This is a genomic window from Paenibacillus phytohabitans, from assembly GCF_013141775.1.
GTDB classification, from domain to species: domain Bacteria; phylum Bacillota; class Bacilli; order Paenibacillales; family Paenibacillaceae; genus Paenibacillus_AQ; species Paenibacillus_AQ phytohabitans.
On record NZ_WHOB01000086.1, the window covers coordinates 1 to 202,244 of the forward strand.

Consider the following 202,244-nt stretch of genomic DNA (forward strand, 5'->3'; position numbering starts at 1 on the left):
TGCCAAGGCAAGAGCAAGGCCCCGGCCAGCGCTGCCCTAACGGGTTCGCGGGCCGGGTGCCAGGGCAAGAGCGAAGCCCCGGCCCAGCGCTGCCCTTCGGGTTCGCGGGCCGGGTGCCAAGGCAAGAGCAAGGCCCCGGCCCAGCGCTGCCCTCCGGGTTCGCGGGCCGGATGCCTGAGGTAGAGCGTGCCGCTTGCGGCGTAAGCGGGCATTACAACAAAATTAACTTACCAAACACCTTTCCCCTGGAGATCGACAAACTTTCCGGGTGTCCAGAGGGCGGAGCCCTTGGGGCCCTCCCTTGGCTAAGGGAGGGTTTGGGAGGGATCGAAAAGGTTTAAAGACTAAACCACGGAAGGATTGACCATCATGCATAAAGTAGATGTAAAAGAAAAAGCACGGGCCAGAGATGTCCGTATCCTGAAAAAATGGAGCGATGAGAATACGTTCCGCAGATCCATGGAGAACCGCGAGGGACGCCCGAACTATGTGTTCTATGAAGGACCTCCGACGGCGAACGGCGTGCCGCATATCGGGCATGTGCTGGGCCGGGTCATCAAGGATTTCGTCGGCCGCTACCAGACGATGAAGGGCTTCCGCGTCATCCGCAAAGCGGGCTGGGATACCCACGGTCTGCCGGTTGAACTCGGCGTGCAGAAGAAGCTTGGCATCTCCGGCAAGCAGGACATCGAAGAGTACGGCGTGGAGAAGTTCATCAAGGAATGTAAGGAAAGTGTATTCGGCTATGAGAAGCAGTGGCGTGAGTTCACCGAAGCAATCGGCTACTGGACGGATCTGGATAATCCTTACGTTACGCTGGATAACACCTACATCGAGAGCGTGTGGAATATCCTCGCTACCGTGCATGACAAAGGCTTAATGTACCGCGGACACCGCGTCAGCCCGTACTGCCCGAGCTGTCAGACGACGCTGAGCTCCCATGAAGTGGCGCAGGGCTACAAGACAGTCAAGGACCTGAGTGCTACAGCGAAGTTCAAGCTGGACGGCAGCGGCGATTATGTGCTGGCCTGGACGACCACACCTTGGACCCTTCCGGCGCATATGGCACTGGCAATGAACCCGAATATGGAATATGTGCGTGCCCAACAGGAAGACGGCGTATATGTACTGGCCAAGAATCTAGTGGATGAGGTGCTCAAAGGTGAGTATACGATCCTGTCCACCCATACCGGTGCGGACTTTATCGGCCAGAGCTACACTCCGCCGTTCGATTATATCAAGGCAGAGAAGCATAATGTGATCGTAGGCGCATCGTTTGTTACGGATTCCAGCGGTACCGGGATCGTGCATATGGCTCCGGCACATGGTGAAGATGACTATAAGAGCTGCCGCGAGAATGGCATCAGCTTCGTGAATGTGGTGGATACCTCCGGTAAATACACCAGTGTGGTGAGCGATTTTGCCGGACGGTTCGTCAAAGACGTCGACCTCGATATCGTGAAGGTATTGTCCGAACGGGGACTGCTCTACAGTAAAGAAAAATACGAGCACAGCTATCCGTTCTGCTGGCGCTGCGATACTCCGCTGCTCTATTATGCAACAGACAGCTGGTTCATCCAGACAACAGCGATCAAGGATCAGCTGATCGCCAACAATAACAGCGTGAACTGGTATCCGGATCATGTGCGTGAAGGCCGTTTCGGCAAGTTCCTGGAAGAGCTGGTGGACTGGAACATCAGCCGTAACCGCTACTGGGGTACCCCGCTGAATGTCTGGGTCTGCCAGGACACCGGCAAGGAATTCGCACCGCACAGCATCGCTGAACTGAGATCGATGGCGATCGGCGAAGTAGCAGAGGATATCGAGCTGCATAAGCCGTATGTGGACAACATCAAGCTGCGGAGTCCGTTCAGTGAAGGCGGCGTAATGGTGCGCACACCGGAAGTCATCGACGTATGGTTCGACAGCGGCTCGATGCCGTTCGCCCAGAGTCACTATCCGTTTGAGAATGAGGACAGATTCGCAGACCAGTATCCGGCGGATATGATCTGTGAAGGGATCGACCAGACACGCGGCTGGTTCTACAGCCTGCTTGCCGTATCGACGCTGTTCACGGGTAAAGCACCTTACAAGGCGGTTATCGCCCATGGTCATATTTTCGATGAGAACGGCCAGAAGATGTCCAAATCCAAAGGCAATGTCATCGACCCTTGGGAGATCATGAACGAATACGGCACCGACGCGTTCCGCTGGGCTATTCTGTCCGACAGTGCGCCATGGAACAACAAACGGTTCTCGCGCGGTCTGGTGGGTGAGACGAAGTCCAAGGTTGTGGATACGCTGGTTAACACGCATGCGTTCCTGACGCTGTATGCCGGTATCGACGGCTACGATCCTGCGGATCACCCGTTCAAGCTGTCAGAGCATAAGCTCGACCGCTGGATTCTGTCCCGTTTGAACAGTCTGATCCTGCTGGTGGATAAAGGCCTTGCCGTTAACGATTTCGTGAATACGTCCAAAGCAATTGAGAATTTCGTGGATGAGCTGAGCAACTGGTACATCCGCCGTTCCCGTGACCGGTTCTGGGGCAGCGGGCTGGGCGAAGAGAAGCTGGACGCATACCGCACACTTACGCATGTCCTGCTGACCACAGCTACGCTGATGGCACCGTTCACACCAATGCTGTCCGAGGATATCTTTACGAACCTGGGCGGCGGCGAAAGCGTGCATCTCGCGGATTACCCTGTAGCGGATGAGAGCCTGATCGATCTTGCACTGGAAAAAGATATGGAGAGCGCCAGAGGGATCGTGGAACTGGCCCGCAACGTGCGTAACGAGAGCGGCATCAAGACCCGCCAGCCTTTGTCTGAGCTGATCGCCTCGATTGACGATAACTTCAATGTGGCAGATTATGAAGAGCTGATCAAAGACGAAATCAATGTGAAGCATATTGTGATCGAGCACAGCGACAGCGGCTTTGTAGACTTCACCCTGAAGCTGAACCTGAAGGTCGCAGGCAAGAAATACGGCAAGAACGTCGGCTTCCTGCAGGGCTTCCTTAAGGCCATGGACAGTGACGCTACCCGCAAAACCGTACAGGACGGCGGACTCGCCATTGTATCGCCGGACGGGGAAGAGCTGCAGATCACATCCGAGGAGCTGCTGGTCGAGAAGCAGGCCAAACCAGGTTTTGCCTCGGCTTCCGGCTATGGACTGACGGTGGCACTGAACACCGAAATCACACCGGAGCTGGTGCAGGAAGGCTGGGTACGCGAAGTCGTACGTGCGGTGCAGGATTACCGTAAACGCCTGGATCTGCCGATCGACAAACGGATTGCCCTTACGCTGCATGTCGATGACGAGCTTAAGGCGGCGGTTACCGCATTCGAGCATGTGCTGCGCGAGAATGTACTGGTGACTACGGTTGATTTTGACGGAGATTATACCTATGAAACTGTGGATGCCGGCGGCAAGAGCATCGGAATTCATATCGGCGCTTAAGTAACACACACCCTGCATCACTTGTCCCTATATGGCATATACTAGCCGCAAAGGAAAAGCTTCTATGGGTTAGAATGCAAAATGACGAGCCCCGTGCTTAAAGAGAGAAGTCTCTTTAACCGGGCTCGTTTGCTTTGCGGGTCATAGAGATTCGAGGGAGGTGCCGGAGGCATGGGCGGATGGAAAGATGGAGATACGGAGGCCGGGAAGCCGGAGAGGCCTGAAGGGCCGGGCAGAATTTCAATTCAGACCTCGGGAGTAGACAGCAGCAGGGATACCGGTAAAGCACCGGAGGAGAAGCGGCAATTCCTGCATTCCGGGGAGCGTATACAGACACCACTTTCTTCTCAAAAGCCTGCAGCCGCGCTCGCAGCAGCCGGTGATCCGGCAGAGCTGCCGCAGGAGGAAAAGCTGAACGCGCTGTACCGGATGACCACCCAGCTGGCCCAGCAGATGGAGAAATCGCGGATTTCGGAATATACGGAGCTGCTGCATTCGCCGTTCCGGCTGATCTGGCTGAATATTTTATCCGGAGTAGCCCGGGGGCTGGGGATTGCGCTCGGGTTTACTTTTTTTGCGGCGACGATTATTTATGTGCTTCAGGTGCTTGGGGCATTGAATCTGCCGATTATCGGGGACTATATTGCGGACATTGTGCGGATCGTGCAGCATCAGCTGGAGCTGAAGACCTTCTGAACCGGGTCCAAATTAAAAAAGAGCAGCACACGGCTACTCCCTTTCTTTTTTGAGCGGGTCCAGCAGGTAGTCACCTTCCCCGTCGTCCATGTAATGGCGGTAACTGTTGCCTTTAATGATGGTTAGATGATTTCCCGTAATGTCGGTAGCGACGAAATTCTCCCATGGCTCCACGAAGCCTTCGGTTTCGTCCGCTTCGATCTCCATATCATTATAGGAGCTGATGTTGTTGCCTTCGGCCATGGCAGGGGAATCGGAATTGCCCCAGCTCTCTACAATCTGCCAGGCATCCTCCCCGTCGAAGCCGTTCTGGTCCTCCCGCTCATCCAGGCTGGTCCGTCCAAAAGGCGGAGACAGCAGTTCCTCCTCCACCGGGCGGGTAAACGGAGCGCTCTGGCGGGGAGCATGCTCTTTGGTGTAACGGGTGGAGGGAATCGCGGCCAGACGTTCATAAGGAATCGGTTCACCGCTGGCTATGCAAATGCCATAGGTGCCTTCATCCATCGCCCGCAGCGCCGCTTCGATATCGTCCAGCTCATGCTCGTCCCGCTCCAGAAGGGAAATATCCATGGAGCGGTTATACAGCTCGGTGGCGGCATCGCCGGGATGGTTGTCGATCTCGGACAGCTCTCCGGTAGTATCGCGCATAGCTTCCTGCAGTCCGTAATGCTCATTATTTTGCAGCCTGTGCTTGATGTCCTCCTGCTGCTGTAGCAGTAATGCGCGCAGCCCGGAGAGCTGGGTTGATGTCAGATGGCTCATTGCTGTGAGCTCCTTTCGGTGGCTTAATCCTCGCTGAAACGGTACCGTCTTTATAAAGGAGGGCAAAGCCGTTTCCGCTTGTATAGCTTGGCCGCAGGGGCCCTTTTTTAGCGATGGAAAATAGTGCCCGGACTTTGGCGGGTTTAGGGTGCCTTGCAATGGACGGTATCTTGAGGCCTGTGCTACAATATACAAGTCTTTATACAGTATTCGTACCGCGGACCGCGGGAAAAATAAGAACGGAGTGACAACTTCTGTGGTGTACTTTCTGATTGCGCTAATTGTATTTTTGATTGACCAGGGTACCAAATATCTGATTGCTACCCGGCTGGAGATCGCAGAGCAGATTCCGGTTATAAAGGATTTCTTCATCATCACGTCCCACCGCAATCGTGGAGCCGCTTTCGGAATTCTTGAAGGACAACAGTGGTTCTTCATTGTAATTACGGTTATAGTTGTTGCCGGTATCGTCTGGTATCTGAACAAGGCCCGGAAGACCCGCAAATTGCTGCCTACGGCATTGTCGCTGGTGCTTGGAGGAGCCGTCGGAAACTTCCTCGACCGGATTCTGAACGGTGAAGTTGTGGATTTCCTGATGTTCAATTTCGGCAGCTATACCTTCCCGATCTTCAACGTAGCCGATTCCTGCATCGTGGTCGGGGTAGCCCTGATTATTCTCGATACGCTGCTGGATGTGAAAGGCGAGCAGGAAGTCACCGAAGTTAAGGAATCACAGGAAGTCAAAGAAGGGAATGAATGATTTTGAATAAAGACGTCAATGAGCAGGCGGTGTCTGGCGCCTTTGAAGAAGAAAGAGACGTCACCGAATGGATGGTTGCCGCGGAGAATGCCCGGGAACGGATTGATAAGTACATTACGGAGTCTTGGGAAGAAGAGGTTTCCCGCTCCCAGGTTCAGCTGTGGATCAGCGGTGGTCATGTGACGGTGAACGGCGCTCCGGTCAAAGCTAACTACAAGCTGTATGAAGGCGACAAGGTGGCTGTTACGGTTCCGGAAGCCGAAGTTACGGATTTAATTGCGGAGAATATCCCGCTTGAGGTTGTATATGAAGACAGCGATGTTATCGTGGTGAATAAGCCGCGTGGTATGGTGGTGCATCCGGCAGTAGGACATCCCTCAGGCACCCTGGTCAATGCGCTGATGTATCATTGCAAGGACCTGTCAGGCATTAACGGCGAGATTCGTCCGGGCATTGTGCACCGCATCGACAAGGATACCTCCGGTCTGATTATGGCTGCCAAGAATGACGCCAGTCATGCTTCGCTGGCCGCGCAGCTGAAGGAGCACAGTGTAACCCGCCGCTACATCGCAGTGGTGCATGGCAATCTGTCTCATGATAAGGGCACAGTAGATGCGCCAATCGGCCGTGATCCGCATGACCGCAAGCTGTATATGGTCACTGAGAAGAACAGCAAGCGTTCTGTGACGCATTTTACGGTGCTGGAGCGCTTCGGCGACTGCACACTGCTTGAGCTGCAGCTCGAGACCGGACGGACGCATCAGATCCGCGTGCATATGAAGTTCATCGGTCATCCGCTGGTCGGCGATCCAATCTATGGACGCAGCAAAGGCACGACGATGACTGGACAGGCACTGCATGCCGCTGTACTGGGATTTGTGCATCCTGCCACAGGAGAGTACAAGGAGTTCAGTGCGCCGCTTCCGGCAGATATGGAAGAAGTGCTGTACACACTGCGCAGCAGATAAGTACAAATGAATAGATTATAAGTCCATGGCTTCTAAAGCAGCTTTGCTTCATATTTAGATCATGGATTCACAACAATAGCCAGGAGATGAGACGAAGAATATGAGTATTGAACACTATCAGGAAACATTCATTCAGACTAATTTTGCGGACCGCATCGGCGGCGCCGGATATGGCAAGGACACTTCCATCTACAAATTCGAGAAAATCAAACGCGCCAAAGCATCGGCGAAGCAGGATTTTCCTAACATTGAATTGATCGACATGGGCGTCGGCGAGCCGGACGAAATGGCGGATGAAGGCATTGTGGCAAGACTTGCCCTTGAAGCTGCCAAAGAAGAAAACCGCGGATATTCCGACAACGGGATTCCTGAATTCAAAGCGGCGGCTGCAGTTTATCTGAAGGAAGTATTCCAGGTAGACGGCATCGACCCGGTAAACGAAATCGTACATTCCATCGGTTCGAAGCCTGCACTGGCTATGCTGCCATCGGTCTTCATTAATCCGGGTGACATCACCATTATGACTGTTCCGGGTTATCCGGTGCTGGGCACTCACACCAAATATCTGGGTGGACAAGTCTACTCCGTTGAGCTTAAGAAGGAGAACAACTTCCTGCCTGACCTGAACTCTATTCCGGAAGACGTAGCCCACAAGGCGAAGCTGCTCTACCTGAACTATCCGAACAATCCTACAGGCGCAAGCGCAACTCCTGAATTTTTCAGCGAAGTAGTAGCCTGGGCTAAGAAATATGATGTAGTCGTTATCCATGACGCTCCTTATGCAGCACTGACGTATGATGGCGTGAAGCCGCTGAGCTTCCTGTCCGTACCTGGTGCCAAGGATGTCGGCGTGGAGCTGCACTCCCTGTCCAAGTCCTACAACATGACTGGCTGGAGAATCGGTTTCGTTGCTGGCAACCCGCTGATCGTTAAGGCGTTCAGTGATGTGAAGGACAACAATGACTCCGGTCAATTCATCGCGATTCAAAAAGCTGCCGCATACGGTCTGTCTCATCCTGAGATTACCGAAGCGATTGCTGCCAAATACTCCCGCCGTCACAACATGCTGGTGGATGCACTGAATAGCCTGGGCTTCAAGGCAGAGAAACCGAAGGGTTCCTTCTTCCTGTATGTAGCTGCTCCAAAAGGCGTTAAGGGCGGACGCCGCTTCGAATCCGGCGAAGATTTCTCGCAGTTCCTAATCCGCGAGAAGCTGATCTCCACCGTGCCTTGGGATGATGCCGGCGCGTTCGTCCGTTTCTCCGTTACCTTCGTTGCCAAGGGTGAGGAAGATGAGAAGCGTGTAATTTCTGAAATTCAAAGACGCCTGAGCGACGTTGAATTCGAATTTTAAGTTTGGTTGATGGGGCCGCTGCAGAGAAATCTGCGGCGGTTTTTATTATGGCAGCCGATCGCTCCCGAGCCTCACTATCCGCTCCGGTCTGGTCAAATGTTGTACAAACTGCAACTTTACTCAGACGAAACAGGCTCTGGATGCGCAAATCCTGCACTTTTTACAACAATCCGCTTCAGAAAAGTAAATATCCATCCTAAATGCTGTGAAAAATACAACATTTAGCCTAATGTTACATTTGCGGAGCAAAAATCCTGTAAAATGTGCAACATTACTTGGACAGGCAGGCCGGTAACAGGGGGGACAGCATGCATGTGACGGTGGTGAGAGTAAGGGCGTTAGCAGCCTCTGATATAAAGATAAGCCAGCCGGGAACTCCCGGCTGACCTAATGAACAATAGCCTAACCTTTCCGGTAGGCCTTGCTGTGAAAGGCATTAATATGACGGAACAGTGCTTCGCCGTCATCCGGTACATTTCCGCTACCATCCAGTGGCAGCAGCATCGCCTGATACGGCTCCGGCACCCAGATATACTGGTGGACGTAGGAGGTCAAGAAGAATCCGTTCCGCTCCCAGAAATGAATGCGCTCCTTGTGTGTATCTGAGGTTCCGGATTCAGCCTCAATGATAATCCCCTGCACGAAGTGTTCTTGAACAGCCCAATCCCTGATCTGTCCGAGGAACCAGGTTCCCGTACCCGCCCCGCGCAGCTTCTTATCGACTGCCAAGCAATCTATGATCAGTACCTTATCGCCAGTCCTTCCCACGACCCCAGTAACGGCCATGGCGGCAACCTGCCCTTGCTGATCCAATCCCGCATGTAAATAAGCAATCCGCCGCTCCAGCATACCGCGCAGAATCCCTTCCGGTTTGGCTCCGCTGGGAAAAGCCTCCCGGTACACCGGCTCCATCTGCTTCCAGAGCTGTTCATCCCATTTATCTACTGTAATAAACTCCAGGTCCATGATCTGTTCGCCTCCATTTTTATCATAGCAGAGGCGGGGCGGGAACGAAAATAAGCCAGCGGGCAGGATAGTTCAATCATTTCACGAATTTTTTATAAGCTGGATAATTTTATAAATTACGCAATGATTATTTTTTGAAGGTATGATTAAGTTGAAGCAAACGAGATCATCAAGTTGTCTCTCAAATAGTTGATGATTCCATATTAAGCAGATGCCATAATCAACACAGTATTTAAGAAATTACGTAAAAAACGCACTATAAGGAGGAATGTGAACGATATGAAGTTCGACCTTCAAGAATTAGTGTTGTTTGCAGAGCAGGCTGTAACAAAAGCGGGTGACAGGATTTCCGAATTGCGCAGCCGGGAACAAATTGAATTGAATTACAAGGATTATGGTGAACTTGTGACATCCGCTGATTTGTTATCAGAAAGAATCATTCAAGAAGCCATAATGGGTAAATTTCAAGGTCATCGAATTCTTTCGGAGGAAAATGGAATACATAACTGGGATAATTTCAAGTTTGACGGTCCGATTTGGGTAATTGATCCCTTAGATGGAACAGTTAATTTTGCCCGCAACTTGCCGCATTACGGCATTTCATTGGCTTTTGCCCTTGATGGCGTAGTGCTTGCAGGAGCAGTATATGCGCCGGATTTGCACTGTACTTATGTTGGGATTAAAGGGGAAGGCTCCTATTGCAATGGTGAGCGTTTACGAATTCGTACATGTACTTCGCTGCTGGATGCTGTCATAGGCACAGGTTTTCCGCATGATCCAGCAAAAGTCGAACCAGCAATCGAAAGAGTGAACCGACTCAGAAGAAACTGTCGTGATATTAGGCGTTTTGCCGCACCGACAGTAGACATTTGTTATGTGGCGTCCGGAAAATTAGATGCGCATACGGAAAGTCTTTCACCGTGGGACGTAGCCGCCGCAGGCTTGATTGCACGGGAGGCGGGAGCATTAAGTTGCAATGTACATGTGGTGCCCGATCACATCCCTAATGAACTCTATGGTGAAGAGGCCGTATTCACGACACCCGGAATCTTTGATGATCTTTTGACATTATTGCGGAAGGAATCTGAATAAATGGTTCATTCTTTTTGCAGCATTGTTGTATGTGCTTAGATTTTGGACTTTATTTTCTCGTCCTTGGTTAGCTAATGTAAGCATGCACTATCAGCGCAGCGCTATAGTGCCGCTTTGCCTGCCTCACCCCCTCGGGTGTGGCAATTTGCTCTTGCACCCCGTTTAGGTGGAAGCGGCGGAGGGGATTTTGGAACTGTAGGAGCGGTAGCATCCGCCTTTGTCTCCGGATTTAATCCGCTTAGCGGTTAATCAAATAAATCTGGAGACAACAGCGGCCGGAAGTCCAAAATCACCGCAGCCGCGCCATTCACCTAAACTCCCCCTCATAGAATTTTTCATTCCCATTTGACACCACCCCTTTCATCTGTCATAATTCCCTATAGTTGAATATGCGCCTTTAATTCAGTCCCGTGAGGCTGGCAAGGTAACGTGAATCGAGGTTCGCGAACATGGAAGCAGGAGTCCGTATGAGTACGGAGAGCCTTTTTATGCGCGCGGACACGCCATCTTTTTGAATCTGCGGATTTCACTCCTTGCCTGTTTCGGGCAAGGAGTTTTTTGTTTATCCGGGAACTTGAACAGGCGATCAAGCAGGAGGATGGCACGATGATGGTTACTGAAAAAAATGTCATTATGGACGAAACGGCGATTCGCCGGGCACTGTCACGCATTGCACATGAGATTTTGGAGAAGAACAAGGGTATTGAGAATTGTCTGCTGGTCGGCATCCGTACGAGAGGGATTTATCTGGCCCAGCGGATTGCGGAGCGCATCAAGGAGATTGAAGGCGTGGATATACCTTACGGTGAGCTGGATATCACGCATTACCGCGATGACCGCGAAGGCGGCGGTGACAACAGGGAGTCGATGGACAAGGCTGTGGTCCTTAGTAATCTGACCTTGCCCCCGGGCAGCAGCGGCATCCAGGACAAGAAAGTGATTCTGTTCGACGATGTGCTGTACACCGGCAGAACGATCCGGGCGGCGATGGATGCGCTGATGGATTGCGGACGGCCGCGGATGATCCAGCTGGCTGTACTGGCTGACCGTGGACACCGCGAACTGCCTATCCGCCCCGACTATATCGGCAAGAATGTACCTACCTCCAGGCATGAGCAAATTGAAGTGTCACTGACCGAATACGACGGCAAGGACGAAGTGTACATTATTTCAAACCGGGAGGAACGATAACAATGATGACGGCAACCAAAGTGAAGGAACGCAGTCTGCTGGGGATGAAGGAGCTGGAAGCTTCGGAAATCAGCCAGCTTTTGAACAGAACGGCTTACTGGGACAATCAGAGCGAGAAGCTCACGCCGGTACTGAGAGCGCATTTTGTTGCCAACATGTTTTTCGAGAATAGCACACGGACCCGCTTCTCCTTCGAAATGGCCGAGAAACGTCTGGGCGTTCAGGTCCTGAACTTCACGGCGGCAGCTTCCAGTGTAGAAAAAGGCGAGTCGATCTACGATACCGTACGCACCTTAGAATCGATGGGGATCGATGCCGGAGTTGTGCGTTTGAAGCCTGCAGGCGTGCTGCAGCAGCTGGCCGAGAAGGTAAGCATCCCGCTGATCAATGCCGGAGACGGCAACAATGAACACCCGACGCAGGCGCTGCTGGACCTCTACACGATGCGCAAACAATTTGGCGAGCTAAAGGGCCTGAAGGTGTCGATTATCGGGGATATTATGCATAGCCGGGTCGCACGCTCCAACCTGTGGGCATTGACCAAGATGGGGGCAAGCGTCCAGTTCTGTGCACCGGCGAATATGCAGGCACCTGAGCTTGCCGCGTACGCCCCATACGTTTCAATGGAAGAAGCGCTGAAAGCGGATGTGGTTATGATGCTGAGAGTGCAGCTGGAACGGCATTCCTCCGGTATTATTTTATCGGCAGCAGAGTACCGGGAGCACTTCGGACTTACGGAAGAACGCGCAGCGAAGCTGGACAAGGGGACGATCATCATGCACCCGGCGCCGGTTAACCGCAACGTTGAGATCGATGACGCAGTGGTGGAGAGCAGCCAGTCACGGATTTTCCCGCAGATGGCGAATGGAGTCCCGGTACGGATGGCAGTGATGGAGAGAGCACTTCAGTAGCAAGATTCCGCAAAAAAACCTCACATAACTTTACTAATAAATATACACAAAGATGAATTTTTATTATATAATAACTTAAGAGCTTACGGCTGCGGCCTGAGGCACAAAGGAGAATCATAACCGTGATCATTAAAAACGCCAGTGTACTGGGCCAAGAAGGCGTGCTGGAGCGCAAGCATATTGTCGTGTTGGACGGGGTAATCTCTAAGATTCTGGATGCCGCGGAAGCATTGGATGAAGCTGGGGAGATTATTGAAGCGGAAGGCAAGCTGCTGATTCCGGGACTGATCGATATGCATGTGCATTTACGTGAACCGGGGTTTGAGCATAAGGAAACGATTGAGACCGGCGCACGTTCGGCGGCCAAGGGTGGATTCACAACCATCGCCTGCATGCCGAATACACGCCCGGTAACAGACAGTGCAGAGATCGTCCAATTGGTAAAAGACAAGGCGCGTGAAGCCGGACTCGTGAAGGTGCTGCCTTATGCGGCCATTACGAAGAATGAGCTCGGACTTGAGCTGACTGATTTTGCGGCACTGAAAGAGGCTGGAGCGATTGGCTTCACCGACGACGGTGTAGGCGTACAGAGCGCACAAATGATGAAGGATGCCATGAAGCTGGCGGCTGGACTGGATATGCCGGTCATCGCCCACTGCGAGGACAACTCGCTGGTTGAGGGCTGCGCGGTAGCGGAAGGCACGTTTGCCGACAAGCATGGACTTAAGGGAATTCCGAATGAGTCGGAAGCCATCCATGTAGGCCGCGACATACTGCTGTCTGAAGCTACAGGCGTTCACTACCATGTGTGCCACGTCAGCACCGAGCAATCGGTACGGCTGATCCGTCAGGCTAAGCAGATCGGCATCAAGGTGACCGCTGAGGTGTGCCCGCATCATCTGCTGCTCTCGGAGGAAGACATTCCGGGCATGGACGCGAACTGGAAAATGAACCCGCCGCTGCGCTCGCGCCGCGATGTGGAAGCCTGCATCGAAGGTCTGCTGGACGGCACACTAGATATCATCGTTACCGATCATGCACCGCACAGTGCGGAAGAGAAAGCAAAAGGCATGCAGCTTGCACCGTTTGGCATCGTCGGTTTTGAGACAGCCTTCCCGCTGCTGTATACCGCTTTTGTGGCCACTGGCAAATGGGATCTGTCCCTGCTGGTCCAGCGGATGACCGCTGATCCGGCCCGGGTGTTCAGATTGAACACTGGCAGCCTTGCAGTAGGGGCGCCAGCCGATCTGACACTGATTGATTTGAATGAAGAGAAGGAAGTGGACCCGGCAACGTTTGCCAGCAAAGGGCGGAATACTCCTTTTGGCGGATGGAAGCTTAAGGGCTGGCCGGTGAAGACTTGGGTAGACGGCAGAGCCGTATGGAGTGAAGTATAACTGACGGTTACGGCAGCCAGGCTGCCGGCCGTGACATAAGCATCAGACTACAGAAACAAGAAGGAGTGGAAGGGAATGCAGGCGAGATTGCTGCTTCAGGACGGAACGCTGTTTACAGGCACCGCATTTGGCGCGGAAGGCGAAAAGACGGGCGAGGTTGTATTTAACACAGGAATTACGGGATATCAGGAGGTGCTGTCGGACCCTTCGTACTGCGGCCAGATCGTCACAATGACGTATCCGCTGATCGGAAATTACGGCATTACCCGTGATGATTTCGAATCTGTGCGCCCTTTTGTGCACGGCTTTGTGGTGCGTCGCCACGAGACTGTGCCCAGCAACTGGCGTGCTGAATACAGTGTAGACGATCTGCTGAAGGAATACGGCATTCCCGGAATCAGCGAGATTGATACCCGGATGCTGACCCGCATTATCCGCCATCACGGCACGATGAAGGCGATCCTCACCACTTCGAATAAACGTGTGGAAGAACTGATGGAAATGATGGGCGATACTACAATTGAAGAATTGCGCAATCAGGTAGCCCGTACCTCCACAACCAAGACATATAGCAGTCCTGGGAACAAAGAACGCATTGTCCTGGTGGATTACGGCGCGAAGACAGGCATTCTGCGCGAGCTGAACAGCCGCGGCTGTGATGTGGTTGTCGTGCCTCACGATGTGACTGCAGATGAGATCCGCCGCCTGAATCCGGACGGAATTCAGCTGTCGAACGGCCCTGGGGACCCTAAGGATGTACCTTATGCAGTTAAGACCATTTCCGAGCTGCTCGGTGAATATCCGATCTTCGGCATCTGCCTGGGTCATCAGCTGTTCGCGCTGGCATGCGGCGCCGATACCGAGAAGCTCAAATTCGGCCATCGCGGCGGTAACCATCCGGTCAAAGAGCTGGAGAGCGGACGCTGCTTCATCACATCGCAGAACCATGGTTACACGGTTAATGAAGAATCCGTAGTGAACACGGAGCTGGAAGTTACGCATATTAACAACAATGATAAGACCGTTGAAGGACTGAAGCATACCCGTTACCCCGCTTTTTCGGTGCAATACCATCCGGAAGCGGCGCCGGGACCGCATGACAGCAGCTACTTGTTCGACCGTTTCCTGCAGATGATCGCAGACCACAAGGCGAAACTGCCGGCAGGCTCGCGCCAGGCGCAGCTTGCGGCCAATGCCAGAATCACGGCACCGAAACCTGCAGCACAGCTTGAAGCCGTGAAAGGAGCACTATAACATGCCTAAGAACGATAAACTCAAAAAAATTCTGGTTATCGGCTCCGGTCCGATTGTCATCGGCCAAGCCGCCGAATTTGACTATGCGGGTACGCAAGCCTGCCAAGCGCTCAAAGAAGAAGGCGTAGAGGTTGTGCTGATTAACAGCAACCCGGCTACGATCATGACCGATACCAATATGGCTGACAAAGTATACATTGAACCGATTACGCTCGAATTCGTGACGGCGATTATCCGCCAGGAACGTCCGGACGGCCTGCTGCCGACACTGGGCGGACAGACCGGCCTCAACATGGCAGTGGAGCTGGCCCGTGCAGGCGTACTGAAATCCGAGAATGTGAAGCTTCTGGGTACACAGCTGGAATCCATCGAGAAAGCGGAGGACCGCGACTTGTTCCGCGATCTGATGCGTGAGCTGGATCAGCCTGTTCCTGAGAGTGCCATCATCACAAGTGTGGAAGAAGCGATGGGCTTTGCCGCCGGCATCGGCTATCCGCTGATTGTCCGTCCGGCCTACACGCTGGGCGGAACAGGCGGCGGGATCTGTGACAATGAGGAAGAGTTGCGCGAAACCGTCAAAGCAGGTATCCGTTACAGTCCGATCGGCCAATGTCTGGTGGAGAAGAGCATCGCCGGCATGAAGGAAGTCGAATATGAAGTCATGCGTGATAAGAATGACAACTGTATCGTAGTCTGCAACATGGAGAACTTTGATCCGGTTGGCGTACATACAGGCGACAGTATCGTAGTAGCGCCAAGCCAGACGTTGTCTGACCGTGAGTACCAGATGCTGCGCAGCGCTTCCCTGAAGATTATCCGCGCGCTGAATATCGAAGGCGGCTGTAACGTACAGTTCGCACTGGACCCGCAGAGCTATCAATATTATGTCATTGAAGTGAATCCGCGTGTAAGCCGCTCGTCGGCGCTGGCGTCGAAGGCGACCGGATATCCGATTGCCAAGATGGCCGCCAAAATCGCCCTCGGCTACACGCTCGATGAAATCGTCAATCCGGTTACCGGACAGACGTATGCCTGCTTCGAGCCGACACTGGATTATATCGTCAGCAAAATCCCGCGCTGGCCCTTCGACAAGTTCATCTCTGCGAATCGTAAGCTGGGTACCCAGATGAAGGCAACCGGAGAAGTGATGGCCATCGGCCGGACCTTCGAAGAATCGATTCACAAGGCGATCCGGTCGCTGGAGATCGGTGTGCACCGTTTCCGTCTGCCTGGCGCAGAGCTGCTTGAAGACAGTGTACTGCGTTATAGACTCGCCAAAGCGGATGATGAGCGCCTGTTCCTGATCGCAGAAGCGTTCCGCCGCGGCTACGGACTGCAGGATATTCAGGATACGACGAATATTGACTGGTGGTTCCTGTCCAAGATCGAAGGCCTCGTGAACTTCGAGGACGAGATCCGCGCGGAAGAAACCTTGTCTGCAGAAATTCTCTATCAGGCTAAGCGCAAGGGCTTCACCGACCGGGCGATTGCCGAGATCCGTGCCGAAGGACGTCCGGGCGGGGCATTCACCAAGGAATCCGAAGTACGCGTGCTGCGTCTGCAGCAGGGTCTGGTTCCGGTATTCAAAATGGTCGATACCTGCGCCGCAGAATTCGAAGCATCAACTCCATACTACTACTCGACCTATGAGACCGAGAATGAAGTCATTCATTCCGATAAACAGAAGGTTATCGTGCTCGGCTCCGGTCCGATCCGTATCGGCCAGGGTATTGAGTTCGACTACTCTACCGTGCATGCAGTATGGGCGATCCAGAAAGCCGGCTATGAAGCCGTAATTATCAACAACAATCCAGAGACAGTGTCGACGGATTTCAATACATCAGACCGCCTGTACTTTGAACCGCTGTTCTTCGAGGATGTCATGAACGTTATCGCCCAGGAGAATCCGATCGGGGTTATCGTACAGTTCGGCGGACAGACCGCAATCAATCTGGCTGCACCGCTCGCAGCAGCAGGTGTGAACATTCTGGGCACGAGCCTGGAGAGCATCGATGAAGCAGAGAACCGCAAGAAATTTGAAGCACTGCTGGCCCGTCTGGATATCGCACAGCCAAAAGGCAAGACGGTTATCAACATTGACGAAGCCGTTGAAACGGCGCAGGCGCTGGGCTATCCGGTGCTGGTTCGTCCATCTTATGTCCTCGGCGGCCGTGCGATGGAGATTGTCTACAACGATACAGAGCTGCTGAGCTACATGGTTGAAGCGGTGAAGGTTAATCCGGAGCATCCGGTGCTGATCGACCGTTACATGCTGGGCAAAGAGGTTGAAGTTGACGCGATCTGTGATGGCGACACCGTAGTGATTCCGGGAATTATGGAGCATGTAGAACGCGCAGGGGTTCACTCCGGTGACTCCATCGCCGTCTATCCGCCGCAATATCTGGATGAAGGCCTGAAGCAGAAGATCTCCGAGATCACGATCAAGATCGCTAAGGAACTGAAGACGATCGGACTGGTTAACATCCAGTTTGTCATCTATCAGAACGAAGTGTATGTGATCGAGGTTAACCCGCGCTCCTCGCGTACGGTTCCTTTCCTGAGTAAGGTGACAGGCATTCCAATGGCTAATCTGGCAACCAAGATCATCCTCGGCGGCAAGCTGAAGGAAGACGGGTACACAGAAGGGCTGTGGCCGGAAAGCGACTACGTTTCAGTAAAAGTACCTGTGTTCTCCTTCGCCAAGCTGCGCAGAGTTGAGCCGACACTTGGACCAGAAATGAAATCGACCGGCGAAGTTATGGGCCGCGACAAGCTGTATGCCAAAGCGCTCTACAAAGGGCTGATCGGTGCGGGAATGAAGATTCCAGCCACCGGAGCTATCATCGTTACCGTAGCGGATAAAGACAAAGCTGAAGCGGTTGAGCTGATGAAAGGCTTCCATGCCATGGGCTACAAAATCATCGCCACCGGCGGTACCGCGCTTGCGCTTGAGCAGGCCGGGCTGAACGTGATGAACGTTAACAAGCTGGATGAAGGTGAGCCGACCATTCTGGATCTGATCCGCGGCGGTCAAGCGAACTTCGTCTTCAATACACTGACCAAAGGCAAGACGCCTGAGCGTGACGGGTTCCGTATCCGCCGTGAAGCGGTTGAGAACGGCGTTGTATGTATGACTTCGCTGGATACCGTAACCGCGCTGCTGAGAATGCTGCAGACGATCAACTTCTCGTCACAGTCGATGCCTGCTTTTGTCGGACAATAATTAAATAGGGTGAGGGCAGCCGCTACAGGCTGCTACAAGGACGGTTTGCGTTAGCGCAGACCGTTCACCTATGCCCGGGACCTTGAAGAGCTCATTACCACTTGATTACAGAAAGAAGGCTGGCAAATGGACGGGACCGCAGCACAGCAGCAACACGAACATGAGAACATCGGACAAGTAGAAAAGCGTAATGAAATGGCCGGACGGCTGATGGTTGCCCTGGACTACCCGGATGCGGCGCAGGCGAGGCTGTTACTCGACCAGCTGGAAGGTATCCCTTGCTATATGAAGGTCGGCATGCAGCTGTTCTATGCTGCCGGGCCCGACTTCATCCGGGAGCTGAAGGAACGCGGCTATTCGGTCTTCCTGGACGTCAAAATGCATGATATCCCGAACACCGTCCGGGGCGGGGCGGAGAGCCTGACCATGCTGGGCGTTGATATGTTCAACGTGCATGCCGCCGGGGGAGCCGCCATGATGGCTGCTGCACTGGAAGGTGCCGCCAAGGCCGTCAGCCTGCATCCGTCGCTGCATATTCCGCTCATTATCGCGGTGACTCAGCTGACCAGCACCAGCCAGGAGGTTATGAACAGCGAAATCGGCATCAACGGTACGGTGACGGACACCGTAGTACGCTACGCCAAGCTTGCAGCGGAAGCCGGGCTGCATGGTGTGGTGGCATCGCCGCAGGAATCAGCGGTGATCGCAGCAGCCTGCGGACCGGATTTCCGCACAGTGACCCCGGGTATCCGGCCTGCCGGAGCCTCGCTGGACGACCAGTCCCGCGTAATGACACCCGGACAAGCTATACGGCAGGGCAGCCACTACCTGGTAGTGGGCCGCCCGATTACAGCGGCGGCAGATCCGCGCGCCGCAGCACTTACCATTATTGAGGAGATGAGCGAAGTATGAGCCCATTAGAGAATAAAAGTGAACAAGTTGCACGTTATTTGCTGGAGATTGGAGCGGTAGCCCTGCGTCCGCAGGAGCCGTTCACCTGGACGTCCGGCATCAAATCGCCGATCTATTGCGATAACCGCCTGACCTTGTCCTTCCCGGTTGTCCGTAACTATATTGCTGAGGCCTTCGCAGAGCTGGTCAGAAGCAGCTATCCGGACGCTGAGGTGATTGCCGGGACTGCAACCGCCGGAATTCCGCACGCGGCCTGGGTGGCCGATAAGCTCGGTCTGCCGATGGCTTATATCCGTGACAAGGCCAAAGGCCACGGCAAGCAGAACCAGATCGAAGGCCTGATCGCTCCCGGCCAGAAGGTGATCGTGATCGAGGACCTGATCTCCACCGGCGGCAGCTCGATCAAGGCCGCGCAGGCTGTGCAGGAAGCTGGCGGCGTACCGCTGGCCGTACTGGCCATCTTCAGCTACGAGCTGGACCGCGCCGTAGATGCCTTCGCTGCTGCGGATATCCCGCTGCAGAGCCTGTCCAACTACAGCACACTCATTGATGTGGCGCTGGCTCAAGGCACGATCGCTGACTCGGATGTAGCGCTGCTGCAATCGTGGCGTAAAGACCCGGCAGCGTTTGGCGTATAAGCTGGATTGTGGGCTGTCAGCGGCTTATGAGCGGCGTAATACACTACAACACGTCCATTCCTCACACTTGATTTGTTACCGGCTCATTTGAAACTTCTTATGAAACTTCTTAGTGAGTAGTGTGGACATTAATGTTGTACGTTTTACAACTTTGTCTCATGGATAGCCAGGTGTTTAGGAGGATTGTTGTATGAAATACAACAATCCTCCTGCTAAGCCGCTTGGTGAAGAGGAAATGCTGCATTTTGTACAACAATCTTCGATTTTGGCCGATAGGATGAGGAAAATGTTGTATTCTGTGCAGGATTTTGTGTGTGAAATGATATCGGATCCTTACAATAGAAGGCGGATGAATCGGGAAATTCATGCGACAACCGCCGCCGCCCGGAAGCAGGCCAGAAATACAGCAAGAAGCCCCGTGCCTTCACAGGTACAGCAGGGCTTCTTTTTTGCGTTAGACAAAAGCAGTCTGTGCGAAGGTGAACAAACTGTCTTTTTAGTTTTAACGGGATGTCACTTCCGATATTCGAATAGGCTATATAATGCTAAATAAAGGAATGCTCAGCCGGCTGTCCAGGCTCATGATATTTCATTAGGGGGTTATAAATATGGCTAAATCAACGATTCCTCTTCTGCTCAGGCGCGGTGTTCCGCTGGCACTCTGTGCGGCGGTACTGCTGCCTGTTATTTCGGCTGAAGCGGCGGCCCCTGTCAGCTCTGCCACTTCGGCCAAACCCTTGACGGCATCCGTGGTGACGCAGCCATCGGGCGGACAGCGGGTCCTGCGGATCGGCAGTCTGTGGAGTAACAGCGATGATACCTATCTGCGCCAGAACCTGACTGACCTCTATGAGTTCACGCATCCGGACGTGAAGCTGGAGTTAGTTCCGGCGGTGGATCAGGAGCAGTTCCGCTTCACCAACACGTACATGGTGGAAGGACCGGAAGCATTGGGGCATATGCGTGACATCATGGTTGGCAGTGATCCGGTAGATGTGGTCATAGGAGACAGTAGCCTGATCAGGAGTCTGGCAGCCCAGAACATGCTTGAGCCTTTGCAGCCGCTGATTGACCGTGACGGCTATGATATCAGCAATCTGGCACCAACGATGCTGGATGGTGTCCGTGAGCTCGGAAGGGGCCGCCTGTTTGCGCTGGCACCGACTTTCAACGCCAGCGTAGTTTTCTACAATAAAGGGATATTCGATGCTGCCGGAGTGAATTATCCAACGGACGGGATGACCTGGGATGAATTCTTCAAGCTTGCAGGTATGGTGACGAAGACCTCCAAGCAGATGGATGAGCGGATATATGCCTTCTCAAGGAGCCGTTATGTTGGCGATCCGTTCGGGGATATGCAGGCGTATCTCTCTCCTCTGCAAGCTGCTATGTACGATAACCAAGGCGGGGCAATGACAGTAAACAATGCACTGTGGAGCAAAGGCTGGACTACCTTCAGCAATCTGATTCAGAAGAAGATTATCCCCGGCCCGGATGATATTGAAGCCGCAGCCGCAGCTGTTGCCGAACCTGCTGAGAGCGAATTTAACCCGTTTCTAGGAGACTGGTTTCTGACGGGCAAAGCGGCAATGGTCATCGGAGAATATGGTTATATCAACGAGCTGGCTGCTGCGGACCGCAATGCGCTCCTGATCAAGAACATTCATTTCAGACATGTGGATTGGGGAATCGCCGCCGTGCCTACGTTTGCCGAGAAGCCGGGCGTGGCTGTAGGTGCCGGACTGGAACAGATGCTGGCCATTAGCAGTACCGCGCAGAATGAAGAGGATGCCTGGGAGCTGATCAAATTTGTGAACAGCAACGAAGTAGCCAGAATCAAGGCGGCCAATCCTTATCAGCTTACCTCCCGGATGGAGTTCAACCGTTCACAGAAGGCTGGAGTAAGCCTTGAACCCTTTTACCATGTGAAGCCTGTGCCGGTGACGGACGCTAATGTGGAGAGTCTGGCGTACAAGATGCCTAATATTTATCAGATCAATCTGGCCGGACAGATGCTGTTCAGCGAAGTCATTCAAGGCAAACGTACGGTAGCGAATGCCCTCAAGGCCTGGGAGCAGCAGGGCAACCATATGCTTAACGCGATGCGCAAAGATCCCACAGTCTTGTTCAATCTGGACAACGGCTGGCTGGAGCGAAGTGCGAAGAAGAAGTAGTGTCCGCATGTGGGGGACGAGGGAAGCTAAGTGGAAAAATGTCATCTAATTATAACGGAGTCTCTGTTTTGGAGGAGCTAGATGGAAAAACAGCACTTGTTTTCGCCCGAAATGGAGATTGATAAAGAAAGGTCAGAATTAGATGACAAAAATCCACTTATCTTCGCCAAAACATAAGAGGCGATCAATTTAAGTGTAGAAAATCCAACTGTTCCCAGTGGGGAACTAATCCGCCTGCGGAAGAGGGAACAAGGCGATCGGTGCAGAAATTGCCAGCCTTTTCGCAGGGCGTTTTTCCTGTTATTAATGAAAAACTGGGCATGATAATGATCAGAGCAGCATACATTAATACGAAAAAGGAGAAGGGCCATCATGAATTGGATATACTTCGCGAAATTGTTCAGGACAAGATTTCAAGCGGGTTGTCTGGCCAAAAGACTCGAACAGGACGGCTGGATCTACGGTTATCATGATCCGCGTTTTGTGGAAATTTACCGTTCGCGCAAAGGCCGTTACGGTGTGCGTTTTCTGCCCTGAACAAATTAACCAAATTCATCCTTGACTTTATCCATGCTTATATTGTATATTATCTATTGTCGCTGTTTGAATATGATTACTGACGCGGGGTGGAGCAGCCCGGTAGCTCGTCGGGCTCATAACCCGAAGGCCGCAGGTTCAAATCCTGCCCCCGCAACCAATTTTATTTCATCAGACAGCACTTGTATAATACGGATATCCTAGTCCGGGCCCTTAGCTCAGTTGGTTAGAGCGGTCGGCTCATAACCGATTGGTCACAGGTTCGAGTCCTGTAGGGCCCACTTCACTAAAACCCTTACTTTGTAAGGGTTTTTTGCTGTCTATAGACTCGGTGGAGCGAGTATGCTTCAGTGGGGAATGGTCATATTGTGGAGCTTGAGAATATGAAAAGCCCCGCCAGTGTTGATGGCGGGGGAACGATTAAAACTCGATTTTTACATCATATTTATTTTGGTTATCCTGCGTGATTTCAGAATCGCCGCCTTTTTTGGTAGCTCCTTCGTAAATCTCTCCTCCGATATCCTCACTTTGAGACATATCTGCATCGATTTGTTCTCCGGTAGATGTCACTAGAACGGCCTGGTCCGGGTGGGTTGTAAATGTTTCTTTAGTAGTATTTTCAATAATAAAATTCACGCCTACTGCTGATTTAATAGAACCTTCTAACGGAACCTCATCTGATATTACAATTTTATCAATTGTTGTCTTCAATCCATCAAAATTATCCGTCCATGTAGTCTTATTAACAACAGCCCAATAGTCTGCGGTCTTTGAATCTTGTGTGCTTGTCGGCGTTGTTGACGTCACAGCATTTCCAGCCTTATCATTCGAACAGCTGCCCAATATTAGCGCAGCGACAATAGAAACAGAAGCCAAAAGCTTAATTTTATTCATAAATCCTCCGCTAAAAATAGTTGCAGACACAATGATCTTAGCAGATTTAGGAAAATCAATCTATGGTACGCGGTTCGTTCGGTAGGCACCCGTCTTCTTCCCTCGTTAATCCAAGTATGAGTGTGCTCTCCGTTATCCTTAACCTTGAGCTGCATCCGTGTTCATGTAGTTGATTGCCCACATATGGCCGTCCAAGTCCTCGAAGGCCCAATGATACATGAATCCATAGTCCTCAGGCTCTTCGTACGATTTCCCGCCCAAGGAGACCGCAGTATTCACGATTCCATCCACCTTTTCTCGGCTCTCGAAGGTGAGTGCGATCGTCATTTGCGCATACTTTTCCGTATCAACGGTTTCCTTCTGCGTGAGCGACTTTAATAGTTCTTTGGTGAGCAGCATGATCTGCAGGTTGTCGCCGATCACGATGGCTACCGAATTCTCATTATCGGGGAATTGCGGGTTGAGCTCGAATCCGAGTCCGGTGAAGAACGCCTTCGATTGTTCTACGTTGGTTACAGGCAGATTGAAGCTCGTGAATGTGGACATTAATGCCATTTTTAACACCTCATCTTCAAAATGGTTTGTTGTCATTGATGCCTTCGTTTATTTAGACGAAAGCCAATCCGGGAATTCATCGGTCTACTTCATTCCTGCAACTCATGTATTATTGTAAATGCAAACCCAGTATATCAACGAACTTCTCAACATACCAGAGTTACTCGTACGCCAGATTCTGCTTGTCATTCACCATGAGCCATCTGCCAGTCTTCAAGAGGAAATCCTATCTGCACGTACCGGCGATTCGTTTGTTCTGTACGACTTGTCATGCCGAATTCGGATGGACCTACGAATTTGTGGGACACAAATAACGCTACAGCTCAACAGCCAAAATTTTTTAGGGGGGAGAATAAGCCATGTCCAATGAACATTCCGTAAGTCATCTAAGTGATATTTCAGGCAAAGAAATGAGTTCAGTGGTATTCATAAGAGATTATATCCAGTTAATCTTTGAAGAAGATTATAAAGAAACAATGATTTTTACTGCTTTTACGCTCCCAATAATAAAGACAGAAGTATCATCCTACATTAGGACAGATATAACTTATTGCAACATTCTTTGTTCTCTTATTAACCAGACTGTAACAAAAGTAGATATAGAGGAGAATGTTGTTATTTCGTTATTGTTTGAAAACAATATGGTGTTGGAGATTTCGTTAAGAGGAGAAGATAACGAAGGGCCAGAGGCGGCTATGTTTAGCAGTGGAAATGGATTAACTGTGTGGCCGCTGCCCTAAAGAACTTGCTATGAGGTGAACCTATGAAGCGAGAAAAGCCAGCAGATGCGTTTCAATCGGTATATTTTATTACTGATTGGTGGGACGGGCCAAAATCCGGATTTGCTGATTTTAATGGTACTGTTCATTGTTTTGAACGGGTATTCGATAAAGTGAACGATGATTGGTCAGATTTGTATTTGTTAAGACCTGTTTCGACTGAGGAATATTCATTACAAATTGAATCCTATAAATTATTTTTAGACTGGATAAATGATAAGAGTTCAACAAGGCCACATCCTTCATCAGACAAAGATAATAAAAGATATCATGAAGTAGAGCAACTTTTAGCTGAATTTGAACACCAATTTTATATTGAAAAGTATATTGGAGAATTCATATCAATATCTAATAACGACAAAGAATATGGAAACAAAATAAATGACTTCAATTATAAAGTACAGTGGAATAGGGAGTGATATAGGGGATCATTTCAATGATCAATGTGACAATTATGTCATGCTGAATGGAAAATTGTAAGGTCAATCGATTGGGAAATAATTATGTCCCCCGTATACTGGAAAAAAAGATTCCATTTCTGAAAGGGGACTATCCACTGGTGACTGACCTTATGAAAGCAATCATTCTCGGCATAATCGAAGGTTTAACTGAATTTCTACCGGTATCATCTACCGGACATCTTATTTTAGCAGGTGATTTGCTTAGCTTTGAGGGAGAAGCTGCAATCACTTTTAAGATTGTTATACAGCTGGGTGCAGTAATGGCGGTTTTAATTCTGTACTGGAAAAGGTATTTGGAGATTGGGTCTAATATGGTTAGAATGGATTTCTCCAAAAGTAAAGGATTAAACATCATTCATATGATATTAGCTATGTTGCCAGCATTAATCCTGTATCTCCTCTTCAAGGATATTATAAAAAGCCGTTTATTCGGCCCGACTCCCGTCGTGATCGGTCTAGTAGTTGGTGGTCTATTGATGATCATCGCTGCACGGAATAGACGGACAGAAACCGCTGATACGATGGATGGGATTAGCTATAAACAAGCCTTCGGAATCGGTCTGTTCCAATGCCTGGCGTTATGGCCGGGATTCTCGAGATCAGGTTCGACGATTTCAGGCGGCCTTTTGCTCGGTACTAGCCAAAAAGCCGCCGCAGATTTTACATTTCTTATTTCTGTCCCTGTCATGTTTGGTGCAAGCTTGTTGGATTTGTATGATAGCCGTGATTTGTTGAATTCTGGCGATGTGCTTCTAATGTTAATTGGCTTTGCGGCATCCTTTATAGTGGCAATGATTGCTGTAGTGACCTTTATCAAACTGATTAAACGTCTTCGCTTGGAATGGTTTGCCCTCTATCGGTTTGTATTAGCAGCTCTATTCTATTTCATCGTCATACATTAATTAGTTCCAGTTAGTTGTTAAGGATCTAATGTGAGTTTTCTGGAGAAGGTTCAAATTTTCACAATGTATTTTTGTTTAAAAATGCGATACACTGGACTCACACAAGATTGTGATTGCTAACTGAAGGATTTTTACAGCAGCGGAAAATCACATCTTCTTATCTATTTGGGAGGTGTCTTTTTGGAAGACGTAATTGATTTTGTCCAAACCTTCAAAGGTTTAGAGGCGCGGATTAATGAATTCATTAACGAGGATTCGTCTAAAAATGAACACAGCCCTCATATTGAAAAATTTGAACGGAGTTGCGCCTTAGTTTTAAACTATATTCGGCAAGATACTTTGCTCTGGGTTCCTGGTTTAAAAAATGTGATTGAAAATATAAAATCCGAATTGGATTTACAGCAGTTTTTCATGGAAGTGACACGATAGTTTATTATATAGTGGCCCGTCAACCGTAATCCGTTGGCGGGCACTTTTCTTTCGTGGCAAGTCTAACCTGCATTACCAGGCATAAACCCCATTTACATCGAGAAACTCCCCGTTATGCCGTTTACCATCCGTTGCGTAGCCGACAATAATAGCTGCACCGTCTGCTTTGGATTTGCCGCCTTCGGCATTGCCGTTCAAATCCGTCTTGGTGAAGCCGGGAGTGACGGCGAATACTTGAGCATTGCTGTCCTTGCATTCAATCGCCATGGCCACGGTCATTGCATTGTTGGAGGTTTTGGAGGCGTTATAGTCAAAAGCATTAAGCGCATATGCAGAGCTCTGCATGAAGTGAAGTGAAGCCATATCGGTCGATACGTTCACAATGGTTCCTTCATTCTTTTGGATTAAGGGGAATAGCTGTTGATTCAGGCGGAACGTTCCGAAGAAATTCACTTCAAAGGCATTGCGCAAATCGGTCTCTCGGGTTGCACTGAATGAACTCGAGAAGGCTCCCGGCATGCCGGCATTATTAATTAAAAGCTTCAGATCAGCGTAATTGGCCTGAATGCTGCCGGCTGCTTGTTCAATACTCTCTTGATTAGTCATATCAATTTGCACGAACTCTGCGTTTAAACCCTCATTTCGCAGTTCGGAAGCTGCGGCTTCCCCCCGTTCAACACTGCGTGCACCAAGCAACACCTTCCAGCCCGCTTCACCAAGCTGTCTCGCAATTTCAAATCCAATTCCTTTATTGGCGCCTGTTACAAAAGCGGTTCTGTTCATCGTAATCCTTCTTTCTGTGTGATATGGTCTAGCAACAATTCAAAGTGTATTATGCTACACTTAGTGTAGGTCAACATAAAAATTCGGGAGTGAAACGGAATGTTTACGATAGGACAAGTCGCCAAAAAAGTTGGAGTGGGCATAGGGGCAATCCGCTTTTATGAACGAAAAGGACTTCTGGATGCAGTAGCCCGCAATGAGCAGAACAACCGACTGTATACCGAGCAGGAAATTACCTGGCTGATCTTCCTTAGATGTCTGCGTGAAACGGGAATGAGTGTGGAGGAGATCAAGAAGTATCATGACATGGTCAGAGCCGGTACGGCTACCTTACCGGAGCGGATTACGCTTATTCAGAATCAAAAGAAACAGCTCCTGGATGATATAGAAGCGAAGAAAACACAGCTCATACATCTGGAGCATAAGCTGGAGCGGTATTATGCCGGGGAGAATTATTAATAGATAATATTCTGGCGAGGTTCTCTATGGATTCAAGATGTATGTCATGGTCCCCGTCTATCATTATATGGTAGTATTTAGTAAATGGAGGGGCTTATATGAAATTAATGAAGAGATTGGGTTTGTGGTTACCGATTCTGTCTGTAGCGGTATGTATGATTAATCTGTCAGGACAAGATGATAAAAACCTGCTGCTTTTTTTGACAAGTCCTTTGCTGTTATGGCTTAACCCTCAGCTGACAGATCTGCATTACACCATGGACAATGAACTTCTGTTCCAGTTTATACTATACGGCATTCACTTCTTCTTCTGGCTGGGGTTTGGATTATTGTTCGATTGGCTAATAGCTCGCAGAAGAGCAAAGTAGAGTTCCGAAGGCAGGCCTCAGGGAGATGTTGACTTCACAGATATAAGTTACAGAATCATGATGAAATAATTAAAAATATATAACCAAAGGAGAGGAGGATAGAGTGGCAATGACTGAAGCAGAGGATAATAATCTTGAACTAGAGAAGCGGGTTGCTGCGCTGGAGAAACGGATTGCTGTGATGGAGAACTATAACCCGCCCCCGCATTCCACCAAAAAGGTAGTCTGGATCATGCTTGCGGTAATACTCGGAATCTTCCTGTCAATGGCGGGTATCGGGATTATCCAGTTTGTCAGCAGCGGCTAGTCGTTATTCTTGTCATTAATCAGCAGAGAAGTGCAGACCAGCGTTACAATAAGCATGATGCCCATTGCGATCATTTGAAAGATATTATTATAGGCTTAGCCAGATTTAAGGTTGGTTTAAGCAAAGGTGAGTATATTGTATACATACCCCCTGATAGAAACCTTAGACCCTGCCGGACGTTGGCGGGGTCACTTTTTTATAGAATGTAAGGTTACGGACTGAGCTAGCTCTCTATATGCTGATTATTCTTCACGGAGGTTTAATCGTACTCCTTGGGTTCCTGCAGTAAGATGGAGAAGGTCTGCGTTTCGTGGTCCACTTCAATGGTCTCGATGCCGACAAAATCCGGAATTTCGGGATGTACTGCATCTACGCTGTAATCCGGATGGGTCAGCAATAATTGAATGACTTTTATGGCTTCCATGTCGCTCCCCTTTACGGTTGAAATGTAACCATGCATAGAGGTACATCTGTTGTTCTAATGTCTATGCCGGTATTATCCCCGTAGCGCTTAGCGAATATGTCTATGGATTAATTTTCTGTCTTCGTTTCTTTCCATTACGGCCATTAATTGCCCCTGGAAAATCCGCCGCTGGATCTGGTCAATCCGCTGCAGAGCCAGCTCCACAGGCACCTGGAAGGTACTGGCAAGCTCAGCCACGGCATCCTCACGCAGTTCAGGCAGTGTCCGTGCGGAAATCATGGAATAGGGCATGGCGGCATAGAGAATAAACCGTTCCGATTCATCCTCCTGCGCCTGCGTGAACTGTTCAGGCATCAGAGTATGCTTGCCGGCATGGCGGAGCAGATGACAGAGCTCATGGAGGAACTCCAGCCGCTGCAGTTCGGGAGGCAGCCTGTTGTCGATAAACATGCTGTACATTCCCGCGCTGGCCTCAATGCTCTTGCTACGGACATCCAGATAATGAATCCAGATATTCAGCCGCTCGGCTATGTATTCAATGGATATGTCTGACGGCTGGCGGACACCGATGCGCTGATATAAATCCTCTGTCCATTTCTCCAACGCAGTCATCTGATAATAGGATTGCATAATCAATCACCTCAATATAAGATCGTATGTTCGTATTAATGGTCAAAAGAAAAGCCCAGAAGGGCTAAGCAATCAGCACACTCAACATTCAGCAGCTGAATGGATATGGAACGGGTGTTCCTATGTATGTAAGCATAAAGCAATCAGGCGCGAATATCAAGTGTTTTTCCCAAGGTGGGGTGTACGCCCTGACTCAGCATCTGGACCATATTCTGGGCATCCGTCTGTGCCTGATCTTTGGCAATACTCATTACCTGTAGTCCTGCAGCCTGCAATAATGAGGACTGGTTCATGACAACCGATAACGCAGCAATATCCATTTGTGTTCCTCCTCAAAGTTTCTTTGAAGCAGCGCATCCACCTTTTATATCGACTCTTTGGGGCTTGGCCGTTAGGTAAATGGCATTTCTTTGCCGATTGGCCCATGCCACCGGTTAGATTTCCACATATTCTGTGCTGTATTCAATATTCAAGAGGAGGAATTAAATTATGGGAGCAGAGTATGGTTGCGGTTGTGGAAATAACGTCGGTGGAGTTAATCAGGGTCCTCCGATTGTTCCGGTAGTAAGCCCTTGGACTTCGACTGGTGCGATTCTGGTTCTGTTCATTCTGCTGGTTATTATCACTAAAGCCTGTTTGTTCTAGAACCGCATTGAACAAGTGCTGCCCTGTCTGGCCTGTGGCCGGATGGGGCTATTTCTTTTTTTTGCGTGCCGCCGGACCGATCTGGCGTTTGATTCTGCCTGTATGCTCATCCGTTTCAATGATATACAACTCCTTGACTGTACCTGCAAGTGCAAACCATTCCTGTAAGGCTTCAGCCTCGGACATAGGGCCGTACAGCCTTTTCCCCCGATAACAGATATAGAACACTCCCGGCTCTCCGTCTATGGAATAATATCCCACCCTATTTTACGCTTTATCCGGGTGAAATTGCATAAAGAACTGTCGTTCGCATAACAGGCATGCAAATGTCCTTATATGACGGAGAGGAGAGCGGCTAATATGAGATCTGTTTCTTATCAGCAATTATTTGCGATAGCGGTAGCGCGGGAGTAGTCAGTCATTCTGCCTATTTGAACATGAACTCTACGCGGGTACCGTCTGCGAAGTCCTCCAGCTGATTGCCTACCCAGCTTCCTGCCCCGCGGTTATCACTTGGGGTTATGTATTCAATATCGGCTCCGGCTCCGCCTTCCGCACACATCGCCATCGGCCATTCATCGCGGTCATAACCTTTTTTGGTGGGTACGCCTTTCAGGGATTCCTTACGGTTCTCTTCGGCTTCATTCCGGTCAATCGTGCAGATGGGGGACTCCCCGTTCTCAATCGCTTCCTGAATATGTCTGGCGGTCTCCGGATAACGGTCAGACGGGAATTCCAGCCGGACAACCTCCGAATTGTCAGAAGACGGCGTTTGGGACGGAATCTGACCATTCTCCCCGAAGTAGTAAGCAGCCAGGCTGAGCAGAACAACAATAATGAGACTGGTGATGAATTTTTTGGCTTTCATATCTGCTCCTTAAAAGTTTTGTTAGCATAGCTTCCAAGTGATAAGTTCCGGCAAAACTCGCTTCGGAAGCATACGCTTAAGTATTGTGGGCGCAGGAAGCCTGCGCTCACAATAGTATAGCGTATGACTGCGGAGTTGGAACAGACGTAATTCTTGTCTATCCGCCGTTCTGATGTTACATAATTCGCCATAAAATGTACAAACCGATGGAAAAGGATGGTGGAAGAAGTGGAACAGCGTGTACTCAGAGATCTGCTGGATTCCGCATCAAGGCTGGTAGGCGATGTACAATGGCAGGCAGCCTTCCGGAGTGTGCTGATGAGTCCTGCGGATGAGGAGCTGGCCCTACCTGCGCGTAAATTGCTGAACACCTTATACTGGCTGCAGGGGCAAGGCGTGATCAGCGGACAGCATGATTATCTGGAGAGCCCGGATGAATTCAGCGTGAAGCTGAAGAATACCGGCGGGAGCTATGCGGGACTTCACGGCTATGAAATGGGACCCATCAGTAACCAGACGGAGCAGCAAATCAGCAGCCAGCGGCAGGGCGTCACGGACAGTGCGGTCCGCTGGCATCAGGCCGGGGGAATCGTGACGATGAGCTATCATGCCAATCTGCCGGGGACTGCTCCGGCCTGGGCGAATGTCTCGATGAGTCTCAGCGAAGCTGATTTCAGCAAATATATTACTCCGGGAACCGTCCAATACACAGCAATGATTACCGAACTGGACAAAGTAGCCGTGTATCTCAAAAAGCTGAATGATGCCGGTGTACCTGTGCTCTGGAGACCTTACCATGAGATGAACGGCGGCTGGTTCTGGTGGGGGCAGAAGTCTTCCTTCAGCACTCTCTGGGAGATTATGTTCGAGCGGTATGCCGTATATCACAAGCTGCATAATCTGCTGTGGGTGTGGAGTCCGAATGCGAAGAATCAGTGGTGTGATGAACCTGCGAAATATTACCCGGGCAGCGGAAGAGTGGATGTGCTGGCCCTGGATATCTATGAAGCGGACTTCAAGGGGAGCCATCATGACAGTCTCTGGGATCTGGGGCGCGGCAAGCTGATCGCCATTGGCGAGAATGGGGAGCTTCCTCCGGCAGCCCTGCTGGCTGGTTCCCAGAACAAATGGAGCTATCAGATGACCTGGGGCAAGCTGCTGTATGAGAAGAACAGTGATGAAGTGATCAAAGCTTTTATGAAGGATAATTTCGTGTTCACCAGAGATGAATATGCAGCGAAGGCGGCAGAAATGGATCCATCACCGGGCGGCATTCCTAAGCCGGGCTTGTATGGCCAGTACTACAATAACATTACGCTCAACGGTAAGCCCGCCCTCACCCGGACGGATGCCAACATCAACTTCATCTGGAGACAGGCAGCCCCTGATCCGGCTATTGGTGCAGATATGTTCTCGGTACGATGGAGCGGCAGGCTAAGTGCGGTGTACAGTGAGACTTACAGCATCTATACTTCTTCGGATGATGGCATCCGGGTATGGATTGACGGCAAGCTGATTATTGACAGCTGGATGAAGCAGAGCGGGCAGGAACGGCAAGGCAGTGTGAAGCTGATTGCGGGTAAGCTGCATGAGCTGAAGGTGGAGTATTACGAGAACCAGGGGGATGCGCGGGCCGTGCTGATGTGGGAGAGCCCCAGCCAGGTCAAAGGCGTAATTCCGGCAGGGGCTTTGTATCTTCCTTGACAGGGGAAGGTCTTAGGTCAGATTTGTTCGCGGTAGCTGATGTTGTTGGCGACTTTTTCGTTGCGGACCGCTTGGCGCAGCACGTCTTTTACAGCCTGAACCTTGCGGATTTTGCGGAAAGGAAGCTGCGGCGACGAGGCGTCATCCGAGAGGATCGTAAGCGTTCCAATGCCTAATATACGGTCGGGAATCGACTGCGTGACGGAAAAATCATTGACCCGCAGCAGCTCGATTTCTTCGACATCTTTGCCGATCAGTCCGCTCTTCACCATAATCCGCTGGGTAGTAATCGTGTATCTGGTGGTATTGAGTCCAATAAGCCCCTTGAGCCGGTCGGATATGCCCGCAGGCTTACCCTGCCACAGCTCGGTTTCTGTGCTTGTTCCGGAGACCCGGTCTGCCGCCGGACGGCGTGCTGCTGCCGGAGCGTTATTATCCTCTGTACCTGCTCCGCATTCTCCGCAGAATTTGGCACCTTGCTTATATTCCGCACCACAGGCTGTGCAATAAGGCATAAGATATCTTCCTCTCGTATAACGGATAATTTGATTATAGTATAACAAGAATTCCCAGTCACTACCGGGTTCTTTCTTGTGTTTCTTTCTGTGAATACGCTTTATCTCAGAAAAATGTTTCATCCCGGCCGATTTTACATTAATTTCATTTGCACTTAACAAAATTCGATATTATTCTGTTAAGTGGAGGGATATAAATATGAGACGATTTTTATTTGCAGGATTACTTATGATCGTTGTAGTCCTAAGTGCCTGCAGCAATGACAGCGCAGAACCTGCTTCGCAGGAAGTAGTGCAGGATACAGTTCAGAGCTTCTACAATGAAATGTCAAAATTCGATGAAATGGGTAAATCCTCGCTGGAAAATTTCAACACCACCTTAACTTCTTATTCAACCGGAGATGCGACCGACAAGGAGCTGCAAAAGGCCGTGGACGAGTTCCAGGATACCGCCTCCGATATCGCCAATCAGGTGAGTGACGTGAAGATTTCCAAGAGCCTGCCGGACACGATCCAGACGCTGCTCAGAGATTCAATTATTGCTTTTAAAAGTGCCTATTCCATTAAAGAGCAGGCCTCCAAAAGCGCGGTTTCTCCCGATGTAACTGCCGAGGAATTCAATGCGATGAACCAGCAGGCGGATGTAGCGATGCTGTACGGCATCTCCAAGCTGAATGAAGCCAGAGCGGCAGCAGGATTGATTGATCCGGAAGAGAGCACAGAAGGTCTAATTGTGGACCCGTCAGAGGCGGACGCGGCTGCGAAGACGGATACGGGAGCTGCAACGACAGAGAGCACGGCAGGAAACACGGCCAATTAAAAAGTATTCATCCCCGTTTAGTGCCTGAGTAATTTCCAGAATGAATTCAAGCTAGCCCCACTGCTGTGGGGTTATTTTGCTGTGCTGGCGGGGTCCGGTATCGTTCCTTCCAGGTCTGGGTGCTTACATATATTTCTGCTTGCTTAAAAAGCCGGATCACGGATATAATACAAACATACGTTCGGTACATGGGCGGACAATGTATTGCGGTATTGTATACAGACCATAGATTGGGGGAGCGGCAATGGGCAAAAAGCTGGAGGGTAATAACCTGTGGGACAGCAACCGGACAGTACTGCCGGAGCAGATGCGCGTAATCAGTAGAGGTGAACGGGAGACGTGGCAAAGCGTCAAGCCGGTTCCGGATGAGCACAAGCTGGAGGAGATTGAGCATACGCTGGCTTTGTCGCTGCGGAGTCATGTACGGGTAACGGTAGTGTTGTTTGACCCTCTTGAGCACAAGCTGCTTAGCGGATTTGTAACTTCCATTCACACCCACTCGCGCGAAATCAAGCTGCAGTGGGCGGAGGAATGGAAGTGGCTGAACGTGGATGATATTGTGGACGCCTATATCGTCTGAGGGTGCAGGCGAAGCTGGCCGGAGCGGACGGAGCGGACGGAGCGGTTAATTTCTCCCGGCGGTTTCCGTCTTTTCATAAGCAATCAGCGTAACTCCGGGATTCCCGGTCATCCGGGCGATGGCCGACTCGGCCTCGCGGATCACTTCAACAACATCCTCCTGATCGCTAAGCGCGGCCACCTTATAGCTGTCACTGTGAATATCCATGTTTGTCCACCTTTCCATGCGGGATTAAGGATTAACGGTACTCCATGTTAGTGTGGCCTGTGGTGCAGCAATTCATCCTTGTTGGCGCCTGTTTACGTTAAGCTGGATCAAGCCTCATTAAAGCCCTCAGGATTGCCTGGGGGCTTATTACGTGTATGCTTCAGGGAGCCTGGCAAACTTGGGCGGATGCAGGGGTGAAAGTGTACATGCAACATTGTACAAGGGGGCATTTACTATACCAGGGGGTGAGTATATGCTGACTTTGGATCAAGTGAAGAGTAAATCGGCAGGGTGGCTGGGCAATCTGCATCCGGTGCTGCTGGCGGGTGCTACAGAGCTCATCCGGCGGAGTTATGCCAGAGGGATTCCGATCCTCATTACCCAGGGAATGCGCACCATTGCCGAACAGAATGCGCTATACGCGCAGGGAAGAACCAAGAAAGGCGCTATTGTAACCAATGCCAAGGGCGGCAGCAGCTATCACAATTACGGCCTGGCGATTGATTTCGCACTGCTGCTGCCGGATGGCAAAAGCGTATCCTGGGATATGAAGCGTGACGGAGACGGGGATAAGTTAGCGGACTGGCAGGAGGTTGCACAGGAGGCGAAGAAGCTCGGTTTAGAGTGGGGCGGGGACTGGAGTTCCTTCAAGGACTACTCTCATCTGCAGATGACCTTCGGACTAACCACTGCTGAGCTCCGGGCCGGTAAGCACCCCACCGTTCAGCAGGTGAAGGACGCATTAAGCCGGATTAACGGAGGTGACCCAGAGGTGAATACCGACATTAAAGTAAATATCACATTGAACGGACAGAAGCTCACGACCGGCGTGCTGGACAGCGTCACCACGTACGCTCCGGTACGCACCATTGCCGAAGCGCTTGGAGCCAAAGTGACCTATGATGCGCTCAGCAAGACCGTGAACATCATAAAGGAATAATCTGCGTTGCATAGATGATGTGCCGTGTGGGGAAATTATCAGCGATAAACCACAACCACAGAGGAGGCATACCATCTTGAACAAGCTGATTACAAGCCTTGCATGCGGCACAGTACTTTCCATGAGTCTGCTCGGAGCCGGTTACACATCTGCTGCGGCTGGCACGACAGGGATGGGCGGAACGGCACCCGTTACCAACAGCACAACATCGGATACCCGGATGGGCACTATGGGCAACATGGGTGACATGGATGGCCGGAGCACACAAATGATGAACGGCCGGGGCAATACCATGATGAACCAGACGACAGGCACCATGCATAAGAATGAGACGATCATGAAGGATAAAATCCGTACCGGAGACAACAGCTCTGTCTCTCCGCTGAATAACAGCACTCCAACCGGCATCTACCGGGCACAGAGCACCACAGGCGATAACGATAACGGCTCTAACTGGGGCTGGCTCGGCCTGCTCGGACTTCTGGGGCTGGTCGGTATGCGCAGCAGAAGCGGCGAGCGCGAACGCCACTAAACAGGGTAGTAACAGCAAAGGGCCCGCATCAGTTTCGGCTGCTCGGGCTGTTTGTCTGGATACAGGAAAATTTAATGGTAATTATTTATTGCGTATCCCCATAATACGTGATATTATATTTCTTGTCGCGTTAACCACGCACATAACATGCCGGGGTGGCGGAACAGGCAGACGCACAGGACTTAAAATCCTGCGGTACGTGAGTACCGTACGGGTTCGACCCCCGTCCTCGGCATCCATAGTAACAATGAAAGGGCACATTCAGTTGAATGAGCCCTTTTTTTTGTATCCCGGTTAGAAAAAGGATATTGTAATTAAAAGATCGAATTAACCCTGTGATGAAATTTGTAGTTCATTGAAGAGATAGAGTGCATCTTTAAATCCCTGCAGATAAATGGAGCGTTCAAGAATAGCCTGAAGCGATATCTGAGTATCCTCATAGAGGAATGAAGCCTTTTGCAGATTCTCCGGGAGAACACTCCTAAGCTGCTGGAAGAACTCATCGCTTTCCAATACGAGAAGCTTATAATTAGGATCGGTGTTGGACAGTTCGCGGTACATTCCTTCAAGCCGAATGCGGATCAGTGGGTCGGTTAAAGTTTCTAAAGATTCATACAAACTGGACACCTCCAAACCATTAACTTTATAAGGTCATTATATAACCCTGTGAGGTTAATTGTAAAGTTAAATTTTAACTCTATAAAGTCAATCCGTTGTCTGCAATTATCATACATAATAGCTGGAGGGGAACTTCTTGTTGAAAAGCAATTTAAGAATTCTAATGGCTGAACATCAGATAGACGACATTACCGAATTAATGGAGAAATCAGGACTAAGCCGAAATTCCATCAATAAGCTATACAGAGGAACCCAATTAGAGACTATTAAGCTGGAGACGTTATTTAAGCTTTGTGATACTTTTCAATGTAAGCTGTCGGAATTGATTGAGTATAGCCCGGAAAAATAAAGTGGTGTGAGGGAACTCTGAGTGAGTTTTCTTGAATTAAACCCCAAAATAATCATCTCCTGTCAGGGAATAAAGTGAAACAAGCGGAGTTGCTGACACCCTTCCAGTTGCACCATTTTCTAGAGCCCTTCATAGTATTCTTTAAGATTATATACTCTGAAGAATATTTCTTCGTTATATCTCTTATTAGATCGAAGTCATTTCTTTCTCTTAAGGACAGAAATCAGTTTCTTTAGTTCTTCATTGTTATGGTGATTCATAATAACGCCTCCTAATAATATTTGGGAGAAAGCAAAGAGCCAGACACGATTAAACGTGTCCGGCTTTTTCATTAGTTTAGCCTCTCGCGAGGACTACCTATCAAGCATAGGTATCGGGAATATAATATAGAAATGGAACAACTCAGTTTGCTATTACACTGATTTAAACCAAGAGTGTAAATTATCAATTAAAAAAGGAAATTGCCGGAAGCCGTCGAATTTAGTACTTTGATCATTTGTGATATTTATCTTTAGAATGGTGGTGGCTGTGTGTTGGAATCTCCTCGAGTTAAAAATGTTTTAGATGACTTACTAAGAGGTAAGGAAATTAACCTAAGAGATAAGAAAATAGGCCCATATTCTAAAGATGGGATAGTAGTCTTAAAATGTTTGAGGGATTTTTCTGAACGTGAGTTCATTGCTCCGTTTGGTCAAGATAAACTTGCAACCTTGATAAGAGTATTTAATCAGGCGCTCACAGAAGTCGTTATCTCAGAGGCTTCAGAAGATGTGCAACTTGATGAAGTATGTTCCTATAAGCTGGGGAAATTAAGAGCTTCCAACTTTAGAGGTCTTCAAATATTTAATGGCCCGGTGTTTGAATATAATTTTGATGGTAGAACTCAACTGATTTCTGGAAGCAATGGTACAGGTAAGTCATCAATCATGAATGCCATCGTCTGGCTATTTACTGGTAAATTATTATGGGATCGGACAGAACCGAGCATAGCTCCAGTAATATCTTTGTATGAAAAAAAAGAGACTAACTTAGAAGTCAATACCATAGGAAGAGTGTGGCCCTCTGAATGCGCATTACCATCTGTTGAACACGCAATCAAGAATATGCAGAGTTATAATTGCTGGGTTGAAGTTGAACTGATTCCAAGTTCGGGAGGAGACGCAGTAATTATTAGAAGAGATTTAACAGGAGCTAAGAAGTCAAAATTGTCTAACATGCCGATTTTGGACGATCTATCAATTGATTTGTCCCTTATAATGCCAGCAAAAGTGAATCATATTCAATTTACGGCTGATTCTGATCTTGCACAAATTTTTTTAAATGTAAGTGGACTAGATTCAATGAATTACATTGGTATCTACGCAAAAGAAATGCAGAAAGCTTGTACAAGGTATATCACCCAAAAATCACTAGAAATAGGCTGGATTGATCAAAAAAATCGAGTTCTAGGTGAAAAAATATCATCCAGAATTCCCAATGATATTAAAGATGAATACGCTTCAATAGGTACTACGGGAGAATTAAAGGATAGAATTAATCAGAAACAAGAATGGTTAACCAAACAGGCCAATGAAAGGCTGATTAAGCTTAAGGAAGTATTAAAGCTTAAGGAGATTGAAGACTTTAATGTAAATGATACATTTACTCAAAGGCTACTAACAAAAATCATTGCTGCCCATGAAGCAATCACTCAAAGCTCTATTACAGAATGGAGTATAATAAAGGATTTCTCAAAATCAATACAGAGTTATAGTGCATCTGAAATTATTGAATTCAGTACAGTAATTACTGAAACAACCGAGCAATTATTGCTGGCTCTTATTTGGTACGAAAAAAAGCAAGAAATAAAAAAGTTAGAGTTAATGTTGCAAGCTGTTAAACTGATTCCTATTGATTCTGATTTATCAAACTGTCCACTTTGCGAAAGCATTTTAGAAGATACTAATTCTGTAAAAGCAGAACTAATTGCATTGAAAAATTTGGAAGACGAGGCTAGCCTTAATATAGTTGAAATTATCAAGCGTTGTTGTAATCGTTTAAAAAGTAAAGTACCACACTCATTACATGTGGTAAATACGTCCGATTTTGTACAGAATTTCACAAAAGATGTTAATGCGTTCATATATCGTTTTTTAAACAATGGATTGGATGAACTTAAAGCAAATCTAGAACCTAAAATCAATGCGTTAGTCAGCTCAGTGAATTTTAAAGAATATTTGAATGAAGATATAGAAAGAACCATTAATAAGTTGGGAATCAATGATATTCACTGTATATTAGATGATTATACTATCCTAGCTAATGAATATCTTGATAAAATCACTGTACTAAATTGGATTAACACTAACTTCGATTCGTTTAAAACGGACATCGATAATACCTTAGGATATGGTAATGCTCCTCATTCCGATTCATTGATTCATATTCTGACGGTTTGTAAAGATATTGTTTTATCTATCAAACCCCTACAAGATGCTTGTTTGGAGATGGAGGAGTATAAAAATAATCTTATACTTAAGGAAAAACTATGTAATGAGCATCAAATTATAGAACGAATTAAGCAAGCGCTAATAGAACTAGAGTCACAGAAAGAATTGGCTGATAATTTGTTAGCTGACGATTTAGACAAGGTTATTTCTCGAATTCAAATAATCTATGGAGAGTTGTACGGGACCGATGAATTCCCTTTAAAAATAATAGAACCTGTAAGATCAGGTCGTCAAATTGATATGAAATTTTTAGTAGAGCACAGAGGAATACTAGTAGAGGCTGCACCATTAATTAATGCTTCTCGTATAAGAGCACTATTATGGGCATATATATTTGCTATGTCAGAGATAAGAAGTGAAAGCACAAAAAGGACTTGGTTAAACTTTACTTTATTAGATGATCCATTAACTTCACTTGATGAAGGGCATAGGACTAGGTTTGCTAGACGAGTATTTGATACCCAAAGAAAAAATCAATTTATTATAACCTCTCATGACCCGGATTGGCCAAGACACATGAAGCAATATGGAGTAAATCCTCAAATTCAGCGTATTAAGTCTTTGAGCATAGTAAGAGATGTTATTGATATCAAGGGTTGGAAAGCAGAAGTTGATATAGATTTGAAATCATGGAACGAAGATAAGAAAGATGAGCAATTGGCAAAAAGGTTCGTCGAATCAGTAAGAGTTTGGATTGAAGATGAGCTCAAGGATATTCTTGTTTATGCTCCAACCTCACCAAAAGTGGACGATAATTTAGATGGTTTAATGAAAAAGTTAAATGATGCAATCAGTAGAGTTAACTTTTATAAATCTGCTTATTATCGGGAACTCTATACAGAGTTGAAGAAACTTCCAAAAGATATACATAACGCTCATCACGGAGGAGCTTTGCGTAGTAGAATTTATTGTGATGAAGCTGATATCATTTCACAAAGCTATACGAAAATATCGTCCTTTTTAGATCTGTGCTGGGATGATTTTAGAAGTAAAATCTACACTGTTTCAAAATCAGATTTAAATCCTTTAAGCATATAAAAATTAATCATAAAGTTTATTGGAGAGGGAGAAATGTTCCAGGATAAATCATTAGATGAAACCCTTAAAATTATACAGGAAGGGCTTTGGCATTTGAAAGACACTACTTCGATGATAGCTTTAGAGCATCTAGATGCAATAGCAAAAAATTATGAGTTTACACTAGCAGATTCTCTTCAAAGTATCGAAAATATATTGAATTTCAATGATTGCACAGGTATTTATTATTTTGAGGCAAAATTTAATAATCTTTATGCTAAATGGTTGATAGAACAAGGAGAGCAGTACTATAACTTAATTGAACGTAGAGAAAAGTTTTTCTTTTACATCCAGGAGATTTGGTTTGAAAATAGAAGCGGTAATACACCCCGGCTTTCGGTGAAAAGGTTCATGAAACATTTTGTGGCGCGTAAAGGCGGAAAAAACCTTTTTTTAGATGGGTGGATTCCTCTATATATCGGAAAAGCACGAAACGATAGTTTTTCCTCGAATAAAGGGATAAGGTATAGAATTATTGAGCATATCTATGCAGATTATAGGACAACTTCCGATCAACTCTACAGTATGCGGTTAAATGACTTGAACAGTACTTTCAAGGATGTTGATTTTAGAGTTTCTTATGTTGAATTGGATAAATTTGAAGAAGATTATTTATACCATCTTGTTTATTTTATTGAGAAAGAACTACGGTATAGAATAAAGCCCATTATAGGTAAACAATAAAACTGGCTTTTTTGTCACATTTCTAACTAGTTCAAGAGCACAGGGATAATCGAACGTAGGAATTAAAAATTTACTTGGAGCGGCACAGAATAAGACATCCATGTGAAAGATGGAGAGTCGAAAACGAAGCGTTAATTCTTGAGGATTGGCTATATAACCATTGGTAGGTTGATTCTGTACTTGAAACACCGTTATATGTAATTTCAATAACGCAACTATGTAAAGCTTGCATGATTGGAGCGTTAGAAATAATTATGAATGATCGCATTGAGCTTCTAAAACTTGATTGTTAAAATCAAGAAACTACGTTAAAAGGTACAACTACAGAAAAAAATGGGGTGTTATTTTGAGTAAAATTATTATTAAAAGACTTTATATTAACCCGCAACTTACAATAAATTTTAACGAGGGACAAAACTATATTATCGGATTAAATGGTTCAGGTAAAACAACTTTGTTTAACTTGATTCAATATTTATTAGGTCTGAAAGGTAACTTTACGAGATTAATAAATTACTTGTCACTCGATTCCCCTTATTTGGAATGCAAGTTTAAAGATAAGTGTGTGCGTATTTCGAGAAAATTACCTTCTAATATGATTTTTTTTGAAGGGGATATACATAGGCAAGCCCGAGCAAACTCAATTGAGCTAAATCAAATATATACTGAATTAATGAATATAAAATTTGTTTCACCATTTAATGAACTTGCTACGCTTGATATATTGGGACATTCTTTTTATGCTGAACTGGATATTAAAGGGAATAGCAGAGAGAAGCAGGACACATACCATAAGATTGTTGGCTATAATTCAGAATACCTAGACTCAATAGAAAAGGATATCAAAACAATAGAAAATGAAGTAGCATTTGATAACCATGGATTGAAATTGGTTGAGAAATACAAAAACGGCGTAGAGAATTCCATAGCAAAAATCATTGAAGATAATACAATAAACAAGTTGAACGACATAATAAGTTTTGAATATAAAAAAATTAAAGAAAAAATAATTGAAAATAATAATTTAATGGAGAGAGCACGTACTATTTTAATACAAGAAAAGGAATTTAGCGAAGAGTTCATCAATGAACAATTATCAATTATTGATGCTTTTTTTTACCATACAATAAATCATTTAACCAAACGGAATGAGAATTTCTATGATTTTAAAGATGTCATGAAGCAAAGGAATTTTAATTCCTTTTCATATGGGTACAAGAATATCATCCTTTTCGTTTTAAGGTTAACCTTTTGTAGGGATTTGAAAGATTTAAAATATAATAATGGTGCGGGAATACTAGTAACAGATGATTTACTTTCTGTAAATGATGCTGATTCTTCTTTAGGAGTTACTGAAAAAATTACTGAAGTTGTGAATGATGGTGCGCTCCAATATATCAGTTTCAGCCGCTATAATAGCTATATTCCCAAGGAGCATGTGGTTTTTGAGATTTCTGGCATACAAGGAGGAGGTATCTTTGAAAGATAAAAGTAAACTTTCTGTGATAGTTGCTATTATTAGTTCCTTCATATCTTTATTAGTATTATTATTTGGTAATAATATATACGATAGATTAAATAATAACTCTACGTTAATAATTGAAACTAGTAAGACCAACCAATTTTTACCTGACGAGCTACTCGGAATAATGAATGATAATACTCTCAAGAACAATAATAGGCCATCTGCTGATTCATTAAGAGTCATAAAAATTAAAAATAAAGGAATTTCTTCAAAAAATTTAAGAATCCAGTTAGATTTAGATGGTTCAATATTCGATTATAAAATTGAAAGTACTGAATCAATTAAAGACAGCAGCATTAGCGCTAACTCAACAGTAATTGTTAATATGGATAGGTTATCTCAAAATGCTTCTATAGAATTAATAATATGGTTTCATGAAGATTATAAAAATTTCTATGCCTCTTATTCCGATGACATTTCGAGTAATAAAATTCCATATAACGAGAATAAAAATACAACTAAAAAGTCAATTATTATCATAATTTTAGTTGTAATACTTATTGAGTCTGTATTATTTATAATTAATTCACTTAGACGAATGAATATAGCTAAAAAAGAACGAGAAAAGACTGAACTTCTAGACTATGTTTTAACTGGAATCAACAATAGCTTTTCAGAAGAAGATACAACAATTAGTGAATCTGAAAGTAAATCACCTAGTCCATCAGAAAAAGACCACGCATTGGAAAGATTAAGTGAATTAATAGAGAAAAAAAGCTAATCTTATTGGATTAGTAGATTATGCTGGAGTCATTCCAGAATAGCCGTTCCCGCATAGAAAATGTTGCTTGAAGAAGCCATCATTCACAGGTACAAAGGTGGCATGAGCACATGCGAGGTCGCCAAGTTTATTGGTCTACCAGAATCCCTTGTCCAGACTGGCTTTACAGTCGATGATTCGATACATAGAACAAGCTCAAAATACCGATTTGAAGATTCAGGGGCTCTATTTGATGTGATTCAAACGAGGACATAAAAAAGAGTAGAAACATATAGCTCCTTCTCAATTATTTGCTAACATATTTGCTAACACCGCTGCATATCCAAATCTCTGAACGCAGAGAGTGTGGAACACAAAAGAGTGCCTTTAACCCGCATGGTTAAAGGCTTTATACTCGATCTTCCCGTAGTGTAGAAAATGGACTAAAAAGACCATTTCAGGACTTAAAATTCTGAGATACGTGAGTACCGTAAGGGTTCGACCCCCGTCCTCGACATCCTTGATGAATAAGGTTTTTTTTGAAAAATCTTGCTTTCTGAAACAGCCTAGGAGAGAACTTTTTATTGAGTTCTCTCCTGCAGTTCTCTCCTTTTTCCGAAGGAGAGAACGAGGAGGGGATCGCATGACTCTCATGGAACATTGGGGGCAGTGCGATCTTTTTAATTAAAAGACCAAAACACCACTCATTTTTGATGCTGAAGATACTTTGGAACTGTAATGGGTTAGAAAAGAGTGGATATCATTTTAATTGCTCATGGTTTTATGGAATTCAACATACAGAAACATTACATGCACACAATTAAATTTATTTCTTTTAAGAGTTCCGCCAACACCTGTATTGACAGGTGTTGGCGTTTTTTTGTATCCACAGATATTAAAGTGAAATTTCATCGTTCTATAGGTGAAGGGAGGTGTAGGATGAATGCCGCGAAGGAGTCGCCAAGATATTTTGACAGAGCTCCTCAAGCAGGCTGGAGATGGATTGTGGATCAGGGCTGCTCTTAGGGTGTGGATTCCCGTTCAGATGCTATTTTCTAGTTGGAATAAATCCCTAAGACTTTCCGAACTGGCTTTGATTGAGTGCATAGACATGTCATTGAATTGCCAGTATAAACTCTATAGATAGCTAGAAATACTGTGATAGAATGATAGGGAATATGTCGCGAATTAGGGGGAATCTGACATGAATGTACCGCGAAATACCTTCAAGCCGCCGGACCGCGCCTCGTATCTAAGGAGATTCTCGATCAAGAATAGATTGCTCGGCGCTTTTTTTATAACCTCACTGTTGCCTGTAATCTTCGTAACCCTCTACTCAAATGTGCGGTACGAGGAATCCATTTCCGATAAGCTAAGCGCGTTCTCCCTTCAGGTCCTGTCGGAATCAGCGGTCAATGTATCGCGGGAGCTGGCCCAATATGAGACGCTCAGCGAATCTATTATTGTGAATAAGGAGATCCAGAGCGGGCTGATGCAGGCGGACAGCATGACCGACTATGAACGGAATGAGTTCCAGACAAGGATAAATAATGATCTCGGGGAACAGGTCTTCAGGTTAAGCAATTTGTCCAATGTAGTGGTCTTAACGGAGGGGCTGGACCCCTTCTATGATATGGGATATGAATGGTACCCCGGCAGCCAGATCGAGGATTCGATCAAGCGGATCAACCAGTTCTCGGGCAACATGACCTGGAACTATCTGCGCTCCAACCGCGGTACCGACAAGATAGCACTGAGCCGGGTCATTTTCTCGGCGGATAACCTGAACAAAAAACTGGGATATCTGATCATCGTGATTGACGGCAAGGTGTTCACCCGGAATACATATGAGCATGTGGACCTGGGGACGGGCGGGAAGTTATATATCGTGGACGGATTCGGCACAGTGGTCTCTTCGGCAGATCCCGGCATTCCGCAAGGAACCCGTTACCAGCAGCAGGACGTGTTCGCCAAGATTGTTAAAGGCAAAACCAACCAGTCCTTCTACACGCAGATGGATGACAAGAAGGTGCTGGTGACCAATACCTATATCCGCTCGGCTGACTGGTATATGGTCGGCTTAATTCCGCATTCCTTCATCGTGTCCGAATTGCTGGCGATCCGGGGGAACCTGCTGTACATCAGCGTGTTCATCCTGCTGCTCACCACCATTATGGCGATGTGGGTCTACCGGAGCATCATTACCCCCATGCGTGAGTTGCTGCAGTATGCCAAGCATATTAAGCTCGGCCAGCTGGATTTCACTCTCTCCTCCGGGAATGCTTCGGATGAAATGGGCAAGCTGACCGATACGATTGATCAGATGGTGGCCCGGCTGAAGCAGCTGATCTATCAGGTGGAGATCGAGCAGAAGGCGAAGCGGGATGCGGAGCTCAATATGCTGCAGGCGCAGATTAACCCGCATTTTCTGTTCAACACGCTGAATTCCCTGAGATGGAGCGCAATGATGAGCGGGAATAGCATTGTCGAGGAAGGAATCGCCTCCCTGTCCGAACTGCTGCACAATACCATTCTGGATCAGGAGGAGATGATTCCACTCCGCAAAGAGATTGATAATCTGCTCCACTACGCAGTGATCCAGCGGATCAGGTACGGCCAGTCGTTCGACTTGAACTGCATTGTGGAGCAGGAGGAGCTGTACGAATGTCTGGTTCCGAGATTCATCCTGCAGCCGATTGTCGAGAACTCTATTATTCATACCGGAGGCATTGAAGGGCGGATGGTCCAGATCAGCGTGAGGATATCCAGCGAAGAGGGGATTCTCCAGCTGACGGTTTCGGATAACGGCAAGGGCTTCGATATCAAGGAGGTTCAGCTGCGCAGGCATTCCAATAACAAGCTGTCCGGCATCGGGATTGTGAATGTGGAGGAACGCATCCGCATGCATGTCGGCGAGCCGTATGGAATGGTGACCACAAGTGAGCCCAGCAAGGGGACGGTTACGGTGATCCGGCTGCCCCTGCAGCGGAAAGAGGGGGAGAGTGACTATGTATAAAGTACTTATTGTAGACGATGAGATGATCGTCAGACATGCGGTGAAATCACTGATCCGGTGGGAGGACAGCCGGTTTGAATATGTAGGCTCGGCTGCGAACGGAGCCCAGGCGCTGGAGATGATCCCGAGAACGGGAGCGGATATCGTAATCACGGATATCAAGATGAGTGAGATGGACGGTCTGGAGCTGATCAAGCTGCTGATGAAGTCATCCTTCGGCGGAGAGGTGCTCGTACTCAGCAATTATAACGATTACGATCTGGTCCGGGAAGCACTGAGATGCGGAGCCCATGATTACATGCTCAAGCTGACGCTGAAGACAGAGGACTTCATGGTGGCACTGGAGGAAATGGCCCACAAGCTGGATCTCAAGAATCACCGCCGCAGCGACCAGGCCCAGCTTCCAGAGGGGCAGACCATCGGCAAGGGGAAGATTGGAGAATGGCTGAAGGAGACTGATGCCGGCGTTGTCCCGGACGGCAGCCCGGCTGGCCGGCAGACACTGCTAGAAGTGCTCGCGGGACCGCCTGCACTCCATGCCTATACTTTTTGCATCCATGTGCTGCAGGATTCGAATCATAGCCTCGCGGCTGCACAGTATCAGGAGACCTTCTACAAGATAGCGGAAGGCCTCTTCCCTGGTAATCACGGGCTCTATGTCACAGCTACAGATCCGGACAGACTGCTGCTGCTGCTGCTTGCACCGGCCCAGCCCGGCAGCGGGGATTCCCCCAAGGCGGAGGAGCTGGCACAGCGGATCAAAGGGCTGTCCAAGCTGTATTACAATGTGGACATTACCGTAGTCTTCGGCAATCCTGCGGCGGATTATGAGGCGGTAGTCGAGCAGATTGGGCGGAATAAAGAGGCGGAGTATCTGTCCTTCTATACCAGGAACCAGGACAACTGCATATACAGTGGCTCTGTTAGCGGACCGAGAGAAGAGGAGAATGAATTCAGGATGCTGGAGAATGAGTTCAAGGATAGTCTGCGCCATACGAACGGAACAGAGATTGATCTATGGCTGGAGAGCGCGGTTGTTCTGATCCGGTCGGCCGCTGAGCTATACATTCCACCAAGCTTACTCAAAAGGGCAATTATCGGCGGGATCTGGGGGATTGCTAATTCAAAGATTGTCAGCAGCGATGCCTCATGGAATGAGAGCCAGTGGATTGAGAAGATTGAATCGGCCCATACGGACTCGCATATCATGCTTATCATTGAGGACATGTACGATGAGATTACGAACATTATCGGCAAGACTGCAAGATATAAATTCATGCGCGAAGAGATTAGACTCGCTAATTCTTATCTGGAAAAGCACTTTGCTGAACGGGTATTTATCTCGGAGGTCGCCGCGCATGTCGGATTCTCCGAGCCGTATCTGTGCCAGGTATTCAAGGCCGAAACCGGCTCCAGCATCCTGACGCGGCTTAATGAGATCAGAATGACCAAGGCCTATGAGATGCTGTCCTCCGGCAACTATCTGATCAAGCAGGTGGCGATGGAAATCGGTATCCCTGACCCTTTCTATTTCAACCGCCTGTTCAAGAAAAGATTCGGCGTAGCGCCGAAGACGGTGAAGAAAATCCGCTAATATGGAGGATTTTAAGAAACCGGTAAAAAAAGTATAGTTTCCTTGGCTTGTCTATAAATTCTTTCATCTAAAGTCAGCTATGTGCATAAAATCGTCCATGAACCTCCGTCCTTTTGTTAATATGGTGAAATCCCCTGTGAACCTATAATTAGAGACATCCAAATCCAGAAAGGGGTCAAATAAAGATGTCGAAGAAAAAGTGGATTACTCTTGCTATGGCTGCTGTCTTCCTGACGCTGCCGCTTGCCGGCTGCGGTTCTAATAACACCAGTAACAATGCTGCACCGTCTGCCACGGCGGCTGCTGAAGCTTCTGCGGAGGGTTCGGCCAGCGCATCACCGGGAGCAGCGGCGGAGACATTTGGCAACCCTGAACTGAACATCGCCGTATTCCAAGGCGGGTATGGCCGTGATTATTGGGACAGCGTAGCTGCTGAATTCATGAAGGAGTATCCGGGCACCAAGATCAACATCACCGCGAGCCCTAAGATTGCCGAGCTGGTCCGTCCGAAGATCGTTGCCGGTAATCCGCCGGATTTCATGTATATCTCGGGGAGCGACAACACGCCTATTCTGGATGGGCTGGTGAAGGATAAGGCATTGCTGGATCTGACCGATGTGTTCGATTCCAATACCGAAGCCGGAACACCGCTGAAATTACAGATTCTGCCCGGGGTGCTGACATCCAGCTCTATCGCTCCTTACGGGGACGGCAAAATATATCTCGCGCCTTATAACTTTGGCGTAATGGGCCTCTGGTACAACAAGAATCTGTTCGACAGCAAGGGGATCGCAACGCCTAAGACTTGGGATGAGCTGTTCGCGGACAACGCTGTAGCGAAAGAGAATGACCGTGCGCTCTTCACCTATCAGGGACTGTATCCGGGCTATCTGGAGGAGATGATTGTACCGGCCATTGCCAGTGCAGGGGGACAGGAAGCCCTGGACCAGTTCTTCAACTATGATCCGGAGTTCTGGAAGAGTGAGACCTACACCAAGGTATGGGGGCTACTCGAGAAGATTGCGACAGAGGACAACGCGCTCATGAAGGGTACTGTTGCCCTGAATCATACTCAATCCCAGACCTCCTTCCTGCAAGGGAAATCAATGTTCATTCCGAACGGCACCTGGTTCGAGGATGAGATGAAGGATGCACCGCGTGAGGACGGCTTCCAGTTCGGCTTCCTCGGAGTTCCTTCACTGGGAGCAGACGGTAAGGTTATGGCGCTGACGCAGGTAGAGCAGATGGTGATACCGGCTAAGGCGAAGAATCCTGAGCTGGCTAAAGCCTTCCTGAAATATCTCTACAGCGAGAAGAGCATTAAGCTGAATGCAGAAAAAGCCAAGGGCGTTATGGCAGTTAACGGAGCGCCTGATCTGGTGAAGGAATATATCTCCGAGACGACCTACAATATCTACAAAGCGGTTGACAGCGGTATGGTAGCCGTCAGCGGTTCCTTCAAGCCGGTAGCCAAGGGAAGCAAATTCAATGCCAGCGATGAAGTATACAAACCGATATCCTCCATCATGAGCAAGCAACTGACGCTGGATGAATACTCGGCGAAGCTGTACAAGGTCTACACACAAATTCAAAAAGAGCTGCAAGAACAAGGCCAGCAGTAAATCGTCCCGCCTTGCAAGTACTCAAAACCTGCCTTTCCTGTAAGGGCAGGTTTTTGGTATAAACATGGGTGTGAACGCCTTCACCCGGCGCTTCACAAGGAAGGAGGCAGAGACTTTTCGGAGGGATTACTATAAATAAGGAGGAAATCCAAGGTGAAAAAAGTTGTAACACTGGTATTGTCCCTTATGTTGCTGTCGTCCGTACTGTTCACCGCAGGCCCCGTTCCAACCGCAAGTGCAGCAGGAACTACTTACTATATTGATTCAGCAAGCGGCAATGATTCGAATAGCGGTACTTCCACCGCCGCGGCGTGGAAGACCCTGGACAAGGTCAATGCGACCACCTTCCAGCCGGGTGACCAGATTCTCTTCAAGTCCGGCGGGGTGTGGAACGGCCAGCTCTGGCCCAAAGGCTCAGGAAGCTCGGGCCTGCCGATCAAAATGGACTTGTACGGAGGTACGGTGCGCCCGATCATCAATGGCGGAGGCATCCAGCGTGACTATCAGTCGACAGGCGCCGTTATGCTGCGGAATCAGCAGTACTGGGAGATCAGCAATCTGGAGGTCACGAATGATGATAATTTCAATACAGATCTGAGTGCTGTGACGTACGCGAACAGCAAGCCCTCCAATATCCGCGACGGAATTCTAATTGTACTGGATACCGATCAGGTTGCCGCCGGTGCGGATACGATTATGGATCATATCTATATCCATGATAATTATGTGCATGATGTCGACAGCCCGAACGTCTGGCCGAATCAATACGGCAATGCCTCGTTCAACGGCGGGATCATCTTCTACGTGATCGGCTCATTGAAGGCCAATATGACCTTTAATGATGTGCGGATTGAGAATAATACGATTGAAAAAGTCGATTTGCTCGCGATTGCCAATTTCAACTATACGACTCCGTCGGCTTTTCAGGATGAGATCGACACCTATAATCTCTGGCAGACCAATATTTATATCGGGCACAATTACATGCGTAATATTGGACAGGGTGCGATTGACATCTGCGATGCCAAGGATGCAATCGTTGAATACAACGTAGTGGATGGCTGGTCCCGCCGGTATAATGCAGAGAGCGCAGGGATCTATCCTTGGAAATCCTACAATGTCACCTTCCAGAATAATGAGGTATACGGAGGACCGACAACGACAGGAGCGAACAACGGAGACGGGACGGCCTTCGACTTCGATTCCCCGAATGTGAATATCGTCTATCAGTTCAATTACACGCATAACAATCCGATGGGCTGGATGTCGTACCTGGGCAGAAGCAGCAATAATATTGCCCGCTATAACATCAGCGACGATAATGCTGCCTATCTGATTAAGTTCGGCTGGTTCGATGTCGATACTTCACCTACGTATTTCTTGAATAATGTATTCATCTACGATGGGGCAGTCACCAAGTTCACCAGCTCCAACGCCAATTTAGCCTCAACCTACTTTAAAAGTGTCCCTTATTATTTCTACAATAACGTCTTCTACGATAAGAATAAGCCTTCCTCCAGCTTCTGGCCGAGCAGCCCGAGCAGCTACGGGACGGCCGTATTCAGAAACAATGCCTTCTATGTAGCGAATGGAAGCCACGCCGCCGGAGAACCAAGCGATGCCGCCAAGGTTATTCTCCCGCCGCAAATGGTCAATCCCGGGCAGGCGCCGACTACCGGAGCTAATGGCTATACCAGCGGTGCTACTGTATGGAACGGCTATAAGCTGCAGGATACGTCTCCGCTCATTAATGCCGGACTGTATGTATCCCAATTAGGAACCAAGGATTTCTACGGCAATACGCTGTATAACGGGGCCACTCCGGATATCGGAGCCTTCGAATCCGCAGTTGCCGGAGGATCGACAGAGCCGGTGTCCGTAACGGTGGGAGGAACGGTCACGTCGAGCTCAACCAGCAGTCCGTCCGGGGAAGAGAAGGAGAAGGCCTTTGATGCCAATCCGTCTACCAAATGGCTGATTACGACGAGTACGGGCTGGATTCAGTATAAGTTCGCTACAGGGGTTACGCAGATAGCTACCTCCTATTCTATTACATCAGCTAATGATGTTCCCGGACGCGATCCCAAGAACTGGACTCTGCAGGGCTCCAATAACGGCACAAGCTGGACTACCTTGGATACGCGGACGAACGAGACCTTCGCTACCCGCTTCCTGAAGAAGACCTATACGTTTAGCAATACCACGGCATATGCGTATTATCGCTTAACGGTATCTGCTAACAACGGAGAAACGAACCTTCAGCTCGCGGAAATCGGACTGTACAACTAATTCGGACCACCAAGGCTGTCCCGGACGGAGTGAAGATGACCCCGCTTGGACAGCCTTTTTTTCAGAGCAAACCTGTACGATTTTAAGATTGCCGCAAAGCTGACAAGGGGAGTTAATATTTCTGTGTATTTGCTTAAAATCCTCCATGAACATCCTTCCTTTTGTTAATATGGTCCGTCTGCCAACCGCCCTATAATTAGAGCATCAAGAGGAAAGGGGCTGGATACGAACATGACAATGAAGACCCGAAAAAGCATATTTATCGCCTCATGCCTGCTTCCGGGGTTATTCTTATTTCTCTTATTCAAGGTATATCCCACATTGCAGATCTTTCAGAAATCCTTGTATCTGTGGACCGGGCTCAGTGATAAGCCGAAGTTCATCGGCCTGCAGAATTATACGGATATGTTCCACGATGATACGTTTCTGCTGTCCCTGAAGAACACCGGTCTCCTGATGCTGGTTGTTCCGATTGTGACGCTGCTGATCGCGCTGGTTAACGCTTCGATTCTGACCAAATCGAAACTGAAGGAGCGCAATATCTACCGTACCGTTTTCTTCTTCCCGAGCATTCTGTCCTTCGTGGTGATCGCCATTCTCTGGTCCTTCATTTATCATCCGACGATGGGGTTCCTGAATTCCGGGCTGGAGGCTGTCGGACTGGATAAGTGGGCGCTGCCTTGGCTAGGAGACCAGCGCGTAGTGCTGTGGGCCTTGGCTGTCACGCTGATCTGGCAGGCCGCCGGCTATTACATGGTCATCTATATGGCCGGAATTGACGGGATCTCCCCCGAGTTGTATGAAGCAGCCGAGCTGGACGGGGCGACCCGGATCAAACAATTCATTCATATCACCATTCCGATGCTGTGGGAGATTATCCGGGTTACGATTATTTTCAGCATCAACGGTGTGCTTAGTATAAGCTTTGTTATCGTCTCGGTTATGACTGCCGGCGGGCCGGACCACCACTCCGAGGTTGTCATGACTTATCTGTATTCCCAGGCCTTCACGAATTCGAATTTTGGCTATGCGATGGCAATTGGCGTATTTATCTTTGTGATATCTATGATCCTGGCGCTCCTTAGCAACAAGCTGACTGAAAGGGGTACTGACTAACTATGGCTGCTGAGAGTACTCTGAACCGTCCTGAGAAAAGAGCTGGCAGCATGATCGGCAAAACGCTCCTCCGCCTGCTGCTGATTGTGCAGACTGCCGCGGTAGTCTATCCGCTGCTGTGGAATGTACTGGCTTCGTTCAAGACCAATGCGGAGATTATGGAGAATCCGTGGAAGCTGCCTAAGGGCATTGAATGGATCAACTACGCCCATGCCTTCACAAGTGCCCGGATCGGGGACTATATGCTGAATTCCGTGCTGGTGGTTATTCTCTCCATGGCTATACTGCTGGTGGCTGCTGTGCCTTCTGCATATGTGCTGGGCAGAATGCGGTTCCGCGGACGTTCCTTCTTCACTAACTTCTACATGGCCGGCCTGTTTGTCGGAGGCGTGTATGTGATTGTGCCGCTGTTCATTCTGATGAACAGCCTGCATATGCTGGACAACCGTTTTTGGCTGAGTGCTGTATATGCAACGGGAAGTCTGCCGTTCTCCATCTTCCTGCTGACCAGCTTCATGAAGTCCATCCCTCATGATTATGAGGAAGCGGCAATGATCGACGGCTGCGGGTACTTCAGCACGATGTTCCGCATTATTGTGCCGATGGCCCGTCCCGGAATTATTACGCTGATTGTGTTCAGCTTCTTCGACTTCTGGAATGAGTATGTGATGGCGATGACGTTCATCAGCAGTGATGCGAAGAAGACAATTCCCGTCGGATTATCCAATCTGATGCAGATTCAGCAGTATGCTACGGACTGGGGGTCATTGTTCGCCGGTCTGGTCATTGTTCTGGCACCAACCATTCTTGTGTATGTACTGCTGCAGAAGAAGCTGACAGAAGGCATGATGCTCGGCGGGGTGAAAGGATAAGTCAAACAGCGGGAGGAAGCGTAAATGAGCCGTAAGGATAAAGCGGGTGCTTCCAGGTATCTCCTTGGGGGCGCAGGTCTTGCCCTTCTTGCAGTATTGATCATTATTGGCATCATGAATCTGCGGACGGCTGCTCCAACATTGGCCGGACCGGCTGAACCCGGATTAAGCGATGTTATCCTGTATGTGAATGAAGAGCCCGTAACCAGACAGGAGTTCCAGCTGTACATGGATAAGGAGAAAGGCGCGGTCACCAATTACTTCAGCGTTACCTATCAAGCAGAGGATCAGCCGGATTACTGGACAAGTGATTTCGGGGGCGAGAGGCCCATTGAACTGCTCAAAAGCCGTGCGGCGGACGAGGCGGCCAAGGGCAAGCTGCTGCAGTCCATCGCGCTTAGCAAGGGGCTGGTGCAGCACATCTCATATGAACAGTTCCTGCAGGACTTTGCAGACAACAATAGTGAGCGCAAGCAGGATACCAGCCAGAACAAAGCCGTCTTCGGGCTGGGACAATATGAGCAGAGCCAGTTCTATTTCTATACGCTTAGTAACCTGAGACTTGAATTAGAGGAGCTTATGGGCAAGGGAGAGCTGCAGGTAACTGATGCTGAGATTGAGCAGGTGTATCAGGCGCATGCGCAGGATTATCAGGGCCAGACCCGGCTTGAGATTGAAGAGCTGTCTGTCCCCTATGCCGGACAAGAGGAGAAGAGCCAAGCGCTGCTTACCATTCAGGCTGCACTTGGACAGCTGAACAGCGGGGAATCCTCCGCAGGCGTTAGTGACAGCAATGCTCACATCCGGCTCACCAGACATACGGCAATTGATGCCGGGCAGTTCAGTCCGTTATCCTCGGAGGGGCTGCTTCTGCAGAGCGCAATGAAGCTGGAGGAAGGAAGCTGGTCCTCCATTACGGATGCAGGCGACCGTTACTCCATCGTCCAATTAGTGAATAAGACGGAGAATTATGCAGTGCCCATCGAAGAGGTAGCCAGCCAATTGAAGGCAGAAGCACTGCATCTGAAATTCGAGACATACATGCTGGAGCAGGTACAGCAGAATGATATTAGGCTGAGTACAGGCAATTATGATTCCATAACAACACCTTGAGGATAGAAGGAGCGAACAGGTATGACGAAGCCAGCAGGAAGAGTAACCCTCCCGAGTGAAGAAGGATTCGTGGAAGAGACCAAGGCAATGATGGAGCGGTGGGGCGCAGATGCCATCCGCGACAGTGACGGAACCGCGCTGGATGCTGAGATTAAGGCGCTGGATGCCAAGATCTATACAGCCTATTTTCCAACCAGAGGCCATAATGAGTTCATTGAAGAACATATGGAGGAATGTCCGCAAATCTATCTGCTGTCGGACTTCACGATGGCACGTGCGGAGGAGCTCGTCATTGATCTGCTTCAATCGTATTATAACGAACAACTCGATGTGGATTATATCCATGATCCCAAGACCTACTGGCAGGTAACGGACCGGACGACTGGAGAGCTCGTACCAGAACAGGACTGGAAGGTGCAGCGGGAGGGCAATAAGGTAGTCATTCAGCATACTACGCTATGGCATGAGTATAGTGTCTCGTTCCTTGCTTATATCAAATGGGACCCGGTGCAGATGTATAATCACATCACGAATGACTGGGGCGACAAGCCGCATGAGATTCCCTTCGACGTCAAGCAGCCGCACACCAATGCCTTCATCTACGACACCATGAAGCAATGGCTACAGGACAATCCGGAGGTCGATGTGGTCAGATTCACCACGTTCTTCTATCAATTCAGCCTGGTCTTCAACCAGTATGGCAAAGAGAAATTCGTCGACTGGTTCGGTTACGGGGCAAGTGTCTCTGTGGCGATGATGGAGGATTTCCGCAAGGAGAAGGGCTATGCCTTGACCGCAGAGGATTTCGTAGACCAGGGGTATTACAATTCTTCCTTCAGAGTGCCGACCAAGACCTATCTGGAGTATGTCGACTTTGTCTCCCGGTTTGTCTCCGTTGAGACGAAGAAGCTGGTCGATCTGGTGCATGAGAGCAAGAAGGAAGCGATTATGTTCCTCGGGGACCAGTGGATTGGTGTGGAGCCTTACGGACCGTACTTCGCATCCATCGGCCTGGATGCGGTGGTGGGCAGTGTCGGGGATGGCACAACACTGCGGATGATATCCGATATTCCGCATGTGAAGTATACGGAAGGGCGGTTCCTGCCTTACTTTTTCCCGGATGTCTTCTTTGAAGGAAATGATCCTGTTGTAGAGGCCAAAGAGAACTGGCTGACGGCGCGGCGGGCGATCCTCCGCAAACCGATCGACCGGATGGGCTACGGCGGCTATCTGAGTCTGGCCTACAAATTCCCGGAATTCGTAGATTACGTGGAGAAGATCACGGATGAATTCAGGGACATTCATGATCATATTCAACAGACGAAGCCGTATACGGGCATGAAGGTGGCTGTACTGAACTGCTGGGGCGCCCTGCGGACCTGGCAGGCCTTCACTGTGGCACATAGCCTATACTCCAAGCAAGCCTATTCCTATTACGGAATCCTGGAATCGCTCAGCGGAATGAGCGTGGATGTGGAATTCATTAGCTTCGGGGATGTGCTGGAGAACGGCATCGATCCATCCATTGATGTGATCATTAATGCGGGCGATGTGAATACCGCGTTCTCCGGCGGAGAAGTCTGGAAGAACGCGCGATTGATTGAATTGCTGCGGGAATGGGTCTATAGCGGCGGGGGGCTGATTGGAGTCGGTGAACCGACAGCGGTATCGCATCAGGGAAGATACTTTCAGCTGGCCGATTGCTTCGGCGTGGACAAAGAGACCGGCTTCAGCCTGTCCACAGACAAATATTTCACCGGACAGACGGACGGGCATTTCATTACCGAGGGCATGACCAAGTATAACTTCGGTGAGAGCATGAAGAATGTATATGCGCTGCATGGCGGGGTGGATATTCTGGAGTATTCGGGCGGGGAGATTCATCTGTCCGCCAATCAGGCCGGCGAAGGCCGGGCGGTGTACATCGCAGGCCTGCCTTATTCGCCGGAGAACAGCAGACTGCTGATGCGCAGCCTTTATTATGCCGCCGGGAAGGAAGCAGAGCTGCACACATGGTATGCGGACAATCCGTATTGCGAGGTGCATGCCTATCCCGGAAGCGGAATGTATGCGGTCGTCAACAACTCGCACGAAGTACAGTCCACTGCCGTCTATGACGGACAGGGGAATACATCGTCTGTAGAGCTTGAAGCAGGCGGTATTCTATGGCAGCCAATCCGGGAGGGCAAGCTTAGATGAAGCTGGAAGAGATATTCAATGTGAAGCCTTCAGGCAGGCAGCTGCGGTGGCAACAGCTGGAATTCTACGGATTCATCCACTTTGGCATGAATACCATGACCGGTGTGGAATGGGGCAAAGGACATGAGGACCTGCAGCAGTTTAGTCCGGAGAAGCTGGATGCGGGGGAGTGGGTCTCCGTGCTGAAGGCTGCGGGGATGAAGGCGGTGATCCTCACCTGCAAGCATCATGACGGCTTCTGCCTGTGGCCCAGCCGGTATTCGGAACACACTGTTGCGGGTACGCCCTGGCGCGGCGGCGCAGGGGATCTGGTGCAGGATGTGGCAGAGGCTTGCCGGCTGCAGGGGCTGGTATTCGGAGTATATCTGTCTCCGTGGGACCGGACTGAGCAGAGCTATGGAGAAGGCACAGCCTACGATGACTTCTATGTGCAGCAGCTGACCGAGCTGCTCACGAATTATGGCGAGATTGGCTGCGTGTGGCTGGATGGCGCCAACGGCGAGGGCCCCAGCGGCAAGCGGCAGTATTATGACTGGGACAGGTATTATGAGACGATCCGCAGACTGCAGCCCGAGTGTGTAATCAGCGTCTGCGGCCCGGATATCCGCTGGGTGGGCAATGAGGCAGGACAGACCCGGGCGGAGGAATGGAGCGTGGTTCCGAAGCTTCTTCAGGATGCCGAGAAGACTGCCGAGAAGTCACAGCAGGCGGATGACGGCGGCTTCTCACGTTCCCTGAATTCGATGGATGAGGATTTGGGCAGCCGTGCCGCAATAGCAGCGTATGAGGGAGAGTGGGTGTGGTATCCCGCCGAGGTCAATACATCCATCCGTCCCGGCTGGTTCTATCATGAGGAAGAAGATACGCAGGTGAGGAGCGACAGCGAGCTGTTCGGCATCTACCTGAATGCCGTAGGCGGCAACGCCACCTTCCTGCTCAATATACCGCCTACCAGGGAAGGATTAATTGCTGAACCGGACCGCAGGGCTCTAGAGGACTTAGGCAGAAGAATTGCCGGATTGAACGATACTTCACTGATGTCAGGGGCGGAGGTGCACACCTCCAGCTCGATGGGAGACCCGGAGGCGGCAATTAAGCTGACCGGCGGGTATGAGCAGCCGGATCTGCTCTACTCCTGGCAGCCGGCGGAGGAGGACAGCGAACCGTGGGTGGAAGTTAGCTTCCCGGAAGAAGCCGTCCTTAACACAGTGATCCTGCAGGAACAGATTATGCTGGGCCAGCGCGTGGAGGCGTTCGAGCTCTGGGCGGCGGATCAGAAGGAATGGAGTAAGCTGGCTGAAGGGACGATCATCGGCTACAAAAAAATCATCCGGCTTCCGCAGACGCGCGTCAGCCGCCTGAAGGTTGTATTCAAGCAGTTCCGCGGCTTCCCCACCCTGACTCATATTTGTGCACTTTATATGGAGGATTGATGGATGAGTGGACGACGCAGGAGAAGAAATTTCTCGATTCCGCACGGGTTTGACCCCCGTCCTCGGCAGTACAATGGAAACCTTGAGAAATCAAGGTTTTTTGCTTTTCTTGGATTAGATTCAAATAAAAATTGTTTTGGAACATTGTTAAGTGCACAGGATTCATTCCGTTATTTATGCAATTTGTCAGGGAAGCTGCTCAACTTATTGGCAAGCTCTTCTTCTCCGGTTAAGACCTCTACCATGATGCCTGCTCCCAGACGAAACCCATATTTGAAAATAGAAGCTAACTCCATGTCATGAGTTTGGGCATATAGGTCTAATAACGTTTCGAATTCGTTAAATTCCTCCTCAGAGAGTCTGTCCTTCCAAATTTCTCTAGCTTCAATTGTTTTCTTGATTAACTGAGAATATTGCGGGTCATCAGATTTAACTTTTTCATTTGGATGCAAGCCACCATTATATAGCTGCTCTATAAGACTCCTCATTACTTTTCCTCTTCTCTATTAAGAGTACTTTTATATTTAATGATTTTCATATTCGGGTTACTGCTTTTGGTAGATAAGAGTTTTTCTTCAACTAAATCATAACATGAATAATTGTTTTTTTGTAGAGTATACTACGTGGAATTAATGGTTAAGACAACTAGATAATGAATCTAAAAGAGGTATTACCTTGAAATCAGAAGAAATATTTGGACTAGTGCTAAGGACAATTCGGAAGAAGCAAAAGATGAGCCAAGAGAATCTAGCCTTCCAAAGTAACCTTGACCGAACTTACATATCCATGCTGGAACGTGGTGTTCACCAGCCTACTCTGAATTCCTTGCTATCTCTTGCTGAGGCTTTGAACATGAAGGCTTCGGAGCTAGTGAAGCTTGTGGAGGAAGAGATTGCTAAATCGAAATGAACACCACTTGAGGACCATACGATACACCTCCCAGCCTCGATCCATCGAAAACCTTGAGATATCAAGGTTTTTTCTTGTGTTATTAGCTTTTTGGTAACTTCAAAAGCTGTGTTACAATGAAAATTATGGAAATAGACAGGAGGAGTAAATAATGGCCACATGGGTTACTCATTTTAGAATTGCTGAAGAATTAATAAAGAGAGGGCTGCCGGTATCCAAGGCTGACTTTGTGGTTGGTAATATTGGCCCGGATTGCGGTTTAGCCGATGAGGAAGGCAAGATTGCTCCTCCCAAACGGATTACACACTTTAAGGACGTCCGGGGAATTCAGCCTGAGCATTTTTTTGAGCAGCATGAATTGAACAATCTTGATATTGCTTCGAATGAAGGTTCTTATTATCTGGGGTATTATTGTCACCTTATTACCGATGTGGAATGGGTCAAGCTAACCAGGACAAAGCAGGAGGAGCAGGTGCATCAAGCGGTCATAGGCACTCCCGAATACAATCAACTTGTTAAGCGAGACTGGTACTGGCTGGATTTTAAATATTTGAAGCTAAACAGCGGGCATGTTTTTTGGACTGATTTTCAATATATTCAGCAATATCCGGAGTACTTGCCGTTTTTTCCAGAAGGCCAAACCTTTAAGCAAATCCAGAATATCATTCAGTTCTACTGCAATAATGAAGTGCCCATTGATTATGAACCTACATATATTAAGGAAGCCGAAGTAGATGATTTTGTTCTGGAGACAGTAAACAAGATCCAAGCTCATACTAATTTCCTGGGGATGCTGTGAACCTCTACAAATCATGGTTTCCTAACAGAATTTGAATATTTTTTTTGATGCTTTTTTAGTATTGAAACTGTTTGCTACCATCGACTACGAAACGGGTCATGTGACCCATCGAGAAGAGGACCTTGAGAAATCAAGGTTTTTTGTTTCGTTTTCTAAACGGAAAAATATTCTATGGAATGTAAAAAAAAGAAAAAAGTGATAATTCACCTTTGTAAATGGGTAATAAAGGATGTTGAGAATAATTTTAGATGGAGGTGAAAGAGCTTTTTGTTAATGGATGCTGGATATTGAGAAATTTAAAAACTAAACGCTTAGAGGTTAATTATGTAATATCCAGATGATTCTCACATAATTCTTGGCGAAGTTATACTCATTTCCAGAGAACAAAAAAGGAGAGTTAGTGATGAAAAGAAAAATAATCTCAAGTGTATTTATTCTGAGCTTGTTGATTGGTCTTTTTCCATTGGGATCATTCGCAAAAGGTTCTTCAATAATTGAAAACGATTCCAAAAGTGCGATTGCTCAAATATCATCCAAGGAAATCGAAACTTTCAATAGCACCGAAATACCTGAGACATTAATTGATTGGCTGCATGAGCAAGGTACCGAGGTAACCGGTGAAAGTGTTGTTCAATTTGTTCCAGTAACTCAAACTATAGAAACATTAAGAGGTGATGGGAAGCAGCAGGGAAAGGCTATACTTGTGTGGAACAACTACGGTGATGAAGAAATTTCTATTAGTACAGTACTTCCACTGTCTGCTAATAGTCAATTAATGGATTTAGTAGACATAGGAGTTGAGACTGGTACACCAGGTACTGTCGGTTATGGGTTGACTTCAAAAAGTTGGTTTACAGCTCATTATAGTCCGCTTTCTGGTGTGATTGAGAGTATTCGGCCATTAAAACTTGATGTTACTGCTTACGGAAGCAGCAGTTACAATATTAATAATTTCAAAGCAACTTGGGTTACTCAAGGCGATTTATTAATTTATCCAGGCTACTCCACTGCTCCTGAGGGAGGCGGATTCCCAATGAGACATGAAATTATTACAAATGTTAGTTCGCCTGTTATGGGTACAAAATATACAGGAAATAATCCTTTGAGAATCGATAGAGTTTTTAAAGCAGGCGGAGGACTTGCTTGGATATGCGGGGTTGCTTACGATGTAAATGTCAATGGTACAATACATCATTTTGAAGTACACAATATTATTTAGTTTATGATTTTGGATATTTGCTGAAATTAATCATTTTATTTTAAATTTAATAATATAATGAAATTAAGATAATAAATATGCTTTTTGTCAGAGAAGGTGAAGAAGTATGAACAGAAAATCTTTGATGATAATTATGTTTGGTTTGTTTGTGCTGCTGGCGGCTGCTTGTCAAAAGGATGCTTCCTATGATGTACTGTTTCGCAAAGTAGAAGAGCATAGGGCAGTTTTTGCTATGACCCGGGATGAAGCGGTTGCGGCGCTGAAACTGGCTAATGTTAAAGGAACGGATAATATGATTAATCTGGATGAAGAATTGACAGCAGGGGATCAGAATTTCAGACAACGAATCCAACTGGACTCAAGTGAAATGGTTGAAGGGTATGAGTTAGTGACCCGATTGCCCAGATCGGAGGCAGGGTATGAGAATGCTGGAGAGATTGTCGAGGCCTTCCTGAAGGAGTATAAGCCTTCTGGGGATGGAGGGGACAAGGTACTTGATTCCGTGCATTCCATTGATGAAATGACCTTTCCCAAGAAGCCGGCAGTTAAATTGGTTACAGAATCGTGGTCGAGCAATGACGAGGGAACTCCCATGAAGATCACCTACAGAATAACGAACAATGTGGTGAATGAAGAGGAGCTGTCTCTGGTTTTACAATTTTTCCATATAGCTGCTCCTTAAGGATCAATAGTTATAGTGGATCTGTCGTATAAGTTTGTATTAACTAGAAGTGGAATCCCTGCTAACCCATCCGGTCGGCAGGGATTTTTTGTTATCAGCCATGTTCCATTCTATCCGATGTCTTCAAGTAATTCCTTAGAGTTGTTTCGTACATTGCCTACTGCAGAAGGAACTTTATAAGCCCTCATTTTCGCTGCATCATAAGGCTTCAGCAGTTTTAATAAGGACTCCACATCGTCATTGTCTCTCCCAAGCCAATCAGCTTCATCCTCCGGCCGGAGAATTACCGGCATGCGGTCATGTATGTCCGCCATCAGACTGTTCGGGGTAGTGGTGATAATCGTGCAGGTGCTCACTTTCTTTCCCTCCGGATCTTCCCAGGTGTCATACAGTCCGGCAAAAGAGAAAATGCTCCCATCTGTCATAAGAATACGGTAGGGCTGTTTGCTGGTGCCGTCCTTTTTCCACTCGTAAAATCCGTCTGCTGGTATAATACAACGCTTGGATTTAAGCAGCCTTTTAAAGGCGGGCTTCTCAGCGACAGTCTTTGCACGGGCATTGATCATCCTACTGCCGATCTTATCGTCTTTGGCCCAGAACGGCACCAGCCCCCAGCGCAGTTCTCCAAGACGTTTTCCCTCGTCACTGGCGATCACTGCTGGGATTGATTATTCTGTATCTTATCCCCGCTCTCTAACAATCACAATCTTCCCCCGGAACTTCCCGGTTTCATAATGATCATGTGCTTCGGATATTCCCTGTGCAGTAAACGGGAAAATTGCATCCACATGGACTTTAAGCTTATTCCCGCGGACCTGGTGGATGATGGAGGCCAGATCATTGCGGTTTGGCTCTATATAGGCAAACTGGGCTTCGATGCCGCGAATCTTAGGGTGAGCAGCAATCGAAGGATCTACGAGAGAAATCAGCCTGCCGTTGTCCCGCAGAATCCGGATGTTCTTCTGTTCGGTTGCTCCTATTCCTGTATTCGCATCTATAGCTGCGTCTCTCACCATATCCAGCACGACATCTACTGTACCGGCTGCTTCTGCAAAATCAGTCGTTGTGTAGTCAATGACTTCATCTGCGCCTAGGTGCCGGACGAAATCGTGATTATACGCACGAGCTGTAGCAATGACATAGGCGCCATGTTGTTTGGCCATTTGAACGGCCAGATGGCCTACGCCGCCTGCGCCTGCATGAATCAGAATCCGCTGGCCGGATTCCAGCTTTCCATACTGGAATAAGGATTGCCAGGCCGACAGAGCAGAGGCCGGCAGGGCGGCAGCTTCCTGGAAGGGAAGCCCGGGCGGAAGGACAACGGCTGAGTTCTCTTCCAGAGCTACGAAGTCTGCGTAACCGCCGCCCAATCTGGAGAGTCCCATGACGCGGTCACCAACCTTAAGCTGTGACACATTCCTTCCTGTTTCCCTCACTATTCCGGCTACTTCAACGCCCAGCACATGCGGGAAGCGGACCTGCATCACCTGCTTGAATGCGCCTGAGCGGACCAGCTGGTCTGCGGAGCTTGCAGTTGTCGCATACACCTCGATAAGCACCTGGGTATCGGTAATGGCGGGGGAAGTGAGAGCCATTTGGGTGAACACTCCGGGATTTCCGTAATTTTGGATAACAATAGCATTCATGACAGAAGCCTCCGATCTCTATGTTTGAACATCTGTTGATTTACGAATAGACGTTCAATATAATGATCGTACCAATGCTGTGTGGCTGCATCAATTGCTGAAATTCCGGAATCCGTTCAGTACTGTACAGAATCGGGAGAAATGTTCAATCAAGAGAACGGGGCCAAGAAGGAGCTGCTTATGGACAGACGGATACGTAAATCGCGGGAAGCTATTATCGAGGCCTTTATCCTGCTGATTGCAGAGAAGAACTTTGAACAAATCACGATAAACGAAATTGCTGAGCGGGCCGATGTAAGCCGGGGCACCGTTTATTTGCATTATACCGACAAATACGATCTGCTGGATCAGTGCATCAGAACCCATTTTGTCCAGTTGATTGACAGCTGCCTGCCATGCGGCGAGCAGGCGCTTTTTCCTACAGAGGCAGCTCTGCTCTACACGTTCCAGTACCTGGATCAGCATGCCTCCTTCTATGCCGCGGCACTGGCCAACAAAGGGGTTCCTGCGTTCAGAAACCGTCTGCAGGCCGTACTGCTGCGGGGGTTCGACAAACAGATGGATATGAGCGGGATTAACCGGAAGATGAATAAGGGAATACTGGTGCAATTTCTGGCGGTGGCGATGACCGGTATGATTGAACAGCTGGTTACCCGGGCTACCCCGTATTCCGCAGCAGAGCTGGCAGAACAAGTGTGGGCGCTGATGGAACGCAATCAGATGGTGCCGCAGGCACAGCCTACAGTTTGACCATGAGCGGTCAGAACTCAGGTCTTCCTTGTAAGATCTATCTGCGGGGAACGCGGCCTCTGTTCATAGAGATAGTGAAGAAAAGAGCCGGGGGGGCATAGGCCTCTCCGGCTCTTTTTATGATTGTGTAAGCTCGCTCCTACACCGGGAAGCAGGGTATAATCGCCTCAGCACTTACAGATCCGGGTCATCTTCTACCTCAATAATCTTATAGCTTATTCCTGCGTTAGCCGCGAGGGGTCACGGAACTCAGCGCCCGGATGGTGATCGGGCAGGCGGGAAGCGCCTTTACCGAATAGACGCTCCCTGAAGGTACCTTCCTCATATTCCTCTTTAAAAATACCCCGGCGCTGCAATACCGGGACGACCAGCTCGATGAAGTCCTCATAGGAAGCAGGCAGAATGTAAGGCTCCAGATTGAATCCGTCGAGGTCTGTCTCTTCGATCCAGTATTGCATTTTGTCGGCTACTTCTTCGGGCGTGCCAATCACGGTCAAGCCGCGGAAGCCTTTCTGCAGGAAGTCCTCCGCTACCTCACGGACCGTCTTTTTCAACTTACTGTGCTTGGTGAACCGGTCGGTATGGGTCTGACCCATCTCGGTGTGGATATTCTCGAAATAGGAATCGGGATCGAGCTGGGTCAGGTCGATACCTGTGACATTGGCATAGCTGGACAGCGTCGCTTCTGCACTCTGATAGGAGAGGTACTCCGCATGCTTGCGCTCGGCTTCCTCCCTGGTCCGCCCGACGACGACCGACAGACCCGTGAATACTTTAACGGCCGAAGGGTCGCGGCCATATTCGGCAGCTCTGCGGCGGATGTCGCTGATCTGATCCCGCAGCACTTCAACGGTCGGCGCTTTCAGAAAGATGCCCTCGGCATGCTTGGCAGCGAAGGCGCGGCCCCGGTTCGAGCTGCCCGCCTGGAAGATAACCGGTGTCCGCTGCGGGGAAGGCTCGGTCCCGTGATAGCCGGTAAGCTTGAAGTATTTGCCTTCATGAACGATTTTGTGCACTTTGGCCGGGTCAGTGAATACGCGGTTCTCGCGGTCGATCAGCACGGCATCATCCTCCCAGCTGCCCTCGAACAGCTTGTAGCTTAGGTTCATATATTCATCCGCCATATCATAACGCTCGTCATGGGGCAGGAACAGATCCTCGCGTCCGAACAGATCAGCAGCAGACTTGTTGCTGGTGGTCACGACATTCCAGCCAATCCGGCCGTTGGTAACATGGTCGAGTGAGGAGAAGCGCCGCGCATTCGAGTAGGGGGCCTCGTAGCTGGTCGAGGTCGTCATCGTGAATGCCAGATTCTTGGTAACCATGGCGAGCGCGGGAATAAGCATCATCGGGTCATTTCCGGGTAAGCCGGTTGCCTCCCGGAAGGCCATCTCCGTCCGCTGCTTCGGGTAGCCGTACGTATCGGCGAAGAACATGAAGTCGAACTTTCCTCTCTCGAGCAGTTGGGCGATATTCTTCCAGTACTCGATCTTGCTGTAATGGACGCGCTGCTGGTCAGGATGTGCCCAGATTCCCTGGGTAAGATGGTTGACACTGTTGACCTCGAATACGCCGAGATGGATCTTTTTCATGTTAATTCCTGCCTTTCCGGATGATTGGGTTGGAGGATGGCTCTAAATCAAATGGCATGCGGCAAAATGTCCCTCGGATGCTTCCCTCTGGACCGGTGTCTCGGTGCGGCACCGGTCCATGGCGTAAGGACAGCGGGTATGGAAGGCGCATCCGGAGGGCGGGTCCAGCGGTGAAGGAAGGTCGCCCTCCAGAATGATGCGCTGGCGCCGTGCTGCCGGGTCCGGTACGGGGACAGCCGAGAGCAGGACTTGTGTGTATGGATGAAGCGGGTTCGCGAACAGGCTGTCCGTATCCGCCTCCTCAACCAGCTTGCCAAGATACATAATCCCGATGCGGTCGGAGATGTGCCGGACGACAGCAATGTCGTGGGCGATGAACAGATAAGTGAGCTTCAGCTCGGCCTGCAGCCGGCGCATCAGGTTAATGATCTGAGATTGGATAATAACATCGAGTGCGGATACGGGCTCGTCGCAGATGACGATCCGCGGATTTAGGATAAGCGCGCGGGCAAGTCCAATCCGCTGCCGCTGTCCGCCGGACAGCTCGTGGGGCAGCCGGTAATAATGCTCCATCTGCAAGCCAACAGTGTGGAGCATTTCCATCGCATGCAGGGTCCGTTCCTTTGGCGTACCGATGCGGTGAATGGCCAGTGCCTCCTCCAGTGCCTGGCCGATAATCTGGCGGGGGTTCAGAGAGGAGAAGGGGTCCTGGAACACCATCTGCAGCTCACGGCGATAGGTCTGAAACGCTTTGCGCGGCTGCTTGAACAGATCGACCCCCTGATAGAACGCTTCTCCGTCTGTAGGCTCTGTCAATCGGAGCAGTGACTTGCCCAGTGTGCTCTTACCGCAGCCGGATTCCCCGACCAGTCCGTACGTCTCTCCTTCCCGGAGGTCAAAGGAGACACCGTCGACAGCCTTGACAACGGACTGGCGGAAGCCTGCCTGATTGGCGGCGGAGTAATATTTCTTCAGGCCGTTGACCCGCAGAAGCGGCTCGGCTGCTAATTCCCTGTGTTGTATCGTTGTCGTTATCATCTGTCAGGCCTCCATTCCACTCAGCTTGCCGGCATGCCAGCATCTGACCAGGGTATCGCCGCCCGGCAGTGCGGCAAGCTCAGGCATAACAGTCCGGCACTTGTCGTCCGCATAGGTGCAGCGTGGCGCGAACCGGCAGCCCTGCGGAAGCTGATCAAGGGAGGGGACACTTCCCGGCACGGCAGCCAGCTCTTGTGAGCGGTCTCCGTCCAGACGGGGAATCGATTGCATCAGCCCGATCGTGTAAGGATGGAGTGGCTTCTCGAACAGGGTACGGACATCGCCGCTCTCGACCACCTGGCCAAGGTACATGACGACGACCCGGCTGCATGCTTCGGCCACGACGCCGAGGTCATGGGTGATGAGCATGACGCTCATGCCCATCCTGCGGTTAAGGTCTAAGATCAGCTCCAGAATCTGCGCTTGAATGGTTACGTCCAGTGCAGTCGTCGGCTCATCGGCAATGAGCAGCTGCGGTTCGCAGGCAAGAGCGATGGCAATCATGACGCGCTGGCGCATGCCGCCTGAGAGCTGATGGGGATATTCGCGTGCTCTCCGTTCGGGAGCAGGAATACCGGTTAGCCGCAGCAGCTCTACGGCCTTCGTCCAGGCTTCTTTTTTGCCAATGGGCCGGTGCAGCCGCAGCGTCTCGACGATCTGCTCTCCAATGGTGTGAACCGGATTCAGAGAGCTGAGCGGGTCCTGAAAGATCATAGAGATTTCATTGCCGCGGACACTGCGCATCTGTTTAGGGGTGAGCTTAAGCAGATCAATGCCGTTGTAGCGAATCTCCCCTTCGTATTCTGCGAGCCTTTTCTCGTCGAATAGCCGCAGTACGGACTGGGCAGTGGCGCTTTTGCCGCACCCGGATTCCCCAACGATGCCTACGACCTCTCCTTTGCCCACCTCGAACGATACCCCGTCCACTGCGGGTACCCGGCCGCGTTCCGTATGGAGCTGAGTCTTAAGCTCCCTAATCTGCAGAAGCGGCTCATCCGCCGCAGCGGAACCCGCTTGAAACGGAGCGGGACGCTGTTTCAGCGGTTGGACCAAGCGTTTGGTCAACGAACGGCGGGCATGGGGATCGAGCAGATCCCGGATGCCGTCGCCGAACAGGTTCATCGCTAGCACGACGAGGACAAGGGCAAGGCCGGGAAAGAGGGTCATCCATGACGAGTTGTAAATATACAGCTTGCCGTCCGACAGCAGGTTCCCGAGACTTGGCGTCGGAGCGGGAATGCCTGCACCAAGGAAGCTTAGCGCCGCCTCCACGATAATTGCCTCGGCAAAGATGAAGGAGCCTTGAACAATAAGCGTGGACAGGGAGCCGGGCAGAATATGCTTCCAGATTATCCGGTTGTGTGACGCGCCCAAGGTATGCATGGCTTCAATATAGGTCGTCTCCTTGGCAGTCAGCACCGAGGAACGGACGATCCGGGCAATGGAAGGGACGAAGACGATGATCAGGCAGAGGATCAGATTGCCGACGCTCGGCCCTAGCGCGGCCATCATTGCTATCGCCAGCAGCACGGCCGGAAAAGCGAATAGACCATCCATCACGCGCATCAGAATCTGATCCAGCCATTTGAAATAACCGGCGTACAGGCCAATGACGAGACCGATTGCCGACGAACCAAGCGCGACCGCGAAGCCGACTTCGGCCGACATCCGCGTTCCGTATACGACCCGCGTCAGCAGGTCGCGGCCAAAATTGTCCGTACCGAACGGATATACGGCGCTTGGAGCCTTAAGACGGTTGACGACGTCGATAGCGTAGGGATCGCGGCTTGCGATCCAGGGCGCGAACAGCGAAACGGCAGCGACCAGTGCAATGAGCACACTGCCGGTAACAGCGGCCTTGTTGACCAAGAATCTCCGCACGAACAGTTTGCGGTTCTCCCGCTTCAGGCGGAGCCTGCGGGCAGCCAATTCATCCGCCTTTATCTCCAATAGGGGCATTAGCAATAGTTCTCCTTTCCCTCCGTTATTTGAGTCTGACTCTCGGATCGACGATCGTGCAGAGCAGATCCACGGCGAGATTGACCATTACATAAGCGAAGGCGACGAACAGGATAACCCCTTGGATAACCGCGTAATCCCTTCGCTGTACCGAGTTGACAAGCAATTGTCCCATACCGGGGATATTAAAAATGGATTCAATGACGGCTGCTCCGGCAAGCAGAGCACCAAATGATCCGCCAATCACCGTCAGAATCGGCAGCAGCGCGTTGCGCAGGACGTGACGGTATACAATGCCCTGCTCGCTGACGCCTTTGGCAAGCGCCGTCTTGACGAAGCCTTCGTTCAGCACTTCAAGCATCGAGGAGCGGGTAACTCTTGCCAGCAAGGCGGCTTGGACAATGCCGAGCGAGAGGGCCGGGAGGATCAGATACTTCAGGTGAGTTATCAGGCCGTCAGAGAGCGGCTTGTAGCCGGACACGGGAAGCCACTTAAGCTGTACGGAAAAAAGCAGCACCGTGAACATACTGAGTACGAACCCGGGAACCGTGATCCCAAACAGCGAAAATCCTGTCAACGCCTTGTCGGCAAGCTCTCCTCTTCTGGAGGCCGCACGAACACCGAGGGGAACCGCGATGACAATGGCGATAAGCTCTGCCAGCAATGCAAGCGAGAAGGTCGGACCCAGATGCTCGGCCAGCGCTGTGCGGACCGGCTGCCTCATGAAGAAGGAGTCACCAAGCTCGCCTTGCAGCGTATGTCCGATCCACCGCAGATATTGCGGGAGAAGAGGCAGGTTCAGACCCATTTGCTCCCGCAGTGCCTCAATCGTTTCCGGGCTGGCGCCATCGCCAAGCATGACGGCAGCCGGATCACCGGGAATCAGATAGATGATGAGGAAGACGATCACGGACAGGACGAAGAGTACAGGAATCATGGCCAGCAGCCGTCTTGTGATGTAAAATGCCAAGAATGGCGCCTCCTTCCAGGCGGGTATTGAAGGACAAGGGCCGCATGCAATCCCTGGGGGATTCATGCGGCTCCTGTTTGCTTTATTGGGACAGTTTCGTATTGGCCAGGTTTGGATAACCGGCCAGCGTGGTCAATCCTGTCAGCTTGTCACGTGTTGCGCTCTGGGAGTAGGTGTCACCGATCTTGACGGCGGCGAGATATTCCCACTCGTATTGCTGTAGCGCATCGTTGGCTGTCTTGATCTCCTCCGGTGTGGAGGCTGCGGTCAGCTGCTTGGTCAGCTCAGCGAGCTTAGCATCTTCAGCGAAGCCGTAGGTCGGATTCAGGTAGAGCAGCTGGGAAGGGGTGGACGGCATGGTGAACAGTCCAACATAGATGTCCCAGGCGTACGGGTCAGCGCGTTTTTTCAGCAGGGTTGCGAAGTCGTTGATATCCAGCTTGGTCTTCACACCGATGGCTTCCAGTTCCTTCTGGAGGACGATTGTTGCGTTATAGAAGGAGCCGCCGAGCTCTTTGGTCGTAAGCAGGGTTACTTCCTGGCCGCTGTAGCCGGCTTCTTGAAGCAGCTGCTTCGCCTTATCCGGATTCTTCTGATTATAGTTCTCCTTGCCGGCTTCGCTGTACCAGGTCGTATTCTCCGGATACATGTAGCTAGGGTTAAGGCGGTACAAGTCCGGAGAATTCACTGTTCCAAGCAGAATCTCGTCGGCGTCCAGCACGGCGGCTACCGCTTCGCGGTATTTGATGTTCGAGAACAGCGGAGACTTCTTATTGAACACCAGGTTGATATCCGATCCGAGGTTCTTGTTCACCGTCACACCTGCAAGGCCTTCAACCTGCGGCAGATTGTCCAGGGTAACATCAACGTAATCGTAAGTGCCCGCGAGGAACGAAGAGAAGCGTGTCGCGCTGTCTGTGACGATATCGAAATAGATATCCTGGAGATAGGCTTCCTTCTTGCCGGAGAGCCCGGAAGCAGGGGTGTCGACGGATTGATAGTCATCGAACTTCGCAACATGTACGTACTGGTCCTGCTTCCATTCAACGAGCTTGAACGGGCCGGTACCGATGTATTCCTTCACGCCGTCCGGTCCGGCTGCCTCTACGACTTCCTTAGGCAAGATCGCGGCATTGTTAAGCACATGGCTTAATTGAGAGATAATGTCGTTGCGGGGCTCGCTCAGCGCAAGCTCGACGGTGTAATCATCTTTTATCGTAAACTCAGATTCTCCCAGCGAAGCTTGCGCACGGCCGGTCAGTGACTTCCAGCGGTTGAGGGACGCGGTGACATCCTCTGCCTTCAGCTCTTTGCCGTTGTGGAACTTGACACCCTGACGCAGATGGAAGGTATACGTCTTGCCGTCCTCGCTCAGATCGTAGGATTCGGCCAGCATCGGAACCGGGTTGAAGTTGGCATCGAAGGCAAACAGCCCTTCAAAAATATTCAGCGTTACATACACATTGGTATTAAGCGACAAGTGCGGGTCCAGCGTCGGCACCTGCTGGGCGAGCGGGAAGCGCAGCTCTGACGCCAGGTTCTCCGGGGCCGGCTCAGCCGTTCCGGGAGCGTTGGCATCCGCGCCTGAGGCTGCATTGTTATTGCCGTTGCCCGAAGAGCAGCCATATACGGCGAGCAGCGAGACAAGCAGCAGTACTAGAATGGAATGGCGGTATAGCTTATTCATCTGGTTTCTCCCCTTAGTCTTTTATCTAAACTTTATTAATCCAATTAGTATAATCGGATTTAATATATTAAAATTAAATATATATGATTTTATTAAAGATGTATATTGAATCCTTTTAATGGATGCGATCAATAAAACTAAAGTCTGAGGGGATTACGGCTAGGAATCCCAGTCCAGCAGCATGTCCGCCGCCCGTACGAACAACCGGACACCGGTTTCCAGTGCGGATTCATCGAAAGTGAATTTCGGATGGTGATGGGGGTATACAATGCCTTTATCCGGATTGCCGGCCCCGATGTTGACGAACGTGCCGGGTACCTTCTGCTGATAGGCGGAGAAATCCTCACCGCTCATGCCTGGAGGTGTATGGATGACGGCATTCTGGCCGACCAGCTCACCTGCAGCTTCTTCAAGGATCCTGGTGAGCGCTTCATCATTAACGACAGGCTCATAGCCGAGGACGTAATCGAATTCGAACTCAGCGCCATGCGCCGCGGTAATGCCCTGCACAATGCGCAGTAATTGTTCACGCGCCTCCCGGCGGACCTGCTCTCCAAAGCTGCGGACCGTGCCCTTGAGAATGGCTGTATCCGGTATGACATTGTGGGATGCCCCGGCAGTGAACTGAGTGACAGAGACAACTAACCGGTCCAGGGGATTCGTGTAGCGGGAGACAATATGCTGTACGTTCGCCACGATCTGGGCGCCGACCGCGATGGTGTCGACAGCCCGGTGGGGGAAGCCGGCATGGCCGCCGTAGCCTTTGATGACAATGGTGAAATTGTCCGGTGAAGCGGCCATATCGCCGTAGGCTATGCCAATCTGCCCGACCGGCAGCTGGGAGGCCAGGTGTTCGCCGAAGACCCAATCCACGCCGTCCATCACCCCCGCCCCGACCAGCTCAATGGCACCGCCCGGCGGCAGCTCCTCGGCATGCTGGAAGATGAAGCGGATCTCGCCGTGCAGCTTGTCCCGCCGCTCTGTAAGCAGCCGGGCCGCAGCCAGCAGCATGGCTGTATGGCCATCATGGCCACATGCGTGCATGACGCCCGGTTTGCCCGAAGCGAACTCGAATTCGTTCTCCTCCAGAATCGGCAGGGCGTCCATATCTGCACGCAGAGCAAGAATCTTGCCCGGCTTGGCGCCAGTCAGCCGTGCGACGACGCTGGTCGGCGTCGGGTGGCTGAGCTCAAGGCCGCCGAAGCCTGTCAGTGTGTCAGTAACGAAGCGGGCGGTGTTCTCCTCCTGGAAGGAGAGCTCGGGATGGCGGTGGAGATGCCGCCGCCAGGCAACGAGCTGCTCCGCCAGACCCTCCGGCCATTCTTCGCGATTATTCGTTTGCCCTGTCATAGGAACCACCCCTCTCTGTCTGATGCGTATACTGCCTATTCTCTCTCATAGGCCTGCAATGCGTTTACGCGGTGGGCCATTGCGGAACCGGCTTTGAGCACCGTGGCCACAAGGGTTGTCTCGGCCAGCTCTTCTATAGTAATGCCCGCCTCCTTGGCGCGGCGGGTGAAGATTTCGATGGAATACGCGCTGCCCTCGACGAGCGCGGCTCCGACCGCAATCAGCAGCTTCTCTTTCTCCGGGATACTTCCGCCGCGCAGTGAAATCTGCAGGAATTCGTGGAACCCGTTGTAAAGGTCCCCGTTCACGTCCTCCAGCTTGTCAGCCAGTTCAATATTGGAGAGCGGGAAGAGATCGGCATCCGTGCTGCCTTGGAACGCCTTCAGCGCGTTCGAAGCGTTGAAGAAGGCGGAGTGGGCTTTGACGGCAGCGGCAACAGTCACCGATTCGAAGATTTCCTCGAAGGTGGTTTGCTCGGACTTGGACTTGCCAATGTGGGCTTCGATGCAGTAAGGGCATCCGGTGATATGTGATACGGCAACTGCAATCAGCTCCTTAGTCTTCACACTCAGCACTCCGGCTGCAAGAGCCTGCTTGTTGAATTCGCCGAATGCCTTGAAGCCTTCGGGAGAGTATGCGAACAGCTTGGCGGAGAAACTCGGGGTGTGGCGGGTATACAGGCTGTTGTTGCTTTCCGGAACTGCGCTGCTTGGATTATTCATAATAGTGGCCTCACTTTGTATGGTTTTTTTTAATTCATTGTAATCCGCTTGGATTATTTAATGGCTTGTCTGCTATAATAGGGGAAAAGAAACGAGTTGTATAATTGAAATATATAAAGCTTCGGTTTATAAATAGTAAATCGTTGTGATTGGGAGGTGTGACGCGCTTGGAAATTCGACTTATCAAAACCTTTCAAACCATCGTGAAGCTTGGCAATTTTCAACGGGCGGCGGAGGCGCTGCAGTACTCACAGCCCACCATTACGATTCAGATCAAAAAACTGGAGGAAGAGCTTGGTGTCAAGCTGTTTGAGCGGGGCAAGACCATTACACTGACGACGGCGGGCCGCCTGTTCCATGAGAGGGCAGGGTCGCTGCTGCAGGAATACGATGATCTGAACGTCGCGCTGGTTGATTTCATTCAGGGGGAGACCGGCCTTATCCGTGTCGGTGCTTCTGAGCCGTCGGCCAGCAAACGCCTGCCGGACATCCTGGCCTCCTTCACCCGGCAGAAGACGAAGGTGCAGACCAAGGTGACGATCGGTACAACGAAAGAGCTTGCCGGCATGCTGCTGGAGGACAGGCTTGATCTGGTCTTGTGCAACCAGCCCGATCCGCACCTGGAGCTGGAGTTCTACCCGCTGCTCAAGGAGACCTTCAAGCTGATCGTACCGGATGATCATCCGCTGGCCGGGCGGGAGGACCTTCATCTTAAAGACCTGAAGGATGAGAAATTCCTGTTCACCCCCGGCTCCTGCGCCTTCCGCATCCGGATTGAAGAGATGATTACCAAGCATATAGGCAAGCTGCGCCAGAGCAGTATAGAAGTAGCGGGCATTACCGTGATCAAATATTTTGTCCAGTCGAAGCTGGGCATTGCGCTTGCGCCGGAAGTGGCGGTAATGCCGCCGATCCCGGGGACAGTGGTGAAGGATGTAGCGGATCTGATGGAGGGGCCTTCCCTTGGCATTCTGACCCGCCGTAATCAGGCTTCCATGAGCCGGATCAGCCAAGGGCTGGTGGAGGAGATCAAACGGATGTATGCCTGAAACAGCTTTGCCCCGGGCGGGTGCAATCCTTGCATTCGACCGGGGCTTTTCTGCGAAAAGGGGCGGACTTTACTATTTCTAATTGCCGGATTCACTTCTTTCTATTGTACATTCGCCTTGGCATCGGATATCCTCTGTACTTATAGATATTCATATTCAATTAATAAACGAATCATAGAGCAGGAAGGAATGAGTTCTCAGGTGAAAAAAATCCATCTAGGCATCTTCGACATCAACACGCTGAATCAGATGACTCAGGGCTTGTGGGCACATCCGGACAATCAGTCCTACCGGTATAAGGAGCTGAATTTCTGGATTGAGCTGGCCCAGCTGCTGGAGCGGGGGTTGTTCGACTTCATGTTCTTTGCCGATTCGTACGGCTATCCCAATCACAAGCGGGAGCTCACCTACCGGGAGGCGGTGTATGCGCCAACCAACGATCCGATGCTCCTGATCCCCGCGCTGGCGGCGGCGACTAAACATCTGGCCTTCGTGACTACGGCATCTCCCGTCTATGAGCTGCCTTTCCCGAACGCCCGCCGCTTCTCGACACTGGATCACCTCACCAATGGCCGGATCGGCTGGAACGTGGTTGCCACGGGAGGGATCAGCGGGGCGGAGGCCTTCGGCCGAAGCGGTATTCTTCCGCACGATGAGCGCTATGAGCAGGCGGAGGAATTCATGGAAGTCAGCTACAAGCTGCTGGAGGGCAGCTGGGAAGACGATGCGGTTACCGGTGACAAGCTCAGCCGCCGCTATGCCGATTCTTCCAAGGTGCATATCGTCAAGCATGAAGGGCGTTACTTCCAGATGACCGCAGCCCACTCAAGCGAACCGTCGGTTCAGCGGACACCGGTTCTCTTCCAGGCGGGCAGCTCGGACCGCGGACGGGATTTCGCAGCCAAACATGCGGAAGGCGTCTTCCTCAAAGCCCCTACCGCCGAGGCACTGCGCGCACAAGTGCAGGATATCCGCCGGCGGGCGGCAGCCTATGGGAGAGGCCCGGAGCAGATCAAGATCTTCACCGGCTTGTCCGCCGTCGTCGGACGGACGAAGGAGGAAGCGCAGCGGAAGCTGGAATCCTACCGGAGTTATGCCAGCAAGGAAGCGGCACTGCTCACCTATGAGACCTCGACGGGCATCGACCTTACAGCCCTTGACCCTGATGCGCCGTTCACCAATTTGCAGACGGAGCAAGGCCGTACCCATACGGAAAGATACACGAAGCACAGCGGCTTCATTCCTACGGTGCAGGACGTCATCGACAACTTCTCGGCCAAGGAGTTCCGGGGAATTACTGTGGCGGGCACAGCAGAAGAGATTGCGGACCAAATGCAGTATTGGGTGGAGGAGACGGGAGTGGACGGCTTCAACTTAGAACGTTACGTGCTGCCTGGAGGACACCGCGACTTCATCGAGCAGGTTGTGCCTGTGCTGCAGCAGCGGGGGATATTCCGGGAGCGGTATGAGGAAACGACGCTCCGTGAGCGGCTGTTTGGAAAGGGAGCCACGCGCCTGGCGGATACACATCCGGGGGCAGCCTTCCGTAAGCTGGAGGAATAGAGCTTAGCATTGAACAAGAGCCATGAAGGAGAGGCCGTCCGGTTATTTTAATACGGCAAACGGCTCTGCGTGAATTTCTATATACAGATATAAATGTTACTTGATTTGAATATCAGGCCCAGACCTTATAGGTTTGGGCCTTTTAAGATTAAGCGTACCCAGATGTGTGTTGTTACGTTCCGTGTTGTGCCTGTGAATTGAAAAAAGAGCACGGTTTTTTTGAAGTATTGCTTAAGTAGAAACAATAAAATGGAATTATGACGAAAGGATACTGGAGTTTTAGGGGGAGAACGGGTGTTTAATCTCAGTCAGGCCATACCATTGGAAGATAGAGCGAACGATCTGATAACGGTGGGCGAACTGCTAGTTGATATGATCTCCAACGATTACGGCGGGGCTTCAGAAGGTGGCGGATATACCAGATATTTTGGCGGGTCGCCTTCCAATATTTCCATTAATGTCAAGAAGCTGGGCATCCGGTCGCAGGTTGCTTCGGCGGTGGGGAGAGACAGTCTCGGGACGTTTCTGGTGAATGAATTGCAAAGTGCAGGAATGAATACAAGCGGGGTCCAGCGGGTGGACGAATCTACCAGCATGGTAGTGATCACGAAGAGTAAGGAGACGCCCGTTCCCATCTTCTACCGCGGAGCGGATAGCGGATTGGTGTACAATGATTTTGTGGAGCAAGCCTTGATCCAGTCCAAAATTGTCCACTTCTCCTGCTGGCCGATCTCAAGAGTCCCTTCGCGTGATACGGTTGAACGGGTCATCGAGGTGGCAAGAGAGCATAAGCTGCTCATTGGATTCGATCCTAATTATCATCCACTGATTTGGCAGAAGGGCGAAGATGGCGTGTCCTATGTCAAAAGCATCATCCCCAAGGTAGATATTCTCAAACCTTCAGAGGACGATGCCGAGCGGCTGTTTGGACCAGGTACTCCGGCAGAGCAAGTGGGGAGATTCCTGGAGCTTGGCGCCAAGCTGGTAATTATGACTCTGGGCAAGGATGGCGCTTTGGTATCTAACGGGAGGGAGACGCTGGCGTTCGATACGAAAGCTACCCGGATCGAAGATACGACCGGAGCCGGAGATGCCTTTTGGTCCGGATTCTATGCGGGTGTCGTCAAGGGATATCCCCTCAAGGAGGCGCTGGAGCTCGGCTTGGCCGTCAGTGCGTACAAATTGAAATTCACGGGCGCGGTAGTGAACCTGCCAACGCTGGAAGTCATAAAACAACAATATAACCTGTAGGAGGTTTCAGATGACGCTGAAGAATCAAGTACAGCTGATTACGTATCCCGATTCGCTGGGCGGAGACCTGAAGAGGCTTCATCAGGTGCTGCGCGGACCCTTCGCTGATCTGTTTGAAGGCGGAATCCATATCCTTCCGCCTTTTCCGTCCTCCGGGGACCGCGGATTTGCTCCTCTGACTTATCTGGAGATTGAGCCGGCGTTTGGCACCTGGGAGGAGATCCGCAGCATAGGGGAAGAATTCGATGTGCTGGTGGATCTGATGGTGAATCACATCTCCAGGCAATCTCCTTATTTCCAAGACTTCCTGGAGAAAGGCCGGGCTTCCGCATATGCGGATTTATTTATAACTCTGGACAAAATCTGGGAGAACGGTGAGCCTGTCCGTGCGGATATTGAGAAAATGTTCCTGCGCCGTCCTGTGCCTTATTCTGGCTTCACCACCGGTGTGGATGGCAAGGAAGAGAAGGTCTGGACGACCTTTGGCAAAACAGACCCCTCCGAGCAAATTGACCTCGATGTCTGTTCCCCGTTGACCCGGGAGCTGCTGCGGAAGTTTTTTGAGAACTTCAAAGAGCAGAAGGTCAAGATCGTCAGGCTGGATGCAGTCGGATACGTGATCAAGAAGCTGGGGACCAGTTGTTTTTTTGTGGAGCCGGAGATTTATGAATTTCTCGATTGGATCAAGACAATGGCGGATTCACTGGACATAGAGCTGCTGCCCGAGGTGCATGCACACCACAGTATCCAATCCAAGCTGTCGGAATACGGGTGCTGGATCTACGACTTCATCCTGCCTTACCGGGTGCTTGAGGCACTTACCGGCAGGTCCAATACAGCGCTCTATTCCTATCTGCAGACGCGTCCGCACAAGCAGTTCACTATGCTTGATTGTCACGACGGCATTCCTGTGAAGCCGGATCTGGATGAACTGATTGATACGAAGGAAGCCCGGGAGCTGGTTGATCTCTGCGAAGAGAGGGGGGCGAACCTGAGCCTGATTCTGTCGGAGGAGCATAAGGCGCAAGACGGATTCGATGTTCATCAGATCCGCTGCACGTATTATAGCGCCTTGAATGAAGACGATGACGCTTATCTCGCTGCGCGTGCGATTCAATTCTTCACGCCGGGGATTCCACAGGTCTATTATGTGGGTCTGCTGGCCGGTGCCAATGATCTTGAGCAGGTGGCCCTGACGGGGGAAGGACGCGAAATCAACCGCCATAATTATACCCTGGAAGAAATTGCTGAAGGGCTGGAACGGGAGGTTGTGAAGCGGCTCATGAAGCTGATTCGCTTCCGCAATACTTACAGCGCCTTCGGAGGAACGTTCCGGGTGCTTGAGGCGGCAACGGATGAGATCCGGCTAATGTGGGAGCAAGACGGGAAATATTGCCGGCTGTTCATCAATCTGCAGAATTATCAGACCGTCATTGAATATGCGGATGATGAAGGTAAGGCTGCTGTTTATCGGGTGTAAACCGAATGTTGTTAAGGGGGGATTATTCTGGCTACACTGCAAATAGGATTTTACTCCAACTGCCTGAAAAGAGAAGTAACCTTTAATGCGTTATTGCCGGTTGATCTGCCGGAAGGCTTGGGACTGCCGGTCTGGTCAGGAGAACCTTTGAGGGCGCTGTATCTGCTGCATGGATTCTCCGGGAGCCATAACGATTGGCTGAACTTCTCGCGGATCAGAGAGCTGGCGGACCGGTATCAGGTTGCGGTATTTATGCCTGCCGGTGAGAACCGCTTCTATCTGGATGATGAGAACAGGGGAGAATACTACGGGGAATACATCGGCAGGGAGCTGGTGGAGTTCACGCGCAAGCTGTTCCCGCTGTCCGCGGCACGCGGGGATACCTGGATTGGCGGTTTATCGATGGGCGGCTATGGAGCAATCCGCAACGGTCTGAGCTATGCAGAGCAATTCGGCCGCATTATAGCCTTGTCATCAGCACTTATTCCTTATAGAATTGCGGGCATAGCCCCGGATTACAATGACGGGATCGCCAGCTATAGCTACTACACAAGCGTCTTTGGCGATCTGGACCAGTTGCTTGGCAGTGATAAAGACCCGGAGAAGCTTGTGCTTGAGGTGAGGGCGAAGGGGCTTGAACTGCCGAAGCTCTATATGGCCTGCGGAACGGAGGACATGCTGCTGGATGTGAACCGCCGGTTCCATCATTTTCTTGATAGTGAAGGGGCCGGACACCTCTATGAGGAAGGCCCGGGAGAGCACAACTGGGAGTTCTGGGATAAGCAGATCGAAGCTGCACTGAACTGGGCAGTTAACTAACTTCAAATCGCATATGCTTACGCCCCTGGGCCTGGTTCTGAAATGAACCGGCTCAGGGGCTTGCTGAATTCCGGGGAGGAAGAAGGGGTGGTATGATTCGTACAAACAGTATCGTGTTCAAGTTCTCATTGCAGATGACAGTCATTCTTGCGATCCTGCTGTCCATCCTTGTTCTGAGCAATATTTACTCCCTGGAGGTTGTACGAAGTAATGCACTGACAAGCTCACGGAATACGCTTGCCCTCTATCAGGCTAACATTCATAATAACTTCAACAATTTCTCCAAGGATCTGATTGAGGTGTTCGATAATAACATTGATGCTGCAGTCAATATAGCGAGTCTGGATGAGAGCAGCCGGTACTTCAAGGTGCAGCAGCTCAAGAATGATCTGCTGGCCAAAATGGCCAACGATTATTCCAGTGATGGGATGTTTATCAGGCTGTCGGGCGAGCTGGTGCTGGAACAATTCAGCAGCCGGATGGGGTCTGCAGATAAGCTTGCCCTGGTCGATTTCCTCAATCTGCACAAGTTCAGCTCCGGTCCTGCAGAGGACGGTGAGGAATGGAAGATATTTCAGATTCAAGGGAAATATTATTTGCTCAAGTACATCACTTATTCACAGGTCAGCTTTGGAACATTAGTCAAAGCGGACACGCTGCTGGCAATGGTGAACAGGGGGAGCAACGATGAGAACCGGTACGTACTGAGCAATACGGAGGGCATTATTTTATCGGCAAATAATATCGGCCTGAGCAAGGCGGACATCACCTTGGAAAGCTTAACCAAAGAATACCAGCGTAGCTTCCTGATCGTATCCGAACCGATAGGAGAATTTGGCCGGATCACTAATATGGTTGCCAAGGGGAGCCTGTTCTCGGGACTTAGGCTTATCCAGTGGGGCATTGCCTTATTGGCGGTTCTTTCGGTTATCGTCGTACCGCTTGTCCTGAGGTTCTTAACAAGGGATGTGCTGAAGCCGATTCTAGAACTGGTGAAGGCGGCCAAGGTGGTGGAGCAGGGGCAGCTGGAATACCAGGTTCCTCAGGGGGTACCTTACTCCCTGGAGTTTATGAAGCTGTTCCATGCGCTCGAATCCATGGTTAGTGAAATCAAGGATCTGAAGATTCAATCCTATGAAGAACAGATCGAAATCAGCCGGGCAGAGATCAAATATCTGCAGATGCAAATCCGGCCACACTTTTTCCTGAATGCAATCTCAACGATCACCAGCTTGACGTATCAAAATAAAAATGAAGAAATCCGGCGCCTGATTCACTGCCTGTCGGAACATCTCCGGTATATGTTTAAGGGAGGCCTTGTCGAAGTTACGATGGAAGAAGAGATCAAGCACACCGAGAATTATATCCGGATGCAAGAAATCCGGTATCCTGACCAAATATTTTTCATGATCGAGGTCAGTGATGAAGCCCGGCAGGTGCCCATTCCTCAATTCATGATCCAGACCTTCGTAGAGAATACGTTCAAGCACGCGATGTTCTATGCAGAAATGCTGTCCATCTTCATAAGAGTGTCACCTGTGACAAGAGACGGAAGCCCGTTCGTAAGTATTGTGATTGAGGATAACGGAGCAGGCTTCTCTTCTGAATGGCTAAGCAGACCTGAAGCCGAAGAGGTGACGGAGGATGGGGACAGGGTTGGAATTGCCAATATCCGCAAAACACTCAGGCTGCTCTACAAGCGTGATGATCTGCTCAAGCTGTCCAATGCAGAGACGTCTGGCGCCAGAGTAGAATTGTGGATACCTGCCAAAAGGTCCGGCCAGCCAATGTTGTAAGGGGGGATTATATGCGGTGTATGTTGATTGATGATGATATCCCTACGGTTGAAGCCCTGCGCAGTATTGTGAACTGGGATGAATTTGGAATTACCGAGGTACAGACCGCTCATAACATACAGGATGCGAAGCAATTATTCGCCGGCGGTGAGCCTGATTTGATCATTTGCGATATCGAAATGCCGCGGGGCTCGGGGATTGATATGATCAAGTGGGCCAGGGACCGCCAATATGAAGGCGGTTTTATCTTTCTGACCTGTCATGAGAGCTTCAGCTTCGCTTCCGAGGCGATCTCGTACGCAGCCGACTCCTATCTGGTCAAGCCGCTGGACAAGCAGGAGCTGGAGGCAGCACTGCGGAAGTCCATGGAGACGCTGAAGAAAAAGGTAATCATGGGTGAATACAGCAAGCTGGGGCTTGCGTGGCTGAAGAACAAGGATCTGGTGGAGCGGGGGTTCTGGAGTGATGTGCTGACAGCCACGCTGTCTCCCCGCATCCCGCTCATCCAGAGTGAAGTGCAGAAAAGGGAGCTGGACCTGTCAGTGCATGCGGAATATACCCTGTTTCTCGTAAGTGTTCCGCGTTCCCAAATCGAGCGGGAGTGGGACGAGAGCATCTTCCATTATGCCCTCTCTAACCTGATCTCTGAAATTCTCAGCAGCCAGGTGAGCTTAGGCCGGATCATCGCCTATCAAGCCGATGATGTGTTCTACAATGCGATTCTTATCGAGAGTAAGATTGATATGAAGTGGCTGAAGGACAGCGCAGAGCATATTATTCAGATGTGCCGGCAATATTTGAAGTGTACAGCTACCTGTTATTTCAGCGGGCAGACAGCAATCTCTGGACTGTCGCAGCTCAAAACGGAGCTGGAGCAGCTGGATGATTCCAATATCATTTTCAGAGGGAAGGTTCATCTGCCGGATGTACCGTTTCATTATGATACTACAGAGCGCTTTACCCTTGACATAGAGCTGTTCACCATGCTGTTCGTCCAGAAGGAGAAGGTCCAGATTGTGAACCGGCTGAAGAAGGAGCTGGAGCTTCTGACAAGCTTGAATAAGCTGGATTCAACGACACTGCATTCGATCCGGGAGGACTTCCTTCAAGTGGTCTACTCGCTTCTCTCACGGCAGCATATCCAGGCGCACCGGCTATTCGCCGATGATGTGACGCAAGGCTTGGCCCAGAAAGCCGACAGCAGTGTGTTTGACTTCATGAAGTGGGCTCAGGCACTTACGGACAAAACGGTGGATTCTATCAAAGAGGTATTGCAGTCTGAAGGGGTTGTCGAGAGGGCGAAGCGGTATATCCAGGAGAATTACAGGCAAGATCTCAGCCGGGAGGATGTCGCCGCAAGCGTATATCTGACCGCCGATTATCTGGCGAAGGTGTTCAAGAATGAGACCGGGCAGACGGTCAAGGAATATCTGAACGACTGCCGCATCAGAGCGGCGAAGCAAATGCTGATTGAGAGCACGGCGAGCATAAGCGAGATCGCTATGGATGCCGGATTTGATACGATATCTTATTTCTCCACGGTATTCAAAAAGCTGACAGGAGAAACACCGTTAGCCTTTCGTTCCAAGCACAAAACCGTCAGATAGCAAGAAGCTCCGCCTTTCCGGAAGGAAGCGGAGCTTCTTGCTGCAGCGCGGTTTTTCAAAAAAACAGCCCGTCTTTTTGAAAGCCCGCACTCCTCCAAAGAAGTACAATGAAATTGAAAATACAGAACAGGGAGGCATCATCATGAAAAGTAAAAAGGGGTTAGGTTCACTGTTGTTGTCCATGGTAGTATGCGGTTCACTGCTCTCGGCCTGCGGCAGCAATTCAAATACAAAGGCTAATGATTCCGGGAATGAGGAAGCCAATGCAAAAGTTGCTGAAATCGTATTTGCCCTGCCGTCCTTCAACCGGATTCCCGATGATCTCAGCAAGGTGACGGATGCGATTAATGCAATTACAACCAAGAAGATCGGTGTGAAGGTGGATTTCCGCCTGTACGGTCCAGCTGATTATGCCCAGAAAGTCAACCTGGCGCTCCAGAGCGGAGAGAAGATGGATATCTTCACTACGCTCGGACAATTCTCCAACTATGTGTCCAAGAGTCAGGTCGCTCCGCTCGAAGAGCTGCTTCCGGAACACGGTAAAGAATTAACGGCTATTCTGGAGAAGGATTTCGGCCCGGACATCCTCAAAACCACAACGATGGATGGTCATATCTATGGTATTCCGGTAAATAAAGGAATGGCTTTACCTACGAATATCATCTACAACGCCGATATGCTGGCGGACGCAGGCATCTCAGCGGATGCGATTCAATCGGTGGAGGATCTGCCTGCTGTCTTCGCTGCTGTGAAGAAGAAGTCACCTGATGTGATTCCGTTTGGCCCGATTAATGTGAATCCAACGGATACAGGCCTTGTGAATCTGATGAAAGGTGCGAGCAAGGTAGATTACCTGACCGATACAACAGGAGTCGGCGTCGTAATCGGCGACAACGGCAAGGTCGTTAATTTCTATGAATCCGATGTGTTCAAGAACGGAATCGGGATGATGAGAGAATGGTTTAATGCAGGTTATTTGCAGAAGGACACCGCAACAACGACGATCACAGCTATGGAGATGGTATCTTCCGGACGCGGCTTCTCCTTCCTTGGCGGTTACAGCGGGAAGGAAGTGGGCAGAACCCTGAGTGCGCAAGCCGGTAAAAATGTGGAAACCAAACGCATTGCTCCCTTCTATTTCGATACAAGTGCTGTTAATTCCGTAACCTGGATGGTATCCAGTACGTCCAAGGAAACGGAAGCCTCTGTCAAGTTCCTGAACATGCTGTATACCGACACCGAGCTGATCAACACCATCCTCTATGGAATTGAAGGGGAGGATTACGTGAAGGTTGATGAGCATCATGTGAAATTCCCGGAAGGCAAGGATGCCAATACGGTATCCTACACAGCAATGCTAAGCTCGGGAATTGTAGGCTCTGAGTCCCTTCAGTACCAGTTAGAGGGGATCAACTGGTCGGATGTTGAACTGAAGCTCCAAGAAAACAAGGATACCGAAAGATCGCCGTATTTCGGATTTATCTTTGATCAAAGCGATGTGAAGACGCAGATGAGTGCTGTGAATAACGTCGTGAATCAATTTCTGCCCGCTCTTGTAAGCGGATCAGTAGATCCGGATACCATTATTGCGAAGTTCAACAGTTCACTTAAGGATGCAGGCGCCCAGGCGATCATTGACAGCAAGCAGGAGCAGCTGGACCAATGGATTGCCGCGCAGAAACAATAATTTAAATAACTTGCTTGCGGGTAGAGCCGCCAACAAAGGCTCCGCCTGCAGCAATGGAGGTGAATCCGACATGTCAGCCCAACCTAAATCCAAGCCGCTCAAAAAAACACTTCCTTTATTGATTCTGGCTGCTCCGGGCCTGCTGTACTTCATGATTAACAGCTATTTCCCCATGTTCGGGGTGTTCATCGCTTTCAAGGATGTCAATTACGCGAAGGGCATCTTCGGCAGCGACTGGATCGGCCTCAAGAACTTCACCTTTCTGTTCCAGACCAGCGATGCCTGGATTATGACCAGAAATACCCTGCTCTACAACCTGGCCTTTATCGCGCTCGGGACCATTGTCTCGATCCTCATTGCCATCCTTATGTCAGAGCTGCTGAATAAGATGTACTCGAAGCTGTTTATGACAGGCCTGATTCTTCCGAATCTGATCTCGATGATCGTCCTTTCTTTGCTTGTCTTCGCTTTTCTCAATGCAGACAGCGGATTCGTGAATCATTCAATTCTTCGGCCGCTTGGTATCCCGGAGATCAACTGGTATTCGGAGCCGAAACATTGGCCTTATCTGCTGGTTCTCATTCAGATCTGGAAGACGGCAGGCTACGGCTCCATCGTCTATTTCGCATCTATTGCCGGAATTGACAAAAGCATCTATGAGTCTGCCAAAATTGACGGCGCCGGGAAGCTGAAACAGATCCGCCTGATTACCCTGCCGCTGCTGAAGCCGACCATCATTGTATTGGTGCTGATGTCCATGGGACGGATTTTCAACTCCGACTTCGGCCTGTTCTATCAGGTTCCTATGAACTCGGGTGCGCTGTACAGCACGACTCAAACGATTGATACGTATGTCTACCGCGCCTTGATGCAGCTGAATGATATTGGAATGTCGGCCGCAGCCGGCTTGTATCAATCGCTGGTTGGCTTTGCGCTTGTGCTTGCGGTCAATGCCATCGTCAAGAAGGTTAATCCAGAAAACGCATTGTTCTAGGAGGAAACGCTTATGATACAAACAAGAGGAGAACGGACGTTTACTGTGTTTTCTGCGGTCGTGATGATTCTGCTGACGGTTTTTGCTTTTTTACCCTTCCTTCTGATTGTGATAGCCTCGTTCACCGATGAAACGACCTTGATCCGGAACGGATACAGCTTTTTCCCGGAGCACACAAGTCTTGAAGCGTACCGGTATATCCAGTCCTCAGCCTACATCTTCATCCGGGCTTATGGGGTTTCATTTGCAGTCACGATCCTGGGAACGGCCATTGGACTGCTGATAACAAGCATGCTTGCCTATCCGATGTCCCGGTCCGATTTCAAATATCACAATGTGCTGGCGTTTGTTGTTTTTTTCACCATGCTGTTCAGCGGAGGGATCGTGCCTTCCTACATCATGTGGACGCAATATTTCCATATTAAAAATACCCTGTGGGCGCTGATTCTTCCCAACCTGCTCGCGAACGGCTTTAATGTATTGCTGGTTCGAAACTACTTCAAAAATAATGTCCCGCTGGAAATTATTGAAGCTGCCCAGATCGACGGCGCGTCGGAGCTGCGGACCTTCTTCCGGATTATGCTTCCCTTATCCATGCCGGTTATGGCAACGGTCGGTATGTTTATGGGACTCGCTTATTGGAACGACTGGATCAATGCGCTGTATTTTGTATCGAAGCCGCAATTATACGGGATTCAGAATCTGCTGATGCAGCTGATGAGCAACATTCAATTCCTCAATTCCGGTCAGGCCGGCAATGTACTCGGGGCAGAGAGCGTATCGCTGCCAAGCACAGCCGTGCGGATGGCGATGGCGGTTCTGGGTATTGTGCCGGTGCTGTTCGTACTGCCCTTTATGCAGAAATACTTGACCCGCGGCGTGGTAATTGGTGCAGTCAAAGGCTGACAGGCTGACAACATAGATGAGAAGGAGAATGAGCTTATGAAAGTGCAGGAGGTTATTGACCGGATTCTGCTGGATTGCTGCGGAGGCCGCAGATTGGAGCAGACCTGTGATGTGCTTGCGAGCGGCAATGAGGAGATGGAAGTCACAGGAATCGTCACTACGTTCATGGCGACCGTCGGGGTGATTAAGGAAGCCATCACAGCCGGAGCCAACCTGATTATTACCCATGAGCCTACCTATTATACGGGAATGGACACGCTGGACTGGGTTCAGAAAGACCCGGTATATTTGGCGAAGAGGAAGCTGATTGAGGAGAATGGAATTACGATCTGGAGATTCCATGATCACATGCATCTGGCCGATACGGACCGGATTTATGATGGTCTGCTCAAGGAGCTGGAGTGGCAGGATAAGAAGCTGGGCGACCAGGATTCCTGGGGCTATCTGATTGAAGAGACCACTGTCGGAGAGCTGGCAGGCTTCCTGAAGCAGAGGCTGGGCATGAAGGTCATTCAGATCGTCGGCAATCCGGCAGATGCCTGCTCCCGCATCGGCATACTGGTTGGGGGCGGCAGCCTCGGGCTGGGCAGGGAGCAAATGCCGATGGAGCTTATGCAGGACAAGAATCTGGATGTAATGATCTGCGGCGATATTACGGAGTGGACGTTATGCGCTTATGTTAATGATGCCTCCATGCTGGGTATGAACAAAGCGATGATTGTAATTGGCCATGAGCGGTCCGAGGAATGGGGCATGAAGTATATGGCCGAGTGGCTGGCACCGCTGGTGGACGGGCTTCCGGTTACGTTTGTGGATGCGAAGGAGCCGTTTGTATATTTGTAGACTACAATCAAATGAAGATTTGTGTTGTACAGGCTGTAGAGAAACTCTCTACGGCCTGTTTTATTTTTTGAATTTAGATAACAGTGGGCACATAGCTCCATGAAACGGGCAGGGTTGTGGTTTAGTCTTATTGGATTAAAGAAGTAGCATCGTTTAGAAGAAAATATATAACTTATACAATGAAAGGGGCTTTCACCCATCCCAATTCGGAGTATTGCGTATGCCAGAGTTTCATTAGGCCAAGGTCAGTTATAATCAATTTTTTCATATGATTCATTCAGGAATTCAGAAAATAAATATGAAGATAAAAAATGTCCTCCTCAGTATGAAAAGATAATATCCCGTTATACTGCTCCGCAATGTGCCGCATGCTTTTTATACCAAAACCGTGACGATTCTTATCGTGTTTAATGGTTTGTGGTAATTGATCACTAATCATGAGCTCACTTTCAAAATAGTTGGTGACATGAATAGCAATCACACCGTTCTCTTCACCTATAGAAATTGAAAGGGTCCGCTTGTTGTCATTACTGACCGTTGTTACGGCCTCAAGGGCATTTTCTATGGCATTACTTAAAAGAGAATATAAATGAGTAGATGAGATAAAAGATAAACAACGGCCATCAGCCATACAGCTCATGCGGATCCCATTTTTTTCACAGTAAAGCTGTTTTTTATAGAGAATGACATCCAGGATATCACTGCCTGTTTTGATCGTTGTATCGTACACCTCAATGGCAGCTTTCAATGAATCCACTTCCTGGTTGGTTAGCTTGTAGCTAATGTTCGATAATTGTTGGCGGAGGTCATGAGCCTTCATATTAATTATGTCAATTTCGCTTCGCATATTGTCAAACTGTTTTTTCTCTGAATAAAGAAGTTCGTCCATGATCAATAGATCCTGTTTCAGCTTGCTGGTCTCCAGTATTCTTGTACGCAGCAATAAAGTAAGCAAAGCATACAGAATTGCAAAAATCCGGATGATAAAATCAAGGATACTGTTCTCACCCTCAAATTTGCGGCTAAAGGAACTGAGTATCTCAGTTACTAAAATAAAGGTTAACGAAAAAGTAATAATCAGAATTTTGTTCGTTTTGTCATGCTCAAAAACTTTGGTACGTCGGAAAAAAAAGGCAAACAAAAGAATAAAAATAAAATGTATTAGGAAGTATAGCGGCCAGTCCCTCCATGGAACCATTTCCTTAAATAGTGAAAGCGTTTCATAAGGGTTCTTATCTAAAAGAATGATGAGTATTTCGTATAAACGGCCTACAATCAACTTAATGGCTACTGCGCCGCAAAGACACAGCAATAGCTCAGAAAAGTTCTCCTGGTACAGAAAGTAAAGAGCCATCAAAACGAATAAATAGGTAAAAATATTCAGCAAACCGCTAAATGGGCTGGGATACAATGAATTAACTACCGCAATCGCAAGAATAAGCGGCAAGGCCAAAGGTATAATTATTATTACTTTCATTCCAAAACGTTTTGTTTTTTGAAAGGGCAGTGTCAGTATAAAGATACAGAAAAGAATCTCAATCATACTGGCGGAGCGAATGATAAATTGCTTCGAATAGACGCCTAATAAATTATTGATGAGCTCGCTCATAAGTTTTTCTTCTTTACATACTCCATTAATTTTTCCATAAACGCTTTTTTCCTCGGCTGACTGATCCGCAAATCTACACCATCCAGCACAACAGTATACCCCTGGATTCTTTGTACATAAGCCAGATTGACCAGATAACAATTGTTACATCTGTAAAAATCATATTCCTGCAGTTTGATCTCAATCGATGAGATGGTGGCATATTGCCGGAAATCACCCTCTGCCGTGTGATAAATGACGTGATGTCCTTCGGTCTCAACATAGCGGATGCTTTTGGGCGATATTTTACGCATGCCATTGTCGGTTGCAATCAGGATATCATTCCCCGGCTTCTCATCCATTCTGCGGACGGCACGGGACATTTTCAACGCGAAATCATAATATTCAACCGGCTTTAGGATATAATCAAGCGCTTCCACTTCATATCCGTGAATTGCATATTGGGTGAGATTCGTAATGAAAATCAGGATAACCTCCTTATCGAGGGCTCTAAGGCTTCGGGCGGCATCCATTCCATTCATATAAGGCAGCTGAATATCCATGAATATAATATCGAAATTGGCAGTGTAATTCTCTAGCAGGGCAACAGCCTGGGGGAAATGCACGATGTTGAAAGAAAGTCCTTTGTCAGCGCCAAAGCTTGTAAGATGACTTTCTAACAAACGAGCTTGATTAATATCATCTTCCACAATGGCAATTGTGATTATCATCTTTCACCTCTCCAGTTGATGTCAGGTCATTTTACTATAGGAAGCGTTTTCTCTTTTGTCAACAATATAGCTTCCCGCTCTCGCAGACTACAAAAAAACAGCCTAAACTAAACGCAGCTTACCTTAATATGCTACATTTCTTCGAGAATAGGCCAGGAACCACACAAGAAAGACGTGATCTTATACAATAATCATGCGCTTTAGAAAGCGTATACAAAATTCATTTAAAGGGGTAGTTTTCATGACAAACAGAACGGTGAAAAAGGCTGCTACTGCAATTTGTGCGATGGCATTGGTGATAGGAATCACAGCATGCGGAAATGGTGAGAAGTCAGCGGGAGCAAGTGAATTGACTGGGAATTATGCTTCGACAACTAATGTCGGATTTATTAGTGCGTACCCGGAGCATACCTTCAAGCAGGCAACCTTCGGCGTGCAAAATATTGAGACCTTCTCAGATAATACGTACTGTTTGACGAGCACTGAAACGTTCTACTCCGGAGCCCTGGAATTCGCTGATGATGGTAAATATGATGTGGTTCCCAGAGGTTCAAATATCATTAAATACTACGGAACAGTAAAAGAAGTAGATGAAGAGGGCCTAATTACACTTGAATTATCCAAGCCCACAGCAGTCATTGCGAACAGTTCCTACTCGGCAGGTGCAAATCCAATCGGCTATGTAAACACCAAAGAATGGACGGATGAGATGGGCACGGCAGTTGGCGGTGAAGGACCTGCATTGTCTGCTGAAGAATACCTGGAAGCTGTGGCTTTCCCGGAGAATTCGATCATAGTTGACGCAGCAAAAGACAGCTTCGATTACGTTGTGTTGACTGCTGATGGAGCAACAACAAATTAAGCTAACCAGCGAGCGTGTAGGGAGGTAACCCATTGAAAAGAAAATCGAATATGTGGCGTGGATTCACATCTGTTTCTGCGTTTCTCTTATCCTTCAGTTTACTGATGACTCAATTACTAATGAGCTGGAGCGGCCAAGTTAACGTCTTCCTCAATGTCACGGCGCCTGTAATTGAAGCGGATGCCAGCACAATGCAATATAAGAGTGATTACGAGCTGTCGGATGCAGGATTGCAGGCTATGCTGGCAGATTCCGACAGACATGATGTACAAACCATGGAAGAGGGCACCGTTCTGCTAAAGAATGAGCAGGCTGTTCTGCCATTAAGCTCAGAAGAACGCAGTGTTACCTTGTTTGGCCGCTCGGCAGCGGATCCTGTCTACAGTGGGAATGCCGGAGGGCCAGGCATGGACGAGGAACGTAAGGTTAGCTTGCATAGTGCACTTACGGAAGCGGGCTTCCAGATTAATGACCAGTTATTTGATGCCTATGCGAAGAGTGACATTGCCAGGGTCAAGGCAGCACCGGACTGGTTTATTGGAGAAGTGGATAAAGGTTTCTATACCAGCGAGCTGCAAGCATCGTATCAGGATAGTTATAATGATGCGGCTATCGTCATGTTAGCGCGGGATGGTGGAGAGGGTAAAGATTTAGCCACCTCTGACAGGGACGGGATTTCATACCTTGCTCTCCATGATTCTGAAAAAGATCTATTAAAGATGATTAAGGATAGCGGCAAATTCGCGAAGACGATTGTATTGATCAATAGCGCGTATGCCATGGAGCTTGGCTGGATCGAAGAAGAGGAGTATGGAGTGGATGCTGCACTCTGGATTGGCAATCCCGGATTAAAGGGATTCACAGGTGTTGCCAATGTACTAACAGGTGCAGCAGATCCTTCTGGCAGACTGGTGGATACCTTTGCAGCAAACTCACTATCTTCACCGGCAGTAAGTAACGCAGGTGATTTCCAGTACGCCAATGATGATGGTCATTACATTGTCGAAGCGGAAGGGATCTATCAGGGATATAAATACTACGAAACAAGATATCAGGATGCTGTATTAAGGCTTCATAATGCTGACAGCAATGCAGGTGCTTTCATTAATAAGGAAGGCTGGAACTATGCGGATGAAATGGTATATACCTTTGGCTATGGCAGCTCCTATGCCGATTTCTCCCAAGAGTTAACGGCTGTGAATTGGGATAGACAAGCCAAAACAGTTATGGCAACCGTGAAGGTTACCAATAAAGGTTACCCGGCAGAGTCAGCCTATACCGGAAAGTCGAAGTCGGTAGTACAGCTGTATGCCCAGCTTCCTTATGAAGAAGGGCAGGCCGAGAAATCAGCGATCCAGCTGATTGGCTTCGGGAAGACAAGTGAGCTGGCCGCAGGCGAATCGGAAGAGATAACCGTCACGATTGACGAGTATTTGTTCGCAACCTATGACGCTAACGCTGAGAATGGCGCTGATCCAAGTAAGAAGGGCAGCTATGTCTTCGATCCGGGTGATTATTATTTTGCCATTGGACGGGACAGCCATGATGCCTTGAATAACATCCTGGTCAAGAAGGAAGGCGCACTAGTAAAAGGGAAGCTACTGGCTGCAGATGGTTCTAATGTAGCTGGAGAGCCGGACAATGCAATCTCTGTTCCACTAGAGTCATTGGATAACACCACTTATGCCAAGTCACAGCATACCGGGGAAGTTGTTTCGAATCAATTTGAAGATGTCGATATTAACTACTTTGCTGAGAATACGGTAACTTATTTAACACGCAACGATTGGGATACTTATCCTGAACCCTATAAAGATATTACGGCAACGGATGAGCTTAAAGAGATCATGTACAATCAGAAATACCAAAAACCGGCGGACGCTCCTGCATATGACAGCTTTACGCAAGGAGCAGAGGTTACACTCAAACTCCTGGATATGAAGGATGTTCCCTTTGAAGACGACGTAACATGGAACAAATTCCTGGATCAGTTAACTATCAGTGAATTAAGTGCAACGGTTGGTGAGAATTTTGGCCAACCGGCAGTGAAGTCCATTAATAAGCCTGCGAATAAAAATACGGATGGTCCTTCAGGCTCCCAATCCAGCTATTTGTATGGCGGTAATCACGCGGCAACCTTCCATGTCGTTCAAGTCGTGGCAGCTGCAACCTGGAACAGTGCATTAATAGCAGAACGCGGCAAATTTATTGCCGAGGATTGCCTGTTCAGCGGTACTTCACAGTTATGGTCACCAGGGGGGAATCTGCACCGTACCCCGTTTAGCGGACGTAACTTTGAATACTACTCTGAGGATAGTATTCTTACTTACCATATGGGAGCTGTTCAGACAGAAGCAATGCAAGCCAAAGGGTTAACAGCGGCCATCAAACATTTTGTAGCCAATGACCAAGAAACGAATAGACAAGAGCTATCTACATTTATGACGGAACAGGCCTATCGCCAAGGTCCTTTAAAGGGCTTTGAGGGAGCCTTCACTGAAGGCGGAGCTCTTGGTACGATGATGTCCTTCTCCCGGATTGGTGGCAGTTTGGCTTATAGCGATAATGCCACTATGAAACAAGTCTTAAGAAATGAATGGGGCTTCAAAGGCGTAACGATTACGGACTCCGTTAAAGGCAACCCTAACATTCCAACTATCGAATCGCTCGTTGCCGGAACGAATACATTTAATGCGGATACCGGACGTGCCAGTGAAGTTCATAAATACCTTGCCAGTAAGAAGGACGGCTATGTTCTACAAGAATTAAGACGAGCTAATAAACATTTCTATTATTCATTAGCCAAATCAAATTTGCTCAATGGATTAACGGATGACATCGAAGTTGAAGGGTTTACACCGTGGTGGCAAACCTTCCTGAAGGTTACTAATTACATTCTTATTGCATTGACACTCTTAAGTGTATTCATGTTCATTAGAAGTAGCTTAAGACGAAATGTAAAGGGGGGGAAATAAGATGGTCTTATTTAAAGATAGAACGCTTGGTTTTTGGATTGGTTTCCTGGCATCCTGCTTAATGCTTGCAGCAAACATCGCGTTTATCATTTTTGATTATGGCGATCGGACCTTTTCCTTTATTACTTTTGGCCTGATTCTCGCTGGTGTTGCAGGAGAATTGCTGGTTTGGATTAAAAGCTATTATATCGCCCCCCTATTACCCGCGGTTTGTTATGGCGTAGCCTTGTCGTGGCATCTTTACTTAGGGTTTCCAACCTTATCGGATGTTGTCAATGGGGTTAACTTCATTGGAGGAAATCCTCAAGCCGTTATTATTTTCGGTATTGCTTTTGCGCTCGGAACAGCGGGTGCAATGATTTCCAGCTTCATGAAACAATCGAGATCCGAAGGATTAATCTATACCTTGACTACTTCAAAATGATAAATGGAGAAAAGTAAATGAGAAAAATTAGTATCTGTGATGGATGGAGTTTTATAGAGAATATTACTGATGAATTTATCAATTTTACAGGAGAGGGGACAGCCGTAAGGCTGCCCCACACTTGTAAAGAAGTGCCTGTGCACTATATGGAGGAAAGCTCTTGTCAGATGATATGTGGTTATAGACGTCATCTTGAGGTTCATGAGGGTTTAAAGGGGAAGCGTCTGTTCCTGCAGTTTGATGGTGCCGCTCATGTGGCTGAGGTGTTTATCAATGGCACGAAGTTAATGACTCATAATGGTGGTTATACTGCCTTTCGTGTAGAAGTAACAGATAACCTGATATATGGGCAGGAGAACAAAGTTGTGGTCCGTCTGAACACACGAGAGGATGCTAATGTTCCGCCATTCGGCCACGTAATTGACTACATGACTTATGGTGGATTATACCGTGAAGCATGGTTATTGCTTGCTGAGCAGAGCTACGTGGAGGATGTGTTTGTCCGGACACCGGACATGAATCAGGCACTTATTGATGTTACCATCAGTCAGCCGGAAGCAAACCACACGCTGGAATTAGTTCTGCTGGACGAACAAAAAAATATAGTTGGCCAAAAGAGTGTAAAGGTATCAGGGGCAGTAATCACTGATTGCAGTATTGACGTTGTAAACATTCACGCGTGGAGTCCGGAAACTCCTTATCTCTATACCTTAGTAGCTTTGTTAAAGGATCATGAAGAAAACATTATTGATGAGTACAACGTATCAGTTGGATTCCGCCAAGCTGTTTTCCGCAAAGACGGATTCTATCTAAACGGCAGGAAATATAAGATTCGTGGAGTTAACCGCCATCAGAGCTATCCTCATGTAGGCTATGCTATGCCGGCATCCATGCAAGTGGAAGATGTAAGAATATTGAAAGAAGAGCTTCATGTGAATGCGGTCCGTACCTCCCATTATCCCCAGTCCAAGCATTTTCTTAATGCGTGTGACCTCCTGGGACTGCTTGTGTTCACAGAAACGCCCGGCTGGCAGCATATCAAGAATGATGAAGAATGGAAACGGATCGTCTGTAATAATGTTGAAGAAATGATCATGCAGTACCGTAACCATCCTTCGATTATTCTCTGGGGAGTCCGTGTGAACGAGTCACAGGATGATGATGTCTTGTACTCCAAGACCAATGAAATTGCCCGCCGTCTGGATCATAGCAGACAGACAAGCGGAGTCCGCTTTCTATGGAGAAGCAGTTTATTGGAAGATGTGTATGCCTTCAATGATTTTTCTCATACAGGGAAGAATGGCGGATTACTACCAAGGTGGCTGATATCGCCTAATAAGAATAAAGCCTATCTCATTGCCGAGTTCAATGGTCACATGTTTCCGACCAAGGCGACGGATACGCCGACCCACCGGCTGTCCCACGCTATGCGCCATGCCAATGTGCTAAATGAGGTATATAAAAGAGAAGATATTGCAGGAGCCTTCGGGTGGTGTATGTTCGATTATCAAACTCATGGTGATTTCGGATCAGGTGACCGGGTATGCTATCACGGCATCATGGACATGTACCGCAATCATAAACTGGCTACGAAAGTCTATGCCAGCTTCTCAGAGGAAACCCCGGTTCTGGAAGTCGGTTCAGATATGCATATCGGCGATTACCCGGGAGGTGCTGTCGGTGAAAATTATATTTTCACTAATGCTGATTCGGTTCGTCTATACAAGAATGAACGGATGATCCGGGAATTTAAGCCGGTCAACAAAAAATACCGCTATTTACCGCATCCGCCAATCGAATTCTACGACACCGTGGGCAATGTGATTGAAGAAGGAGAAAAGTATTCACACCAAAAAGCCGAAGCGATTAAAGAATGTCTCTTGGCTATTCAGCGGTTTGGTACTGCCTTACCCCCAAGGTACATTTTTAAAGCGCTGTGGGTGATGCTCCGTCATCTGGTGTCACCGGTAACTTTCTACAAGCTATTCTTCAAATATATTGAGAACTGGGGTGTGTCTGCACCGGTCTACCGCTTTGAAGCGATTAAGAATGGCCAGGTGGTTGCAGAGGTAGTGAAAGCCTCTAATGCGAGTATTCATTTAGAAACGACCGTTAGTGGAACGGAGTTAATTGAAGCCGATACCTTTGATGTGTCATCTATCCGTATTCGGGTTGTAGATGCGAATAACAACAATGCCACGTACTCACATCTGCCGGTCTTCTTAAAAGCAGTAGGTGCAATAGAAATCGTAGGTCCGGATTGTGTCACTGCCGAAGGGGGCATGTGCGGCACCTATGTTAAAACAACAGGGATAGCTGGAGAAGGGACATTGACGATTACCTCCAATCAGACAGAACCAGTCCAGTTGCGCTTTAGTGTGAAAATAGAAGGAAGTGGTATTAGTGAGCGGTATTAAAGCGTTCTGGAGTAACTACAGTCTTAAACATCCCCAAATCGCGCAATTTATTATGTTTTTGTTATTAAGCAATGGCATTACGGTGTTTCAGATGATCCTTATGCCGGTTTTGAAGGCAGTTTTTAACGGATCTGCTTTGGAAGCTCATGATTTTCAGATTTTACCGGTTGGACATAATACTGATGGATCTCCCTACTATATTTTCAACTATCCTTCAGGGTCAATCGCCTCTGGTGGAGGCGGTGGACTATCCTACTTCCTTGCTGTTCAGCTGACGCTGGGGATCGCCCAGGTGATTAACTTCTTTGCTCAACGGAATATTACCTTTCGATCCAAAGGTAATATTTACAAAGCGGCTGTCTGGTATCTTATCGCCTATTTCCTGATAACCATTTGCGCGGGTGCCCTTCAGGGGTGGTACAAGGACCCGATCTACCAGTTCTTTATTGATAGGTTTGGAGGAACCGGTGAAACGGCTGCAGATTTAATTACGATGATTATTAATGCTGCCATCTCGTTCTGGGTGTATTTCCCGATCCTGAAGATCATTTTCAAAGAAGATAAACAGCAAAAGGTGGCCTAAAAAAGAATAAAAAGAGGTTAGTAATAATGAAATTATTGTCATTCATTGTACCCTGCTATAACTCACAGGATTATATGGACCGCTGTATTAGCAGCCTGCTAGTTAATGACGAAGAAATTGAAATCATTATTGTTAATGATGGCTCCAACGACGGCACTAGAATGATTGCAGACAGCTACGAGAGCATGTATCCATCGATGGTCAAAGTGGTGCATCAAGAAAACAAAGGCCATGGCGGTGCGGTGAATACGGGGATTAAGGTTGCTGCAGGCTTGTTCGTTAAAGTGGTGGACAGTGATGACTGGGTGGACCGGGAGGCATATCAACAAATCCGGATGAAGCTAAAAGCGCTGGTCGCTGAGGGCAAGGCCGTCGATATGGTTGTCAGCAATTTCGTATATGAGAAAACAGGTAAACGTCACCGGAAGGTAATGAAGTATGACCGGAACCTTCCTGAGGGACGGGTGTTCACCTGGGATGAAATTAAATCCTTCCGTAAAGGCCAGTATATTTTAATGCATTCCATTATCTATCGCACGAATTTGTTAAAAGAATGCCGCTTCACACTTCCCGAGCATACCTTCTACGTGGACAATCTGTTTGTGTTTAAACCGCTTGAAAAAGTGAAGCGGATTTATTATGTGAACGTCGATTTCTACCGGTATTTCATTGGACGAGAAGATCAGTCGGTTAATGAGAAAGTGATGATTGAAAGAATAGACCAGCAGCTTAAAGTGAATAAGCTCATGATCGATGGAATGAACATTGAACAGATTAAAAGTCCTAAGCTTCGCCAATATATGCTCAATTACCTTGAGATTATCACAATTATTTCTACAATCCTGTTAATCCGTTCACGTAAGAAAGAAAATCTGCAGAAGAAAAAAGAGCTGTGGAAGTATATGAATGAAAAAGATATTGAGTTATACAATACGATCAGATACGGAGTCATGGGAAGAATGATGAATATTCCGGGGTATTTGGGCCGCAGTATAACGGTATCTGCCTATAAAGTCTCACAGAAGATTGTGGGATTCAATTGAAAGCTGCAAACCTGTGGATGTGACCCTTCATCTGCAGGTTTATTTTTTACGCCGCAAATTTTGAGAAAAGGCAGGGTGAACCTATATGAAATACGACTATCTGGTTGTGGGCTCCGGACTATTCGGCAGTATCTTTGCCTATGAAGCAGCCAAGCGGGGAAGACGGATAAAGGTAATCGATAAGCGGGATCATCTGGGCGGTAATGTATACACCAAAAATATTGAAGGTATCCAGGTACATCAATACGGGGCGCATATTTTCCATACGAATAACAAAGGGATTTGGGACTACATTAATGAGTTTGCCGAATTTAACCGCTATACCAACAGTCCCATTGCCAACTATAAAGGTGAAATATATAGCTTGCCTTTTAATATGAATACATTTAATCAATTATGGGGGACGATTACGCCTGACGAAGCACAGTCAAGGATCGCTGAACAAAGATCAGCCGCTGGAATTGGGGATCCGAATAACCTGGAAGAACAAGCTATTTCATTAGTTGGACTCGATATCTATGAGAAACTAGTAAAGGGTTATACCGAAAAACAATGGGGGCGTAAAGCAGCAGAGCTGCCTGCCTTCATTATCAAACGGATCCCTGTCCGTTTCACCTATGATAATAATTATTTCAATGACCGGTATCAGGGAATTCCTATCGGCGGCTATACGCAAATCATTGAAAAAATGCTGTCTAGTGAATTGATTGACCTAGAGTTGAATCAAGACTTATTTGCAAATAAAGCGGCTTACTTAGAAGAATACCCCAAGATTGTTTATACAGGAATGATCGATCAATTGTTTGATTACAGGTACGGTGAATTAGAATACCGGAGTTTAAGATTTGAATCCGTTACTTTGGACCGGCAAAACTATCAAGGAAATGCAGTGGTCAATTATACGGATGCAGAAACCCCATATACGCGGATTATTGAGCATAAACATTTTGAATTTGGCGAACAGCCAAAGACTATTATAACTAAAGAATACCCACAAACATGGAAAAAGGGTGACGAGCCGTATTACCCTTTAAATGATGACGGTAATAATGAGAAATATAGAAAGTACCGTGAGCTAGCGGAACAAATGCCTAATATTCTGCTCGGGGGACGACTGGGTATGTATAAATATTTCGATATGCATCAAGTCATTGCAGCAGCATTATGCTTAGTCCAAGAAGAATTCAGATGAAATATATAACTTTAATTGAACAAATGACTTTAGAAGAGAAAGCATCTTTAATGTCAGGAAAAGACTTCTGGACTACTCAAAGCATAGAGCGTTTGGGAATACGCAGCCTGTATCTGGCGGATGGACCACATGGAATTAGAAGGCAGGCAGCAGCTGCAGATCATCTTGGACTAAATGCCAGCATTCAAGCAACTTGTTACCCGACCGCTGCGACTGTAGCCAACAGCTGGAATGTAGAGCTTGGTGAGAGGATTGGAGAGTACCTTGGAGCAGAAGCAGCTTCACAGCAAGTCAATGTTCTTCTGGGGCCTGGTATTAACATGAAGAGGAACCCTCTTTGCGGAAGAAACTTCGAGTATTTCAGTGAAGATCCTTATCTTGCCGGTAAAATGGCTGCAGCTTATATCCGGGGCATTCAATCACATGGGATCTCAGCATGTGTGAAGCACTTCGCTGTGAACAATCAAGAAGAGAGACGGATGTCCATTGATACCATTGTTGATGAAAGAGCGCTTAGGGAAATTTATCTGACTGCATTTGAAATCGCCGTTCAGGAAGGCGAGCCGAAGACGCTTATGTCTTCCTATAATCTTCTGAATGGAAGTTACACGAATGAAAACATCCATATAATGAAGGATATTTTGCGTGATGAATGGGGTTATAAAGGGGTTCTTGTCACTGATTGGGGTGGAAGTAATGACCGTTTAGCAGGATTGTTAGCCGGCAATGAACTCGAGATGCCAACAACCGCAGGCGAGACGAATGCTGAAATCATCCGGGCCATCCAGAGCGGAGAAATCGTGGAAGAAGGATTAGATGAATGTGTGGATAGAATGCTTGAACTGATTTTCACAACAGAGATAACTGCTGGAAGTCCCAGAGAGTTTGCTGTGGAAAAACACCATAAGGTAGCGCAGTGGGCTGCTGAAGAGTCCGTGGTTCTTCTTAAAAATGAAGGGAATATATTGCCCCTTAGAAAAGGTGTGAAGCTAGCTGTAATCGGTGATTTCGCGAAAAATCCAAGATACCAGGGGGCTGGATCATCTATAGTAAATCCAACAATAATCAATAATATATTAGATTATCTAGACCAATCAGATTTGACCAGTATTGGATATGAGCCCGGTTTTGAACGTCAAGGCAAGAACAATAAGAAAAAACTTAATAGAGCCTGTGCTCTTGCCCAAAAAGCAGATGTTGTTCTTCTATATATGGGTCTGGATGAAGCTTATGAAACTGAAGGATTAGATAGACGAAGCATCGAGATCCCCGGGAATCAGATTAACCTATTACATGCATTATATAAAGTTAACTCCAACATTGTAGCAGTGCTCGCTTGCGGCTCTGTGGTAGAAATACCGTGGATTCATAAGATTAAAGGATTAATACATGGTTATCTACCGGGGCAAGCAGGAGCGGGGGCTATAGGGAGGATTTTAACGGGAGAAGTGAATCCTTCAGGGAAGCTGGCAGAAACCTATCCCCTATGTTATGAAGATACGCCATCCTATCACCACTTTCCGGGCAAGGAAGTCAGCGTAGAGTATAGAGAGAGCATTTATATGGGCTACCGCTATTATGATACAGCAATTAAGAACGTGCTTTTCCCGTTCGGTTACGGTCTAAGCTATACCCAATATGAGTACTCCAACCTTGAGGTTTCCAGTAAAGGGGTAACATTTGAATTAACGAATACCGGAGATATTCCCGGAATGGAGATTGTTCAGCTATATGTAGGCTGTAAATCGCAGGAAATATTTAGAGCGGTTAAAGAATTAAAAGGATTTGCCAAAGTGCGTCTGGCTGCGGGAGAGACCCGGAAAGTAACGCTGCCTTTTGATGATAAAACATTCCGCTATTTCAACGTGAAGACAAATAAATGGGAAATCGAAGCAGCGGACTATGAGATCAGTATCGGTGCTTCAAGTGCAGACATCCGATTGGCAGACACCCTGTTTGTAGAAGGGACAGGTGCACCACCTCCTTATGATAAGGATATGCTTCCTGCCTATTATTCGGGAAAAGCCAACAATGTCAGCTCGACTGAATTTGAATATCTGCTTGGATATAAAATACCTGTCTCTAAATGGGACCGGTCACAGCCTCTGGGGTACAACGATACCATTGCCCAGTGCCAGTATGCAAAGGGAAGAAGTGCAAGGTTTGTTTACCATTTAATAGCTTTTGTTCATTGGTTTTTAATAAAGACCGGAAAGAGGAGCACAGCTAATCTCATCATGATGTCTATTTATCATATGCCCTTCAGAGGTGTTGCGAGAATGACAGGCGGAATTGTGAATATGCCTATGCTGGATGGGATTTTGATGATGGTAAATGGTCATTTTTTCAGAGGATTAAGTCATGTGTTGAAGGAGAAGAGCAGAATGGTGAGTATCGCCCAAAAAAACCATATTGACCGGAAAATACCCTAGAAAGTCCCTAACTTTGTCCGTTAAAAATATGTAAGCGCTCTGTTATCATACTGTATGACCTAATGTACTTTTACATTAGAATTACGAAAATGAGGTGAAACAATTGATATTTGTAGGAACGAACTACCATCCGCATGATTGGCCCCGGGAACGCTGGCCAGTTGATATTCAATTGATGAAGGATTCTGGATTCAATCTCGTTCGTTTGGGACATCTGTGTTGGGACAGCTTTGAGCCTTCGGAAGGAAACTTCACATTCGAGTGGTTTGATGAAGTAATGGATCTGTTTGCGGAAGCAGGAATTAAGGTAGTTCTTGATATTGCCACCCGCCCTGCTCCGACTTGGTTGCATAAGAAATACCCGGAAATCGACCTGGCCGATCGCAGTGGCAATCGGCTTGCTGCAGTCCATCGGTATATGGATGATGTAGGAAATCCGGTCTTTCAAGAATACGCTTATCGGTTTGCTGATATGCTAACCAATCGTTACGCTAATGCTCCAGCGCTCTATGCTTTAGGTTTATGTAACGAGATAGGCAGTGGGGCACCAAGCTTCTCAGAGGATGCACGCCGGCGTTATGTGCAGTGGCTCAGAGAAAAATATCAAACGATTGAACAGTTGAATCTTTGCTGGGCTGCGCATCGATGGTCACGCAAGTTGAATAGCTTTGAAGATGCAGAGTTCCCGGTAGCGGGTGCAATGAATGGAGCACCAGAGCGTATGCTGGACATGTGGCGTTTTTTCTCGGATGAACAGCTTGATTATCTACAGGGACTAAGGGACTTAGTTCGTAAGAATGCTCCAGGGATCAAAGAGTCGACTAATCACTGGGGGGAACATCCTGGATACGGGTTCGATTATTTGAAAGCTAACGGAACATTATTTGATATTCCTGGAGTTGGCTTTTATCCTGGTGTCAATCCCGAAGACAGAAACGCTCTCAACGGCACATGCTTCACACTGAATCACCGGATTGGTGAGACCAACAAACCGATTTGGTGTCTGGAATTCCAAACGGGGTCGTTTGGGGCATATGCCCCACCAAAAGGTGTGCTAAGAATGTATGCCTATCTCGCTTTGTTATTCCGTGCAGAGGCTGTATGTGCCTGGACATGGCGATCCATGCTGGGAGGTGAAGAGCAGTACTTTTACGGTTTGTTGGATCATGACGGACTTCCAGGAAGAAAACTGGATGAATTCCGGCAGTTTACATCTGAACTCGATAAACTTTCTGATCTGGGCTTACCATACCTGCCAAATCCTGAGATCGCCCTTGCCTATTCCTATGAAGCTTTCAAAGTCTCCGAGAATCAGAAGGCGTATTACAAAACACCTTATCTGAAACAAGTTATAACGACTTATCAGGCTTTGATGGCCGATAACACAGACTGTAATGTAGTGAATCTGCGGAGTATTGAAAAGGATTACAAGCTTCTATTGATTCCCGGACATTGCATTATGGATGAAGCTTCTGCTCAGTCTGTTCGTCAATTTGTAGAACAGGGTGGTACGGTTATTATGACTGCATATTCTGCAAAAGTGGATGAGAATAATCAGGTTTTCAGTTCGACCTTGCCCGGCAGGCTTAGCGATGTATTCGGTATCCGTGCGGGTGCGTTTGAACGACCGATTTATCATACTTCCGAAGCAAATGAAGGCGGGCTTCAGAAGGAGCGGATGAATCTGCGCCGTGAATCACCACGGATACGTATGGGCGAGCAAATCTTTGATACACCTATTGATTACTATGAAATTCTGGAGCCCAGCACGGCAGAGACTTGGGCTAATTTTACCGATATAGATCGGGAATTGCCGGCAGTGACAGCGAATACTTTTGGGCAAGGTACGGCCATCTATACAGCTGTTCCTGCACAAATGGATGTTCTTAAAGCGCTGCTAGAGATATGTTATGAAAAGTTGGATATACAGAAGGGATTGGCCGCTCCGGAAGGCGTTGTCGCCCGTAGGATAGGTGATTCAGCGATTTATGTGAATACGACAGGTTCTGAGCAGATCTTGAATCTATCACTCAAGGGTCACAGCCTACTGTCAAGTAGTATATTTGAAGGTGAATTGCTACTAAAACCATATGATGTCGAAGTGCTTAGTACATCAGAGTTTGCCCAGTTGTAGTGAATAGTACAAGATATGTCTTATGAAGTTTCCAGGCCGGAGTGTTAATATGCTCCGGCTTGTTGCAGTTTCATGCGAATAAAGTAAACGATTTTAGAGACCCTAAAAACACCTTAGTAAAATCCTAAATCTCCTGGTTTAAGCTAGCTTGGCAATAGTATATTCTAAATGCAAGCGCAATCATAAATGTCTGAAACATAAATTCTGCGCCAATTAACTAATATCAGAGGGGGAACTTCAGTATGCTCAGAAAGAAAATTTTTGGTTCTATCATGATTGCGGCGTTGCTGCCAGGTATTATTGCTGGCTGCTCGTCGAACAATAATGAAAATGCCGGACAGACGAACAGTGCTCAAACGACGAATACAGAAAGTACGCAGGGGGCGACAGACGATAAACTTGTCGATCTCGAAGTTTGGTGGGCAAATACGGGGTATAAGGGAATTGAGAAAGATAGTCCGTTATACAAACAATACGCTGATTTGCTTGGCGTTGGTGTTACCAGCCCATATGTAGAATGGAATGGCGGCACGGACTACTTGAACACTCTCAATATGAAGATTGCTGCTGGGGAAATGCCCAATGTATTTCTTCCCTGGAATGGAAATGAAACCGATCTTGCCAAAAATGGTGCTATTGCAGATTTGACCGAATTGTTGCCTGAATATGCACCTAATCTATGGAAGCTCATCCCAGAGGATGTATGGAATGTAGTCAAGGCGAATGACCCAACCGGAGAAGGGAAAATTTACTGGATTCCAGGTATTAAAGGGTATGAGAGAACCACAGGAATGATCCGCAAGGACTGGCTGGACACATTAGGGTTGCAAATTCCAAAGACTCAAGACGAATATATAAATGTTTTGAAAGCGTTTAAAGAACAAGATCCTAACGGTAATGGTATAGCGGATGAGGTTCCTACCGGTGGCAGACAAAATGCCCGGTGGATGGATCACCTCTTCAACATGTATGGTGTAGCGATGGTCGAAGGTTATCCGGATTGGGATATTTATAATGGGGAATTAACATATTCAGCTGTTTCTCCAAATATGAAGGATGCTCTTGCTTTTATTGCTAAACTCTATAAGGAACAGTTGATGGATCAGGAAACATTTCTTAATGACAAAGCGGCTTGGGATGGGAAAGTTGATGGGAATATAGTTGGCAGTTATTTCCAATGGGCTGAGTCATCCTATTTACATCTGGGTCTCATTGAACAATCTTCTGGCGTGAAGGCAGACTTCTCGGTACTTCCGGTTCTTGAAGCTCCGGGATATGAGGGGCAAGGGTTTATTACTACTAAGCAAGTGGGAAATCCTGAATGGGTTGTAAGTGCTCAACAGGATGATGAACACCTGAAAGCGAGCTTGAAATTCCTCGATGGTATTGCTGACCAATCTAAATGGATGGACATTTACTGGGGAGCAGAAGGCATGCATTATAGTGTGGCAGATGGTAAAAAAACCAAATTACCTGATGATAAGAGTACTCAGCAAAATCGACTGACCCCATACGATCAATTCGGAAACATCGAATTCAAAGAGCAATTGCTGACTGAATCAGCATCAGAAAGCGATAAATGGCAATTTGAACAAAGCATTCGCAACATGAAGGATCTTCAACAGTATGTAAAAATAATTGCTGGTGACGGTTTACCTTCTACCGTATATACCGACTATCCAGATATCAAGAATTATACGCTCTGGTATGAATATGCGACAAAAATTATTATCGGAACCTATTCCATCGATAAATTTGATGAGTTTGTGGATAAATGGAACAGTTCTGGTGGGGCAGAGGTGACAAAAAGAGCAAGAGAATGGTATGCCAAACTGGGAAAGTAAACGGACATAAATAGAAATTTAAGAAGAATGGGCAGTTTGGTTACTATCGGATTGCCCATTTCTTTCTTAAAACGAATAAATAAACAGGATGGAGTGAAGAATCCATATGCAAGCTACTGGTCGATTTTATCAGCATGCACGAAAATGCTGGCCGTTGTATCTCATGGCTTTGCCGGGTTTGGTTTTTTTAATAGTTTTACGTTATATTCCTCTCGGAGGATCTATTATAGCTTTTCAAGATTATTCGTTATTTAAAGGAATCGCAGATAGTCCGTGGGTAGGATTCAAACATTTCAAGATTTTATTTGATTCTCCTGATTTTTACCGTATTTTTGCGAATACGCTGATCCTCGGCTTTTTAAAAGTCGTTGTCATATTTCCGGTACCGCTGATATTGGCTCTTATGATTAACGAAGTTCGGGCGGTATTATTGAAGAAAGGGATTCAAACTGCGCTTTATATTCCCCATTTCTTGTCTTGGGTAATTATTGCGGGTATTGCTTTCGACATGTTTTCATTAAATGGGATATTCAATACAGTGCGGGATTGGTTTGGTTATGCACCAAATTTGATTATGCAGGATGAACGCTATTTTCGATGGATATATGTATTTACCTCCATATGGAGGGAGGCTGGTTGGGGGACAATTATTTATTTGGCAGCTATAAGTGCAATGGATCCCCAAATCTACGAGTCAGCCACAATTGATGGTGCTTCCAGAATGAAGCAAATCCGCCATATTACATTACCACTCCTCTTGCCAACTGCTTTAGTGCTTTTCTTAATTAATCTCGGAAGTTTCCTTGATTTAGGTTTTGATCAAGTCTTCACTTTGCTTACGCCAATGACTTATTCCGTCGGGGATATTATCGATACTTATGTGTATCGGTCAGGTATTCAGGAAGCGCGGTACAGCTTTGCGACAGCAGTAGGTCTGTTCCAAGCCATTATCGGTTTTGTACTTGTGTATGTTTTCAACCGGATTTCCAAAAAAGTTACCGGCGGGGGGTTATGGTAATATGTCGATGTCCTTTAGTGAAAAAGTCATTCAGAAATGCATCGTTGCCTTTCTAATTATATTATCAGTAATTGCTCTAATTCCACTGCTTTCGGTTTTGTCTGTTTCATTCAGCTCAAGGGTTCCGGTGGAACTGAATCAGGTGACGATTTGGCCGAAAGGGTTTACACTGGACTCATGGAAATATGTGCTTGACCGGCCTGACCTATGGAGATCATTCGGAGTAACGGCAATTGCGACCATTGTCGGAACCATTCTGAGTCTATTGATTACCGCGTTGTTAGCCTATCCGCTTACCAAAAAAGAGTTTACGATAGGGAAAGTTGTTATGCTTGCCGCAGTTATTACAATGGTATTTAAAGCTCCGCTTATTCCTTACTTTTTGACAATGAAGAATATTGGACTGTATGACAATCCGTTAGTGCTTGTTATTCCACATATACTCACTGCCTATAATCTAATTATTATGCGTACCTTTTTTCTGGAATTCCCGAGTGAGCTTGAGGAAGCTGCTGTTGTCGAAGGAGCAGGGTACTTCCGTTTGCTGTTCAAGATTGTGCTCCCATTGTCCAAGGCCGTACTCGCTACACTTGGATTATTCTATGCAGTGACAATTTGGAACCAATTCCAGCATCCGCTAATGTTCATCCAGAACCCGGACTGGTATCCACTGCAGATCAAAATAAGACAGTTTATTACTAGTGACAATGAGCTGCAAATTGTGGGCAATATGTCGCAACTGAACTACAGCGCCAGAACGCTTCGTGCAGTTACCATCGTTTTTGCAATTGTTCCGATTCTCATGATTTACCCTTACTTACAAAAGTACTTCACTAAAGGTGCGATGCTGGGTTCCGTAAAAGGATAAGCTATAAACTCATCCTGTCGCCCTGACTTTTCATTTTGAATTTGAAGGCGGGAGACAGCATGATTATTAGCACCATACGTCGGCGAATCGGGGAAATGAAGCTGCGAAACAAGTTGATGTTCAGTTATTTCGTTGCTTCAATTATTCCTACCATTGTAATTGGCGTCACTATATATCATTTATCTGCAAAAAGTGTGGAGGATGCTTCGAGGGAATTTGCTTCGATGTATATTTCACAGGCGACTACGAACTTAAACGATTTCGTTGACCGGTACAACCGGTCGACGCGTGCAGTTCTGCTGGAAACAGATATTATGGGTATTCTAAACAAGCGTAATCCATTAACGATGGAAGAGTCAATTGAGACCCAAACGATAATCTCACGGTATTTCGGACGGGTGTCTATGGAGTACCCAGAGGTTGAAACAGTGATGCTCGTTAGCGCGGGTGGAACGATTTATCACTACACCAAGGATCCCGATAAGGTGAATACAGACCGATTACTGGAGCAGATGTGGTATAAGCGTATTCAGGAATCGGAAACAGCACTTTTTATCACCCCGGTGCATGATAAAAGCTACTATGGCAAATCAAAAGACGATGCGACGTTTACGGTCGGAAGAATACTCCGTAACTATAACGGATCCTACGCCGGTATGATTTTGTTAGATATGGACCCTGCTCATCTGATAAATCTAAATGAGGATTTCTTAATGCTGGGTAACCGCTATAACATCAAGATGATTATTACCAATGATGAAGGCGAGTTAATATATCATTCTGATGGTGCCACTGGAAAGACAGCATGGAAGGACATTATTTCCGTCAAATACTTTGCTGATCTTTCTGGGACCGGGAAAGCTAATATTGTGTTGTCAAAAGATGCGGATGAAGGGAGACTGCGGATAATTACGGAGATTCCATTAAAAAATCTTCTGGCGACAATCAGTAACATCAAACATGTGACGATCTGGTCTATAATGGTTTTCTTGTTTTTCATTGCTCTATTATCAATCCTGTTCAGCTATAAGATTACCAAACCGGTGCTGAATCTGCGCCGCAGCATGAAGCAGGTGGAGCTTGGCAATTATACATCCCTTATTCAGACACCACTCGCAAACGATGAAATCAGTAATCTGGTTAAGAGCTATAACAAGATGATTGTTAAAATTAAGGAGCTTATTGAGGATGTGTATTTGGCCGGGTTAAAGCGCAAACAGGCTCAATTTCTTGCTCTACAAGCGCAAATTAATCCGCATATGCTTTATAACACGTTAGAATCAATCCGGATGAGGGCCGTGGTGAAAGAGCAGGATGACATTGCTGAAATGATCAAGATTTTGGCTCGTATGTTCAGACATTCTTTAGGCAAACAACACAAGCCTAATCTAATTAAGCATGAGGTAGAATATGCCGCGAATTTTTTATTTCTGCAGAATATCCGTTATGATAACCGATTTGTTCTAGATGTGCGCTTGAGCGACAGAGTATTATGCACTTCCATTATTCCACTTGTGTTTCAACCAATCATTGAGAACAGCATCAAACACGGCTTTCACAATTACGAAAGTCAACTGCATATTACGATAGAGGAAGAACTCACTGAGTCAGGAGATGTCATAATTCGAATTACGGATGATGGGTTCTCCATGACTGCCGATAAGGCATTAGAAATTAATGAACTTCTGTGCTTGTCAGATTCAGGTGGAATGTATCAGAGTACGGAAGAAGGCAATGCTGACGGCGGGATTGGACTATACAATATAGCAGAACGTCTCAGGCTACAGTACGGTGAAACTTACGTTCTAAGGGTACGTTCGGATGAAGAGGCCGGAACAGTGGTGGAAATGCGAATTCCACTTCAGGATGACATCGAGGGGGAACTAAGTTGAACTATACTATAGTTTTGGTTGATGACGAAAAGGGGATTATTGATGGATTAAAAGTCATTATACGACGTTACTTACCCCAGTGTGAAGTTATTGGGGTTGCTTACGATGGAGACGAAGGGTATGAGCTTGTACGTCGTTTGCAGCCCCATATCGTAATTACAGATATCCGGATGTTGCAAGTTGACGGACTGGAAATGATTGAAAAGCTGAAAAAGGAAGGTGTAGCCTCTAAATTCATTATCCTCAGCGGTTATGCTGAATTTGAGTATGCACGCAAAGGCATGTATCTGGGTGTGCGATATTATTTGAATAAACCCATTGAGGAAGATGAACTTCAAGAATGCACGAAACAGATCATCAATGAAATTGAACAAGAGCGAATTAACGGTGATTTGCTAGCCAAGTATCAGCCACCGGCTAAAGACTCTTTTTCAAAAAAAGATATTATTACTGAGATTAAGCAGTACGTTGCCGATAACTTTAACAATAATATAAGCCTTGCTGATTTGTCTAACCGATTCTATTTGAATCTAAATTATTTAAGTCAACTCTTCAAAGAAAAAACTGGACAGAATTACCTCGAATATTTGACGCAAGTACGGATGGAACGTACAAAGGAGTTGCTGACCGAAACTGATCTGAAAATTTATGAAATTGCCCAGATGGTAGGCTACAGCGATCCAACCCATTTTTCCAAAGTGTTTGAACGAGCAGCCGGGTGCAAGCCAACTGAATACAGGAAAACTCATAGTTAGAAGTTTTTAAACACTGATACCTTATGTAAAAGGAGTTGTCCTCATGATTGAAAATCCAATACTAACCGGTTTTAACCCGGATCCATCTATAGTTCGTGTTGACGAGGATTATTATATCGCGACCTCAACATTTGAATGGTTTCCAGGTGTACAGATTCATCATTCAAGAGATTTGAAGCACTGGCGGCTACTTACTCATGTTCTTACAGAGAAATCACAGATTAATATGGTCGGAGATCCCGATTCATGTGGAATTTGGGCACCTTGTTTGACATATGATAACGGCCTTTTCTATTTGATTTATACGGATGTGAAAAGCCGGTTAGGTGTGTTTAAGGATACGCATAATTATCTGGTCACGGCTCCGTCTATTGAAGGTCCATGGTCTGATCCAGTCTATCTGAATAGCAGCGGATTCGATCCATCGCTTTTCCATGATGAGGATGGACGGAAATGGCTAGTCAACATGCTATGGGATCACCGCACCAAGCACAATTCATTTGGAGGCATCGTACTTCAGGAATATAGTGTGCAGCAGCGGAAACTAATCGGAGAGCGGAAGAATATTTTTCTGGGAACTCCAATCAAATCAACTGAGGCACCACATCTGTACAAGCGAAATGGATATTATTATTTATTGACCGCTGAAGGCGGTACCGGTTATGAACACGCCGTAACGATGGCACGTTCTAAAAGTATAGAGGGACCTTATGAGATTGACCCACAAAACCCGGTTTTGACTTCTTCTAAACGGAAAGAGTTATATCTCCAAAAAGCGGGACATGGCTGTATAGTGGAAACTCAAGCTGGAGAATGGGCTATGGTACATTTGGTCGGAAGACCTGTAGCTGATGATTTCTGCATTCTTGGCCGTGAAACAGCTATTCAAAAAATGGAGTGGAATGAAGAGGGATGGCTGCGGATTAAAGGAGGGGACAATGCTCCAAACCATAGGATTCAAGAGTTCTCTTTGGCAGAGCATACTTTTCCAGCCGAGCCCGATATCGATCATTTCATTAGCAGTAAATTGGGTATCCATTGGAATACGCTAAGGTTACCAGCAGAGGAAACATGGCTTACTCTGACGGAGCGTCCAGGCTATCTGCGCTTACGTGGTAGAGAATCTTTCAACTCGAAACATCGTCAGAGTCTTGTCGCCCGGCGCCAGCAAGGGATAAACTGTGAAGCCGAGACTATACTGGAGTTTCATCCCGATCATTTTCAGCAGATGGCCGGGATGGTATTATACTACGACACTCAAGATTATGTATATTTGCGGGTAAGCCGTGATGAACGGCTAGGCAAATGTATTGGAATCGTCCGCTCTGTGAATGGGAAATGGGAAGAGTTTTCTGATTCGGAGATTTCTATTGAACAGGCTGAGAGCTGCAAGTTGAAATTCGTCATCATAGGCCGGGAAGCGTCTTGTTATTATGCCATAAATGGTGGAGAATGGACGCCCATCGGTCCCAAGTTGGATATTCTGCATCTTTCAGATGAAGGCGGAAATTTTATAAGATTTACAGGGAATTTCATAGGTCTCTGTGTTCAGGATTTAAGCGGTACTGGCAAGCATGCAGATTTTGATTATTTCCGCTATACTGAGCAATCAATTAATCATTCCTAATATTTTAAAAAAATATTATTTGCGTACAAACCCTTCTGAATTTCATTCTAAATTCGGAAGGGTGTTTTTTATATGTGAGTAGGTCTGAATTTTTATGGTGTGATATGTAACGATGCTGCAGCGAAAAGGATCATTATTAGCCCTTTCACGCCTTTACAACTACAGGTAAAGATACACCGGAAAGTAACAAAGAAATGCTTGCATCTGCTAAATATATATTAAATTCGTTCGCATAAATGAGTTTGTAACTCAAAATATGTGAGCCTGGATTGGCTGGTCGAGGATGATGAAGGTTTCCTGGTGACCTCACCATCCACTTCCCCGCAGCACAGGTTCCGTACGGATAATGGGCTGCATGAAGTGACTAAGCCTTCCACTATGGATCTTATATTAATCCTTGAACTGTTTGACAACTGCTCTAAGGCCGCAGAGCGGCTGGATGTAGATCAGGATTCCACCTCATTTCACCTCATTACTGGCGAACCGGCTACAGAGGTTAAGACCCCTTCGGAATGGCAGTAAAGGACAGCTGCAGGAATGGGTCGGGGACTATGAGGATGTACCTTACCGACATTTTTCCCACCTTGCAGGAGTATATCCGGGACGGACGGTTACAGAGAATATTGATCCGGAGCTGTATAAGGCAGCTAAGCAATCACTGGATATCCGGGGCGATGAAGGAACGGGATGGAGCCTCGGATGGAAGATCAGCCTATGGGCCAGATTCAAATAGGGCAACCGCGCCATAGGCTTACTCTCGAATTTGCTGACACTTGTAAGCTCGGGGGATTCGGAAACTCGTAGAGGGGATGCAGACCCAAAGATGTGGAAGTAACGTTAAAGAAGAACCTGGCGAATTATTTCTATTCCGATGTTCAGGTATTTGGTGAATACCCTAAGTTAATGCTCCAGCAGATGGGAAGAAAGTCAATTAGCATCAAAATGGAGCCAAATGACCTGCAAATCATCAAAGAGCATACCGTTGATTTTGTTTCATTTAGCTATTACAGCTCTTTAACTGATTCGTTCTCAGGTGAACTGGAAATGACAGCTGCTAACACCATTGTTGGCATAAAAAATCCATACCTGGATTCATCGGAATGGGGATGGCAGATCGACCCGGTTGGACTCAAAATATCATTAATTGAACTATATGACAGATATATAAAGCCGTTGTTTATCGTTGAAAATGGAATTGGAGCAGTTGATGTAGTTATTGAGGGTAAAGTACACGATAACTATAGAATTGCTTATTTTAAAGAACACTTTATTAAAATGCTCGAAGCAATAGATGAAGGAGTAGAATTGATAGGTTATACGAGCTGGGGGCCTATAGATTTAGTGAGTGCCAGCAATTCACAGATGTCTAAAAGATACGGATTTATATATGTGGATCAAGACGATTATGGAAATGGAACGTTAGAAAGACTGAGGAAAGATTCGTTCTATTGGTATAAAGATGTTATTTCAACTTGCGGGATGAATTTGTTCAATTAAGTGTTTATAGAAGCGTTTTGTTTAGTTCCTGGAATCAGACGTTAATCAATGTTAACTTGTTTGGGGTTCGAAATAATTGAATGAATTGTAGTTACAAGAGGCCCGTACTGAAAGTACGGGCCTCTCTTCTCAATATTTACATACTTTGATTTGCGTCTTCGTGTTCGATTAGGCGTTGAAATAATTGCTTTAATGCCTTCATCTGGCGGCCTTGAAGCTGTCCTTCTATAATCGAGTTTCGTATAGATTCTATATCTTGAGCCCGGACTTTACCTCCATGATGAAAACGATTGAACGCTTGATAATCTAACGGCAGCATATCTTGTTCCATTTTAAGATGTATTTTGGCTGTCATGTAAGGTCCCATCACTAAACCCATAATCTTGCCGATCAGACCATGCTTGGGCAAGGCTGCTATTTCACCCTGCGCGCGGCAGGCGAGCCGCCAAAGATCTTTATTCGCAATAACAGCTGAGAATTTCGGCCAACCTGCGATGTCACAAGCGGCATATACAGGAAAACCGATACTTGAGTAAATGTTGAACATAGCCGGACTTACCTGACCACAACGTGAGACTCCTGATTCATTGTACAGTTCGGCAAATTGTTTGGCAGCCGGCTTATTATTATTCTCGACCTGGAAACCGACCTTGTTCGCCGGATGTTTGTAACAGACAATGGATTGGGCAATGAGTTTGGGGTCTGTTGGCACGTGCACAGGCAACTCAGCCTTGGACTGATGACTTAAAGTACCAAGGATTCCTCTTAACAGCTGGTCTTCCGGAATTCTCATGATTTGAAGATAATGCTCACGAATCCCGCTTCCAAACGCATTCATAATCACTGTAGTTGTAGAATTACGAACGATATCCCCCATCCGGGATAACATAGCTGCGCCTTCTGATGATCGGCTCACATTACCGTCTAATGTAATAATAATAAATGAATACTGCTGAGGTTGTACTTCTTCTATATCCTCTATGACATTAAAGCCGTTGAATTCTTTCAACGTAGCATCGTCATAACAATATAGATTCTGAGGAGGATCGAAGGCTGCTTTACGTCCTTTTCGTACAAGAAAGGTAATGCCGGCGCCTGATAAGTGGAGATGGTAGCCTACTGAGAAACCTACTGCTCCTGCGCCTACTACAAGAATATTCGTTTTATTTGAGGTGATTGTCAATTGTAGTTCATCTCCTTTTAAAATTTCAAATAAATTATTACTTTTAACCCGCTATTAAGCGAACATATGTTGATTTAATATCGTAGTGTTAGTATAATCTACACGTCTAAACAATCACAATCATCAATGCATTTGCGAATGTTATGAAGTAAACAAATTACATCTATTGTGTTGAAAGGATAGAATAAGGAGGAGCTTATGGTTGGAGTCAAGAATAACAGAAGAACTAAATATACGATTAATCTCATTAAAGAGAGCTTCCTAATTCTCTTAGAAACAAAAAAATTACCTCAAATAACGGTTACTGAAATATGCAACCACGCTGATATCAACCGTGGCACTTTCTATTTGCACTACAAAGATCCTTTTGAATTATTTGAAATCATGCAGAGTGAATTTAATAAAGAATTAGAAGAAACGTTGCAAGAAGGAGATAGACCCTGCACCTCTGAAGAATCTATGATCAACTTGTTGAACATTATTCAAGATAAGAAAACAATGTATCAGATCCTAATTTCGGAGAGTGGAAAAAATAGTTTTTTATTACGAGCATTGCTTGAACAAAATTGGAACGAAGCATTTTCAACAAACTATTCTTTCACTTACAAGGTTTATGGATCTATTGGAGTCATTAATCAGTGGCTCGAGTCAAATGGTGCGGAAAGTCCGGAAACGATTGCCAAACTAATTCTTTCCTTGGGTCATGAGAACATAAATGTTTAAAAATAGGTTCTAAGAGGATTTTTAGAAATCTATAAAATAATTACTGCAATAATGTACTACATTCAATCGACTCTTTAGCTGTATTCTTAAAGAATACATCGAAGGGGGCCTCACTGTGAATATCGCATCATTCCTATTGTACTGTTTTATTGTTACTTTTACGCCTGGACCTACAAACATTGTCATATTATCTACTGTTAATAATTTTGGGTCAAAAAAAGCTATGAGATATACGTACGGTGCATCTATTGCTTTTGGCATGCTTCTTGCTGTATCTGCTGTTTTGAATACTGCTCTAATCACAATTATTCCGAAAATATTAATTTATATGCAAATTATTGGTAGTCTATATATGCTTTATTTGGGGTATCAAATCTTAAAAATGAATACATCTAAATCAGATGCAAACCAAACGGGTACTTTTTCATCCGGCTTCTTCATGCAATTCTTAAATCCTAAAGTAATCATATTTACGTTGACGGTTTTGCCGAATTTTATTATGCCATATTATGATTCGATACCAGCAATTTCAATAAGTGTTGCGGTTATAACCTTAATCGGGTTTTTAGCATTTTCAACATGGGTTCTTTTCGGTACAATCTTCAAGGAGTTTTTACAGAGAAATCAGAAAGTAGTTAATTTCCTTATGGCATTATTTATGGTTTACGCAGCAGTAATGATCTGGATATAGAGATGAGGGATGTTTCGTGGACAAATTTGTCTATAAGAGATCAGCGGGTATTACTGCGTTATCAGCACAGATTAGCGATTTTGAGTACAAAAATCACTCTCATCAAGAATATGCGATTGGCGTAACATTACGTGGCATTCAACATTATCATTTAAAGGGCAACTTACAGCTATCTTATCCAAAAGGAGTTATGTTATTTAATCCGGAGCAAACACATGACGGAAGAGCATATGACAAAATAGGACTTGAATATATTATGCTTTATATCGAACCACAAATGATTTTAGATCTTTTAGAGAAAAAGGATATTGTACGTCTTTTAGAACCTGTTGTGTACAGTTCTAAGCTAAGACAAAAAGTGCTAAGTCTTTTTAGCGCTATATCAAATGAAAGTGATGAGGCATTATGCTACGACTTGTTTATTTCTTTAATAGAAAGCCTTATGCAAACCGATCTCTCTACAGATTATAGAAGAGATGACACTGTAATTCGGAGAGCAAAAAATATTATTCATCAAACGAACTTGGGAAGTATGCTTAGAATCGATGATATATGTAATGAACTTGATCTTTCGAAATTTCAATTCATCCGTTTTTTTAAGATGCATACGGGAATCACCCCATATCAATACTTTCTTAATTTAAAGGTTGACTACGCAAAGAGGATAATTGAAACCTATGGAGATGTTTATTTGGCGGTAGCTATGTGTGGTTTTGTAGATTTAACTCATTTAAATAAATTATTTAAGAATGTTTATGGGACAACCGCATTTGATTACATGTCACATATAAAAAGCTGATGATCTACTAACTCAACAGTTTGAGGAGGAAGCGTGCTTGATACAAACAACTGATTTACTAAAAATGAAACAAAATCAAGATAAAATTGTAATGATTACTGCCTATGATTACCCATCTGCAAAACTTGCAGAGAAAGCGGGCGTAGACGTCATTTTAGTTGGAGATTCACTAGGAATGGTTGTTTTGGGATACGATTCAACCATTCCTGTTACACTAGAAGATATGATTCATCATACAAGAGCCGTCAAACGAGGAGCAAAAGAGACCTTTATCATTACAGATATGCCTTTCTTAACCTATCATTTATCGGTTAAAGATACATTACTTAATGCCGGGAAATTGATTCAGGAAGCCGGTGCCCATGCAGTGAAACTTGAAGGTGCCGATGACGTTATCGAACATATTGCAGCCCTGACGAGTGCGGGGATTCCTAGTTGCGCGCATCTTGGCTTAACCCCGCAAACAGTCGGCATCTTAGGAGGATATAAGGTCCAGGGAAAAGATGCAGTAGCAGCTAAGAAACTACTGGAAGATGCTAAAAAATGTGAAGCTGCAGGGGCATTTGCTCTTCTTTTGGAATGTGTACCCAGACAACTCGCAGCGGAAGTATCCCAAGTCCTTTCGATTCCGGTCATAGGTATAGGTGCAGGTGCAGATGTAGATGCTCAGGTTCTTGTCTACCATGATATACTAGGCTATGGTGTTGAGAGAGTTGCTAAGTTTGTAAAACAGTATCAATCAATAGATAATCAAATATTAGACGCTATTAAAGCATATGCTGTTGATGTGAGAACTAGTCAGTTTCCTGAAGAGAGACACTCCTTTACGATGAAGGAAGAAGAACTGAATGCACTCTATGGAAGACAATGAATTCATCTGCAGTGACATATTATATTTGTTTTTAAAATCGCTAATTTAGCGATTTTTTTTGTATTTAGAATGAAGGACTCATTCTTAGCAATATGTATAAGGTTCAGTTTTATCTGAATGAAACAATTCAACCTAGAATTTAAGGAGATAATTGAATCAACGCGATCAATATAAAATTCGTTGATCCACCATTTTCCAGAACTGTGAAATCAGCGAAATTCAGGCTGATAGTTAACCTGCTGTGGAGAATCAAAATGAATTATTTGAGGGGAAAAGTTAAATATTGTTTAGTTTGATTTATGGAAATAACTATAGGGATGTATTCTTTTGGCTAGAAACAGAGCTTGGATAAGCTCTTGTTCATCTATCATATTCACCTTTACGTAGATTTTTATCTCATATCAACTAAAAGTCTATACCCTTAAACTTTTAGTTGATATGTATATGTGCACTAGTGTGATAAATTCGATTATGTAATAAAGGAGATTCATTTCATGAAATCAATTACAGGAGATGGTGAAAGGGAGGAAAGTATGTAATAAACTGAAAGGTAATAACCTGTAAGGTGGAAGTTAATGATGCGTATGAAAAAAGGGGAAAATTTAAGTAATACAATATTTTTCGATATGCTTTTGTTTGTGATTCGTAATCAAAGATAGGCAATGATGTAAGCGGTTAACAAATGGTTTTACTGTTCCTTAAAAATTCAAAAACACGGAGGATTTATATGAAAAATATAAAGGGTTTAAAAACGCGTTTTATGGCAATTGTGATGATTGCAACTTTGGCTCTAGGACTTGCAGCCTGCGGTGGCGGAAGTAAAGATATTTCCGGTACTTATTCCATTGACTATACGACTGAGCAACTTTCAGGTAATTTATCTAATAACGGATATTTGGTTGCAGTCAATGCAACGCAGAAAAACACTTTAGTTCTGAACAAGGATGGCAATTATGAATACACCAAAGTTGTTAGCGGAGAAACGGCAAAAGTTGCTTTGACTTATAAGTTTACTGGTAGTTACAGTAACGAGGGTACTGCGGTGACTTTGAAAGTGCCGACTGATGTTGAATTCAATGAGGACTGGGGACAGCTACAAGAAGCTGGCAAAACGAACTCTGACGGCAAGGCTTCCGAAGGCGCAACAGTGCAAAAAGCGGAAGGTGTAAGTATTGAACCTTCGAAATTCTTCTCATCACCGTACTATGCTGAGAGCGAAGCCAAAGATGTAGCAATGACAGTTGATACCGACAATGCTACATTTACTTTTGCTGAAGCAACTAGCTCTGATGATGAATAATGCAAACGAATTAGCAAAAGGAGGATTATTCTGTGTCAAGTAAAAAACGGATGAAAAAAAAGTCTTATCTGATCGTATGGTCTAGTATATATATTGTTATTTTATGTGCAGTCGTTGCGCTAAATAGTGTGGCTATTTATTGGGATAAGGCTTTAGGCGAATTTATGGGAACAATTGGGGAAGGTGTTACTTCCTCTGGTACTTCCGAAGTGGACACAGAGTACTATAAGAGTGATTATAGTTCCACTGATGAATTACGGAAAGCACAGCAGGCACTTGCTGAACAGATTGTTGGGGAAGGTACCGTATTATTAAAGAATGATGATGTATTGCCTTTACAATCCGGTTCAAAAATCAGTTTGTTTGGACTGTCTTCTTCAATTGGGGCAGCGTCCGGTTCCGGTTCCGGTGAGGTTAGTGAAGCTTTGGATAATTCATGGAGTAAGTCCATCAGTGGTGCGGGTTTTGAAATTAATGAAACCCTATTAAATTTCTATGCAAACTCCGGACATGAGCGAGGTATTGGTACTGCGGCAAGTGATGGTACCGCAAAAGGTGAGTGGAAAGTCGATGAAGTTCCTCAAGCAGAATTCACACAAGAAGTCAAAGATAGTTATTCAGCTTATCAAGATGCAGCGGTGGTTATCTTCTCACGTGGAGGCGGTGAAGGTGGTGACTTACCTACAGAGATGTCAAGACATGAAGGCTCTGCAGACGAGAGTTATCTTGAACTTGATTCCAACGAACGTGACTTGTTGAAAGCGATTAAAGATGCAGGGTTTGAAAAGACAGTAGTTATTATTAACAGTTCCGGTGCTATGGAACTTGGTTTTGCGGATCAGGAAGAATTCGGAGTTGATGCTTGCCTTTGGGTAGCAGGAACAGGCGCTACTGGTATCAATGCAATGGGTAAAGTTCTATCAGGTGAAATCAATCCATCCGGCAGATTGGTTGATACCTATGTATACGATAATTTCTCTTCTCCTGCTATGCAGAACTTCGGTGATTATCGTTACGCTGATGCAAGTGGTAAGCTTACAGATTATTCCTATGTGAACTATGGAGAAGGTATTTATGTCGGCTATAAATACTATGAGACCAGATATGAAGATGTTGTCATGGGGACGGAAAACGTAGGAGATTATAATTATGATTCAACTGTAAAGTATCCGTTTGGTTATGGATTAAGCTATACAGATTTCCAATGGAGCGATTACAGTGTTACCCCGAATGGGGAAGATGTCACTGTAAAAGTAACAGTAACCAATACAGGGAAAGTTGCAGGTAAGGATGTTGTAGGGATTTATTATCAATCGCCCTACACTGATTATGATAAAGAGAACGGAATCGAAAAGGCCTCTGTAAATCTTGTTGAATTTGCGAAAACAGGACTGATTGAAGCGGGCCAATCCGAAACAATAGAAATATCCTTTGGCAAAGAAGAAATGGAATCCTATGATGCGAAGGGAGCAAAAACATATATTCTAGAAGACGGTGAATATCATATCACAGCAGCTCCTGATGCACATGCTGGGGTGAATAATATTCTTGCTGCCAAACAATACACAACGGATAACGGAATGACACAAGCTGGTAATGCTGCCATGGTTGGCACATACACAGTGAATGATTTTACTAAGCTAGACAAATCCGCCTCAGGTGGTACGATTACTAATAAATTTGATGATAGTGTCATTAGCGATTATACCTATCTCACCAGAAGTGATTGGGAAATGATGGATAACGGAGCTCTGACCTATGCTACCGGAACCATGCAAGGGGTATCTAATGTTACAGACGCAGCAGGTACTGTTGGTACTATAACTGTAGATGAGAATACATTAGCTGCTTTGAAGGAGACGGGTAGAGCTGCTTCGGGAGTTCCTGAGGGCAACAGTTATCCGGAATCTTCAACTTATACCTATGGAGCAGACAACGGTTTGGAATTAGTTGATTTACGAGGTAAGGATTATAACGATCCTTTGTGGGATGATCTGCTTAATCAAATGAAACTTTCTGAAATGCACTCTTTATTTGGAAAGGGCGGTTATGGTACATCAGAAATACTTAGTATCAACAAACCTAAGACATTTGAATACGATGGACCCTCCGGGATTGCTAACTTTATCTCTGGAGAAAGTAGTTTCTCATTCCCGGCTGAAATTGTTCTGGCGGCTACCTGGAATGTGGAACTTGCTGAGCAGATGGGGAAACTCATCGGTGAAGATGGTATTAGTACAAAGACAAGTGGTTGGTATGCGCCAGCAGTTAATACCCATAGAACGCCTTTCTCTGGAAGAAACTTTGAATATTTCTCAGAAGATAGCATTCTTTCAGGAAAAATAGCGGTAGCTGAAGTTGGTGGCGTTCAATCTAAGGGAGTCTATGTATACCTGAAACATTTTGCACTCAATGATCAAGAAACAAATCGTGCTGCTAATGGTCATGTAGCGACATGGTCAAACGAACAAGCAGTCCGGGAAATATATCTCAAGCCATTCCAGTATGCGGTAGAGAGAGCGGATGCCCACGGTGTTATGACAGCACTCAACCGTATCGGGACCAAAATGACAAGTGGACATTATAACCTTCTTACAGATGTTTTAAGAGGGGAGTGGGGCTTCAAGGGTGTTGCAATAACAGACTACTTAAGCGGTCAAACTGGTGGATCTGTTGACATGATGCTCTCTGCAGGTATGGATTTAGTACTTGCTACTGCTGCAAACACACTTTCGGATGCAAAACAGGATTGGAGCAGATACGAGCTTAGAGAGGCAGCACACAATGTGTTGTATAATACGGTAAATAGTCTGGCTATGAACGGCTTTGAACACGGTTCTGACTATAAAGCAGGTACTCCTGTTTACAAAATCATTCTTTATGTATTTGACTTTTTAGTGGCTATAGGTATTCTATTCGGAATAATTTCAGTAGTGAAAAAAGTAAGAATGACTGATGAGCAATATGCAAATCGTAAGAGAATGAGCAAAAAGGCGAAACGTATCCTTTGGATAGTATTAGGTCTTGCCTTTGTTACTATCGCCATTGTATTCTTTATAGTTGTCCTGCCGCTCCTTCAAAAAGCATTTTTAATGTAGCTGTAAGTCCTTAAAAGAATAAATTAAAACCACAGGCTGTAATTCACATCGGTGATTTGCAGCCTGTGTACATTTAATGAGTGGTTTTGCCAAAGAAACAGGATATTCAATTTGTAGACGGGCAATTAAGTTGAATACCGCTGGCGGAATGGTTGAAATAAAGAATCAGTGGTATATACTCTACCATAGACACACCAATCGTCATTCTGAAAGATTTAAGGGAAGTAATTTCGATGTTTCAAATAGATCTAAGTAATCGGCATTGCTGGAGCGAGATGGAATCCGGCTGCGTTACCCAGGATGGAACTTATCCATTGTACTTTCAGTTTATGGGAAAAGGGAGTATTGATTTTATGTCATTTGAATTAAAAGCTTCTAAAAAGAGGATTTAAAGATGAAGTATAGAGATTTAATTAAGGAAATGACTTTAGAAGAGAAGGCTTCCCTAATGTCAGGGAAAGATTTCTGGACCACTCAAAATATTGATCGTCTTGGAATCAGTAGTATGTTTCTTGCCGATGGTCCGCATGGGATTAGAAAGCAGGCAATAGCATCAGATAAGCTGGGACTAAATGCAGGGATTCCCGCAACTTGCTTCCCAACAGCTGCGACAGTAGCGAATAGCTGGAATGTGGAATTGGGGGAGAAAATCGGAGAATATCTTGGGCAAGAGGCGGTTGCCCAGAAAGTTAATGTGCTTTTGGGACCTGGAGTTAACATGAAGAGAAATCCTCTATGTGGTAGAAATTTCGAGTATTTCAGCGAAGACCCTTATCTTGCCGGTAAAATGGCTGCTGGGTATATCAGAGGTGTTCAATCACATGGAATTTCAGCTTGTGTGAAGCATTTTGCTGTGAACAATCAGGAAGAAAGACGCATGGCTATTGATACAATCGTTGATGAAAGAACGCTCAGAGAAATCTATCTGACTGCATTTGAAATTGCAGTGCAAGAAGGCAAGACTAAGACCGTCATGACTTCCTATAATAAGTTAAACGGGACTTACACCAATGAAAACATGCACTTAATGCAAGAGATCTTGCGGAAAGAATGGGATTTTAACGGAGTAGTGGTCACAGATTGGGGCGGCAGTAATGATCGTATAGCGGGACTGCTAGCCGGGAATGAGCTGGAAATGCCGACAACCGCAGGGGAAACAGATCGGGAAATTATCCAGGCCATTCAAACCGGGAAAATTAAAGAGGAAGTACTGGATGAATGTGTAGACAGATTACTGGAGCTTATTTTTACAACAGAGGAAGCCTATAAGAAGATTCATGTTGATTTTGATGTGGATAGGCATCACAGAGTAGCACAGAAGGCTGCGGAAGAGTCTATTGTCCTTTTAAAAAATGACGGGAATATATTACCGCTGAAATTCGGTAAAAAGGTTGCGGTAATTGGAGATTTTGCCAAAGATGCACGATACCAGGGGGCAGGATCCTCTATTGTAAATCCGACCATTCTGGATCATACATTAAATTGTTTTGAAGAATCGGGAATTGTCAGTATTGGGTTTGAAGCGGGCTTTGAACGCTATGGAAAGAAAAATGCTGAAAAAGTAAAAAGCGCATGCCTGCTCGCAGAAAAAGCAGATGTTGTACTTCTATATATTGGCCTAGATGAAGTTACTGAAGCAGAGGGACTTGACAGGCAGAATATGAAAATTCCTGAGAATCAGATAGATTTATTAGATGCCGTATTTAGTGTTAATCCCAATATTGTGGCAATTCTTTCTTGCGGTTCTGCAGTTGAAATGCCGTGGATTGGTAAAGTAAGAGGATTGGTACACGGTTATTTAGGCGGACAAGCAGGAGCCCGATCAATTCTTAGGGTTTTGTCAGGGGATGTGAATCCTTCAGGCAAATTGGCCGAAACATTCCCTCTTCAATATGAGGATACACCCTCTCTTCTTCATTTCTCAGGTAAAGAGGTTACGGTTGAGTATAGGGAAAGTATATTTATTGGTTATCGTTACTATGATACTGCCAATGTTGATGTGCTCTTCCCGTTTGGATTTGGGCTCAGCTATACAACATTTGAATACTCGGATATTCAGATTGCTAAGGATGGAGTAACATTCAAGCTAACCAACTCGGGGAGAGTAGCCGGAATGGAAATTCCGCAGCTTTATGTCCGATGTAAATCCGATGCGATTTTCAGACCTAATATGGAGCTGAAGGGATTTGTTAAGATTTTTATAAATGCAGGTCAAACGAAGACGGTTACTATTCCATTTGACGACAAGACATTCCGGTATTTTAATGTGATAACAAATCAATGGGAAATTGAAGAAGCGGAGTATGAGATTATCATTGGTGCATCAAGTGCTGATATCAGACTAACGGGTATCCTTGCAGTAGAGGGGACGGGAGCGCCTATCCCATACAATAAGATTAAGCTTCCATCTTATTATTCTGGAAAAGTAAATAATGTCGATCTAGAGGAATTTGAATATTTGCTTGGAGATAAAGTGCCTATTTCCACATGGGACCGTACACAACCACTGGGTTATAACGATACGATTGCGCAATGTCAGTATGCAAAGGGCAGAATTGCAAGATTATCCTATCATACAATCGTTTTTGCACATTGGTTTTTGAGGAAAATAGGCAAGCGGGACACAGCGAATCTAATAATGATGTCCATTTATCATATGCCGTTCAGAGGAATAGCGAGAATGACGGGCGGTGTAGTGAATATGCCAATGCTGGACGGGATTTTAATGATTGCAAACGGGCATTTCTTTAAAGGGTTGAACCATGTAATTAAAGAAAGAAAAAAGATGCGAAAATACCGTAAAAGCATCAAAACAGTAGAAATAGGCAGTAGGCAGAGATATGAATAAAGACGCATTAGAGTGTTTTATCAAAGTGTATGAGAAGAAAAGCGTGACGTCAGCGGCCAAGGACTTGTTTATATCTCCGCAAGGATTAAGTAAAACTATAAAACTGTTAGAATTAGATGTAGAAGCAGAGTTATTCTTCCGAGGTCCCCATGGAATGGAGGCTACTGATTGCGGAGAGTTATTGTATGCACGGGCTAAACATCTCTGTTATCTTATGGATGATATCAAGAAAGAAATTGGTATCATGAGCGGAGGAAAGAGCACTTTAAATGTCCTGGTTAATTTCTCCACAACCCCCTCTGTTCCACCAGATATATTGTTTGGATTTACCAATATGTATCCTCAATTCCAAATGAGACTAAGAGAATTCCCGGATGAGTACCCAATAGGCCGAATATTTCAAGAGGAATTTGATGTCGGGATCGTATTGGGACAGCAGGAAATTGATAATTGTGAAATTGAATTAATTCAATTATGTGAAGTAGTGGCGGTTGTCTCCAAAAAGCATCGGTTGGCAGGAAAAGATGAAATTTCGATAATGGAATTAGAACATGAACAACTCGTCTTGAAATCTGTGGAAAAAGGGAAGGAGCACAGTTTAATAGATAAATGTTTAGAGCATGGGTTTACTCCTCATGTTGTCCATGAATTTAGCAATGTTGCTACTGCACACATACTGTGCGAAGAGAGTGGATATCTGGCCATTTCAGTAGATCTTGTGGAAGAGTTCTATAACAATGAAAATTTGAAAATTATTAGATTAATCGAAAAGATTCCCCAGAATATTTATTTGGTCAGCAGAAAAAGAGATATTCAGACTAGAGCAGTTTCATTATTTCTTAGTTACATTAAAAATTATATCAATGAGAAAACAGGTCATATTGATGTGGAGTAATACATCATATGACCTGTTTTTTTATGCTTTAAACTAAAAGTTTATCCCTCTAACTTTTTGGTTGATGGAGAATTCAATAGATAGGAGGTAGTATGAAAAGTGCGGGATGAAATTTTGAATTTACGTATATATAGAAAATGTAAGGGAGGGGGAGTAAGTAAATGAAAGCGTAGACAATCCCCTTTCTTATAATTGGAGAGAGTTCCTGTAGGTGGAGACATACTAAATTACAAAAAGAGGAATCTAAATGAAATATAAAAGTTTGATTGGGAAAATGACTTTGGAAGAGAAAGCATCTTTAATGTCAGGAAAAGATTTTTGGACAACTCAAAACATAGATCGTCTTGGAATCCCCAGTATATTTTTGGCGGATGGACCGCATGGCATTAGAAAACAGGCAGCAGCAGCAGATCATCTGGGCCTTAATGCGAGTATACCGGCAACTTGTTTTCCAACAGCTGCGACGGTAGCCAATAGCTGGAACTTAGAACTTGGCGAAAAGCTTGGAGAGTATCTTGGGGAGGAAGCCGTTGCACAGCAAGTCAATGTTCTTCTGGGACCTGGTATTAATATGAAAAGGAATCCTCTTTGTGGAAGAAACTTTGAATATTTCAGTGAAGATCCATACCTTGCTGGTAAGATGGCTGCCGGTTATATTCGAGGTATTCAATCACATGGGATTTCAGCATGTGTGAAGCATTTTGCAGTGAACAACCAAGAAGAGCGACGGATGTCCATTGATACCATTGTCGATGAAAGAACGCTTAGAGAAATCTATCTGACTGCATTTGAAATTGCAGTTAAGGAAGGCAAAACGAAAACAGTTATGTCCTCCTATAATTTGTTGAACGGAAGTTACACGAATGAAAGCACGCATTTGATGAAAGAAATTCTGCGAGATGAATGGGATTTCGATGGGGTAGTTGTCACTGATTGGGGCGGCAGTAATGATCGTGTAGCAGGCTTGTTAGCAGGTAATGAATTGGAGATGCCAACAACAGCAGGCGAGACCAATGAAGAAATCATTCGAGCTATTCAAAGCGGTGAAATTGCAGAAGAAGCATTAGATGAATGTGTAGATAGACTGCTTGACCTTATATACACAACGGAGATAGCTTCTAACAGGCCTAATGAGTATAGTGTGGAAAAGCATCATAAGGTAGCACAGTGGGCGGCAGAAGAGTCCATAGTTCTTCTTAAAAATGACGAGAAAATATTACCCCTGAAAAAAGGGAATACGGTTGCCGTGATTGGAGATTTTGCAAAATCCCCTAGATACCAGGGAGCTGGATCCTCTATCGTAAATCCAACCATACTCGATAATGTTTTAGAATGTTTTGACAACTCGGATATTATCAGCATCGGATATGAGCCGGGATTTGAACGTTACGGAAAGAAGAATTCAAAGAAAATAAGTAAGGCTTGTGACCTTGCTAAAAAGGCAGATGTTGTCCTGCTCTATTTGGGACTTGATGAAGTTACGGAAGCTGAAGGATTAGACAGACAAAGCATGAGGATACCGGAGAACCAGATTGATTTATTAAATTCTTTGTGTGAAGTGAACCCCAACATTGTGGTGATTCTCTCTTGTGGTTCCGTGGTAGAAATGCCCTGGATTAATAAGGTTAAAGGATTAGTGCATGGTTATTTAACTGGGCAAGCTGGTGCGAGAGCCACAGTTAGGATTTTAACAGGTGATGTAAATCCTTCGGGAAAGCTGGCAGAAACTTATCCCGTTCGTTATGAAGATACCCCTTCCTACTACCAGTTTCCGGGTAAGGAGGTTAGCGTTGAATATAGAGAGAGCATTTATATCGGCTACCGTTATTATGATACGGCAAATAAGAAGGTGCTTTTCCCGTTTGGTTACGGACTTAGCTATACAGACTTTGAATACTCGAACATTCAGGTATTCAAGGATCGGGTAACATTTAAATTGACTAATACCGGAGATGTATCTGGTATGGAGATTGCTCAACTGTACGTAGGTTGTATGTCAAAGGATATTTTCAGAGCAAAAAAGGAACTGAAGGGATTTACTAAAGTGTTTTTGGAAGCGGGTGAAACTAAAGAGGTAACCCTGTCATTTGATGATATAACCTTCCGCTACTTCAATGTGAAAACAAATAAATGGGAAGTTGAAGAAGCGGAGTATATGATCAGTATTGGTGCTTCAAGTGCTGATATCAGATTGAAAGGCACCTTATTGGTGGAAGGAACAGGTGCACCACTTCCATATGATAAGGAGAAGCTTCCCACCTATTACGCAGGTGTAGCAAGCAATGTCAGCTTAGATGAATTTGAGAATCTGATTGGATATAAAGCACCTGTGTCTAAATGGGATAGATCACAGCCACTGGGTTACAATGATACGATTGCCCAGTGCCAGTATGCAAAGGGGGGCGCTGCAAGATTTGCATACCATTTGATGGTTTTTGCACATTGGTTCTTAATTAAGATTGGAAAAAGAAGTACAGCTAATATCATCATGATGTCTATCTATCATATGCCCTTCAGAGGTGTTGCAAGAATGACAGGCGGTATTATAAATATGCCAATGCTGGATGGAATCTTGATGATCGTAAATGGTCGTTTCTTCAAAGGATTCAATCATGTACTAAAGGAAAGAAGTAAAATGGTGAAGGTCGCTAAGGTAAAAAAGACCATGCCAAACGCGATAAAGGAGACGTAGAATAAAATGAATGATATAAATATCAATAATAAAAAATCAGGTACGGGTTTAGTGGGTTTTTGGAATAATTACAAGGAACAGCATCCCAGTATTGCCCAGTTTCTAGTCTTCTTTTTGCTTAGTACCGGAATGACAGTGTTACAACTGATTATGATGCCTGTGTTCAAAGGTATATTTGCACAAACAACATTAGTCGATACAAGCTTTCGAATTTTGCAGTTTGGCCATAATTTTGATGGAAGTGATTATTATCTGTTTGATTATGGATCAGGTTCACTTGCTTCCGGCGGTGGAGGCGGGCTTGCCTATTTCCTCGCAGTTCAAATCACGATTGGAGTTGCCCAGATCATTAACTTTTTCTTACAGAGGAACATTACATTTAAGTCTAACAGTAATATTTGGACGGCTGCCTTCTGGTATGTATTGGCCTATTTTGTAATAACAATAGGTGCTGCTGCAGCTCAAGGGTTTTACAAAGCCCCTGTTTATAATTTGTTGATGAATACTTGGGGGATGGGCTCGTTTGGTGAGACAGCAGCGGATCTTATTACAATGATGATTAATGCTGCAATTTCCTTCTGGGTATTCTATCCGATATTTAAAGTAATTTTTAAACAAAATCCAGAAAAATAGGGAAGTAAAGGTAGTGTTCGTATGAAATTATTATCAGTGGTAATTCCTTGTTATAACTCACAAGACTATATGAGATATTGCATTGAGTCCCTTTTGCCGGGGGGCGAGAATGTAGAGTTACTGATAGTAAATGATGGTTCCACGGATCAGACCGGATCAATTGCGGATGAATATGCCCACAAATATCCGTCTATAATTAGAGTGATTCACCAGGAGAATGGCGGACACGGAGAAGCTGTTAATGCCGGTATCCGAAACGCGGGCGGGTTGTACGTAAAGGTAGTGGACAGTGATGATTGGGTAGATACAAGAGCCTATCTCAAAATTCTAAAAACCCTACATGATTTTGGTACAGCAGAGAACTCCATGGATATGGTTATCAGTAATTTTGTATATGAAAAAGAAGGCGCAAAATATAAGAAAATTATGAAATATGATAATGTGCTTCCCGAGGGAATCATTTTCTCCTGGGACGATATTAAGCGTTTTCGTAAAGGACAATATATCTTGATGCATTCTTTAATTTACAGAACCCAGCTGCTAAAGGATTGTGGATTGGAGCTTCCGAAACACACCTTTTATGTAGATAACTTATTCGTATATGTACCGCTCCAGCATGTTAAGAAAATGTACTATATTAATGTGGATTTTTACAGATATTTTATTGGCAGAGAAGATCAATCGGTCCAAGAAAATGTCATGATCAAAAGAATCGATCAACAGATTAAGGTTAATAAGCTTATGATTGAACAGGTGCAAATTAGTAGTATTGAAAGCCCTAAGCTTCAGCAATATATGCTTCATCATTTGGAAATAGTGACGGTCATATCCGGTTTCTTCTTAATACGTTCAGGAACGGCTGAGAATCTGGAGAAGAAGAAGGAACTGTGGAGGTATATTAAGCGCAAAGACGTAGAGCTGTACCGTGATCTCAGATATGGTATTATGGGTGGTTTATTGAATTTACCAGGCCGCCCAGGACGCAGTATTTCAGTTGGAGCATACAAAATAACGCAAAGACTAGTTGGTTTTAACTAAAACATGGATAATCGCTATAAGCCTTGAACGGGTGTGGAAGAGACTCCGAACCATTTCGCCGTGGTTCTATCTCTGCACTCGTTTTTTCTTTGTATAACAAAATATTATTGGAGAGTGACATTTATGAATATAAAGTATGACTATCTAATAGTAGGAGCGGGTTTATATGGTGCTGTGTTTGCTCATGAAGTGAGAAAAGCAGGGAAAACATGCCTGATCATCGATAAACGGGACCATATTGCAGGAAATATATATACCGCAAAGATTGATGGTATTCAGGTGCATAAATATGGTGCGCATATTTTTCATACCAGCAATAAGGAAGTGTGGACATATCTAAACCAGTTTGCTGAATTCAACAGATACATTAATAGTCCTATAGCAAATTATCATGGTGAAATCTTTAATTTGCCCTTTAATATGAATACATTTAATAAACTGTGGGGAGTTGTAACACCGGATGAGGCCAAGAGGAAGATAGAACAGCAGCGTAAAGACAATTATGTTGAGAACCCTCAGAATTTAGAGGAGCAGGCTATCAACCTGGTTGGTGTAGATGTATATAACAAACTCATTCGTGGCTACACGGAGAAGCAATGGGGTCGTTCTTGCAAAGAAATACCTGCATTTATTATCCGCAGACTGCCCGTTAGATTTACTTACGATAATAATTATTTCGATGATCCCTATCAGGGTATACCCATTGGGGGATATACAGGAATGATTGAACGAATGATTGAAGGGATTGAAGTGAGGCTGGGGACAGATTACCTTGTTGATAAAATGAAATGGGATGAACTCGCTGATAAGATAGTCTATACGGGTCCAGTCGATGCTTATTACGGCTACAGATTTGGTGTTTTAGATTATAGAAGTTTAAGGTTTGAAACAGAGGTTATAAATATGCCTAACTATCAGGGAAATGCTGTAGTGAATTATACAGACAGCAGAACACCGTATACTCGCATAATTGAGCATAAGCACTTTGACTTTGGCACTCAGCCTAAGACAGTGATTAGCCGCGAATACAGTGAAGAATGGAAACGGGGGGACGATCCATATTATCCCATTAATGATAGCAAAAACAGTGTGTTGTATGAAAAGTATAAAGCATTAACAGAAACTCAAAGCAATGTAATATTTGGCGGCCGCCTGGGGGAATACAAGTATTATGATATGGATAAAGTTGTAGAAGTTGCTCTGCAGAAGGTAAGAGAGGTTTTGCAGGTGTCATTATAATCCGAATGAGTCAATACTTCCTCTGAACCTCAAGAAAAGGAGTTTAAACTAAATTGAATATTACCCGAACACTTCGTTTTAGATTAACACTACTCATTTTGTTGCTGACGCTCATACCTCTTTTTAGCCTTGCCATATTTCAAATTAATCAGTTTGAAAGCGGGACCACTCACAGCATTGATAACCAAAAGCTGGACTTGGCAGAAAACAATGCCTCCTCTATTGATCGCTGGCTGAACACTAAGGTTTCAGCCATTAATGAGGTGCTTAGTGCAACGAAAGGATATTATCAACTCGAATCATCACAGAAATTAGCTGCCGTTCAAGCAATTGATCAGACTGATGTGGAAGTCGTTTCAATTAATGTTACCGAAGCGAGTAATGAGGAAGAGAGTGATTTAGCTACCCAAGAATTTTATCAAAGAGCAAGGAGTACGAAAGAACCGGTCATAAGCGATTTACTCCCCGGGTTTACAACTGAGGCGAATCTAATTATGCTCGCTATCCCATATTTGGATGACAAGAATGAGTATCAAGGTATGATAATAAGTGTTTTTACTGGGAGTGTATTGAAGCAATCCATTGGGCAAATTCAACTTGAGGAAACAGGATATGGAGTATTGCTATCCAGCAAAGGAGACTTCATGTATCATCCTGATGCTGGGAAATTGAACGCTCATTATCAAAATACGCTAAAAAGCGAAAGTATGCTTGACGCATTCACCAATTCAATTTTAGTAAAGGAACACGGATCAATTATCTATACCGATGATGACGGTATAAAGAGAACAGCAGCTTTCTCTACAGTTCAAAGTACAGGTTGGAAAGTACTCGTTACAGTGCCGGAGGAAGAAGCCTATGCAAAGGTTCATTCAGCGCTTACAACTACCAGGAATATCATTATATTTACTATAGTATTGGTGATATTTATATCAATTATTATGACAGGTTTAATTACTACTCCCATAAAACGTCTTTCAAAGTTTGTGAATTTTATGGCGCAAGCTGATTTTACATCAGTTATTCCTGTGAAAATTGCAAAGCGTAAAGACGAGATAGGGCAATTGGCTCAATCTTTGGAGAAGATGTCAGGATCTATTCGTGAAATCCTTAATCAGGTGAACGAAGAAACATCGAATGTGAAATCTAATATCACCCATTCTGCGCATAGCATGTACATGCTGGGAACTCAGGTGGAGGAGGTTTCAGCAACAACCGAGGAGATGTCAGCCGGTATGGAAGAGACAGCAGCGATGGCCCAGCAAATGAACGAAACTTCTGTGGAAATTAAGCAAGCCGTAAGTTCGATTGCTGATAAGGCACAAGTTGGATCAGCTATGGCTGAAATGATTTCAGATCGAGCGAAACAGTTGAAGGGGACAGCAATAGCCTCAAGGGATGAAGCGCATTTAATATACAATGCCATCGATACAGAATCTAGGTTAGCGATAGAACAAGTCACGGCTATTGAGCAGATTCATCTACTGACAGACTCTATTCTGCAAATTACATCTCAAACGAATCTATTGTCGTTAAATGCCGCTGTAGAAGCTGCCCGTGCTGGGGAAGCAGGCAAAGGATTTGCTGTAGTTGCAAGCGAGATTCGAAAATTGGCGGAGAATTCGGCGAACACGGCTAGTGAAATCCAGAGAGTCACATATAACGTAATTGATTCTGTAAAGGGATTAACGGTAAGTTCTAGAAAAGCATTAGAGTTCATTGATAAGAAGGTTATTAAAGATTATAACGCGATGGTTGATACTGGGGAACAATATTACAATGATGCTGAGTCTATACAACTTCTGGTTACAGACTTCAGTGCGACTGCAGAACAATTACTTGCTTCCATACAAAATGTAGTTTATTCCATTAATGAAATCACCGCTTCAAATAATGAAAATGCTCAAGGAACGAGCGACATTGCGGAGCGATCCTCGGATTTGCTTAGCCAATCTACGGAAGTGGCTAAGCTAATGAAAGTCTCAGAGGAAACAGCACAAAAGTTACTGACAGCTGTGTCTAAATTTATAATATAATTATGATTCCTTTTGGTTTGAGCCAGACGTTGCATTTTTTAGCGGGTCTGACTCGGACTTTTTAGTAATGTACGGTGGATTTAATATTAGATAAAAGAGTTCAACATGAATTTTGCAGATGCAGTTAATTCTCTTTTACTTTCCGGAGTATCCTTGCCTGTAGTGGTGAAAGCATGAAAACATTTCGTATACTCGGTTGTCTCAACGAATACTCCTGCTTTTCTGGCTTTTTCAGCAACATACTTACTGTCAATGGCCAAAAACTCACCTTTATCATACACAATCTTCATCGGTGGCAAACCTTTAAAATTAGCAAGGATAGGTGAGATGTAAGGATTATTTAGATCTTGATTAGGAGCATACATCTTTGTAAGCTGATTCATTCCAGCAGCGGATACAGTTGTTTCATCAGGACTATCTTTTCTCACTATTCTACCTGACATATCAGCGACAATACTATTGATAACAAGTGATGCTGGCAATTTAAACTTCTCATCCCGTGCCTTTAGGGCAATCACTAAAGTTAAATAAGCGCCGCCACTTTCTCCAATAATACTTATTTTACAATTTGGATTTTTTTCGATCAGATGTTTATAAACTGCGTAGGAGTCATCAAATCCTGCAGGAAAAGGATCTTCGGGAGCTAGGCGGTATGAACAGGCGACTACTGTACAACCTGTGGCGAGCGCCAACTGAGAAGAGTACGGGCCTGCAGTTAGGCGATCTCCCGTAACTAATCCTCCACCATGAACATAATAGACGATGTTATTACTAATAGGTTTCTCAGGTTCAAAGATGGCAACATCGACTCCAGCGAAAGTATCCAAATGTAACTTTACACCCTTCTCAACTTTATGTCCTGCATATGCTTTTTGAAGCACTCCGCGTATTTTTTTGACATCCATCTGATCAGTGTCAAACATTCCTTTGCTCATCTTTTTCACCATAAACCGAACGAATTTCATTTTGAATGACATATATATTTCCCCTTTAGATTACTCTGAATATCATTTGCTAATCTTAATTTACACTTTTCAAAAATATACACAACAAACAAGAGGACAGATAAAGTCCTCCTAGTATACAAAGTTATACAGATTGTTCTGTATGCGGACATTTTGTACGGATTATTAATCAATCTTCATACAGTGTATGATAAAATCAATATGTATTTAGGAGGGAGGATCTATGGAGAGAAATCTGCAATATAAGCGTACGGACAGAAATATTATCCATGCATTTTTAGAACTGCTGCAAAAGAAACCCTTCGAAAAAATTATTGTTAAAGATATCCTCGAAGAAGCGATGGTAAACAGGTCTACATTTTATATGCATTTCAAAGATAAATATGAAATTGCAGAGCAGCTTCAGGCTTATTATGTTGATGAACTGAAGATAATGTTTGTTGATATACTTGGTAAGCAACCAGTACATTTCAGTGAAATCAATGATCTGAGCAGCGCTTATTTCATGAAAAATAGAAAAGCGTTAAAATCACTGATGAAAATCAGGACGGAACAAATAGATATCATCAGCGCATTGAAAAAATTTATCCAGGAAGAATATCTTGCTTCTTCTCATGGACCTCATGCAAAAATGGAAGCAAATATGTGCGCTAATATCGCAGTAGGTTTTATGACCCACTATATTGAAAATGAAAATATTTCCACGGATTTTCCTGAGATATTTGTGGAAGTGTTTTTGAATGCATCGCTTAAAATAATGACTTTAGAAAACGATACTGAAATGAAAGAGATGATTATTCAGAGGATTATTGAAAAGAATAGTAAAAAGTAGCCGGAGATGCGATCCGGACAAACGAAAATTATATCGAAAGCGATCAACATGCTGTCTCATTAAGTTTGTTAATCGCTTTTTATATGACATATTGATCAATTGCGAGTAAACCCCGACGGGAGATTGATGATATGCTTAAATTAGTCTATACACAAACAGTTATACTTCGAAAGGCATGCTTATATCCAAAATATCACTAAATGGATATTATTGAGCTCTCCGAGCCATTATAGCTTGATTATTTGAAAATGCAAACAACAGTGGCACTGCTTCTGGTGGCGCAATAATTTCCTTGAGCCTCCATCACTTTGCCTTCACCAGTGTAATAAAGTATAGCAAAGGACATGAGTGGAAAGATTGAACTGGATCAGTTGCTTTTATACCGATAAAGAGGGCATTTCAATTGCAGAAGCTTTGACAGCGCCCATTACGTCAACTTATAATCAACAGCGCATAAATTTAATTATGCGCTGTTTTTAAGATACGCTGATGCTAGCGCGAATAACGAATCAATTAATTACGATAATCTCACTTTTAATTTTTGAATAGGAAATATAAAGGCCGACAGTTAAAACTGCCGGCTTTGTGTCAATTCAAATGATATTTTCGAATAAGTTCAGCATGTCTATTCATTCCGCGTCTCTCCAACTCCTGCACAAATACCTGCCATGGAGGAATATTACTCATATAGGGAGTAGGGCCATTATAAAGACCGCCTCCCGGCCCATTATAAAGTCCTCCACCTGGTCCATTATAAAGACCGCCGCCGGGCCCATTATAGAGTCCACCCCCGGGCCCATTATAGAGACCGCCTCCGGGCCCATTATAAAGTCCACCCCCAGGCCCATTGTAGAGACCGCCCCCTGGTCCATTATAAAGACCGCCGCCGGGCCCATTATAAGCGCCGCCCCCAGGCCCGTTATAAAGTCCTCCTCCCGGTCCATTGTAAAACCCCCCACCGGGCCCGTTATATTTGTTTCTATTCCACATTTCGAACCTCCTATTAATTTAAATAGTTTCCAATTATAGATTAGCACATCTTACTGAGGTGATCATTTACTTTAATTTTAATATCGTGTAGTGAATAATATCGGCAATAAATCTACTAGTCCGCGAATATTTTAAACAATATTTTAAAAATACTTTAGTATAGAACCATCAAAAAGGTTAAGTATGCTGCTAAAAACAAAGACTGTATACTCGCAGATGAGTTGCAGCCTTTGTTTTTATTAGTTCGAATTTTTTATTTTATGTAAATGAGTCAAAGTTCAATCATTCGACATAAGTGTAAACGAATTGCGGGTTTATCTTATATTTGGAAGGAAGAAGGAAAAGGTTTGTCGAAATATTACTAACACATTTTCACTTTTCAAGAACTACCTTTCTAGGTAGTGAAGATAAAAACCTTATATAGTTCTAATAGAAAAATATTAATTTTTTAAATGTTGTTATTTAAGTTATGGGGAGTGGAAATTTTGAAGGAAGATCTTTTTACTTATTATAATGATCAAGCTTCAAATAAAGCGTTGATTTATTCACATATGTATTATTTTCATAAATTTTATATAGTCCTAATTTATTTTTCTATGTTGATGGCAATTTCAAGTGGTATTTCTATACTTTTTTTAGCATCATATCCATGGTGGTGTATTATCTCACTTCCAAGTACACTTCTCTTAATTGTATTCTTGCATGCACTAAATAAAGTATTTGATAAGAAAGCGATGAAAGTACTAAAAAAACATCATTCTATTATCTCAAATCCGAAAAAATGGAGAAAATCAAAATCCGATATACAGTTTCATCTCATCTCAGAATATCTTCTTGATAATAATGTGTATGTGAAGTGGAAGATAGAGAAACTTATCGATTCTTATACAAAAGATAATGAGAGGAGGAAACTTTCTCCTTTAGTAGCTCCAAGTATTATTTTAGCTATATCGATTCCTAATCTCACCCAACTCTTAACACATATATACGCCTATTTTAATGCATTAGATAATGTACCATTAAACATTCAAAATATGGATTCACCTGAAATTACAATAAATACGACGGTGTTCTTTGTGGTGTTTATTGTTTCTTTACTTATAGCAACAAGTATTTCAATGTTGAATAAAGTTAAAGAAGATATCAAAGAAATGATTATGGATAAAGATGGCCCTATAAGAAATGGTTTAATAACAACACTTGAGAATATTTTGTATCAAATGAATGATTAGAAGTTAAAGTCTAATTTTCATCAAACGTATATATTCAAAAAACATAGTAGATTAATGAGCAAGGAGTACAAAAGTCTTGAGGGGAATTCACCTTAGAAGCTTAAAATATTTGCTGAAGTTACAGCTTATAGATTTTTCAGAGAAATATATAATTAGAACTAAGTCTGGGGAGAATTTTAGTGTGGACTTAATTTTGAAACATAGATATGAGGTTGTTACTTCGCATTAAGAACTACGTTTGTCTACAATCAGAAACACACATTAAAGGAGTGATATAGTGTTAATTGAATGGATAAAGATTAATGGATTTAGAAACTTCGATAATGAAACAATAAATCTTGCAAATCAAACATTAATTATTGGAGCTAATGATGTAGGGAAAACTAATTTAATATATGCTTTGAGAATTTTATTTGACCGGAGCCTAAGTGAGAAGGATTTGGAGTTATACGACAGTGATTATAATGTTATTACTAAAGCACAAAATATGGAGATAACAGTAAAAATCACGGAGATACAAGAAGACTGTTTAATCAGTACATTTAAAGGTGACCTCCAGAGTGGAGTAGTGTATATCCAATATAAAAACTCGAAAAGTGGTGAATATACTATATTAGCCGGACATTCTGAAGAAACATTAGAAGTCAAACAATCACGTTTTTATATAAAAAGACTTAATATGGAATGTGTAAATACAACACGTAACTTAACATCATTGATGAAAAGAGAAAGAAATCAAATTCTTAATGATTCGAAATTATCCCTAGCAGAAAAATTAATGGAAGCGGATGAAAAATCTATAGGAGAAATGAAAGTGGACTTGAATACTATGAACTCCAAGATAGATAATTTAAACTATATTAAGAAGTCTTTGGAGAATGTAAACGCTGAATTAGGCGATCTAGCCATACATAATAAAAGCCAAATATTAAGTTTTAAAAATGCTAATTCCGATATAGTGCAAATGCTGGATAATCTCGAGCTAACTTATGCTTCAGATAATGAAACGCTTACATTAGGTGGAGAGGGTCGAAATAATCAAATATTTATAGCGACATGGGTTGCAAAACAGAAAAATAGAAGAACCCTAGAGAAAGTTACTTTTTTTGCTATTGAAGAACCAGAAGCTCATTTACATCCACACCAACAAAGAAAACTCTCGAATTATTTATTGAAAAATTTCGCAGAACAAGTATTTATAACTACACATTCTCCTCATATTGCATCTGAATTTCGTCCTGACAAAATCGTAAAGCTTTATCAGAAACATAAGTTGACTAAAGTTGCTAGAGGTGGATGCAGTGAAGCAATAAAACTGGATTTTGATGACTTTGGATATAGGTTAGATGCGATAACTTCAGATGTTTTTTTTGTAAATGCAGTTCTATTAGTAGAGGGTCCCTCAGAGAAGCTTTTTTATACAGCCTTATCACAGAAATTAAATATTGATTTGGATTATCTAAATGTCTCTATTATTTCCGTTAATGGTATAGGGTTTAAACCATATGTGAAAATTTGCCTAGCGTTAGATATTCCATTTGTATTGAGAACAGATAATGATATTTTTAACAAATCACATAAAGTCTCGCCTTCTGTTTCTATAGAGTTATCGTATCAAGCAGGAATATCTCGAGTAATGGGGATTTATGAAGAATTGCTTGAAAGGGGAAATGAAGCCCTACTCGAATACTGGAAGTTAAATCAGAAAGATAATGAATGGTTGGAAAAAGTAAGTATACCAGAAAAAGCTAAACTTTTATCAGAGTATATTACTAAGGCAATTGAGAAGGATAATATTTATTTATCTATGAAAGACCTTGAAAATGATTTAGTGGAAAGTAAGTTATACAGCTTTTTGAAGAAATTTTATAATACAACTACAAAAAAAAGCACAGTAAAGAAAATGCAAAAAGCTAAGGCGGAAAATATGCTTAGTTTCTTGAAAAGTAATATAAACAATTTGGAAGTTTTAAAGGGAGATAAAATTGCAGAGCCCTTAGAGCAAATCAAAATATTAGCTGAAAGGGTTGTATTAAATAATGGGTAAGCTAATAGAACCTAGTGATGAGCAACTGAGGATTATTGAGAAGCAGGGAAACCTGGTGATTACGGCAAAACCAGGAAGTGGTAAAACATTTACTGTGGTGGAAAAGATTAAATTCATATCAAAAAAGCTATTAGATTTCCAAGGAGTTATTGCTATATCTTTTACTAGAAAGGCAAGTCAAGAATTAAAAATACGTTGTAAAAGAAAAGGTATTGAAAGTAAATCGAATTTTTTGGGGACAATTGACAAGTTTTATATATCTGAAATAATTGTCCCATTTACAAAAATTCTTGTGAGTAAAATAATTCCTTTAGAAGTTAGAGATAATATTGATGATTATCCTGAATACCAACGATTAAAAGGTCTAAAAGATGATTCGAATAATAAAGAATTGCTACTTTTGTTGAGGGAATCCTTATTAAATGGACATATTTTTTTAGAAATCTGTGGTGAAACTGCACTCTATATTTTGAATACCGTTCCAGAATGCTTATTATACTTAAAATCAAAATATACACATGTTTTTATTGATGAATACCAGGATTGTGGTGAAATTCAACACAATATATTTTTGAAATTAGTAGATCAAGGCATAATAGGAATTGCGGTTGGAGATTTAGATCAGGCAATTTACGCGTTCAGTGATAGATACTCCAAATTTTTATTCTCATTAATGTCTAATAAAGAATTTGATCACTTAGAAATCACAAGAAACCATCGATGTCATAAGTCAATTTCAGAATATTCGTTAGCGCTCATGGGAGTTCCAGATATTGTATTAACAGATGAACCGAGAGTTTTTAAAGTTGATGTAATAGGAAGCGATGAAGCAGTTATAAGTGCGATTGAACGTAATATGCAGATGGTTAGAATGAATTATGGAATAGTGAATAATAATGATTTTGCTATTTTATGTAGAAGTAATGAAAATGCGAGAAGAGCTTCTCAATTTCTTAAGATTGAAAACAAACTATTTGTAGATACTGCACTAGACAGAAGTAATACGAATTGGGGTATGCTTTTTAATGATATATTAACTTCGTATTTCTCATATAAAGTTGGTTTAACTACCATTTTAGAGTTTGTCGAAAACTACTTCAATGAAGAATATGATATAAAAGGGTTTGAAAGCGGATTAATAATTATTAGTAGTATTTTTTTATTAAATGAAGATCAATTAGTTGAACACCTGGAGTCTTTTGTGAAATTTGCTAAGCTTATTTATCCAGAAGAGATAGATAATGGGATATCTAAGGAATTAAATACCGTATTAGGGGATAAAGAAAATCGTAATAGTTTTAAACCTGCGACTGAAAAAGAAGTAAACATCATGACATTACACAAGTCTAAAGGACTTGAGTTTAAATGTGTTTTTCTTTTAGATGTTTACAGATGGATATTACCAGCTGAAGGAAATTGGCTCACAGAAGAAGACTATACTCAATCTTTAAATCTTCATTATGTCGGAATAACTAGAGCAATAGAGGCTTGCTATATTATGCAGGGTACAAAAAGATATAGATCAAGACAAGGTGATTATTGGTCAACTGAGGGCTCACCGTTTTTATTTATTAATAACGTTTCTAATTTAAGGGGAGCTTTAGAATGGGAGCTATAATAAAAAACTAGTACCAGAGCAAGGTGCATTCTCTCACGAGAAGTAGCCTTGCTCTATTTTATTACAAGAATAACACTAATTAATAAATATAATTCTTTAGTAGTTTTTCGTGAAATGAGTTATTTATTGATGAATCAAACAAGTCATGCGATGCTTCGCCAAAAAAAACATCTTCATTGAAAATACGCTTAATATAGGACCTCATATAAATCGGAGCGAATAAAACGAGTGCTAAAAATTCAAGGCCTTTACAAATCTCCATAGCTCTATAGACTATTGGTATCTCATAGGGCAATGTTGATCCACAAAGTACCCTTAAATTAGCGTTAATGAAATCCACATGAGGTTCAGAGGCTCCTATTACTCCACAGTCAACTACATAAAAGTTATAGTCCTGATTTAATTCTTTCATCATATAGAAGTCAGAACCTTCTATTGAATAGGCATTTCCATTTTTATCTGGTTTGAACAACTGAATGATATGGGCCAGATGATTACTGGTATTTGATTCAAAATAGCAGGCAGTCCCACCATGAGCATTAATCCAACAAACTAAATTAAATGCCGTAGTGGTGACGCCTACTCTCCGGTCACATCCAGCTATGGCAATTACAACATTAGTGCATTTAAACTGGAATTGAGTTACTTCTTCCACTGGTGAAGATGGAGGTACCACCTCTATTGAAACAGATTCTTTAGCAGGATTACGTCGAAGCATTCCCACTTCTGAAAAACACTCTCGAAGCTCATCTTGAATCATCTCTATTGTTTCGGCAGTAACCACATTTTGAATATCTGCTTTTATCAGTTCTAGTAAAAAAGGACTGCTCTCCGGCAGTCCTTCATTAATCATAATAATTCGCATTTCATACTCCTCAGAAATGAAAAAAAAGTGCTTGTAATAATTCTTCGTCAATCTCCTTTATTGCTCCACGTTCAATAGCTAAGTAGCGAACATGGTTAAAAAACCGCATAGTATCATCATTCTACCCTTCCTTCATGAATAACAATATGATCCCTATGATCACTAGACCCATGTAGAAGAATAGCTCTATGAGCTGTTTCTTTTTGTCCATGCTCATCGACCCCATGCTGTCCCCATCAGTATTTTGAACAAATACTAGGCTCTGCGGGACGTTAGAGTCGATCATCAAAAAACACTCATCACAGATCAGCAGTACCTGCTCAGTCCGGTCCTGAGACATTTGCTCCCAGCACCAGGATAAGAGGTTAAAGAAACAGCCTACACCTTGGTGTCAAGGTGTGGGCTGTTTGACGCTTACTGTTGTTGCAGATAAGTATTCTAGGATGTTTGGCTAAATACGGATAAATGGGCAGTTCCGGCAGTGAAGATGGCTGTGGCTCTTGGTTTATACGGACCGGACATCAAGGCGGATGTCAAGGGGGCTGTTGACTTCAAGTCCAGAGAAGCCCTGAGCAAACAGGAGAATGCTGCCATTCTGTATGCCCTGTTCACGAATCCGATAGATCAGATCGTGGCCGGACTGGCGGAGAAATCCGGCGAAGCGGGTAAATAATCTTGACTCAAAGAAGAGCACATTCTAAGGGATGTGCTCTTTCTTTGTGTTCAAATGTACTTCTTCAACAGCAGCTTGTTGAACCCATAGAAAAATAACCCATTCAGGAAACCCACTGCGGTTGTTGTGTAGGCTGAGATTAGATATCCTTCATTCGGTACATTAGAAACAAGGTTAATGACAATAATGGAGAGAATCAGACTGAAAGCGAATCCTCCGAGGGTGAAATATAACAGGTTGAGCAGAAAAACGCCTCTGCGCTTTTTAATCATGCTATCAATAAAATCGTCCAAATAGATATAAATCAAAACAGCATACACTAATAATATGGCAATAAGCCCATAGAAGCCTGCAGGTGGAGGCTTATCCGACAGAGCAAAAAAGAAGAGCGTCCAGAAGGAAATGAAGGTGACGAAGTTTATCATTTTTATTTTTCTTAACAATCTTATATCCATCGTGTCCGTTACACCACTTTCGTATTAGTTGACATAGTTTACATTTATTATATTATTACCTGCCTGTTTTAGCTTAACAAGCGAATGGCCATATATTCCTGCGATTACTTCTATTCGCAATGAATTATTATTCTAAGCAAAGTTTATTATAATAGCAATCTAGAAAAACATGTGTGAATATTGTAATGAATTTCTGAAAATAATGTAAATTTTTCAGAAAAAAACGGGAGTATAGTGTGATAGTACAAAAAAGCTTACGTGAGCTATTCAAAACAGAAACTCAAGAAGTTAAAAAATCACAACAACATCTGAGCTAAATGCACAGGTGAGGATCTACATAAATTGGATAATATAGTAAATTATTATCTCGGAAGGATTTGATTAATAATGAGTAAAAGTAATTTTTTTAGATTTGAGCGTAAAAATGATTTTCCGTTCTACAGCGAACTGCAATCCCCCACTTTGAATTTGAAGAGCAGCCTTATTTTTCTGATTGCTGTTGCTGTGGGTTTCGCTCTATTTCTAGTGGGGTTCGGGGGAACTTATGTACAGCCCTTTATGAATGTGATTTTCCCTTTAGCAGCAGTGATCTTCGTTGCACGGGGCCATTGGACCTCTCTATTCAGAAAATTGGTTGCGAAAGATATAGTTTTAATTCTGGGGACGTACATTGTGAATCTTATTGTGACACTTGGTGCCGGTTCAATAATTACAAAATTATTTAATGTTAGTGCAAATCCAGTGAGTGAAGGATTCGATGGTAATTTCATTGAGGCAATTCCGACATTCCTGAAGATGATTCCGATGCTGTTTGGTGAAGAACTAATAACAATACTTCCATTCTTAGTCATTCTCTCGCTGGGCGTACAAAAACTTAAATTGAGCAGAAAGTCTGCGGTCATTTTAGCGTGGATAGTGGCCTCCATTATTTTTGGTGCATACCATTTGCCAACTTATAATTGGAACATCGCCCAAGCCATCCTCGGTATTGGTATTGCACGGTTTGTTCTGCTGTACCCATATATTAAGACTAAGAATATTTGGACATCGTTCATAGTGCATGTGCTAAATGACTGGACTATTTTTGGGTTTGCGTTTTTGTCTTCAATGCACCATTAATTGGTGTTGTTGATTATCCCCGGACGCCCCACACCCTCAACAGCGGACCTGCCTCACCATAAACAGGATCACTATCCGGCAGCGGCACTTGTCCGATTTCAGGGAGCGCCGCCGCGAAGTCGTCCGGCGTCGCCCGGCGGGTGTTGTAATCTGCTCCGCCGGGATAAGCGCCAGCGATGCGGAAGTCCTGCGAGGAAGTGAGCCGCTTATGCGCTGTACCGGCAGGCAGCACCAGTACGTCTCCGGCCGACACTTCAACCCTGCGGCCGGTATCGCCGCCGAGCTGCAGGCTGGCGCTGCCGGACATCACACCGAGCACCTCATGCGCATTGCTGTGGTAATGGTGATAGCTGAATACCCCGTTCACCCAGCTGTTCCGCCAACCGTTATCATTGAAGATCTGCTCTGCGCTTTCCGGATGCTCCTGAAATGCACCTTTATATAGAACTGCCGGAAGCTCCGGATTATTCGGCAGCAGCTTGTCCGCCTTGAAGGCGAAGGTTTCTATAGAGACCTCCTGCTTCGGTTTGTCATGATGAGATTCTGGCATCCCTAATCAACTCCTTGTCTTTAGTTGTCATTAACCAAACCCTTTAGATTGCACAACATAGAGTACCCGCTTGCCGTTAATTTTCTCCAGAGTCTTGATAATCTGAGGGTCTATCTGACAACAATAGGGTAATTCATGGCATACAGTGTAATATATCTGTTGTAGATGGCATGAGAGGGAGGTCCATTATGATACGTAAAATAGGTACACTGCTGGCTGCCGCGCTACTGCTGCCAGCACTCTTCATTATCCCGGCGGCGGCTGCCGCTCCGGCACAAGACAAGGCTACTACGGTTCAGGTGGCAGCGGCAACCCAGAGTCCGGCCACGAACGGACTGGTGCCGCTGACCGGCGCAATCAACGGGAATCTGCCGATTCATATGTCGGTCAAGATTGAGAGCAGCGGAAAGCTGACCGGCAGTTATTATTACGACAAATACAAAAAGACGATCAAGCTCACAGGTGATGTCAGCGGCAAAATAGTCAATATGTATGAATACGATGCCAAAGGCAAAGAAACGGGCCGCTTCGAGGGCTGGTGGATTGCCGGCACCGGCTTTGCGGGGGTATGGAGCAATCCGGACGGTACCCGCCAACTGCCGGTAGAGGCGTTAACGGCAACAGCCGCCAAGAGTGTTAAGGTTCCGGCAGCTGCCGAGTGGAACGGCGAATGGTATATGGCAAGCAAATCGCCTTTCTATGGGGGATATGTAGAATTCAGCAACGTCAAGAGCGATAAGCTGACCTTTTCCATCGATGCGTTCGATGGCGGCCATTCCGGCCAGCTGTATGAAGAGTCGGCCGTGGTCCGCAAACGGATGGCTGTATATAAGGAAGAGGACGGTTCGGTTGTCTTTTTCTACCTGCTGAACGGCCAGCTGTATGTAACCAGCCCTTCGCCAGTATACTCTGCGGGAGCGAATGTAACCTACACCGGCGAATATGCCAGAGGTCCGTACAAAGAGGGCGTCTACACGCTGAAGGATACAGGTGTATTCAAGACAGCTGCGGAAGACAAGGCCTTCCGCACAGTTGTAGGGGATGATTACGATCTGTTCCTGTACAGCATGCAGCTGCTGGATAAGCCGAAGGATCTGGATGGTCTGGGTGCAAGTGTAATCTCAGGCGGCGTTCGCGGACTGTTTACACTGACAGAAGCGATTATTATGTATGACAAACAGGGCCATTATTGGGCAGCGGTACTCGACACGGATGAGGAGAACAGCCTGGAAGAATTCGATATCGCCATTGTCCGGTTCTACACCAACGTGCCGGATACAACTGAACTGCCGAAGACGATTGCCAAATGGACGGAAGCCTTTCCCGATTACGGGGTTGTCTTTATGAATAATTAATCATGAACAAATAACAGCCGCAGAGTACCGTAGTTATGCCGGTGCCCTGCGGCTGTTTTGTTATTTTATACTAATCTTAAATACATCTCCGGCTTGACCGCCAAACACAACCATACCGCCTTGCGGCAAGACTGCTGAAGGGTCCTTGGTCACCACAGAGAAGTTTACGATCATTCCATCGGCATCATATACAGCGAAGCCGCCGCTTGCCGGAGCAGTTACAGTCATTGTTTTACCGGCTGATTTCTCACCGATCTTGAACCATATTCCTTGCCCGTTAGCGGGTACCGTACTGATTGACGACCGGCCTCCATAGATAGGCTGAACCGCATCTTCGCTGATATAAGCATTGCCATCGATGGTTAAATACTCCGCATCGTTCTTCGTATAGAAATTCAAATCAAATGCATCTCTTCCGTTCATGACCGGTATTTCAGCTGCATTGACGGACTTGTGCTCATCCACAATCCGGGTGCCCGAGGCATACCCCTCATCCACAGCGATATTCTTCATTAGGATCGCAGGGGACAGATAAAATAATGAATTGATCTTTTCATCCAAAGCATAGTAATTTTTCCCGTTTCTCTTTTCCCAGGCCTGCTTCGTCACGGGGGTTAGAGGATTGGATTCCAGCTTCTGATATTCGTAGGTTACCATCACCATCTGGCCGGCTCCGGGGAAATCCAACTCGGCATTAAGCTTTAGGTAGGTTTTGCCGTTCTTCTGCGGATCGAAGCTTACGGCGGAACGGCCATCGCTGCTCTTAAATTGCCCGTTGCCTGTGTAGATATATTTCTGTGCGGGGATCAGTCCGCCTTCCAGGGCAGGCAGGTCAAGCTCCCCGTCCTTAACCGTTATAGCTGTTGTAGCGCCTACTGTACCGTATAATCCCGAATAGGATTGTAGCTCAGCAGGCATGGACGCTTTTACCGGGGGCTCGAAGGTTTGGTCAGGCAGGAGCTTGTCAATCTTCCCGGTATCCTTCAAGTACTCCAGCAGGACATTCGAGGCGAAAATCGTATTGAAGATCGAGCTCCCGCCGGAGGAGAGCACAGCAATCGAAATATCGGATTCAGGTATTGCAGTTAGCGCAGCATGATACATAATGGTATCCCCGCCTTTGGTTAGTGCGGTGATTCCGTAATCGCTGAACGGGGCCAGGCTCACAGCATCCCAGCCCAGACCATAGCTGAAGGTGTTTCGTTCATCCGGTACCCAGATTCCATTCTTATATTCAGGCTTCTGCATAGCCTTGACGGAGGCTTCGGATAAAATATCCGTACGGTTTCCGATCAGCACTTCAGCAAAATCGGTCAATTCTTCTGCCGTGGAATAGACTCCACCGGCACCAATAACGTTGGCGTTCTCAACGGGCAGAGCCTGCTCCAGCCCCGGGAAATAGGTTTTGGCCAGCTGCTGTCTGTCAAACGTATCGAGCGGCGTTTTGGTGGAGCTTAACTGCAGTGGACTGCTCAGGTACCGGTCCAGGAATTCGGAATAGCTTAAACCGCTCACCTGCTCAATCATGAGCTCGAGCAGCTGAAAGCCATCGTTGCAATACACGGAATATTCTCCGGGATCGGATTTCAGATGTTCGGACTCCAGTCTTGACAGTAATTCATCATGATTCTGTGTGTCGTTGTCATCCAGCAGCATGCTGTTGCCATAGTGGCTGCCGTAAAGACCTGACGAATGATTCATTAGCATCCGCGGTGTAATGTCCTTATATCTGGCATCGGCCATCTTAAACTGCGGTAAATACGTAGTGAGGGGTTTGTCGATATCAATGGCCGTAGAATCCGCCAGGATCATCGTTGCGGCAGAGACATGCATTTTACTGACCGAGCCAATCCCAAACATCGTATCTTTCGTTACCGGTGCCTGAGTGGCTTTATCGTACACACCGGCACCCCCGGACAGGGTGATAGAACCTTTATCCCTGATGGCATACTGTAGTCCGCTTACTCCATAATTGGAGATGATCTCTGAAGCCAGCGCGCGGGCCTTTTCTTCCACGGTTGTCCCCTTCTCCTGTGCCGAGGCCTGGGCCATGGGGATCACTAACACCGAAGCCAATACTGCGGCAATCAACTTCTTCATCCTTATTTCCTCCTCCTGTTGCTGCTCGAAATGTAATCATGGATTCATCATACAAGCAAGAAGGAGGGAGAAGATCCGAAGTACCCTGAAACGAAAAAAACAATCCCTAAACAATGGTTTTGTCTAAGGATTGACCGTGTGAAAGGGGAGGACGACCATATTGTTAAAGACTTTGTGTCCGGACTCGATGGTCATGTTGCCACCGTACTTATCGCATATTCTGGCTATATTGGTTAAGCCGATGCCATGATACTCCGGGTCCGGCTTCTGGCTGTGCAAGGGGGCGGTCACTTTGTCCATATGATTAAGGATGTGGATGAACAGCGCAGATTCATTCGAATGAATCTGGATGAGCATGTACCGGTCCTCTGCCACCTTAACTTTCTTAGAGGCTTCTATCGCATTATCCAGCATATTGCCAAGAACGACACATAGGTCATAACGGTCAATATTTACTTCCAGCGAATAGAGCTGAAGCCTGGTATCTATTCTAATTCCGTTGGCCTGTCCAATATTGAGGGTATTCGTGACCAGAGCATCTATAACGAGATGTCCGGTGTTCACCCGCTGATAGGCGTCCTCGACTTTATTTAAGGTAACCCTGATATGCTCCAGTGCCGCCGCTGAATCATTTCGTTTAATACACTCTTCAATGTAGAGAAACTGCTGGTGGGTGTCGTGAATAATCCGCTTAATGGATTTGAAGCTGTGCACCGTTTTCTCATAATTCGCATCCTGATAATTCATCTGGTGCTGCAATTGTGCATTCTCATGCATGAATTGAAATTTATCAATAATCGTATCGAAAATATAGACGACCATCACATTCAGGAACAGGAATCCGATGATCGCCATGAAATAATAGATGTTTTTCTCACTGGTGACAGTAAATACATTGATCTGATAGATACTGACCAGGGGGACGATCAAGAAGAAAATGTAGTAACGGTAAGGCAAAGAGAAGCTTCTGCGTTTGGAAATGAATCTGATCACCTGAATAACAGCAAACATAATCACACAGCTAAGGATTAAGGCCTTCGTAAAGGTCAGCCGGTCCTGCCCGTTACCCGAATCCAGGGTAGTGAAATCTATGGAATCCAGACTTGAGAAAATATAAAGCGAGATAAAACTGACCATTGTCATCAAAACCGCATACAGGATGGAAAAAATGACCTTGGTCTTAATCTCCACATCATAGGATTGCGCCAAACCAAAAATCATCAGCAATGCGACACAAGAGGCTATATAGGAATTCATCGGAATGACTAAATACATGAAACAAAGCAATCCGTAAATAATGAAGTAAACGATCCGGTTAGCCTTCCTGGCAGACTTGTCAAAGACGGAATTGAAGAAAAAGTTGGTTTGAAAGCACATCACCAGCAGCACACAGAGGACGATCGGCAGGTTATATAGAATCATACGAATTACCCTTCATGATCATGAATTTGGTGTAGTAATCTTTAACCTCTTTGATCTTGGAGCGGCCTATAGGGAGCTCCATCCCATTCGACATGAGAACGGAGCCGCTGGCGAACTTCTTCACATGCAGCAGGTTGATAATAATCGAACGGTGGATGTGCAGGAAGTTACTGTCTTTTAGAGCTGCGGCATAATCTGCAATAATACCCTTGCTCTCATAGATTTGGGCTTTGGTGATCACATGCAGCTTGCTTTTTATTGTAAGGCTTTTGGCAACCTCAATCGCAAGGATATCATCATATCTTAATACAACCTCATCATAACCGGATTTAATGACCATGAATTTCTTATCTTGGGCCTGAAAATATTGGCATAGCTTGGTGATCTTCTCTTCCAGGAGGAGAGGTGCTACCGGTTTGATTAAATACTGGAATGTGATGACATCGAAGCTCTCCACCATATATTGAGGGTAGCTGGTCAGGAAAATAATCTGTTCATCAAAGTGCTTCAGCTCGCGGATTCTCCGTGCAGTCTGAATCCCATTCATTCCGCCCATCTCCACGTCAAGAATTAGAATATGGAAGGGCACTTCGCCGCGCTCATAATGAGCGGCCAGCCGCTCTCCCGAGTGGAATAACTCCATCTCGAATTCAATATTTGTCTTGATGGATAAGCCTATCAGAGTTCTTTTAACAAGCTCCCGCTGCTTCTCCTCATCATCGCATATCGCTACTCTATACATGAATGCCACCCCTTTCGTTCCGGTGCAATATCCTATAAATGTATTCATAACAGTATATAGCATTATTAATAATGACAAACAACTTCTTGGATCAAATGCAAATTGGAATCCCTGGAATACAGTCGGATTGGGGGCTCTGGGGGAGGGAGTGCAGGTTTTGGGTAATAACTATTATCCAGATAGAGGAGGTATACAATGAACAAACAATTATTTTCGGCAGCTGCCACTATTATTCTATCCGCCTCAATTTTAGGCGCGTGCAGCAACAATGAAGTTGCAAATGAGACAGAGCCAACAGCAACAAGTATAGCGACGACGCCAGTTGTTGAAGCTACAGCCACTCCAGTACCTTCGGCCACTCCCTCCGCCACGGAGGCACCAGCGTCCGCAGCTCCTGACCCTACTGATCCTCAGACCTCTGAACGGCCAGAGACCCGGGAATTCGGTGAACAGGAGGGTGGGGTTAGCGGGCAAACGGCTACACTGGAGCAAGGTGATGGCTATTCCCTATATATCACTGGGGATTTCACATTGAATGCACAGACTAACCGTTTATCACTTACGGAGGACCCGGCCTACTATGCGGAAATTGAAAGTTTGGCTTCTGAATACGATCTCACTGCGCTGAAGCAACAAGGTGAAACTGAGCTTACCGCTACAGGCAGTGCTAAAGATTATAGCGGGGAATTGGTTGAACATCCGCTCGGGTTTGCAGAATTGTATTTGCAGGCTACTGGTGATAAAGGAGTAGTAGATTATATGGTATGGAAGAATCAGGCAGGGGAAGCTTTTCTTTTCCGGATACACAATCCTAAAGGCGCATTGTCCAATAAGTTTTCTCCCTGGGTAATGGTTTCCCTGGCGACACTTGAAAGAAATTAAAGTCCTGGTTCAGGATATTCGTACAATTCATACTGTTTACCCGTCAGCCCTAATGGGTGGGCGGGTTTTTTTGTTGAATATATCCCGCTTAAAGTTTGGATTCTATAGCTTATAGAAATCACAGATCAAATGAGTTCATTTGATTTTCATAAGATAACGTTGCAAAAAGCAACTATATTTTATTTTACCTCCATATAAACAATTAAACGTTGAATTATTGCAACGATATGCTATACTAATTTCGAATACAGATGTATCAAGATATCCAGAGGAGAAGATATGATGGAACAGTATTTCTTTCAAACGGCTCGCAGCATTATCGCGGGCTGCGGCTCCTTGGAGCGGATTGTGGAGCATCTGCAAAGACTGGGATCTCTGAAATCGGTACTGCTTGTATCCCAGCCCTTTCTTCAAAGCAGCGGCACGCTGGATGAAGTTACAAACCGCCTGAAGAGCGGCGGGATCGCCGTGCACTGGAATACCGATGTTCAGCCTGAACCGACCATCGCCCAATTGGAAGCGCTCTCCGGCGCAATAGCCGAAGTTCCCTGCGATGCGATTATAGGTATCGGCGGAGGCAGTGTGCTGGATGTTGTCAAGCTTCTGTCTGTCATGAAGACCAACAGCCTCTCTGTCCGTGACATGCTGGGGACGGATCTGATTCCGAATCCGGGTATTCCGACAGTCCTGATTCCCACCACCTCGGGCACAGGCTCGGAAGTGACACCCAACGCTATTGTGACTTTGCCGGAGGAAGAGCTGAAGATCGGTGTTGTCAGCCGGTACCTGCTGCCGGCATTAGTCATTCTGGACCCGCTGTTGACGCTTGGTTTGCCGCGTGATATTACAGCCTCGACAGGAATGGATGCCTATACCCATGCGCTTGAATCGTTTATTTCCAACAAGGCCAACCGGTTCAGCGACATGTTCGCACTTGAATCCATCCGCAGCATTTCTGCCAGTATCCTGCAGGCCTATCACCACGGAGACGACAGAAAAGCTCGGGAGGATATGCTGATCGGTTCCATGTACGGCGGAATGGCATTGACCTGCGCCGGAACGGCAGCTGTACATGCCTTGGCTTATCCGATTGGCGGGAAATTTCATGTGCCGCACGGAGTGGCTAATTCCATGCTTTTGCCGCATGTAATGGAATTTAATTTCGATGCGATTGTGGAACGGCTGGCTCTTGTAGCCGGAGCGATGGGGCTTCAGACCGGAGAGGGAAGACAGCGGGATGCGGAGCAGGTGATCGGGCAAATCCGGCTGTGGACGCAGGAGATGAGCATTCCTCAGGATTTGACGCTCTTCGGAGCTGCGCGCGGCGATATTCCCGGTCTTTCACTCGCGGCTTCGCAGGTTACCCGGCTGATGGCTAACAACCCGAAGGTGATGACGCTGGATGACATCGGTGCGGTATACGGCAAGCTGTTTCACTAAGGAATGGTTTGATGCTGCCTAATGAACGGCGGCTGGGTTATAATGGCATTAAAAAAACAAGGATGAATAGCTGCATGAAAATTAAAGCAATTGTCATTGCTCCTTACCCGGGGTTATTTGAATTAACGCTAAGCTTACAGAATGAGCTGCAGGAATTTGAGATTGTAGTGGAGCATGGAGATCTGTCGAGGGTGCTGCCGCTGATCGGCCGCATTCACTCGGAGGGCTACGATATCATTATCAGCAGAGGCGGGACGGCAAAGCTGCTGCAAAAGCATTCCTATCTGCCCGTTGTGGAAATTCCCGTTTCCGGATTCGACATATTACGGATCCTGACGCTGGTACAAGGATACAATGCCAAATGTGAAATGATCGGATTCCCCAATATCATCGAAGGCTTTATGTCCGTGTCCAGCTTGATGGAGGTCGATATTTCATACACGGTTATCCATCAGGAGCAGGAAGTCAGTGCTGCCCTGGCAGACGCCAAAGCGAGAGGCATCCAGGTTATCATTGGCGACAGCATTACGGTCAAGATCGCGGCCGAAAGCGGTCTGCAGGGCGTATTAATTACCTCCGGCAGGGAGTCATTAATGGAAGCGTTCTCGCGGGCCGGACAGCTCTATAAATCAGCCCGGAAGCTGAAGGTCAAGAATGAAATGTACGAAGCCATGCTCGGTAAGCTGGAGGACGGATATGCGGCGGTGGATCAAGGCGGCAAGCTGGAGTTCGCCAACCCTTCGTTCAAGCAGCTTCTGCGGCTTCCTGAAACAGCAGATACGCTCTATACCATGTACCCCGGTCTGCGGGAAATGCTCAGGGACGCCGGCCGGGGGGCGGACTTTGATACGGTGACATCCGTTTATGAACCGGAGCAGGGCTTGTACCTGCAGGCGCAAATACTGCCTGCCGCAGATGAACGCTTACTGTATATGCTGCATTCATCCGTTGATGAACCGGAACGCAGCGGTCTTGCCGCCAGTTACCTTCTGACGGAAGCCCCTTATTTCTCCCACCGGGAAGACGTCGGGCTGGAGACGGACTTTCAGGCTTATCCCGCAGCCGTATATGGCGAAAAGGGCAGCGGGCGCAAGCGTTACGTTATCAACGCCGCCCTCTCCGAATCAAGGGACGGCATTCTGCACCTTAATATCCGGAGATCATCGGAAGAGGTGCTGAAAGCCATGATGGAGCTGATGCTGTACGGCGGCGGGCGCGTTACCGCCATAGAAGGGGCGGAATTGCTCTCTGCCAAGCAGCAGAGGGAACTGGCTGAATTCATTATCAAGCGCAAGATGAAGACGGTGTTTCTGTTTGACAGGGATCCGGAGGTGCTCGCTGCTGAGGACCGGCTGGCCGGCAAGCTGCTGCGCAGCTTACAGGACCGGAGAATCCCGCTTCCGGCCCTGCGGGATACGCCGTGGCTGGAACGCAGCATCCGCGCCTGCCTGATCTGGACGAATGAACGCCAGGGCAAGCAGATTGCCGGTATCCGGAGCGAGGTCATGGAGGCGCTTCTCGCGCATCCGTGGCAGGGTAATTTCACCGAATTGCGCACGGTGATGGATCTCTTTGTAGCGGCATCCACGGGGCCGTTCATTGAACCTGAGGCGCTGGCGCTGCTGGAGGAAGGAAGCCGGAAAGCACGCAGCGGGTTAGACACGGTGCCCGGCAGGGAGGAACTGAACCTGTATCAGCCGCTGGAGGACATTGAACGGGATATCATCCAGACCGTCCTGGAGCAGGAGAATATGAACCAGTCGCTGGCCGCCAAGCGGCTTGGCATCAACCGCTCAACGCTGTGGCGCAAATTAAAAGAGGATTGACAGGGCGGCTGCTCCCTGAAGCAGCGTTCTGCTGTATATGTGTAATTGCTGTTGTATGGAGGGGGTTAGAAAATGAACATCGCCGTCATCGCGGATGACTTGACCGGGGCGAATGATACGGGGGTGCAAATGGCCCGTCAGGGCCTGTCCACTTCTGTACTCCTGGAGCTTAAGACGGGCGGCGGGAAACAGGAGGCTGTTGTATTTGATACCGACAGCCGCTCTCTTCCTCCGCAGGAGGCTTATCAGAGAGTCAAGGATGTATGTCTGTTTCTGGGGCGCGGCGGAGAAGCTACCTCTCCTGTCATCTATAAGAAGTTTGATTCTACGCTGCGCGGAAATATCGGCAGTGAGCTGGACGCGGTTTATGAGACGCTGCAGCCTGATTTCATTGTTATTGCCCCGGCTTTCCCGAAGGTGGGACGCACGCTGACAGAAGGAATTGTGTATGTGAACGGGATGCCGCTGCACGAGACGGAGATGGCCAATGATCCCAAGCATCCGGCAACGGAATCGGCCTTCTCTGCCATTCTTGAGCGGCAAAGCCGTTATCCGGCCGCCCTTATTCCGCTGGAACTGCTGAGAGGCGGGCGGGCTGCGCTGGATAAGCGGCTTGCCGGCTGCCGCCAGTCAGGCATTCCTTACCTTGTGTTCGATGCGGAGCAGGAAGAGGATCTGGCCTTGATCGCTTCCTTGTTCCCCGGAGGACCGGGAGGTCCGAAAGTGGTATGGGCCGGTTCAGCGGGTTTGGCCGGCGCATTAACAACGCAGATTCTCTGCAGCATCAGGGAAGCGCCGAAGCAAGCGGGAGCTGGGGTAGTACTGGAGAGGCCGGACAAAAGCCAGGCAACCCACTGGGGGAATTCCTTGTATTCAGATCCGAAATCTGTGCTTATTGTAGTGGGCAGTGTCAATCCGTGGTCGCGCCGCCAGCTGACCGAGCTGGTCAAAGAAGAGGGTGTCTCTGCTCTCGTGGTTGAATCGGATAAGCTGCTCTTCCCGGGAACATGCGCTGTGGAATTAAACCGGGTCCGTGAGCTTGCAACCGGTATCATCTCCCGGGAGGGAAGGCATGTGGCGCTCTATACGCCGGGCAATCCGGAAGAGGTCGACCGTGTCACTGAGCTTGGGCGCACCGGTGGCCTGAGCGCTACGGAAGTAGGCGAGCGCATCAGCGCAGCGCTTGGCCGGGTGGCTGCTGAGATTATCGCCGAGTGCGGTATCCGCCATATGGTACTAACCGGAGGAGATACCGCGAAGCAGGTCTGCCACCATTTAAGCGATGTGGAGATTAAGCTCATTAATGAGGTGGAGAACGGAGTCCCGCTTGGGCGGACGCCGGGTGAATCCGGCAGATATATTATTACGAAAGCGGGGGCTTTCGGAAGCGATCAGGTACTGGTACGCTCCGTGAAGGCTCTGCAGAGAGAGGTGTGACATGATGAAGCCGATTATTGCCATTACTATGGGGGACGCGGCCGGTATCGGTCCTGAGATTATTGTAAAGGCGTTATCGCACCCTGATATTTATGAGGTGTGCCGCCCGCTCGTTGTCGGTGACACCGGAACGCTGGAGAGGGCGGCTGCCATCTCCAGCCGGGATGCAATGAAGATTCGCCCGATAGAAGGAGTCGCAGAGGCGCTTTTCCAGCACGGGATCATTGACTGCATCAATCTGAAGCTTCTGCCGGATGCCGTTCCTTACGGGCAATTGTCCGCAGCGGCGGGAAATGCAGCCTTCCATTATATTGCCAAGGCTGTTGAGCTGGCGAAGTCCGGTGAAGTCCAGGCCATCTGTACCGCCCCGCTGAATAAGGAGGCGCTGCATAAGGGAGGGCATCTCTATCCCGGACATACCGAAATTCTGGCCAAGCTGACAGAGACGGAGGATTTCTCGATGATGCTGTCCACCGGCCGCCTCAAGGTTATTCACCTGACGACCCATGTCGGGCTGATCAAGGCTGTGGAGTTGATTACGCCGGAACGGACGTATAAGGTGCTGAAGCTGGCGGATCAGGTGCTGCGGGCAGCGGGGAATAATCATCCGCGGATTGCCCTGTGCGGCATCAATCCCCATGCAGGGGAGAACGGGTTGTTCGGAAACGGAGAGGAGGAAGAGAAGCTGGTTCCGGCCGTAGAGAAAGCACGGATGGAAGGAATGGATGTATATGGTCCTGCTCCGGCGGACACCCTTTTTTACAGGGCCATGCGGGGAGACTTTGATATTGTTGTCGCCTGCTACCACGATCAGGGACATGCGCCCATTAAGGTGCTGGGCATAGAGGACGGCGTTAATATTACCGTGGGTCTGAAGGGCGGGATTATCCGTACCTCTGTTGATCACGGCACAGCGTTTGATATTGCGGGAAAAGGCATTGCGGATGAGAAAAGCATGCTGGAGGCGATCCGTTCGGCTGTTGAACTGGCCCCGAAGCAGACGGTTTAAGCATCAACATACCGGGAAGGTTTGCGCTTGAAATAGATCTGAAATGAATCTGAATGAATAGGAAGGGACTGGGAACCATGCTGGAAGTGAAGGGAATTATACCTGCGATGGTCACTCCGCTGGATCAGCGGGAGGAGATTGACGAGAAGGCACTGCGGAAGATGGTGAACCGTTACATTGATGCCGGAGTGCACGGGTTGTTTTGCCTGGGGACCAACGGCGAATTCTTTAATCTTTCTTTTGAAGAGAAGCTGGAGGTAGCGCAAATCGTCATTGATGAGGCCCGCGGCCGTGTGCCCGTATATGCAGGTGCAGGCTGTTCCGGAACACGCGAGACCAGCCGTCTGGCGCAACGACTGGAGCAGGCGGGAGCGGACGCTCTTTCCGTGATTACCCCTTATTTTCTTACCTATACGCAGGCTGAGCTGCAATACCATTTTGAAGCCGTAGCAGGGGAAACATCGCTGCCCCTTGTGCTGTATACGATTCCGGTCCGTACAGGCAATACCCTCAGCGTGCAGACTGTGGCCAGGCTTGCGGAATTGCCGAATGTGGTCGGCATCAAGGACAGCAGCGGCAGCTTCGATAACATTCTGCAGCTGATCGACCGCACACCGGAATCCTTCTCCGTGCTTGCCGGAACGGATTCGCTGATTTTGTCCACGCTGATGGCGGGCGGCACAGGGGCTATTGCGGCAACGGCCAATATTTTCCCGGCCACAGTGGTGGCCATTTATGAGCATTGGCGCCGCGGTGAATATGAGCAGGCAGAGCAGGCGCAGCGTGTCCTCCGCGGTTTGCGGGCAGCCTTTGCGCTGGGTACCCTGCCTTCCGTGCTGAAAGCGGTGCTGGATGAAATCGGCTTACCGGCAGGTCCGGCCCGGCGGCCGGTAGCTCCGCTCACCCCCCAGGCCTTGGAGGAGGTGCGAGGTATGGTGGCCGATTATACAGCGAGAGGGTTATTGTGATTTTTCGGCCTATTGTATTGCAAATTGCAACTCCTATTAAAAAACAGTAGCACAAAAAAGATTTTGTGCGCAATTTTCCATGAGGTATAGCTATTTTTGCATTAATTTTATACTTGGGTCATGAGATACTACTTCTGAAGACACTCTTAGTATTTCAAATTACACTTCGAGGGGGAACTAATAATGAGAAAAAAGAAAGCGTTTTATTTAGTCTTTGCCGCTCTGCTTGCTTCAGGGTCTGTGCTGGCCGGCTGCTCACAAAATACAAAAACGAATACCTCTAACAACGGCAACAGCGGGGCGGAAGGAAGCAGCAGCTTTTCTTATTTGATGCATGATAAATTTATCAACTGGCTGAAGGAAGACAAGTGGTATCCGCATGTGGAAACGGCAACAGGCACGACCGTTGAATTTGTTCCCGGCGGCTCTAACGATGATGAGTACTACGCTTCCGTGGACCAGAAAATTATTAGCCGTACCTTCCCTGATTCAGGTATTGTTTCCGTTTCACAGGCTACCGTATACGGTGCCCAAGGCGCGTTTGTTGACCTGGCTCCGTATATTGAAGAGTTCGGGCCTAATATCAAGAGCTATATCGAGAAGAACCCCAGTTACAAAACGTTGATTACCGATAAGGACGGACAAATATTCGGGCTGGTTGCCGAAGCTCCGCGTTTTGCAGACTTCATCTTCTACCGCGCCGATCATTTCGAGAAGGCCGGCATTACCAAGGCTCCGCAGACGATTGATGAGCTGACCGATGCGATGCGCAAATTGAAAGCGTATTACGGCAAGGATGATAAGAATTACTATCCGATGGTCGGCCGTGAAGGCTATATCCGCTTCCAGAGCGCGTTCAATGCAGCCGCGAATTACGATGACGGCATATCCAGAGGGGTGTACGGCAACGGCAAAACGGGCACTGACCTGTATTCCGACGGATACAAGAAAATGGTGGAGTGGTATAAAACACTTTACAGCGAAGGCTTGATCGACCCTGAATGGGTGGCAGGCTCCGGTACGGAGGAAAGCTGGGAATCCAAAATGCTTACAGGACAAGGCTCCATCAGCTATGACTACCTGACCCGTCCATCCTGGTTCATGGATAATGGAGGACCGGACAACGATCCGGACTACAAGATTGCCATCCTGCCTTATCTGAAGGACCTGAACGGAAAGCCTTCCGTGCAGACAACGGAAACCCAATACAACACCCTAAGAGCAATGGTTATTAACGCAGACAGTAAAGACAAAGCAGAGACGATTATCAAATTCCTGGACTATCTCTATTCCGATGAAGGACAGACGCTGGTTTCATGGGGCGTTGAAGGGGAAAGCTATAAAGATGAGGGCGGAAATAAGCAGTACACAGTGGACTTCACGGAGCAGGAAGCAACGCCCGCCGGAGAACCGCGCTGGTCTTTCCTTAACGACCGTCTCACCTTCGTCAAGCCGATTGACAACGACGCGTTCTACTCCTGGAATACAGAGCTTGTACGCAATGCTGCACTGGAGCTGTTCACAGACGAAAGTCTGAAAACCGGTGTACAGGTGACCTACTCGGCTGATCAGTCTAAACAATTGGCTGATCTTTCCGCTAAGGTCAATGAGGCGGTTACCGCAGGAGTGACGGAATTCGTCAACGGCAAACGCCCAATGAGTGAATGGGATGCCTTCCTCGGTGAAATGGAAACAGCAGGATATAAGAAGATTGTAGCCCTACAGCAAGAAGCTTACGACGCCATGTACAAGTAAACAACAGCACTGGCCGCGCCTTCCCCCCGGAAGGCGCGGCACCTAAATACAGGGTACAAATTCAGATCAAATGGGTGGTGGAGAAAGTGATAACAAGTGACAGAATGACGCCTCTTCCCCGAAAAACGGGGATGCGCCGTTTTCTCGCCTATATGAATACGAACAAGCTCCTGCTGCTCATGCTTTTGCCCGGTTTGATCAGCCTGGTATTGTTCAAACTGGCTCCGCTGGGCGGGATGATTATCGCTTTTCAGGATTTCAGCGCTTTTCGCGGGGTGCTGGGCAGTCCGTTTGTCGGTCTGGAGCATTTTCAGCGTATCTTTGAAGACCCGTATATATGGACCCTTGTCAAAAATACGCTCATTCTCGCTTTCTATTCCCTGCTATTCACGTTTCCCATTCCGATTCTGTTCGCCTTGCTGCTGAACGAGGTGCGGGTCCGCTGGATTAAAGGAAGCGTGCAATCCCTGAGCTTCTTGCCTTATTTCATCTCTTCGGCCGTTATGGTCAGCATTCTGTACACGCTGCTCTCGCCTTCGACCGGCCTGGTTAACGACATTCTGGCCCGTTTTGGCCTGGACACCATCTACTTCATGGCAGAACCGGGATGGTTCCGCAGTAACTATGTGCTGCTCCAGGTATGGCAGACCTTCGGCTATTCGGCAATCGTGTATATTGCTGCAATGGCTGCTATTGATCCATCCGTCTATGAATCTGCTTCGCTGGACGGTGCCAGCCGCTTTCAGCAAATGCTTCATATCACGCTCCCTTCCTTGAAGCCAACGCTTGCCATCATGCTGATTATCAGCGTCGGCAACATTTTCACGGTCGATCTGGACCGGATTTTGCTTATGTACAATCAAAGCGTCTATGAGACGGCTGATGTTATACAGACTTATGTATACCGCCTGGCCTTTGCCAGCACAGGGTTCCCGGAATACAGCTACGGCACGGCAGTCAATCTGCTGAAATCGCTTGTTGCTTACGTTCTGGTTGTCGGAACCAATAAGCTGTCCACTAAATATTCCGATACACGGCTATTCTGAGAAAGGAGAAGGATGATGAGAACAAAGATCAGTCTGTTCGACATCTGCAACAATATTTTTCTGCTATTGATCGCTCTTGTCTGTACGTATCCTTTCCTGTATATATTCTTTCTCTCCATCAGTGACGGAAGAAGCATCGCCTCAGGAGACGTCGTGTTCTTTCCGAAGAACCCTAACTTTGAAGCTTATCAATATATTTTGACGAACTCCAGTCTCGGCATTCTCCGCGGGCTGCTGAATTCGGGCATCTATACGGCGATTGGTACAGTTGTTGCGCTTATGCTGACGTATATGACGGCCTATGTGTTGTCCCGCAAGCAGATTAAGGGCCGTTTTCTGATCATGAGCCTGTTCGTGTTCACCTGGGTATTTGAAGCGGGAATTATTCCGGCCTATATTGTCTTGAATAAGCTTGGTTTTGTGGACAATTGGCTGGTCATGATTATTCCCAATGCGATCAATGTACAATTTCTGATTATTACCAAGACCTTCCTGGATGGCCTGCCAACAGAGCTGGAGGAAGCAGCCAAAATCGACGGCGCCAACGATTTTCAGGTTATGAGCCGTGTCTTTCTTCCCATTTCCAAACCGATCCTGGCCACAATCGGCGTCTTCTATGCCGTGTTTATCTGGAACCAGTATCTGATGCCGCTCATTTACCTGCAAAATCCGAACCTGCAGACGATTCAGGTTATGCTGAAAAGACTGGTCATCAGCTCGGGCGATTCCAATACGGCCTTCCGCACGATTATCCAGGACGGCATTATGCTGAACCCCGGCAACCTGAAGGCAGCGGCCATCTTCGTAGCGATGGTACCGATTGTGCTGATCTATCCGTTTGTGCAGAAGTACTTCAAGAAAGGGATTCTGCTTGGCTCCGTGAAATAAGCCACTAATAGAGAAGGATATATTATCGTGTGAAACCTATGAATTATTATATTTTAACTAAAGGAGTGCAATATGTTAAATCATCCTATGATTGAATTAAATGACCTTACTGAAGACGGAAAGCTGTATTTCAACCGCCGCCTCGGACTGGCGGAATCCCTATTGCCCTGTGATTTCGAAACAAGCCATGCCTGTGACCTGCAGGAGCTGCCGGGCGGCGATCTGCTCTGCGTCTGGTTTGCCGGCTCGGATGAAGGCAACCCGGATGTCAGCATCGTGATGTCCCGTCTGAACGCCGGGGCGGATGCCTGGACACCTGCTGTGAGAATTTCAGACGATAACGGCTTCAGCGAGCAGAATCCGTCCCTGTTTCTTCATCCGAACGGCGAGCTGTGGGTGATGTACACGGCCCAGCGGGCCCGTACCGCCGATGAGCCGCCGGAGTTCAACCTGCAGTACACCTCCAAGATTTACCGCAAGGTTTCCAGGGATAACGGGTATACCTGGGGGGAGGCGGAGGTTATGTTCCCGCGTGAAGGCTCATTCTGCCGCCAGAAAATTCAGATTCTCTCCAGCGGAAGATGGATCTTTGAGAACTGGATCTGCTTCAATGATGATACCCGCAACGGCAGCGATATTACGGTCATGAACATCTCCGACGATGAAGGCGCGACCTGGCGCAGCGTCGAGGTTCCCGGCAGCCGCGGCCGTGTGCACTGCAACGTGATCGAGATGGCGCCAGGGAAGCTGATCGGGCTCTTCCGCAGCCGCGCGGCAGACTATATTTACTTTGCCAAATCGGATGACAACGGGGAGAACTGGACGGAACCGGTACGCACTGAGCTGCCGAACAACAACTCCAGCATTTCCGCCATCAAGCTTGCGAGCGGCAAGCTCGCCATCATTTACAATGATCTGCGCTTCAATGACAAGCCGGATATTACCGTCTGGCCGTTTGAACGCTGTCCTGTTACTGTAGCCATTTCAGAGGATGAGGGCAGAACGTGGCCGTACCGCCGTCATGTGGAGACAGGTGAGGGCTTCAGCGGCCACAAAAATCTAATCCGCAACCGCCGCTATGAATATCCATGCATCATGCAGGCGGCGGATGGAAGTCTGCATGCAGCATATTCCTTCGGCAACCGCCGCACGATGAAATTTATCTCCTTCACGGAGCAGTGGGTTACCGGTGCCGAGTAACCGGAATGCTGCCGGGCTGAGCCCCTTTACGGGGCTCTTTTAGACATGAAAGGACGGCAGTGCTGTTTCCAGTTGGGCCGGTTGACAAAGAAAAAGCGGTGCGGTACAGTGAGAGACTTAAATTACGGCAACTTCATTGAGGTGAAGCAGAAATGGAAGAGCATATTGTACAGCATTTTTACACACCGACCAAAACACAAATGGAGCAGTCTGCCTATATTACCTGGGCTGGTCACCGGAAGTGCGGCAAAGACCATGTCGTTGGCCCGCGCGTCCTGGAGACTTATAAAATGGTGTTTGTCCTCAGCGGCAAGGGCTATTTAACCCAGGGCGATCATGTCAACAAAATGCAGAACCAGGGAGACATGTTTATCCTGATTCCCAGAGAAAAGCATTTCTACTATGCCGACCCCGAGGACCCGTGGGAGATTATGTGGGTCTCCTTTGGCGGCCAGCATATTCCCTATTATCTGAATCTGATGGGGCTCGATATTAATCACTGCTGCCTGGCGGGAATTGCAACACATACCATTATTAATAAAATGCTGCTGCTGATCCAGGAGCTTCCGGAAGCGGGGAACGGGCAGCTGCTGTGCATTAGCTATCTGCTGCATATTTTCCACCTGGTTGAGCAGGGGTCAAAGCATTACGGCGAGGCCGGCCTGCGGACCGGCTCCGAAAGCGTGGTACAGCAGGCCGTTCTGTTCATCGAGCAGAACTACTACATGCATATTGATGTGGATATGCTGTGCAAGCACGTCAACTATAGCCGTTCCTACCTCTCCCGTTACTTTAAGCGGATCACTGGAATGTCTATCCCGGAATATATCAGCAAAATCCGCATCCAGAATGCCAAAATGCTCCTGCAGAAGACTGACCTTAACATTCAGGAAGTATCAGCTTCCGTCGGGATTACGGATTCACTCTACTTCTCTAAGATGTTTAAAAATGTAACGGGAGTCTCTCCCATGTCCTATAAGAAACACAACCAGGGGTTGTTGAACTAAATCCGTATTTATAGATGAATGGGGGAATACCCATGTTTGATTTTGCGCATAGCCTGAAATTTAAAGAGAAGGACATCGATCTTCTAACGGTCGGGGAATTGCTGGTAGACATGATATCGGAGGGATACAGTGACTCCTATGAGTACAGCATGTACCACAGATATTTCGGAGGCTCGCCGGCTAATATCGCCATGAATAGCAAGCGGCTGGGCATCCGCCCGCTTGTGGCGTCTGCGGTGGGGAACGATGGGCTCGGGCTGTTTCTGGTGGAGCATTTGCAGAGAGCGGGGATGGATACAAGCTGCGTACAGCATGTAAACGAAGCAACGAGCCTGGTGGTCGTGACCAAGAGCAAGTCCACGCCGGTCCCGATCTTCTACCGGGGAGCCGATTACCGGCTTACCTACACCGAGGAGCTGCGCTCAGCCCTGCTGCGGACGAAGATCGTTCATTTTTCCTGCTGGCCTCTGTCCAGGCAACCGGTGAGATCGGCGATAGAGCAAGTGATCCGGGATGCCCGCCGGAACGGGGTTCTTGTCTGCTTCGATCCTAATTACCATCCGGCACTATGGGAGAAAGGGGAGGACGGGGTTAAGTATATCAAAACGATTCTCCCGCAAGTGGATATCGCGAAGCCGTCGGAAGACGATGCCGAGCGGCTGTTCGGGAAAGACACCCCGGAGAATCAGCTGCAGAAATTCCTGGACCTGGGAGTGAAGCTGGTCATTCTGACTCTGGGCAAAGACGGCGCGATCGCCTCAAACGGGCAGGAAACGGTGAAGATGGATACGCTGGCTACGCAGGTGACAGATACGACGGGGGCAGGGGATGCCTTCTGGTCCGGCTTGTACACGGCGCTCATCAAGGGCTATCCGGTCCGCAAAGCGCTGGAGTTCGGGCTGGCAGTCAGCGCGTATAAGCTGCAATATACAGGGGCAGTCGTAGAGCTGCCGGAACTTGAGACATTCAAGACGAAGTACCAAATCTAGGAGGGCGAGAGTTATGGCAATTCACAATCAAGTGCAGCTGATTACGTATCCCGACTCGCTGGGCGGGAACCTGCAGACCCTAAACCATGTGCTGGATGAGTATTTTTCAGATATTTTTAAGGGCGGTATTCATATCCTTCCCCCGTTTCCCTCCTCGGGCGACCGGGGCTTTGCTCCGCTTACTTATTTTGAGATCGAGCCTGCCTTTGGCTCCTGGGAAGATATTAAGGTGATTGGGGCGAAGCATGATGTGCTGCTGGATGTGATGGTTAATCATATTTCCCGGCAGTCTGAGTATTTCCAGGATTTCCTGAGACAGGGAAGACGCTCCCCGTACGTGGATTTGTTCCTGACACTCGACAAGGTCTGGGCAGACGGACAGCCTGTGCAGGCCGATATCGGCAAAATGTTTCTCCGACGCCCCTTGCCCTATTCCACGTTCACGGTCGGAGAGACGGGTGAAGAGGAGAAGGTATGGACGACCTTCGGCAAAACCGATCCCTCGGAACAAATTGACCTCGATATACATTCGGATAAGGTTAAGCAGCTGCTGAGCGATATCTTCGGGAATTTCCGTAACAACGGCGTAAAGATTGTGCGGCTGGATGCTGTAGGTTACATCATCAAGAAGCTGGGTACAAGCTGCTTCTTCGTTGAGCCTGAGATCTACGGGTTCCTGGACTGGATCAGGGAGCTGGCCGATTCGCTGGATATCGAGCTGCTGCCAGAGGTTCATTCCCACTACAGCATTCAATATAAACTGGCGGAGCGCGGGTTCTGGATCTATGATTTCATTCTGCCTTACCGCATCCTTGATACCCTTGTCAACAAAAATGCGGAAGCGCTGAAGGAATACCTGACTACGCGCCCTGCGAAGCAGTTCACGATGCTGGACTGTCATGACGGTATCCCCGTCAAGCCCGATCTTGACGGGTTAATCGACACGAAGGAAGCACGTAAGCTGGTCGATGCTTGTCTTGAACGCGGCGCCAATCTGAGCCTGATTGTCTCTGAGGGTCATAAGGCCGAGGATGGATTCGATGTACACCAGATCCGCTGCTCCTACTACTCCGTGCTGAACAGCGATGATGACGCTTATCTGGCAGCCCGTGCCATCCAGTTCTTCGCTCCCGGCATCCCGCAGGTGTATTACGCCGGACTTCTGGCCGGAGAGAACGATGACGAAGCGGTTCGCCGCACAGGAGAAGGGCGGGAGATTAACCGTCATAACTTCAGTATAGACGAGATTGAGCAGGCGCTTGGCAGGGGCGTAGTCCAGCGTCTCCTTGCACTGATCCGGTTCCGCAACGAATACGGCGCGTTTAACGGTGAATTCCGCGTGCTGGAATCGGCAAGTCATGAGGTCCGGCTGCAGTGGACCAAGGGAGATTTGCATTGCACGCTGCATATTGATCTGGGCAATAACCGGACGGTCATTGATTATGCGGGACCGGAAGGGTCGAGTGTTCAGTTTGAGGTTTGAGGGATAGAATGATCAAATGGTAAAGCGGTGCCTGACAGGGAAGTGCAGTCAGATACCGCTTTTTTTGTTATATAGGAAATTATGATATTCGTCTGTTGTGGATAACTTTCATGCCAAATGTATGCGAAAAACCGAATACAATGTGCCAACGATAGGCAGATGAGCCAAATGGGGTATGAATTCCTTTGAACATGGGCTGTACGGGAAAAACAAAGGGATAAATCCTTCTGATCTCCGGATAGTTAATTTACTTTTGATGTGCCACTTGATTCGCCTTCCGGGCGATTTTATTCTTGAAATATAAGAAGTTATATGTTTCACCTGATAGCTTATTCGCAGAATAGCCCGTTTTCGCAAATAAAATGAATAAATCGAAAGATTTTATAATAGTAAAGAAATTTAAAAAGCTGGTATCATGAAGAGAGTGCAGGAAGCTTGCTTCCTTAGAGGTTATTGGAGGTTATTTATGAAAGCGTTTTATTTAGCGGGTGCCAAATTGTAAGCGGGTATACAGAGAAAAGGGGGAGCAGCATGAACAAATACGGTTATAAAAAAACCATATTCAATCACCTGGTTTTATCCTATACCATTCTTTCTGTTGTTCTAATCAGTGCGATGGGCGGCTATTGGTATACCCAGGCCAACCGTATGATGGATCAGGAAATCGCCAAGGACAGTGTCACCCGGCTGAATGCCGTTCAGACGTTTATTGAACAGACACTGCTCAAAAAATATGAGGATAACCTGCAGAACAAGGCTTTATCCATCAATTTTATCCAAAGCAACGCCAACCTGAGCCAACTGCTGTACGGGGGCTGGAAGGGGAATCTGAGCCGGGCGGCTTCCTTTAATAATGATCTGGAGTTCTTCAAGGTGGAGAATACGGGTGTCACTAATGTGGCTGTATATTTCCCAGGGAATGATTATGTAGTGGATGCAGACAAGTTTTATATGAAAACGGCCAATTCGCTGGAATCGGGATTCTACTGGAAACTGGCCCATATGCCGCTGAAGAAGTGGACAGTCCGGACCAACGCAAACGGTGAGCAGGTTATCAGCTATGTGATTAAGCTTCCTTATCAACTGCCGAGTGTGAAGGCTGCGGGGTATTTCATCATCGATGTAGGCGTGAACTATCTGCAGACCGTTGTGGCTCCGATGCTTAGTTCTCCGGAAGATAAGCTGCTGGTGCTGGATGGAGCGGATCATGTGCTGTTCTCAGCAGGTGGTGAGAATAGCAGAATCGATGAGCTTTTGCAGGAAGCGCTTGGTTCCGGGTCTGCCCAGGAAAGAAGGATTAAGGAGGGCGGAGTGCCGGGAGTCTTATCACAGCTTCCATCCGTTCATTCGGCTCATCAATGGACCTATGCGATGTACCGGCCGACCAATACCGTAGAACTCTTCACCGAGCATCTAAAAACAGGGCTATATACCGCCTCGGCCGTCATTATTCTGTTCGGACTACTTATCTCTTTCCTGTTCTCCAAGCAGCTCTATATCCCCATTAAACAGCTGATGGCCAAGATCGGCAGCTTCCAGCCGGCGCATTCACATGACTCCCGCGGGAATGAGTATATGATTATCGGGGATACCTTTTCCTTAATGAAAGACAAGATCGTGGATTTGGAATCCCAGGCGAGGAAGAGCGAGCTTATCAATCTGCTGCTGGGGGTCAGCCAGAGCGAGGAGCATCAGGAGAGAGTACTGCCGGATACCGCTTATTGTGCAGCCTACCTTCAGCTTACCGCAGGGGAGCCGGAGGGGTTAAAAGCCAGGTATGAGCTCTACAGCACGCTTCCGGGAGAATTCATCTCACTCAATGCAAGAGAGGCGGTCATTCTGTATTACCTGGAACTGGACTGCGGCTTTGAACCGTCCATTCTTATCAATGATCTGCAGGGATTGCAGCGGATCTCCGGCGAGGGCTTCACCTTTCAGGCGGCCATTGGCCGGAAGGTTCATTCTATTGAAGATATTCCTGATTCCTATCAGACGGCGCAGCAGGCCAGCCGGTATCATTTTATCTACGGCAAGCATACGGTGATTTCATTCCACAAGACGCAGTCCCTGAATGCGGAGCCTATGTTCTTTAATTTTGAGCATTACAGCAATGCGCTGAAGGCAGGGGACCTTAAGGGAGTGAATGATTTCCTCGATACCTTTGTCTCGGCGCTGCATAAAGAAGAGGTCCAGATTGATGCCGCAGAGCTGGCCGTGCTCCAGCTGATCGCCCAGCTGTACCAATGTGTGATTGAGCTGAAGCTGCAGCATCTGCTTCCGTATTCCAATCTGTTCGACGAGCTGAAGAAGGATACCCTGTACGAAACGATGACAAGCATCCGGAAGCTGTGTACAGAAATTACAGAACTGATGAATGCTGAAGGCAATCATGCCCATGCGGAGGTCATCCGTACATTAAAGGCCTTCATATCCAGTCACCTGCATGAGGACTTATCGCTGCAGATTCTGTCGAGGGAAGTCTCGCTGGCACCGGCTTATATCTCCACCTTATTCAGTGAGGTCACCAAAACCCCGTTCACCGAATATGTAACGAAGCTGAGACTGGAGAAGGCCGCTGAGCTGCTGATTGCCGATTCGCGGCTGTCTATCGCTGTGATTGCCGAGCAGGTCGGCTACCGTAATCCGCAATATTTTCACAGCAAATTCAAAGCCCGGTACGGCGTCACCCCTGTCCAATACCGGAAATCGCATAAGGATCACGCGGATTGGATCACTTTGGAGAATTGAATGTCCTAGCAACGCCAGCCTTAAATATTAATTATCCCGAACCTTCACGCCAATGAAGGTTTTTTGTTTGTATAGGAAATGATGCAGTTTGAAAAGGTGAGGATAACGGTGAAGAAGCGGCTTATACGGCGTGGGAAGACACCTACGGGAGTCGGGATACCGCGGCAGCTGAAAAATAGATGGATATTCTACACTTGCTAAAGGGCGAAGGAGGCAATGTCAAACAGCACGATACTTAAATAGCAAAAATAAGATACGTTTTACCACTTAATTTCATAAGGGGAGGTAGCGCTTCAGCATTTTGAGTAGCGGCTACTATTCATGAGAAAGAGTCGCTGATGTGTTCAGATTTTCGGCCGAAAGTGGATAACCGCTTAAATAATTGAACTTCTGCAGGCGGCAAAACGAAAGAAAGTATAAGGAATTGAATGAAGTTGAACTAGAAAAAGCGCTTCCATAAATCTAAACTTACATTTGTGAGCGGCACATGATGAATATACCGAGCTTGTCTATTTTGGAAAGGAGCAACTGTAATGACCTCGCTAGTCACTTCGGACGGGAAAACCCGGCCCGGGAGGAAAACCTCAAAGATCGCAGCAGTATGGAAAGAATATAAAAAATGCAGGTATCTCTTTCTATTACTTACACCCGTACTGATCTGGTACGCCGTATTCGCATACTCGCCTTTGTATGGAATTCAGCTGGCATTCAAGGATTTCCGGATTATGGATGGGATCTGGGGGAGCCCCTGGGTCGGACTGAAGCATTTCAAATTTCTGTTCCTGCAATCGCCTGACTTCTTCAAAATTCTGGAGAATACGGTTGTCATCAGTATCTATCATATTGTATTCGGCTTCCCCGCGCCGATCATTCTTGCGCTGATGATTAATGAAATCCGGTCGTCTAAGTTTAAGAAGATCGCCCAATCGCTTACCTATCTGCCTCATTTCTTCTCCTGGGTCATTCTGGGCGGGATTCTGATCACCTTGCTCTCCCCATCCACTGGAGTGGTGAATTATCTGATTACATTGGTCGGACTTGACCCGGTTTATTTCCTGGGTGATCCCCATTATTTCAGATTTACACTGGTGACCTCGGCGATCTGGAAGGAAGTAGGCTGGGGGACGATCATCTATCTGGCTGCGCTCACGGGAGTTTCCCCCGATTTATATGAAGCGGCTGTCATGGACGGGGCGAGCAGGTGGAAGCAGACCCTCAAAATCACGCTGCCGTCCATCCTGCCCGTTATTGTGCTGATGCTTATCCTGCGGATGGGCGGAATTCTCGATGCAGGGTTCGACCAGATTCTGAACCTGTACTCGCCCGCAACCTATGAAGTGGCTGATATTCTGGATACCTATGTGTACCGGGTAGGCTTGCAGAATTTTCAATTCAGTCTGACGACAGCGGTAGGATTATTTAAGAATGTGATCGCTTTCATGCTGGTGCTGTTCACCAACTATATCTCGAAGAAGCTGGGGCAAGACGGATTATTCTAATTTGAAAGGAGCACCAGGCAGTGAGACAAGGCAAAGGGAGTACGCTGTTTCAAATCTTTCTGATTACATTCATGGTTATTCTCTGCATGATCATGTTATATCCATTCGTTCATATGCTGTCGATCTCGTTCAGCAGTCCCGCAGAGTCGTTAAGACTGGGCATCCACCTGTATCCGAAGCAGGTATCCTTGTATGCATGGGAGCGGGTACTGGGGAAAAATGATATCTGGATCGGCTTCGGCAATACCGTCTTCAGAACCGTAGTGGGTACGGTATGCTCCGTTCTCTTCATGTCCATGGGAGCTTATCCCCTGTCGAGAAGATATCTGCCCCACCGCAATGTGTTTACGCTCCTGATCGTATTTACGATGTTCTTCGGCGGCGGCCTGATTCCAACCTATTTCCTGATTAAGAACCTCGGGCTGCTGGATACCCGTGCGGTATACATATTGCCGGGGCTGGTCAGCACCTTCTCCATGCTCATTCTGCGCAATTTCTTTCAGGCGATCCCGGATGAGCTGGAGGATTCAGCCAAAATTGACGGAGCGAACGATTTGCGGATTCTTTTCCAGATTGTATTGCCGCTGTCCCTGCCGGTTCTGGCTACGCTGTCTCTATGGTCGGCAGTTGGACACTGGAACGCCTGGTTTGATGCCGTGCTCTATATTCAGGACCCTGACAAGCAGGTCTTGACCACCTTTTTGCGGAGGGTCGTGATCACAGGCGAGGACCTGTCCATGTACGCCTCCAATACAACAAACACGGCTTTGGGATATCAGGAGCCGATTAAGGCGGCCACCCTGATGTTCACGGCTCTGCCGATTATCATTGTCTATCCGTTCCTGCAAAAGTATTTCGTCAAAGGTACAATGGTAGGCTCGCTCAAAGGGTAACAGGTTGTACTCAATCTGCTATACAGGCAGGATTGTTTAAATAACAAGCACCAGAGGAAAAAAGGGAGGATATTAGAAAAATGAAAACAAAACCATGGTTGACCGGTATGGCAGCATTGCTGCTGTCCACCTCGTTGCTTGCCAGCGGGTGCAGCAATAACGGAAATAATAGTACTTCTTCATCCAATACTCCGGCGGATCCGGGAACGGAAGCGCCAATTGAAATCACCTGGGCGAACAACTGGAATGCGCCGGAAGCCGACAATAGCTATGTGCAGAAATTCATTGAGCAGAAATTCAACGTCAAAATTAAAAATGTAAAATTTGAAACGGCAACCTGGAAGGAACAACTCGGGGTCATGCTTGCCTCCGGCAACATACCGGATGTTCTGGCTGTCGATGGAAGTGTCGGGGACATGGTGCAATGGGCGGATCAGGGTGTAATCGCCAGTATTCCGGTGGAGGATATTAAGACGTATATGCCCAAATATGTGGCAGACGTGGAGAGTGTTGATCCCAAGGCATGGGATGCGGGAAGCTATAACGGCAAGAACTGGGGAGTTCCCAAGGTATGGTCCAACGGCAGCACAGGCTTCATGCCGGCGTATAACGGACAATGGCTGAAAGCGATTGGCTATAACGAGGCTCCCAAAGATCTGACGGAGCTGGAAGATGTCTTGACCAAGTTCACGAATAGCGATCCGGACGGCAACGGCAAGAAGGATACCTTCGGGATGTCCGGACGCGGTAAAGATGCGCAAATGCAGATGTTTAATCCCATCTTTTCCGCTTACGGTGTGAACCCGTTCCAGTTCAAGCTGGGAGCTGACGGTAAAGTGGAATACGGTGCGATTACGGAGGGAGCCAGACAAGGATTGGCACTTCTGAATAAATGGTTCGAGGCGGGAATTATTGACCCGGAATTCGTTACGGATGGCAATGGTGAAATTCAGACTAAATTTATCAGCTTGAGAACCGGCATGTTCGATACCGGCATGTGGCATCATCTGTATAAAGACGGCTACTTCGGCCAGGTATCGGTAGATAAGGGAATTGAGCTGGTTCCGGGGACTCCGCTTACCGGGCCTGACGGCAAGAAGTATGCATTCTCCAATGGCGCCTTGCAGCCTCCAATCTTCTTCGGCGTTCAGCTTGAAAAGGATGATCAGAAGAGACAGAGAATTCTGGAGATCCTGGAGTATGTCGCCACGGATAAAGAAGGGTATCTGACCACCACTTTCGGCAAGGAAGGGGTAACGTATAATCTGGAGGGCGATCTGGCTGTGGCTATCGAGAATCCAGCGGAAACTTTTGCGGCATTAGGTGTAGGCTTCTATAATCCGCTCGGCGGCAAGGTGGAAGCAATGACCAAATATCATTTCTCTGCCGACAAAATTGCCTTCCGTGACAAGTACACCAAAATCGACGGACTCACTGTGCTGACAGACCTGATGCAATCGACTGTTATGACGACAAAGGCGCAATATGAGACGATTCTGAATACGCTTCAGACCCAGTTTTATATTAAAGCTATCACAGGAGAAGCAGACACGGACAAGGCATTCGATGATTTCAAAGCCCAGTGGCTGAAGTCAGGCGGACAAGCGGAGCTGGATGAAGCCCAGAAGATCTACGAAGAGCGCAGCAAATAAGTCTATTACACGCACGAATTCATGACCGGCTGTGCAGACATGGAGACATGCCTGCACAGCCGGTTTCATCATTTACTGACAGGAGTGGGAATATTGCTATCTGAAAATTGGATTCATGTCTATCCGGCACCGGAGGGTGCCGTACACAACCCGGATTTCTCCGTCCGCGTCCGGACGCCGGGTGAAGAGTGGAAGCCGCTCTTCAGCTACAACGTCAAAGTGGATATGCACAATGTACGGAACGCATCTATGGTCATGTTCGATTGCTCCGGAACCGTTGACATTGAAGTAGAGTATCATCCTGAGACGGTCCTCGAGGCTGTGATACGGCCGCTATCAGCGGGTTTAGTGGGTGAAATAAGTGGCAGCAGTTTGTCTTTGAGTATTGACGGGCCCAAGCTGCTGTCGGTTGAAGTCAATGGCGAACGGTTTCATAATCTTCATATTTTTGCGAATCCGCCGGAAGAGCAGCTGCCGGACATGGAAGGCGGTGAGCTTCTGATGCTGGAGCCGGGCCTGCATAACACAGAGGAGCTTCAGCAACAGCTGGAACATAATGCAGATGGGGGCTCACAGCGAATCCTTTTCTTCAGACCCGGCATTCACCGGCTGAGTGAGCCGCTGCTGCATCTTCCTTCCTGCAGCACGGTGTATATCCCGGGAGGCGCAGTAGTTTATGGAGGTTTTGTGTGTGACGGGGTTCATGATGTGACAGTTAAAGGCAGAGGTATCCTATACATGTCGGATTACGAGAAGAACACCTTTTACCGGGGCTTCGAAATCAAGTATTCAAGTCATATCCACATCGAAGGGATAACAGTAATTGATCCTCCGCACTACACCGTACTTCTCGGCCAGTCGGAGCATATCCTGATCCGCAACCTGAAATCGTTCAGTACGCGCGGCTGGTGTGACGGCATTGATATGATGGCCTGCAAACAGGTCACCATTGAAGGAGGGTTCCTCCGTACATCTGATGACTGTATTGCAGTGTATGCTTCGCGCGGTGAATTCCGGGGCGATACTCGTGATGTCTCGGTCAGCGGCTCCATTCTGTGGGCGGATGTCGCCCACCCGGTCAATATCGGCACGCATGGCGATTATGATGGAGAAGGCGATGTGATTGAGAATATCCGGTTCACAGCGCTTGATATCCTGGAGCATCATGAGCCCCAGCCCGATTACTGGGGTTGCCTGGCGATTAACGCAGGCGACAACAATACCGTCCGCAATGTAGCGTACGAGGATATCCGGATTGAATCGTTTGAGCTTGGTGAATTGTTCAATCTGCGGGTATTGCAGAACGAGAAATATAACCCGGCTCCCGGCAAGCGGATTGAGCAGATCACGTTCAGGAACATTCACTTTAACGGAACCTGCATGAATCCTTCGCATATTGAGGGGTACGACGAAATCCGGTTTGTCCAGGATATAACTTTCGAGAATGTAACGGTGAACGGCAGCGTCTTTCAATTAGAAGAGCCGTATGTCATCATCGGGAAGCATGCTCAGGGGATAAAGGTGTTGTAAGGGTTGGGACTGCTCTAATTCTTTGAGAAGGATCAACGTCAGCACTTGGATGGACGCTCCGCGAACGGACTGTTGTTCCAATCGCTGTTGCCCCCAGATTTTATTGATTCTCCTTAGCGGTGAAAATCCGGGGTCTGCTGATGCTTCCGAAGCGAGCTTTCCCGCGGAAAGCTTTCAGGCGACCGCTAACGCTTTTACGCGGGTCAGTCCGTCCCCTCCGCTGTTTAAGCGGGGAAAGTGTATCAGGACAAAAGAACAACCGGGGCATTCGATTGCCCGCAATCTGCTGAAGCGAGCACTCATAGACTAAAACATAGAGCAGCGCTCCCCCCATAACAGGGGAAGCGCTGTTTTGCTTTTTTGGTCAATAGTTTACACCAAGGACAGATCGATACGCGGTGTTTACAGCCGTAAATAGAAAAAGCGCAGCAATTCCTCGAAAAATCCTCCGGAAAATTGCAGATGCAGGCTAGGCAGTGAAGAAACTACGCCTATCCGAAAAGAAAGATATCCAGGCTGTGGGGAAGGCCGGAAAGCGTATTTGGACAGCAGAAGGACAACCGGGGCTTCCGGTGTATTCTGCTTCGCAGCATGAAAAAAGTGGCTGGAGGTAGGCTAAAGAGAGAATTCTTTTTTAGATTGTAAATTGGATTCCCGCTTAAACAGCGGAGGGGACGGACTGACCCGCGTAAAAGCGGTAGCGGTCGCCTTGGTCTCCGGATTTTCACCGCTAAGGGGAATGAAAAAAATCTGGAGAGCACAGCGATTGGAACAACGGTCCGTTCACGCAGCGTCCATCCAAATGCTGACGTACATCCTTCTCCAAAAACAAGGGCTGTTCCAAGCAGCCGTTTCCTGGATTTTGGGACAACCCCTTCTGTCTAGGGAAAGAATACATTTGCAGCAAACTGGCTTAAGGAGTGACCTCTGTAAAGGTAGCATCTGCGCTGAATGCAGAACCGGACTCGGCCTGTGCGAATAACAGATAATTGGTGTGCCGCAGGTATTTGGTCTGGTCTGTCCACATCTGATAAGAGGACTTCTGCGGGTCGGCCAAGCCGGCCACGCGGCGGAAGGTTGCTTCATTATTGAAGGCTGCAGTACTGTCGCCCGGGTCCAGCCATACTTCCCCGTTGGAACGGACCCGCAGGAACCGTCCCGGGTAATTGACAGACTCGAACGATACACCACCCGCATTAGCCAGCCCGGTTACCATCTTGAATTGTGAATCCTGGGCAGGGGAGACGCCGGCGTCTATCCGGGCGCGGTAGCTGCTATGCCGGAGGAAGCGGTCCGGGTAATTATACGACTGCAGGCGGACATTCACGGAGACGGGTTCGAGTCTCCATTGCTGGTGGCTGCCGAGGGTGTATCGCCACTGATCAATCAGGGCGGCTTCACTAGACGAAGCGTTGATCACATCGGCAGGCCTATTCGAATGCACAGGGGTGATCCGGTAATATCCGCTGCCTACAGGGATGAAGGCAAACTTTTGATGGTCTCCGCCGTTGCCGGAGTAGACTTGGAATTTGGCTCCATGGTCCAGAGAGCCGCTTGCGACCTCCAGGAATAGCCCGCTCTGCACATTCTTAATGCTGTACTGGCCGCCGCCAAGATGGGTTACGGTCCATTGCTGGCTGACTGCTCCAGTATAGGTTGATTTCCGTACCGGAGAGTTGTTCGCCGTACCGGCGGCTTCCATAGCCTTGCCGTCCAAACGGACGGAGAAGCGGTACGTGCCATCCGGAATATTGCCTCCTGGAAGAGAGGCCGATTCCCCGGAGCCAGCCGGGCGGGTATAGAGCAGCGTGCCGAATCCAAGCTGGTCAAAGGTGGAGGGGTACTGCGTATTCGCGCCACCTTCCGGTCTTGTCAGCGCGGCGCGGGCAGCAATATTGGGGACTGACAGTCCCTTCCGGTTGGCATAATGGTTATAGATCATTTCCCAGATGGGGCGGACCTCATTGCGGCTGGCATTGGAGACAACGGTCTGGGACTGGACGGCACCGTTCGTGCCGGTGCCCCACTCGTAGGCGGCAAACGGCACATCTGCCCCGTTATTGTATTTGGCTACATATTCGGCGGCCCGCAGGAAGCGGTTGTTCGCCCAGCCGTACAGGTCGTCGCCCTGATGCCAGGCCATTTCGTTAATTACAGCCATCAGACCAACGCCGAGCTGGGTATGCGCCTGGTCACGCCCGGATTCCTGCCACTGGGCCAGTCCGTTAGGATGAAGGAATGGAATCGCGTTATAAATCGAGCCATTGCCGGCCCCATGCTTGTAATATTCAACTCCAATATTGTAGATATCCGCGCGGTCGCAGAAGATCCCGATAGCCACAGTCGAAGCCATATTAGCCAGATCCCAGTTGGCCCAGTAATTCTGGATATAGGCGTCATTGTGGTCCTGGCCGTATTCATTGCCGATCAGGAACCGTTCATTCAGCGGTTTATAGAAGACATTGATCAGCATATCCTGCATCTGCGTTAGATTAAAGCCGGGATAATCCCGCATGAGTTCGGCCGCATTGGCCAGTTCATAGCCATACAGACCGGAAGCCAGATAACGGTCCGCATTGCCTGAGACGGCCGTAAGGGTGGACGACCAGGCGTTCAGAATATCGCGGGCGGTGTCTCCGTTGGCCGTGCTTCCGCTAATCTTCCAGCGCAGGGCATTCTGGTAAGCCCGGGCTGTATCGTTGTAGAGCAGAGCCACATTGTCCCCGGTGCCGCCGCGGATAATCGTGGCGGTTGCCCGCGGGGTCCAGCCGGCCTGCGACAGCGGGCTGTTCAGAAGCTGGTTCCACCCATCCAGAACCGGCTGGGTTCCGGCATTCACCATTTGTCTCATGCGGTCGAAGTCCGCCTGCGAATGGAGCAGGCCCGGATGTGCAAATGCGCCTGCCGCGTCCGCTTTCTTCACCGGCACGAGTCCGGTTATACCGGCTGCAAGGGTGAGGATGAACAGGATCATCATAAATTTTTTCATGTATCAGCTCTCCTTCTTATTATGGAATCGCTTCCATCCAGAACTATAGCCCAATTCTGCCCGGGAATAAATTCCAATTATATTAGAAATAGTGCATTAATTAATGCTTTTTATAGTCCGGATCCTTTCTGCGGGGGGATTGGAGCTTTCGTTAAAGTTTGAATGAAAAAATAAGAAAACAAGAGAATTTGCAATAGATAGCAGGGAGAGAATTTGCTATGATGAGCCGTGTTTCCGCGAGGAGTTTGAATTTAGTACACAAAGTTACTCATTCTAAAGGAGGTTGGATATGAGCATCCGGAAATCCCTGTTATCGAAAGCTTTTGTCATTATGATCTCAAGCATCCTGGTAGCTGTAACCTTGATTGGAGATATTGCCCTGCCTGCGGCTAAGGCGGAGGCCAGTATTCCTGAACCAAGTGATCTGGTCGTTATTCATGAGACGGTCAGAGGCGGATTTACCCATCCCGGGGTGGGAGTGACCAAGTCTGTTCTGGAAAATATGCGCGAGCAGGTGATCGCGGGGCAGGAGCCCTGGGTTTCGTATTATGCGGCCATGACGAAGTCGTCGTATGCTTCCAGAACCGTTACATCAAACCTGGCCAGCGCGGCAGATCCAGCTAAGCCGAAAAGCGTTGCCGTGAACAGCAAAGGAGCATTCGTTACAGACGGGTTAAGTGCGTATACGCAAGCTCTTATGTATTACATTACCGGAGATGAAGTTTACCGGGCCAATGCGATGGCTATTATACGGATCTGGGAGCAGATGGACCCGGCGCAATATACGTATTTTACAGATTCGCATATCCATATGGGCATTCCGCTAAACCGGATGGTGACCGCGGCGGAGATTCTCCGGTACACCGTTGCCCGGAACGGGGCGCTTAGCTGGACGGAAGCGGATACCGCCAAATTCACGTCTAATCTGATTGTGCCGATGACGGAGACCTTTCTGCACGGCAATAACTATTTCATGAACCAGCATTTGTATCCGCTTCTCGGGGCGATGTCCGGTTATATCTTCACAGACAATATGGACCGGTACAAGGAAGGCGTTGAATGGTTTACGGTTAATAAGACTGCCGTGGATCAGGGCCAGAACGGTGCGATCCGGCAGCTGTTCCGGCTGGTGACGGAAGACGCCGTAACCGGTGAACAGCTGGAGACGCCAAGAATTCAGCATGTGGAGATGGGCCGGGACCAGGCTCACGGCGCTGGAGATCTTACCAATGTGGAGATTCTGGGACGGTTGCTGGATGCTCAAGGCACGAAGGTTGATCCGGCGGATGGAACGCTGTCCACTGCGGTTAATGCTGTAACCGCTTACGCCTTCCTGGGCAACCGGATTCTGAAGGCTGCGGATTACTTCGCGCAATATATGCTGGGCTATGAAACACCTTGGACTCCCGTTGTGGCCCGCTACGACGCGGAAGGAAATCCGGTGATTTATAAAGTGCTGTCCGGTGCATACCGGGGGCGGATCGGCGGCAATGTATACGGCCAGTATTATTACTATAAATACAGCATGGGGCTGGATATAGAGAAGGAAGCTCCATACTATGCCGAAATGTTCAATAAGCGGACGCCGTATTACTGGGAATCACCTGATGGCGGGGCGGACTACTGGCTGTTCATCCCGAAGGAAGCGGCTTCCGAAGGGGCATCCACCTTGCCCGAAGTGTCACCCAGTGCAGATTGGACAGAAATTGAGCAGCGGGCTACCAGCTTGGATTCCAATGCGGTGACCCGGCAAGAAGGAGACATTTCCTACGTGCAGGTTAAGGCTGCAGAAGCAGGCAGCCGGGTTTCTGTGGTCGCTTCAAGCACAAGCCTGAAGACAGTTGCTCTCCGCATCCGGACCAATGGAACAGCGAGGCTGGAAGTTAACGGATGGACGGAATCAGAGCTGGTACTGCCGGATACGAAGGGCCAGTGGAAATATATAACGCTGACCATGGATCAATATCATGGATTGGGCGATTTGATCTATTTCAAGGTGACGGGTCCCGGAACACTGGTCGACATCGATCATTTGCTGCTGGCGCCGGCAGCCGGATTGACCCCGCCGGTCTTCACTTCCGGACCGGCAGATGTGAATGCATATGCCTATACGGGCTCTGAAGCTGTACTCCAGGTTGATCTGTCTGCCCAAGATGCAGCCGCAGGCGATACTGTGACCTATCAGCTGGACCCTAAACCTGAAGGGGCTGTATTCAATGAGAGCACGGGTGAGTTCTCCTGGATGCCGGAGCAGCCGGGGGTATATTCCCTGATCTTAAGCGCGGACGATGGATCTGCCGTAACAGCCAAAGCTGTAACCGTTACAGTAGGCAGGAACCGGCAGGAGGCGGCAACGGCTGCTGCCGGCAGGTACAATCCGGAAACCAGCTACATCTCCACGACACTGGCGGAATATATGGCCATGATTGACGATGTGACGAATGCGCTGCCAAGCGCAACGGATGAAGAGATGTACCGGAAGCTGGCCGGGCTGAATCTCGCCGCCCAGGGTCTGAAGGAATTGACACCTCTGATGAAAGACGGAAGCATGCGTTATTTCGATACGGTAGCTTCTTCCACCTTCGGTACAGAGATCGGTAATCTAATCGATAACGCGCCGGACAGCTTTGCCGGATATTATCTGGCCGACAGTCTCAGCTATATCCTGGATTTCGGGGAGAACTTCAAGGTATCCGCCACGGCCTTCGCGCTTCAAGTCAGAACCGGATTCCCTGAGCGGATTGGCGGGGCTGCAGTATATGGCTCGAATGACAAGGAGTCCTGGACCCGGCTCACTCCGGGAGTAACTACGGTATCGGATGCAATGCAGAATCTGGAGGTCGGTGAAGCGCAGCAGGAAGGCCAGTTCCGTTTCCTGAAGCTTCAGATGATCGAGCCGTCAAGCACGATGTTCGAATTGTCCGAGCTTCGCATCTATGGCCTGCGGCATGAGACCCATAACAAGCTGAAGTCTGTAACGCTCAGCTCCCCGCAGAGTACTCAGAGCAGGGTAGAAACCGGTAGCAGGGTGGACCTGTCCTTCCAATCTGCCGAACCTATTGAGGGTGTAGAGGTTACCCTACAGGGCCGGCAAGCCTCCGTTCACACCACAGACCGGATCAATTGGACGGCTTCTGTAATTATGGACAGTGCTATGCCGGCGGGCAAGATCAAATTCTCTATTAACTATACAACCGCAGGCGGATTGCCGGCCGCGCCTGCCCTGTTCACTACAGATCATTCAGTGCTCTACTATGTAAACAAGTCCAAATATGTGGATGTCACGAAGCTGGCCCGTGTGACGGCTTCAAGTGCCCAATACGGCAGTAATGGTCTGCCCGCAGACAAGGTCGGCTATCTGCTGTTTGACGGCAACACTGCAACCTATGGAGACTTGGCCAGCGGCAACGGGGCTTATTATACGCTGGACTTCGGGCCAGATGCGTCAATCAGGCTCAGCGGCGTCATTCTGCTGCCGAGAACAGGTTATGCCAGCCGGATGAACGGCCTGATCATTCAAGGCTCCAATGATGAGCTGAATTGGAGTAATCTCACCCCGGCTGTGTCTGGGGCGGCTGACCAATCCTGGACCTATATTAATGAAGAACAAATGAAGGACAGCAAGCCTTACCGGTATTTAAGAATAGTGAACCCTGCTTCATGGAGCGGCAATGTAGCTGAAGTAGAAATATACGGCGAATATAGTATTCCAGCCGCAGCCCTTGAGGCGAAGGTGAAAGGGCCTGAAGGATACACCCGGCTAAGCTACTACCAGTACAAGCACGAGGCGGACCGGATTGTGGAAGCTGCCGGAGATCAAGGCGCAGATATGCTGGCCTTGCTTAATGAGCTGTTCCAGGCGGAGCGGCTGCTGGTTACGGTCACGGAGCTGCCAGCAGAGAGAATAGCCGTTACCGAATCGATGGTGAAGGCGTCTCATATCTCGTGGGACGGGAAATTATCCGAAGCTGCCAACGGCTGGAAGGCCTTCGACGGCGACAAGGCTACTTATACCGATACCAAAGCCAATCCGGGCTGGATTGTTGCCGATCTGGGAGCTGGCAATGACAAGGCGTTGTCCAGCTTCAAATTCTATCCGAGAAGCACCCAGGCCCATCTCGGAAGGGTCAATGGAGCGATTCTTCAGGGCTCTGCAGATGGAGAGCACTATACGGATCTATACACCATAAGCGGTATCACCACCGCTGAATGGCATACGGCTGCCATAAGTGGCGATACAGCTTACCGTTATCTGCGTTATTATTCCCAAAACGGGAACGCCAACGTAGCGGAGCTGGAATTCTATCAGAAGACAGCTGACCGGACGCTGCTGGAGTATCTGAGAGAGCAGGCCGAAGGTGTGCAGCGTGTCCTCTACACGGAAGAGAGTCTTATAGCTCTGGATACGGCAAAAGCTGCCGCGCTGGACCTGGCTGCGGATGCGGTCCAATCCGCTATCGACGCGGCAGCCACCGGCTTGCTTACAGCTATGGAGCAATTGGTAGTCCAACCGGTCATTGTCAGTCTGAACAAAGTGGAAGTAACAACAGCAGTGGGAACAGCTCCGGAGCTGCCGTCAGTAGTAGAGGCAGTATATAGCGATAAGACGGTCAGATCCCTGTCTGTACTATGGCAGGATATCGATCCGGTTCAATACAGCTCCGTGGGAAGCTTCACGGTAACCGGCGCGGTCTACGGCACGGATGTGCCGGCAGTCGCCAATGTGGCTGTAATGGATGAAGATTCGCCAACGCCGCCGGTACTTCCGGCAGCACCGACCGGATTAACGGCTTCCTCCATTACTGCGAACGCCCTGAAGCTGGGCTGGAATGCCCCGGCTGATAGTGTGCGGTTGGCCGGATATGAGGTCCTGCTGAACGGAGAAGTACATGGTACGGTAACAGGGGATACCTATGAGTATGGCTTCACCCGGTTATTGCCGGATACGTCCTACACGTTCCGGGTGACCGCCTTAGATGAAGCGGGTAACAAGGCTTCAAGTAATGACTATACGGTGAGGACACTGAAGGAGGATCAATCACCGCCAACGCCGCCACCGGCTTCACCGCCGTCAACGCCGCTACCGGCTTCACCGGTTGACGGCGGGAATACAGGAGGGACCGCCATTCCGGCCCCAGTCCAGACAGTAATAAGCGTACATGGAAGCCGTATCCAGGCTGTTCCTGCCTTACATCAGGGCGCAGCGCTAATCACACTGAGTGAAGCAAGTCTGGAGGAAGCCCTCAAGCAGGCGATCCAGAATAAGGAGGACACCCTGCATATTCAAGTGCAGCCAAGCGGAGAGCTGTCCTTCATTACGCTGGAGCTTCCGGCCAGTGCCTGGCTCAAGTCACAGCGGGAAGGAATCAGGTTTCTGTCGGTTGAGACCGGATTCGCATCATTGTTAATTCCTCTGGATGCGTCCGGCAACCTGAAGGAAACAGATAAACTGGCCGTGTCGGTCGGACAGGCGGACCGCTCTGGATGGCAGGCATCACTGTCCGGCCTGCTCAAGAACAAGCCTGTCTATGAATTGGGGCTCTCCGTTAACGGGCAGAGCGTGAACATCTTCGCCAACGGCAGCGTGGTGAAGGTAATGATTCCCTATTCGCCGCAAGCGGATGAATCTGTATATGGACTGGTCGCTGCTTCCCTGAGTGATGACGGAGGTCTGGAGGTAATCAAGAATTCCAAATATGACAGAACAAGCGGAAGGCTTGTATTTGGCGCCAGACACTTCAGCAAGTATGCGGTGCTCTCGGTTCCATCCTCTTATAAAGACATGGATGCTTATTCATGGGCGAAGGATGGCGTTACTGCCTTGTCGGCCCGCAAAATTGTGCAGGGGACCGGGAATAATAGTTATGCTCCCTGGCGCGCGGTATCCCGCGCCGAGTTCCTGAAGATGATGATGGAAGCCTTTGAATTAGTGCAGGCAGGTCAAAGCTCCTCCTTCCAGGATGTGAGATCCGGCCAGTGGTATGCGGATGCGGTTGCATCAGCGGAGGCTTTGGGAATTGTTATGGGATACGGGGACGGTACCTTCGGTGCGGGCCGCAGTATTACCCGGGAAGAAATGGCGGTCATCACCGTCCGTGTTTTGAAAGCGGCAGGGGAAGAACTGCCGAAGAAATATGAAGCCGTCAACTTCAGCGACACACCGCTAATCTCCGCGTTTGCCCTGGATGCGGTGAACCTCATGGCAGAGGGAGGCTTCATCGAAGGCCGGAGCTCAGGTGATTTTGCTCCCAAGTCACAGGCCACGCGGGCGGAAGCTGCGGTACTTGTGGCAAGAGTGATGGGATTGATTTAGGCTGAAAATCACGTTCGAAGAGAGGCTGCTTCATGTCATCTGGAATGACATGAAGCAGCCTTTTTTACTGGTTGGTATTATGTATACCAAAACCGCCTGTTGAGGAACAAATTCCCATTCTTCTGTGTCTAACCTTACAGGACTAGCCAAACGCACTGGAGGGGAATAGATATGAGAGCAGCACCAATGAACTGGTTGACCAGGAAGACTGCACTTATTGCATTATGTATGTTGCTATTATTGATGGATGGAAGGGTAATAATGGCGGAACCGTCTGCAGGGCCAAAGGCGACGGTGCATTTCACAGCGGAAATGCAGCAGCTGCTTGACGGGGCAGAGCGTGTTCTGCTGGCTGAACAGCTGTTTCCGGAAGAAGCTGCCGTAGGCTTCTTCAAGAACGGGCGCAGTCTGCCTAACGGATATTTGGAGAGGACCGCAGACCGGATTCTGGAGCAGCGGGGCAAGTTCGCCAAGGCGTCCGATCTGGTTCAGACTGCGCTGGCTTATAGTGCTGCGGGCGGGAATATCAACAACACCGCCGGCATTGATTTGTATCCGCTGCTCATGAACCATGCCGGTCTTGATTCAGAAGGGGCAGCCGTCGTAGCTGCCGCTTATATTACTGCGAATAACTCCACCTTCAATACTTATGAGCGGACGAACCGTTATCCCGATATGCTCCTCTATCAGCTGCTCGGCATGCAGCTGGCGGACGGCAGCTGGTCCATGGCTGGACGGAGTAATGGAGATCCAGTGTCAACAGCCCGGGTGCTCACGGCGCTGGCTTCGGTAGCCGGAACGGAACTAACGGAGCAGCCTGTAGAGAAGGCTGTGCAGTGGCTGAGGGACAAGCAGCAGCCGGACGGCGGGCTGGACGGCAAGACTGAGACCACGGCGCAAGTGATTATTGCTCTATCCTCCCTGGGAATGGATGCGGCAGACTTTGCGCAAGAAGGCGGGTCATCGCTGCTGGACCATCTGCTGTCTGCGCAGCTCCCGGGCGGCGGCTTTGCGCAAATGGCAGGCGGCTCAAGTGACCGTTCAGCTACGGTGAACGGTTATCTTGCTCTGACCTCATACAAGCTTTGGGCGGAACAGGCAGGACTTCTGTACAGCGGACTGCATCATACCGGACCTGAGCGGGCAGTGATCCAGGTGGAAGGCCCCGGCGGCACGCTAGCCGGCGGTCGTATAACGGGCGGTGATGCAGTGAAGACGGCCGCCGCTTTTTTACAGTCGAAGGGTCTTGCTTATAAGCTGAATGCAGATGCCGCCAAGCCGGCCTTCACTGCTATTGAAGGAATTCAGAACGGACGGTACAAGGGACGCGGAGAATGGAAAATTGCCGTTTACAGCGGGGGAAGCGCCTGGCTGTTTCCTGAGAACATTTCATCCAGGCTTACCGTTGGTGACGGCGACCAATTGCTGGTGTACTATGCCGATGACACGGAGCTGTTAGACCGGATAACGGTGGAATGGAAGGACCAGTATGGCCAGCAGAGCGGAAGTTATGCTACTGCCAATACACCGTTTTCGCTGCGGATCACCAGATCGAACAGCCAGCTAGGCGGCCTTCCGGCCTTTGGGGTGACGGTGACTCTTCAGGGGACCAGCGTAGTCGCTGACAGCACCGGAAAGGTGTCCTTTGCAGGAATGAAGCCTGGCGTTTATCCGGTGCAGATTACCAAATACCGGAAAGATGGCGCTCCCGCGTTAGCCAAGCGTACGTTTGCGCTGCATATTGCTTCCCCTGAGCTAGCCAGATTTACCGATGCCGGTAAAGTTGCCGCCTGGGCAAGGGGGGATATCGCTATGGCGCTGAGCAGCGGGTATATTCAGGGCGTGAGTGCCGGCGGGAATGTGCTTGCACCGAAGCAAAAGCTGACCCGGGCCGAATTTCTGACCCTGCTGCTGCGGCTGCTGCATGAGTTCCCGGATTCCAAGCCTGCCTCCGGATTTACCGATGTACCGGCAGGCAAATGGTATAGCGGTATGGTTGCCAAGGCTGAGGAGCTCGGCATCCTTAGCTCCTCTTCGGGCAAGTTTGAGCCGGACCGCGGCATTACGCGGGAAGAAGCAGCGGTCATGGTTGTCCAAGCTGCACAGCTTACCACGTACGGCAGTCCTGAACGTATGGGATTAGCTGATGTTGCAGGCCTGGCGCCGGCCAGCCGCCAGGCGATTCAAGCCGTCAACGAATACGGAGTTATGACCGGCAGCGGCGGCCGCTTCGAGCCGAAGCAGGTTCTGGTGCGTGAGCAGGCAGCGGCCATTCTGGTCAGGCTGCAGAAAATCATTCCGGCAGCGTCACTATGAACCTTCAATCCTAGGAGGAAACAGATTTCCGCCTGAAAATATAAACAGCATTAGCAGGCGATGGGGGTAACAGGAGGGAGGACAATCGCTCGCTGAGCTCCATTGTGAACTTATCCGCGCTGTAATAAGCGTCGAAATCTCCAGTCACCGCAGGGTCTTTTGTACCAAGAACGATATATAAGTCAACCGAGTCGGTTTTAAATACATGTTTTTCATACGGGTTTTTAGGTACCGGCCAAGAGCAGAGTACTACTTCCGGGCTGTATTTATGAAGGGCAGCTTTGGCATCTGCCTGTTCCACGAAGCCGGGGTAATCGATATAGTGCTTCCAGCTATAGTCGTCTGTTGCTGTGCAGTTGATGTTTTTTTCGTTCAAAAACTTGGTTAACGTACCGTCGCCTGCAGCTATTTCAAGACATTTTTTAGTGCCTATCAAGCTTGAGAGTTCGCTAATTAAAGGTTTTGAGTAGAAACAATAGATGCCTTTTTTATTGACGAGAGGCATTAATATCTTTTTATTCAGGAGAATCCGCCAACAGAACCTGAACAGGCCCAGAGAAACCGGCTTTCGTTCAAGCCCCTTTTTGAATAAAAGCTTTTGTAGGATCATGCCGTCCCAGAGGTTGAACTTTACATTTCCGGCAGGCGTTTTTGAAGAAGCGCTTATATTTAGCTGCTCCAGCAGATGAAGGGCAAATCTCGCCTTGATTACATTAGGCAGAAAGGCATTAACTGTTTTTTCATTAAAGCCGCTTTTGGAAATTTTATGATTGGCCATCTTTGCACTCGCCGTATATTTATCAATAATGGCATGTATTAGATTAGAATCCTTAGTGCTTTTCAGTATACTTAGTTCTTGCAGGACCTCCGCCTGATACTCCGGATACTGTTGTAATAATGTTTCTACGCTAATTTCATTGGCTAATATTTTACGGGCGGTATCATTCGTGAAATTTCTCATCTCATTCTCCATTACAAGTGAATTTCATATTGTTCTTCCTATTCGTATAATGTATCATGCCATTCTGGGGAATGGAATTGATAAGTAATGCAAAACCATGAGAGAAAAGAACTATATTAACTTCTGACAAAAGTGTAAGCTTAACAGGCTAACCGACTTATACTTGGGTCAATTGAGGATGGAGGACATTCGTGAAGAAATTTCGTTTTACGATTAAACAGAAAATTCTTTCTTTAACGATTTTGATTATTGTCTGCCTGCTGGCATTTGTAATCGTCATCCACTGGAGAATAAATTCCCTGCAGCAAGAAACCAACTTCATTACACATCAGGATCGGCAAATTACCAGCCTGACTAATCAAATCGAGAAAAATATACTGGATATGGAAACAGACCAGCGTGGATATGTCATTACAGGTGATGATAAATTTTTGGAGCCCTTCCGCCAGGGGCTGGCTGCGTGGGAAACTAATTTTGATGAATTATCTATATTAAATGCTATGGATTCTGTACAGCAAAGCCGGCTTCAGAGCATCAAGAACAATATAGAGCAGTGGATTGAGCTATCCGCCCAGCATGTCATTCAATTAAAGAAAGCGGGAGAGGACGGTCAAGTCGGGGAATTCTTCAAGACAAATTCCAGCATCGATCAAATGGATCATATCCGTAATCAGATCAGTGCGTTCCGTGACAACAGGAATGAGAATACCAATCGGTTAATAACAAACCAGGCAGACCGGAATACAGTGCTGTTGGAATTGCTGTATATCGTCTGGTTCCTGATCGCAGCAGCAGCAGTTTCTGCATCTGTGGTCATCGCCCGTTCCATCTCGCGTACGGCTTCCCAAATCACAGGCACGCTTACAGATCTGGTGAAAGTTGAGAATTTGAACACCCGGATTTCAATTACCAGCAATGATGAAATCAGTGACCTGGGACAAGCCGTTAATCTGTTGCTGGATAATCAGCAAGAACGGCTGAGGCTGCAGCAGCAGGAGAAGGAGATGCTGTCAGAATATCAGGGCATTACGCAGACCGCATTACTGGGAGATGTTTATCTAAGTAAGCTTGCCAAAATTATGGATTACCCCTATGCAACCCTGTATGTCCGCACGCAGGACAACGGCCAGGATTTTTTAACAAGAGTATCGGCATTTGCGGGTACTGCTGTGGGTAGCGATCACGAGCAAGTCAATTTCGGAGAAGGACTGGTAGGGCAATGTGCGAAAGAGGGCAGGCTGATTCATGTAGATCACTTGCCGGAGTCCTACATCCATATCCGCTCAGGACTTGGTGCTGCTTCGCCGCAGTCACTGGTTCTAATCCCTGTCAGCTTCCTGGGAGAAGTGCTTGCCGTTGTGGAGATAGCATCTTTCAAGCCTTTATCCAGTCTGCATATTCTCTTTCTGGAGTCGACCTCCGGGCATTTCGGTGCAGCTCTCAATGGTGCTCTGAGCAGTATGAAGATCGACGGATTGCTGAAAGAATCACAAAGCTTGAACGAGGAGCTCCAAGTATATACAGAAGAGCTTCAGACACAGTCTGAAGAACTTCATATCCAGACAGAAATTCTGCACGCCACCAACAAGAAGCTGGAAGAGAAGCAGGTCCTGGCTGAGCAAAAAACGCTGGAAGCGGAGCAAGCCCAGGAAGAGCTCACCCAGTATGCTAAGATTCTGCAGCAAAGCACACAATATAAATCTGAGTTTTTGGCAAATATGTCGCATGAGCTTAGAACTCCGCTGAACGGGATCTTGCTGCTGTCTGAATTTCTAATGGAGAACCAGTCAGAGCGCCTTGGAGACGAGGAGGTTGAATTCTCGCAGGCCATTCATTCTGCAGGACAGGATTTGCTGGCTCTGATTAATGATATTCTTGACCTGTCCAAAGTGGAAGCCGGGAAGATGAATATCGAGATTGAAGCGGTTAATATTACTGAAATTCCTGAAATGGTACTTCAAAGCTTCGGGCAGCTATCGCGGAAAAAAGAGCTTCCTTTCCATGTACACCTGGAGGAAGGGGTGCCGGAAATCATCTATACCGATGCTCAGCGATTACGGCAAATTCTGAGCAACTTGTTATCCAATGCGTTTAAGTTTACAATGCAAGGTTCGGTTACGTTCAGAATTGGTATAGCTTCCATAGATGAGCTAGAGCCATTCGAAGATGCACAAGACAGCCATTATATCCGGTTTAGTGTTACAGATACAGGCATAGGTATCTCTGAGAATAAACAAGCCTTGATCTTTGATGCTTTTCAGCAGGCGGATGGGCATACGGAGCGTGAATATGGAGGCACCGGACTGGGGCTGTCAATTACCAAACAACTGGTGTCATTACTTGGAGGCAAGATCAGTCTGGTTAGCGAAAAGGGGGCAGGCAGCACCTTTAACGTCTATCTGCCGCCTGCCAGGCATGCTGCTGTCTATGAAGAACAGCATCCGCAGCCGGAAAAGCCGGCGGAAACCCCGGATGAACTGGTTGCCGCAGCCGGGACCGGATATTATAACGACTACTCCCTGTTGGCCGATAAAGAAGTTCTGATCGTAGATGATGATGAAAGGAATTTATTTGCGTTAACGAAAATTCTGGAGAAAAATGGTTTGAACGTAACCAAGGCCACTAACGGCCAAGAGGCCGTGGAGTACCTGCAGACCGGAGCAGCTGTTGATATGATTCTGATGGATATCATCATGCCTGTGATGAATGGCTATGATACGATCAAATGGATTAGACAAATGCCGTTTAGACAGGAGACGCCGGTCATTGCATTGACTGCAAAGGCGATGCAGGAAGACAGAACCAGAATTCTGGAGGCAGGGGCGACTGAATATTTAAGCAAGCCCGTTAATATGGAGCAGTTACTGACCCTGATGAAAATGATTATATAAGAGTGAAGCTATTCAGTATAACAAGGAGTAGAAGGGACGAGCTGGATTATGTTGAAAACGGAATATATAGAAGTTTTATCTGTCATCTCTAACAAATTATATACTTCGGCTGCGAAGGTTATGGATACTGCGAGCAAGCTAATCCCGGCGAATACGTTCTGCATTGCCAATCTGGACAGCCTGTCCACCAAGGTGCTCAAATCATTTAACCGGGATAAGATCATGCTGGTCGAGGGGCTGGTGGTAGATAATAAGGAATCGTATTGTGCCCTGGTTACCGAGCATGCGCAAGGTCCGCTTTTAATAGATAATAATCTGACCCACCCGCTGACCCGGGATATGGATGCGACACAGTTCGTGGGGGGATGTTCGTTCATCGGAGTGCCGATCCGGACTGCGCAAGGGGAATTCTACGGGTCGTTGTGTTCATTTGACCAGAATTTCTATCAGTATCAGGAGCGGGATGTGGAGCTGCTGCTGTCCTTGTCGGCTTTTTATACGAATCTGCTGGAAATGGAATCGACCCTTACCCAACTGAAAGCTGCGGAGGAACAGGCCATTCAAGTGCTTGAGGATAAAAATAATCTGCTGGCCGTACTCAGTCACGAGATCCGTACACCGATGAACGGGGTGATTGGAATGACGAGTCTGCTGCAGACGACAGAGCTGTCCGAAGAGCAGACGCTGTACGTGGATGTGATTGAGAAGAGCGGCAGCAATCTGCTGGCGATGATGGATCAGATTCTCGATTATTCCAAAATGGAAGCCGGGACCATGACGCTGGAGAGCAGCCCGTTCCACATCCGTGATGTGGTCTCCCATGTCGTGCAGTTGTTCTCAGCGGAGGCTGAGAAGAAAGGGATCAGGCTGCATGCCGTCTATGGAAATGAACATAGAGATGAGCCTGCCCTGCTGGGGGACAGTAATAAAATCAGTCAAATTCTCACCAATCTGGTGGGCAATGCGCTAAAATTTACTGAGCAGGGTGAGGTATGCATAATTGTGCAAACTGAGGCCGCTGCGAAAGACCGGGTCACCTTCTCCATTGAAGTTAAGGATACCGGCATTGGACTGCCTGTAGAACAGAAAGCCAACCTGTTCCGCTCCTTCTCGCAAATTCATGAAAGACGCTCACCGGGAAGCTATAGCGGAGCCGGCCTGGGGCTCTCCATCTGTAGGCAGCTGGCTGAGCTAATGAACGGCAAAGTATGGCTTAAGGATACAAGCGAACAGGGCAGCACGTTTGCGTTTGCGATTCCCTGCTCTGTGGCAGGGTTGGATAAAGTTCAGGCGGGATTGTGCTGAAAATAAATTAAACCTAAGCATCAGAGGGAATAAGAACGGGTAATCCGTAAGTTAGACTGCTTTCAACAATGCTCCAGATGTTATCATTATGGCAACGAAAAAGCCCCGCCGGTAGAAATACTTGTCAGCGGGGCTTTTTCATTTTCATCTCAAATTCTTCTTCTGGCAATTCTTTTAGTGCTCCAATTCGATATCGACTACCTTCAAAAATACCAACCACTAGCCCACAGATTGCACTTTTGTTAGGTGGAGACTGCCAGGGTTCTAACTTTTTCCATGAGATGATAACTATTAATCATTCAATGTCTTCTGCGGTTACGATCAGATTGAATAAAGGCCGTTGCATGATTGTATCCAGCAGTGCGGAGCATGGATATTTAAGGATTGTATTATGATTGGGCATGCTTTATTATGATATCTCCTGTTAACAACATTCAACACCCAGATACTCTTTCTTATGAGGAGCGGGGCTACACCTTAATGGAGTTCACCAAACACATTTGTCTCTAAAAAAATTGATCTTACATATTTTAACGATGAATAAAGATTTTCTCCGTTCTCAATCTGAGTTTTAATGACATAATTGATTTCACCTAGTTCATGTTTTTCTTTTATGATGTCTGAAAACTGGATTTCTAACATAAAAAGCGAATTAATTGCCCCTGATAAAGAATTTCGAAGAATTTTTCCGTCTAAAAAACTTCTCATCACTCGACCGGCTTCATCTCGTATATTACTGAGAACAACTGCTCTTTCAACTGTTTTACGCACACTAGTTTCCTCCTGCGTATGCTCGCCAGCTTGTTGTATCGACTAAAACGTTTATGTTATGATTGGATGGAGAGCAAGGGCTGACACTCTTACTTTCTAGGAACCTATTTACGTTTTGCCAGGGGGCAGCGTTTGTTTGGTTCCTTCTTTTTTGTCTATTAACAGCAATATTGAGGTAAAGGAATTGAATAATTTCTGTAAAGACGTTACCCAATCTTTCTTGTTACCATCTCCTTTCCAAATATAATATATATCAAGATCCTGATATAAAATTATCACTTGATGATATATAAGTCAATATAAAATATTGGCTTGTTGATATTTTGTATTACTTAGTTTATGTTTATTCAAGGAGGTTTGTGAATGATAAAAAATAACCTGAGTGAGATACTAGGGCGGCAGCGCTTGAAAGTTAGAGACGTGGTCCGAGGTACAGGACTGGCTACAAACACTGTGTCAGGACTTTATCATGATACTTCTAAGCGCGTTGATCTAGACACGTTAGACAAGCTGTGCACGTTTCTAGGCGTTAACGTAGGAGAAATATTAGAGCATGTAGAAGAGCCGTCACAGGATTAACTGGACGGCTCTTTTTATAGTAGCTTTAGCGGGAAACGCTCGAAACAAAAAACCACCCGCCATGTGGATGGAGGGATCAGAGGTGGTAAAGCATTTAGATTCTAATACCTAACTCATGGAACTATTCTTCTATGGGAGGAACCTGTTTTATTTGTTCGATTTCATCCCGTATTGGTTGTTCGGACGTGTCTGAGAATACGATTCACATAGAATAGGATTGTCAGACATTCGGTAAATAGAAATTAGTTTAGTTTTTTTAATTCCTCGAGCCCAGGAGGAACCCCATAGATCAATCCAGCCTCTTGCACCGTGAAATCCTCGTGCTTGGACTCATAGAGTAACTCATCTGGCATCAACAATTCTACAGCGAATTGATTCGCTTCCCGTTCAATACGATCCACAGAATAAAAAGTATGTCTTCGGAGAAAAGGTGTATTTACGTTGGGGTGTAAAATGACATGTCCTAATTCATGAGCACAAGTAAAACGCTGATCTTGCTGAGAGGCAGTGCTATTAATATGTATCATTTGCACTCTGCGACTGGAATTATAATAGCCCAACATATCACCCAACAATTCAAAAAGAACCAGGACGTTCTTCTGGGATGCAATCTCAAAAGGGTCATTAGTCCTGTACTTCTTGATCAGTCTGCCTACTGTAGTTTTGATCATGCTGCTCCCTTTCCTGATTAATTCCTGAATTTATTTGGTGTGAATTTTTGTTTAGATAGTTCTCTAGCTAAACGCAAGGAATTTTCAAGTGAAATCGCAAATAAACGCTTGGTTTCCTCATCCATCGGCTCCCCATTAAATGCCAAAGCCTGATTGGATTCAAGATCAGCCAGCAGACGATCAAAATCTTTGCCAATGTCTTTTTCATCTTTTTTGGAGAGAACATAATACTTCGGCTCAGACTCTATCGCAGGTTCTGCCTCGCTTAAATATCCTACAGCTCTCATTAATTCATCACTATCCACATCTTTCAAATAAGGGGCTAATGCTTTTAGATTCTCAGGTGTCACCTTATGCTTGCCTGATTCAATTCGATTTACAGTGGAGTGACTAATACCAGATTTAAATGCCAGTTCTCTTTGACTCCTATAGCCGCTCTGCTCTCTTAATTTAGCAAAGTAGATTCCGAACTCTTTTAAGTTCATTTTGTATCACCCCACCCTAGTGTAACAGAAAGTGTCTCAAGGATGAAACATATTTTTGTATCAAGTGTGAAATTAACTGTTGCAAGCATGTTACGGAATTGGTATATTGTTTTTGCGCCGCGGTAAATACATAAGATGGTAAATATGAGATTTATTCTGAAGCGGATATGATCCTTTAAACCAAGCAGCGAGTATGGAGCGCGCGGTACCGCAAGATATAGGAATTCTATGATAGACAGGAGCAGAAGAAGAGTGGGGATGCTATTACGTATTGCTCAGCGGATGGTGTTAAAGTCTCAAGAGATAGAAGCCATTAGAGAAGGGCGGCGGCCTTTATTTTCAGAAATCGAAAAAAATGAACAGCAGATCTTTCAGAAGCATTATGAAATGGAGTTTATGCGACTTGAAAGTATGTATTTGAAGCAAGAACAGATCCAAGAACTGAAAAATGAATTGGGTGTATATGATATGCCCGTCTATCAACAGCAACTTGACTGTCTTGAAGCGATCACAAATCAGTGTATATCGTCCATACTCAAACGGCTTTTTGAAGGAGGATGTGGTCAGGAATTAAAGAAACGTGGACTTGTTGGAGAATAGTACATAGGTTTGCATTTGTTTTCTTTCAAGATTGATTTCAAAGTAAATTCTTTCACAAAAGTATGCCCGATTTCCCCTGACAACTGAGTTCTCTCAGAATGTAGAGATAAAAAAAGAAAAAAAGCAGGAGGTGATTCGGTGAATTCCCGTGTTAATCCTCAACCAACTGATGGTCACATCAGAATATCTCATGAAATACACCGAGAGCTGATCCGTCGGAAGTTCTCTAAGCGACAGCGGGATGTCATTGATTTTATCCTGACGTTGAGCTGGGGATGTGGAAAACCATCGGCAATTATTCCGGAATTAAAAAGTTTTGAAGAAGCTGGTATTCGTAAGAATCATATTCGGGTGGTACTTGAAGGTTTAGTCGCGGAGAATGTGATTATTTGGGATGAACTATTGAACATTTTTCAATTCAATAAGCATTATGATCAGTGGACGATTCAACCTATTTCCAATTCTCCCAAGAGACTCAATGAGTTGATCAATCTTAATCTAGCTAGACCTTCACCAAATTTACTAAAACCATTACTTCCTGAAAAGGGTATTCAGTCCTCTAATGAGGAATTGAGTTCCCATATAAGTGATCAAGTTACGGAAAGGGAAACTGGGTTACCTGAAGAAGGATCTGTTTCCACCAAAAATAGCGATTCTGCTCCTGATAATGATGTCGGAGTTCAGAAAGGGAAAGTTACTAGTTCCCAAAAGAGGAATTCGTCAGTTCCCATAAAGGGAACAGTCATCCGAAAATATCCTAGTCATATCAAGGGATTCATCGTTTCTAAAACTAGTATTAAAACAAATCTTAAAAGAATTAAAAGAACAACTAGAACTAGAACAGACATTGAGGTGTCTAAAAACAAAGAATATTCATTTCAAAGCATTATTCGAGATTATGAAAATAACTTTACTGCAAGTAGGGATATTACTCCTTTTGAGGAAGAGGATTTACAAACTTTGTTTGACGATTATGGGGGCGAGTGGTTCCACTTTGCGCTGAGAGAGGCTTATCGACTCGGAACGGAGAAAAGGAATCTAGCCTACGTACGGGGCATTCTGAGAGGCTACCGTGAACGGGGTGGCATGGATAAAAGAGAATCTCGGAAGCATAGCGATGCTTCTGAAGCAACAGTAACACCTAGAAACTATAACAAACCACAGTATCAAAGAGGCAGTAAAAGAAAGCCAAAGATCCCTATTCTTTTGGACAATGGCAGTGGATATATTCCTACCCCAGTTGAAATGGCTGAAATGATGCGTAAGGCACAAGAGATTAAGGAGTCCAAAGCTTTAGAGCGAGCAGTAGTGAGCCACAGATGAAGAATTAGTAAAAGTTATTTATGAATCTAACTTGGAAGTAGATATGGCTTCCGAGAGGATACATTATGCGCATGAAACCGAACATACGTACTCTCTTTTGGGTTTGCGTATGAGACTGCACCTCTTCATGCTATGGACATAATTAACAGGATTACAGGTCGGTGAAGAAGGGGGAGAGGGCAATTGATCTGCCTTCACTGCGGAAATAACTGCTATGAGTTAGGTGAGTGTGCCTTCCATTGTTTGGTCTGTAACAAGGAATTTAAACAAGGTTTTTGGAATTTTGAGTGTGAAAAGACAGAGAGCTTACCGAGAGGAGAAGATGAAGGAATGAAGAACGTTCAAGTTACAGAGCTTAACATTTCTATGGTGCCAGTGGATTGGTTATTTACTCGGTACCAAAAACTGAAAAAAACTAGAAAGAGTACTTCTTCGACTGCCGTGCAGCATGAACTAATGATCATTAAAGAACATTTGATGAAAACGGATAAATCATCAGTCCATCATCGCGAAGATGAAGTAGAACAAATTGAAATGAATATACCCGTAGCCATTAGGCAGCAATACGTATCCATAGTGGAGTATCGATTGAAACAATATTATCAGTCGATTAAGCGAAAACATTGGCTAAACGCAGAGCTTCAGAAAGTTAAACCGCTGGAGCCCAAAATTACAGCTGGGATGGAACTATCCGGAGTCAGCGGCCATTCAGGACTTCAGCACTCTTCTACCGAGCATGCAGTCATAAATATGTTCGATAGAGCTGAGAGAATCCAAGATGAAATCTGGGAAGTAGAGGATCAGTTATATCCTATGGAAAAAGCCTTACGAAGCCTTGATCCGGATCAACTCATGCTGGTTGAAGCGAAGTATTTTGGCCGGGAAGAAGAGTTAGATGAGTATCTCATGAACAAATTCAACTGGTATCGTGCTAAGTATTATCAAGTTAAGAAAACTGCCCTTATTTTACTGGCACAGTCTTTGCGAATTATCTAGAGATCGTCTAGGGCTCTAATAAATCTCAATTAAAGGACAGAAAGGGTGAATCGTATGGAATCAGATTATCCCGTATTTAATGAAGCGCAAATGCTCAGATTTGTGCATGAGGATGCATATCTCAAATTTATGTTCGTCGAGCTTTTGAAGAAAGGGCATGCCTCTGAAACAGCATTAGAAGTCCTGTTTAACGGAAATATATTGGAAGATACCGCTATGACTGATGAGTATGAGTTATATACTAAAAAAGGAGATAAACAATAATGCCACTGGAATACAAACGTCCCCTGTACGCAGGGGACATCATTGAAGGAGAGGTGCAAGGGTCTCTATGTACAAGCACATGTATTCTCAGAGCCATCCTCGTACGGCATATCCGAAGGTCGAATCAGTCGGTTGACCATGTATCCGAATCAACTAAAAAGAGTTCAGTAAACGTCTGGCCAACTATGACCGAGGCTGTGATGGTAAGCCCCCGGAAGATGGCACGACTCGTGCAGTTATCGAAGCAGTAGTTCGGCAATTTGATGATCGAGCGATGGATTGGCGGTTTGGGGCTTTGAGTTAGATTGGGAAAAGTCCAACGGCGTAGGAGATGAATTATGCAACTGGGTCTATTTGAACAAATGATTCTGTGTCGTGTATTAACGGAAGCAGATTATAAAGATGTCCATTATGCACATTCGAATGATAGATGCCATGTTTTTCATACGGATATCGGTCTGGTCGCTGTTGATCGGGAAACCGAGAAATTTGGTTCCAAGGAATATAAACAGATGTTTCGATAAGACAGATTTTATGCGCGGTAGACGCATACTACTCACTAGCGAATTCCAAAAGGGCGCGTTTTGAGGGTTACAATATAGAAACCAACAGCTGTCTTAAACCAAAAAATAACGTCCTAGAACTAATGTGTTTCGTTAGATCAATCTTCCACCGTTAGTATAGAATATTTCTCAAAACTAAGCACATCATCAATTGCCTTCCCACTAAAATCTTGAATGTAGTGGTACTGGGCAATCAGGCTTTCTTTAAAGTACACGTCTAATGTAGTTTGTAAGAATTCAATTGGTGTATCAAAACTACAATTAATGACCAGTGCAAAACGTTGATTTGTTAGCTCTATAGAAGAGATATCTTCATTTCTGAAAGCCTCAAAGTAATTTTCAGGGTCCTCTTCCTTCCAAGTATTTATCCAATTCCAGCAACCCTCTCTTGCTTTCTCAAAGGGGTGCTTCTCATCTATGAATTTTCTTAATTCAGACGTATCCAATTAAACCGCTCCTTTGTTATACGAATCTGTTTCTATTTCGCTCTGGGGTTCTCACTAACCTGCCCGTTAATTTCATGCTCTCGAAAGTTTAGTGCTTTATTTTCTTTTGAAAAAAAGAAAGGGTTCCATTAGATGTTGCGCAGTTCGAAGTCACTGAACACAAGCCACAAAAGGCGTAACAAATACTATTCTTTCTTCTTTTGCATCAGCTTCTCAATATAAATCCAAATGTAGTAAGTAATCCAAAAAACCAACGTGGTTAGTAATAATGCAAAAGATCTTTTATCGTATGGAAGATTGTACGCCAAGATGATCCCTAGAACGAGGAATGGTGGTAAAAGGATGAAATATTTCATTTTATGCAATTTAACTGCCCCCATCTCCTTGAAATTAATTAGGTATAGCTACATTATCGCCATTAACAAATTATAAAAATTTATGACTATAAATGAATTATTGTTTCACAGTAAGAAGAGGTAGCTCCAGTAAGACACAAACTATCCACTAAGTGAATTCTAAAAGAGCCCAATTTTGAGGGCTCAAAATTTCTCGGGCTTTGCAATTTTAATTGAGGAAACTTCTCCGCATTTTTTACAAAATGTATATATAACCGGGGAACCAAAAGTTAACGTTTTACCGATCGGCATTACATTACCGTATCCATTCTTTATTTCACCTTTAGTAAAGGTATTACTTCCACAAGATTTACAAGTTAAGTTTTCTTGATTCATAACAATTCCCCTCAATTAAATATTTAACAGTAAATACGAATTATCCCAAAGTGGGGTTTAATTATTATAAGTGCAATATGACTGATGCACAGTACGAGGTAGGTAGTGCCAGTAAGGTATATAGCGAGGAGTGAAGATAATGAAAATTGATGTTTATGAGGAACGTTATGGAAGCACGCTTGTTGCTATGTTGGTAGCGGACGATGGATCAAAACGTGAATTGGTAAGATCAGAAATAGGCAATGATGATATGTTGAATAGAATTGATGATATGAATTTATCACATCTGACAGTTACATTTCATTGGGCGGCTGATAAGTGCAAAGATGTGTGCCGGTACTAAATCGTATGAGCTGGAACAAGGCGGGAGTGTTACTCCTGTACCCTGCACTTATTGTGACGATGATGGTAATTGGTTGGGGATTGGCGACTGGTATGAAAGATATAAAATGTCCCTGCTGCGGTGAGACAACTAGTACTGGTTCTGAAGTGAACGATCCTGAAGACGATACCAGAGGGATTGTAACTTGCGAAGTAACGGTTGGAATTTTACATCATTGAATACTCGTATGGAACGACTTTGTTTGAGCATAGGTAGTTTAGGAAGTGAAATCTCCTGCGGAGTCGATCAATTGGACTAAATGAATTAAAGAAGGAGTGACTGAAATGAAGATCGCTGTTTATACCGGAATTACGGGTATGGGAAAACGGTTTGAATGTTATACAACACTTGAAGAAATAGAGGGGGACGATAACAAGGATAGGGCCAGAAGAATTATATCCAGCCTAAAAAGAACTGGAGCGTGTGTCCTTCCAATTAAGGGGAGTATTGAAGCGGTTTATTATAAAGCAGTTCCAGAATCTTAATGGACTTCTAATATAAATGAGGAGCGTGAATGAATGGAACTTTAAATTACAGAAAGGATGCCTGCAACAGCGGCGCACTTTATTGCAGCAACTTGTAGATTATAGCGACCTTATGGAGGAAGCAATAAAGAAAGAAGATTTGGAGCTCTATGAGAAAATGGAGAGAGAGTTTATATGCATAGTTGAGCAATTAGAGTTCGTGGGTAAACGTTATAAATGAATTCTAAATAGAAGTTTCGATTTGAGGTGGTCTCGGTCCCCTTTCTACTTCAATGAAGGAACAGTTTCAAAAAGCATGCTTTTTGAGACAGCGGAACGACTGGTCAATAGTTCGTTTCAAAAAGCCATAAAATCAGTTTTGGAACGTCTCAGTGATTCAAGGGATCATTTGAGACGTTTTTTCTATTAGGAGGGTCCCATTGAAGATCGCATACGGGAGAGTATCGACCAAAGAGCAAAATGTAGAGAGGCAGCTTTTGAAGTTCCGGGAATTAGGGATTGAAGAACGGTTTGTTTTTGTTGATAAGCAAAGCGGCAAAGATTTTGATCGTCCACGTTACCAGGCGATGCGGCTCATGCTGTGGGAAGGTGATCTGGTTTATGTGGATGCCCTGGATCGGCTGGGCCGGGACTATGACGGTATCATTGCGGAGTGGAAGTATGTCACGCGCGAGATCGGTGCGGACATTGTGTGTTTGGATAACGAAACGCTGTTCGATTCCCGAAAGTTTAAGACAATGGGAGACTTCGGAAAGGTCATGGAGGATCAGTTTCTCAGCCTTCTGGCATACGTGGCGGAACAGGAACGGAAGAAGAACCGTTCAAGGCAGGCAGAAGGCATAGAGGTTGCCCGGACGGAGGGCGTTACTTTCGGTCGACCCAAACATGAGATTGATAATACATTCATTGAAGTATATGTGGCGTGGAAATCTGGAGAGTGTACTGCAACGGAAGCGATGAGAAGGATCGGCATGAAGAAGCCTACATTCTATCGTAGAGTGAAAGAATATGAAAGTAATATTGAATAAAAATAATGGGAACTTGTGTTCCTGATCATCCGTATATAACCATTGGGATCATTACACCAAGGGAGGGCTTCAAATGTTATATTTGGATAGCTGTATAGAAGGTGCTCAAAAAGTAATTGCAGATGAAACTGTAGATTTAGTAATTGCCGACCCGCCGTATAATTTGAAATTTGGAGGAACGACTCAAACCAAAAACAAGAAACCCCGTTTTCAGATTTTCCCCAATGATAACCTTGCAGGCAGCGGAGTGGTACTGGAAGCAGCAGCAACTCTGAATCGGCGATGGGATGCTTTTGAAGTTGACTAGGGATGGTTTACGGTTTCCACAAATCGGTTGAAAGAGCGGCGCACCTATACATAAATCATGTCTTAAATGAGTTTTTCGAACGCACGCGGCTGTAATGAGGGCTGGTGCGGCGTCGTGCGTCCAGCTGCACAGCCGTCAAGGCGAGCGTTTTTATCTACAAAGCTACCTTTGCCAGAAAGGTAGCTTTCTTCTTTGATTCTGAGATGAGAATCACATTCTTTAAGGGACAATTACCCTTTATGAAGGGATTAAAAAGAATCGTACTAAAACTGTGATCCAATGACTAGATAGGTTAATAAATGTGGCTGGTTTCCGCATTATCAACAATTTTCCGACTATTTCCAGTTCCATTCGACAAAGAAACTATTCATTCGACAAAATATCACTGTATTAAAAGATGAAATGCTGACTTATGATTGTTGAGGAACTTGTAGCATTCAATAAGATACGGCGTTTTTCTAAGAATATATGCCACTACATATAAGAAGGGGAAGAAAATAGTGAAACATAGGGTCGCATGTTTAATTATCTTGATGCTATTTTTAAATGCAAGCTTGAGCAACGCCTAGTGGGGGGCTGG

Annotated in this window: 172 protein-coding genes, 3 tRNA genes and 2 pseudogenes; 135 read left to right on the forward strand and 42 right to left on the reverse strand. The window is 46.8% G+C overall.

What is annotated here, in order from left to right:
- The first annotated feature begins 369 nt into the window (after positions 1-369).
- Both ileS and GC101_RS27700 read left to right on the forward strand, forming a co-directional pair.
- A complete protein-coding gene (ileS, locus tag GC101_RS27695) occupies positions 370-3,462 on the forward strand; it encodes an isoleucine--tRNA ligase (protein WP_039304346.1) in 3,093 nt (1,030 codons plus the stop codon).
- A 393-nt stretch (positions 3,463-3,855) separates the two neighbouring features.
- Positions 3,856-4,158 carry a DUF5665 domain-containing protein gene (locus GC101_RS27700; RefSeq protein ID WP_144026082.1) on the forward strand — a complete coding sequence of 101 codons (303 nt, stop codon included), beginning with the start codon at positions 3,856-3,858 and terminating at the stop codon, positions 4,156-4,158.
- A 33-nt stretch (positions 4,159-4,191) separates the two neighbouring features.
- Here the strand turns inward: GC101_RS27700 and GC101_RS27705 are convergent, their stop codons facing one another.
- Positions 4,192-4,920, reverse strand: coding sequence for a TraR/DksA C4-type zinc finger protein (locus tag GC101_RS27705; RefSeq protein ID WP_042238479.1), 729 nt, complete (start codon positions 4,918-4,920; stop codon positions 4,192-4,194).
- Between the two features lie 256 nt (positions 4,921-5,176).
- Between GC101_RS27705 and lspA the strand changes: the two genes are divergently transcribed.
- From lspA to GC101_RS27720, 3 genes are all read left to right on the forward strand, one after another.
- Positions 5,177-5,680: a signal peptidase II gene (gene lspA / locus GC101_RS27710; RefSeq protein WP_039304467.1), complete on the forward strand. Its 504-nt coding sequence runs from the start codon at positions 5,177-5,179 to the stop codon at positions 5,678-5,680.
- Positions 5,677-6,648 carry an RluA family pseudouridine synthase gene (locus GC101_RS27715; protein WP_171719960.1) on the forward strand — a complete coding sequence of 324 codons (972 nt, stop codon included), beginning with the start codon at positions 5,677-5,679 and terminating at the stop codon, positions 6,646-6,648. The genes lspA and GC101_RS27715 overlap by 4 nt, the downstream gene beginning before the upstream one ends.
- A gap of 100 nt (positions 6,649-6,748) precedes the next feature.
- The gene (locus GC101_RS27720) at positions 6,749-8,002 is read left to right on the forward strand and encodes an LL-diaminopimelate aminotransferase (protein WP_039304354.1); all 1,254 of its coding nucleotides are present in this window, start codon (positions 6,749-6,751) and stop codon (positions 8,000-8,002) included.
- A gap of 402 nt (positions 8,003-8,404) precedes the next feature.
- Here the strand turns inward: GC101_RS27720 and GC101_RS27725 are convergent, their stop codons facing one another.
- Complete coding sequence (locus GC101_RS27725) at positions 8,405-8,968, reverse strand: GNAT family N-acetyltransferase (protein ID WP_171719961.1); 564 nt, start codon at positions 8,966-8,968, stop codon at positions 8,405-8,407.
- Between the two features lie 279 nt (positions 8,969-9,247).
- Here GC101_RS27725 and GC101_RS27730 point away from each other — a divergent pair, with 279 nt between their 5' ends.
- From GC101_RS27730 to GC101_RS27790, 13 genes are all read left to right on the forward strand, one after another.
- Complete coding sequence (locus tag GC101_RS27730; RefSeq protein ID WP_171719962.1) at positions 9,248-10,060, forward strand: inositol monophosphatase family protein; 813 nt, start codon at positions 9,248-9,250, stop codon at positions 10,058-10,060.
- Between the two features lie 609 nt (positions 10,061-10,669).
- Positions 10,670-11,251 (forward strand): bifunctional pyr operon transcriptional regulator/uracil phosphoribosyltransferase PyrR, encoded by a 582-nt coding sequence (gene pyrR, locus GC101_RS27735; protein WP_171720103.1) that lies wholly within the window; start codon positions 10,670-10,672, stop codon positions 11,249-11,251.
- Positions 11,252-11,253: 2 nt separating this feature from the next.
- The gene (locus GC101_RS27740) at positions 11,254-12,162 is read left to right on the forward strand and encodes an aspartate carbamoyltransferase catalytic subunit (protein ID WP_171719963.1); all 909 of its coding nucleotides are present in this window, start codon (positions 11,254-11,256) and stop codon (positions 12,160-12,162) included.
- 116 nt (positions 12,163-12,278) lie between these two features.
- On the forward strand, positions 12,279-13,559 hold the full coding sequence (locus GC101_RS27745) for a dihydroorotase (RefSeq protein WP_171720104.1): 1,281 nt from the start codon (positions 12,279-12,281) through the stop codon (positions 13,557-13,559).
- Between the two features lie 75 nt (positions 13,560-13,634).
- Positions 13,635-14,813 carry a glutamine-hydrolyzing carbamoyl-phosphate synthase small subunit gene (gene carA / locus GC101_RS27750; RefSeq protein WP_171719964.1) on the forward strand — a complete coding sequence of 393 codons (1,179 nt, stop codon included), beginning with the start codon at positions 13,635-13,637 and terminating at the stop codon, positions 14,811-14,813.
- 1 nt (position 14,814) lies between these two features.
- Positions 14,815-18,036 (forward strand): carbamoyl-phosphate synthase large subunit, encoded by a 3,222-nt coding sequence (gene carB / locus GC101_RS27755; RefSeq protein WP_171719965.1) that lies wholly within the window; start codon positions 14,815-14,817, stop codon positions 18,034-18,036.
- A 195-nt stretch (positions 18,037-18,231) separates the two neighbouring features.
- Positions 18,232-18,948: an orotidine-5'-phosphate decarboxylase gene (gene pyrF, locus GC101_RS27760; protein ID WP_246354554.1), complete on the forward strand. Its 717-nt coding sequence runs from the start codon at positions 18,232-18,234 to the stop codon at positions 18,946-18,948.
- The gene (pyrE, locus tag GC101_RS27765; protein ID WP_171719967.1) at positions 18,945-19,586 is read left to right on the forward strand and encodes an orotate phosphoribosyltransferase; all 642 of its coding nucleotides are present in this window, start codon (positions 18,945-18,947) and stop codon (positions 19,584-19,586) included. The genes pyrF and pyrE overlap by 4 nt, the downstream gene beginning before the upstream one ends.
- A gap of 190 nt (positions 19,587-19,776) precedes the next feature.
- Complete coding sequence (locus GC101_RS27770; RefSeq protein WP_171719968.1) at positions 19,777-20,139, forward strand: hypothetical protein; 363 nt, start codon at positions 19,777-19,779, stop codon at positions 20,137-20,139.
- A 55-nt stretch (positions 20,140-20,194) separates the two neighbouring features.
- The gene (locus GC101_RS27775) at positions 20,195-21,760 is read left to right on the forward strand and encodes an extracellular solute-binding protein (RefSeq protein WP_171719969.1); all 1,566 of its coding nucleotides are present in this window, start codon (positions 20,195-20,197) and stop codon (positions 21,758-21,760) included.
- 372 nt (positions 21,761-22,132) lie between these two features.
- Positions 22,133-22,297 (forward strand): hypothetical protein, encoded by a 165-nt coding sequence (locus tag GC101_RS27780; RefSeq protein ID WP_019909365.1) that lies wholly within the window; start codon positions 22,133-22,135, stop codon positions 22,295-22,297.
- 83 nt (positions 22,298-22,380) lie between these two features.
- A tRNA-Met gene (locus GC101_RS27785) sits at positions 22,381-22,457 on the forward strand.
- Positions 22,458-22,504: 47 nt separating this feature from the next.
- Positions 22,505-22,578: transfer RNA gene (locus GC101_RS27790), tRNA-Ile, on the forward strand.
- A 139-nt stretch (positions 22,579-22,717) separates the two neighbouring features.
- Here GC101_RS27790 and GC101_RS27795 read toward each other — a convergent pair.
- Together GC101_RS27795 and GC101_RS27800 are read right to left on the reverse strand one after the other, a co-directional pair.
- Complete coding sequence (locus tag GC101_RS27795; protein ID WP_171719970.1) at positions 22,718-23,191, reverse strand: hypothetical protein; 474 nt, start codon at positions 23,189-23,191, stop codon at positions 22,718-22,720.
- Positions 23,192-23,329: 138 nt separating this feature from the next.
- Positions 23,330-23,746 carry a VOC family protein gene (locus tag GC101_RS27800; protein ID WP_171719971.1) on the reverse strand — a complete coding sequence of 139 codons (417 nt, stop codon included), beginning with the start codon at positions 23,744-23,746 and terminating at the stop codon, positions 23,330-23,332.
- A 359-nt stretch (positions 23,747-24,105) separates the two neighbouring features.
- Between GC101_RS27800 and GC101_RS27805 the strand changes: the two genes are divergently transcribed.
- The 4 genes from GC101_RS27805 to GC101_RS27820 all read left to right on the forward strand — a co-directional run bounded on the left by GC101_RS27805 (position 24,106) and on the right by GC101_RS27820 (position 26,317).
- Positions 24,106-24,486, forward strand: coding sequence for a hypothetical protein (locus GC101_RS27805; protein WP_171719972.1), 381 nt, complete (start codon positions 24,106-24,108; stop codon positions 24,484-24,486).
- Between the two features lie 23 nt (positions 24,487-24,509).
- Entirely contained in the window at positions 24,510-24,944 is a 435-nt protein-coding gene (locus GC101_RS27810; RefSeq protein ID WP_171719973.1) for a hypothetical protein, read from the forward strand.
- A 140-nt stretch (positions 24,945-25,084) separates the two neighbouring features.
- A complete protein-coding gene (locus tag GC101_RS27815) occupies positions 25,085-25,888 on the forward strand; it encodes an undecaprenyl-diphosphate phosphatase (protein ID WP_171719974.1) in 804 nt (267 codons plus the stop codon).
- Positions 25,889-26,068: 180 nt separating this feature from the next.
- Complete coding sequence (locus GC101_RS27820) at positions 26,069-26,317, forward strand: hypothetical protein (RefSeq protein WP_171719975.1); 249 nt, start codon at positions 26,069-26,071, stop codon at positions 26,315-26,317.
- Between the two features lie 72 nt (positions 26,318-26,389).
- On the opposite strand, the gene GC101_RS27825 is transcribed toward GC101_RS27820, so the two are convergent.
- A complete protein-coding gene (locus tag GC101_RS27825) occupies positions 26,390-27,100 on the reverse strand; it encodes an SDR family NAD(P)-dependent oxidoreductase (protein WP_171719976.1) in 711 nt (236 codons plus the stop codon).
- A gap of 99 nt (positions 27,101-27,199) precedes the next feature.
- Here GC101_RS27825 and GC101_RS27830 point away from each other — a divergent pair, with 99 nt between their 5' ends.
- The 3 genes from GC101_RS27830 (at position 27,200) to GC101_RS27840 (ending at position 28,234) form a co-directional block, all read left to right on the forward strand.
- Complete coding sequence (locus GC101_RS27830; protein ID WP_171719977.1) at positions 27,200-27,559, forward strand: MerR family transcriptional regulator; 360 nt, start codon at positions 27,200-27,202, stop codon at positions 27,557-27,559.
- 98 nt (positions 27,560-27,657) lie between these two features.
- On the forward strand, positions 27,658-27,927 hold the full coding sequence (locus GC101_RS27835; RefSeq protein ID WP_171719978.1) for a hypothetical protein: 270 nt from the start codon (positions 27,658-27,660) through the stop codon (positions 27,925-27,927).
- Positions 27,928-28,036: 109 nt separating this feature from the next.
- The gene (locus tag GC101_RS27840) at positions 28,037-28,234 is read left to right on the forward strand and encodes a hypothetical protein (RefSeq protein WP_171719979.1); all 198 of its coding nucleotides are present in this window, start codon (positions 28,037-28,039) and stop codon (positions 28,232-28,234) included.
- A gap of 259 nt (positions 28,235-28,493) precedes the next feature.
- Here the strand turns inward: GC101_RS27840 and GC101_RS27845 are convergent, their stop codons facing one another.
- From GC101_RS27845 to GC101_RS27855, 3 genes are all read right to left on the reverse strand, one after another.
- Positions 28,494-28,658, reverse strand: coding sequence for a hypothetical protein (locus GC101_RS27845; protein WP_156118709.1), 165 nt, complete (start codon positions 28,656-28,658; stop codon positions 28,494-28,496).
- Between the two features lie 87 nt (positions 28,659-28,745).
- Positions 28,746-29,288, reverse strand: a complete 543-nt coding sequence (locus tag GC101_RS27850) for an ImmA/IrrE family metallo-endopeptidase (protein WP_171719980.1) — start codon at positions 29,286-29,288, stop codon at positions 28,746-28,748.
- A 143-nt stretch (positions 29,289-29,431) separates the two neighbouring features.
- The gene (locus tag GC101_RS27855; protein ID WP_171719981.1) at positions 29,432-29,608 is read right to left on the reverse strand and encodes a YjfB family protein; all 177 of its coding nucleotides are present in this window, start codon (positions 29,606-29,608) and stop codon (positions 29,432-29,434) included.
- A gap of 169 nt (positions 29,609-29,777) precedes the next feature.
- On the opposite strand from GC101_RS27855, the gene GC101_RS27860 reads away from it, so the two are divergent.
- Positions 29,778-29,933: a hypothetical protein gene (locus tag GC101_RS27860; protein ID WP_155991357.1), complete on the forward strand. Its 156-nt coding sequence runs from the start codon at positions 29,778-29,780 to the stop codon at positions 29,931-29,933.
- A 48-nt stretch (positions 29,934-29,981) separates the two neighbouring features.
- Here the strand turns inward: GC101_RS27860 and GC101_RS27865 are convergent, their stop codons facing one another.
- Both GC101_RS27865 and GC101_RS27870 read right to left on the reverse strand, forming a co-directional pair.
- On the reverse strand, positions 29,982-30,119 hold the full coding sequence (locus GC101_RS27865; protein WP_156118708.1) for a hypothetical protein: 138 nt from the start codon (positions 30,117-30,119) through the stop codon (positions 29,982-29,984).
- A gap of 241 nt (positions 30,120-30,360) precedes the next feature.
- Positions 30,361-30,801, reverse strand: a complete 441-nt coding sequence (locus GC101_RS27870) for a NucA/NucB deoxyribonuclease domain-containing protein (protein WP_171719982.1) — start codon at positions 30,799-30,801, stop codon at positions 30,361-30,363.
- Positions 30,802-31,029: 228 nt separating this feature from the next.
- Here GC101_RS27870 and GC101_RS27875 point away from each other — a divergent pair, with 228 nt between their 5' ends.
- The gene (locus GC101_RS27875) at positions 31,030-32,505 is read left to right on the forward strand and encodes a glycosyl hydrolase (RefSeq protein WP_171719983.1); all 1,476 of its coding nucleotides are present in this window, start codon (positions 31,030-31,032) and stop codon (positions 32,503-32,505) included.
- Between the two features lie 17 nt (positions 32,506-32,522).
- On the opposite strand, the gene GC101_RS27880 is transcribed toward GC101_RS27875, so the two are convergent.
- Complete coding sequence (locus tag GC101_RS27880) at positions 32,523-33,020, reverse strand: zinc ribbon domain-containing protein (RefSeq protein WP_171719984.1); 498 nt, start codon at positions 33,018-33,020, stop codon at positions 32,523-32,525.
- 199 nt (positions 33,021-33,219) lie between these two features.
- On the opposite strand from GC101_RS27880, the gene GC101_RS27885 reads away from it, so the two are divergent.
- Both GC101_RS27885 and GC101_RS27890 read left to right on the forward strand, forming a co-directional pair.
- Positions 33,220-33,840, forward strand: a complete 621-nt coding sequence (locus tag GC101_RS27885; RefSeq protein ID WP_171719985.1) for a hypothetical protein — start codon at positions 33,220-33,222, stop codon at positions 33,838-33,840.
- A 244-nt stretch (positions 33,841-34,084) separates the two neighbouring features.
- A complete protein-coding gene (locus GC101_RS27890; protein ID WP_171719986.1) occupies positions 34,085-34,420 on the forward strand; it encodes a YolD-like family protein in 336 nt (111 codons plus the stop codon).
- A gap of 45 nt (positions 34,421-34,465) precedes the next feature.
- Here GC101_RS27890 and GC101_RS27895 read toward each other — a convergent pair whose 3' ends face one another.
- A complete protein-coding gene (locus GC101_RS27895) occupies positions 34,466-34,627 on the reverse strand; it encodes a hypothetical protein (RefSeq protein ID WP_171719987.1) in 162 nt (53 codons plus the stop codon).
- Between the two features lie 253 nt (positions 34,628-34,880).
- Between GC101_RS27895 and GC101_RS27900 the strand changes: the two genes are divergently transcribed.
- The 3 genes from GC101_RS27900 (at position 34,881) to GC101_RS27910 (ending at position 36,334) form a co-directional block, all read left to right on the forward strand.
- A complete protein-coding gene (locus GC101_RS27900; RefSeq protein WP_171719988.1) occupies positions 34,881-35,567 on the forward strand; it encodes a M15 family metallopeptidase in 687 nt (228 codons plus the stop codon).
- 76 nt (positions 35,568-35,643) lie between these two features.
- A complete protein-coding gene (locus GC101_RS36345; RefSeq protein ID WP_246354547.1) occupies positions 35,644-36,099 on the forward strand; it encodes a WGxxGxxG family protein in 456 nt (151 codons plus the stop codon).
- 149 nt (positions 36,100-36,248) lie between these two features.
- Positions 36,249-36,334, forward strand: a tRNA-Leu gene (locus GC101_RS27910).
- 92 nt (positions 36,335-36,426) lie between these two features.
- Here the strand turns inward: GC101_RS27910 and GC101_RS27915 are convergent.
- Positions 36,427-36,717, reverse strand: a complete 291-nt coding sequence (locus GC101_RS27915; protein WP_171719989.1) for a hypothetical protein — start codon at positions 36,715-36,717, stop codon at positions 36,427-36,429.
- A gap of 136 nt (positions 36,718-36,853) precedes the next feature.
- Here GC101_RS27915 and GC101_RS27920 point away from each other — a divergent pair, with 136 nt between their 5' ends.
- The 14 genes from GC101_RS27920 (at position 36,854) to GC101_RS27985 (ending at position 58,795) form a co-directional block, all read left to right on the forward strand.
- Positions 36,854-37,066: a helix-turn-helix domain-containing protein gene (locus GC101_RS27920; protein ID WP_281365929.1), complete on the forward strand. Its 213-nt coding sequence runs from the start codon at positions 36,854-36,856 to the stop codon at positions 37,064-37,066.
- Between the two features lie 530 nt (positions 37,067-37,596).
- A complete protein-coding gene (locus tag GC101_RS27925; RefSeq protein WP_171719990.1) occupies positions 37,597-40,593 on the forward strand; it encodes an AAA family ATPase in 2,997 nt (998 codons plus the stop codon).
- Between the two features lie 33 nt (positions 40,594-40,626).
- Positions 40,627-41,316 carry a hypothetical protein gene (locus tag GC101_RS27930; RefSeq protein WP_171719991.1) on the forward strand — a complete coding sequence of 230 codons (690 nt, stop codon included), beginning with the start codon at positions 40,627-40,629 and terminating at the stop codon, positions 41,314-41,316.
- A 346-nt stretch (positions 41,317-41,662) separates the two neighbouring features.
- Positions 41,663-42,805, forward strand: a complete 1,143-nt coding sequence (locus tag GC101_RS27935) for a hypothetical protein (RefSeq protein WP_171719992.1) — start codon at positions 41,663-41,665, stop codon at positions 42,803-42,805.
- Positions 42,795-43,562, forward strand: a complete 768-nt coding sequence (locus tag GC101_RS27940; RefSeq protein ID WP_171719993.1) for a hypothetical protein — start codon at positions 42,795-42,797, stop codon at positions 43,560-43,562. The genes GC101_RS27935 and GC101_RS27940 overlap by 11 nt, the downstream gene beginning before the upstream one ends.
- A gap of 1,183 nt (positions 43,563-44,745) precedes the next feature.
- Positions 44,746-46,557 (forward strand): sensor histidine kinase, encoded by a 1,812-nt coding sequence (locus GC101_RS27945; protein WP_246354548.1) that lies wholly within the window; start codon positions 44,746-44,748, stop codon positions 46,555-46,557.
- Positions 46,550-48,151, forward strand: a complete 1,602-nt coding sequence (locus GC101_RS27950) for a response regulator transcription factor (RefSeq protein WP_171719994.1) — start codon at positions 46,550-46,552, stop codon at positions 48,149-48,151. Before GC101_RS27945 ends, GC101_RS27950 begins: the two co-directional genes overlap by 8 nt.
- A gap of 185 nt (positions 48,152-48,336) precedes the next feature.
- Entirely contained in the window at positions 48,337-49,773 is a 1,437-nt protein-coding gene (locus GC101_RS27955) for a carbohydrate ABC transporter substrate-binding protein (protein ID WP_171719995.1), read from the forward strand.
- 153 nt (positions 49,774-49,926) lie between these two features.
- Positions 49,927-52,062: a discoidin domain-containing protein gene (locus GC101_RS27960; RefSeq protein WP_171719996.1), complete on the forward strand. Its 2,136-nt coding sequence runs from the start codon at positions 49,927-49,929 to the stop codon at positions 52,060-52,062.
- Between the two features lie 231 nt (positions 52,063-52,293).
- Entirely contained in the window at positions 52,294-53,178 is an 885-nt protein-coding gene (locus tag GC101_RS27965; RefSeq protein WP_171719997.1) for a carbohydrate ABC transporter permease, read from the forward strand.
- A 2-nt stretch (positions 53,179-53,180) separates the two neighbouring features.
- Entirely contained in the window at positions 53,181-54,050 is an 870-nt protein-coding gene (locus GC101_RS27970; RefSeq protein WP_171719998.1) for a carbohydrate ABC transporter permease, read from the forward strand.
- Positions 54,051-54,074: 24 nt separating this feature from the next.
- Positions 54,075-55,163 carry a peptidyl-prolyl cis-trans isomerase gene (locus GC101_RS27975; RefSeq protein ID WP_171719999.1) on the forward strand — a complete coding sequence of 363 codons (1,089 nt, stop codon included), beginning with the start codon at positions 54,075-54,077 and terminating at the stop codon, positions 55,161-55,163.
- 21 nt (positions 55,164-55,184) lie between these two features.
- Positions 55,185-57,362 carry a 1,3-beta-galactosyl-N-acetylhexosamine phosphorylase gene (gnpA, locus tag GC101_RS27980; protein WP_171720000.1) on the forward strand — a complete coding sequence of 726 codons (2,178 nt, stop codon included), beginning with the start codon at positions 55,185-55,187 and terminating at the stop codon, positions 57,360-57,362.
- Complete coding sequence (locus GC101_RS27985) at positions 57,359-58,795, forward strand: alpha-L-fucosidase (RefSeq protein WP_171720001.1); 1,437 nt, start codon at positions 57,359-57,361, stop codon at positions 58,793-58,795. Before gnpA ends, GC101_RS27985 begins: the two co-directional genes overlap by 4 nt.
- A gap of 170 nt (positions 58,796-58,965) precedes the next feature.
- On the opposite strand, the gene GC101_RS27990 is transcribed toward GC101_RS27985, so the two are convergent.
- Positions 58,966-59,283 (reverse strand): DUF6809 family protein, encoded by a 318-nt coding sequence (locus GC101_RS27990; RefSeq protein WP_171720002.1) that lies wholly within the window; start codon positions 59,281-59,283, stop codon positions 58,966-58,968.
- Between the two features lie 187 nt (positions 59,284-59,470).
- On the opposite strand from GC101_RS27990, the gene GC101_RS27995 reads away from it, so the two are divergent.
- The 4 genes from GC101_RS27995 to GC101_RS28010 all read left to right on the forward strand — a co-directional run bounded on the left by GC101_RS27995 (position 59,471) and on the right by GC101_RS28010 (position 62,404).
- The gene (locus GC101_RS27995) at positions 59,471-59,704 is read left to right on the forward strand and encodes a helix-turn-helix domain-containing protein (protein ID WP_171720003.1); all 234 of its coding nucleotides are present in this window, start codon (positions 59,471-59,473) and stop codon (positions 59,702-59,704) included.
- A gap of 151 nt (positions 59,705-59,855) precedes the next feature.
- Complete coding sequence (locus GC101_RS28000; RefSeq protein WP_171720004.1) at positions 59,856-60,503, forward strand: zinc dependent phospholipase C family protein; 648 nt, start codon at positions 59,856-59,858, stop codon at positions 60,501-60,503.
- Between the two features lie 403 nt (positions 60,504-60,906).
- Positions 60,907-61,722 carry a hypothetical protein gene (locus GC101_RS28005; RefSeq protein WP_171720005.1) on the forward strand — a complete coding sequence of 272 codons (816 nt, stop codon included), beginning with the start codon at positions 60,907-60,909 and terminating at the stop codon, positions 61,720-61,722.
- A gap of 106 nt (positions 61,723-61,828) precedes the next feature.
- Positions 61,829-62,404: a hypothetical protein gene (locus GC101_RS28010; RefSeq protein ID WP_171720006.1), complete on the forward strand. Its 576-nt coding sequence runs from the start codon at positions 61,829-61,831 to the stop codon at positions 62,402-62,404.
- 110 nt (positions 62,405-62,514) lie between these two features.
- Here the strand turns inward: GC101_RS28010 and GC101_RS28015 are convergent, their stop codons facing one another.
- A complete protein-coding gene (locus GC101_RS28015) occupies positions 62,515-63,060 on the reverse strand; it encodes an SOS response-associated peptidase (protein ID WP_343049835.1) in 546 nt (181 codons plus the stop codon).
- Between the two features lie 24 nt (positions 63,061-63,084).
- Positions 63,085-64,050, reverse strand: a complete 966-nt coding sequence (locus tag GC101_RS28020) for an NADP-dependent oxidoreductase (protein ID WP_171720007.1) — start codon at positions 64,048-64,050, stop codon at positions 63,085-63,087.
- Positions 64,051-64,191: 141 nt separating this feature from the next.
- Here GC101_RS28020 and GC101_RS28025 point away from each other — a divergent pair, with 141 nt between their 5' ends.
- Complete coding sequence (locus tag GC101_RS28025; RefSeq protein WP_246354549.1) at positions 64,192-64,800, forward strand: TetR/AcrR family transcriptional regulator; 609 nt, start codon at positions 64,192-64,194, stop codon at positions 64,798-64,800.
- 215 nt (positions 64,801-65,015) lie between these two features.
- Here the strand turns inward: GC101_RS28025 and GC101_RS28030 are convergent, their stop codons facing one another.
- From GC101_RS28030 to GC101_RS28060, 8 genes and pseudogenes are all read right to left on the reverse strand, one after another.
- The gene (locus tag GC101_RS28030; protein WP_171720008.1) at positions 65,016-66,392 is read right to left on the reverse strand and encodes an LLM class flavin-dependent oxidoreductase; all 1,377 of its coding nucleotides are present in this window, start codon (positions 66,390-66,392) and stop codon (positions 65,016-65,018) included.
- A gap of 42 nt (positions 66,393-66,434) precedes the next feature.
- The gene (locus GC101_RS28035) at positions 66,435-67,430 is read right to left on the reverse strand and encodes an ABC transporter ATP-binding protein (RefSeq protein ID WP_171720009.1); all 996 of its coding nucleotides are present in this window, start codon (positions 67,428-67,430) and stop codon (positions 66,435-66,437) included.
- A 3-nt stretch (positions 67,431-67,433) separates the two neighbouring features.
- Positions 67,434-68,471, reverse strand: coding sequence for an ABC transporter ATP-binding protein (locus tag GC101_RS36350; protein ID WP_246354555.1), 1,038 nt, complete (start codon positions 68,469-68,471; stop codon positions 67,434-67,436).
- A gap of 42 nt (positions 68,472-68,513) precedes the next feature.
- A pseudogene (locus GC101_RS36355) lies at positions 68,514-69,389 on the reverse strand (ABC transporter permease); the annotation flags it as partial.
- A gap of 25 nt (positions 69,390-69,414) precedes the next feature.
- Positions 69,415-70,359 (reverse strand): ABC transporter permease, encoded by a 945-nt coding sequence (locus tag GC101_RS28045; RefSeq protein WP_171720011.1) that lies wholly within the window; start codon positions 70,357-70,359, stop codon positions 69,415-69,417.
- An 82-nt stretch (positions 70,360-70,441) separates the two neighbouring features.
- Positions 70,442-72,046 carry an ABC transporter substrate-binding protein gene (locus GC101_RS28050; protein WP_171720012.1) on the reverse strand — a complete coding sequence of 535 codons (1,605 nt, stop codon included), beginning with the start codon at positions 72,044-72,046 and terminating at the stop codon, positions 70,442-70,444.
- A gap of 159 nt (positions 72,047-72,205) precedes the next feature.
- Positions 72,206-73,396 (reverse strand): amidohydrolase, encoded by a 1,191-nt coding sequence (locus tag GC101_RS28055; protein ID WP_171720013.1) that lies wholly within the window; start codon positions 73,394-73,396, stop codon positions 72,206-72,208.
- 35 nt (positions 73,397-73,431) lie between these two features.
- Positions 73,432-74,118 carry a carboxymuconolactone decarboxylase family protein gene (locus GC101_RS28060; RefSeq protein ID WP_171720014.1) on the reverse strand — a complete coding sequence of 229 codons (687 nt, stop codon included), beginning with the start codon at positions 74,116-74,118 and terminating at the stop codon, positions 73,432-73,434.
- 167 nt (positions 74,119-74,285) lie between these two features.
- Here GC101_RS28060 and GC101_RS28065 point away from each other — a divergent pair, with 167 nt between their 5' ends.
- The 11 genes from GC101_RS28065 to GC101_RS28115 all read left to right on the forward strand — a co-directional run bounded on the left by GC101_RS28065 (position 74,286) and on the right by GC101_RS28115 (position 88,113).
- Positions 74,286-75,167: a LysR family transcriptional regulator gene (locus GC101_RS28065; protein ID WP_039293497.1), complete on the forward strand. Its 882-nt coding sequence runs from the start codon at positions 74,286-74,288 to the stop codon at positions 75,165-75,167.
- A 189-nt stretch (positions 75,168-75,356) separates the two neighbouring features.
- Positions 75,357-76,730: an LLM class flavin-dependent oxidoreductase gene (locus GC101_RS28070; protein WP_171720015.1), complete on the forward strand. Its 1,374-nt coding sequence runs from the start codon at positions 75,357-75,359 to the stop codon at positions 76,728-76,730.
- Positions 76,731-77,024: 294 nt separating this feature from the next.
- Positions 77,025-77,981 (forward strand): PfkB family carbohydrate kinase, encoded by a 957-nt coding sequence (locus GC101_RS28075; RefSeq protein ID WP_171720016.1) that lies wholly within the window; start codon positions 77,025-77,027, stop codon positions 77,979-77,981.
- Between the two features lie 10 nt (positions 77,982-77,991).
- Positions 77,992-79,461: a sucrose phosphorylase gene (gtfA, locus tag GC101_RS28080; RefSeq protein ID WP_171720017.1), complete on the forward strand. Its 1,470-nt coding sequence runs from the start codon at positions 77,992-77,994 to the stop codon at positions 79,459-79,461.
- Positions 79,462-79,524: 63 nt separating this feature from the next.
- Positions 79,525-80,280, forward strand: a complete 756-nt coding sequence (locus GC101_RS28085; RefSeq protein ID WP_246354557.1) for an alpha/beta hydrolase — start codon at positions 79,525-79,527, stop codon at positions 80,278-80,280.
- 92 nt (positions 80,281-80,372) lie between these two features.
- Positions 80,373-82,076, forward strand: a complete 1,704-nt coding sequence (locus GC101_RS28090) for a sensor histidine kinase (protein ID WP_171720018.1) — start codon at positions 80,373-80,375, stop codon at positions 82,074-82,076.
- Between the two features lie 11 nt (positions 82,077-82,087).
- The gene (locus GC101_RS28095; protein WP_171720019.1) at positions 82,088-83,683 is read left to right on the forward strand and encodes a response regulator transcription factor; all 1,596 of its coding nucleotides are present in this window, start codon (positions 82,088-82,090) and stop codon (positions 83,681-83,683) included.
- A 142-nt stretch (positions 83,684-83,825) separates the two neighbouring features.
- The gene (locus tag GC101_RS28100; protein WP_171720020.1) at positions 83,826-85,370 is read left to right on the forward strand and encodes an ABC transporter substrate-binding protein; all 1,545 of its coding nucleotides are present in this window, start codon (positions 83,826-83,828) and stop codon (positions 85,368-85,370) included.
- A 70-nt stretch (positions 85,371-85,440) separates the two neighbouring features.
- Positions 85,441-86,364, forward strand: a complete 924-nt coding sequence (locus GC101_RS28105; protein WP_171720021.1) for an ABC transporter permease — start codon at positions 85,441-85,443, stop codon at positions 86,362-86,364.
- 12 nt (positions 86,365-86,376) lie between these two features.
- Entirely contained in the window at positions 86,377-87,270 is an 894-nt protein-coding gene (locus GC101_RS28110; protein ID WP_171720022.1) for a carbohydrate ABC transporter permease, read from the forward strand.
- A 36-nt stretch (positions 87,271-87,306) separates the two neighbouring features.
- Positions 87,307-88,113: a Nif3-like dinuclear metal center hexameric protein gene (locus GC101_RS28115; RefSeq protein WP_171720023.1), complete on the forward strand. Its 807-nt coding sequence runs from the start codon at positions 87,307-87,309 to the stop codon at positions 88,111-88,113.
- Between the two features lie 277 nt (positions 88,114-88,390).
- Here GC101_RS28115 and GC101_RS28120 read toward each other — a convergent pair whose 3' ends face one another.
- Complete coding sequence (locus GC101_RS28120) at positions 88,391-89,722, reverse strand: ATP-binding protein (RefSeq protein ID WP_171720024.1); 1,332 nt, start codon at positions 89,720-89,722, stop codon at positions 88,391-88,393.
- Complete coding sequence (locus tag GC101_RS28125; RefSeq protein ID WP_171720025.1) at positions 89,719-90,432, reverse strand: LytR/AlgR family response regulator transcription factor; 714 nt, start codon at positions 90,430-90,432, stop codon at positions 89,719-89,721. The genes GC101_RS28120 and GC101_RS28125 overlap by 4 nt, the downstream gene beginning before the upstream one ends.
- Before the next feature lie 241 nt (positions 90,433-90,673).
- On the opposite strand from GC101_RS28125, the gene GC101_RS28130 reads away from it, so the two are divergent.
- The 18 genes and pseudogenes from GC101_RS28130 to GC101_RS28210 all read left to right on the forward strand — a co-directional run.
- A complete protein-coding gene (locus tag GC101_RS28130) occupies positions 90,674-91,294 on the forward strand; it encodes a hypothetical protein (RefSeq protein ID WP_171720026.1) in 621 nt (206 codons plus the stop codon).
- A gap of 32 nt (positions 91,295-91,326) precedes the next feature.
- Positions 91,327-94,269, forward strand: coding sequence for a glycoside hydrolase family 3 protein (locus tag GC101_RS28135; RefSeq protein WP_171720027.1), 2,943 nt, complete (start codon positions 91,327-91,329; stop codon positions 94,267-94,269).
- A 1-nt stretch (position 94,270) separates the two neighbouring features.
- The gene (locus tag GC101_RS28140; protein WP_171720028.1) at positions 94,271-94,693 is read left to right on the forward strand and encodes a hypothetical protein; all 423 of its coding nucleotides are present in this window, start codon (positions 94,271-94,273) and stop codon (positions 94,691-94,693) included.
- Positions 94,694-94,710: 17 nt separating this feature from the next.
- The gene (locus GC101_RS28145; protein WP_171720029.1) at positions 94,711-97,110 is read left to right on the forward strand and encodes a glycoside hydrolase family 2 protein; all 2,400 of its coding nucleotides are present in this window, start codon (positions 94,711-94,713) and stop codon (positions 97,108-97,110) included.
- Positions 97,097-97,693 (forward strand): hypothetical protein, encoded by a 597-nt coding sequence (locus GC101_RS28150; RefSeq protein ID WP_171720030.1) that lies wholly within the window; start codon positions 97,097-97,099, stop codon positions 97,691-97,693. Before GC101_RS28145 ends, GC101_RS28150 begins: the two co-directional genes overlap by 14 nt.
- A 26-nt stretch (positions 97,694-97,719) precedes the next feature.
- Entirely contained in the window at positions 97,720-98,736 is a 1,017-nt protein-coding gene (locus GC101_RS28155) for a glycosyltransferase family 2 protein (RefSeq protein ID WP_039293460.1), read from the forward strand.
- A gap of 85 nt (positions 98,737-98,821) precedes the next feature.
- Positions 98,822-99,928, forward strand: coding sequence for a UDP-galactopyranose mutase (gene glf, locus GC101_RS28160; protein ID WP_171720031.1), 1,107 nt, complete (start codon positions 98,822-98,824; stop codon positions 99,926-99,928).
- Positions 99,925-102,360 (forward strand): beta-glucosidase, encoded by a 2,436-nt coding sequence (locus GC101_RS28165; protein ID WP_171720032.1) that lies wholly within the window; start codon positions 99,925-99,927, stop codon positions 102,358-102,360. The genes glf (GC101_RS28160) and GC101_RS28165 overlap by 4 nt, the downstream gene beginning before the upstream one ends.
- A 103-nt stretch (positions 102,361-102,463) precedes the next feature.
- A complete protein-coding gene (locus GC101_RS28170) occupies positions 102,464-104,494 on the forward strand; it encodes a beta-galactosidase (RefSeq protein ID WP_171720033.1) in 2,031 nt (676 codons plus the stop codon).
- 242 nt (positions 104,495-104,736) lie between these two features.
- Positions 104,737-106,338 (forward strand): type 2 periplasmic-binding domain-containing protein, encoded by a 1,602-nt coding sequence (locus GC101_RS28175; RefSeq protein ID WP_246354550.1) that lies wholly within the window; start codon positions 104,737-104,739, stop codon positions 106,336-106,338.
- Positions 106,339-106,444: 106 nt separating this feature from the next.
- The gene (locus GC101_RS28180; RefSeq protein WP_171720034.1) at positions 106,445-107,356 is read left to right on the forward strand and encodes an ABC transporter permease; all 912 of its coding nucleotides are present in this window, start codon (positions 106,445-106,447) and stop codon (positions 107,354-107,356) included.
- A gap of 142 nt (positions 107,357-107,498) precedes the next feature.
- Positions 107,499-108,224: a carbohydrate ABC transporter permease gene (locus GC101_RS28185; RefSeq protein ID WP_343049836.1), complete on the forward strand. Its 726-nt coding sequence runs from the start codon at positions 107,499-107,501 to the stop codon at positions 108,222-108,224.
- A 59-nt stretch (positions 108,225-108,283) separates the two neighbouring features.
- Positions 108,284-110,116, forward strand: a complete 1,833-nt coding sequence (locus tag GC101_RS28190) for a cache domain-containing sensor histidine kinase (RefSeq protein WP_171720036.1) — start codon at positions 108,284-108,286, stop codon at positions 110,114-110,116.
- The gene (locus GC101_RS28195) at positions 110,113-110,871 is read left to right on the forward strand and encodes a response regulator transcription factor (RefSeq protein WP_171720037.1); all 759 of its coding nucleotides are present in this window, start codon (positions 110,113-110,115) and stop codon (positions 110,869-110,871) included. The genes GC101_RS28190 and GC101_RS28195 overlap by 4 nt, the downstream gene beginning before the upstream one ends.
- A gap of 43 nt (positions 110,872-110,914) precedes the next feature.
- Positions 110,915-112,498 carry a glycoside hydrolase family 43 protein gene (locus GC101_RS28200; RefSeq protein ID WP_171720038.1) on the forward strand — a complete coding sequence of 528 codons (1,584 nt, stop codon included), beginning with the start codon at positions 110,915-110,917 and terminating at the stop codon, positions 112,496-112,498.
- Positions 112,499-112,756: 258 nt separating this feature from the next.
- Complete coding sequence (locus GC101_RS28205; RefSeq protein WP_171720039.1) at positions 112,757-113,020, forward strand: glycosyl hydrolase family 95 catalytic domain-containing protein; 264 nt, start codon at positions 112,757-112,759, stop codon at positions 113,018-113,020.
- Entirely contained in the window at positions 112,974-113,231 is a 258-nt protein-coding gene (locus GC101_RS36985) for a glycosyl hydrolase family 95 catalytic domain-containing protein (RefSeq protein WP_425497168.1), read from the forward strand. The genes GC101_RS28205 and GC101_RS36985 overlap by 47 nt, the downstream gene beginning before the upstream one ends.
- A 77-nt stretch (positions 113,232-113,308) precedes the next feature.
- Positions 113,309-113,995: pseudogene (locus tag GC101_RS28210) on the forward strand (family 1 glycosylhydrolase); the annotation flags it as partial.
- 136 nt (positions 113,996-114,131) lie between these two features.
- On the opposite strand, the gene GC101_RS28215 reads toward GC101_RS28210, so the two are convergent.
- Entirely contained in the window at positions 114,132-115,178 is a 1,047-nt protein-coding gene (locus GC101_RS28215) for a 2-dehydropantoate 2-reductase N-terminal domain-containing protein (RefSeq protein ID WP_216626774.1), read from the reverse strand.
- Positions 115,179-115,376: 198 nt separating this feature from the next.
- Here GC101_RS28215 and GC101_RS28220 point away from each other — a divergent pair, with 198 nt between their 5' ends.
- The 13 genes from GC101_RS28220 (at position 115,377) to GC101_RS28280 (ending at position 134,041) form a co-directional block, all read left to right on the forward strand.
- Positions 115,377-115,901, forward strand: a complete 525-nt coding sequence (locus GC101_RS28220; protein ID WP_171720041.1) for a TetR/AcrR family transcriptional regulator — start codon at positions 115,377-115,379, stop codon at positions 115,899-115,901.
- Between the two features lie 115 nt (positions 115,902-116,016).
- Entirely contained in the window at positions 116,017-116,592 is a 576-nt protein-coding gene (locus GC101_RS28225) for a LysE family transporter (RefSeq protein ID WP_171720042.1), read from the forward strand.
- Between the two features lie 16 nt (positions 116,593-116,608).
- Positions 116,609-117,391, forward strand: a complete 783-nt coding sequence (locus GC101_RS28230; protein ID WP_171720043.1) for an AraC family ligand binding domain-containing protein — start codon at positions 116,609-116,611, stop codon at positions 117,389-117,391.
- 37 nt (positions 117,392-117,428) lie between these two features.
- Positions 117,429-118,262, forward strand: coding sequence for a 3-methyl-2-oxobutanoate hydroxymethyltransferase (gene panB / locus GC101_RS28235; protein WP_171720044.1), 834 nt, complete (start codon positions 117,429-117,431; stop codon positions 118,260-118,262).
- Between the two features lie 727 nt (positions 118,263-118,989).
- Positions 118,990-119,562 carry a hypothetical protein gene (locus tag GC101_RS28240; protein WP_171720045.1) on the forward strand — a complete coding sequence of 191 codons (573 nt, stop codon included), beginning with the start codon at positions 118,990-118,992 and terminating at the stop codon, positions 119,560-119,562.
- 32 nt (positions 119,563-119,594) lie between these two features.
- On the forward strand, positions 119,595-122,660 hold the full coding sequence (locus GC101_RS28245) for a glycoside hydrolase family 3 N-terminal domain-containing protein (protein WP_171720046.1): 3,066 nt from the start codon (positions 119,595-119,597) through the stop codon (positions 122,658-122,660).
- A gap of 394 nt (positions 122,661-123,054) precedes the next feature.
- Positions 123,055-125,508, forward strand: a complete 2,454-nt coding sequence (locus GC101_RS28250; protein ID WP_171720047.1) for a beta-glucosidase family protein — start codon at positions 123,055-123,057, stop codon at positions 125,506-125,508.
- Positions 125,501-126,403 (forward strand): LysR family transcriptional regulator, encoded by a 903-nt coding sequence (locus GC101_RS28255; protein WP_171720048.1) that lies wholly within the window; start codon positions 125,501-125,503, stop codon positions 126,401-126,403. The genes GC101_RS28250 and GC101_RS28255 overlap by 8 nt, the downstream gene beginning before the upstream one ends.
- 247 nt (positions 126,404-126,650) lie before the next feature.
- Positions 126,651-129,095, forward strand: coding sequence for a beta-glucosidase (locus GC101_RS28260; RefSeq protein ID WP_171720049.1), 2,445 nt, complete (start codon positions 126,651-126,653; stop codon positions 129,093-129,095).
- A gap of 6 nt (positions 129,096-129,101) precedes the next feature.
- Positions 129,102-129,728 (forward strand): hypothetical protein, encoded by a 627-nt coding sequence (locus GC101_RS28265; protein ID WP_171720050.1) that lies wholly within the window; start codon positions 129,102-129,104, stop codon positions 129,726-129,728.
- Between the two features lie 21 nt (positions 129,729-129,749).
- Entirely contained in the window at positions 129,750-130,766 is a 1,017-nt protein-coding gene (locus tag GC101_RS28270; protein ID WP_171720051.1) for a glycosyltransferase family 2 protein, read from the forward strand.
- A 123-nt stretch (positions 130,767-130,889) separates the two neighbouring features.
- Entirely contained in the window at positions 130,890-132,005 is a 1,116-nt protein-coding gene (gene glf, locus GC101_RS28275; RefSeq protein ID WP_171720052.1) for a UDP-galactopyranose mutase, read from the forward strand.
- A 53-nt stretch (positions 132,006-132,058) separates the two neighbouring features.
- Positions 132,059-134,041, forward strand: coding sequence for a methyl-accepting chemotaxis protein (locus GC101_RS28280; protein ID WP_171720053.1), 1,983 nt, complete (start codon positions 132,059-132,061; stop codon positions 134,039-134,041).
- A gap of 86 nt (positions 134,042-134,127) precedes the next feature.
- On the opposite strand, the gene GC101_RS28285 is transcribed toward GC101_RS28280, so the two are convergent.
- Entirely contained in the window at positions 134,128-135,018 is an 891-nt protein-coding gene (locus tag GC101_RS28285) for an alpha/beta hydrolase fold domain-containing protein (RefSeq protein ID WP_171720054.1), read from the reverse strand.
- A gap of 211 nt (positions 135,019-135,229) precedes the next feature.
- On the opposite strand from GC101_RS28285, the gene GC101_RS28290 reads away from it, so the two are divergent.
- A complete protein-coding gene (locus GC101_RS28290) occupies positions 135,230-135,838 on the forward strand; it encodes a TetR family transcriptional regulator (RefSeq protein ID WP_171720055.1) in 609 nt (202 codons plus the stop codon).
- A 683-nt stretch (positions 135,839-136,521) separates the two neighbouring features.
- On the opposite strand, the gene GC101_RS28295 is transcribed toward GC101_RS28290, so the two are convergent.
- Entirely contained in the window at positions 136,522-136,782 is a 261-nt protein-coding gene (locus GC101_RS28295; RefSeq protein WP_171720056.1) for a hypothetical protein, read from the reverse strand.
- A 531-nt stretch (positions 136,783-137,313) separates the two neighbouring features.
- On the opposite strand from GC101_RS28295, the gene GC101_RS28300 reads away from it, so the two are divergent.
- The 3 genes from GC101_RS28300 to GC101_RS28310 all read left to right on the forward strand — a co-directional run bounded on the left by GC101_RS28300 (position 137,314) and on the right by GC101_RS28310 (position 141,725).
- Positions 137,314-138,060: a hypothetical protein gene (locus GC101_RS28300; RefSeq protein ID WP_076222778.1), complete on the forward strand. Its 747-nt coding sequence runs from the start codon at positions 137,314-137,316 to the stop codon at positions 138,058-138,060.
- Between the two features lie 277 nt (positions 138,061-138,337).
- Entirely contained in the window at positions 138,338-140,107 is a 1,770-nt protein-coding gene (locus GC101_RS28305) for an AAA family ATPase (protein WP_171720057.1), read from the forward strand.
- Positions 140,100-141,725 (forward strand): UvrD-helicase domain-containing protein, encoded by a 1,626-nt coding sequence (locus tag GC101_RS28310; protein WP_171720058.1) that lies wholly within the window; start codon positions 140,100-140,102, stop codon positions 141,723-141,725. Before GC101_RS28305 ends, GC101_RS28310 begins: the two co-directional genes overlap by 8 nt.
- A gap of 79 nt (positions 141,726-141,804) precedes the next feature.
- Here the strand turns inward: GC101_RS28310 and GC101_RS28315 are convergent, their stop codons facing one another.
- Positions 141,805-142,590, reverse strand: coding sequence for a hypothetical protein (locus tag GC101_RS28315; RefSeq protein WP_246354551.1), 786 nt, complete (start codon positions 142,588-142,590; stop codon positions 141,805-141,807).
- A gap of 481 nt (positions 142,591-143,071) precedes the next feature.
- Between GC101_RS28315 and GC101_RS28320 the strand changes: the two genes are divergently transcribed.
- Positions 143,072-143,263, forward strand: a complete 192-nt coding sequence (locus GC101_RS28320) for a hypothetical protein (RefSeq protein ID WP_171720059.1) — start codon at positions 143,072-143,074, stop codon at positions 143,261-143,263.
- Between the two features lie 50 nt (positions 143,264-143,313).
- Here GC101_RS28320 and GC101_RS28325 read toward each other — a convergent pair whose 3' ends face one another.
- Complete coding sequence (locus GC101_RS28325; protein WP_171720060.1) at positions 143,314-143,688, reverse strand: hypothetical protein; 375 nt, start codon at positions 143,686-143,688, stop codon at positions 143,314-143,316.
- A gap of 417 nt (positions 143,689-144,105) precedes the next feature.
- Between GC101_RS28325 and GC101_RS28330 the strand changes: the two genes are divergently transcribed.
- Positions 144,106-144,837 carry a CPBP family intramembrane glutamic endopeptidase gene (locus GC101_RS28330; protein ID WP_171720061.1) on the forward strand — a complete coding sequence of 244 codons (732 nt, stop codon included), beginning with the start codon at positions 144,106-144,108 and terminating at the stop codon, positions 144,835-144,837.
- Between the two features lie 13 nt (positions 144,838-144,850).
- Here GC101_RS28330 and GC101_RS28335 read toward each other — a convergent pair whose 3' ends face one another.
- On the reverse strand, positions 144,851-145,387 hold the full coding sequence (locus GC101_RS28335) for a cupin domain-containing protein (protein ID WP_171720062.1): 537 nt from the start codon (positions 145,385-145,387) through the stop codon (positions 144,851-144,853).
- A gap of 188 nt (positions 145,388-145,575) precedes the next feature.
- Here GC101_RS28335 and GC101_RS28340 point away from each other — a divergent pair, with 188 nt between their 5' ends.
- The gene (locus GC101_RS28340) at positions 145,576-146,742 is read left to right on the forward strand and encodes a hypothetical protein (RefSeq protein WP_171720063.1); all 1,167 of its coding nucleotides are present in this window, start codon (positions 145,576-145,578) and stop codon (positions 146,740-146,742) included.
- 60 nt (positions 146,743-146,802) lie between these two features.
- Here GC101_RS28340 and GC101_RS28345 read toward each other — a convergent pair whose 3' ends face one another.
- From GC101_RS28345 to GC101_RS28355, 3 genes are all read right to left on the reverse strand, one after another.
- Positions 146,803-148,842: a serine hydrolase domain-containing protein gene (locus tag GC101_RS28345; protein ID WP_171720064.1), complete on the reverse strand. Its 2,040-nt coding sequence runs from the start codon at positions 148,840-148,842 to the stop codon at positions 146,803-146,805.
- 123 nt (positions 148,843-148,965) lie between these two features.
- On the reverse strand, positions 148,966-150,264 hold the full coding sequence (locus GC101_RS28350) for an ATP-binding protein (protein ID WP_171720065.1): 1,299 nt from the start codon (positions 150,262-150,264) through the stop codon (positions 148,966-148,968).
- Positions 150,251-151,006, reverse strand: coding sequence for a LytR/AlgR family response regulator transcription factor (locus tag GC101_RS28355; RefSeq protein WP_171720066.1), 756 nt, complete (start codon positions 151,004-151,006; stop codon positions 150,251-150,253). Before GC101_RS28355 ends, GC101_RS28350 begins: the two co-directional genes overlap by 14 nt.
- Positions 151,007-151,201: 195 nt before the next feature.
- On the opposite strand from GC101_RS28355, the gene GC101_RS28360 reads away from it, so the two are divergent.
- The 18 genes from GC101_RS28360 to GC101_RS28445 all read left to right on the forward strand — a co-directional run bounded on the left by GC101_RS28360 (position 151,202) and on the right by GC101_RS28445 (position 175,258).
- Positions 151,202-151,888 carry a hypothetical protein gene (locus GC101_RS28360; protein ID WP_171720067.1) on the forward strand — a complete coding sequence of 229 codons (687 nt, stop codon included), beginning with the start codon at positions 151,202-151,204 and terminating at the stop codon, positions 151,886-151,888.
- 279 nt (positions 151,889-152,167) lie between these two features.
- The gene (locus GC101_RS28365; protein WP_171720068.1) at positions 152,168-153,328 is read left to right on the forward strand and encodes an iron-containing alcohol dehydrogenase; all 1,161 of its coding nucleotides are present in this window, start codon (positions 152,168-152,170) and stop codon (positions 153,326-153,328) included.
- A gap of 74 nt (positions 153,329-153,402) precedes the next feature.
- Positions 153,403-155,154 (forward strand): PrpR N-terminal domain-containing protein, encoded by a 1,752-nt coding sequence (locus GC101_RS28370; protein ID WP_171720069.1) that lies wholly within the window; start codon positions 153,403-153,405, stop codon positions 155,152-155,154.
- A 72-nt stretch (positions 155,155-155,226) separates the two neighbouring features.
- The gene (locus GC101_RS28375; protein ID WP_171720070.1) at positions 155,227-156,591 is read left to right on the forward strand and encodes a four-carbon acid sugar kinase family protein; all 1,365 of its coding nucleotides are present in this window, start codon (positions 155,227-155,229) and stop codon (positions 156,589-156,591) included.
- A gap of 4 nt (positions 156,592-156,595) precedes the next feature.
- Positions 156,596-157,600: a 4-hydroxythreonine-4-phosphate dehydrogenase PdxA gene (gene pdxA / locus GC101_RS28380; RefSeq protein WP_171720113.1), complete on the forward strand. Its 1,005-nt coding sequence runs from the start codon at positions 156,596-156,598 to the stop codon at positions 157,598-157,600.
- Positions 157,601-157,677: 77 nt separating this feature from the next.
- The gene (gene dapA / locus GC101_RS28385) at positions 157,678-158,568 is read left to right on the forward strand and encodes a 4-hydroxy-tetrahydrodipicolinate synthase (protein WP_171720071.1); all 891 of its coding nucleotides are present in this window, start codon (positions 157,678-157,680) and stop codon (positions 158,566-158,568) included.
- Between the two features lie 183 nt (positions 158,569-158,751).
- Positions 158,752-160,323: a type 2 periplasmic-binding domain-containing protein gene (locus GC101_RS28390; protein ID WP_171720072.1), complete on the forward strand. Its 1,572-nt coding sequence runs from the start codon at positions 158,752-158,754 to the stop codon at positions 160,321-160,323.
- An 86-nt stretch (positions 160,324-160,409) separates the two neighbouring features.
- On the forward strand, positions 160,410-161,369 hold the full coding sequence (locus tag GC101_RS28395) for an ABC transporter permease (RefSeq protein WP_216626775.1): 960 nt from the start codon (positions 160,410-160,412) through the stop codon (positions 161,367-161,369).
- Between the two features lie 12 nt (positions 161,370-161,381).
- Complete coding sequence (locus tag GC101_RS28400; RefSeq protein ID WP_171720073.1) at positions 161,382-162,257, forward strand: carbohydrate ABC transporter permease; 876 nt, start codon at positions 161,382-161,384, stop codon at positions 162,255-162,257.
- Positions 162,258-162,329: 72 nt separating this feature from the next.
- Positions 162,330-163,457, forward strand: a complete 1,128-nt coding sequence (locus tag GC101_RS28405; protein ID WP_171720074.1) for a sialidase family protein — start codon at positions 162,330-162,332, stop codon at positions 163,455-163,457.
- A gap of 152 nt (positions 163,458-163,609) precedes the next feature.
- Positions 163,610-164,464 (forward strand): AraC family transcriptional regulator, encoded by an 855-nt coding sequence (locus GC101_RS28410; RefSeq protein ID WP_171720075.1) that lies wholly within the window; start codon positions 163,610-163,612, stop codon positions 164,462-164,464.
- Positions 164,465-164,496: 32 nt separating this feature from the next.
- Positions 164,497-165,453 (forward strand): carbohydrate kinase family protein, encoded by a 957-nt coding sequence (locus tag GC101_RS28415; RefSeq protein ID WP_171720076.1) that lies wholly within the window; start codon positions 164,497-164,499, stop codon positions 165,451-165,453.
- A gap of 13 nt (positions 165,454-165,466) precedes the next feature.
- On the forward strand, positions 165,467-166,936 hold the full coding sequence (gene gtfA / locus GC101_RS28420; RefSeq protein ID WP_171720077.1) for a sucrose phosphorylase: 1,470 nt from the start codon (positions 165,467-165,469) through the stop codon (positions 166,934-166,936).
- Positions 166,937-167,467: 531 nt separating this feature from the next.
- Positions 167,468-169,684 carry a helix-turn-helix domain-containing protein gene (locus GC101_RS28425; RefSeq protein WP_171720078.1) on the forward strand — a complete coding sequence of 739 codons (2,217 nt, stop codon included), beginning with the start codon at positions 167,468-167,470 and terminating at the stop codon, positions 169,682-169,684.
- 533 nt (positions 169,685-170,217) lie between these two features.
- Positions 170,218-171,183, forward strand: a complete 966-nt coding sequence (locus GC101_RS28430; protein ID WP_171720079.1) for an ABC transporter permease — start codon at positions 170,218-170,220, stop codon at positions 171,181-171,183.
- A 20-nt stretch (positions 171,184-171,203) separates the two neighbouring features.
- Positions 171,204-172,076 (forward strand): carbohydrate ABC transporter permease, encoded by an 873-nt coding sequence (locus GC101_RS28435; RefSeq protein ID WP_342421543.1) that lies wholly within the window; start codon positions 171,204-171,206, stop codon positions 172,074-172,076.
- Positions 172,077-172,156: 80 nt separating this feature from the next.
- Positions 172,157-173,728 carry an extracellular solute-binding protein gene (locus tag GC101_RS28440; RefSeq protein ID WP_171720080.1) on the forward strand — a complete coding sequence of 524 codons (1,572 nt, stop codon included), beginning with the start codon at positions 172,157-172,159 and terminating at the stop codon, positions 173,726-173,728.
- A 93-nt stretch (positions 173,729-173,821) separates the two neighbouring features.
- Positions 173,822-175,258 (forward strand): glycosyl hydrolase family 28 protein, encoded by a 1,437-nt coding sequence (locus GC101_RS28445; RefSeq protein WP_171720081.1) that lies wholly within the window; start codon positions 173,822-173,824, stop codon positions 175,256-175,258.
- Between the two features lie 913 nt (positions 175,259-176,171).
- Here GC101_RS28445 and GC101_RS28450 read toward each other — a convergent pair.
- Entirely contained in the window at positions 176,172-178,247 is a 2,076-nt protein-coding gene (locus tag GC101_RS28450; RefSeq protein WP_171720082.1) for an RICIN domain-containing protein, read from the reverse strand.
- Positions 178,248-178,536: 289 nt separating this feature from the next.
- Here GC101_RS28450 and GC101_RS28455 point away from each other — a divergent pair, with 289 nt between their 5' ends.
- Together GC101_RS28455 and GC101_RS28460 are read left to right on the forward strand one after the other, a co-directional pair.
- Positions 178,537-184,560 (forward strand): S-layer homology domain-containing protein, encoded by a 6,024-nt coding sequence (locus GC101_RS28455; protein WP_171720083.1) that lies wholly within the window; start codon positions 178,537-178,539, stop codon positions 184,558-184,560.
- A gap of 261 nt (positions 184,561-184,821) precedes the next feature.
- Positions 184,822-186,876, forward strand: coding sequence for an S-layer homology domain-containing protein (locus GC101_RS28460; protein ID WP_171720084.1), 2,055 nt, complete (start codon positions 184,822-184,824; stop codon positions 186,874-186,876).
- A gap of 10 nt (positions 186,877-186,886) precedes the next feature.
- On the opposite strand, the gene GC101_RS28465 is transcribed toward GC101_RS28460, so the two are convergent.
- Positions 186,887-187,837, reverse strand: coding sequence for an SAM-dependent methyltransferase (locus GC101_RS28465; RefSeq protein ID WP_171720085.1), 951 nt, complete (start codon positions 187,835-187,837; stop codon positions 186,887-186,889).
- Positions 187,838-188,028: 191 nt separating this feature from the next.
- Between GC101_RS28465 and GC101_RS28470 the strand changes: the two genes are divergently transcribed.
- Positions 188,029-190,728: a response regulator gene (locus tag GC101_RS28470; protein WP_171720086.1), complete on the forward strand. Its 2,700-nt coding sequence runs from the start codon at positions 188,029-188,031 to the stop codon at positions 190,726-190,728.
- A 48-nt stretch (positions 190,729-190,776) separates the two neighbouring features.
- Entirely contained in the window at positions 190,777-192,033 is a 1,257-nt protein-coding gene (locus GC101_RS28475; protein WP_171720087.1) for a GAF domain-containing sensor histidine kinase, read from the forward strand.
- Between the two features lie 477 nt (positions 192,034-192,510).
- Here the strand turns inward: GC101_RS28475 and GC101_RS28480 are convergent, their stop codons facing one another.
- On the reverse strand, positions 192,511-192,804 hold the full coding sequence (locus GC101_RS28480) for a hypothetical protein (protein ID WP_171720088.1): 294 nt from the start codon (positions 192,802-192,804) through the stop codon (positions 192,511-192,513).
- Between the two features lie 363 nt (positions 192,805-193,167).
- Here GC101_RS28480 and GC101_RS28485 point away from each other — a divergent pair, with 363 nt between their 5' ends.
- Positions 193,168-193,383, forward strand: coding sequence for a helix-turn-helix domain-containing protein (locus GC101_RS28485; protein ID WP_171720089.1), 216 nt, complete (start codon positions 193,168-193,170; stop codon positions 193,381-193,383).
- A 242-nt stretch (positions 193,384-193,625) separates the two neighbouring features.
- Here GC101_RS28485 and GC101_RS28490 read toward each other — a convergent pair whose 3' ends face one another.
- Together GC101_RS28490 and GC101_RS28495 are read right to left on the reverse strand one after the other, a co-directional pair.
- Positions 193,626-194,054 (reverse strand): ImmA/IrrE family metallo-endopeptidase, encoded by a 429-nt coding sequence (locus GC101_RS28490; RefSeq protein ID WP_171720090.1) that lies wholly within the window; start codon positions 194,052-194,054, stop codon positions 193,626-193,628.
- Between the two features lie 17 nt (positions 194,055-194,071).
- On the reverse strand, positions 194,072-194,539 hold the full coding sequence (locus GC101_RS28495; RefSeq protein WP_171720091.1) for a helix-turn-helix domain-containing protein: 468 nt from the start codon (positions 194,537-194,539) through the stop codon (positions 194,072-194,074).
- Positions 194,540-194,791: 252 nt separating this feature from the next.
- On the opposite strand from GC101_RS28495, the gene GC101_RS28500 reads away from it, so the two are divergent.
- The 7 genes from GC101_RS28500 (at position 194,792) to GC101_RS28520 (ending at position 198,246) form a co-directional block, all read left to right on the forward strand.
- Positions 194,792-195,139 (forward strand): hypothetical protein, encoded by a 348-nt coding sequence (locus GC101_RS28500; RefSeq protein WP_171720092.1) that lies wholly within the window; start codon positions 194,792-194,794, stop codon positions 195,137-195,139.
- Between the two features lie 138 nt (positions 195,140-195,277).
- Positions 195,278-196,462 carry a replication protein gene (locus GC101_RS36820; RefSeq protein ID WP_171720093.1) on the forward strand — a complete coding sequence of 395 codons (1,185 nt, stop codon included), beginning with the start codon at positions 195,278-195,280 and terminating at the stop codon, positions 196,460-196,462.
- 330 nt (positions 196,463-196,792) lie between these two features.
- On the forward strand, positions 196,793-197,458 hold the full coding sequence (locus GC101_RS28510) for a hypothetical protein (RefSeq protein ID WP_171720094.1): 666 nt from the start codon (positions 196,793-196,795) through the stop codon (positions 197,456-197,458).
- Positions 197,459-197,512: 54 nt separating this feature from the next.
- The gene (locus tag GC101_RS28515) at positions 197,513-197,722 is read left to right on the forward strand and encodes a hypothetical protein (RefSeq protein ID WP_171720095.1); all 210 of its coding nucleotides are present in this window, start codon (positions 197,513-197,515) and stop codon (positions 197,720-197,722) included.
- 42 nt (positions 197,723-197,764) lie between these two features.
- Positions 197,765-197,893 (forward strand): DUF7678 domain-containing protein, encoded by a 129-nt coding sequence (locus tag GC101_RS36990; protein ID WP_425497167.1) that lies wholly within the window; start codon positions 197,765-197,767, stop codon positions 197,891-197,893.
- A gap of 4 nt (positions 197,894-197,897) precedes the next feature.
- Positions 197,898-198,026, forward strand: coding sequence for a hypothetical protein (locus GC101_RS36995; RefSeq protein WP_425497169.1), 129 nt, complete (start codon positions 197,898-197,900; stop codon positions 198,024-198,026).
- A gap of 34 nt (positions 198,027-198,060) precedes the next feature.
- Positions 198,061-198,246 (forward strand): hypothetical protein, encoded by a 186-nt coding sequence (locus GC101_RS28520; protein WP_171720096.1) that lies wholly within the window; start codon positions 198,061-198,063, stop codon positions 198,244-198,246.
- 137 nt (positions 198,247-198,383) lie between these two features.
- Here GC101_RS28520 and GC101_RS28525 read toward each other — a convergent pair whose 3' ends face one another.
- Positions 198,384-198,731: a hypothetical protein gene (locus GC101_RS28525; RefSeq protein WP_171720097.1), complete on the reverse strand. Its 348-nt coding sequence runs from the start codon at positions 198,729-198,731 to the stop codon at positions 198,384-198,386.
- Between the two features lie 539 nt (positions 198,732-199,270).
- On the reverse strand, positions 199,271-199,462 hold the full coding sequence (locus GC101_RS28530) for a hypothetical protein (protein WP_171720098.1): 192 nt from the start codon (positions 199,460-199,462) through the stop codon (positions 199,271-199,273).
- A 139-nt stretch (positions 199,463-199,601) separates the two neighbouring features.
- Here GC101_RS28530 and GC101_RS36360 point away from each other — a divergent pair, with 139 nt between their 5' ends.
- The 5 genes from GC101_RS36360 to GC101_RS28555 all read left to right on the forward strand — a co-directional run bounded on the left by GC101_RS36360 (position 199,602) and on the right by GC101_RS28555 (position 201,664).
- Positions 199,602-199,805 carry a hypothetical protein gene (locus GC101_RS36360; protein ID WP_246354552.1) on the forward strand — a complete coding sequence of 68 codons (204 nt, stop codon included), beginning with the start codon at positions 199,602-199,604 and terminating at the stop codon, positions 199,803-199,805.
- A gap of 323 nt (positions 199,806-200,128) precedes the next feature.
- Positions 200,129-200,329 carry a hypothetical protein gene (locus tag GC101_RS28540; protein ID WP_171720099.1) on the forward strand — a complete coding sequence of 67 codons (201 nt, stop codon included), beginning with the start codon at positions 200,129-200,131 and terminating at the stop codon, positions 200,327-200,329.
- Between the two features lie 25 nt (positions 200,330-200,354).
- Complete coding sequence (locus GC101_RS28545; protein ID WP_171720100.1) at positions 200,355-200,549, forward strand: hypothetical protein; 195 nt, start codon at positions 200,355-200,357, stop codon at positions 200,547-200,549.
- A 199-nt stretch (positions 200,550-200,748) separates the two neighbouring features.
- On the forward strand, positions 200,749-201,357 hold the full coding sequence (locus tag GC101_RS28550) for a recombinase family protein (RefSeq protein WP_171720101.1): 609 nt from the start codon (positions 200,749-200,751) through the stop codon (positions 201,355-201,357).
- Positions 201,358-201,430: 73 nt separating this feature from the next.
- The gene (locus tag GC101_RS28555) at positions 201,431-201,664 is read left to right on the forward strand and encodes a site-specific DNA-methyltransferase (protein WP_171720102.1); all 234 of its coding nucleotides are present in this window, start codon (positions 201,431-201,433) and stop codon (positions 201,662-201,664) included.
- The last annotated feature ends 580 nt before the right edge of the window (positions 201,665-202,244 follow it).

Bases quoted from the DNA above. Each gene is read 5' to 3' on its own strand.
- gtfA (WP_171720017.1), top strand. From the start codon at position 77,992: ATGACGCTGAAGAATCAAGTACAGCTGATTACGTATCCCGATTCGCTG.
- GC101_RS27730 (WP_171719962.1), top strand. From the start codon at position 9,248: ATGAAGTTCGACCTTCAAGAATTAGTGTTGTTTGCAGAGCAGGCTGTA.
- GC101_RS28050 (WP_171720012.1), bottom strand. From the start codon at position 72,046: ATGAATAAGCTATACCGCCATTCCATTCTAGTACTGCTGCTTGTCTCG.
- gtfA (WP_171720077.1), top strand. From the start codon at position 165,467: ATGGCAATTCACAATCAAGTGCAGCTGATTACGTATCCCGACTCGCTG.
- GC101_RS27870 (WP_171719982.1), bottom strand. From the start codon at position 30,801: ATGAAAGCCAAAAAATTCATCACCAGTCTCATTATTGTTGTTCTGCTC.
- GC101_RS28345 (WP_171720064.1), bottom strand. From the start codon at position 148,842: ATGAAGAAGTTGATTGCCGCAGTATTGGCTTCGGTGTTAGTGATCCCC.
- GC101_RS27845 (WP_156118709.1), bottom strand. From the start codon at position 28,658: ATGGAAGCCATAAAAGTCATTCAATTATTGCTGACCCATCCGGATTAC.
- GC101_RS28220 (WP_171720041.1), top strand. From the start codon at position 115,377: ATGGTTGGAGTCAAGAATAACAGAAGAACTAAATATACGATTAATCTC.
- GC101_RS27865 (WP_156118708.1), bottom strand. From the start codon at position 30,119: ATGTCCGAGGCTGAAGCCTTACAGGAATGGTTTGCACTTGCAGGTACA.
- GC101_RS28265 (WP_171720050.1), top strand. From the start codon at position 129,102: ATGAATGATATAAATATCAATAATAAAAAATCAGGTACGGGTTTAGTG.
- GC101_RS27965 (WP_171719997.1), top strand. From the start codon at position 52,294: ATGACAATGAAGACCCGAAAAAGCATATTTATCGCCTCATGCCTGCTT.
- GC101_RS28000 (WP_171720004.1), top strand. From the start codon at position 59,856: ATGGCCACATGGGTTACTCATTTTAGAATTGCTGAAGAATTAATAAAG.
- GC101_RS28295 (WP_171720056.1), bottom strand. From the start codon at position 136,782: ATGGACCGGGAGGAGGACTTTATAACGGGCCTGGGGGCGGCGCTTATA.
- GC101_RS28055 (WP_171720013.1), bottom strand. From the start codon at position 73,396: ATGACAGGGCAAACGAATAATCGCGAAGAATGGCCGGAGGGTCTGGCG.
- GC101_RS28350 (WP_171720065.1), bottom strand. From the start codon at position 150,264: ATGATTCTATATAACCTGCCGATCGTCCTCTGTGTGCTGCTGGTGATG.
- pyrE (WP_171719967.1), top strand. From the start codon at position 18,945: ATGAGCCCATTAGAGAATAAAAGTGAACAAGTTGCACGTTATTTGCTG.
- GC101_RS27985 (WP_171720001.1), top strand. From the start codon at position 57,359: ATGAAGCTGGAAGAGATATTCAATGTGAAGCCTTCAGGCAGGCAGCTG.
- GC101_RS28515 (WP_171720095.1), top strand. From the start codon at position 197,513: ATGGAATCAGATTATCCCGTATTTAATGAAGCGCAAATGCTCAGATTT.
- GC101_RS28005 (WP_171720005.1), top strand. From the start codon at position 60,907: ATGAAAAGAAAAATAATCTCAAGTGTATTTATTCTGAGCTTGTTGATT.
- GC101_RS28555 (WP_171720102.1), top strand. From the start codon at position 201,431: ATGTTATATTTGGATAGCTGTATAGAAGGTGCTCAAAAAGTAATTGCA.
- GC101_RS28330 (WP_171720061.1), top strand. From the start codon at position 144,106: ATGAGTAAAAGTAATTTTTTTAGATTTGAGCGTAAAAATGATTTTCCG.
- GC101_RS28495 (WP_171720091.1), bottom strand. From the start codon at position 194,539: ATGAACTTAAAAGAGTTCGGAATCTACTTTGCTAAATTAAGAGAGCAG.
- GC101_RS28255 (WP_171720048.1), top strand. From the start codon at position 125,501: ATGAATAAAGACGCATTAGAGTGTTTTATCAAAGTGTATGAGAAGAAA.
- GC101_RS28430 (WP_171720079.1), top strand. From the start codon at position 170,218: ATGACCTCGCTAGTCACTTCGGACGGGAAAACCCGGCCCGGGAGGAAA.
- GC101_RS28125 (WP_171720025.1), bottom strand. From the start codon at position 90,432: ATGATAATCACAATTGCCATTGTGGAAGATGATATTAATCAAGCTCGT.
- GC101_RS28510 (WP_171720094.1), top strand. From the start codon at position 196,793: ATGAAGAACGTTCAAGTTACAGAGCTTAACATTTCTATGGTGCCAGTG.
- GC101_RS28310 (WP_171720058.1), top strand. From the start codon at position 140,100: ATGGGTAAGCTAATAGAACCTAGTGATGAGCAACTGAGGATTATTGAG.
- GC101_RS27795 (WP_171719970.1), bottom strand. From the start codon at position 23,191: ATGAATAAAATTAAGCTTTTGGCTTCTGTTTCTATTGTCGCTGCGCTA.
- GC101_RS27805 (WP_171719972.1), top strand. From the start codon at position 24,106: ATGTCCAATGAACATTCCGTAAGTCATCTAAGTGATATTTCAGGCAAA.
- GC101_RS28400 (WP_171720073.1), top strand. From the start codon at position 161,382: ATGATGAGAACAAAGATCAGTCTGTTCGACATCTGCAACAATATTTTT.
- GC101_RS28365 (WP_171720068.1), top strand. From the start codon at position 152,168: ATGATGGAACAGTATTTCTTTCAAACGGCTCGCAGCATTATCGCGGGC.
- GC101_RS28240 (WP_171720045.1), top strand. From the start codon at position 118,990: ATGAAAAATATAAAGGGTTTAAAAACGCGTTTTATGGCAATTGTGATG.
- GC101_RS28485 (WP_171720089.1), top strand. From the start codon at position 193,168: ATGATAAAAAATAACCTGAGTGAGATACTAGGGCGGCAGCGCTTGAAA.
- GC101_RS27955 (WP_171719995.1), top strand. From the start codon at position 48,337: ATGTCGAAGAAAAAGTGGATTACTCTTGCTATGGCTGCTGTCTTCCTG.
- GC101_RS27780 (WP_019909365.1), top strand. From the start codon at position 22,133: ATGAATTGGATATACTTCGCGAAATTGTTCAGGACAAGATTTCAAGCG.
- GC101_RS28025 (WP_246354549.1), top strand. From the start codon at position 64,192: ATGTTCAATCAAGAGAACGGGGCCAAGAAGGAGCTGCTTATGGACAGA.
- GC101_RS28175 (WP_246354550.1), top strand. From the start codon at position 104,737: ATGCTCAGAAAGAAAATTTTTGGTTCTATCATGATTGCGGCGTTGCTG.
- GC101_RS27840 (WP_171719979.1), top strand. From the start codon at position 28,037: ATGACTGAAGCAGAGGATAATAATCTTGAACTAGAGAAGCGGGTTGCT.
- GC101_RS27890 (WP_171719986.1), top strand. From the start codon at position 34,085: ATGGGCAAAAAGCTGGAGGGTAATAACCTGTGGGACAGCAACCGGACA.
- GC101_RS28335 (WP_171720062.1), bottom strand. From the start codon at position 145,387: ATGCCAGAATCTCATCATGACAAACCGAAGCAGGAGGTCTCTATAGAA.
- GC101_RS27945 (WP_246354548.1), top strand. From the start codon at position 44,746: ATGAATGTACCGCGAAATACCTTCAAGCCGCCGGACCGCGCCTCGTAT.
- GC101_RS28190 (WP_171720036.1), top strand. From the start codon at position 108,284: ATGATTATTAGCACCATACGTCGGCGAATCGGGGAAATGAAGCTGCGA.
- GC101_RS28475 (WP_171720087.1), top strand. From the start codon at position 190,777: ATGTTGAAAACGGAATATATAGAAGTTTTATCTGTCATCTCTAACAAA.
- GC101_RS28250 (WP_171720047.1), top strand. From the start codon at position 123,055: ATGAAGTATAGAGATTTAATTAAGGAAATGACTTTAGAAGAGAAGGCT.
- GC101_RS28290 (WP_171720055.1), top strand. From the start codon at position 135,230: ATGGAGAGAAATCTGCAATATAAGCGTACGGACAGAAATATTATCCAT.
- GC101_RS28140 (WP_171720028.1), top strand. From the start codon at position 94,271: ATGGTCTTATTTAAAGATAGAACGCTTGGTTTTTGGATTGGTTTCCTG.
- GC101_RS28340 (WP_171720063.1), top strand. From the start codon at position 145,576: ATGATACGTAAAATAGGTACACTGCTGGCTGCCGCGCTACTGCTGCCA.
- GC101_RS27900 (WP_171719988.1), top strand. From the start codon at position 34,881: ATGCTGACTTTGGATCAAGTGAAGAGTAAATCGGCAGGGTGGCTGGGC.
- GC101_RS28315 (WP_246354551.1), bottom strand. From the start codon at position 142,590: ATGCGAATTATTATGATTAATGAAGGACTGCCGGAGAGCAGTCCTTTT.
- GC101_RS28540 (WP_171720099.1), top strand. From the start codon at position 200,129: ATGAAGATCGCTGTTTATACCGGAATTACGGGTATGGGAAAACGGTTT.
- GC101_RS28270 (WP_171720051.1), top strand. From the start codon at position 129,750: ATGAAATTATTATCAGTGGTAATTCCTTGTTATAACTCACAAGACTAT.
- GC101_RS27835 (WP_171719978.1), top strand. From the start codon at position 27,658: ATGAAATTAATGAAGAGATTGGGTTTGTGGTTACCGATTCTGTCTGTA.
- pdxA (WP_171720113.1), top strand. From the start codon at position 156,596: ATGAAGCCGATTATTGCCATTACTATGGGGGACGCGGCCGGTATCGGT.
- dapA (WP_171720071.1), top strand. From the start codon at position 157,678: ATGCTGGAAGTGAAGGGAATTATACCTGCGATGGTCACTCCGCTGGAT.
- GC101_RS28325 (WP_171720060.1), bottom strand. From the start codon at position 143,688: ATGATAAACTTCGTCACCTTCATTTCCTTCTGGACGCTCTTCTTTTTT.
- GC101_RS28165 (WP_171720032.1), top strand. From the start codon at position 99,925: ATGAAATATATAACTTTAATTGAACAAATGACTTTAGAAGAGAAAGCA.
- GC101_RS28110 (WP_171720022.1), top strand. From the start codon at position 86,377: ATGATACAAACAAGAGGAGAACGGACGTTTACTGTGTTTTCTGCGGTC.
- carA (WP_171719964.1), top strand. From the start codon at position 13,635: ATGCAGGCGAGATTGCTGCTTCAGGACGGAACGCTGTTTACAGGCACC.
- GC101_RS28460 (WP_171720084.1), top strand. From the start codon at position 184,822: ATGGCGGAACCGTCTGCAGGGCCAAAGGCGACGGTGCATTTCACAGCG.
- GC101_RS28155 (WP_039293460.1), top strand. From the start codon at position 97,720: ATGAAATTATTGTCATTCATTGTACCCTGCTATAACTCACAGGATTAT.
- GC101_RS27990 (WP_171720002.1), bottom strand. From the start codon at position 59,283: ATGAGGAGTCTTATAGAGCAGCTATATAATGGTGGCTTGCATCCAAAT.
- GC101_RS28490 (WP_171720090.1), bottom strand. From the start codon at position 194,054: ATGATCAAAACTACAGTAGGCAGACTGATCAAGAAGTACAGGACTAAT.
- GC101_RS27885 (WP_171719985.1), top strand. From the start codon at position 33,220: ATGAGACGATTTTTATTTGCAGGATTACTTATGATCGTTGTAGTCCTA.
- GC101_RS28070 (WP_171720015.1), top strand. From the start codon at position 75,357: ATGAGTTCTCAGGTGAAAAAAATCCATCTAGGCATCTTCGACATCAAC.
- GC101_RS27860 (WP_155991357.1), top strand. From the start codon at position 29,778: ATGGGAGCAGAGTATGGTTGCGGTTGTGGAAATAACGTCGGTGGAGTT.
- GC101_RS27770 (WP_171719968.1), top strand. From the start codon at position 19,777: ATGAAATACAACAATCCTCCTGCTAAGCCGCTTGGTGAAGAGGAAATG.
- GC101_RS28520 (WP_171720096.1), top strand. From the start codon at position 198,061: ATGCAACTGGGTCTATTTGAACAAATGATTCTGTGTCGTGTATTAACG.
- GC101_RS28105 (WP_171720021.1), top strand. From the start codon at position 85,441: ATGTCAGCCCAACCTAAATCCAAGCCGCTCAAAAAAACACTTCCTTTA.
- GC101_RS28200 (WP_171720038.1), top strand. From the start codon at position 110,915: ATGATTGAAAATCCAATACTAACCGGTTTTAACCCGGATCCATCTATA.
- GC101_RS28370 (WP_171720069.1), top strand. From the start codon at position 153,403: ATGAAAATTAAAGCAATTGTCATTGCTCCTTACCCGGGGTTATTTGAA.
- GC101_RS28355 (WP_171720066.1), bottom strand. From the start codon at position 151,006: ATGTATAGAGTAGCGATATGCGATGATGAGGAGAAGCAGCGGGAGCTT.
- GC101_RS27740 (WP_171719963.1), top strand. From the start codon at position 11,254: ATGATGACGGCAACCAAAGTGAAGGAACGCAGTCTGCTGGGGATGAAG.
- GC101_RS28450 (WP_171720082.1), bottom strand. From the start codon at position 178,247: ATGAAAAAATTTATGATGATCCTGTTCATCCTCACCCTTGCAGCCGGT.
- GC101_RS28095 (WP_171720019.1), top strand. From the start codon at position 82,088: ATGCGGTGTATGTTGATTGATGATGATATCCCTACGGTTGAAGCCCTG.
- GC101_RS28100 (WP_171720020.1), top strand. From the start codon at position 83,826: ATGAAAAGTAAAAAGGGGTTAGGTTCACTGTTGTTGTCCATGGTAGTA.
- GC101_RS27725 (WP_171719961.1), bottom strand. From the start codon at position 8,968: ATGGACCTGGAGTTTATTACAGTAGATAAATGGGATGAACAGCTCTGG.
- GC101_RS28415 (WP_171720076.1), top strand. From the start codon at position 164,497: ATGTTTGATTTTGCGCATAGCCTGAAATTTAAAGAGAAGGACATCGAT.
- GC101_RS28120 (WP_171720024.1), bottom strand. From the start codon at position 89,722: ATGAGCGAGCTCATCAATAATTTATTAGGCGTCTATTCGAAGCAATTT.
- GC101_RS27895 (WP_171719987.1), bottom strand. From the start codon at position 34,627: ATGGATATTCACAGTGACAGCTATAAGGTGGCCGCGCTTAGCGATCAG.
- GC101_RS28440 (WP_171720080.1), top strand. From the start codon at position 172,157: ATGAAAACAAAACCATGGTTGACCGGTATGGCAGCATTGCTGCTGTCC.
- GC101_RS28405 (WP_171720074.1), top strand. From the start codon at position 162,330: ATGTTAAATCATCCTATGATTGAATTAAATGACCTTACTGAAGACGGA.
- GC101_RS27880 (WP_171719984.1), bottom strand. From the start codon at position 33,020: ATGCCTTATTGCACAGCCTGTGGTGCGGAATATAAGCAAGGTGCCAAA.
- GC101_RS27800 (WP_171719971.1), bottom strand. From the start codon at position 23,746: ATGGCATTAATGTCCACATTCACGAGCTTCAATCTGCCTGTAACCAAC.
- GC101_RS28410 (WP_171720075.1), top strand. From the start codon at position 163,610: ATGGAAGAGCATATTGTACAGCATTTTTACACACCGACCAAAACACAA.
- GC101_RS27830 (WP_171719977.1), top strand. From the start codon at position 27,200: ATGTTTACGATAGGACAAGTCGCCAAAAAAGTTGGAGTGGGCATAGGG.
- pyrF (WP_246354554.1), top strand. From the start codon at position 18,232: ATGGCCGGACGGCTGATGGTTGCCCTGGACTACCCGGATGCGGCGCAG.
- GC101_RS27720 (WP_039304354.1), top strand. From the start codon at position 6,749: ATGAGTATTGAACACTATCAGGAAACATTCATTCAGACTAATTTTGCG.
- GC101_RS28360 (WP_171720067.1), top strand. From the start codon at position 151,202: ATGAACAAACAATTATTTTCGGCAGCTGCCACTATTATTCTATCCGCC.
- GC101_RS27775 (WP_171719969.1), top strand. From the start codon at position 20,195: ATGGCTAAATCAACGATTCCTCTTCTGCTCAGGCGCGGTGTTCCGCTG.
- GC101_RS28390 (WP_171720072.1), top strand. From the start codon at position 158,752: ATGAGAAAAAAGAAAGCGTTTTATTTAGTCTTTGCCGCTCTGCTTGCT.
- GC101_RS28035 (WP_171720009.1), bottom strand. From the start codon at position 67,430: ATGATAACGACAACGATACAACACAGGGAATTAGCAGCCGAGCCGCTT.
- GC101_RS27825 (WP_171719976.1), bottom strand. From the start codon at position 27,100: ATGAACAGAACCGCTTTTGTAACAGGCGCCAATAAAGGAATTGGATTT.
- GC101_RS28465 (WP_171720085.1), bottom strand. From the start codon at position 187,837: ATGAGAAATTTCACGAATGATACCGCCCGTAAAATATTAGCCAATGAA.
- GC101_RS28455 (WP_171720083.1), top strand. From the start codon at position 178,537: ATGAGCATCCGGAAATCCCTGTTATCGAAAGCTTTTGTCATTATGATC.
- GC101_RS27850 (WP_171719980.1), bottom strand. From the start codon at position 29,288: ATGCAATCCTATTATCAGATGACTGCGTTGGAGAAATGGACAGAGGAT.
- GC101_RS27810 (WP_171719973.1), top strand. From the start codon at position 24,510: ATGAAGCGAGAAAAGCCAGCAGATGCGTTTCAATCGGTATATTTTATT.
- GC101_RS28030 (WP_171720008.1), bottom strand. From the start codon at position 66,392: ATGAAAAAGATCCATCTCGGCGTATTCGAGGTCAACAGTGTCAACCAT.
- GC101_RS27705 (WP_042238479.1), bottom strand. From the start codon at position 4,920: ATGAGCCATCTGACATCAACCCAGCTCTCCGGGCTGCGCGCATTACTG.
- pyrR (WP_171720103.1), top strand. From the start codon at position 10,670: ATGGTTACTGAAAAAAATGTCATTATGGACGAAACGGCGATTCGCCGG.
- carB (WP_171719965.1), top strand. From the start codon at position 14,815: ATGCCTAAGAACGATAAACTCAAAAAAATTCTGGTTATCGGCTCCGGT.
- GC101_RS28010 (WP_171720006.1), top strand. From the start codon at position 61,829: ATGAACAGAAAATCTTTGATGATAATTATGTTTGGTTTGTTTGTGCTG.
- GC101_RS28530 (WP_171720098.1), bottom strand. From the start codon at position 199,462: ATGAATCAAGAAAACTTAACTTGTAAATCTTGTGGAAGTAATACCTTT.
- GC101_RS28060 (WP_171720014.1), bottom strand. From the start codon at position 74,118: ATGAATAATCCAAGCAGCGCAGTTCCGGAAAGCAACAACAGCCTGTAT.
- GC101_RS28090 (WP_171720018.1), top strand. From the start codon at position 80,373: ATGATTCGTACAAACAGTATCGTGTTCAAGTTCTCATTGCAGATGACA.
- GC101_RS36360 (WP_246354552.1), top strand. From the start codon at position 199,602: ATGAAAATTGATGTTTATGAGGAACGTTATGGAAGCACGCTTGTTGCT.
- GC101_RS28130 (WP_171720026.1), top strand. From the start codon at position 90,674: ATGACAAACAGAACGGTGAAAAAGGCTGCTACTGCAATTTGTGCGATG.
- gnpA (WP_171720000.1), top strand. From the start codon at position 55,185: ATGACGAAGCCAGCAGGAAGAGTAACCCTCCCGAGTGAAGAAGGATTC.
- glf (WP_171720052.1), top strand. From the start codon at position 130,890: ATGAATATAAAGTATGACTATCTAATAGTAGGAGCGGGTTTATATGGT.
- GC101_RS27715 (WP_171719960.1), top strand. From the start codon at position 5,677: ATGATTTTGAATAAAGACGTCAATGAGCAGGCGGTGTCTGGCGCCTTT.
- GC101_RS27970 (WP_171719998.1), top strand. From the start codon at position 53,181: ATGGCTGCTGAGAGTACTCTGAACCGTCCTGAGAAAAGAGCTGGCAGC.
- GC101_RS27930 (WP_171719991.1), top strand. From the start codon at position 40,627: ATGTTCCAGGATAAATCATTAGATGAAACCCTTAAAATTATACAGGAA.
- GC101_RS28375 (WP_171720070.1), top strand. From the start codon at position 155,227: ATGAACATCGCCGTCATCGCGGATGACTTGACCGGGGCGAATGATACG.
- GC101_RS28285 (WP_171720054.1), bottom strand. From the start codon at position 135,018: ATGTCATTCAAAATGAAATTCGTTCGGTTTATGGTGAAAAAGATGAGC.
- GC101_RS28425 (WP_171720078.1), top strand. From the start codon at position 167,468: ATGAACAAATACGGTTATAAAAAAACCATATTCAATCACCTGGTTTTA.
- glf (WP_171720031.1), top strand. From the start codon at position 98,822: ATGAAATACGACTATCTGGTTGTGGGCTCCGGACTATTCGGCAGTATC.
- GC101_RS28115 (WP_171720023.1), top strand. From the start codon at position 87,307: ATGAAAGTGCAGGAGGTTATTGACCGGATTCTGCTGGATTGCTGCGGA.
- GC101_RS28260 (WP_171720049.1), top strand. From the start codon at position 126,651: ATGAAATATAAAAGTTTGATTGGGAAAATGACTTTGGAAGAGAAAGCA.
- GC101_RS27855 (WP_171719981.1), bottom strand. From the start codon at position 29,608: ATGGATATTGCTGCGTTATCGGTTGTCATGAACCAGTCCTCATTATTG.
- GC101_RS28020 (WP_171720007.1), bottom strand. From the start codon at position 64,050: ATGAATGCTATTGTTATCCAAAATTACGGAAATCCCGGAGTGTTCACC.
- ileS (WP_039304346.1), top strand. From the start codon at position 370: ATGCATAAAGTAGATGTAAAAGAAAAAGCACGGGCCAGAGATGTCCGT.
- GC101_RS27975 (WP_171719999.1), top strand. From the start codon at position 54,075: ATGAGCCGTAAGGATAAAGCGGGTGCTTCCAGGTATCTCCTTGGGGGC.
- GC101_RS27950 (WP_171719994.1), top strand. From the start codon at position 46,550: ATGTATAAAGTACTTATTGTAGACGATGAGATGATCGTCAGACATGCG.
- GC101_RS28145 (WP_171720029.1), top strand. From the start codon at position 94,711: ATGAGAAAAATTAGTATCTGTGATGGATGGAGTTTTATAGAGAATATT.
- GC101_RS28180 (WP_171720034.1), top strand. From the start codon at position 106,445: ATGCAAGCTACTGGTCGATTTTATCAGCATGCACGAAAATGCTGGCCG.